146 protein-coding genes and 4 pseudogenes (2 of these 150 running past the window's edge) are annotated in these 230,686 nt (G+C 46.1%); 86 read left to right on the top strand and 64 right to left on the bottom strand.

What is annotated here, in order from left to right; translation table 11 throughout:
* Positions 1 to 128, bottom strand: partial view of a radical SAM protein gene (locus HUX74_RS09235; protein WP_174646550.1) — the start only. It extends 646 nt beyond the left edge of the window; the window shows 128 of its 774 coding nt (coding positions 1–128); the start codon lies at positions 126 to 128; its stop codon lies beyond the left edge, outside the window.
* 250 nt (positions 129 to 378) lie between these two features.
* Between HUX74_RS09235 and HUX74_RS09230 the strand changes: the two genes are divergently transcribed.
* The gene (locus tag HUX74_RS09230; RefSeq protein ID WP_117588639.1) at positions 379 to 822 is read left to right on the top strand and encodes a hypothetical protein; all 444 of its coding nucleotides are present in this window, start codon (positions 379 to 381) and stop codon (positions 820 to 822) included.
* Positions 815 to 1,018, top strand: a complete 204-nt coding sequence (locus HUX74_RS09225) for a helix-turn-helix transcriptional regulator (protein WP_008662275.1) — start codon at positions 815 to 817, stop codon at positions 1,016 to 1,018. The genes HUX74_RS09230 and HUX74_RS09225 overlap by 8 nt, the downstream gene beginning before the upstream one ends.
* Before the next feature lie 80 nt (positions 1,019 to 1,098).
* Here the strand turns inward: HUX74_RS09225 and HUX74_RS09220 are convergent, their stop codons facing one another.
* A complete protein-coding gene (locus HUX74_RS09220; protein ID WP_174646549.1) occupies positions 1,099 to 3,144 on the bottom strand; it encodes a helix-hairpin-helix domain-containing protein in 2,046 nt (681 codons plus the stop codon).
* 97 nt (positions 3,145 to 3,241) lie between these two features.
* Between HUX74_RS09220 and HUX74_RS09215 the strand changes: the two genes are divergently transcribed.
* Entirely contained in the window at positions 3,242 to 3,874 is a 633-nt protein-coding gene (locus tag HUX74_RS09215) for a DUF4294 domain-containing protein (protein WP_005833968.1), read from the top strand.
* Here the strand turns inward: HUX74_RS09215 and HUX74_RS09210 are convergent.
* From HUX74_RS09210 to HUX74_RS09200, 3 genes are all read right to left on the bottom strand, one after another.
* On the bottom strand, positions 3,869 to 4,609 hold the full coding sequence (locus tag HUX74_RS09210) for a DUF5131 family protein (protein ID WP_174646548.1): 741 nt from the start codon (positions 4,607 to 4,609) through the stop codon (positions 3,869 to 3,871). The two genes, HUX74_RS09215 and HUX74_RS09210, sit on opposite strands and share 6 nt — an antisense overlap.
* Before the next feature lie 129 nt (positions 4,610 to 4,738).
* Complete coding sequence (locus HUX74_RS09205) at positions 4,739 to 5,701, bottom strand: YitT family protein (RefSeq protein ID WP_005825206.1); 963 nt, start codon at positions 5,699 to 5,701, stop codon at positions 4,739 to 4,741.
* 323 nt (positions 5,702 to 6,024) lie between these two features.
* A complete protein-coding gene (locus HUX74_RS09200) occupies positions 6,025 to 6,552 on the bottom strand; it encodes an RNA methyltransferase (RefSeq protein WP_009037513.1) in 528 nt (175 codons plus the stop codon).
* A gap of 464 nt (positions 6,553 to 7,016) precedes the next feature.
* Between HUX74_RS09200 and nadA the strand changes: the two genes are divergently transcribed.
* The gene (gene nadA / locus HUX74_RS09195) at positions 7,017 to 7,955 is read left to right on the top strand and encodes a quinolinate synthase NadA (RefSeq protein ID WP_174646547.1); all 939 of its coding nucleotides are present in this window, start codon (positions 7,017 to 7,019) and stop codon (positions 7,953 to 7,955) included.
* A gap of 93 nt (positions 7,956 to 8,048) precedes the next feature.
* On the opposite strand, the gene HUX74_RS09190 is transcribed toward nadA, so the two are convergent.
* From HUX74_RS09190 to leuS, 3 genes are read right to left on the bottom strand one after another with little or no spacing between them, the layout of a single operon-like run.
* Entirely contained in the window at positions 8,049 to 8,627 is a 579-nt protein-coding gene (locus HUX74_RS09190) for a non-canonical purine NTP diphosphatase (protein ID WP_117880893.1), read from the bottom strand.
* A 37-nt stretch (positions 8,628 to 8,664) separates the two neighbouring features.
* A complete protein-coding gene (locus tag HUX74_RS09185; protein WP_174646546.1) occupies positions 8,665 to 9,567 on the bottom strand; it encodes a YitT family protein in 903 nt (300 codons plus the stop codon).
* A 5-nt stretch (positions 9,568 to 9,572) separates the two neighbouring features.
* Positions 9,573 to 12,410 carry a leucine--tRNA ligase gene (gene leuS, locus HUX74_RS09180; protein WP_174646545.1) on the bottom strand — a complete coding sequence of 946 codons (2,838 nt, stop codon included), beginning with the start codon at positions 12,408 to 12,410 and terminating at the stop codon, positions 9,573 to 9,575.
* 351 nt (positions 12,411 to 12,761) lie between these two features.
* Here leuS and HUX74_RS09175 point away from each other — a divergent pair, with 351 nt between their 5' ends.
* Entirely contained in the window at positions 12,762 to 13,640 is an 879-nt protein-coding gene (locus HUX74_RS09175) for a DMT family transporter (protein WP_117965076.1), read from the top strand.
* A gap of 70 nt (positions 13,641 to 13,710) precedes the next feature.
* On the opposite strand, the gene HUX74_RS09170 is transcribed toward HUX74_RS09175, so the two are convergent.
* The 8 genes and pseudogenes from HUX74_RS09170 to HUX74_RS09135 form a co-directional block, all read right to left on the bottom strand.
* Positions 13,711 to 15,144, bottom strand: a complete 1,434-nt coding sequence (locus HUX74_RS09170; protein WP_117974552.1) for a DUF4185 domain-containing protein — start codon at positions 15,142 to 15,144, stop codon at positions 13,711 to 13,713.
* Positions 15,145 to 15,150: 6 nt separating this feature from the next.
* Positions 15,151 to 17,126: pseudogene (locus HUX74_RS09165) on the bottom strand (glycoside hydrolase family 97 protein).
* Positions 17,127 to 17,202: 76 nt separating this feature from the next.
* A complete protein-coding gene (locus HUX74_RS09160; RefSeq protein ID WP_057282217.1) occupies positions 17,203 to 18,777 on the bottom strand; it encodes a RagB/SusD family nutrient uptake outer membrane protein in 1,575 nt (524 codons plus the stop codon).
* Positions 18,778 to 18,795: 18 nt separating this feature from the next.
* Entirely contained in the window at positions 18,796 to 21,720 is a 2,925-nt protein-coding gene (locus HUX74_RS09155) for a TonB-dependent receptor (protein ID WP_230391790.1), read from the bottom strand.
* Between the two features lie 102 nt (positions 21,721 to 21,822).
* A complete protein-coding gene (locus HUX74_RS09150) occupies positions 21,823 to 22,998 on the bottom strand; it encodes a glycoside hydrolase family 172 protein (protein ID WP_005824687.1) in 1,176 nt (391 codons plus the stop codon).
* Positions 22,999 to 23,027: 29 nt separating this feature from the next.
* On the bottom strand, positions 23,028 to 24,668 hold the full coding sequence (locus HUX74_RS09145; protein WP_117967164.1) for a ribulokinase: 1,641 nt from the start codon (positions 24,666 to 24,668) through the stop codon (positions 23,028 to 23,030).
* Positions 24,669 to 24,679: 11 nt separating this feature from the next.
* A complete protein-coding gene (gene fucP / locus HUX74_RS09140; RefSeq protein WP_174646544.1) occupies positions 24,680 to 26,110 on the bottom strand; it encodes an L-fucose:H+ symporter permease in 1,431 nt (476 codons plus the stop codon).
* Positions 26,111 to 26,135: 25 nt separating this feature from the next.
* Positions 26,136 to 27,278: a DUF6786 family protein gene (locus HUX74_RS09135; RefSeq protein WP_174646543.1), complete on the bottom strand. Its 1,143-nt coding sequence runs from the start codon at positions 27,276 to 27,278 to the stop codon at positions 26,136 to 26,138.
* Between HUX74_RS09135 and HUX74_RS09130 the strand changes: the two genes are divergently transcribed.
* From HUX74_RS09130 to HUX74_RS09035, 20 genes are all read left to right on the top strand, one after another.
* The gene (locus HUX74_RS09130; RefSeq protein WP_254592864.1) at positions 27,267 to 28,205 is read left to right on the top strand and encodes an FGGY-family carbohydrate kinase; all 939 of its coding nucleotides are present in this window, start codon (positions 27,267 to 27,269) and stop codon (positions 28,203 to 28,205) included. The two genes, HUX74_RS09135 and HUX74_RS09130, sit on opposite strands and share 12 nt — an antisense overlap.
* Positions 28,206 to 28,233: 28 nt before the next feature.
* A complete protein-coding gene (locus HUX74_RS09125; RefSeq protein ID WP_117652537.1) occupies positions 28,234 to 29,415 on the top strand; it encodes a glycoside hydrolase family 172 protein in 1,182 nt (393 codons plus the stop codon).
* A gap of 63 nt (positions 29,416 to 29,478) precedes the next feature.
* Positions 29,479 to 32,688 carry a TonB-dependent receptor gene (locus HUX74_RS09120; protein ID WP_174646542.1) on the top strand — a complete coding sequence of 1,070 codons (3,210 nt, stop codon included), beginning with the start codon at positions 29,479 to 29,481 and terminating at the stop codon, positions 32,686 to 32,688.
* A gap of 20 nt (positions 32,689 to 32,708) precedes the next feature.
* Positions 32,709 to 34,541 carry a RagB/SusD family nutrient uptake outer membrane protein gene (locus HUX74_RS09115; RefSeq protein WP_174646541.1) on the top strand — a complete coding sequence of 611 codons (1,833 nt, stop codon included), beginning with the start codon at positions 32,709 to 32,711 and terminating at the stop codon, positions 34,539 to 34,541.
* A 24-nt stretch (positions 34,542 to 34,565) separates the two neighbouring features.
* Positions 34,566 to 34,976 (top strand): DUF4945 domain-containing protein, encoded by a 411-nt coding sequence (locus HUX74_RS09110; protein ID WP_254592849.1) that lies wholly within the window; start codon positions 34,566 to 34,568, stop codon positions 34,974 to 34,976.
* 144 nt (positions 34,977 to 35,120) lie between these two features.
* A complete protein-coding gene (locus HUX74_RS09105) occupies positions 35,121 to 36,527 on the top strand; it encodes a DUF4185 domain-containing protein (protein ID WP_117967117.1) in 1,407 nt (468 codons plus the stop codon).
* 22 nt (positions 36,528 to 36,549) lie between these two features.
* Positions 36,550 to 38,646 (top strand): hypothetical protein, encoded by a 2,097-nt coding sequence (locus tag HUX74_RS09100; protein ID WP_174646540.1) that lies wholly within the window; start codon positions 36,550 to 36,552, stop codon positions 38,644 to 38,646.
* Between the two features lie 27 nt (positions 38,647 to 38,673).
* Positions 38,674 to 41,652: a GH116 family glycosyl hydrolase gene (locus tag HUX74_RS09095; protein WP_117967123.1), complete on the top strand. Its 2,979-nt coding sequence runs from the start codon at positions 38,674 to 38,676 to the stop codon at positions 41,650 to 41,652.
* Positions 41,653 to 41,690: 38 nt separating this feature from the next.
* The gene (locus HUX74_RS09090; protein WP_174646539.1) at positions 41,691 to 43,670 is read left to right on the top strand and encodes a glycoside hydrolase family 97 protein; all 1,980 of its coding nucleotides are present in this window, start codon (positions 41,691 to 41,693) and stop codon (positions 43,668 to 43,670) included.
* A 101-nt stretch (positions 43,671 to 43,771) separates the two neighbouring features.
* Complete coding sequence (locus HUX74_RS09085) at positions 43,772 to 45,220, top strand: glycoside hydrolase family 125 protein (protein ID WP_174646538.1); 1,449 nt, start codon at positions 43,772 to 43,774, stop codon at positions 45,218 to 45,220.
* A gap of 31 nt (positions 45,221 to 45,251) precedes the next feature.
* Positions 45,252 to 46,445: a glycoside hydrolase family 172 protein gene (locus tag HUX74_RS09080; protein ID WP_174646537.1), complete on the top strand. Its 1,194-nt coding sequence runs from the start codon at positions 45,252 to 45,254 to the stop codon at positions 46,443 to 46,445.
* A gap of 206 nt (positions 46,446 to 46,651) precedes the next feature.
* On the top strand, positions 46,652 to 49,744 hold the full coding sequence (locus HUX74_RS09075; RefSeq protein WP_117599916.1) for a TonB-dependent receptor: 3,093 nt from the start codon (positions 46,652 to 46,654) through the stop codon (positions 49,742 to 49,744).
* A 13-nt stretch (positions 49,745 to 49,757) separates the two neighbouring features.
* Positions 49,758 to 51,683, top strand: coding sequence for a RagB/SusD family nutrient uptake outer membrane protein (locus HUX74_RS09070; protein ID WP_174646536.1), 1,926 nt, complete (start codon positions 49,758 to 49,760; stop codon positions 51,681 to 51,683).
* Positions 51,684 to 51,700: 17 nt separating this feature from the next.
* The gene (locus tag HUX74_RS09065; RefSeq protein WP_174646535.1) at positions 51,701 to 53,371 is read left to right on the top strand and encodes a DUF4886 domain-containing protein; all 1,671 of its coding nucleotides are present in this window, start codon (positions 51,701 to 51,703) and stop codon (positions 53,369 to 53,371) included.
* A gap of 138 nt (positions 53,372 to 53,509) precedes the next feature.
* Positions 53,510 to 55,453, top strand: a complete 1,944-nt coding sequence (locus tag HUX74_RS09060) for a glycoside hydrolase family 172 protein (protein WP_174646534.1) — start codon at positions 53,510 to 53,512, stop codon at positions 55,451 to 55,453.
* Between the two features lie 22 nt (positions 55,454 to 55,475).
* The gene (locus HUX74_RS09055) at positions 55,476 to 56,621 is read left to right on the top strand and encodes a DUF4185 domain-containing protein (protein WP_022400933.1); all 1,146 of its coding nucleotides are present in this window, start codon (positions 55,476 to 55,478) and stop codon (positions 56,619 to 56,621) included.
* A 98-nt stretch (positions 56,622 to 56,719) separates the two neighbouring features.
* Positions 56,720 to 57,835, top strand: coding sequence for a glycoside hydrolase family 76 protein (locus HUX74_RS09050; RefSeq protein WP_174646752.1), 1,116 nt, complete (start codon positions 56,720 to 56,722; stop codon positions 57,833 to 57,835).
* Positions 57,836 to 57,846: 11 nt separating this feature from the next.
* Positions 57,847 to 61,458, top strand: a complete 3,612-nt coding sequence (locus tag HUX74_RS09045) for a glycoside hydrolase family 38 C-terminal domain-containing protein (RefSeq protein WP_174646533.1) — start codon at positions 57,847 to 57,849, stop codon at positions 61,456 to 61,458.
* An 11-nt stretch (positions 61,459 to 61,469) separates the two neighbouring features.
* A complete protein-coding gene (locus HUX74_RS09040) occupies positions 61,470 to 63,554 on the top strand; it encodes a DUF2961 domain-containing protein (protein ID WP_174646532.1) in 2,085 nt (694 codons plus the stop codon).
* A 136-nt stretch (positions 63,555 to 63,690) separates the two neighbouring features.
* On the top strand, positions 63,691 to 65,916 hold the full coding sequence (locus HUX74_RS09035; RefSeq protein ID WP_009037489.1) for a sensor histidine kinase KdpD: 2,226 nt from the start codon (positions 63,691 to 63,693) through the stop codon (positions 65,914 to 65,916).
* 2 nt (positions 65,917 to 65,918) lie between these two features.
* On the opposite strand, the gene HUX74_RS09030 is transcribed toward HUX74_RS09035, so the two are convergent.
* On the bottom strand, positions 65,919 to 66,392 hold the full coding sequence (locus HUX74_RS09030; protein ID WP_227187434.1) for a metalloprotease family protein: 474 nt from the start codon (positions 66,390 to 66,392) through the stop codon (positions 65,919 to 65,921).
* Positions 66,393 to 66,563: 171 nt separating this feature from the next.
* Here HUX74_RS09030 and HUX74_RS09025 point away from each other — a divergent pair, with 171 nt between their 5' ends.
* The 3 genes from HUX74_RS09025 to HUX74_RS09015 all read left to right on the top strand — a co-directional run bounded on the left by HUX74_RS09025 (position 66,564) and on the right by HUX74_RS09015 (position 68,955).
* On the top strand, positions 66,564 to 67,262 hold the full coding sequence (locus HUX74_RS09025) for a response regulator transcription factor (protein WP_009037487.1): 699 nt from the start codon (positions 66,564 to 66,566) through the stop codon (positions 67,260 to 67,262).
* Positions 67,263 to 67,372: 110 nt separating this feature from the next.
* Entirely contained in the window at positions 67,373 to 68,239 is an 867-nt protein-coding gene (locus HUX74_RS09020; RefSeq protein ID WP_174646531.1) for a hypothetical protein, read from the top strand.
* Between the two features lie 290 nt (positions 68,240 to 68,529).
* Complete coding sequence (locus tag HUX74_RS09015) at positions 68,530 to 68,955, top strand: DUF3836 domain-containing protein (protein ID WP_005824804.1); 426 nt, start codon at positions 68,530 to 68,532, stop codon at positions 68,953 to 68,955.
* An 85-nt stretch (positions 68,956 to 69,040) separates the two neighbouring features.
* Here HUX74_RS09015 and HUX74_RS09010 read toward each other — a convergent pair whose 3' ends face one another.
* Positions 69,041 to 70,306 (bottom strand): S41 family peptidase, encoded by a 1,266-nt coding sequence (locus HUX74_RS09010; protein WP_174646530.1) that lies wholly within the window; start codon positions 70,304 to 70,306, stop codon positions 69,041 to 69,043.
* A 199-nt stretch (positions 70,307 to 70,505) separates the two neighbouring features.
* Between HUX74_RS09010 and HUX74_RS09005 the strand changes: the two genes are divergently transcribed.
* From HUX74_RS09005 to mutS, 5 genes are all read left to right on the top strand, one after another.
* A complete protein-coding gene (locus HUX74_RS09005) occupies positions 70,506 to 70,862 on the top strand; it encodes a cupin domain-containing protein (protein WP_005824807.1) in 357 nt (118 codons plus the stop codon).
* A 271-nt stretch (positions 70,863 to 71,133) separates the two neighbouring features.
* Positions 71,134 to 71,274 (top strand): hypothetical protein, encoded by a 141-nt coding sequence (locus tag HUX74_RS09000; protein WP_005824809.1) that lies wholly within the window; start codon positions 71,134 to 71,136, stop codon positions 71,272 to 71,274.
* 211 nt (positions 71,275 to 71,485) lie between these two features.
* Positions 71,486 to 71,950 carry a DUF3836 domain-containing protein gene (locus HUX74_RS08995; RefSeq protein ID WP_174646529.1) on the top strand — a complete coding sequence of 155 codons (465 nt, stop codon included), beginning with the start codon at positions 71,486 to 71,488 and terminating at the stop codon, positions 71,948 to 71,950.
* Between the two features lie 450 nt (positions 71,951 to 72,400).
* The gene (locus HUX74_RS08990; protein WP_005824816.1) at positions 72,401 to 73,213 is read left to right on the top strand and encodes an SPFH domain-containing protein; all 813 of its coding nucleotides are present in this window, start codon (positions 72,401 to 72,403) and stop codon (positions 73,211 to 73,213) included.
* A 708-nt stretch (positions 73,214 to 73,921) separates the two neighbouring features.
* Positions 73,922 to 76,537: a DNA mismatch repair protein MutS gene (mutS, locus tag HUX74_RS08985; protein ID WP_005824820.1), complete on the top strand. Its 2,616-nt coding sequence runs from the start codon at positions 73,922 to 73,924 to the stop codon at positions 76,535 to 76,537.
* 94 nt (positions 76,538 to 76,631) lie between these two features.
* Here the strand turns inward: mutS and HUX74_RS08980 are convergent, their stop codons facing one another.
* The 3 genes from HUX74_RS08980 to HUX74_RS08970 all read right to left on the bottom strand — a co-directional run bounded on the left by HUX74_RS08980 (position 76,632) and on the right by HUX74_RS08970 (position 87,088).
* Positions 76,632 to 80,888, bottom strand: coding sequence for a glycoside hydrolase family 2 TIM barrel-domain containing protein (locus HUX74_RS08980; protein WP_174646528.1), 4,257 nt, complete (start codon positions 80,886 to 80,888; stop codon positions 76,632 to 76,634).
* 22 nt (positions 80,889 to 80,910) lie between these two features.
* Positions 80,911 to 84,978, bottom strand: coding sequence for a hybrid sensor histidine kinase/response regulator transcription factor (locus HUX74_RS08975; protein WP_174646527.1), 4,068 nt, complete (start codon positions 84,976 to 84,978; stop codon positions 80,911 to 80,913).
* 160 nt (positions 84,979 to 85,138) lie between these two features.
* Entirely contained in the window at positions 85,139 to 87,088 is a 1,950-nt protein-coding gene (locus HUX74_RS08970) for a glycoside hydrolase family 97 protein (protein ID WP_174646526.1), read from the bottom strand.
* 331 nt (positions 87,089 to 87,419) lie between these two features.
* On the opposite strand from HUX74_RS08970, the gene HUX74_RS08965 reads away from it, so the two are divergent.
* From HUX74_RS08965 to HUX74_RS08920, 10 genes are all read left to right on the top strand, one after another.
* Entirely contained in the window at positions 87,420 to 91,049 is a 3,630-nt protein-coding gene (locus HUX74_RS08965) for a glycoside hydrolase family 38 C-terminal domain-containing protein (protein ID WP_174646525.1), read from the top strand.
* Between the two features lie 147 nt (positions 91,050 to 91,196).
* Complete coding sequence (locus HUX74_RS08960) at positions 91,197 to 93,263, top strand: beta-L-arabinofuranosidase domain-containing protein (RefSeq protein WP_005824835.1); 2,067 nt, start codon at positions 91,197 to 91,199, stop codon at positions 93,261 to 93,263.
* Positions 93,264 to 93,488: 225 nt separating this feature from the next.
* Complete coding sequence (locus HUX74_RS08955) at positions 93,489 to 94,718, top strand: glycoside hydrolase family 76 protein (protein ID WP_119962009.1); 1,230 nt, start codon at positions 93,489 to 93,491, stop codon at positions 94,716 to 94,718.
* 19 nt (positions 94,719 to 94,737) lie between these two features.
* The gene (locus HUX74_RS08950; protein WP_005824841.1) at positions 94,738 to 96,201 is read left to right on the top strand and encodes a glycoside hydrolase family 125 protein; all 1,464 of its coding nucleotides are present in this window, start codon (positions 94,738 to 94,740) and stop codon (positions 96,199 to 96,201) included.
* Positions 96,202 to 96,343: 142 nt separating this feature from the next.
* Complete coding sequence (locus tag HUX74_RS08945) at positions 96,344 to 99,520, top strand: TonB-dependent receptor (protein ID WP_117964347.1); 3,177 nt, start codon at positions 96,344 to 96,346, stop codon at positions 99,518 to 99,520.
* A gap of 15 nt (positions 99,521 to 99,535) precedes the next feature.
* Positions 99,536 to 101,146 (top strand): RagB/SusD family nutrient uptake outer membrane protein, encoded by a 1,611-nt coding sequence (locus HUX74_RS08940; protein WP_117964346.1) that lies wholly within the window; start codon positions 99,536 to 99,538, stop codon positions 101,144 to 101,146.
* Between the two features lie 33 nt (positions 101,147 to 101,179).
* Positions 101,180 to 102,328 carry a SusE domain-containing protein gene (locus tag HUX74_RS08935; RefSeq protein ID WP_119962008.1) on the top strand — a complete coding sequence of 383 codons (1,149 nt, stop codon included), beginning with the start codon at positions 101,180 to 101,182 and terminating at the stop codon, positions 102,326 to 102,328.
* A 14-nt stretch (positions 102,329 to 102,342) separates the two neighbouring features.
* Positions 102,343 to 103,476 carry a glycoside hydrolase family 76 protein gene (locus tag HUX74_RS08930; RefSeq protein ID WP_005824849.1) on the top strand — a complete coding sequence of 378 codons (1,134 nt, stop codon included), beginning with the start codon at positions 102,343 to 102,345 and terminating at the stop codon, positions 103,474 to 103,476.
* 142 nt (positions 103,477 to 103,618) lie between these two features.
* Entirely contained in the window at positions 103,619 to 105,769 is a 2,151-nt protein-coding gene (locus tag HUX74_RS08925) for a GH92 family glycosyl hydrolase (RefSeq protein WP_174646524.1), read from the top strand.
* 15 nt (positions 105,770 to 105,784) lie between these two features.
* Positions 105,785 to 108,412, top strand: coding sequence for a glycoside hydrolase family 78 protein (locus HUX74_RS08920; RefSeq protein WP_138345254.1), 2,628 nt, complete (start codon positions 105,785 to 105,787; stop codon positions 108,410 to 108,412).
* A gap of 111 nt (positions 108,413 to 108,523) precedes the next feature.
* Here the strand turns inward: HUX74_RS08920 and HUX74_RS08915 are convergent, their stop codons facing one another.
* From HUX74_RS08915 to ychF, 8 genes and pseudogenes are all read right to left on the bottom strand, one after another.
* Entirely contained in the window at positions 108,524 to 110,701 is a 2,178-nt protein-coding gene (locus HUX74_RS08915; protein WP_119962005.1) for a glycoside hydrolase family 3 C-terminal domain-containing protein, read from the bottom strand.
* Positions 110,702 to 110,870: 169 nt separating this feature from the next.
* Entirely contained in the window at positions 110,871 to 113,207 is a 2,337-nt protein-coding gene (locus HUX74_RS08910) for an alpha-xylosidase (RefSeq protein WP_119962004.1), read from the bottom strand.
* Positions 113,208 to 113,319: 112 nt separating this feature from the next.
* The gene (locus tag HUX74_RS08905) at positions 113,320 to 115,431 is read right to left on the bottom strand and encodes an outer membrane beta-barrel protein (RefSeq protein ID WP_174646523.1); all 2,112 of its coding nucleotides are present in this window, start codon (positions 115,429 to 115,431) and stop codon (positions 113,320 to 113,322) included.
* A 142-nt stretch (positions 115,432 to 115,573) separates the two neighbouring features.
* Positions 115,574 to 116,527: a LytTR family DNA-binding domain-containing protein gene (locus HUX74_RS08900; RefSeq protein WP_174646522.1), complete on the bottom strand. Its 954-nt coding sequence runs from the start codon at positions 116,525 to 116,527 to the stop codon at positions 115,574 to 115,576.
* Positions 116,524 to 117,426: pseudogene (gene lgt, locus HUX74_RS08895) on the bottom strand (prolipoprotein diacylglyceryl transferase). The gene HUX74_RS08900 and the pseudogene lgt overlap by 4 nt, the downstream one beginning before the upstream one ends.
* An 80-nt stretch (positions 117,427 to 117,506) precedes the next feature.
* A complete protein-coding gene (locus tag HUX74_RS08890; protein ID WP_174646521.1) occupies positions 117,507 to 118,427 on the bottom strand; it encodes a ketopantoate reductase family protein in 921 nt (306 codons plus the stop codon).
* Between the two features lie 14 nt (positions 118,428 to 118,441).
* Positions 118,442 to 119,254, bottom strand: coding sequence for a carboxypeptidase-like regulatory domain-containing protein (locus HUX74_RS08885; protein ID WP_117599894.1), 813 nt, complete (start codon positions 119,252 to 119,254; stop codon positions 118,442 to 118,444).
* Positions 119,255 to 119,331: 77 nt separating this feature from the next.
* The gene (gene ychF, locus HUX74_RS08880) at positions 119,332 to 120,435 is read right to left on the bottom strand and encodes a redox-regulated ATPase YchF (protein WP_057097379.1); all 1,104 of its coding nucleotides are present in this window, start codon (positions 120,433 to 120,435) and stop codon (positions 119,332 to 119,334) included.
* Between the two features lie 252 nt (positions 120,436 to 120,687).
* Between ychF and HUX74_RS08875 the strand changes: the two genes are divergently transcribed.
* Entirely contained in the window at positions 120,688 to 122,304 is a 1,617-nt protein-coding gene (locus HUX74_RS08875; protein ID WP_117599893.1) for a family 43 glycosylhydrolase, read from the top strand.
* Between the two features lie 267 nt (positions 122,305 to 122,571).
* Here the strand turns inward: HUX74_RS08875 and HUX74_RS08870 are convergent, their stop codons facing one another.
* From HUX74_RS08870 to polA, 3 genes are all read right to left on the bottom strand, one after another.
* Positions 122,572 to 123,198: an HD domain-containing protein gene (locus HUX74_RS08870; protein WP_117599892.1), complete on the bottom strand. Its 627-nt coding sequence runs from the start codon at positions 123,196 to 123,198 to the stop codon at positions 122,572 to 122,574.
* A gap of 133 nt (positions 123,199 to 123,331) precedes the next feature.
* The gene (locus HUX74_RS08865) at positions 123,332 to 123,724 is read right to left on the bottom strand and encodes a DUF3836 domain-containing protein (RefSeq protein WP_005826180.1); all 393 of its coding nucleotides are present in this window, start codon (positions 123,722 to 123,724) and stop codon (positions 123,332 to 123,334) included.
* 278 nt (positions 123,725 to 124,002) lie between these two features.
* Positions 124,003 to 126,858 (bottom strand): DNA polymerase I, encoded by a 2,856-nt coding sequence (gene polA, locus HUX74_RS08860; protein WP_117599891.1) that lies wholly within the window; start codon positions 126,856 to 126,858, stop codon positions 124,003 to 124,005.
* An 87-nt stretch (positions 126,859 to 126,945) separates the two neighbouring features.
* On the opposite strand from polA, the gene HUX74_RS08855 reads away from it, so the two are divergent.
* The gene (locus HUX74_RS08855; protein WP_117599890.1) at positions 126,946 to 127,920 is read left to right on the top strand and encodes a polyprenyl synthetase family protein; all 975 of its coding nucleotides are present in this window, start codon (positions 126,946 to 126,948) and stop codon (positions 127,918 to 127,920) included.
* An 85-nt stretch (positions 127,921 to 128,005) separates the two neighbouring features.
* On the opposite strand, the gene deoC is transcribed toward HUX74_RS08855, so the two are convergent.
* The 6 genes from deoC to mnmG form a co-directional block, all read right to left on the bottom strand.
* The gene (deoC, locus tag HUX74_RS08850) at positions 128,006 to 128,908 is read right to left on the bottom strand and encodes a deoxyribose-phosphate aldolase (RefSeq protein ID WP_117599889.1); all 903 of its coding nucleotides are present in this window, start codon (positions 128,906 to 128,908) and stop codon (positions 128,006 to 128,008) included.
* Positions 128,895 to 129,233 carry a nucleotide pyrophosphohydrolase gene (locus HUX74_RS08845; RefSeq protein WP_044468049.1) on the bottom strand — a complete coding sequence of 113 codons (339 nt, stop codon included), beginning with the start codon at positions 129,231 to 129,233 and terminating at the stop codon, positions 128,895 to 128,897. The genes deoC and HUX74_RS08845 overlap by 14 nt, the downstream gene beginning before the upstream one ends.
* The gene (dtd, locus tag HUX74_RS08840; RefSeq protein WP_117599888.1) at positions 129,233 to 129,685 is read right to left on the bottom strand and encodes a D-aminoacyl-tRNA deacylase; all 453 of its coding nucleotides are present in this window, start codon (positions 129,683 to 129,685) and stop codon (positions 129,233 to 129,235) included. The genes HUX74_RS08845 and dtd overlap by 1 nt, the downstream gene beginning before the upstream one ends.
* 80 nt (positions 129,686 to 129,765) lie before the next feature.
* A complete protein-coding gene (uvrC, locus tag HUX74_RS08835) occupies positions 129,766 to 131,586 on the bottom strand; it encodes an excinuclease ABC subunit UvrC (RefSeq protein WP_138345240.1) in 1,821 nt (606 codons plus the stop codon).
* A 104-nt stretch (positions 131,587 to 131,690) separates the two neighbouring features.
* Positions 131,691 to 132,215 carry an adenine phosphoribosyltransferase gene (locus tag HUX74_RS08830; RefSeq protein ID WP_165491370.1) on the bottom strand — a complete coding sequence of 175 codons (525 nt, stop codon included), beginning with the start codon at positions 132,213 to 132,215 and terminating at the stop codon, positions 131,691 to 131,693.
* A 56-nt stretch (positions 132,216 to 132,271) separates the two neighbouring features.
* Positions 132,272 to 134,146: a tRNA uridine-5-carboxymethylaminomethyl(34) synthesis enzyme MnmG gene (gene mnmG, locus HUX74_RS08825; RefSeq protein WP_117599886.1), complete on the bottom strand. Its 1,875-nt coding sequence runs from the start codon at positions 134,144 to 134,146 to the stop codon at positions 132,272 to 132,274.
* Between the two features lie 294 nt (positions 134,147 to 134,440).
* On the opposite strand from mnmG, the gene HUX74_RS08820 reads away from it, so the two are divergent.
* From HUX74_RS08820 to HUX74_RS08755, 14 genes are all read left to right on the top strand, one after another.
* Positions 134,441 to 134,599, top strand: coding sequence for a hypothetical protein (locus HUX74_RS08820; RefSeq protein ID WP_158562799.1), 159 nt, complete (start codon positions 134,441 to 134,443; stop codon positions 134,597 to 134,599).
* A gap of 126 nt (positions 134,600 to 134,725) precedes the next feature.
* Entirely contained in the window at positions 134,726 to 136,543 is a 1,818-nt protein-coding gene (locus tag HUX74_RS08815; protein WP_174646520.1) for a glycoside hydrolase family 2 protein, read from the top strand.
* Positions 136,544 to 136,647: 104 nt separating this feature from the next.
* The gene (locus tag HUX74_RS08810) at positions 136,648 to 140,601 is read left to right on the top strand and encodes a hybrid sensor histidine kinase/response regulator transcription factor (protein WP_174646519.1); all 3,954 of its coding nucleotides are present in this window, start codon (positions 136,648 to 136,650) and stop codon (positions 140,599 to 140,601) included.
* A gap of 299 nt (positions 140,602 to 140,900) precedes the next feature.
* Entirely contained in the window at positions 140,901 to 144,137 is a 3,237-nt protein-coding gene (locus HUX74_RS08805) for a TonB-dependent receptor (RefSeq protein ID WP_174646518.1), read from the top strand.
* An 18-nt stretch (positions 144,138 to 144,155) separates the two neighbouring features.
* Positions 144,156 to 145,976 (top strand): RagB/SusD family nutrient uptake outer membrane protein, encoded by a 1,821-nt coding sequence (locus HUX74_RS08800; protein ID WP_174646517.1) that lies wholly within the window; start codon positions 144,156 to 144,158, stop codon positions 145,974 to 145,976.
* 109 nt (positions 145,977 to 146,085) lie between these two features.
* The gene (locus HUX74_RS08795; protein WP_174646516.1) at positions 146,086 to 147,120 is read left to right on the top strand and encodes a family 43 glycosylhydrolase; all 1,035 of its coding nucleotides are present in this window, start codon (positions 146,086 to 146,088) and stop codon (positions 147,118 to 147,120) included.
* 25 nt (positions 147,121 to 147,145) lie between these two features.
* Positions 147,146 to 148,174: a glycoside hydrolase family 43 protein gene (locus HUX74_RS08790; protein ID WP_174646515.1), complete on the top strand. Its 1,029-nt coding sequence runs from the start codon at positions 147,146 to 147,148 to the stop codon at positions 148,172 to 148,174.
* A gap of 270 nt (positions 148,175 to 148,444) precedes the next feature.
* Positions 148,445 to 149,407, top strand: a complete 963-nt coding sequence (locus HUX74_RS08785; RefSeq protein ID WP_174646514.1) for a glycoside hydrolase family 43 protein — start codon at positions 148,445 to 148,447, stop codon at positions 149,405 to 149,407.
* On the top strand, positions 149,404 to 151,467 hold the full coding sequence (locus HUX74_RS08780) for a glycoside hydrolase family 172 protein (protein WP_252195233.1): 2,064 nt from the start codon (positions 149,404 to 149,406) through the stop codon (positions 151,465 to 151,467). The genes HUX74_RS08785 and HUX74_RS08780 overlap by 4 nt, the downstream gene beginning before the upstream one ends.
* An 11-nt stretch (positions 151,468 to 151,478) precedes the next feature.
* A complete protein-coding gene (locus tag HUX74_RS08775; protein WP_119961994.1) occupies positions 151,479 to 152,483 on the top strand; it encodes a family 43 glycosylhydrolase in 1,005 nt (334 codons plus the stop codon).
* A gap of 5 nt (positions 152,484 to 152,488) precedes the next feature.
* A complete protein-coding gene (locus tag HUX74_RS08770; protein WP_174646513.1) occupies positions 152,489 to 155,215 on the top strand; it encodes a glycoside hydrolase family 78 protein in 2,727 nt (908 codons plus the stop codon).
* Between the two features lie 33 nt (positions 155,216 to 155,248).
* Entirely contained in the window at positions 155,249 to 157,279 is a 2,031-nt protein-coding gene (locus tag HUX74_RS08765) for a hypothetical protein (protein ID WP_174646512.1), read from the top strand.
* Between the two features lie 29 nt (positions 157,280 to 157,308).
* Positions 157,309 to 158,445, top strand: coding sequence for an aldose epimerase family protein (locus HUX74_RS08760; protein WP_174646511.1), 1,137 nt, complete (start codon positions 157,309 to 157,311; stop codon positions 158,443 to 158,445).
* A 63-nt stretch (positions 158,446 to 158,508) separates the two neighbouring features.
* Positions 158,509 to 158,700 (top strand): hypothetical protein, encoded by a 192-nt coding sequence (locus HUX74_RS08755; RefSeq protein ID WP_226791286.1) that lies wholly within the window; start codon positions 158,509 to 158,511, stop codon positions 158,698 to 158,700.
* 71 nt (positions 158,701 to 158,771) lie between these two features.
* Here HUX74_RS08755 and ybeY read toward each other — a convergent pair whose 3' ends face one another.
* From ybeY to HUX74_RS08740, 3 genes are read right to left on the bottom strand one after another with little or no spacing between them, the layout of a single operon-like run.
* Positions 158,772 to 159,185 (bottom strand): rRNA maturation RNase YbeY, encoded by a 414-nt coding sequence (gene ybeY / locus HUX74_RS08750; RefSeq protein ID WP_005826129.1) that lies wholly within the window; start codon positions 159,183 to 159,185, stop codon positions 158,772 to 158,774.
* Positions 159,186 to 159,245: 60 nt separating this feature from the next.
* Entirely contained in the window at positions 159,246 to 160,478 is a 1,233-nt protein-coding gene (locus tag HUX74_RS08745; RefSeq protein ID WP_117964322.1) for a nucleoside recognition domain-containing protein, read from the bottom strand.
* Positions 160,479 to 160,503: 25 nt separating this feature from the next.
* A complete protein-coding gene (locus tag HUX74_RS08740; RefSeq protein WP_174646510.1) occupies positions 160,504 to 161,508 on the bottom strand; it encodes a M28 family metallopeptidase in 1,005 nt (334 codons plus the stop codon).
* A 131-nt stretch (positions 161,509 to 161,639) separates the two neighbouring features.
* Between HUX74_RS08740 and HUX74_RS08735 the strand changes: the two genes are divergently transcribed.
* The 5 genes from HUX74_RS08735 to HUX74_RS08715 all read left to right on the top strand — a co-directional run bounded on the left by HUX74_RS08735 (position 161,640) and on the right by HUX74_RS08715 (position 168,662).
* A complete protein-coding gene (locus HUX74_RS08735; RefSeq protein WP_117964320.1) occupies positions 161,640 to 162,407 on the top strand; it encodes a DNA alkylation repair protein in 768 nt (255 codons plus the stop codon).
* Between the two features lie 85 nt (positions 162,408 to 162,492).
* Positions 162,493 to 163,530: a Holliday junction branch migration DNA helicase RuvB gene (gene ruvB, locus HUX74_RS08730; protein WP_034525480.1), complete on the top strand. Its 1,038-nt coding sequence runs from the start codon at positions 162,493 to 162,495 to the stop codon at positions 163,528 to 163,530.
* Between the two features lie 112 nt (positions 163,531 to 163,642).
* Positions 163,643 to 165,091: a lipopolysaccharide biosynthesis protein gene (locus HUX74_RS08725; protein ID WP_117964361.1), complete on the top strand. Its 1,449-nt coding sequence runs from the start codon at positions 163,643 to 163,645 to the stop codon at positions 165,089 to 165,091.
* A 32-nt stretch (positions 165,092 to 165,123) separates the two neighbouring features.
* Positions 165,124 to 166,485, top strand: coding sequence for a TIGR00341 family protein (locus tag HUX74_RS08720; protein ID WP_117599877.1), 1,362 nt, complete (start codon positions 165,124 to 165,126; stop codon positions 166,483 to 166,485).
* 38 nt (positions 166,486 to 166,523) lie between these two features.
* Positions 166,524 to 168,662 (top strand): S46 family peptidase, encoded by a 2,139-nt coding sequence (locus tag HUX74_RS08715; RefSeq protein WP_138345209.1) that lies wholly within the window; start codon positions 166,524 to 166,526, stop codon positions 168,660 to 168,662.
* A gap of 41 nt (positions 168,663 to 168,703) precedes the next feature.
* Here HUX74_RS08715 and ahpF read toward each other — a convergent pair whose 3' ends face one another.
* From ahpF to HUX74_RS08700, 3 genes are all read right to left on the bottom strand, one after another.
* The gene (ahpF, locus tag HUX74_RS08710) at positions 168,704 to 170,263 is read right to left on the bottom strand and encodes an alkyl hydroperoxide reductase subunit F (protein WP_174646509.1); all 1,560 of its coding nucleotides are present in this window, start codon (positions 170,261 to 170,263) and stop codon (positions 168,704 to 168,706) included.
* A 102-nt stretch (positions 170,264 to 170,365) separates the two neighbouring features.
* Entirely contained in the window at positions 170,366 to 170,932 is a 567-nt protein-coding gene (gene ahpC, locus HUX74_RS08705) for an alkyl hydroperoxide reductase subunit C (RefSeq protein ID WP_117599875.1), read from the bottom strand.
* 117 nt (positions 170,933 to 171,049) lie between these two features.
* Entirely contained in the window at positions 171,050 to 171,976 is a 927-nt protein-coding gene (locus HUX74_RS08700) for a hydrogen peroxide-inducible genes activator (RefSeq protein ID WP_131225677.1), read from the bottom strand.
* A gap of 140 nt (positions 171,977 to 172,116) precedes the next feature.
* Here HUX74_RS08700 and HUX74_RS08695 point away from each other — a divergent pair, with 140 nt between their 5' ends.
* The 14 genes and pseudogenes from HUX74_RS08695 to HUX74_RS08630 all read left to right on the top strand — a co-directional run bounded on the left by HUX74_RS08695 (position 172,117) and on the right by HUX74_RS08630 (position 190,456).
* A complete protein-coding gene (locus HUX74_RS08695; protein ID WP_117599874.1) occupies positions 172,117 to 172,605 on the top strand; it encodes a Dps family protein in 489 nt (162 codons plus the stop codon).
* A 628-nt stretch (positions 172,606 to 173,233) separates the two neighbouring features.
* Positions 173,234 to 174,203 (top strand): annotated as a pseudogene (locus HUX74_RS21030) (hypothetical protein).
* 6 nt (positions 174,204 to 174,209) lie between these two features.
* On the top strand, positions 174,210 to 175,442 hold the full coding sequence (locus HUX74_RS08685; protein WP_174646508.1) for a glycine betaine/L-proline ABC transporter ATP-binding protein: 1,233 nt from the start codon (positions 174,210 to 174,212) through the stop codon (positions 175,440 to 175,442).
* Positions 175,439 to 176,254 carry a proline/glycine betaine ABC transporter permease gene (locus HUX74_RS08680; protein WP_117599872.1) on the top strand — a complete coding sequence of 272 codons (816 nt, stop codon included), beginning with the start codon at positions 175,439 to 175,441 and terminating at the stop codon, positions 176,252 to 176,254. Before HUX74_RS08685 ends, HUX74_RS08680 begins: the two co-directional genes overlap by 4 nt.
* A gap of 35 nt (positions 176,255 to 176,289) precedes the next feature.
* A complete protein-coding gene (locus tag HUX74_RS08675) occupies positions 176,290 to 177,153 on the top strand; it encodes a glycine betaine ABC transporter substrate-binding protein (protein WP_117599967.1) in 864 nt (287 codons plus the stop codon).
* Between the two features lie 270 nt (positions 177,154 to 177,423).
* On the top strand, positions 177,424 to 178,020 hold the full coding sequence (locus tag HUX74_RS08670) for a DUF3575 domain-containing protein (protein WP_117599871.1): 597 nt from the start codon (positions 177,424 to 177,426) through the stop codon (positions 178,018 to 178,020).
* Positions 178,021 to 178,058: 38 nt separating this feature from the next.
* Positions 178,059 to 179,507 carry a hypothetical protein gene (locus HUX74_RS08665; RefSeq protein ID WP_174646507.1) on the top strand — a complete coding sequence of 483 codons (1,449 nt, stop codon included), beginning with the start codon at positions 178,059 to 178,061 and terminating at the stop codon, positions 179,505 to 179,507.
* 91 nt (positions 179,508 to 179,598) lie between these two features.
* On the top strand, positions 179,599 to 181,134 hold the full coding sequence (locus HUX74_RS08660; RefSeq protein ID WP_138345201.1) for an Mfa1 family fimbria major subunit: 1,536 nt from the start codon (positions 179,599 to 179,601) through the stop codon (positions 181,132 to 181,134).
* 143 nt (positions 181,135 to 181,277) lie between these two features.
* Positions 181,278 to 182,246, top strand: a complete 969-nt coding sequence (locus HUX74_RS08655) for a FimB/Mfa2 family fimbrial subunit (protein ID WP_117599868.1) — start codon at positions 181,278 to 181,280, stop codon at positions 182,244 to 182,246.
* Between the two features lie 82 nt (positions 182,247 to 182,328).
* A complete protein-coding gene (locus HUX74_RS08650) occupies positions 182,329 to 183,582 on the top strand; it encodes a hypothetical protein (protein ID WP_117964311.1) in 1,254 nt (417 codons plus the stop codon).
* A gap of 56 nt (positions 183,583 to 183,638) precedes the next feature.
* Complete coding sequence (locus tag HUX74_RS08645) at positions 183,639 to 187,223, top strand: hypothetical protein (protein WP_138345199.1); 3,585 nt, start codon at positions 183,639 to 183,641, stop codon at positions 187,221 to 187,223.
* Between the two features lie 370 nt (positions 187,224 to 187,593).
* Positions 187,594 to 188,496, top strand: a complete 903-nt coding sequence (locus HUX74_RS08640) for a helix-turn-helix transcriptional regulator (protein ID WP_174646506.1) — start codon at positions 187,594 to 187,596, stop codon at positions 188,494 to 188,496.
* 25 nt (positions 188,497 to 188,521) lie between these two features.
* Entirely contained in the window at positions 188,522 to 189,583 is a 1,062-nt protein-coding gene (locus HUX74_RS08635; RefSeq protein WP_008657074.1) for an IS5-like element IS1169 family transposase, read from the top strand.
* Between the two features lie 213 nt (positions 189,584 to 189,796).
* Positions 189,797 to 190,456, top strand: a complete 660-nt coding sequence (locus HUX74_RS08630) for a hypothetical protein (protein ID WP_117599864.1) — start codon at positions 189,797 to 189,799, stop codon at positions 190,454 to 190,456.
* A gap of 419 nt (positions 190,457 to 190,875) precedes the next feature.
* Here HUX74_RS08630 and HUX74_RS08625 read toward each other — a convergent pair whose 3' ends face one another.
* The 4 genes from HUX74_RS08625 to HUX74_RS08610 form a co-directional block, all read right to left on the bottom strand.
* Positions 190,876 to 192,831: a DEAD/DEAH box helicase gene (locus HUX74_RS08625; RefSeq protein WP_174646505.1), complete on the bottom strand. Its 1,956-nt coding sequence runs from the start codon at positions 192,829 to 192,831 to the stop codon at positions 190,876 to 190,878.
* Between the two features lie 138 nt (positions 192,832 to 192,969).
* Entirely contained in the window at positions 192,970 to 194,034 is a 1,065-nt protein-coding gene (locus HUX74_RS08620) for a tyrosine-protein phosphatase (protein ID WP_117599862.1), read from the bottom strand.
* 103 nt (positions 194,035 to 194,137) lie between these two features.
* The gene (locus tag HUX74_RS08615; protein ID WP_119961756.1) at positions 194,138 to 195,058 is read right to left on the bottom strand and encodes a carbohydrate kinase; all 921 of its coding nucleotides are present in this window, start codon (positions 195,056 to 195,058) and stop codon (positions 194,138 to 194,140) included.
* The gene (locus HUX74_RS08610; RefSeq protein ID WP_117599860.1) at positions 195,046 to 195,651 is read right to left on the bottom strand and encodes an SIS domain-containing protein; all 606 of its coding nucleotides are present in this window, start codon (positions 195,649 to 195,651) and stop codon (positions 195,046 to 195,048) included. The genes HUX74_RS08615 and HUX74_RS08610 overlap by 13 nt, the downstream gene beginning before the upstream one ends.
* 192 nt (positions 195,652 to 195,843) lie before the next feature.
* Between HUX74_RS08610 and HUX74_RS08605 the strand changes: the two genes are divergently transcribed.
* Positions 195,844 to 197,091, top strand: coding sequence for a pitrilysin family protein (locus HUX74_RS08605; RefSeq protein WP_117599859.1), 1,248 nt, complete (start codon positions 195,844 to 195,846; stop codon positions 197,089 to 197,091).
* Positions 197,092 to 197,100: 9 nt separating this feature from the next.
* On the opposite strand, the pseudogene HUX74_RS20715 reads toward HUX74_RS08605, so the two are convergent.
* The 3 genes and pseudogenes from HUX74_RS20715 to HUX74_RS08590 all read right to left on the bottom strand — a co-directional run.
* A pseudogene (locus HUX74_RS20715) lies at positions 197,101 to 197,318 on the bottom strand (alkaline phosphatase); the annotation flags it as partial.
* Between the two features lie 202 nt (positions 197,319 to 197,520).
* Positions 197,521 to 198,102 (bottom strand): epoxyqueuosine reductase QueH, encoded by a 582-nt coding sequence (locus HUX74_RS08595; RefSeq protein WP_174646504.1) that lies wholly within the window; start codon positions 198,100 to 198,102, stop codon positions 197,521 to 197,523.
* Positions 198,102 to 199,286 carry a DUF5009 domain-containing protein gene (locus HUX74_RS08590; RefSeq protein ID WP_174646503.1) on the bottom strand — a complete coding sequence of 395 codons (1,185 nt, stop codon included), beginning with the start codon at positions 199,284 to 199,286 and terminating at the stop codon, positions 198,102 to 198,104. The genes HUX74_RS08595 and HUX74_RS08590 overlap by 1 nt, the downstream gene beginning before the upstream one ends.
* 106 nt (positions 199,287 to 199,392) lie before the next feature.
* Between HUX74_RS08590 and HUX74_RS08585 the strand changes: the two genes are divergently transcribed.
* From HUX74_RS08585 to HUX74_RS08570, 4 genes are all read left to right on the top strand, one after another.
* Positions 199,393 to 200,985 carry a DUF6377 domain-containing protein gene (locus HUX74_RS08585; protein ID WP_227204196.1) on the top strand — a complete coding sequence of 531 codons (1,593 nt, stop codon included), beginning with the start codon at positions 199,393 to 199,395 and terminating at the stop codon, positions 200,983 to 200,985.
* A gap of 205 nt (positions 200,986 to 201,190) precedes the next feature.
* Positions 201,191 to 202,441 (top strand): glycoside hydrolase family 5 protein, encoded by a 1,251-nt coding sequence (locus HUX74_RS08580; protein WP_174646501.1) that lies wholly within the window; start codon positions 201,191 to 201,193, stop codon positions 202,439 to 202,441.
* Between the two features lie 366 nt (positions 202,442 to 202,807).
* Positions 202,808 to 205,033 carry a glycoside hydrolase family 3 C-terminal domain-containing protein gene (locus HUX74_RS08575; RefSeq protein ID WP_117964303.1) on the top strand — a complete coding sequence of 742 codons (2,226 nt, stop codon included), beginning with the start codon at positions 202,808 to 202,810 and terminating at the stop codon, positions 205,031 to 205,033.
* 281 nt (positions 205,034 to 205,314) lie between these two features.
* Complete coding sequence (locus HUX74_RS08570; RefSeq protein WP_022401890.1) at positions 205,315 to 206,001, top strand: MIP family channel protein; 687 nt, start codon at positions 205,315 to 205,317, stop codon at positions 205,999 to 206,001.
* Positions 206,002 to 206,135: 134 nt separating this feature from the next.
* On the opposite strand, the gene uxuA is transcribed toward HUX74_RS08570, so the two are convergent.
* From uxuA to dapB, 6 genes are all read right to left on the bottom strand, one after another.
* On the bottom strand, positions 206,136 to 207,308 hold the full coding sequence (gene uxuA / locus HUX74_RS08565) for a mannonate dehydratase (RefSeq protein ID WP_174646500.1): 1,173 nt from the start codon (positions 207,306 to 207,308) through the stop codon (positions 206,136 to 206,138).
* Positions 207,309 to 207,342: 34 nt separating this feature from the next.
* Positions 207,343 to 208,155: an SDR family oxidoreductase gene (locus HUX74_RS08560; RefSeq protein WP_117599851.1), complete on the bottom strand. Its 813-nt coding sequence runs from the start codon at positions 208,153 to 208,155 to the stop codon at positions 207,343 to 207,345.
* Positions 208,156 to 208,264: 109 nt separating this feature from the next.
* Entirely contained in the window at positions 208,265 to 208,900 is a 636-nt protein-coding gene (locus tag HUX74_RS08555; RefSeq protein WP_117599850.1) for a WbqC family protein, read from the bottom strand.
* Positions 208,901 to 208,989: 89 nt separating this feature from the next.
* The gene (gene lepB / locus HUX74_RS08550; RefSeq protein ID WP_117599849.1) at positions 208,990 to 209,925 is read right to left on the bottom strand and encodes a signal peptidase I; all 936 of its coding nucleotides are present in this window, start codon (positions 209,923 to 209,925) and stop codon (positions 208,990 to 208,992) included.
* Positions 209,922 to 211,415 carry a signal peptidase I gene (lepB, locus tag HUX74_RS08545; protein ID WP_117599848.1) on the bottom strand — a complete coding sequence of 498 codons (1,494 nt, stop codon included), beginning with the start codon at positions 211,413 to 211,415 and terminating at the stop codon, positions 209,922 to 209,924. The genes lepB (HUX74_RS08550) and lepB (HUX74_RS08545) overlap by 4 nt, the downstream gene beginning before the upstream one ends.
* Positions 211,416 to 211,421: 6 nt before the next feature.
* Entirely contained in the window at positions 211,422 to 212,186 is a 765-nt protein-coding gene (dapB, locus tag HUX74_RS08540; protein WP_117599847.1) for a 4-hydroxy-tetrahydrodipicolinate reductase, read from the bottom strand.
* A 96-nt stretch (positions 212,187 to 212,282) separates the two neighbouring features.
* Between dapB and HUX74_RS08535 the strand changes: the two genes are divergently transcribed.
* From HUX74_RS08535 to HUX74_RS08525, 3 genes are all read left to right on the top strand, one after another.
* Positions 212,283 to 213,557: a DUF2851 family protein gene (locus HUX74_RS08535; RefSeq protein WP_174646499.1), complete on the top strand. Its 1,275-nt coding sequence runs from the start codon at positions 212,283 to 212,285 to the stop codon at positions 213,555 to 213,557.
* Positions 213,558 to 213,634: 77 nt separating this feature from the next.
* Complete coding sequence (locus HUX74_RS08530) at positions 213,635 to 214,147, top strand: DUF4348 domain-containing protein (RefSeq protein WP_138345185.1); 513 nt, start codon at positions 213,635 to 213,637, stop codon at positions 214,145 to 214,147.
* A gap of 179 nt (positions 214,148 to 214,326) precedes the next feature.
* The gene (locus HUX74_RS08525; protein ID WP_174646498.1) at positions 214,327 to 217,413 is read left to right on the top strand and encodes a chondroitinase family polysaccharide lyase; all 3,087 of its coding nucleotides are present in this window, start codon (positions 214,327 to 214,329) and stop codon (positions 217,411 to 217,413) included.
* Between the two features lie 208 nt (positions 217,414 to 217,621).
* Here the strand turns inward: HUX74_RS08525 and HUX74_RS08520 are convergent, their stop codons facing one another.
* From HUX74_RS08520 to HUX74_RS08490, 7 genes are all read right to left on the bottom strand, one after another.
* Entirely contained in the window at positions 217,622 to 218,572 is a 951-nt protein-coding gene (locus HUX74_RS08520; RefSeq protein ID WP_171030423.1) for a tRNA-dihydrouridine synthase family protein, read from the bottom strand.
* Between the two features lie 26 nt (positions 218,573 to 218,598).
* The gene (locus HUX74_RS08515) at positions 218,599 to 220,641 is read right to left on the bottom strand and encodes a polysaccharide lyase family 8 super-sandwich domain-containing protein (RefSeq protein ID WP_174646497.1); all 2,043 of its coding nucleotides are present in this window, start codon (positions 220,639 to 220,641) and stop codon (positions 218,599 to 218,601) included.
* A gap of 139 nt (positions 220,642 to 220,780) precedes the next feature.
* Complete coding sequence (locus HUX74_RS08510; protein ID WP_174646496.1) at positions 220,781 to 221,788, bottom strand: DUF5017 domain-containing protein; 1,008 nt, start codon at positions 221,786 to 221,788, stop codon at positions 220,781 to 220,783.
* Positions 221,789 to 221,836: 48 nt separating this feature from the next.
* Positions 221,837 to 223,591 carry a RagB/SusD family nutrient uptake outer membrane protein gene (locus HUX74_RS08505; protein ID WP_117599840.1) on the bottom strand — a complete coding sequence of 585 codons (1,755 nt, stop codon included), beginning with the start codon at positions 223,589 to 223,591 and terminating at the stop codon, positions 221,837 to 221,839.
* 25 nt (positions 223,592 to 223,616) lie between these two features.
* On the bottom strand, positions 223,617 to 226,760 hold the full coding sequence (locus HUX74_RS08500; protein WP_254592863.1) for a TonB-dependent receptor: 3,144 nt from the start codon (positions 226,758 to 226,760) through the stop codon (positions 223,617 to 223,619).
* Positions 226,761 to 226,951: 191 nt separating this feature from the next.
* Positions 226,952 to 228,511 (bottom strand): arylsulfatase, encoded by a 1,560-nt coding sequence (locus HUX74_RS08495; RefSeq protein ID WP_174646494.1) that lies wholly within the window; start codon positions 228,509 to 228,511, stop codon positions 226,952 to 226,954.
* Positions 228,512 to 228,640: 129 nt separating this feature from the next.
* Positions 228,641 to 230,686 carry the 3' portion of a hybrid sensor histidine kinase/response regulator transcription factor gene (locus HUX74_RS08490; RefSeq protein WP_174646493.1) on the bottom strand. It continues 2,028 nt past the right edge of the window, so only the last 2,046 of its 4,074 coding nucleotides appear in the window; the start codon falls outside the window, past its right edge — the gene reads right to left on this strand; its stop codon occupies positions 228,641 to 228,643.

Raw genomic sequence — 230,686 nt, 5'->3', positions numbered from 1 at the left:
CATTCACAGTAAATGCAGTCGAAAGTGCATACTTTGCCGTCTGCCGGCAATAAATTTATTCCCAAAGATACTCCCAGACGGCGAGAATGAACGGGACCGAATATGGGAGATGGATAAATGACAGTCATACTATTTACGATTTGACGATTTACGGTTTGATTAATGCTTAAACAATCTTACCGCTCCAAAGTTAAGTGAAAACTATGGTATCTGGCAATGTTCGGCTTGCAAAAGTTTACCCATAAAAGAAAATATTCCCTTTATAAAGCATACATCTCATGTTAAAAAAGTAAATCATACATTACATTTTATCTATTTTACTTGTTTATATGTAAAGTATACATTACATTTGCAGATAACATCTAAATGCATAGTATTATGAGAAAGAACTATTTATTTCCAACCACTTTCAGAAAGATAGGTTGGTGTTTATTTGTCCCATTCGCCATCACGTCCTTCATCTGCCTTTTCGACGGCAGCAATGAAGATTGGTTGAAGGTAAACGCGTTGTCAGTAATTCCCTGGGGTATTATCAAGAACTCTTTATTCGACGAGTTGAGTATGATAGGGCTTACGGTTTCACTCTTGTTCATAGCTTTCTCAAAAGAAAAGGACGAAGATGAATGCATTGCCAATATTCGTTCAAACTCTCTTATCTGGGCTACCATAACAGCGTATTCCCTACTGATAGTATGCACTATGCTGATTTATGACATGCAATATCTTAATTTTGTATTTATAGACTTGTTCATGATATTGTTTCTGTTCATCATAAAGTACAACATTGAACTTTATAAATTTAGGAGGAGCAACAATGACTAATACATTAAGGGTAGAAAGAGCCATCAAGCATATGACCCAACAGCAATTGGCTGAAGCCATAGGAGTGAGCCGGCAAACCATCAATGCCATAGAATCGGGAAAGTATGTCCCTTCCACCTTGCTGTCATTGAAAATATCAGAGATATTCGGAAAGACTGTAAATGAAATTTTCATGTTGGAAGAAAGTGACAGATAAAGAGAAGACTCTAAAAAACTGTTTTAATTTTATTTTTCAGGTTGCCTCAGAAGAAAACTGAAATAAAATTAAAACAGTTTCTAAAACTTGATACGCAGTTGCATCTGCAAGTCCGCTTTCCTATTTCCCGGTATCTCATCATTGCCCGAACCAATCGTCTCCCTATCCTGATAAACCGTCTGTCCGAATTTGGCAAGAAACATGAAGTTCTTACTCAAATCATATCGCAGATGAGCGGAGTAACGGAACCCTTTGCCATAGAAGGAAGGGGTATAGAAAGTATATAACAATCCACGCTCGGAGGCGTAAACACGCGAATCGTAATCGTCCGTATGAAACCAGGTTCCCTGCACGGAAACTGACAGAGGGAAGGGGAAAGTGTACGAGCAAAATTGAGTACACTGATAACCTTGCCGTCTATCAAAGCGATACCCTTCCCCATCCTGCTGACGGAAGTGGTTATAATCTATTGTAGTACGAAAGATATATCTTCCCGGCATATAGGTCAGCCGATAACGGAGTTTATGGTGATAGATAGGTTCGATAACTGCACCGCTTGTACCCGTCACGTCTCTTTCTTTCTGTTTGTACCGATAATTAAAATACATCGAAAGGCTCTTTCGAGGAGTATAAGTAACCTGAAACATGGCATCCACTCCCTTTGAGGGCTTACTTATACGGTATTTCCACCAAGGAAAAGAAAACATATCCAATGAAGCGAAAAACTTCCACCGGGCGAAAGGTGTGGCCTCTGCTGCCAGATACCATCCGTTCTCATTCTGCGGCATACTGCTTTCGCCAAAGGAACGCCCAAACAAAGTCCAATAATCATATGAATAATACCGGTGAACAAGTAGCAGATGATAATCGGAAGAAAGATTATACTTCAGCCGGTTCAGCAACGCATAGCCTTTACTGCCGGTTGCCGCCTCCCCCACCCACACCAAACGGCCCAGACGATACCTATAATCCATGCCCACGTTATAGAAATTACTTCCATGAAGATTGTACTTTGCATACTTGTTCAACCGAGGCTTGTAAGGACGGTCGAAAAAATAGTAAATCCCCGTCACTCCCACCTTCAGAGAGTTCTTTTCATAGGTCATGTTTCCACCTATTACCTGCAAGGCAAAGGCATTCATTTTATCTGCCTCCTTCTGCGTGCGATGCAACCCTGTCTTGTAAATGGAAGTTATCTCGCCATCCTCCACCACACCGTCCATGGAGCGATGCGAATAGAAAGCCGAAATATCCAAGTAAGGCAATACTCCCACCGTTGCCGCCACTCCCCGGAAATAATTGTACTCATCAGTAGAACTATGCTTACGGATGCCTCCGGTACGATATTCTGTTGTAGACATAGAGAATGTTTTTCCTAAACGAAAATCCGTACTAAGTACCAGTCCCTGCCCGAAGCTCAGACGGTAATTGCCCAATGCCAAAGCCTTCAGCCGCCCCAGATTCTTTATCAGAAAATAGAAAGAATAGTAATCATAGCCTTTTCTGTTGTGCAGGGCAAAGAAGGGTTCTCCGGCATCCTTCTCTCCCGTCACGCCTATTTGGAGATAATCTCCATAATGAAAATTATAGCGCAAAGAATGGTAAAGGGAAGGTCCCAGGTAATTCTTCTCATATCCTTTACGGATATAGAACGGTACATCCAAACGTGCCAATGTTTCGTGTTTCCCGTATTTCAGTATAGATTTTAAAGCAGGATACCCCATACCCGCTTTCACTGCCCGCACACAGACAAAGGGCAGCAGTAGGTCGATGGTACGTTTATCCATCTCCTCCACCAGTTGCAATTCATAAATGGTCTGCATCTGTCCGTATATATAGACATAAGCCAGAAGATTCTCTATCTGTATATCCGTAAGAAAAGGAAACTGCTCCAATTGCTGTTTAGTGGCGGCATTGAGGTTGACAGGCTCTTGCAGACGTCGGGACAACTCCTCCAATTCATCTTCCCAACCGTATTCTTCCTCATTCCCGATGGAAAGTTGTTCCAAATTTTCTTCCAAAAGAAGTAAAGGCTGTTCTTTCTGAAGGCCGGATATATTTTGAGCTTCAAGCATAGGAGTCATTGACAGCATACTTACAAAAACTCCTATCTTGAGTAATTCCATTAATAGTAGGTCACTTTCATGTTTTGGGAAGCGAAGTTACCTTAAATAAGTTAATTGAGCAAGGAAAAATCAACATGATGCAACAACATTACACAGAATGGTGTACTTTTGCAACATGAACGCAAGGCTTAACATAGTAATACTCATCATGTTTCTTTCTCTCGGAAGCCTGAAATGTTTTGCACAGCAGCAACCACAGTCTGCTGCGCAAAAGAGTGTCTATCTTACTCCCATGTGCGTTTACGAAGGAGATACCATCCCTTATGTCAAGCTCCCCACTGTCTACATCTTCAAGCCGCTTAAATTCAAGAACAAGCGCGACATGAACAAGTACTACAAACTCATTCGTGACGTAAAGAAGGTACTTCCCATCTCCAAGGAGATTAACCGTGCCATCATTGAAACCTACGAATACATGATGACCCTGCCCACCGAGAAAGCCCGCCAGAAACACATGAAAGCAGTAGAGAAAAGCTTGAAGGAGCAATACACTCCCCGCATGAAGAAACTTACCTTTGCCCAAGGCAAACTGTTGATAAAACTGGTAGACCGACAGACCAACTCCACCGGATATGAACTGGTAAAAGCCTTTATGGGCCCTTTCAAAGCCGGTTTCTACCAGACTTTTGCCGCACTCTTCGGCGCCAGTCTAAAGAAGCAATACGACCCTATGGGAGACGATGCATTGACCGAACGGGTGATATTGATGGTGGAAAGCGGACAATTATAAACTGATGTTTATTCCCGCCTTGCGTGCCTGCAAATGTTGAAACTGGCGTTTCACATCATATGTCTTTCCGTCTTTGACGAACTTAGAGCCGGTCTGCTTGAACCAGAACTCCACTTTATTTTCCACACAAATTCTGCGAAGGTCCATCACCCATTCAAAATCACAAGGGCGGGCTTCGTAACCGGATTCTCCCCCTGCAACTATCTGTTCAATCCATTCGCCAACAGCATAAGTACTTAAATCTATCCTTTCCAGCAGCGGTTCACAGATTATTATCTTATGCTTTATGGGAGCCATCCTATAGATGGGCAAGCGATAATCGGCGCAAGTCTGGTTTTCAACCGTACAACAGATGGTTACATTATCATATCCATCTCCCCAATCATCGGGCAGACAGTCAGAAAAACGGTCTATACGCTTGGTAATCATCATAAAATGCAGATCACTGCGGTAACGAATCATCTCCCATGCTTCGGCCCGCCATTTGTCAGCATCTTCCACAAAGAAATCGGAAGTAAAGCAGGTGTAGACAAATGTTCCAGGTGGTATCTTGAATTCTCCGTTACGCTTTTTACGCAAAGGCAGGTCAAAGTTTTTTGTCCGCACCACCACCGAACTGTCCACCTCTCGTCGGGCATCACCACGATAAACATAACAATGCTTGCAACCTGCACTCAATTTATGGCAACCATGCCATAAGTTCCACATCATCGACTTCGCAACAATACCGTTCATTCAAACAAAAAACTTATCGTTAACACCATGTTGAAAACTATGTTAGCAACATAAATAATCAGTTATTAAACAATTGATATTAAGCTATATATTCAGTTAATAGCAGAATGAACAATTGTTTATTACTACCTATTCGGGTTGTACCTCTCCTGCCATCGGAAGCTCTTTCCAACCTTCACCAAATGCATCATAAGCATCGGTAACCACTACAAAAGCCTTTGGGTCTACTTCCCTTATCTTCTGCTTGATACCTACCACTTCCTTGTAACTCACCACAAGAAATAGCATTTCCTTGTCTACATTGGTATAAAGACCACTACTTTTGATGCAAGTGGCTGTACGGTCCAAATCTTTAAGAATATAGTCGTGCAAAGCGGTAAGGCGCATATCACTGATGACAAACAGTATCTTGTCATTCTTCTCCCCATTTATCACATAGGCCAATACCCTTGAAGTGACAAAAATAGCTATCAGTGAATAGAAAGACAAATGCCACGAAGGTTGTGTAGCATCATCCGGATTTCCGATACCGAAACCGATAACCAATAGGCCGAATCCCACCACAATGCCATCTACCAGCAGTATCGCCTTTGAAAAACGTATATGGCAATATTTCTGCAATATCATCGCCACAATATCCGTACCTCCTGTAGTAGCCCGGCTACGCACTACAATACCACAGCCTATACCGATAACCACCGCACCAATCACAGAAGTCAGCATCAAATGGTCGGACATATTCAGACTGCCACCCAGCAACTGTGTAGGGTCCAACTGATGGAGCGCTTCTTCAGAAGGATAGGAGAGGAGAGACAGCACATTCATGGCAAGCGGAGTGAATAGTGCCGCCACGATAGTACGTGCTCCCAATTTTGCTCCCAGTACCAGCACGGAAATGATAAGCAAAGGAATATCAAACATATAACCGAAAGTACCTACCTGAATAGAAGGGAACAGATTATGAAGCACAATACTGGCTCCATACACCCCGCCAGGAACAAGATTATAAGGATTGATAAAGTAAACAAAACCTGCTGCCAGAATAGTACAACCTACAAAAATGCCTATCCATGAAGATATTATCTTTTTCATATCGATATGATTTATATATATTCAGCAAATATACAAAAAATAAGAAAAGACACCAACTGTACAGCAAGTTTTCCACATATGACCGATATGTGTTGAATACATGGTTAACAAAAAGGATAAATTAGGAGATAAAGCATTAATTTACAATGAATAAAGTGGTTGATTATAAAAATAAACCACTGTTCATAAAATCTCTCATCATACCTATATAGAACTAGTTTATTGGATCTATAGATGCAACACGCTGGATCTATAGATGCACCGTGTTCGATCTATAGCTCCAACAAACCCGATATATTGACAGCTTATTAACAGCCCTGTTATTATCTCAGTTTCTTGAATAAATCCCAAATAACAATACCCGCCGTAACCGATACATTCAACGAATGCTTTGTGCCGTATTGAGGAATTTCAATGCAACCGTGCGAATGGTCAATCACTTCTTGTTGAACACCCTTCACTTCATTTCCCATTACCACAGCATACTTTTTAGTCTTGTCCAGCACCAGTTCGTCCAGCATCACACTACCTTCCGCCTGCTCTACAGAATAAACGATGTATCCCTCGGATTTTAGGTTATCAACAGCTTCAACAGAGTTATCAACATATTTCCAATCTACGGTAAATTCCGCTCCCAAAGCTGTTTTGTGCATCTCCGGATGGGGTGGGATAGCTGTAATGCCACAAAGATAAATGCACTCGATGCGGAAAGCATCCGAAGTACGGAAAACGGAACCTATATTATGGAGACTGCGGATATTATCCAATACCACTACCAAAGGCAGTTTTTCGGCTTCCTTAAATTCCTCTACACTAATACGATTCAGTTCAGTTATCTTCAGTTTACGCATGACAATATACTTTTAAATCTCCCTGCAAAGATACTTTTTTCCGTTTATATCCCGGTTAATAACCGTTGAAAAGGTGTCAATACAATAGGGAAACAATTTTAAAAATAATCCTTGCATTATTCAAAGGTCTGCATATTACAGCAATGAAACGAACAAACCAAAAAAGTTAAGGAGAATTTTCCAGGCTTCATTCAACATATTTTTCAGCCTGGTTTCATCGGTTTATAACTCTAAAGTTATTAACTTTGCATATTATTAACAACATGTTAATGCTGTTTAGCAGAAGTCTTATTATCAACGGATAAACTTAAAAACCCCGGTTTATAAGCATAAGAGTAAAATTCAGCTTGATACTAATAACTTCATAGGCAAGAAAAATCGTATTTATTTGTCCACACTGTTAACAGCCTATCATTACTATCAAAGGATTTTTAAAGAAGAAAGAGAAATTAAAAAATATAATTATGGATAATCTTATAGAAGCTATCAAACAGCTGAAGAAGGAGAAGAACGCAATCATTCTGGGACACTACTACCAGAAAGGTGAAATACAAGATATAGCCGATTACGTGGGCGACAGTCTGGCTTTGGCGCAATGGGCGGCCTGGACGGAGGCGGACATCATCGTGATGTGCGGTGTGCACTTCATGGGAGAAACGGCAAAGGTGCTTTGTCCCGACAAGAAGGTGCTGGTGCCCGATATGGCAGCAGGCTGTTCGTTGGCAGACAGTTGTCCGGCAGACAAATTCAGTCAGTTTGTCAAAGAGCATCCCGGATATACGGTGATATCCTATGTGAACACAACGGCTGCCGTAAAGGCGGTGACCGATGTGGTGGTAACTTCTACCAATGCAAAGCAGATTGTGGAAAGCTTCCCCAAAGATGAGAAAATAATCTTTGGTCCGGACCGGAACTTGGGTAATTATATCAACTCCATTACCGGAAGAAATATGTTATTATGGGATGGCGCATGCCATGTACACGAGGAATTCTCGGTTGAAAAGATTGTTGAAATAAAACAGCAGCATCCCGATGCGGTGGTACTGGCACATCCCGAATGCAAGAGTACAGTCTTGAAACTGGCCGATGTGGTAGGCTCTACGGCAGCTTTGCTGAAGTATGCAGTGGCACATCCCGAAAAGAGCTACATTGTAGCTACCGAAAGCGGTATCCTGCACGAGATGCAGAAACAATGCCCGCAGACAACATTTATTCCGGCTCCTCCCAACGACAGCACTTGTGCCTGCAATGAATGCAGTTACATGCGGCTGAATACACTGGAAAAGCTTTATGATTGTTTGAAAAATGAATCACCGGAAATAAAGGTGGATGCTGAGATTGCAGAAAAAGCAGTGAAACCGATTAAGAGGATGTTGGAAATATCGGCTCAACTGGGGTTATAATGTGCTGATATGCCAATATGCCAATGTGCTAATTGGCTGCGCTGTCACGCCAAAAGGTCATTAGCACATTAGCATATCAGCACATTAAAAACATTATCTCATTAAGAACTTACACAACTTGTTAGTGGCCAATGCCCGGTGACTGATTTTATTCTTCAGTTCATTCCCCATTTCTGCAAAAGTCTGCGTATATCCTTCGGGAATGAATATGGGATCGTAACCGAAACCTGAAGTACCTTTTCTGTTTTTTGTGATTTCTCCTTTCACGATGCCCTCAAACAGATGTTCCTTTCCGTCGATGATAAGTACAAATACGGTACGAAATTGCGCTTTCCGGTTCTCAATGCCCTCCATATCTTTCAGCAACTTCTTCATGTTTGCTTCTGAATTGTGTGCATCGCCGGCATAACGGGCGGAATATACACCCGGTGCCCCACCAAGGGCCTCCACTTCCAAACCGGTATCATCGGCAAAACAGTCCAGATGATAGTTATCGAAGATATATTTTGCTTTCAGCAAAGCATTTCCTTCAAGTGTGTCTGCAGTTTCCGGAATGTCAGTATCGCATTTGATATCCTTCATGCTGAGAAGTTCGACCTTTTCTCCCAAAATGGCAGTCACTTCTTCCAGTTTGTGTGAATTGTTGGTGGCAAATACAAATTTCTTTCTCATATTATGTTCTCCTTATACTTGTGGCTTATACAAGTCCCTATTTCACTTTTAACCGGTCGAAACCTTCTCCGTATACACCGATGACGGAACTTTGGGAAATGAAAGCGTTCGGATCTATATCTTTCACCATTCGGAATATTTCTACCGATTGACGTTTGTAGGCAAGCACGACCAGCACCTTCACGTTGTGTTTACTGTACCAGCCGATACCGTCGAGTACCGTTACACCGCGATGGGTTTCTTTGGTGATGCGATCGGCAATCCTTTCATATTCTTTGGAGAAAATAAAGAATTGAACAGATTGCCGGGTGCTGTTGACAATGTAATCCAGTACAAACCCGATGACAAACAAAGTTACAAAACCAAATATCACACGTCTCCAGTCATGAAATACCACGTAGCAGGAACTGATGATGATGAAGTCACAGGCCATTATCATGCGTCCCAGTGTGACATCCTTGTATTTGTGGATGATGGCTGCAATAATATCCGTACCTCCCGTGCTACCGTTACAGTTGAATACGATGCCCAGGCCGGCACCGCACATTGCAGCACCTATCAGACAAGCCATGAAGTCTTGTCCTTCGCCCAGCAGTTGGGGAGGGACACCATCGGGACCATTCACCAACAGTTGGAAAAACCATAGAAAAAAGGTCAGTCCGAAGATGGCAAACGTGGTCTTGATACTGAACTTCGGTCCGAGTATCTTGATGGCAAAAGTCATCAGTACGGCATTGATGATGAAGTATGACCATTGGATGGGAAATCCAGTGGCATAATAGATGATGGCACCAATACCGGTAGTACCTCCGGACGTAATCTGGTAAGGGATGAGGAAGGCTGCCCATCCCAATGCATAGCTGATGAGCCCCAAAGTGATGAAGATATAATCCTTCAGTTCCCTCGTCACTTCCGCTTTGGTTGGTTTTGTAATTTGCATATCTGTTATTTAACAACGATGTTCACAATCTTCTTTGGTACTACGATTACTTTGGCAATGGTCTTGCCTTCTATCCATTTTTCAGAGCGTTCGTCGGCCAATACAGCAGTCTGGATGGCATCCGATGCCGCATCTGCGGGGAATTCCATGTTGAACCGTGCCTTTCCATTGAAGGAAATGGTGTAGTTGACCGTATCTTCCACCAGGTATTCTTCGTTGCATACCGGCCACTTGGCATCGCATACAGAACCTGCATTGTCCAGAGTCTCCCACAATTCTTCGCATACATGCGGAGCAAAGGGAGCCAGAACGATGATGAACTGGTTCAGAATTTCCTTCTTGCTGCATTTCATCCCGAACAACTCGTTTACACAAATCATGAAAGCACTGATACTTGTGTTGTAAGAGAATTGCTCAATGTCTCCCGTCACTTTCTTAATCAGTTTGTGGAGGGATTTCAGTTCTTCCTTGATGGCAGGTTCATCTGTTACCAGATAATTGTCGTTGCGGTCGTAGAACAGTGACCAGAACTTCTTGATGAAGCGGTGTACACCGTCTATTCCGTTTGTATCCCATGGCTTTGATTGTTCTACCGGGCCGAGGAACATTTCGTACATGCGGAGAGTGTCGGCACCGTATTTGTCGACAATCATATCGGGATTGACAACGTTGAACATGGACTTACTCATCTTTTCCACAGCCCATCCACAGATGTACTTGCCGTCTTCCAGAATAAACTCGGCAGTTGCGTATTCGGGACGCCATGCTTTGAAAGCTTCAAGGTCCAGAACATCATTGGATACGATATTCACATCGACGTGGAGTGGGGTAGTATCGTACTGGTCTTTCAGATTTAGGGACACGAATGTATTGGTATCTTTGATGCGATAGACAAAATTGCTTCGTCCTTGAATCATGCCCTGATTCACCAGCTTTTGGAACGGTTCTTCGGCTACGGAAATGCCGAGGTCGTACAGGAACTTATTCCAGAAACGGGAGTATATTAAGTGACCGGTGGCATGTTCGGTACCGCCTACGTAAAGATCTACATTGTGCCAGTATTCATCTACTTTCTTATCTACAAGTGCCTGGTTGTTGTGTGGGTCCATGTAGCGCAGATAATAGGCGCTTGAACCGGCAAATCCGGGCATAGTATTGAGTTCCAGCGGGAAGACGGTGGTGTTGTCTATCTTTTCGTTTTCCACAACACATTTGTTCACAGTATCCCAAGCCCATTTTGTGGCATGTCCCAATGGAGGTTCACCGGTTTCGGTAGGCAGGAATTTGGCAACTTCGGGTAATTCCAGGGGTAGGGCACTTTCATCAATCATATAAGGCATGTTGTCCTTGTAGTAAACTGGGAACGGCTCGCCCCAATAGCGCTGACGTGAGAAAATGGCATCACGCAGACGGAAGTTCACCTTTACACGTCCCAGATTGTGCTCTTTCACATATTTCTTGGTAGCAGCAATCGCTTCTTTGATGGTCAGTCCGTTCAATGAAAGGTCACAATAGGGAGTAACACCTTCTCGTGGAGAGTTGCATACAATACCTTCCTTGGCATCGAAGCTTTCTTCGCTTACATCGCAACCTTCTACCAGCGGGCGGATTTCGAGGCCGAAGTGCTTGGCAAAAGCATAGTCACGGCTGTCGTGTGCAGGCACAGCCATGATGGCACCCGTACCATATCCGGCAAGTACATAGTCACTTATCCAGATGGGTACTGTCTCACCGGTAAAGGGGTTGATAGCATAGCTTCCAGAGAATACACCGGTAACGCTACGGTCGGCAATACGTTCGCGTTCAGTACGTTTTTTGGTGCGTTCCAGATAAGCGTTTACTTCATCTTTCTGTGTGTCGGTGGTAAGTTGCTGTACCAGTTCGCTTTCGGGAGCCAATACCATGAAGGTGACACCGAACATGGTATCTGCACGGGTAGTGAAGATAGTGAATTCCAAATCACTGTCTTTTACTTTGAATTGTATCTCCGCACCTTCACTGCGTCCTATCCAGTTTTTTTGGGTTTCTTTCAAGGATTCGGTCCAATCAATGGTATCGAGTCCATCCAATAAGCGTTGTGCATAGGCAGATACACGGAGACACCATTGGCGCATTTTTTTCTGGATGACGGGGAAACCGCCGCGTTCACTGACACCGTCTATTACTTCGTCATTGGCCAGTACGGTACCGAGTTGTGGACACCAGTTAACCATTGTCTCGCCCAGATAGGCAATACGGTAGTTCATCAGGATTTCCTGCTGTTCCTTTTCACTCTTGGCATTCCATTCTGCGGCGGTAAAACTCAATTCCTCGCCACAAGCCACATTCATTCCTTCAGTACCGGTTTGGCTGAATGTTTCAATCAGTTCCTGGATAGGACGTGCCTGCTTTTTATCGTTGCAGTAGTAACTGTTGAACATTTTGAGGAACGCCCATTGGGTCCAATGGTAATATTCCGGTTCGCAGGTACGAATTTCGCGGTTCCAATCGAAAGAGAAACCTATCTTATCTAACTGTTCACGGTATCGGTTGATATTGTTGACGGTCGTAATTGCAGGGTGCTGTCCCGTTTGTATGGCATATTGCTCTGCTGGAAGACCGTAAGCGTCATATCCCATGGGATTCAGTACATTGAAACCTTGCAGTCGTTTGTAGCGGGCGTAAATATCCGAAGCGATATATCCCAGCGGATGACCTACGTGCAATCCCGCACCGGAGGGGTAGGGGAACATGTTCAGCACATAGAATTTCTTTTTCGTTTCGTCTTCCGTTACTTGGTAGGTTTTGTTTTCCACCCACCTTTTCTGCCATTTCTTTTCAATCTCCCTGAAATTGTATTCCATAGTGGTATTTATTAATATTTTGTTGAAAACATTGTTTATTCTATGGTTAAAACCGGTTAGTATCCGGTTAATATCGGTGCAAAGTTACGGGTTTATTTTCAGATTTGTAGCTAAGTAACATAAAAAACAATGGCAAAGGCTTGATAATTCACTTTTTATTACTTACATTTGTGATGTGCTTTTAAAACTAATTTTTTGTTTGTAATACAAATAATAGCTAAATTAATTCAATAGGATATTTACTAAAAGATTTTTAGGATATAGCGAAGGATGAAGTCTGGGAAGATTTCATCCTTCGCGTTATTGTGTTGAAGAAGAAAGTCGTATCTTTGCGCAACTTATCGGAAGTGTATGAACGCAATGAAAAATTATATTTATCATATTGTCGCCGTCCTTACGGTAGGTATTTGGGGTCTGACTTTTATTTCAACGAAAGTATTGATTGGGCATAGCCTTTCCCCGCAGGAAATATTCTTGCTTCGTTTCCTGATAGCTTATCTGGGCATCTGGTTTATTTCTCCCCGAAAACTGTTTGCTGATAATTGGAAAGATGAATCTTGGCTGTTTTTAGGAGGTATAGCAGGCGGTTCATTTTACTTTTTTACGGAAAATACAGCTTTGGAGATTACATTGGCGACGAATGTGGCATTTATTGTCTGTACGGCACCATTGCTCACGACCATTCTTTCTTTGTGGATTTATAAAAAGGAAAAGGTTACCCGTGGATTGATGGCTGGTTCTTTGCTGGCGTTGGTTGGTGTGGCATTGGTGGTTTATAATGGTAGTTTTGTATTAAAGATTTCTCCTTTAGGTGATTTCCTTACTTTACTTGCAGCTTTTTCCTGGGCATTCTATAGTTTAATAATGAGAAAAATGTCCAACCGTTACAGTATAATTTTTATTACCCGTAAGATATTTTTTTATGGGGTATTGACTATTCTTCCTGCATTTCTGATTCATCCCTGGAACTTCGACATTGTCCGTCTTCTCGAGCCGGCTATTTTGTTCAATTTACTTTTCCTGGGTGTATTGGCTTCTTTGATTTGTTTTGTAGTCTGGAACGTAGTCTTAAAACAGCTGGGAACAATAAGAGCTTCCAACTATATTTATCTGAATCCTCTCTTCACTCTGGTAGGTTCTGCTTTTCTGCTTGGCGAACAGCTTACTATAGTTGCTTTGATGGGGGCGGTACTGATATTGGGGGGAGTTTATTGGGCAGGAAAAAAATAAATACAAGATAAATGGAGTTGTGTCTGCAAAGACACAGCCCCATTATTAATGTGATTTAGCAAAATTCTTTTTATAGATTACATTTGAGTTCAGCAGACATTAAATAAGTATTATATGGTAGCCACATAGACATAATGAAATAAAGTATATTTCCTTTGAGTGATATGGGGTGAATATAAGAACCATACAATTGTGAATATTGCCAGCCATCGACTAGTTTTTGTGGTTTACTCCATTCCCCTATAATATGATCTGCTGTTCGGAATGAGATATCATAGCGTGTACTATTGAAATAGAGCAATATCCATTTTTTAAATTCTGGATGATAAGCGATGGAAAGTTCTCCAGATATATCATTGAATAATGGAGTGGCTGCAGTTTCATTTCCTTTAATCCATCCACTTCCATTCCAAAATTCGTATTCTGTTTGATTTTCAATATTTTCTTCTAAAAAACGAGCAAGGTGAGGCTTATTGTCACGTCCAGTAATTGTACCCACCATATAAATATATCCGTCTTTTTTGAAATAGCTTACTTGACCAAAATTACTTGTTGAACCAAATTTTACATTTTGGCAACGTGTCCAAGTAATTCCATTGTCTGAAGATTTGTAAAGACTTGAAAAGTTAGTTATCCATCCTGCCCAATTACGAATATTCATGTAATGAACATAATCTATGCCATTGGCACGAATGGCTGCTGTGGGAATAGAAGTCCAATCTCCATTACCACTTCCATCTTTACCTCCATAACATATTTCACGAGCATTTTTACCACTTTCATCCATAGCAGCACCATTAATGGTGAGCCCATCAGAAAGATCTTGATCGTCAGAGAAAAGCAAAACATTACTTCTCCAGTTACTCCCATTGGGTCCTGGATTTACAAAATTTGGATAAAAGTCACTACCGAATGTATCGCCGAAAAAAAATCCATAATGTCCGGGTTGTAATTCCCAAACAATACCTAAATCTGTACCACCTACATTGTATAATTCATTAGTACGATTATTTACTTCAAATTCTACAATAGGTAATCCGTTTGTGCCATTTATTTCAGCACCAGTAATACGGGATACACATTTTAAATTTGAAAATTTTAATTCTCTAGAATAATTGACGATACCTTTATTGACTATCAATTTGGAAATTTCTGATGACTGATTATTATTATCTACTGCAATAAATTCAAAATAAAATGTAGAAGGATCATCCTTTTTTATAATATATTCAAATATATATTCTGGTGATAAATTTGATTTTATATATTTCTCAGAAATGTTATTAGTATCGTTAATTTTATTTATTACTAAATAAGCTAGTTGATCGAATTCTTTTATTGATACTTTGATAGATATTATACCATTAATCGCAGTAATTTCATTTTGAGAAAGGTTAACTTCTAAATTATAACTATTTACTTTATCTGTATCCGAATTTTCACAACTTGTAAGCCCCCATATAGAAAGGAGGCTTGCAAGTAATAATACATGTATTCGTATCATGATTTTTTATAATTTTGTAATATGTAATAGCGCTCCTCCATCCCTTGCCAGATTCAGTTCAATGATATCCTTCCTTGTAACTTTCCGCACCAGTCTGTTCAGATTGTTTGGATTCCGGTCCACATCCTCCGCATCGGTATAGATCGTTGCTTGGTAGTCCCCCTCACTAAGGAAGTCCAATTTCAATTTCAGATTCTTTTCCGTACCGTTGTTTAGCGAGCCTACCCACCAGTCCGAACCGCTCCTGCGGGCCACCGTGACATGCTCATTCATTTTTGCCAGCGGAACTCTTATCTCATCCCACGTTCCCGGCACGGTACGGAGCACCTCGAACCCCGGTTGACCTTCATAAGCCTTTGGCGTATCGCACAACGAGGTGAGATGGTTTTCCAAAACCACATACATGGCCAACATATGGCAGCGTGTGCTCATTACATGAGGATTTACATACTGTATCTTGAACTCCGAGCGTGGCAGTGCCCTGAACCCTCCCAGGTGATAGTCCGTCGCTCCCGCCAGCATCCTGGTGAAGGGTATCGCAATGTCATGGTCCGCATTCACCAGCGTGTCCCACTTGCATACCTCGTAGTTGAGCGTCCCCTCCCTCGTGAACTCATTCGGATAGGTCCTCACCAGCCCTGAGGGCTTGCTCGATCCGTGGAACTGTATGAAGAGCCTGTGCCTTGCCGCACATTCCAGTATCTCCTCCTGGATACGGATCATTTCCTGGTCATTGCGGTCCATGAAGTCCACCATGAGTCCCCTGACCCCCCATTTCTCATACAGCGTGAATGCCTCCTCCAGCTTGTCATAGAGCGGTCACCAGTGTGTACCCTCAGATGTATGCCCACCCCCTTGCTCCTTGCATATTCCCCAATTCTTGGCATGTTCAGGCATGGTATCGGTTTTGTGATGTCCGCATTGGGTCCCGCCCATCCGAAATTGAAGTTGTCATCATAGTACCAAGGAGTTTCCGCATATCCGTAGATTCCATGTACATCCAAGCCATTGCGCGCAGCAAAATCAATGTAGTACTTGTTCGTGTCGAAATTGTTCCCTGGAGAGAACGTGCTGTCCGGCACGACATTCCCGTTCCACCATGTGAACGTGGTCCGGCAAGGCTTAATCCATGAAGTGTCTTCAATCCTGCATGGTTCGTTCAGACTTGTTAGTATGTTCGTCTCCAGTAATCCTCCTACCCGGTCTGCAACGGATATCACGCGCCACGGGGTACGGTGTGGGAAACTGTCTATTTCAACCTTTATTTTTTCCTGCCCGAGTTTTGGCGAGAGCTTTCCCACCAGTCCACTCTTCTCCTTCACCAGGTACATTCCCGCGTAGTCCCTTATTGCCGCCTCTGTTATTGCCAGGGCCACCCCATTGTCGAATTCGAATGTGGCGGGCATCTCTATCAGCCTCTTCCTTGCGACCTTGTCATATCTTACATGACTGTATACCCCTTCGTGTGTATTTACATACCCGGGCAGGTACATGAGCAACGCCATCGGGTTTCCTTGTAAGTTGAACTGTGTCCTTTCATCGTACATCACGTATGAATTCCATGCTTTCTGCTTGGGAAATTCGTATCTGAATGCTATCCCATCATTGAATGCCCTTACAGCCAGGTTCACCGTTCTCTCCTTCCCGTTCTTCTCCACCAGGGGGACTATCATCTCATTGCAGTGGTTTCTTGCCTTACTGACCTTTCCTACTACCAGCTCGTATGTCTCGTCTATCTTCCTCCTTTGTACCTTTCCCGCCTTGAGTCCTGCCCCGAACTCCCCGCTGTCGAACTCGAATCCCAGCCTTGAGTCCTCCAGCAACTGCTGTTTCCCGTATTTCACGCTGTAAGCCACTTTCTCAGGTGCTATGTCCAGCACAAGCTTCAGCTTCCCGTCGGGAGATGCCACAGAGAACTTCTGCTGGGCTGAAGCGGTACCAAGGCAGAATAGGAGGGCACATATAATAAAAAGTTTTCTCATTTTTATAATAATATATTTAGTTAGAAAATACAAGCGGAATTTACATTTTTCAAATTCCGCTTGAAATATGATAGTATTATTTAGGGTTTTGTACTAAATTAGAATTACGTTGTAGCTGATCAAATGGTATTAGCATGAGATTACGTTTTGTATCATTAGTAGGCTGGTGTTCCCACCAAGTACCTTTTGTGAAATTATTATCAAAACGAATAAGTTGACTTCGACGTAAGCCTTCTAATGCAAATTCTACACCAAGTTCTTGAAGAAAACGACCATATTTTACTGGAACTCCATTATAAATTGTGGTAGCTTCTAATTCTGAACCGGTTAATTCATTGGTTGTATCGAAGTTTCTTCTACGTACTTCATTTACTAATTCGGCAGCTTCTTGTGAGCTACCTCCTGTACGGAGTATACATTCAGCTTTCATCATTAATACTTCGGCATATCTCATAATGACATAATCATTATCAGGAGTACCTGTTGCACCTATTTTGATTTCATATTTGCCAAAACGATACCCTTGATACATGGTAGCATCTCCACTAATATTAGTAACATCTTTGGTATAACTGAGCAGCATTTGTGGGTCTCCGCACCAACCATTTGTCCATAATGGAGTACCATCAAGTGCATATTGTTGTCCCATGCGCCATGTTTTTTCTAAACGCTTATCACCTTCTATATAGTTATCAAAGAAAGTAGGAACTCCGACGCACCCACCATCAAGCCAAGTGGCTTGGAGGTTGAAAGTTTGCATTTGAGAATAGTGTAAAGTTTTGCGTGCCCACATATAAATTTGACCACCTGATTTGGTTTCATCGAATGGAATTACAAACATTGTTTCATTACTCAATTCGTTATTTGTAGAAAATGGGAGTGAATAATCTCCGTCTAGTCTATATTTATTAGTAGCAATAATTTCATTGCATAAATTTTCACATTCATTATACATGGGAGTTCCTATCCATGCTTCAGCATTCAAATATAGACGTGCCAAAAGCATTTTTGCGTTCCATTTATTAAAACGTCCATAGGTGTTTAAGACATCTTCACTTAAGTTATTGATATTATTTTTTAATTCCGACTCAACGAATTCAAAAACTTTAGACCGTGGCTCTGTTGCTGGTAAATAACCATCAGGAACATCAAATCGATCAATAATGGGAACATTACCAAAAGCTTCTAGTAGTAAGTAATAATAAAATGCGCGAGCTACTTTTAATTCTGCAATATAATTTTCTTTACCATTCATTTCTATTGTTGAATTTTCAAATTGGTAAAGAACTCTATTAGCACTTGAGACACCTGAATATAATGCATTCCATATATTGTTTAGATGTGCATCTTCTTCCATCCAAGAATGTTGGTGTAAGCGAATATAAATACCTCCATCATACCATAAGCCATGATTTTTAACTGGAGTAACACAAACATCGGTAGTTTCTTCTAAATCCCACCAGTTTGAATGTTCTGTTAAGGTACGCATACTGGAATATATGGGAACCATGGCTGCCAAGAATTCAGATTCAGTTTTATAAAAGTCTTTTTCAGGGATGCTACTAAAAATTTCTTCATCCAAATTGGTACAAGAACTGAATAAAGAGATAACAGCTAAAAATGCACCAGTAATATATTGTTTTTTGAACATTGCTGTAATTTTTTAAGGTTAAAATAAAAGATTTAAGCCAACAGTGAACTGACGTGTAGTAGGATATAATTCGCCTGCACCAGATCCTTCAACACCAGGAGCAAGTCCTTTAATACTAACTTCTGGATCTAGTCCTTTATAACCAGTCATTGTGAGTAAATTATTGCCTGCTACATATAGACGAAGACGTTGAATGACTTTTTGTTTTTTAAGATTAAATGTATAGCCAACATTTATATTATCCAATTTTACATAATCACCATCTTCTACATAATAACTTTGCATAGCAGGAGCACCTTTTACATATGAATTACTACCAAATGGTTTTTCCAATACTGAGCGAGGTAGATTGCCTTCTCCAATACGTGAGGTTGTTTCCCAATGCATACGTTGGCGGTTCAAGACTTGAAAATTGAATGCACCGCGGAACATAACAGATACGTCGAAACCTTTATAGCTTAATGCTAAATTTAGACTTCCATAAGTTGTTGGAATACCATTACCAATAACTTTTTTGTCGCCATCATCAGCATCAGTCAATAATTTGGGTTGACCATCAGTACCATATACCATCCATAAACCATCAGATGTAAGACTATGAGTCTGGAAACCATGGAAATTACCAACGGGATCACCTTCTCTTACTATGTGAGTATGGGTTTGAATTGGTGAACCGGTAGCTCCTTCATACCAATAATCTTTTTGATAAAGTCCATTTGATAAAGAAATGATTTTATTTTTGTTATAGGAAAATGTTCCTGTAATGTCAAAACGTAAATAGCGTGTTTTAATAGGAGTACCACTTAATAACAATTCGATGCCTTGATTTCTAATTTTTCCAACATTTGCCATCATACTTGATACAATGTAAGGTGGAGTTGGTACTTCATAGGTAGAAAGTAGATCTGAAGTTTCACGGTGATAAATATCAATAGAACCAGAAAGTCTATTTTTTAGGAATGAAAAATCAAGTCCCAAATTTAACTCACTCTTCGTTTCCCATTTTAAATCGGGATTAGGATTTTGGTATGGACCTGCACCTTGTGTCCATTTTCCATTAATATATGCATATCCACCATAATTTAACAAATACATGGATAGTAAATTAGATGTGACTTCATTACCTGTAACGCCATAACCTATGCGAACTTTTAAGTCATCTAACCATTGGATATCTTGCATAAAATTCTCTTTGCTAATGCGCCATCCTGCTGATATAGCAGGAAACCAACCCCATTTATGGTTATCTCCAAAGCGTGATGAACCTTCACGGCGTAAACTGGCCATAAACATATACTTTTCATTGTAATTATAAGTCAATCGACCAAAAAATGAAATTAGTTTATGAGTATTTCTATAACTGGTCATAGCTGCCTTATTATCCTTCATATCATTCATAGAACCAATATTCCAAGGTCCAAACATATCTGTTGGAAAATCTTTTGCCCATTGATATATACCTTTAGCATCATCATCTTGGTAACTATAACCTATCATGGCACCTAGATTGTGTAAACCTAATGATTTGGTATAATCACCTACCAATTCTAAATTCTTTTGCATTGTATTATCAGCCCAATTCCAAACATTACCATAATCTCCGTTTACCACAGTAGTCATATGTTTAAATGTATTGCTTTTATTCTCCATGCGATCAAAACGTTGCATAGCTCCCATCACACTTAGATTAAGACCTTCAATTGGTGATAAAGTTATTTTCCCGCTCATCATTAATTGATTGTATCCTTCTACATCATATTCTTCATTAATCATGGCAACCGGATTATAAGGTTTAAGATTTACTTTATATTCCGTATAATTTCCATTTTCATCATAGATAGGGCGGGTAGGATTTTCTAATAAAGCATTTAAATAGGCTGCATACCATGCACGTTGTTGGGTGACATAACTATCATTTATATTGAATTGAAAGCGTAATTTATTATTGAACATATTATGATTTAGACCTATTTTAGCTGTAATAGATTCACGATCTGTATGACGAATGACACCTTCACGTTTGCGATAATCTATGGAAGCTACGTAATTGGATTCAGCGCTACCACCTTTCAAAGAAAGAAAATGATTGTGGCTGATAGCTGTACGACTAATAGCGTCCACCCAATCAGTGGTAGTTCCCTCATCTTGAATACCTGGAAAATCAGGATCATCTGTTAATCTACGATAATCATTGGCTGTTAACATATCAGCATGTTTTGCAAATGTTTCAAATGAGATAGATCCATTATACTCCATGGAAAGTTTAGTCGCTTTAGCACGATTGGTAGTAATTACAATGACACCATTTGTACCACGAGTACCATAAATAGCAGCTGCAGAACCATCTTTTAGCACATCTATAGATTCTATGTCTTCACTTGAAATAGCTGTTAAACTACCACCTGGAATTCCGTCAATAACGATCAATGGACTAGTATTACCAGATAATGAATTAACACCTCGAATAGTCATTTCGAGTCCTAATACAGGATCACCAGTATAATTTGAAAGTTGAAGACCTGCTACTTTTCCTTGAAGGAGTTGTTCGGGACTTTTTACCATCCCGGCAAGAAAATCGTCTTTTTTTACTGATGTAATAGCACTGGTTACTTCACCTTTTTTCATGGAACCATAACCTACCACTACCACATCATCAAGCTGAAATACATCTTCTTCAAGAATGATGTTTAAAAAAGTAGTTTTATCGTTAGTTGGAATGGTGCGAGTAATGTATCCAATATAACTTACTGTTAATGTACTGCCAGGTCTTAATTTTATCTCAAATATTCCGTCAATATTTGTTGAAACTCCATTACTGGTGCCAGTTTCCAATATTGTAACTCCTGGTAATGTGTTGCCTTTTGCATCTTTTACGACACCTTGGAAGTTTTTGGTTTGTGCAATAGCTAATTGACATATGCATAACATATATAATATTGTCATTAGTCGAATTGTATTGGACAAAGTCCTTTTTTGATAAAAATTTAGCATAGATTCAAAGTGATAAAATGTTTAGATAAATAATTATATATTTCTCAGAGTATTTTAAAAAGGTCGTACAATTTCTAGATCGTCTACTGAAGGTAATGTTGGAAATTTAGCATGTGGTTCAGTTTGATACCAAAATACAACAGAAGAAATGTCTGATTTCTGATCGAGATATCGGCCGTCGTTACGCCATCCAAGATCTTGAATTGTAACTTTTAAATCCTTTTCAAAACGGATTGGATCAAGTATGTGCCAACGATACATGCCAAAACGTTGTTGTGAACGATAAACTCCATCTGGGCGAATAATCTGATGTAATCCTGCATAAGGAGTAGTGAATTCTTCATATTGATGCGTCGTTTTATTTTCAAAGTTGTAAGATCCGCAAAAGTAATCTTCTGTACCAGTACCGCAGATTGTCGGAAATTTCTTATCACCATCCATGAAGAATTTAATTTCACCTTCACCCCACCAACCGTTATTATTCACTTGCCAAGCAATATATGTACCAACGTATTGTCCTTTACCTTTAATACCATCAACCAATACATGGTCAGAATTTATATTAGGATTTGAGCGACGGAATTGTGCATGAAAATAAGCTGCATCCTCAGGAACTTCTGTTAAAGTGTAGTTTATTTGGTAATAAACTCTCATTTCATTATTGGGGTCAATGTTTTCCATTGTAATTTTACATTTTTTGCGGAAAGGCATTTGCCAATAACAATTGAACGCACTACCAGGGTTTACACAAACTGCTAATGAACTTAATGGAGAATATAGTCCCCAACCACTGCAGAAAAAATCACCTATAGGGCACTCTACAGAAGGTTCTTTTTCATCATCCCAATAAAAGCGAATAATTGTTTTTCTCCATTCACCTGTTGGTGTCATCCAAATTTGTTGTATAGAACCAGGGCCTTCGATTTCTGCTAAAGTAAAAGTTTCGTTAGGGCCAATGTTTACATAAGGATTGACTTTCCAGCCTTGCCCTAAAGTTTTAGCTGCATGATGTGCATTAGCTTGATTTATTTTTTCTTTATCTGTAATTGGATCAGCCATACCACCTTTACCTTTCTCACCTGTAAAGTTTTCAGGGCTGATGGAACGTGTCTTGGCATTGGATAAGCGATATAAATTACCCATATTCATGTCAAGTCCATTAAAATTTTGAGCGTAAATGCTTATAGTTGCCATACATAAGGCTGCTAAGATAAAAAATTTGATTTTCATGGTTTAAATAAATTAATAGGTTTGTATATTTAGTTAATGGTTTCAGCAAGTTTTGCCAGTTCAAGATATTTCTTGTATAGTTTTTCGTAGATGAGGGCTCTTTTCTCATCCGGCCGGTATTCAGCCTCGATGTCCGACCCCATATGCCTTGTCGCCTCATTGATATCCTTGTACACCCCTGCGGCAACTGCCGCGAACATTGCCGCTCCCAAGGCACAGGTCTGTTCCGAGCGGACCACACGGATAGGCATGTCCAGCACGTCCGCCAGCGTCTGCATCACGAAGGGCGCCTTCTTGCTGATACCTCCGATGGCATTGACCGAATCAATGCGCAGTCCCTGGCCCTTCATATGCTCCACAATACGGCGGGAACCGAAGGCGGTGGCTTCCACCAGCGCACGGAATATTTCCGGGGCGCTGGTACCCAGCGTGAGTCCCGCAACGGCACCCTTCACGTTCTGGTCCGCATCGGGGGTACGGCGGCCGTTCATCCAGTCCAGGGCGACAACACCGTCCTCGGAGGGTTCCATGTCCTGGGCCTCACGGGTGAGTTCCACCAGCATGCCGTCCAGAACTTTCTGCCTGGCCTCTCCTCCGGGGATATCTTTCAGTGTCCATGCCAGCATCTTCCTGAACCAGGCGTAGATGTCTCCGAAAGCCGACTGTCCGGCTTCGAAACCGATGAATCCCGGAAGCACCGAACCGTCCACCTGGCCGCAGATTCCCTTGATACAGCGTCCGCCTACCTCGTCTTTGCCGGCAACCATGATGTCGCAGGTGGATGTTCCCATGATACGTGTCAGTATCCCCGGGGCGACGGATGCGCCTACGGCTCCCATATGGGCGTCCAGCGCCCCCACAGCCACGGCGATTCCTTGGGGAAGTCCAAGCCTGTCTGCCCACTCGGGTGTCAGTTCCCCTGCCTTGGTGTCGCTGGTGTGGGTTTCTGTGAACAGATGGGGGAGCATTTCCTTCAGGGCCGGATTAAGTTCTTCGAGAACTTCGCCGGAAGGAAGACCCCAACTGGCATGCCACATTGCTTTATGTCCAGCAGCACAACGGCTACGAAAGATCTGTTCCGGAATAGTATTACCAGTTACTAATCCGGTCATCCAATCACAATGTTCTACCCAAGCATAAGCAACATCCTTTATAGCGACGTTTGTGTTAATAATATGTAAAACCTTTGACCATACCCATTCTGATGAATAAGTACCACCTTCATAAAGCAAATAATCAAGGTTGCGTTGATTGATCAGTGCGTTGATTTGCTCAGCTTCTCGAACAGCTGTATGATCTTTCCAAAGAATAAACATAGCATCCGGTTCTTCTGCAAATTCAGGGCGCAAAGCTAATGGCATTCCTGCCTTATCGGTTAAAGCAGGAGTACTACCAGTTGTGTCAAAACATAATCCGCAAATAGAAGTAATTTCTTCTTCCTTCAAATCAGATAAAGCTATATGTACAGCCTCTGTCATGGATTCAATATAATCCAATGGATGTTGGCGATAACGATTGTTGTGTGCATCGCAGTAAAGTCCCGCTTTCCAACGGGGGTAAAAACTTACCCCCGTAGCCATTTCACGGCCAGTATATGTATCCACTACCAGTGCACGACAAGAATCCGTACCAAAATCAAGACCGATAACGTATTTCTTGTTTGATTCCATAGTCTAAAGCATTATTTGGTTGTCAATTCTTGTTTTCTTGCAATGAAGAACCCATAATAGGCAATCACTGCAAAAGCAACGGCCGGTACAACATATGCAGCCATAATACTACCCGTCTGGTCGGAGACAATACCCTGAATTTGGGTCAGAACGGCAGCACCGGCAATAGCCATTACCATGAATGAACCTCCAATCTTAGTATCATCCCCCAAACCTGTAAGACCAAAACCATAAATGGTCGGGAACATCAATGACATACAACCAGAAATGCCCATCAGGCAATAGACGCCGAAACTGCCCTTGCCGAACATGGCACCCAAACAACACATTACAGCAAGAAGCGCAAGTCCTATCAAGAGTTTATAAGCTTTCACATATTTCATCATGGCAGTACATACGAATCTCATTACTACAAAGAGAATAAGTGACATGATATAGTAAGTAGCTGCAGCCTGTTCTGCTGTACGTGGCAGCAAATCATTCAATCCAAGCCATTCACAACAATTATAGAATGCGGCAGCTACCGGTTTCACTCCCCGTAATGCATTTACAACAGCATCTGCAGAAGCAGAATCTCCTAAAGAAGCCAATACACCGTCAAAATTCAGCTGTACCATAGCATAACGGATCACGAATGACCATACGGCTATCTGTGCACCAATATTGAAAAATTGTGCTATTACACCCCATACATAATTCTTATTCTTTATAAGACGACGAAGAGTGGCACCAAACTCTATTTTTTCACCTTTTTCACTAAGATTAGGCATTTTGGTAAGCCGAATAGCAAGTAAGAGCACCAACATCACCAGACCAAGTACCACATAAGCAGTAGTAACAGCATTCAATTCCTGCCCCTGGATGGCGGCCAGCTCCTCAGCCGGAAGTTGGGCACGCTCTGTCGCTGTCATTCCATTCAGTTGTGAGAGGATGAAAATCTGACTGATCACCACTCCCGTAATCGCTCCGAACGGATTGAAGGCCTGAGACAGATTCAAACGGCGTGTCGCGGTACTTTCAGGACCGATTGCCAATACATAAGAATTAGTAGACGTCTCCAGAACTGAAAGTCCGGCAAAGAGAACAAAGATTGCCAGCAGATACATAAAGAAGCTGAAATCAACATTCACTCCCGAGCTAAGCATGGCAGGATAGAACAGTAAAGCCCCAAATGCATATAGACCAAGTCCCAGCATCACGCCTGATTTATAAGTGTATTTCTTGATAAACAAGGCACCGGGAACAGCACAACATCCATATCCCAACAAATAGCACACTACCTGTATCCAAGCTGTTTTTGAGTCACTCATACTCATGATGCGCTTGAAAGCTGCAAGCATAGTATCTGTCAGATTATTCGGCACAGCCCAAGCAAAGAAAAGAGTCGTGAGCAGAATGAATGGGAAGAGGATTCCTTTCGGTATTATTTTATTTGATTCCATACGAATTCTCTATTATATAGTTACCCTATTGAAATTTTGTTTTTATTACATTCAAATCTGCTCCAAATAAATCTTGCACGATAGGAGCCAGTTGTTCATCCTTACCCTGTATATGAATCACCTTTTGCGTATGGACCAATGAGGCACCGGGAGCCAGCTCCGCACCAGGAGAAGACGTTTCAATTTCATAGAAAGGTCCCATTATAGAACCGTCTTCTACCGGACCGTCATTATAAGAGTTGATTACATCTCCGGCAAACGGATCTTCCTGAGGTCCCCATTGACCATTTACGTAGACTGAAGGAGTTTCGGGAAGACTACACCACAGGATTGTGAGTACGCCTTTTGATGAATCATAACTTCCGCAAATATCCGTTGCCCGTGAAGCCGGCAATCCCAGCTTGGAACGATAGAGCCCGTCAATCTTGAAATAGATAATACCATTTTCCTTTATCAGCCTATCCGCCGGTATCTTACCGAAATATTCATCATTCACGATTGTTCCTTCCGCATCTTGCTTATAAGGAATGAATACAGTAGTGGTCGGTGTAGGATTAAAACAGCCGAGCATCCACACAGATACAAGACCACCCTCTTTTGTCCATGCCTTGTCACCTGTATTGGTAATCTTATTCTCACTCTTGTAAGCTACAATTTTCATATCATTTGTAAGCTGGATATTAAAATCGGCAGCCACTTCACCGGCATCCATCAACGATACAGTACGGTCAATATTCATATCAAAAGTAGTACCGGAAGCATTTGTCAAACGAGTATCTTTCACAAAACGGATACTACTGTTGTCTTGCGACTTTATGTCAAAAGCTTCAGTATCAAGTACCGGAGGAACTATCCAATTATCATAAACCTGCTCTTGTCCTTCCTTAAAATAAAGTGAGAACGGACCACCTTCCGGACCAAGCCAGAAGCGTTCCTCACCTCCTACCGGATTAAATTGAGAACTGACTTTGCCTTCATTTATGAAACGATAATTAATCCAGCCGTAACTATCACCTTCATCGCCGGAAGCAGAAGTAGTCATTACACGGCCTTGCCATGCAGGAATAACCATCACTTTAGAATTCCCATCAGCAGATACCAATTCAGTATATTCAATGCCGTGGTCCTTTAAGAACTTAATCCGGCCTTGAAGGAAATGCTCCCCCATCTGTTCACAGAAACCCACACCAGCGACACCAAGGCAGGGGAACTGACACCCGAGTGGGCAGACAGGCTTGGACTTCCCCAAGGAATCGCCGTGGCTGTGGGGGCGCTGGACGCCCATATGGGAGCCGTAGGCGCATCCGTCGCCCCGGGGATACTGACACGTATCATGGGAACATCCACCTGCGACATCATGGTTACCGGCAAAGACGAGGTAGGTGGACGCTGTATCAAGGGAATTTGCGGCCAGGTGGACGGTTCGGTGCTTCCGGGATTCATCGGTTTCGAAGCCGGACAGTCGGCTTTCGGAGACATCTACGCCTGGTTCAGGAAGATGCTGGCATGGACACTGAAAGATATCCCCGGAGGAGAGGCCAGGCAGAAAGTTCTGGACGGCATGCTGGTGGAACTCACCCGTGAGGCCCAGGACATGGAACCCTCCGAGGACGGTGTTGTCGCCCTGGACTGGATGAACGGCCGCCGTACCCCCGATGCGGACCAGAACGTGAAGGGTGCCGTTGCGGGACTCACGCTGGGTACCAGCGCCCCGGAAATATTCCGTGCGCTGGTGGAAGCCACCGCCTTCGGTTCCCGCCGTATTGTGGAGCATATGAAGGGCCAGGGACTGCGCATTGATTCGGTCAATGCCATCGGAGGTATCAGCAAGAAGGCGCCCTTCGTGATGCAGACGCTGGCGGACGTGCTGGACATGCCTATCCGTGTGGTCCGCTCGGAACAGACCTGTGCCTTGGGAGCGGCAATGTTCGCGGCAGTTGCCGCAGGGGTGTACAAGGATATCAATGAGGCGACAAGGCACATGGGGTCGGACATCGAAGCTGAATACCGGCCGGATGAAAAAAGAGCCCTCATCTACGAAAAACTATACAAGAAATATCTTGAACTGGCAAAACTTGCTGAAACCATTAACTAAGTATACAAACCATTAATCTATTTAAAACATGAGAATCAAATCATTAATTTTAGCGGCCTTATGCATGGTCACCGTGAGTGTTTACGCCCAAAGCAACTACCCGTTCAACGGTCTGGACATGAACATGGGTAACCTGTCAAGACTGTCCGATGCGAAGACACGTTCCATTAGCCCCGAGAACTTCACGGGCGAGAAGGGCAAGGGCGGCATGGCCGACCCGGTCAGGGACAAGGACCAGCGGAATGTGGCCAACGCCCACCATGCGGCCAAGGACCTGGGCAAGGGTTGGAAGGTAAACCCCTTCATCATCGTGAAACCGGGAGAGACAATCACGATTGCGGAAATCGAGGGTCCGGGAGCCATCCAGCAGATCTGGATGACACCGACCGGGAACTGGCGCTTCTCCATCCTGAGAATGTACTGGGACGACGAGAAGGAGCCTTCCGTCGAATGTCCGGTGGGTGACTTCTTCTGCAGCGCATACAATGAATATGCACAGCTATCCTCACTGGCCGTCTGCGTGAATCCGGGCAGCGCCTTCAACTGTTACTGGAAGATGCCTTTCCGCAAGAAAGCTCGTATCACGCTGGAGAACATCAACACTGCCGAGGAGATGCGTCTGTACTACCAAATCAACTACACCCTGACAGAAGTTCCTGAGGACGAGGCCTACTTCCACGCGCAGTTCCGCCGCTCCAACCCGACCCAGGGGTCACTGCACACGCTGATTGACGGTGTGAAGGGCAAGGGACAGTACGTGGGTACCTACCTGGCGTGGCGTGTAAACGACAACTGCTGGTGGGGTGAAGGGGAAATCAAGTTCTACATGGACGGTGACAAGGAATATCCGACTATCTGCGGAACCGGGGCTGAGGACTACTTCTGCGGTTCGTACAATTTCGAGAACCAGAAGACGCACCAGTACCAGGAGTTCACCACCCCTTATGCCGGTATGCACCAGGTAATCCGTCCCGACGGGCTGTACCGTGCGGTGACCGCTTTCGGGCTGTACCGCTGGCATATCCTTGACCCGGTACGCTTCGACAAGGACCTGAAAGTCACGATACAGGATTTGGGATGGCGTCATGACGGACGCTACAACAACCAGAAGTCGGATATCTCGTCGACCACTTTCTGGTACCAGGCCGAGCCGCATGCCAAATTCCCGGCTTTGCCGAGCAAGGACGATTTGGAAATTCCAAGATGGTAAAATTGGGTATACCCAATATTTAAAATTACGTTGTTTTTTTATTAACTATTAAATCAAAGTATTATGAGGATTTCTTTTAAGAGGAATGGTTTCATAGCATTGGCATCAATGCTATCATTTGCAGTGTATGCAGGGGATAATTTGCCTCTTGCAACTGCTGCATCGGGGACAAATGGATCTATTCAAGTATCTGAGCATGGTGTAGATACTTCTAATGAGATTCAACAAGCGAGAGTAATACAAGGAACAGTTCTGGAAGAAGGGACTAATGAGCCTCTTATTGGGGTGAATGTTATCGTTAAAGGAACTACTATAGGTACAACTACTGATGTGGAGGGAAAATATTCGATAAGAATACCTTCTGATAATGCTATATTAGTCTTTTCTTATATTGGTCAAAAAACAGAAGAATATTCTGTTAAAGGTTTGAGATCTTTGGATATTATTATGAAAAGTGATGCTACGATGTTGTCTGAAGTCGTTGTATACACTGGTTATATGACTCAAAGAAAAGCTGATCTTACGGGTTCTGTATCTATGGCAGATACAAAGGATATTAAAAAAACTTCTGCTAATGCTATGAAATCTTTACAAGGCAAGATGGCTGGTGTAAAGATTACAACTAGCGGTGGCAATCCTGCTGAAAGTGTAGGTATCCAGATTCGTGGTTTATCTTCTTTATCTGGAGCTGTAACCCCTTTGATAGTATTAGATGGTATGCCAACAGAGAACCTGAATCTTCGTGATATAAATTCAGGTGACATTGAGTCTATTCAAGTTTTGAAAGATGCTGCTTCTGCTTCAATTTATGGTGCACGTGCTTCTGGTGGTGTAATTTTGATTCAAACCAAGAAAGGTAAAATAGGTAAGACTACTATTGATTATAATGGCAGTGTTTCTGTTAGTTCTATATTGAATAAACCCGAAATGATGAATACCGAACAGTTTGGTATTGCTGCTTTCCGTGCCGCTGCTTATGACGAGTGGGCCTATGGGTCAGCTTTGTTGTTCCCAAATGGTTATGAATATGACTATCATAGAGGTGAGAATGGTATGTTAGTGATGGATAATATGCGAGTGAAGGACTTTCTGGACAGTGATCATTTAGTGAAAACTGCGGATACAGACTGGATGGATGAAATATTTCGTACTGCTATTTCTACAAATCACCAGTTGACTATTTCTAATGGTTCAGAGAAAGCTAAAAGTTTATTTTCATTAGGATATACTAATAATCAAGGTACACAAATTCATTCTTTTTTCAAGCAATATTCAGTACGTGTTAACACAGAATATGATTTAATTAAGGATCGTGTGAAAATAGGTGAGAATTTGGCTATATCTTATTTGCAATATAAAGACCAGTACCAAACATTTAATGCTATGATTATGCCATCTATCGTTCCTGTTTATGATGTAAATGGTAATTGGGCAGGTCCCGCTGGACTTGATGATATAAATAATCCGGTACGTCTAATGACAATGGGTAAAGATAATATCAATAATTATGTAAAAATTGTTGGTGATATTTTTATGGATGTGAATATTTGGAATGGAATTTCAGCCAGAACTCAATTTGGACTGGATTATGGTAATTCTTATAGTAGAGCGATAGACGGTGCTTTTACAGAAACTGGGTTTAGAAGCAATACTAAAAATTATGTGACTAGTAGTCAGTCGCATCCATTAAGTTATGTATGGACTAATACTTTGTCTTATAATAAGAGTTTTGACAAACATCATGTTGATGCTGTATTGGGGAGTGAATTTACTCGTTATGTACAAGAAGGTTTTTCTGCAAAAAGAGAAGGACTTTATTTAGAAGATCGTGATTTTGCTCATATAGGTGTTGCTACTGGTAGTGAAATTACTTTAGGTAGTTCTGCTGATGAATATACTTACTTCTCTTTATTTGCTAAAGCTAACTATTCCTATGCTGGTAAGTACTTATTGTCTGCAACAGTACGTCGTGATGGGTCTTCTTTATTTGGTGTTAACAATCGTTATGGTGTATTTCCTGCTTTTTCTGCTGGTTGGAGAATTAAAGATGAAGCCTTTATGGAAGATGCAGACTGGTTGTCTGATTTAAAATTCCGTCTTAGTTGGGGTGCTAATGGTAGTGTACAGGGACTACCACGTGGTTATACAACGACTCCGTTTACTACTGATTATCTTTCTACTGCTTATCCCATTGAAGGACAAGAGACAGGTGATTTACAATCAGGTTATAAAAGAACATGGATAGGTAATCCTGATTTAAAGTGGGAGACAACGAAACAAACCAATGTTGGTGTTGATTTTGGATTTTTCAATCAACGTTTAACAGGAGCTTTTGATTACTATTATAAAAAAACAGAGGATATTCTTGTACAAACTCCGTATATTGCTGCAATGGGTGAAGGTGGTGAGCCTTGGATTAATGGGGCCAGTATGAATAATCAGGGAGTGGAATTTGCCTTGACTTTCAGGAGTGAACCTACAAATGATTTCCGATGGGCCATTACAGCTAATATTGGTACATATAAGACCAAATTGACAGAACTTCCTTCTAATGTAATTAATAAATACGCAGGTGACGGTGTAAATGATTTAATTTTAGGGCATTCGCCTAATGCTATGTATGGATTAGTGGCTGATGGTATTTTTCGTACTCAAGAAGAGGTTGATGCCCATGCAGACCAACCGGGTAAGGCTATTGGACGTATCCGTTACAAAGATTTGGATGGTGATGGTGTGATTAATGAGACATATGATAGAACTTGGATTGGATGTACTGACCCTGACTTCTTTGGTGGGCTTAATTTTGATTTTGCTTATAAAGGTTTTGACTTGAATCTATTTTTTGAAGGTTTGTTCGGTAATGATGTAAATAGTGACTGGAAGAAGGAAAGTGATATTTGGCTTTATACGAATCCTGCTTGGAAGAATCATGCCACTCGTATGTTAAATGCTTGGTCACCTGATAATCCCAATTCTGATATTCCGGCCATAACAAATAATACTTCCAATAATGAACAACGTTTTTCCTCTTATTTTGTAGAAGACGGTTCATATCTTAAGTTGAGGAATATTGAACTGGGGTATACATTTCCAACCCATATCACAGAAAAGATGTACATGAAAAACTTGCGTTTGTATGTATCCGCTGATAATGTGTTTACATTGAAAAAGTTTTGGGGAGCTGATAAGTATACAAGTTTTGACCCTGAGTATCCCTCTTATGCTTATCTGACACCGTTCACTTTTAACTTTGGTATTAATGTTTCTTTCTAACTAATTAAAAAAAGAAGATTATGAGAAAAATATATTCTTTGTCTATTGCTTTGCTTTCACTACTAGGGGTGTGTAGTTGTGATTCGTACTTGGATATCAACCCTAAGCAAGTCTTGGATGAAAACATACTTAATAAGCCTAGTGATATTGAAGGATTTGTGACAGCAGCTTATGCTCGTATGTGTGAAATGGGTTCTTGGGACTCTTCTCCCTATATGTATTGGTGGTCTGGTTCCATGCGTTCTGACGACTCTTATAAAGGTGGTGGTGGTGTTGCAGATGCTATCGGTTCATTTGGTAATATGTCATTATTTACGGATGTGACTCCTAATACAGGAGCGTTGGATGGAACTTGGTATAATTCTTATCAGGTGATTCAAAGATGCAACACAGCCATTCAGAAAATGGTGAACTTTACAGAGGAGGAATTACCTGAGAAAAATAGTTATATGGGTGAAATGCTATTTATTCGTTCGTTTACACTATATCGTTTAAAAAAACTTTGGAAATATATACCTTATATTGATGAAAATGTAGTGGGTACATCTGAGGATTTTGAAGCTGTTCCTAATCATGAACCTGGTCAGGTTACTGATCTTTACTTGTGGCAATATATTCTTGATGATTTTAAGAGAGCCGAAAGTTTATTGCCTTTGGAACAAGAAGATAAAGGGCGTGTGAGCCGTAATGCTGCTACCGCTATGATAGCTCGGACTATGTTGAATATGGCTTATGAACAGAATGAGCAACATCAAGTGGTCAACATCAATAAACAGATGCTTTCGGATGCTTTGCCGTATATTGATAAGATTATAGCTCAAGAAGGTGAACGCGTAGGTTTGGAAACAGATTTTGGTAATAACTTTTTGTTACAATATGACAATGCTACCAAAGAGTCTATTTGGGAATTACAGTTTTCTATTAATGACGGTCTTTCTACTGGTGGTCGGATTAATCGTGCAGAAGGTTTGAATCATCCTTGGATGTGGCCTAAAAATGAAGATGGTAGTTACGGTTTCCAGTGTTGTGATTTTAATCATGCAAGCTATACCATGGCAAATGCTTTCAAGACGGATGAAAACGGTTTGCCCCGCTTTGATGATTATAATGATGATGATTACGGGCAATATGTTAAGAATCCTGATGGTTCATATAATTTGGATGCAGTTAACAGTGGTGCCAAAGATTATTTTGATAAGTATACATGGGATCCACGTTTCAGCCATACGATTGTAGCTCCCGGTCAGCCTTGGAAATATAATCCGGATTTAATATTCCATTCTTCTGCCAGTCGTGATCCAGTTACTTATAGCTACTTAAAACCGATAAAAGAATTGCCGGATCCCAATTGCGGTTGTTTGATGTACGACGGATGGCAATTTAATTCCATGAATAAGAAGATGATTCGTTATGATGATGTTTTGTTGTGGAAGGCAGAGATTTTGATTCAGTTGGATAGAGAAATGGAAGCTTTACCGTTAATCAACCAAATTCGTACCCGTGCGGCTAATAGTACAATTCGTTTGATACAAGCTGACGGTCAATATACGATGAATTATCATGTTGCTACCTATCAACCGGGTGTAAATTGTAATTGGACAAAAGATTATGCTTGGCAGGCACTGGTGTGGGAAAATCGCCTGGAGTTTGCTTGTGAAGGTCATCGGTTCTTTGATTTGCAGCGTTGGGGTACTTTAGCAGAGACAATGAATGCTTATTTTGCTATTGAAAGAACCCGTTTTCCTTGGTTTAATAGTGCCCGCTTTACTGCTGGTCGTGATGAATATTTCCCAATTTCCCAGCCTCAGATGGAGTACTCGAAAGGTAACTATACTCAGAATCCGGGATATTGATGTTTAACCGTTAAGAAGAAAATTATGAAGAAGATAACAACTGTTTTTATAATGGTGTTGGCTGTATTGTCATTGTCTGGTTGCTATGACAGAAGTATACTTGATGACAAAGGTTTGAATTATTTTATGCCGAAAGCAGAAAATGTTAAGTATACTCAGAGTAATACTACAGTTATGTTGACTTGGGATATTCCTACTGAGATTCCGGAAGAATTTAAACGTCCTATAGCAGTACAGATTCAGGTGGTGGAAAATGATATTTATAAAGATAAGATAACTTTATCAAATGAAGAAACATCTTATTCTTTTATTATTGATCCAGAAAAGGAGTACCGTTATATTGTCAAATTGGTAGGCACTTTCACTGAAGAGGTTCAAGAAACTGGGCGTACTTCCAGTGTTACTTCTGAGGGTGTAATAGTTAATGTCGAATAGTTTCGATAAGAATTTTGTAGTTAATGATAGAGAGTGGGTTTTTACTGGTATTTTTCTGAGTCAGCTCACTCTCTATTTTAATATTCGTGATATAAGAAGAATGGGTTATCTGGTTACGATAAATTGAAAAATGAATCAATAGACATGAAAAACATATTATTTATAGCATTCTCTTCGTTTATACTTTTATTCGTTTCTTGTACTTCTGAACAAGAAACTGAAACTTATATTCCTATTGATGAAATTATACCTTTGGATACTTATTTGATTCCAAATAAGGATACAAAAATTGTATCAACAACATTGAATTTTAAGGATATTGATGCCATAGATTATTTGCTGGTTAGAAAGAGTGTAGGTGACAGCTATTCAGCTAAGATAAATCAAAGCGAACTTACGTCTGATTATATTTTCAATTATACCATTCAAAAAACAGATCCACAGAATTTTCGGCTAGTATTGGCTGCCTTTTACAAAGATGGTAATATGTCGAAAGAGCTCTCTTTGAATGTGGATAACCGTTGGGGTTTTTTTATTCGTAATGTTACTCGTATAGCTCGTGTTACAGGGAGTATAATAAATGGAGAAAACTTTCCAAGTCCTAATAATACTGCGACAAAATGGAATGTAGGAGGAACAGATCTTGGCATTATTTGGGAGATGCAGCCCGGAAAATATGGAATTTTCTTTGGTGATACTTTTGGGTATGACTTTAAGCCTAATCCGGCTAATCCTGGACCTAACGGAGGGAGTTGGCGTAGTAATGTGCTGGCTTTCTCGGAGGATAATGATTTAGAAGATGGATTGTCATTCAGCAATATGGTTACTGATGATAAAGGGTATGCCCGCGAGATAATATATGGAGGAAAAGATTCGTCAGGTAATGGTGATTGGACTTCTATCCCAACAGCTGCTATTCGTGCTAATGGAATAGATTATGTGCATTATTTTAATATGAGAAATTGGACAGGATGGGTTACAAATTATTCGGGAATATATAAGTCGGCTGATAATGGTTTGACATGGGCTAAATGTAAAGATATAACCTTCTCATCTTATAGTTTTTTTGGTCAGGTAGGGTACTTTAAGAAAGATGGATATGTTTATATGATAGGTACTCAAACGGGGAGGGATAGCAATGCTAAATTAGCACGATTTCATGAAACAGATATTGAGAATAAGACAGCTTATGAATATTGGAATGCTTCTACTAATCAATGGATAAAAGGCAATGAAAATGAGGCAACAGTATTAATAGAAGATAAGGTTGGTGAACTTTCTTTTATATATAATGAAACACATAAGAAATGGATAATTGCTTATTTCAATGCAGATAGATATAATATAACTATGCGTACGGCAGAAGACATAACTGGCCCATGGAGTGAACCCTATGAGCTTGCTAATGGTAGAGAGTATGCCCAATTGTATGGTTCTTACATTCATCCGTTTTCGGTAACTGGTGATAATTTATATTTTACGATGTCAATGTGGATGCCTTATAATGTTTTTTTAATGAAGGCTGAATTGGCTGATATGGGAGAGTTTTAATTATATTGACAAATATAATATCATGAACACACGCACATTAATTATAACTTTTGTTTGGATGATAATGTCCAACATAGGCATCTGTGCTCAAGAGCATTGGGATGCACAAGAGAGAATTGAGTTGAATAAGGGTGTTTTTCCGAAGAATTTTAGTAAAGCTATTGATGCTATACAGTATGATTTATTAGGAATTGAGAGAGGAAAAAGCCATGTGAAAGTGATAGATAACAACACTTTGTACATAAACCTTTCTTTTTCGCTTAAAAACTCTGTTCAACAAGGTGATTGGCGTATAGCGGTAAAGCCGGATTTTTTACCTTCATTCCATTGGGCGCCACATCTTACTCCTACTGATAGAAATGTCATCGATCAACATGTATTCCGTTCTCCTGCCCTTATTGTAGCAGACGATCATCAAACTCTTATTCTTATCCCCGATTTGGATATTATGCAGAAGGGGACTCCTGTACGATGGTATATGGATATGGACGCATCCTCTAATACACTTATTCTCGGAATGTGCAATAACCATGTATCCGAACACGTTCTGTTTGAGCGTGATCAAGAAACTACTTATCCAAAAGGAGATATTGAAATAGGCTTTTATTTGATGTATTCTGATAGCAAGGAAGTATTGCGGAATCCTTTCAAGAAGCCGTTAGAATTTATGTGGAGTCGATGGGGGCATACTGCATATGTGAAAGGTAATCCGGTGAAGGAGAGCCTGGAAAAGTATGTGCAACATACTTATAATTGGGCTTTTAATTTATGGTCAGAAAATGTGTGGCAGCAATTTGAGTTAGATGGGAAAAAAGTGGGTGCTCCCGTATTTATTGTGAATGTTACACAAAGTCCTAATTATCCGGGAGAGATTAATGAACGTGAATTTCGTTCTATCTGGAATCAGGCATGGTTCAGTTCATTGCGTTCTGCAAGTGGATTATATCGATATGCAAGAAGAATCGGTAATAGGGAGCTTCTTGCAAAAGCAAATTTGACAAAAGAACTGGCTCTGTCATTTCCGCAGAGGAATGGTTTTTTCTATGGACTTATCGGTACGGAAATGCATGAAGTAGAGATTGATGGTAAAAAGTATAATCGGAGCAAGGGGTGGAATACCTATTATTGGGGAAATTCCAACAGAAATCCTTATACCTGGAATCCGAAAGAATCTCCGTATCATATTCTTGATATGAGTTGGACAGCATTGCTGATGCTTCGGTGGTATGATGAATTAGAAAAAGATACCCGTCTTTTGGCTTATGCAGAAGATTATGCGATGGCTTTACTTGGAATACAGTATGAAAATGGTTTTTTCCCTGGCTGGCTTGACTTAAAGACAATGCAGCCGATGGACCATTTGAATGCTTCTCCTGAAACATCTTTATCAGTTACTTTTTTACTTAAACTGTATGAGCTTACACATAAGGAAGAGTATAAACGGGCAGCATTTAAAGCTATGAATGCAGTTATCCATGAAATTATCCCGGTTGGGAAGTGGGAAGACTTTGAAACCTATTGGTCTTGTTCTCGTTACGGTTCGGATAACTTGGTAGGTAAAAAGGTTTTGCGGAACAATATGCATAAACAGAATAATTTTTCAATGTTCTGGACAGCTGAAGCCTTACTGGAGTGCTATCGTCTTACCTCAAATAAAGAATATCTTGATTATGGGCAGCGTACACTTGATGAATTGCTGATGACTCAAGCATCGTGGCAGCCGCCATACATGTATGTAAATGTATTGGGTGGTTTTGGTGTGTTGAATGCCGATGGTGAATGGAATGATTCACGCGAAAGTCTTTTTTCCGAACTCATCATTCAATATGGAAAACTTCTTGATAAGCCAGAGTATATAGAACGGGGATATGCTGCACTTAAGGCATCTTTTGTAATGATGTATTGTACTGAAAATCCTCAAACCAAACAGCAATGGGAAAAAGTTCATCCGTTCTTTGCTTCAGAGGATTATGGATTCATGATGGAAAATTACGGGCATGGCGGCCGTACAAATCCGGCAGGTGAAGGTATGGGTGAGTTTACAATCTATGATTGGGGAAATGGAGCAGCAGCCGAAGCCTATAATCGTATCCTGGATAAATTCGGGAAAATAGAATAATAATACTAACTTTTAATAATTGTCATTATGGTAAAAAGGACTTTAGCTTTATTAGCCTTTTTGAATGTGGCTATGCTGTTTCCGGCCAGAACTCAGGCCCATAACAGTGGTGAGAGACTGTTTAACGATAAATACGGGCATGCATACCTGGATAAGATTGCATTCCCTATTGGTGGTATCGGTGCCGGAATGTTTTGTCTTGAGGGTACGGGGGCCATTTCCCATGTTTCGCTCAGAAACCATCCGGATGTGATGAACGAACCGTATACTTTTGCTGCTATTTGTGTGAAGGATGTACAGAACGGGGCAAAGGTGTTGGAAGGCCAAGTGCCGACTTGGAAGCTGTTCGGTCCTGACCAGAGTGGTCTGGGTAGAGGGGATAAGACATATGGCCTTCCTCGTTTTGAGGAGGCCGTTTTCCAGACACGTTTCCCCTTTGCCTTGATAGATTTGAAAGATAAGGATATGCCTTTGGAAGCCAGGATTACGGGCTGGAGTCCTTTTATCCCAACAGATGCAGATAACTCCAGTCTACCGGTGGGAGTGTTGGAATACCGTTTTACGAATACTTCGGATGAAGCCATTGAAGCAATATTTTCCTATAATACGAAGAATTTCATAGATGGGCAGGGAACTATCCAAGGCATAAGGAATGGATTTATTCTGGAATCCAATCAAGAGGGTTCCGGACTGGCAATCTATGTGGATAATGATAATGCGGTTGTAGACCATTGTTGGTTCCGTGGTGCGTGGTTTGATCCTCAGACAGTTGTTTGGGACAACATCCGTTATGGAAGAATTGCTAGTAATCAACCGGTTGACGGTGCTGTTCCAGGAGCTTCTGTTTATGTTCCGATGGCATTACAGCCAGGTGAGGCAAAGACAGTCAAAGTAAACTTCTGCTGGTATCTGCCGGATTCCAATTTATCTATCGGTTTTGCGCGAAAGGAGGGGCAGGCATTTGTTGGAAGTCCTTGCAAGGGTACAGCTTCCGGCCAGCAGCTTGTAAGCGGTTTTGTCGGTCGGCAATTGCTGAATTCATTCGATAAAGGTGGTGACGGATTGACGGGTATCATTCAGTCTTCGGAATTCAATATTGGAAAAAGATACTTGAAGTTTTTGGTAGGTGGAGGTAACCAGACAGACCGTACTTCCGTGAATCTTGTAGTGGACGGAAAGATTGTAGAAACAGCAGTAGGTAATCAGACGGAGACTCTGAATGAAGTGGTGTGGGATCTGAAGGCCTATCAGGGTAAGAAGGCCATTGTGAAGGTTATTGACCTGGATGTATATCCTTGGGGACATATTCTTGCTGACCAATTTGTCTTGACGGACAATAAGAACGAGAATCTTTATAGCTTGTCTTCCGCAGCAACATTGCTTGCTGATTTTGAGGGGGTCAATTGGGGTGATTGGCAGGTGATAGACTCTTCTGAAGAGGAAAAGCAATTTCTGGCGGATGAGGAGAATACAGAGACTGTGTACAGACCTTGGTATTCGGAACGTTTCAAGAACCTGCATGACGTTGTTGGTTATTGGGATGTGAATAGTGGAATGTTGAAGAAAAACAGTGAATTGTTCAGTGATGCATTTTACAGCTCCACTCTGCCGGCAGAAGTAGTGGAGGCAGTTGCCGCCAATCTGACTATTTTAAAATCTCCTACCGTGTTGCGTCAGTGGGACGGACGGTTCTGGGCTTGGGAAGGTTGCCAAGATTCTTTTGGTTCCTGCCACGGAAGCTGTACGCATGTATGGAACTATGCACAGGCCTTGCCTCATTTGTTCCCATCTTTGGAGAGAACTTTGCGCGAGACAGAATTCAACGTTGCACAGAATTCCGAAGGCCATCAGAACTTCAGAGTCAATCTTCCTATTTCTGCACCTCCGCATAACTTCCATGCTGCGGCCGACGGGCAGTTGGGGGGCATCATGAAGGTATATCGTGAATGGCGTATAAGCGGGGATACCCAGTGGATGAAAGAGCTCTTCCCCTTGGTGAAGAAGAGTCTTGACTATTGTATCCGTACCTGGGACCCTTTGCGTAAGGGCTATCTTGAAGAACCGCATCACAATACTTATGATATTGAGTTTTGGGGACCAGACGGAATGTGTACCAGTTTCTATTTGGGTGCTTTGACTGCATTTATTGAGATGGGAAAAACATTGAAGGAACCTGTTAAGGAGTATACAGCTATACTGGCTAAGGGCAAGAAGTATATGGAGACTTCTCTTTTTGATGGAGAGTACTTCATACAGAAAATCCAGTGGGAGGGCCTTCAGGCTCCCAATCCGGTGGAGGTAATGTCCTTTGGCGGCGGTTATTCGGAGGAAGCCATGGAACTTCTCAAGAAGGAGGGACCGAAATACCAATATGGTACCGGTTGTTTGTCCGACGGTATTTTGGGCATGTGGATGGCTTCTGTATGTGGTTTGGATGAGGTACTTGACAATGCAAAGGTAAAGAGTCATCTGGTAGCTGTTCACAAGTATAATCTGAAACATGATCTGACGGACCATTTCAATCCCCAGCGGCCAGTTTATGCTTGTGGGAAGGATGGCGGTCTTTTACTTTGCACATGGCCAAAAGGCGGCATGCTGTCATTGCCTTTCGTATATAGTAATGAGGTCTGGACCGGTATCGAGTATCAGGTTGCGAGCCATCTGATGATGAAGGGTGAAGTGGAGAAGGGTTTGGATATTGTCCGTGAATGCCGGAAGCGGTATGACGGAAGGGTGAGAAATCCGTTTGATGAGATAGAGTGCGGTCATTGGTATGCGCGTGCTATGGCCAGTTATGGCATGTTGCAGGGGCTTACGGGAGTAAGGTATGATGCTGTTGATGGTACGATGTATATAGATTCGAAGATTGGCGATTTCAAGAGCTTCATCAGTACTGATACTGGGTTTGGTACTATTGAATGGAAACATGGGAAGCCTTCTTTGGAGGTTGTCTATGGTACTATTGATGTGAAGCGCTATAGTGTTTCGGGCAAGATTATTGATTGAGTTCTCATTGGTAGAATACACTGTAAAAGTCAAAAGAAATGATACGGAATAAACTTTTTATTATATGCTCCTTTCTATTCTGCCTTGGTACCGCTTCAGCCCAGCAGAAGTTCTCTGTGGCATCTCCCGACGGGAAGCTGAAGCTTGTGCTGGACATAGCACCTGAGAAAGTGGCTTACAGCGTGAAATACGGGAAACAGCAGTTGCTGGAGGACTCAAGGCTGGGATTCGAGTTCGACAGCGGGGAGTTCGGGGCAGGACTCAAGGCGGGAAAGGTACAAAGGAGGAAGATAGACGAGACATACGAGCTGGTAGTAGGAAAGGTCAGTAAGGCAAGAAACCACTGCAATGAGATGATAGTCCCCCTGGTGGAGAAGAACGGGAAGGAGAGAACGGTGAACCTGGCTGTAAGGGCATTCAATGATGGGATAGCATTCAGATACGAATTTCCCAAGCAGAAAGCATGGAATTCATACGTGATGTACGATGAAAGGACACAGTTCAACTTACAAGGAAACCCGATGGCGTTGCTCATGTACCTGCCCGGGTATGTAAATACACACGAAGGGGTATACAGTCATGTAAGATATGACAAGGTCGCAAGGAAGAGGCTGATAGAGATGCCCGCCACATTCGAATTCGACAATGGGGTGGCCCTGGCAATAACAGAGGCGGCAATAAGGGACTACGCGGGAATGTACCTGGTGAAGGAGAAGAGTGGACTGGTGGGAAAGCTCTCGCCAAAACTCGGGCAGGAAAAAATAAAGGTTGAAATAGACAGTTTCCCACACCGTACCCCGTGGCGCGTGATATCCGTTGCAGACCGGGTAGGAGGATTACTGGAGACGAACATACTAACAAGTCTGAACGAACCATGCAGGATTGAAGACACTTCATGGATTAAGCCTTGCCGGACCACGTTCACATGGTGGAACGAGAATGTCGTGCCGGACAGCACGTTCTCTCCAGGGAACAATTTCGACACGAACAAGTACTACATTGATTTTGCTGCGCGCAATGGCTTGGATGTACATGGAATCTACGGATATGCGGAAACTCCTTGGTACTATGATGACAACTTCAATTTCGGATGGGCGGGACCCAATGCGGACATCACAAAACCGATACCATGCCTGAACATGCCAAGAATTGTGGAATATGCAAGGAGCAAGGGGGTGGGCATACATCTGTGGGTACACTGGAGACCGCTCTATGACAAGCTGGAGGAGGCATTCACGCTGTATGAGAAATGGGGGGTCAGGGGACTCATGGTGGACTTCATGGACCGCAATGACCAGGAAATGATCCGTATCCAGGAGGAGATACTGGAATGTGCGGCAAGGCACAGGCTCTTCATACAGTTCCACGGATCGAGCAAGCCCTCAGGGCTGGTGAGGACCTATCCGAATGAGTTCACGAGGGAGGGGACGCTCAACTACGAGGTATGCAAGTGGGACACGCTGGTGAATGCGGACCATGACATTGCGATACCCTTCACCAGGATGCTGGCGGGAGCGACGGACTATCACCTGGGAGGGTTCAGGGCACTGCCACGCTCGGAGTTCAAGATACAGTATGTAAATCCTCATGTAATGAGCACACGCTGCCATATGTTGGCCATGTATGTGGTTTTGGAAAACCATCTCACCTCGTTGTGCGATACGCCAAAGGCTTATGAAGGTCAACCGGGGTTCGAGGTGCTCCGTACCGTGCCGGGAACGTGGGATGAGATAAGAGTTCCGCTGGCAAAAATGAATGAGCATGTCACGGTGGCCCGCAGGAGCGGTTCGGACTGGTGGGTAGGCTTGCTAAACAACGGTACGGAAAGGAATCTGAAATTGAAATTGGACTTCCTTAGTGAGGGGGGCTACCAAGCAACGATCTATACCGATGCGGAGGATGTGGAGCGGAATCCAAACAATCTGGACAGACTGGTGCGGAAAGTTACAAGAAAGGATATCATTGAACTGAATCTGGCAAGGGATGGAGGAGCGCTATTACATATCAGAAGGTTATAAGGGTGATGTTTATCAGTTGAAATTGTATTTCAATCAGTTGTTAGTTTGTTAGGATAAGAAGGTTGCTTCAGGATAATATTTTTAATCAATAGATTTATAACATGAACAGAAGAAGTTTTATAAAGAGAGTGGGCCTTTTGGGAGCGGGATATGCACTGAATGAAAGCTTGCTGTTTGCAAATCCAGGTTTAGCTTCGACAGCTACCTCTTTTTCATCGTTTCCAACAGTAAGAAAGCCTGAATCAGAAAGGAATTTCATGAGTGTTGCCATTGAAAAGGCCATTGCTACTTTTAAGCAGAAGGTCAAAAATGAAGAACTGGGCTGGTTGTTTGGAAATTGTTTTCCGAATACATTGGACACAACTGTTTTTTATTCAGAAAAGGATGGCCGGCCGGATACATATGTGATTACCGGTGATATTGATGCTATGTGGTTGAGGGATAGTTCTGCTCAAGTATATCCCTATTTGGATTTCATGTCTGAAGATAAGAATCTGCAGAAATTGATTATTGGCGTTATCAATAAGCAGACCTCCTTCATATTGAAGGATCCGTATGCTAATGCTTTCTATGATGATGATACGAAGTATACAAGATGGAACAGCGATCATACAGAGATGAAACCGGGTATTCACGAACGTAAGTATGAATTGGATTCCCTTTGTTACCCCATTCGTCTGGCATATGGATACTGGAAAAAGACAAATGATACTGCTCCTTTCGATGTGCAATGGAAGAAGGCGATAGAGACAATTTTAAGGGTCTGCAAGGAACAACAGCGAAAAGATGGTAACGGACCTTATAGTTTTCGCAGAACTTCGGAATGGGCTATAGATGCTGTTCCTATGGGTGGAGTGGGCTATAAAGTAAATCCGGTCGGATTGATTTGCTCTACTTTCAGGCCTAGTGATGATGCCACTATCTTTCCTTTTCTCGTCCCGTCCAATTTCTTTGCGGTGGCCAGTTTGAGGCAGGCTTCCGAAATGGTTCAAAAGATAACCAAAGACAATGTACTGGCTGATGAACTGTTGGCGTTGAGTAAAGAAGTTTATAATGCTTTGCAGACTTATGCCGTGGTGAATCATCCGAAGTTTGGTAAAATCTATGCTTTTGAAATAGATGGCTTTGGATCGGCTTATCTTAGTGATGATGCCAACGTCCCTAATCTGCTGGCATTACCCTATCTGGGTGGTGTTGATAGGAATGATGCAATTTATGCCAATACCAGAAGATTTGTGTGGTCGGAATACAATCCTTATTTCTTTAAAGGCTCTTATTTTGAAGGGATAGGAGGACATCATATTGGTACAGACATGATATGGCCGATGAGTCTGATAATGAAAGCCCTGACCGCTCAAGATGATGAAGAGTTACGGCGGTGTATTCAGATGCTCCAGAAAACGCATGCTGGTACCGGATTCATGCATGAGTCATTCCATAAGGATGACCCCAAGAAATTCACAAGGAGCTGGTTTGCATGGGCCAATACATTGTTTGGAGAATTGCTGTGGAAAACATTCAATGAGAAACCTTATTTATTGGAATACTAATCATTTAATTAATCAATGTAAACAAAAAATCATGAGAAAAATTACAAAATTCAGTTTGTTACTTTCCCTTGTTTTGGGATTGTACTTTCCTGCTGTATTTGCACAGTCGAACATGACGAACGAAATGTTTGACTTGGCAAAGTTGAAGTCGGGTGTAAAAAACAAGAGAATCTCCAGTACCGACCCCACGGGAGGTAACAGAGACCATCTGGAACCTTTCAAGCCAGGTGAAAAGCGGATTATTGCGGACATCAAGGGGGCAGGAGCCATCAACCATATTTGGGTGACCATTGCGCCTCCTCCTCCCACGTTGAGCAGAAATGACATCATCATCCGTATGTATTGGGATGGAAACGACTATCCCTCGGTAGAGTCTCCTATCGGACCTTTCTTTGGGCAGGGATGGGACGAAAGATATAATTATGCATCATTGCCTCTTTCATCAGGTCCTGAAAACGGTACTGGTATGTCATGCTATTTCACTATGCCTTTTGAGAAAGGCGCACGTATTGAAATCGAAAATCAAAGTGACAGGAACATTGATGCCTTCTATTTCTACGTAGATTATTTGGAGATGGACAAACTTCCCAAAGATATGGGCAGATTCCATGCATGGTACAACCATAACCTCACAGAGGCCCTTCCCGAAGGTGAGACGGAATGGGGACTTACCGGAGAGCAGAAACCGAATACTACCGGTAAGGACAATTACGTATTTGTAGAGACACAAGGAAAAGGCCATTTTGTAGGTATTAACTACTATGTGCACTGTCCTACTACTATGTGGTATGGTGAAGGGGATGATATGTGGTTCATTGACGGAGAAAAAACACCTTCATTGATAGGAACGGGTACGGAAGATTTTTTCAATACTTCCTGGTGTCCTAAAGAGGCATTCTCGCATCCTTATTTCGGGTATCCGCGTGTTAATAATGACATCGGCTGGTTGGGACGTACCCATGTTTACCGTTTTTTCATAGCTGATCCCATCTTCTTTGAGAAGAGTGTTAAAGGCACGATAGAGCATGGTTCTAATAATAACTTGACCTTGGATTTGGCAACCGTTGCCTATTGGTATCAGGATTCAGCAGTATCTCTTCCTGCAGCTCCTACGAAAGCCCAGAGGGCACCGAAGCCTTTCATCAATCACATGGACATACATCGTTGGCGTGACGCTTGGCGTAAAGCTAAGGGTAATAAAGCAACTCTTTGGGGAAATGAATAAATAGTTCTCCTCTTTTCGTATAGGTCCATATTTAAGTATTACTATTTTTTAAGTCTTGCCACTTTGTTGGCAAGACTTTGCCATCGTGTTGGCACAATGTTGCCAATACATTGACACGACTTTGCCATTATAGTGGCAAGATTATGATATTAGCAGTAAATTATATGGTTTCTATATAGTTAATTAATTGTCAATAAAAATTTAATATGAAAAACATTTTTCAAAAATTACTAATAAAATATCTCCTGATATTTTTAATCTCTATCGGGAATATGCATTACATATTTGCTCAGTCGCCCAAGAAGGTGACCGGACGTGTGATGGATGCACAAGGTGAGTTACTTATTGGAGTAAATGTTACAGAAGCTGATAATCCTTCCAATGGTGTGGTTACTGATATCAATGGTACTTATACAATTGTGTTAAGTGGTGAAAAACCTTCTTTGAAATTTTCTTATATAGGTTTTAAAGACAAAGTGTTACCAATTGGCTCTAAGGGTATTATTGACGTATCTATGGAAGAGGACGTTGCTGCCCTTGATGAAGTGGTGGTAGTGGGATTTGGAACACAGAAAAAAGCTTCTGTGGTTGGTTCTATCACTAATATAGAACCGGCTAAACTTGCTGCGGCTCCCAGCCGCTCCTTAAGTAATAATTTGGCAGGTATGCTTCCTGGTGTCATTGCAGTTCAAAGAAGTGGTGATCCTTGGTTCAATAATTCGGATTTTTGGATTCGTGGTATCAGTAGTTTTACCGGAAATACTAATCCTTTGGTTTTAGTAGATGGTATAGAAAGATCTTTGCATGATATTGATCCTGAGGAAATAGCCTCTTTCTCTGTTTTGAAGGATGCTGCTGCCAGTGCAGTTTATGGTGTGCGTGGTGCCAATGGGGTGGTAATGATTGAAACCAAGCGCGGTAAGATTGGAAAGCCTCAGGTAGATGTGCGTTTTGAACACTCTTTTACGCAACCTATCAAAGTTCCTGATTATATCGGTAGTGTGAAGTACTTGGAATTGATTAATGAAATGTATGCTGAACAAGGAAGAGCCCCGTTTGTCAGCGATGCTACCTTACTGAATTATAAGAATCAGACAGATCCTGAACTATATCCGGACATAGATTGGTGGGATCTTGTATCCAAAGACCATGCCAACAATACCAAAGCCAATGTAAGTGTGAATGGCGGTACTGATATTTTGCGTTATTCATTGGTGGTAGGATATTATAATGAAAGTGGTATTATTGAACGTGACAAAAACCAGGAGTGGGATTCTTCTCTCAAAGTCAGCCGCTATACGGTTCGTTCAAATGTGGATGTGAACTTGACTCCTACCACTTTGTTCCGTGCCAATTTAGGTGTATTTCTTCAGACAAGAAATGCTCCTCCGGGAAGTGAGGAGACTAATACCGGTATTTTCTATCAGGCGATGCGTGTTCCTCCCTATGTGCATCCTGCCATTTATTCTGATGGTCGTATTCCACGTGTAGCCAATAAACAGAATCCTTGGGCTTGGGCTACTCAACGGGGATATGAAAAATGGAATCATAATAAGATTGAATCATTGACTTCTATTGAGCAGGATTTGAAATTTATTACACCAGGACTGAAAGCAAAGGTGACTTTCTCTTTTGACAAATTTTCTGCAAATTCGGTAAGCAGATCAAAGAATCCTGATTACTACAATCCGGCTACATCGCGTGATGAGAATGGTGATTTAGTAACAACTATTCAGGAAAACGGACAGCAGTTCTTAGGATATGCTAAAGGTGCGGAATGGGGTGACCAAAGTGTTTATTTGGAAGGTATGCTTTCGTATAATCGTGTTTTTGACAAGGTGCACGATGTAAATGCCATGTTTTTGTATAACCAAAAGGATTATGACAAGGGAGAAACTCTTCCTTACCGTAGCCAAGGAATAGCCGGAAGATTTTCATATACATACGATAGCCGCTATATTGCGGAATTGAATTTTGGATATAATGGTTCTGAAAACTTTGCTCCTGGCAAACGCTTTGGCTTTTTCCCTGCTGTAGCTGTGGGTTGGATTGCTTCACAAGAAAAGTTTATGCAACCTTTATCTGACGTTATATCTAATTTGAAGCTAAGAGCCAGTTGGGGAAAAGCTGGTAACAGCAATATTGGGGGTAACCGTAGATTTGCCTATATTTCTACTATTGTTGATACGGGATCTTATACTTGGGGTACGGATGCGAACGTGTATCGTTTGGGGCGTTCAGAGGGTGAAATAGGCGTTGACAATTTAACTTGGGAAACAGTAACTAAGATGAATGTAGGTCTGGATTTAGGGTTATGGAATAATAGCGTAAATTTGGTGATGGACGTGTTTAAAGAGAAACGGGAAGATATTTTCATGCAACGGACAAATGTACCTGGTTCTGCAGGATTTAACAGAAATATTTGGGCAAATTTTGGTAAGGTAAACAATCAAGGTTTTGATATGTCGTTAAATGTTAACCATCAATTTAATAAAGATTGGTTGATTTCAGTAATGGCAAATTATACATATGCTCATAACAAAGTGATAGAAATTGATGAACCTGCATCAATTATCGGTACTTATCGTTCTGCTACAGGTAAGCCAGTCGGACAATTACGTGGTTTAATTGCTGAAGGGCTGTTTACCGAAGATGATTTTGATGAGAATGGAAGGTTGAAAGAAGGTATTCCTAAACAGAATTTTAGTGACGCCAGTAATCTGCGTCCTGGTGATATTAGATATAGAGACTTGAATGGGGATGGTGAGATTACCGCTGTAGATGAGACTTCTATTGGTGGTACTTCTGTTCCTGAAATCGTTTATGGATTTGGAGCGACAGTAAGGTACAAATCAATTGATTTGGGCATTTTCTTCCAAGGAACTGGTAACACAGACAGAATACTTGGAGGTGAAACCTGGTTGCCAGGTTCTTCTTTGGGAGCAGGTAATATCTATTCAAATATCGATGATCGCTGGACTCCCGAAAATCCTAATCAGAATGTATTCTGGCCACGTATGGGAGACAAGGCGGTAGCTAATAATGAACGGCCCTCTACTTGGTGGTTGCGTGATATGAGTTTCTTGCGATTGAAGAATTTAGAGTTAGGCTATACTCTTCCTCCTGTTTGGACGAATAAAATTGGGGTTAGAAACTGCCGTCTGTTCTTGAGAGGCACCAATTTGCTTACTTTTTCCAAATTCAAACTTTGGGATCCTGAGCTGGAAACAAACGATGGATTGAGATATCCGCAAATGAAATCTATATCAATCGGATTAAGCATCAATTTCAACAATTAAAAAGATACAAGACATGAAAAAATATAAATCAATAGTAGTGTCAGCTTTTTTATCACTTTTTATGGTGATGGAGACTGGCTGTAATGATTTTCTTGATAAAGCTCCGGATGATCAGTTGACTATGGAAATGATTTTCTCGGATAAGGTTAGAACAGAAGATTGGCTGGCGGGTGTGTATTCATCAGTCCCAAGTCCTATGTGGGGATATTTTAAGGATCAAGGTTATAATATTATGGGAGATGATATAACTATTCCTCAGGATTGGAGTCCTTACGGTTGGGCTAATGTCTATGCCTATACTACAGGTAATTGGAGCCCAATATCCGACTGGAATCCTAATTATTGGGTGGAGCTTCCCAAAAGAATACGTGCGGGGTTAATTTTTTTGGAGAAAGTAAGAGTCATACCTGAAATAGATTTGACGGAGGCTTATGTAAATCAGATGAAGAATGAAGTTCGCTTTCTGATAGCCTACTATTATTCATTGATGATTGAGTTATATGGACCTATTCCATTTACTCCTGGAGTGATTTATCCGGTAGATGCTTCGGAATCAGAGCTAATGACCCCTCAGGTTCCTTATGACCAGATTGTTGATTGGATCGATAAAGAACTGCTGGACGTTTCAAAAAATTTACCGGCAGTTTATCCTAGTAATGCAGATTGGGGTAAAGCGACTTCTATTATGGCTTTGGCCATTAGGGCAAAAACATTACTTTATGCTGCAAGTCCGTTGTTCAATGGTAATCCTGATTTAAAGGATTGGAAGAATTCCGAGGGGGAAAATTTGTTTGCTTCTTCAGAAGATATCAATAAATGGAAAAGAGCTGCTGATGCTCATTTGGAACTAATTAATGCTGCAGAAGCTGCGGGGTATAAACTATATTATGAAAAGAATCCGGATGGAAGCATTGACCCCTTTATGTCTTATTACAATATGTCATTGAAGCGTTTCTCCGATAGAAATACTGAAATTATTTTTGGTAGGCCTTTCAATCAGGACCTTGAGTACTGGCAAGATCACCACTTGCCCAAAGGTATCAAAGGTAATGCTGCAATGGGAGTGACTCAGGAGTTGGTAGATGCTTTTTATATGAAGAATGGTGAGGTTCCTATTTGGGGCTATAATGAAGACGGATCGCCGATTATCAATCCTAATTCTGGCTATGTAGAAAAAGGGTTCTCCACTGAAGCTGAGCTGCGATATACTCAATGGCCGGGAGGTGGTCCTACAGCATTGAGCAATAAAGAAACTGGTATGAATCCTATAACAATGGAAGGCACATACAATATGTATTGTAATCGTGAACCTCGTTTCTATGTATCGGTGATATATAATAATGCCTGGTTAGGGGTTGCCAATCGGAATGTGAACTTTTTGCAGGGTGGTTTGGATACAGATATGACCTTTGATTCCCCTCAAAATGGTTATAATGTAAGAAAGCGTATTTCGTTGGATGTATCTCCTATTGATAAGAAATATACTTATCAACCCGGTATCTTGTATCGGATGGCTGATGCTTATCTGGGATATGCCGAGGCATTGAATGAATATTTGCCGTCTCCGAATGATGATGTTTATAAATATGTGAATTTGATCAGAGAAAGGGCTGGAATTCCGGCATTGAAAGAAGGGCTTAACAAAGAGGAGATGCGTGCTGCAATTCAGCAGGAGCGTCGCGTAGAATTCAATTGTGAAGGTGTCCGCTTCCATGATATCCGTCGTTGGAAACTTGGAGAAAAGTATTTGGGTGGTAAATTGTACGGAATGAACCATGATGGTTCTGAAAGAAGCGATGATGACAGTAATCCAAAAGCTTTCTATAAGAGAACTTTTTATAAGAGCCGTACCTTCAACAAAAGAATGTATTTATGGCCTGTTCCACAAAAGCAGATGGATATAAATCCTAAATTGAGACAGGCTCCCGGATATCAATAAAATAATAGAGAATGACTATGAAATCAATGAAATTCATTTTTTGGATGATGGCGTTGACATTTCTTGCATTGACATCTTGTTCGGATGATAATGATGTGGATTTGTCTAACCGTAAATTTGTACGTATTGACCAATCGTCAGTCTACTTGACGGTTGGTGAGAAAATTAAAGTCACTGCAACTGTCGATGAAATAGCAGGTGAGTCATATAAGCTGTTATGGAGTGTGCTTGATCCCAATGTGGCGACTGCTGAAAGTTTAGATGGTAATGCAGGTGCTATCACAGCTATTGCTGCAGGAAAAACGATTATAAAAGTGGAAACTGCAGATAAAAAATTGATGTATTTTGCTGACTTGACAGTTACCGAAGGTGAAAAATCTGTCAAAATTTTGACTATTGGTAGTGGATTGGCCAATGATGCGACTGCAAATTATTTGTATGATATAGCTAAGGATGCTGGTATTTCTTTGGTTATAGGTAATATGTATGTTGAAAACGCTTCTTTGGAAGACCATGTAAAGAATGTTACAGACAATCAGGCAGTATATCAGTATAATCGTATTGCAGTAGATGGTAGTTCGAGTATTCAAAGCAACCAGTCCTTGAAAAGTATAATTAAAGGTGAAAACTGGGATTATATTGCATTTGAAGAATCAATGGCTATGGCTGGTCTGAAGGATGGATATCAAACATATTTGCCGCAGCTAATGGAACTTGTGGATAGTCTGGCTACCAATCCTGATGTGAAGTATTTGCTGCATCAACCTTGGGCTTATGCAAAGTCTGCTGCCGAAGATGGTTTTGCCAATTATGACAGAGATCAGTTTAAAATGTATAATGCGATTGTAGAAGCTGTATGGGCAGCCAAGGAATCATCGGTACAGATTGATTTAGTTGTGCCTGTTGGAACAGCTGTTCAGAATGGTCGTACAAGTTATATCGGTGAAGATATGTTACAAGATGCTTTCCATTTGAATGCAAATACAGCTAAATTTGCTGCAGCATGTACTTGGTTTGAAGCATTATTCGGAAAGAATGAAGTTTCTTATAGTCCCGATAACTTGATTGGATATGATGTGAAACTGTCAAAGGCGGCTGCACACAATGCTATTGTCAATAGTAAAATAATCACTGAATTGCTGGACTATAAGGAATCTCCTGCTCGTATTTACATAGACTTTGGTCCTATAGAATCTCCTGCTCCGTTTAATAATTATCGGTTCCCAGGTGATCCTGCACTGGAAAACTTGAAAGATGACAAGGGAAACACTACGCCGTTCTGCCTGGTGGTAGAAAAAGGCTTTAGTGGTACTTTGGAACGTGGTTTGGAAAATACATTGGGCTTCCCAAAGACTGCTTCTGAAGATATGTTCTTTAGTGATGGTATAACCATTCCTGTAAGTAGTTTCAAGATGTCCGGTTTGACTAAGGGGGAAAAATATACATTTACTTTTTATGGACATATAAACGATAGTAATACACAGACTGAATATCGAGTTATAGGAGCTAATGAAGGCTCTGCTTGCTTAGTGAACGATTTCAATCCGGACAGAGTAGCAGCTGTAAAAGGTATTGAACCGGTTGAAGACGGAACTGTCAATATTGAATTGCAACCAGGTCCTGACAACACCCAATGGGCTAAATTCTTTGGTATAAATGTTATGGTGGTAATGCCCGAGGGGAATTGATTGGATTTTCATGGATAGTATAGAATAACTTTTATTATTAATCCTTTCATTGAAAGGGAAAATGGCAAGAAGGGGTGCTAGGAAGCAAAATATCCCTTCCTGCCTTTTCTCTATCAATGGATTTATAAATTAAATGTAATGAATATCAACAAAAAAAGTTTCTTGATTTTCTTGTTCGCTTTTCTGCTGGCAGGGATGTATGTTACAGCTCAAACCCCGTACAGATGGACAGATGAGTTGGAATTGTTGAAAAGAGTGGATAAACTGCCCGAGTATCGTACCGGTTCTTATGTGGAGCAGTTTTCGAGTTATGACAGAACATGGGGTAACGACGATGGTTTTGCCGGAACTTATTCTTTCCTCCGAAAGGAAGGGGATAAACTGGTGATTGCAGAAATGGAGGGCCCTGGAGTAATTAATCGTATTTGGACGCCTACACCGACAGATAATATGCTCTATTTTTACTTTGACGGAGAAAAGGAACCTGGTTTGAAAATAAAGTTCTCGGATTTGTTTTCCGGTAAGGTTTATCCGTTTACAAAGCCCGTTTGTGGCAATGAAATCGGTGGTTTTTATTGTTATCTGCCCATTACGTATAAAAAGTCCTGTAAAATTGTTTTCGATGGACCTAAATTGGAATTCATTCAGATACAATACCGTAACCTGCCGGGAAAGAAGGTGGAAACCTATACCGGTGAATTCTCACAGCAGGATAAGGATTTGTTGGCTGAGGTGAATAGAATATGGGCTGACTTGTCTCCTGCTGTAACGAATTATACCTTTGGAAAATCTGCTGGTGTACAGACGGAAGAAAAGGTATTTACACTGAATCCGGGAGAAGAAGTTTCTTTCTTTGAGATGGTAGAACCGGGACGTATTGTAGGTATGTCGATTGATGGCGGAACATCTTTCGAAGGTTTATACAAAGATGTGATTCTTTCAGCTAAATGGGATAATGAGAAGGTGGAGGCTATTTATGCCCCCGTTGCTGATTTTTTTGGATATGCCTATGGAAAAGGAGCAATGCGGAGTATCTTAATGGGTAAGCAAGGTACTTCCAACTACTGCTATCTGCCAATGCCTTTTGACAAGTCAGCTTCTATGAAGATGATTTATAAAAAGAGAGAAGGTGTTCAGCAATCTCCTATTTCTGTAAACGTTAAAGTGTACTATAACAGTAATAAGCGTAATGTGAAGGAAGAGGGCAAGTTCTATTCTGTATGGCGTAGAGAGAAAACTCCTCTCGGTATTTTCCATAAGTTTGCTGCACAAAAAGGGAAAGGACATTATGTAGGAACCATCCATCAGGCACAAGGCCTGCGTCCAGGCATGACCTTGTTCTTCGAAGGGGACGACAGCACTTACGTAGATAATAAAATGCGTCTGCACGGCACCGGTTCCGAAGACTATTACAACGGTGGCTGGTATGCTTTATTGGATCGTTGGGACAGAGGAAACAGCCTCCCTCTCCATGGTTGCCTGGATTATTCACTTCCGATGGCCAGAACCGGTGGATACCGTTTCTTCTTGGCCGACAAAATGTCCTATGAGAAGGAAATCTATCATGGAATGGAACATGGTGAAGTAAAAAATAATTTCCCGGTAGATTATACATCTGTTGGATTCTTCTATGCAGCTCAGCCATTGCAAGGCAGAGAAGAGCCTACTGCTGAATTACGCACTGTATATCAGCCGACAGAACATATTTATTTCCCTCAATTGATGCAGCTGAGTCTTGGTGGAGGTGTCCAGGTAACAAATGAGCGTGGAATCCGTATGACCACCCAGCATGGAGGAGTAGTGCGCATCATGCTGAACGATGTACCCGAAGGAAAATATAAAGTGCTGATAAACTATTTCGAGAAACCGAATGGTGCCGACTTCCAGGTTTGGCAACGCCAGAAGCAACTGTCCGGATGGATCTCTACTAAGAAGGACAAAGAAGTGTCTAAAGACAGAGTACATGTAGGAGACATCAATTTGACGGAACAAACCAATTCGGTTACTTTCCATGTGAGAAATAATAACGGTGGGGACCAGTTTGAACTGGGACTGATTATCCTGGAAAGAATAAAGGAATAGATGTGGGAATGTGTACTTGTATATGGAATTGATAAGAATGAGAACTAAACAAATTTTACTGTTCGGGCTTGTTACCTGTAGTTTGACGGGCAATATGGCTTGTAAGGATGCTGATAGTGAAAAAACGCTGTGTATTGATAATGTACGCATGATATCCCGTGTCACGGGTGATCCTTTGCCGGGAGATACATTGCTGAATCCCAATAATACCGGACCTGACTTTGATGTATATGGAACGGATTTGGGGTTAATGTGGCATATGGATGGAAACCGTGTGGGCATGTTTTTCGGAGATACCAGTGGAGAAGGTTTTGTCGTGAATAAAAATGGTGGCAATGGTTCCAACTGGCGTTCCAACGTACTGGCTTTTTCATCGGATACAGAGCTTACAGACGGTCTTAAAATAGATTCAATGCTGCTTGATGCTGATGGTAAGGCGCTTGAGGTATGTGCGGGCGGTAAGACGAATCCGGAGGTATACCAGACTTCCATCCCTACGAGTGCTATTCGGGCCGGTAAAACGGATTGTGTCCATATTATGAACATCTATGATTGGGGAGCGCCTCATGGACGCTGGCTTACCAATTTTTCTTCTGTCTATACTTCCAATGATGACGGTCGGACATGGGAGCGGCGTGAAGAGGTGACTTTTTCTCCCGACAGTCATTTTTCGCAAGTGGCTTATGCCAAATGTGACGGATGGATTTATATGCTCGGCACACAGGCCGGACGTGGTGATGCTGCGTATCTGGCGCGTTTCCTTGAGAAAGATCTTCTGGATATGAAGGCCTATGAATACTGGAACGGTGAAAGTAAAGAGTGGATACGTGGAAATGAGGCTGCCGCTACTCCGGTATTGAGAGGTCCCGTAGGAGAAGCGTCGCTGATATGGCACAAGAAGTTTGAGCGTTGGATTCTGACTTATAATTATGATCCGAATCATGACGAGACTCCTTTGACCAAAAGGCATGCCATTCTTTATTGTACATCGAAGGATCTCGTCCAGTGGAGCGAGCCGAAAGTATTGGCGGAAGCGGACAGATATCCAGCTTTGTATTGCGCTTACATACATCCGTTGAAAGATAATGATGACCAGCTTTGGTTCATCATGTCCATGTGGGGGCCGTACAATGCTTTCCTGATGTGTGCCGATATGAAGCTGGAATAATAATCACTTGACTTGAATTGGATATGAAGCTTAGGAATTTATTTTTATTAATAGCTCTCTCGTTACCGGTTTGCTTGTCTGCATAGACAAGCAAACAAATCTATCTGCAACGAGCCGATTCTTTGCTTCAGCAGATACTTACTCTCTATAAAGTGGAGAAGTATGGCCTGCTGACGGAAACTTATCCAAGAAACCCGGAGCAGAGAATTACATATATGGCCAATACCGGCGCTGTTGTTAACCAGCAGGAGGTCTCTTTTTTGTGGCCTTATTCAGCCTTGGTATCCGGTTGTGTTTCTTTGTATAAGGTTTCCGGGCAAAAGAAGTACAGAAAACTGATGGACCGGCAGATAAAGCCGGGACTGGACCTTTATTGGGACTCTACCCGGATTCCCCATTGTTACCAGTCGTATCCGGCTTTTGCAGGTCATAATGATCGTTATTACGATGACAATGACTGGGTGGCCATTGATTTCTGTGATTACTATGAACGGACTGGTGACAAGGAGTATCTGGAAAAAGCCATCCAGCTGCATGACTATATTTATTCCGGATGGTCCGAAGAGTTGGGGGGAGGAATCTATTGGTGCGAACAGAAGAAAGAATCAAAAAATACTTGTTCGAATGCTCCGGCTACTGTTCTCTGTATGAAGCTGTTTAAGTTGACTAAGGATGCAAAATACCTTGAGCAAGCTAAGAAGACCTATCAATGGACCCGTGACAATCTTTGTGACCCTTCTGACTTTGTATATTGGGACAACAAGAATTTGCAGGGAAAAGTGGATCCGGCCAAATATACTTATAACAGCGGGCAGATGATTCAGGCCGGTGTACTTCTCTATCAGGCAACTGGAGAAAAGCGTTACCTGAAGGAGGCGCAGCAGACAGCCGAGGGTTCCTGCCGTTTCTTTCTGAAGGTACAGCCTATTGCAATAGGAGAGATGAAATTCTTCCCGGGAACTCCTTGGTTTAATGTAATCTTGTTCAGAGGCTTGAAGGCACTATATCTGGTTGATAGGAATGAGGCGTACATAAAGACCATGATTGAGAATGCGGATTATGCCTGGAACTATACGCGTGATGAGAATGGCTTGTTTAGTAATGATTGGTCGGGCCACAGAGAAGAGCAGTTCAAAAGTCTACTGGAGAATGCTTGTATGATTGAGCTTTTCGCCGAGATCAGCGAATTACAATTTAAACACAATAAACAATAGATAAACAGAAAATGAAAAAACAGATTGCAGTATTGGTATCTGCCTTGCTAATGGGTGGCGGTACCTATGCTCAGAATGATGCTCAGGCGCAAAAACCGAAAGCCTACATGGTGTCTGATGCACATTTGGACACACAGTGGAACTGGGATATCCAGACCACAATTAAGGATTATGTATGGAACACGATCAGTCAGAATTTGTTTCTGCTGAAGCAATATCCGGAATACATCTTTAATTTTGAAGGTGCGGTCAAGTATGCTTGGATGAAGGAATATTATCCGGCGCAATACGAAGAGATGAAGAAATTCATAGAGAGCGGTCGTTGGCATATTAGTGGAGCCAGCTGGGATGCCACTGATACACTGGTTCCTTCCATAGAGTCTGCGATTCGTAACATCATGCTCGGCCAGGATTATTACCGGAAGGAATTCGGTGTGGAGAGCACGGACATTTTCTTACCGGACTGTTTCGGTTTTGGCTGGACACTTCCTGCCATTGCGTCCCATTGCGGACTGATCGGCTTCTCCTCCCAGAAGTTGCAGTGGCGCAACAAACCGTTCTACGGTAACGACAAATATCCTTTCACTGTCGGCTTATGGCAAGGTATAGACGGCTCTACCATCATGATGACTCATGGATATGATTATAACCAACGTTTTGAGGACGGGGACCTGTCGGAAAACAAGGACTTGTTGGAATTGACCGGCCACTCTCCGCTTCACATGGTCTACCGCTATTACGGTACGGGAGACATAGGCGGTTCACCTACATTGGAGTCTGTACGTGCCGTAGAGAAAGGCTTGCAAGGCAATGGTCCGTTGCAGATTGTCAGTGCCACGAGTGACCGGATATATAAAGACTTCCAGCCTTACGCAAGCCATCCGGAACTGCCCAAGTTCAACGGTGAACTGTTGATGGATGTTCACGGTACCGGATGTTATACTTCTCAGGCTGCCATGAAGCTGTACAACCGTCAGAATGAGCTTTTGGGGGATGCAGCGGAACGCTCTTCCGTTGTAGCCGAATGGCTGAACCAAGCTTCCTATCCCGGAGCTGCATTGACTGAGAACTGGCAGCGTTTCATTTTCCATCAGTTCCATGATGACCTTACGGGAACAAGTATACCGCGGGCTTATGAATTCTCATGGAATGACGAGTTGATTTCCCTCAAGCAGTTCTCCGGTATTCTTACTTCCTCCATTGACGCTGTGGCAAGAAAGATGGATACCAGGGTGAAAGGGATACCGGTGGTGCTTTACAATGCGCTTGGATTCCAGGTTTCCGATATGGCAGAGGTGGAACTTGCCTTGCCAAAGAAACCGAAAGGGATTACCGTATATGATATGAATGGCCGGAAAGTGGCCGCCCAATTGCTGTCCTATGCTGACGGTAAAGCCAGACTCTTGATAGAGGCTATTGTGCCCGCTACCGGTTATGCGGTATATGATGTCCGTACTTCTGGTCCGTCGGCTGACACCCGGGTATCTGTGGATTCCAATGCATTGGAGAATTCCATTTATAAGATAACGCTGGATACAAAGGGTGATATCGTTTCGTTGTTTGACAAGAAGAACGGCAAGGAGCTGGTGAAACCCGGTAAATCCATTCGTCTGGCACTCTTCACGCAGAACAAGTCCTACATGTGGCCTGCTTGGGAGATCTTGAAGGAGACTATAGACCGGGAACCGGTTTCCATCACAGAGGATGTGAAGATGACACTGGTGGAGGATGGTGAGCTGCGCAAGTCACTCTGCATCGAGAAACGTTATGGAGAGTCACTCTTCAAGCAGTACATCCGTTTGTATGAGGGTAGCCGTGCCGACCGCATAGACTTTTACAATGAGGTGGACTGGCAGTTGTCCAATGCTTTATTGAAGGCCGAATTTCCTTTGAACATGGCAAATACGGAAGCCACCTACGATTTGGGACTTGGAAGTGTGAGGCGGGGCAACAATACGGAGACTGCCTACGAAGTCTATGCACAGTATTGGGCCGATTTGACTGACCGTAGTGGAAACTATGGCATATCTGTCTTGAATGACAGCAAATACGGCTGGGACAAGCCGGACGACAACACCCTCCGCCTGACCCTGCTGCATACCCCCGAAACAGACAAGGATTATGCTTACCAGAACCGCCAGGACTTCGGGCATCATTGCTTTACATACAGTCTGGTGGGTCATGTCGGTGGACTTGACAAGGCTGTCACCATAGAGAAGGCGGAGATATTGAACCAGAAGCTGAAAGCTTTCCGTACCGATAAACATAGGGGTACATTGGGTAAGGAGTTCTCTTTCGTCTCTTCCAATAACCGCAATGTCATTATCAAGGCATTGAAGAAAGCCGAGAACTCGGATGAGTATGTAGTGCGTGTCTATGAGATAGGCGGTGAGAAGGTGCAGGATGCGGTACTTTCTTTTGCAGGCGAAATTGCCAGTGCCTACGAAGCGGATGGCACTGAAAAGAGTATCGGTTCGGCCGAATTCAGTGGAAACGGGCTGTCTGTAAGTATAAAGCCTTATTCTATAAAGACATTCAAGGTACGTTTGAAGTCATCGGGCGAGGACGCTTATCAATTGCAATATGCCTCTTTACCGTTGTCCTATAACTGTAAATGTTCCTCATTCAACGAGTTCCGCGGTGAAGCTGATTTTGAGTCGGGTTATTCGTTTGCGGCAGAACTGTTGCCCGAATCCCTGACTGTAAACGGGATTCCTTTCCAGCTCGGCGAGAAAGATGCCGCCAACGGAATGACGTGCAATGGTGATACTATTGTTCTACCGGAAGGTAAAAAGTATAATAAACTGTATTTTCTGGCTGCCGCTACGGACGGGGACTATGCCGCCACTTTCCGGTGCGGAGGGAACAAGAGTGAGGTCATTGTACCTTCCTATACCGGATTTGTCGGACAGTGGGGACATTCGGGACATACCAAAGGTTATCTGAAGGATGCCGAAGTGGCTTATGTGGGAACTCACCGCCACTCTCCTACAGCCGATGAGGCCTATGAGTTTACCTATATGTTCAAGTTCGGTGTTGATATTCCGGCAGGTGCTGCCAGCCTTATACTTCCGAAGAATGAAAAGGTTGTTCTTTTTGCTGCCACATTGGTGGAGGAAACTCTGAAACCCGTCCAGGTTGCCACTAGCTTGTTCCATACAGCCATCCGTGACAATGAGATGGAGTTGAACAGTGTGGAGGTGGAAAAAGAAAATCTGTTGAAGGACGCGAAGATTATCGCCTATTCCGGCTATTTTAATGATAATGAGAAGCCCGAACGCATCGTTGACGGGGATGTCGATACCAAATGGTGTGAAGTGGGAAGTGCGTTGAACTATGTGGATTTTGATTTGGGTGAGGCGAAAATTGTGAGCGGTTGGAAACTGGTGAATGCAGGCCGTGAGGACAAAGGGTACATTACTTCCGCTTGCTTCCTGCAAGGCAGAAACAGCCAGACTGAAGAATGGAAGACACTTGACAATATAGATGGAAACCGGCAGAATGTCGTATCACGTATGATTGACACTCCGGCGCAGGTACGCTATGTACGCTTGATGATAACCCGTCCTATGCAGCATGCAGGAGGAAAGGTGTTACGCATCAATGAGATGGAGATTTACTAAAATAATCGGTTATGATGAAAAAACTAGTTTTTGTAATTCAGTTGATATTTCTCTATAGCGGTTTGGCTATGGCCGACCCGGTTATCTCTCTTAAGACATTGTTGCATGAGATGACAGACCGTTCCGTGCTGGCGCGTTGGCCCGAAAATGCCTATACGTGTAAGCAGTTCAGCAGCTACGACCGTAGTTCGCATAACATGACGGATAAGCGTGCCTGGTTTGGTAATTTCGACCAAGGACAGTTTATCCGCCAGGAAGAGAACGGAGGGAGGACGGAATATGTGATGATGGATGCCGAAGGCCCCGGTGCCATAGTTCGTTTCTGGATGACTTTCTCCGGCATAAATCGGGGACAAGGGACTCTGCGTATCTACATAGACAATGAGGAAAAACCGGTAATTGAAGGCAATGTACGTGATATATTGAGCGGGCAAGTCCTTTGTGGAGAACCTCTTTCAACTTCAGTACCCGATGAGGCTCCGATGGAAGAAAGAGGGCATAATTTATATTTGCCCATACCTTATGCCAAGCGGTGCAAGGTGACTATCGAATCGCCGGACTTGAAGATTACTCCGGATGGGAAAATTGAGAGTAAGACCATTGTATACTATGCTATCAATTACCGCACTTATACTTCTCCGGTCAAGGTGATTTCTTTCTCGGCCAAAGAGTTGAAGAAGAATGCCCGGCTGATAGCTGCTGTCAATAAGAAGCTGTCGGAAGGAACACCTGGTATTGATACTCCGCTTGCGGGAAGAGAAAGTACGCTCAATCTGGCGGCTTCTCTGGCTCCGGGTGAAAGCCGTAGTTTTACGATTGACGGCTCTCGTGCCATTCGTCGTCTTTCGATGCGGATTGATGCCGATGACCGTCGCCAAGCACTTCGCTCTACGGTCTTGTCCATTGCCTTTGATGGGGAACTAACTGTCTGGGCTCCGGTCGGTGAGTTTTTTGGGGTAGGCTATTATCCCGTTGCAACTGGTACGTGGTATACGCGGGCCGTGCAGGATGATGTGATGAGTGCATGGTGGGTGATGCCTTTCGAGCGGAACTGTACGATTACCTTGACCAATTATGGGGAACAGCCGGTGGAGATATCCAAGGCTGCTGCAGTTAGTGGAAAGTGGCAGTGGGATGAGCGCTCCATGCACTTTGGTACCACATGGCAGCAGTTTACGCATATCCATGCCCGGGGCGATGAGTTTGCCCAGGACCTTACGTTTGCCGATCTTAAAGGTAGGGGCGTGTATGTGGGAGATGCGGTTACTGTCTATAACCCCAACTTGGGTTGGTGGGGAGAAGGAGATGAAAAGGTGTATGTGGACGGTGAAACCTTTCCGTCACACTTTGGAACGGGTACAGAAGATTATTATGGCTATGCCTGGGGGCGCTATGAACCGTGGATAAACCATCCTTTTGTTGCCCAACCCATAGGAGATGGTTGTTATGCTCACATAGGTTTGGCGCAGAATACCCGTGTTCGTAGTTTGGATGCGATTCCGTTTACCCGGAGCCTGCGCTTTGACATGGAGTTATTCGATTGGTCGAATATACACCTTAATTATGCTCCGATAACCTTCTGGTATATGCTTCCCGGAGGCGAAATACAGCCAAAACCCTTTGTGAGCGATGTACGCGAACGGGTTGCCAACCAACCGTCAGATATTTTCGGTTCAGGGATGAGTCTGGTTGTGGAGGGCGAAGTCATGCAGCCTCGTCCGGGGCATATGGGTTCCGTTGAATTGCAGACCAACTTCCACCCCTTGTGGAGTGAGGGTATGCAGCTCTACTGGAAAGAGTTTAAACCGGGAGATAAGCTGTCATTGGTTTTTGACAGTGAAGTGGAAGGAACTTATTATGCGAAAATACAGTTCACTGTGGCGCCTGATTATGGTACATTTGCCCTTCGTGTAAATGATAAGGTGATTACTCCAGAAGTCAGTCTGACCAATGGAGAAGTGTCTCTGCTTTTGGTGAATCTTGGGCGGGTCAATTTGAAAAAAGGAAAGAATGAGTTGCAGATTGAGTCGATTGCACTGGCTCCGGGACATGATACCGGTTTCTTTGGGATTGATAAGTTGACTCTTCGCAAATAATTCTGTAGACGTCTCTATCGCAGGGATTGTACTTGTATGGATAGCTTTGGATAAATAAAAGTCCAAGGCTATCTTTTTTGTATCAGTTCTTTTTCTATGATAAAATGCTATCTTTGTCCTCAAAATAATAGGTAAGATGAAACTTCGTTCACTCTATATCCTTTCTATTGTAGGGCTGCTACTGGTAATTGTGGTGCAGATTGGTGGTATGATGTATGCTTACGACAATACCAAGAAAGAGGCGGAACGCGCACTGAACGAATGTTTCCGTCTGGCTTTTATCGAAACGGTGGACAACGAGATTAATAATTTACCGTTTCCTGACATGACTATCCCTTTTTACTCGTATCTATCCAAAGACAGTATCAGGTCTTTCGAAGATGAGATGTTTTTAAACTATCAGCAGGCAGCTTCCTTTCTCGAAGATGTATATCATGTCGCCATTCCATTAGATGTGATGGCGAGGTTGGTAGAGAAGAAACTGAAATGGAAAAATATAGACCGGACTGTAAATATCCGTCCTGCGACGGACAGAAGCAAGCGTTCGGTATATGTACGGTTCAAGTCTGTTCTTTCGGAAAAAGCCTGGTTGAATGAGAAGAAAGGAGAGGCCATTGAAGCTGTCATGTTTTCTCCTTTTATACCGCTTGTCAAGGATATAGTCTTTTTGTTCCTTCCTACGCTTCTCTTGGTTGTTTTTCTGGTGTACAGTTGGGCCAGGCAAATGGATTCCATACTTAAACAAGGTAATGATATTGAGAAGCAGCGGTCTGCTTTTTATGTGCTGGCAGAGAAGATGAGGTTGCCGATAGGTGAGGTACGTAGTCAGATATCGGAGAGCCGGTGGGCAGATATAGAAGCCTCGGGGCAACATTTGCTGGACATGACAGAACATACGCTTACGGGAGCTAAGCAAAGCGAACGGCAGCGGCAGGTGCGCAAGCAATATTCTTTTAAAGTCTTTTCGATTGTCGGGTTGATTGCCGGCTGTCTGCTGATGGTAGTCTGGTTTGTCTATCTGTACCGTGCTTCTTTCAAAGAAACTGCCTATCAGGTAAATGATTGTTTTGAAGCGGCTTTTTATGACGAGGTCTTGAAACGCCGCCTTTCTTTGCTCTACGAACAGACTGATAGGGATGGAAAGGATGAATGGGAAGAGAGTGTTGAATCGCCTTTTGCAAAGGAGCAAAGGGAATTTCTGGAGAAAGAGCAGTCGAAGTATAAGGTGAACCGCTTTGGAGTGGTACATATGTACAATCCGGTCGATTTGAATTATCGACTACGCTCTGCTTTGATTATGCAGCGCAGCATCAATGAAAGCGGAATGGAACTTCCTCTCTCCGTGCAGTACCTCGATTCTGCTTTTGCTTCCAGGTTGGAAGCCTTGGGAATGACCTATAAGAGTGGTATCCGCCAGTACTACGCTCCCTCCGATAGTACAGTGGTGGAAGCAGGATATGCCTCGGCAAAATATCAGGATATTTCTTCCCGGTTTATACCGTTGAAGGAGGACAGCATCCTTTGTATACAAGGTGTGGTGAAGAATCCGTATCGCTACGTCATAAGTTCCGTATGGTATCTGTTTCTGCCTCTTTGGGTGATGTTTTTGGTGGTGTTGGACTGTATTCTCGGCCAGGTGAAAGTTTTGCGTACACAGCGGCATTTGGAGCAATTCCAGAAGGATTTTACTTATGCTATGATACACGACATGAAGTCTCCTCTGAGTTCCATCCTGATGGGAGCTCATATTCTGAATAGCGGCAAATTGTCCGGTAAGCCCGGAAAAGAAGAGAAATACCGGCAGGCGATGATGGAAGAGTGTGAGCATCTGCTTACCCTTTCCAATCGTGTACTGGTACTTACCAAGCTGGATGAGGGACATTTGGAACTCCATCAGGAAGAGGTGCCTTTGCGGCCTTTACTTGATGATATGATTGCCAAAATTTCTCTGAAAACCAGCAAAAGGGTAGAATTTACGACCGTTTATCATCGTTGTGAAATGGTGTATGCCGATGCCTTCTGTTTGCGTGAAGTGTTGGGCAATCTGCTGGACAATGCCATTAAATATTCCCATGAAGAGGTAAAGATAGATATTATTTGCGAATCGGAGAAAGGCTTCTGCAAGATAAAGGTGTGTGACAACGGATTGGGTATTCCCTTAAAAGACCAGTCTCTTATCTTCAACCGTTTTGAACGTTCTGCAGCAGTCGGGCGAAGTGGAAGGGGCGGTGCTGCAGGTTTTGGTCTGGGCCTGAATTATGTACAGCAGGTGATGCTGGCACATGGCGGCAGGGTAGAAGTGGAAAGTGAAGAGGGGCGCTTCAGTGAATTTACACTCTACTTTCCTATTGAGACTGTATAAATTTACCACACGTGGAAATTCAATCCTTCTGATTTGTCAGTAATATAGGAGTCTCCGCCGAATGAGCGTAATTGCCAGAGGATGTAAAGGTCGTCGAAACTCATGACAGCCAGTAATATTCCAAATCGTGTGACATCATAATTGCCACTTGTCATACCATATATAAGGGGCAATATACCCAGTAGCAGGAAGGGCAGCAGGCATGTGGTGCGATATTGCCACATGCGTATCGGCGAAAACAATCTGAACAACAGTTTATGTAGGAATAGATTTACCAGGACAGCTGCCAATATACACATGAAGAATCTGACCAGCGATAGATGGCTGGTTGTTTCTCCATGTATCGACTGAAACAGAATCAGCATTGGTACTGCAAATACTATGGCAGCTATGATGCCGTATTTATTAATCCTCTTGCCCGAAACTACTATCTCTGTCCCTTTTCGGCTTTTTGTTATTGAAATATCTGCTTTCATAGTGTGGATTTTTTGTATTGATGTTGCAAAGGTAGAGTGGGGCACATGCTTCATAAGTTATCGCTACGTTAATATTAGGTTAAGAGGCGTTGTTTTCCTCGTTTATTTTATAGCAATATGACTGTTGCATTCATTCTTTTCCTTATTTTTGCAATATATAATAAACGCATTATGATAAAGTTATTGTTGGTAGAAGACGATGCAAGCTTGAGATATATAGTTCAGGGCGGGTTGGAAGATATGATAGGCGGTTATGAAGTGATTGCTGCCGCCAATGGCGAGGAGGGCTTGAAACAGTGGAAAGAACAACATCCTGATGTGATAGTATCTGATATAGAAATGCCCGTTATGAACGGTTACGAGATGGTGAAGCGTATCCGCGAGACAGATGGGGAAACTCCGATTCTGTTCTCCTCTGCCCTGATATCTCCTAAAGATGTGGTAAAAGGTTATGAAATCGGTGCCAATAACTATATAAAGAAACCGTTCATTCCCGAAGAACTGGATGCACATGTCCACGCCTTATTGAAGCTTTCCAAAGGCGAAAAATCGAAAGACACGAGTCAATGCTACAAGATAGGCAAGGAATATGTGTTGGATGCCACACATGCCACTTTGAAACATGCTTCGGGTGTAAACAAGACTTTGACTGTGCGCGAGACAGGTTTGTTGCAGATGCTTTGTGAGAAGCGGGGAGACGTTATCCGCCGGGAAGCTATCTTGGATAAATTCTGGAATACGGAAGATGATTACTTTGCTTCCCGCAGCCTGGATGTATTTGTGACGAAACTTCGGAAATTTCTTTCGGAAGACGAGTCGGTAACCATTAAAACAGTGAAAGGAGTAGGATTGATACTGATAGAAAATTAATAATGTATCCTTCTATATTGCAATAATTTAGCAGTACATGTACTGTTCTTCTGGTTTATTTTCGTTATTTTTGTATAGCAGTATTATATGAATATAAAGAAGGAGGGTATATGCGTATAAAACGGAAAGTCAGTATCTCTTGTCTTGGTGGCCGTTTGGGAATCTGCCTGCTGTTGGCTTTTGTGCCGCAATTGCTTTTTGCGCAGGAAGACAGTGTATGTTTCATTCGTGACAGTATACAGATACAGCCGGAATTCAATGAATCTCTATTCTCTCCTTTTGAGCTTCCTTCTGAAAACTCTGCCCCTTCTTCCATGTTTCATCCGGAGCACTCCTATTCCCTGCCCGATTTTTCACTGAAAGAGTCTCTTCGTCTGCCTTATCAGACCAATCCTTCCCTGCTATTTCGGGGAGATTACAGTACAAGCGGTGTATTAAGACAGTTTCCTCACGGCATGTTATTCGGTTCCGGTGGGCAGACCAGCGTACCGGGTATCGGACGTTTCAACAATGCTTCCCTGGGATATCAGCATGCCTTTAACCAAAGGCTGACGCTCCAGCTTGGCGTAGATGCCATGAAGATAAATATGATTCATTCCACCGGGCAGGCTTTCAGTACTTCGGGAGCTTTGCGGTATCAGGCTTCGGACCGTGTAGCTTTTAAGGTTTTCGGTTCGTATGCCATAGGAAATACTTACGGGATGGATACCCACCGCTACGGTGCCACCATGTCTTTGGATATGTCCGAACGTTTTGGTATGGAAGTTGGAGTACAACGTTATTACGATGCTTATCGCGGTCGTTGGGAGACGGTTCCCGTTGTGATTCCCTATTATAATTTCGACAAGTTTAAATTAAGTCTGGATGTAGGTGGAATCTTGTATGAGATTCTGCGTAACACCGTCTTTGATAATAGAGGGGGCAGTGGCGGAGCGACTATTGCCCCACCACGTTTTCAGATGCCGCCATTGAGATAAGATAAGTATAAATCAGCTTTTTGTAGGGACAATCATCAAACAATTTACTACTGTTACATAATATTATTGCTAATGTAGAAATACTTTCATGATATTTCGTTTATTTTTTGTTTTGCTGTTCGTTTTTGTGCGGACAGTTGTCCGAAAATGGACATTACTATAAAATAGTTATTCTTTGATAATCAGTGATTTAATTCTTTGGCACGCAGATTGACTATATATAGGCGAAGGCGGTTATGAAACAACAACCTCCTCAGAGAAAGAAGTAATAACAATAAAAAATAACGATTATGAAAGCAACAGTATTTTCAAAAGCAGTGGTAATGATGGCAGTGGTAATGGCAAGTGTAATGAACTTTTCTGCAAGCGCGACAACTCCTGCCGATTATGTGAAAAACGAGGAGATGACCGGAGAACTGATGACCGCCAAGACTATCTTCCGCAATGAGGACGGACACCTTTTCCGTCACCTCCGCTACACTTACACTTATGACAGTGAGAACCGTGTGACGAGCAAGGAAGCTTTCAAGTGGGATAGCGTAAAGGAAGCCTGGGTGCCTTATTTCAAGCTGGATGTTGAATACACTGACAGTGAAGTTGAGTTGAACTATGCCCGTTGGAACAGTAGAACTAATGGTTACGACAGCTATACGCAAACTACCGTTTACGAACTGAATGACAGCAATGCGGCTTTGATGTTGGCAAGTACCAAATAAAGGATAATATATCAAATACAAAAGAGCCAAGTATCGTGAGGTGACACACCTTTGATACTTGGCTCTTTTTCGTTGAGGAAATGTATTATTGTTTCTCTGTTATCAGTCCGACAGCATAATTCAGCACTGTATCTTCATCCTTCATGAAATCTGCTACGGTTTGGGATACTTGATGATGGGGCGGTATGCCTATACCTTCCATGGGGAAACCTTTAGAAGAGACGTCCGGCTGGCGGGTAGGGATACGGAAATAGGTCCGCTGTTTGGTACAGAAAGGACGGGGGCCATTGCCGGTATCCCCTCCGGTAGCTTCGCCGATGAGGGTGACATTTCCGCTTTCCTTCATGTCGAGTGTGAAGCTCTCGGCAGCAGAGAGCGTATATGTGTCGGTCAGCAGATAGATTTTACCTCTATAGGCGTCGGCTTCGGGCTGCATGATGTAGCTCTTGCTGACGCAGTGTGGTTGTGCTTCGCGGATGAAGTACTTGCAGATGTTTACTCCATTCATGCTGTTTCCTCCGCCGTTTCTACGTACGTCTATAATGAGGTATGGTAAATCCTTGACTTTGGGATAGACCGCCTTGAAATCTTCCATGACGGGGTTCATCATGGTTTTGATGGTAAGGTAACCAATGCTGTCTTGTAATATCCTGCTCTCCACAGTTTGTTCTTCGTTATCCGGAAAATAGTCCCTTTGTTTCAAGGGAAGGGTGGCGGTCAGAGTATCGCCCCCTCTCAGCAGTGTATAGTTTCTTAGGGTGTCTGCATAACTACGGAACGCATCATAGGCTGTACGGAGCCGTCTGTGGGGGACGGTAGATGCTTCGGTATATTTTTCGTTCTGTTCAATCCATTGTTTATAGGGGAGTCCGTTGATAGCTATAATCCGGTCTTTGTCCTGGAAGCCGTATTCTGTCAGATAGTCACTGGGTTTGTCAACGAACAAGGAATCCTCTATAAAGGCTACGCGCTGATTGGCTGTGTACCTCTTGTAGCAGGTAATGGCGTGGGCGCATTGTAAGGCAGAGATGTATTCCTGCACTATCAGTCCGTAGTCTGTGGTGGTCTGCGCCTGGCGAACGCGGGCGTCACAAGCTTGATACAATGAATCCATATTCAGATGCTTGGCCTGGTATAATGAATAATTCTCCATGACAATCTGGTGTATTTCTTTGAAATCTTCTTCAAACTGCGAGGGGGGTAACGGTAGTTCCGCGATGTAGAAGTTTTCTACATCAATCTGCTTGTCATTATAGAAATAGTTGGCATAAACATACAAACCACACCAAATGGTTGCCAGTACAGCCATTACGATGACTATTACTTTTGAAATTTTTTTCAGAATCTTCATGTTTTATAGAGTTTAGTCGATATTTGCTTTTTCGGCAAAAATAGTAATAATTTTTGTTAATCTTATTTTTCTAACTCCTTATTTGCCAATAATGGTAACATGGAGGTAACTAACTGAGCTTCAAGTGCCTTCTTGTACGATGTCTGGTAGTTGGCTAACTTTGCAGCCGTAAATCAAAACATACTAAGGAGAAGTGATTATGAAGAACTATCAGAAAGTAAATGTGCCTGCAGGCGAGGCACGTGTCGAGTTGCACGATTCATTGAATCTGACTGGTGCAGAAGTATCTATCAGCAATTTGCCGGCTGGTGCAGGAGTACCTTTTGTGCATTCGCACAAGCAAAATGAAGAAATTTATGCCGTCCTCTCCGGACGCGGCACCATGGTGGTTGACGGAGAAACCGTAGAACTGCAGGCGGGTGACTGGCTTCGCGTGGCTCCGGCAGGAGAACGCCAATTGTCGGCTGCGGCAGACAGCGCCATCAGTGTGATTTGTATTCAGGTGAAAGCCGGCTCTCTGGAAGGCTTTACGATGACGGACGGTGTGGTGAAGTAAGAGGAAGTCACACAAGTAGAATTAAGGTGATAGGGGATGGTCTGTGGTGCAGGCTATTCCCTATTGTCATATGATGTGCAGTGATTTATTGACTGCGATTTGTTTTAAGTCAAAATAATCATATATTTTGTACTATACCTAAGAAAACAGACTATGTCAACTGATGCAATAAAACAGAAATTATGATTAAATTGAAGAAAGAGCATTGTTTCTGTCACATAACGAGGACCCAATCAAAGAGCTTAAAACTAAAAATTGAAAACATAATATCATGACCCAGCATAATGCCATCAAGCTTTTCGAAGCGAAGAAAGTCCGAACCGTTTGGGACGACATAGAAGAAAGATGGTACTTCTCAATAGTAGATGTGGTGACAGTCTGCTGTATGCCTATCCAGTTACGTCTCCGATAGATTGGAAAAGGAAAGATATAAGAGGAAACGTGTTTTCATTTTGTTCTTGTTTTGGGCGCAAAAGTAATAAATATCTCCGTTAACCTAACATTAACGTAACGATAACCTAAAAGATTTTTACCACCTCCTATCTTTGCAATGTCGAAAGGGAACAACTCCCCCAAAGACAAGAACTTGAAACAAAATGTATAACTTAAAAAATAGAACCATTATGAAGACTTTAGTAATTTCAGCAATCATCGCAATGACCTCTTTAGTAAACGTAGTAAGCGCAGCAGCCGTTAATCGTACAGACAACTTTGCCTATAATACCGAAACCAACGACGGCCGTGTGGAAACACAAACCGTATTCAAAGTGGAGAATCAGAAATTCCTGCACCACCACTTGAAGTACAATTACATTTACGACAACTCCGGTCGCATCTCCCAAAAAGAAGTGCTGAAATGGAACGAATCCACGCAAAGCTTTGAGAAGCACCACAGTCTTAACTTCTTCTATACGGATGACGTCACTGTGGAATACGCCCTCTGGAACGAGCAAAGCAATGCCTACACCGACATCAAGCAGAAAGCCGTCTATCGGCAGACCGACAGCAGTGTCCTGCGCTACCTCAGCTACGAATGGGACGAAAAGAACAATGTCTGGAGCTTGACAGCACCATCACATGACGGGTGAATCTGTGCAGTTATTGGCAGAGAAATAAGAAAACACGATTTCTATTCTATTTATTTTAAAAACCAAGACATTATGGCAATATTATTTCGCAAACACGAACGTTTAAGTAATTTGGCACAGAATTCTGTAAAAAGGTATATCCTACAATTATATATAAATACAGCAATCCGGCAAGACTGAAAGAAGTGGCAAAGGAAATCAGCACCATGTCCAGTGGGAGTGAGGGTAATTCCTATAGTGTGCTGAAAGTTATCTGAAGAAATCACTGTTGGCAGGTCGTATCGTGACTGAGTAAATTCTGAAAATATAGAGACTATGGGCCTCCTTTCTACACTGTGTGCGGGAGGGAGGCCTTCTTCTCTTCCAAAAATAACCGGATTGCCTTTCTTGAACAAACAATTATAAATATCTTTGGAGCATTATTCACTCATTAAACTAACAGAAAACACCATGAAAGTCACAAACAAATCAACAGTGAGAGTAGGCGCGGCAGGAGTCGCAGTCATTGGAATTATAGTATTGTTCTTGGTCATGTTTGCCGTGGAGCGTATTGATTCGGGACAGACGGGCATCATCGTCAATCTGGCCGGTAGTGAGCGTGGAGTAGATGATGCCAAGGTGGAAACCGGATGGGTGGTTTACAACCGTTTTGCCAAGCAGCTATTCGAATATCCTGCATTTGCGCAGATTGTAGACTACGAACCTTTCGACATTCAGGACAAGAAGGGAACCATCTTCAAGACAGACCCTACTATAGAATACTTCATTGAGCGGGAGGATGCCAAAGTAGTTTTTCTACGCTATCGCAAGACTACCGAAGAATTGGAACAGAGTGTTATCCTGACAGAAGTGAAGAACGCTTATAAGGACGTGGCAGGACTCTATGAGACGGATTCGCTCATCAACAACCGTCCGGCTTTCGAGAAGGAGGTGGAGGCATTACTGAAGGAGCGTCTCAGTACCCGTGGCTTTACGTTTACCAACATACAGTCGTCCGTGAAACCCAACGATGTGCTGCAAGCTGCCATTGACGAAAAGAATACTGCTGTGCAGAATGCCTTGAAGGTGGAGAATGAAAAGAAAGCCGCTATAGCCGAGGCGGAAAAGGTAGTAGCTGCCGCCAAGGGTAAGGCAGATGCCAACCGTATCCTTCAACAAAGCATCACGCCGGAATTGATTCAACTAAAGGCTGTGGAGAAATGGGACGGGAAATTGCCGTTGTCTACCGGTGGAAATACGTTGCCATTCCTGAAGTTGCAATGACAATCTCTATGAGACCCCATTGGCAACTTGATTCTTTTGGGGAGGTACTGATTATGTGCGCGGATAATCACAAATAAATCAAGCGGTAAGCCATCTATCTCTCTATTTGCTAAGATTTATTCGTCCGATACTTGTTGAATTATCGTCCGACAGCCGTTGAATTATCGTCCGACAATTGTCGGACGATAATTCAACGGCTGTCGGACGAATAAGTTTTAGTAAGCAAGAATTTAAAATGCAGTATTGCAGGAATTGTTGCTTAAATAGGGAATGTAGTAAATGGGAGACAACTGTTGCTCATCCTTGTTGGGATCGCATGAACAAGGTTTTCAAGAAGATAAAGGGCGTTTCGCCGAGTGAATATGTACTTTTGTAAGGGAAAAGGGGAAAGATACGAAAGGTATGGGCATAAAAAAAGGAGTACCGCTGTACTCCAACCTTTGTTAACCTTAAATCTAATACTATGAAAAACACATTGCAAAGGTACGAACTTTTTGCTTATCTCCAAATAAAGCAAATAAAAAAGACTGTTTTATAACATGTTTTAGGAAAATGCGTCTCTTTGTTAAGGCTTGCTAAGGTTTTGAAGCCTCTCCGTGGCTGTTTTCTAAAAAAGAATTATCTTTGTCACATTAAGTTTTGGGTCTTACTTGACGATTTCCTGCTCTCTTGGCTCAAAGCTTTGGAAATTAAAAATTAAAGACTTGTATGCACGAAGATATTGTCCTTACCCCGATGATGAAGCAGTTCCTCGACTTGAAGGCAAAGCATCCCGATGCTGTCATGCTGTTTCGTTGTGGTGACTTCTATGAAACCTATTCCACCGATGCCGTCGTCGCGTCCGAAATCCTCGGTATTACCTTGACCAAACGTGCCAATGGCAAGGGGAAAACCATCGAAATGGCGGGTTTCCCGCATCATGCGCTCGACACCTATCTGCCCAAGCTGATACGTGCCGGCAAGCGTGTGGCCATCTGCGACCAGTTGGAGGACCCGAAGCTGACGAAGAAACTGGTGAAGCGCGGCATCACGGAGCTGGTGACGCCGGGAGTTTCCATCAACGACAATGTGCTGAACTACCGGGAGAACAACTTCCTGGCTGCCGTGCATTTCGGTAAGGGTGCCTGCGGTGTGGCTTTCCTGGACATATCTACGGGCGAATTTCTGACGGCGGAAGGACCTTTCGACTATGTGGACAAGCTGCTGAACAACTTTGCCCCCAAAGAGGTGCTTTTCGAGCGTGGCAAGCGGCTGATGTTCGAAGGAAACTTCGGCAGCAAGTTCTTCACCTTCGAGTTGGACGACTGGGTGTTTACCGAGACATCTGCCCGCGAAAAGCTGCTGAAGCATTTCGAGGTGAAGAACTTGAAAGGCTTCGGTGTGGAGCATCTCAAGAACGGTATCATCGCTTCGGGAGCCATCCTGCAATACCTCATCATGACGCAGCATACGCAGATAGGGCATGTCACTTCGCTGGCACGCATCGAGGAGGATAAGTATGTCCGCCTGGATAAGTTCACGGTGCGCAGCCTGGAGTTGATGGGGTCGATGAACGACGGTGGCAGTAGTCTGCTGAATGTGATAGACAAGACCATCAGCCCGATGGGTGCCCGCCTGCTGAAACGCTGGCTGGTATTCCCGTTGAAGGACGTGCAGCCGATTAACGAGCGGCTGAATGTGGTGGAATACTTTTTCCGCCAGCCCGATTTCAAAGAGTTGATAGAAGAGCAGTTGCATTTGATTGGCGACTTGGAACGCATCATCTCCAAAGTGGCGGTAGGGCGTGTCTCTCCGCGTGAGGTGGTGGCGTTGAAGGTGGCTTTGCAGGCGATAGAACCCATCAAGGCAGCTTGCATGGATGCCGATAATGCCAGCTTGAATCATATAGGCGAGCAGTTGAATATCTGCCAGTCTATCCGCGACCGTATTGACCGGGAGATAGACAATGACCCGCCGTTATTGATTAATAAGGGAGGTGTCATCAAATCCGGTGTCAGTGCCGAGCTGGACGAGTTGCGCCGGATTGCCTACTCCGGCAAGGATTATCTGTTGCAGATACAGCAGCGCGAGAGCGAACTGACAGAGATTCCCAGTTTGAAGATAGGCTACAACAATGTTTTCGGCTACTACATCGAGGTGCGCAACACGCATAAGGACAAGGTGCCGGCAGAGTGGATACGCAAGCAGACCCTTGCCAATGCCGAGCGCTATATTACCCAGGAATTGAAGGAATACGAGGAGAAGATTCTCGGCGCGGAGGACAAGATACTGGTACTGGAAACACAACTCTATGCAGAGCTGGTACAATCTTTGAGCGAGTTCATTCCTGCCATTCAAATCAATGCGAACCAGATAGCACGGTTGGACTGCCTGCTCTCCTTTGCCACAGCGGCGCGCGAGAACAACTATATACGCCCCGTCATTGCCGACGACGATGTGCTGGAAATCCATCAGGGACGGCATCCGGTCATTGAGAAGCAGCTCCCCATCGGCGAGAAGTATATTGCCAACGATGTGATGCTGGACAGCCAGACGCAGCAGATTATCATCATTACGGGTCCCAACATGGCGGGTAAGTCCGCTTTGCTGAGGCAGACGGCGCTGATTACGCTACTGGCTCAAATCGGCAGTTTCGTGCCTGCGGAGAGTGCCCATATCGGTTTGGTGGATAAGATATTCACCCGTGTGGGTGCCAGCGATAATATTTCCGTGGGCGAGTCTACCTTTATGGTGGAGATGAACGAGGCGGCGGATATCTTGAACAACCTTTCTCCCCGCAGCCTGGTGCTGTTCGACGAGCTGGGACGCGGTACTTCTACGTACGACGGTATTTCCATCGCCTGGGCGATTGTGGAGCATATCCATGAGCATCCAAAGGCGAAGGCACGCACCTTGTTTGCCACGCACTACCATGAGTTGAATGAGATGGAGAAAAGCTTCAAGCGTATTAAGAACTACAACGTTTCGGTGAAGGAGATAGATAACAAAGTCATCTTCCTGCGCAAATTGGAGCGCGGCGGCAGCGAACACTCCTTCGGTATCCATGTAGCCAAAATGGCAGGTATGCCCAAAAGCATCGTGAAGCGTGCCAATGACATTCTGAAACAACTGGAAACGGACAACCGCCAGCAGGGGATTTCCAGCAAACCGATGGTGGAAGTGGGAGAGACACGCGGTGGTATGCAGCTCAGCTTCTTTCAGCTCGACGACCCGGTGCTGTGCCAGATACGCGATGAGATACTGAATCTGGATGTGAATAACTTGACGCCGCTGGAGGCGCTGAACAAGCTGAATGATATTAAGCGGATAGTGAAAGGGAAGTGATTTTTGCTTATAGGAGAAAACGTGGAATTTCAGGACTTGTACAAGTTTTTGCACAAGTCTTGAAACTCCATGGTTAATAGTTTTTCATATAAAATTATTCTTCCAAGATTATCTCTAATTCTGCTATGGCAGCTTTCTTTCCTTTGTCATGGGCCGATAATCCCGATAGTTTCACATAGCGTGCCCGGCAAGGAGTAAATTCTATAGTTTGCGTTGCTGTACCTATATGGAAGGTGCCATAGGTAATGGGCTGCCCCCAATTTTTTCCATCTTTGCTTGCATATACTTCATAGGAAGCTATCCGTCCTTCTTCGCTATCTTGTCGCGGAGTGTAGCGGATACCCTTTATAGTGGCCTCTTTGGATAGGGAAAAATGTATCTCATGAGGGTAGGGAGCTATGTAGAATTGGTTGTGTACCGTGTGCCAATAGGTGTTTATGTTACCGTCTGCCGCCAGCTTCATGCTGTTGTCTGCATCGCTGTCTACGGAGACCACTATTTGTCTCTGGGATGCTCCGCTGATGTTTTTCAGGATGCTCACATTCAGTTCGGCTGCCGAAGCCCATTTCCTGCCGTGCATTTCGGACAAGGGAACGAATTTGAAGTAACGGGCAGTGACGGGTGTTTCCAATGTTATGGTTTGGGCAGACGTCAGATTGGAGAATGTACCTTTGACGGTGCTTTCCCAATTTTTTCCGTCTTTGCTGAAGCTTAGCTCGTAGTCTTTGACGTGTCCGTTATCATTGGAATGTCGTGCCGTGTAGATGAATTTGTCCACTACCAGCAGGGAAGCCATGTCTACCACAATGCTGTGTGGAAACTCTGGAATGGGTTCGTGCCAACGGGTGTGCCAATACGTGGAAGGGTCTCCGTCGATGGCGTTTTGCGCCTCTTCTCCTTGGCTGTCGCTGCTGGAGGAGACCACCTTCCATGCCGAGTGGTCTACGAATATGGGTAGTTCCATAGTAGTGACCAGGCTCTTGCCTAATTTTCCAGAAACAGCGTATGTTTGTATCTTTCCACCGTCAATGAACTCGAATGGAGCTGTGTATTCCCGGTATTCGTTACCGTTAAGGCTGTAGAAGATGGTCGCGTCCGGAGTTCCGGTACTCATTTGCAGGTAACCGTTGTTATCGCGTTCTACCATTACGGGCATGCATGCAGGCATCTGTACGCGTGCTTTCTTGGTAAGCTCACTTTGCGTGTAGCTTCTTTCCAAAGGCATCATGATGAAGCTGAATGCTACGGGAGTTGCTTGCAGTTCGTATTTTTTCATCGGGCCTGGACCGCAGCTTGCGTTGCCCAGAGGACGATTGTGGGCATCAAGACAAAGAACTGTCTCCTTGCGCATCGGGATGTCGTATTTGTGAATCAGTTTTTGCAGATGGTCGGGGTCTGCCATGTCTTGTGCTCTGACATGCAGGGCAGAAGCCGCCATTTGGTCGCCTGCCACGAAAACGAAGCCCATACCGTCGGCGTTGGTGATGGAAATCCAGCGTACCTCTTCATGGTTACCCATCTCCTGAGGCTTTACATAGTTCACCCATTGGTCGGATACTGTACTTTCGTATACGCCTATTGGGGTGGCATCCTTGCGGTCTACGTAGTTTTCCCATGGGCCACGTCCATACCAACGCATACGCTCGAAGCCTTCGGGCAGTTCCATTCGATAGCCCACACGCGGAATGATTTCGCTGTCGGATACCGGGATGATGACACTGTTCACCATGATGGAACCATCGGCATTTACGGTGTATTCTATTTCTGTGCGATACTCAAAACCGAGTTTACCTTTGTGGCAGTTCCGGATGTGCAGGATTATTCTGTCCTCTTCTTGGTGGGTTTCCCATTTGCCGGTTTCCGCTTGCAGCTGGTAAAGGCCTTTGCGTTGCCAATCGCCACTTACCTGTTTATCGTTGTCGGTGGGAGCACGGAAGAGGTTCAGTTCGAGTCCTTTACTTATCAGGGGGATATTATTCAATGTATATGCCGATAAAGTTCCTTCTTCCTTGGAGAAGACAGCTTCAAAACGTTCACCTTTCACCACCAATGCGTCGGCAGTTTCGTTTAGATTGATGTTTCCTTTTTCGGGTACGAATATAGGTTTCTCGCTGCTTGATAGCTTGAATTGTTCGGTGGCTACCTCGTAGTCGGCTTTTGCCCATTCGGTATCTCTTTTTTGGCAGAAACTGAAATTGATAAAGTATTCTGCTCCGGGTACCTTCGTTGCGGGTATGTCTGGCAGGGTGATGACTTTGCTTGCCTGTGCTTCCAGCTTCAAATCTTCCAGATTGCCTGAGCAGACGGTCCTTCCATCTTCCGTTATTTCGTATCTCCCGTAGAGGTCTTCTATATTGGCATGGAATCGTTTGTTGCTGATTCTATATTTGCCATTCCCTAATGCTTCTATGCGGATGGGTTGATGTATCTTCTTCATTTCATAGGATTTGGCAGATAATGTACGGTCGGAGAAGATGACGCCGTTGGTACAGAAGTTACCGTCGTTGGGCTTGTCACCAAAGTCACCGCCTACGGCCATGTAGAAGCCTTTGCCGTCGGGAGTGGGCATACGCAGGCTTTGGTCCACCCAATCCCAGATGAAACCTCCGATGAGTGCCGGATAGCGTTCGTAGGTTTCCCAGTATTCCTTGAAGTTTCCTATGGAATTTCCCATGGCATGGGCATACTCGCATACTACGTGAGGTTTCACGATCTCGCCCTTTTGTATTTTCTCCAATCGTTCACGGCCTACGTTTTCCAGCCAGTCCACACTTGGGTACATGCAACTGGTCACGTCGCAGAAGGAACTGTTTCCCTCGTAGTGGGTGGGGCGGGTAGTATCCAAACGTTTGATGGCCTTTTCAGCAGTGGAGAAGTTGTTTCCGTTTCCCGATTCGTTGCCCATGGACCACATTACGATGGAAGCGTGGTTACGGAAACGTTTCACTTGGTTCTCGTTGCGCTCGGTGAATGATTTTTCCCACTGTGGCTCGTGTGAGAGACGCATTTCGCCGTGGCACTCTACATTGGCTTCTGCCAATACATAGATGCCATAGCGGTCGCATAGGTCGTAAAAGTAAGGGTTGTTGGGGTAATGGGAGGTACGGACAGCATTTACGTTCAGCGCTTTCATTAGTTGTACGTCCTTTTCCATCTCTTCTTTGGAGACGGTACGGCCATTCAATGGGCTGTGATCGTGGCGGTTGACACCTTTGAAAAGAGTGGGTTTGCCGTTAATCAGCAGTTGTCCGTTTTTGGCAAACTCTATTTCGCGGAAGCCTACCTTTACACTACGTAGGTCTGTCACTTTTCCTTTCTGTTTTAGGGTCAGGGTCAGGTTGTAGAGGCTGGGTGTTTCGGCTGTCCATTTCAGTGGGTTCTTCACATCGAATTCCAGATGGGTACTACCTATTTTTGTGGCGTGGATAGTGCGTGATAGCACTTCCTTTCCTTCTGTGTCGGAGAGCTTCACTATGAGTTCGGCAGAACTTTTCTTACCGGTGATTTCCACGTCCAAAAAAACTGTAGCATTACGATAATCTCCGTCCAAGTCGGTTCGGAAGAAGAAGTCCCTAATTTGCGTGCGTGGTGCTGACCATAGGAATACATCGCGGAAGATACCGCTGAACCGCCAGAAATCTTGACATTCAAGAAAACTTCCATCGGTGAAACGGTACACTTCAACTGCCAATGTGTTTTTTCCTTCTTGTAAATAGGGAGTCAGATTGAACTCGGCAGGTAAGTAGCTGTCTTCTGAATAGCCCACTTTTTTACCGTTCAACCAAAGATAGAAACCTGCTTCCACTCCATTGAAGCGAATAAATACATCTCTGCCCTTCCAAGATGTGGGCAAAGTGAATTCACGTCGGTAACTGCCTACGGGATTGGGCATGTTGGCAAAAGTATAGTCTGCCGGGCGAGGTTGGATGACGTTGGGCCATTGTACTCCTTTACTGTAATCACAGAAAGGGTAAATGGTATTACAATACAAAGGCTTGTCCCAGGGCTTATTATGGCGTACAGCCTCTATCTGCCATGTGGCGGGCACTTTGATGTTATCCCAGCCACTTACGTCGTAGTCGGGCTTGAAGAAATCCTTCTGCCGTTTTTCGGGGTCGGCCACCCAATGGAATTTCCATGTACCGTTCAGAGTTTGATAATAGGGGGATTCCTCGATGCTCAAGCGTAGGGCTTGTCCTTCGTCGGCAAAGGGAATAGCGGTTTGGCATGCCGTTTCTTTGTTCACTCCCGAAATGTTCAGGTCATTCCATTCGGGTTGTTCGTGAGTTTGTGCTGTTGCGGTAGCAAGCAGCCCGGTGAATGCGATACTCAAAAAAGAGCTTCTTTTCATAAATGCAGATGGTATAAGATGATTAAGTATTAGTGATTTCCTGTCCTTCCTTCACGTTCTTCTTTTGCTGTTCGCAGTATTGACGGGGTGGCATTCCGTAACGTTGTGAAAAAGCTTTATAGAAAGTGCTTCGGTTGGTGAATCCCGTGCGGTCCATCAGCTCTTCGATGGTGAAGTTGCTGGAGACTAACAAGCGTTCCGCCGTGGAGAGGCGGTATTCTTTGATGATGTCGGCAGGCGATTTGTCAGTAAGTGGTTTCAGTTTGCGGTAGAACTGCCGGCTGCTGTAGCCCATTTCCTTACTCAAAAGTTCTACTTGCAGGTCTGGATTGGCTAAGTTCTTTTCAATGACTTCTGTCATTTTCTCTAAGAATTCTTGTTCTTCTTTGTGCAAGCAGCTTCCTTCTTTCCAGGTAAAGGTGCTGAGTGCCGAACTATAATATTCCTTCAGGTTTTCTTCGCGGCGGATGAGATGATAGACCATCTTTTCCAAATATTTCACATTGAAAGGCTTGGTGACATAGGCATCCGCCCCCGATTCCAGTCCTTTTACTTGGTCGTCTTCGTGATGCAGTGCTGAGAGCAGGATTAGGGGAATATGGCTCCACAGCTTGTGTTGCTTGATGGTGGAGGTGAAGGATAACCCATCTATATCGGGCATCATCACGTCTGAGATGATGAGATCTGGCTGTCGTTGCTCCAGGCTGTCTAATGCCTTTTGGGCATTATTGAAAGAGAGTACGTTGTATTTCTCTGTGAATATTTCGGATACGAACCACAGCATGGAAGGGTCATCATCTATCACCATGACCGTCTGCTTGTTTGCGTCGAATTCTTGGGTGTATTTTTCGGGCAATTCTTGCACTTCTTCGGTGGGAATGCTTGGAGAAGCCGCTTCGTATGCTGTTTGCGGTACTTCTTGTCCGTTGGGGGGGAGCGAGGGAAGGCTTACAGTGAAGGTGGTCAGTTCGCCCGGTGTGCTTTCGATGTTTATGTCTCCTTCCAACAGTGTCACCATGTTTTTGCAGATGGCCAACCCCAGTCCGTTTCTTGAGTTTTTGCCGTTCATCTCCACGGAGTCGAGAATCTTATAGCGGTCGAATATCTTTCCGAGATTTTCCGGTGTGATGCCTTTGCCGGTATTGGCTATCTTCAAAATAAGACGTTCGTTTTTCGTGTACAATGTTACGCTGATGTTCCCCTTGTCGGGTGTGTACTTGAAAGCGTTGGATATGAGGTTTCCGGCTATTTTGTTGAAGCAGCTCAGGTCGGTGTTCCATGTCAGTTCAGGGGCTATGTCAAGGCAGTAGTTCATTTCTCTGTTTTCCGCCATGTCACCGAAGGATTCGGCGATGTCCCTTAACTTTTCGGAAACAGGTTGCGGCTGTATGGAGAGCATTTTGTTTTCCGTTTCCAGTCTTCTGAACTCCAGCAATTCCACAATGAGACCATTCAGCTTTTCCACATTTTGCTGAATCATCTTGGCGTAGCGGTGCGTGTAGATATCTGTCTCCTTGTGGGTGAGTATCTTCTCGCACGGTCCCTGAATCAGGGTGAGGGGGGTGCAAAACTCGTGGGTGATGTTGGTGAAGAAGCGTAGTTTTGATTCATAGACTTCCTCTTTTTTCTGTCGTTCCATTTTCTTCATCATGTGCTGCCGCTTCAGGCGGTAGGTATAGAATGCATAGGCGACTATGCCTGTACATAATAGTAACCCTAACAAAAAGTAGCCCACATAGGCCCAGGTACTGAGATACCAGGGAGGAGCGATGTAAATGGTGAAGGCTTGCGGATGGCTTTCTTTACCGTTGATGTTGTTGCGGTATTTCACAAACAGAGTATATTCTCCGGGGGAAAGGTTGGAGAAGATGGCATTGGGTGAAACTCCGTTTTCTATCCATTGGTCGCTTGCTTCCTTTAGTTTATAGGAGTAGAAATAGTCGTTTCCGTTAATGTAGTCTGTTATCCGGAAGTTGAGCTGGAAGAAGTTGTGTTTGTAGTCCAGTTGTAGCACGGGCTTCCCGTCTTTGTAATGTAAAAAGTCATGCAGGTTGTATTCCTTACCGAAGATGGAAAGTCCTTTCAGGCTGATTTCGGGCATATAGTCCGTGGTGATGTAAGAATCGGGCTTCACGGTGACGAAGCCGTTTACACCTCCAAAGAAAAGGATTCCCGTAGCATTGTCTTTGTAGAAGGCTCCATCACTAAATTCGGTCACGGCCAGTCCGTTTCCGTTGTTGTAGGTCTGCTTGGTCTGTTCTTGGGGATTGAGTCTCATTAATCCTTGATTGGTACTCACCCAGAGATTGCCTCGGTTGTCCTCCAAGATACCATGTACGGTGCTGTTGGTGTAGAGCTTTGCACTGATGCTGTCTGGGTTTCCGTCTTCGTTTGAGTAGAAGCGGAGAAGCCCTGATCCAGTGCCCAGCCAGTAGCCTTGCTCGTTTTTGTGTATGGCGAACACATCGTTGGCGGTTTGGCTGTTTACCAAGTTGTTGAAGCGGAACTGTGCCATTTCTCCAGTACGTACATCAATGCGGTAGGCTCCGAGCCCTCTGTTCCCGAACCACAGCGTAGAGCTGCTTTCACGGTAGGAGGTGAAAAAATAGTTTGATGCCATATGTCCGTTACTCACCAAAGTCCGTGTAGCATGCTTCACAATAGGATCTTTTCTCTGATTTTCTAGTGTCACCTTTACGATTCCTTCGCCCACGGTGGAAATCCAAAGTGTACTGTCATTGGTTTGATCAATGGAGTGCACATATTTCACTTTGGTTCCATTGGCTTGTACCGCCAGTTCTTTCAATTGGTGGGTAGAGTAGGAATAATAATTGATTCCGTTTTCCGTACCTATCCAAAGTCGGTCTTTTCCACCGGGTGCAAAACAGTAGACGGAGTTGTCAGTCAATGTGCTGTTACCGGTGATGAGACGATCATGTTTTTCGGGTGTATTGTTGACAAGATAATTCGGTATACGCAATATGCCACTGCCTTTGGTTCCTATCCATAAGGTTTGCTGTGGGTCGAGGTAAAGGCTGCGTACCGGGTTGTTCACCTGATATGCGGGAGTGTTGAGCAGGGTGTTGGTCATGGTGAATGTGTCATTGTAAAGCATGTATAACCCTTCTCCGTCGGTAGCTACCCATACGATATCTTGAAATTTGTCTTTCATCAGACAGAAGATGCCCGACTGTATTTCAGTGTATTCTATACGGTATTTAATCTTTTGGTTTGCTTCATATTTCAGTACTATCAAGCCGCTGCTTTTGAAACCGATACAGAAATCATTTTCTCGTTTGATGATGGAAGATACTTCACCTCGTTTTTCTATTTCGTCTTTCAGGTCGGCAATGTAGTAACACTGTCGGTTGCTGAAACTATATTCGTAGAGGGCATAGGTTTCATCAATGAAGTAGGCTGAATCTTCTCCGATGAAGGCATGCTTCAAGCCGTGATGTCCAAATGGCTTTTCCGGAATCAGTGTCACGCTTTTTCCCGTGTGGTTCAGACGATAGCAACGAGTGTTGTTTCCAGTTGCGAATATCCAAAGCAGGTTGTTGGAATCAATGGTCATGGACAGTACTTTATTAAAATCCATGGAAGAGATGTTTAACTGGAGAAATTTCTGGTTCTCTTGTTGGTAGTGATACAGATTTCCGTCATCTTTCAGCACTAACATGCACTTGTTGTTGCTTCGTGCCAAGAAGATGTTGTCCTTGAATTCGGTAAAGGTCCGGCAGGTCTGTCGGTATGTATCCAATCTGTCTAACCCGTAGTTGGTTTGTAACCACAGTATGCCTGGCTCTGATTCTACGATCTGGCTGATAATGTTGCCTGACAATAGGTTGCGTGACACATCAGCGGGCGTATATAGGTGGATATTGTTGCCGTCAAACACGTTCAGTCCGTCGCATGTTCCTATCCATAGTACACCTTGGCTATCTTGGTAAAGGGATTGGATGGCACTATTGGAAAGACCGTTTTTATTGGAGAATTGCCGTAGGCTGTAAGCGTACACAAAATCCGGAAAACAGCATAAGAGGCTGATAAGCAATAAAATCGTATGGCCTTTCCAGTATATGTCTTTCATGTGGCTTGTTGTATTGATTTTGAGTTGCAAAGATATATTTTAAGGTGGAAACAGTCAATATTTGCAATATATTTCTTTAGTTGTAGGCTTACAGTTTGCTTTGTATCTGCTCCGTATCCTTAGAAATGTATTTGTACGGAGCAGATAGGTATGGATATGATTAGCGAATGACCGCAGCGAATCCACCGTTGCGTGCCAAACGGACTGTGATATGGTCGCCTTTCTTCAAGGATTGTTCTTGCTTGCGGTAGTCCATGGCTTGGTGGTCAGCGTTGATGCCGTCTTCAAAAGAGGTCATGAGATAATTTTTTCCTTCTTGCAGGAAATCAAGGGAGATGTTAAAGACCCGTTCACGTTCGCGGTTGTTGGTCATGCCTCCTATATACCATTGTTCTCCTTTGCGTTTGGCCACGATGGCATATTCTCCTGCTTTGGCTTCGAGAGCGATGGTTTCGTCCCATGTTTGGGGTACTTGGGTGATGAAACGTGTACACTCGTCGTTGCGATAATAGAGGGTAGGATTGTCTGCCATCATCTGCAGGCCGGTTTCAAAAAGAACAAAGAGTGCCATCTGATAGGCACGTGTGCCGATGCTGGCAGAATTGGGACGTTCGGAATGGTAGACTTCAGGCTGCATGCTAAGCATGGCGCCGGGAGTATAGTCCATGGCTCCTACTGCGTTGCGTATGAAGGGGAAATAGACACTGTTGTCGGGACGGCATCCGCCCATTTGCTCCATACCTCTTACGCCTTCGTAGGAGAGTACGTTTGGGTATTTGTATTCTAATCCGGCAGGTTTGAAAGCACCGTGAAAGTCAACGAAGAGATGGTGTTTGGCGGCTTCATGTGCTACGCGTTCATAGAAGTTTACCATCCATTGGTCGCTACGATCCATGAAATCTATCTTTACGCCTTTCACACCCCACTTTTCGAAAGTTTCGAATAGGTCAAAGTGGTTTTCTACCGTAAGCCAAGTGAGCCATAACACAATGCCTACGTTTTTTTCTTTGCCGTAGCGGATGAGTTCGTGTATGTCTACCGAGGGATTGGGTTTATAGGGGTTGCGGGTGTTTATGGCCCAGCCTTCGTCCATTACTATATATTCTACGCCGTAGTGGGATGCGAAGTCGATGAAGTATTTGTAGGTGTCAAGGTTGCAACCTGCTTTGAAGTCCACGTCGGGGCCGTAGGGTGTGGCTCCGTTCCACCATTCCCAGCTGGCTAGTCCTGGTTTAATCCAAGAGGTGTTTTCTATGACATTCTTTTCAGCGAGGCGATAGGATAGAGTGTTTTCTATAAGTTTGCGGTCATCGTTGGTAATGACGAAGTAACGCCATGGATAACTGCGCTTGCCTGCGGTACGGGCTATGCAGTTGGCTTCTTTCAGAATCTTGAGACTGCGGTCACCGTCTTCTCCGAATTCAAGAGGCAGACGGGGGAAGACGGCGGTAATGCCGCCTTGTCCATCGTTTTTCAGAAACATGGCGGGATAGTCTGTCAGATTGGTTTCACTCATGAGGATTTTGTCACCTTTGGGTGTGCTGGCTAAAAGGGGAAGCAGAGCCATGCGATTGGAGTTTTTCCACTCGCTGCTTGTTTGGTGGCGATATTCTTCTTCATAGGAAGTCTTAAAGCCGTCAGGTTGCTGAAGATGTAGCAGGCAATCATCCACAAAGTTCAGGCGGAGGATTTCATTCATTATTTCTTGCTCGCCTTTCAGGTCAGTAAGGAAGCGGTAGGCGAATCCGTCATCAAAGGCACGGAACTCTACTGAATAGCCTCCTTTAAACTTCAGTAGCAATTGGTTGTAGCGGTTGGTTATAGTAGAGAATTTCAGGGGTACGATGGGAGTCAGTTCCTCGTTTACATTTTGGCGTACTACTTTGTTTAGTTTAGGATGGATGCCCAGCTGGTGGTTGGCAGTTTCCAGACCAATGACACAGTTGTCCATCAGTGTTTGATTTCCTTGGGTTACATCATATTGGATTTGATCGGTCAGCTCCACTGAGATGCGGATGTTTCCGCTGGGTGAGGCCAGTTGATGTACTTTCTGTCCGAAAGCGGTCAGTGAGAGGCAGAGAACTGCCGAGAGTAGGAATTGTTTTTTCATGTTCTTAGCTTTTGGATTTTTACAATATACAAAAGTAGTTTGTATTCTGTAGGAAATGTATGCTATTTATGACATAAATATATAAAATCATGCCACAGACGACTTTTTACATATCTATGTCGCGAATCTGTACAGTATGAGAGTGAAGGATGGGCTATTTTTGTTACCAACATTCCACATGTCAGAAAACTATTGTTGCCGGATGGAGGCTAAAGAGAGAAGGTGAAAGAGCGGTTTGCGGCTAGAGGAGGCAGCACATTTATAACAAAGAATGCGGTGGTTTATATCGAATTGACATTATCTTTTACGAAAAAACAATAATAACAAAACCATGAAAAAGAGACGAATACTGATGGGGAAGACCCATCTGATAGCGGGAGCCGTGATGTTGGCCGTTGCAGGAGGACAATTATCGGCTCAGACCGTTGCACCGAAGAAAGCAAAAGCGTACATGGTGGCAGATGCCCACTTGGACACGCAGTGGAACTGGGACATTCAGACTACTATTAAGGATTATGTTTGGAATACCTTGAATCAGAACCTTTTCCTTTTGAACCAGTACCCCGACTATATCTTTAATTTTGAAGGTGGAGTGAAATATGCTTGGATGAAGGAATATTATCCTCGTGAATACGAACTGATGAAGGCTTTTGTAAAGGCAGGTCGATGGCATGTGAGTGGGGCCAGTTGGGATGCTACCGACACTTTGGTGCCGTCTGTTGAATCGTTTATTCGCAACATTATGCTGGGGCAGGAGTTCTATCGTAAGGAGCTGGGGGTAGAAAGTACCGACATCTTCCTTCCCGATTGCTTCGGATTCGGTTGGACATTGCCTACTGTTGCTGCCCATTGTGGACTGATAGGTTTCTCTTCACAGAAGCTGGATTGGCGTAACAATCCTTTCTACGGTAAGAGCAAGCATCCCTTTACCATCGGACTGTGGAAAGGAGTGGATGGAGCGTCCGTCATGCTGGCTCACGGATATGATTACGGTCGTCGTTGGGATAATGAAGACCTTTCAGAAAATAAATATTTGATGGAACTCTCCAAATGCACTCCCCTGAATACCGTTTACCGCTACTATGGAACAGGTGATGTGGGCGGTTCACCTACCATCGCTTCTGTGGCTTCCGTGGAGAAAGGTATCAAGGGAGACGGTCCGTTGAAGATTATCAGTGCAGCCAGTGACCAGTTGTTCAAGGATTACCAGCCTTATGGCAGCCATCCCGAGCTCCCCGTATTTGACGGTGAATTGCTGATGGACGTTCATGGAACCGGCTGCTACACTTCACAGGCTGCTATGAAACTCTATAATCGTCAAAATGAACTTTTGGGTGATGCCGCTGAACGTGCTTCTGTGGCTGCTGCCCTTTTGGGGGTTGCCGAATATCCTGGTAAGAGCCTGACGGAGTCTTGGCAGCGCTTCATATTCCACCAATTCCACGATGATTTGACTGGTACCAGCATTCCCCGTGCCTATGAATTTTCTTGGAACGATGAACTTCTCTCTCTGAAACAGTTCTCCGGTATCCTGACTCATTCTGTGGGAAGTGTGGCAGGCAAGCTTGATACTCGTGTCAAGGGGATTCCCGTAGTGCTCTATAACGCTTCGGGCTTCAAGGCTGCAGATGTGGTGACCATCGAAGTGGAGGCTTCCCGTTTTCCCAAAAGTGTGGCTGTATATAACGAACAAGGCAAGTTGGTGGTTTCTCAGTTGGTTTCATATACTGATGGAAAGGTCCGCTTGTTAGTAGAAGCCACTGTACCCGCCAATGGATACGCAGTTTACGATGTCCGCCTCTCCGGCGAAGGAAAAGAGATGTCTGCTGTTGAAGCTGCAAGTGTTGAAAATTCGTTCTACAAACTGACATTGAATGAGAACGGTGACATTACTTCACTGTTCGACAAGAGAAACAACAAGGAATTGGTAAAGGCTGGTAAGGCTATTCGTTTAGCCCTCTTCACTGAAAACAAGTCATTCGAATGGCCGGCATGGGAGATATTGAAAGAGACTGTGGACGCTACTCCTATTTCCATCACCGAGGATGTGAAAGTGACTCTTTGCGAAAACGGTGCATTACGTAAGACTCTCTGCGTGGAGAAACGTCACGATGATTCTTTTTTCCGCCAGTACATCCATTTGTATGAAGGTGTATTGGCCCACCGCATTGACTTTACTAACGAAGTGGACTGGCAGTCTACCAACGCTCTGTTGAAGGCTGAGTTTCCCCTCAATTTGAATAATGAGGTGGCCACTTACGACTTGGGCGTAGGCAGCGTGCAGAGAGGAAACAACATCTTGACCGCTTACGAAGTATACGCTCAATATTGGGCAGATTTGACGGACGCTAACGGCTCTTATGGCGTTTCCATCATGAACGACAGCAAATATGGCTGGGACAAGCCTGATAACAATACCTTGCGTCTCACTTTGCTGCACACTCCGAAGACAAAAAAGAACTATGCTTATCAAGATCGTCAGGACTTCGGTCACCATACCTTTACTTACAGCTTGGTAGGTCATGTGGGCGCTTTGGACGTAGTTCAAACCCGCGAGAATGCTGAGTTGCTGAACCAGCGCATCAAGGCGTTCGTTGTTGGAAAGCATCGCGGCGAATTAGGTAAGAGCTATTCATTGGCTTTTTCCGATAACCGGAATGTACTTATTAAAGCCTTAAAGAAAGCCGAAAGTTCAGATGAATATGTGGTACGCGTGTATGAAGCCGCAGGCAAGCAGGCGCAGAAAGCCTCGATTGTCTTTGCCGACAACCTTGTGGCTGCTGTAGAAGCAGATGGTACGGAAAAGACCATCGGTAAGGCTACATTCAGTGGAAATCGCTTGGAAGTGTCAGTCAATCCAAACAGCATTAAGACCTACAAGGTACGTTTTGCTTCCAATAAAAAGGTGCAGACGGTGGCCGAACCATTGCCCCTTGTTTATGATAAGAAGTGCTTCAGTTGGAACGAGTTCAAGGCTGCTGCCAACTTTGAGTCTGGTTATTCTTATGCTGCTGAATTGATACCTGCCGAGATGAATGTGCATGGAGTGCCTTTCAAATTGGAGACACGTGAAGAGCTGAATGGTATGGCTTGCAAGGGCAATGTACTGAAACTGCCCGCCGACTGTACTTATAACAGACTCTATATCCTTGCTGCTGCCGCTTCTGATAAAGATGTGAAGGGGATATTCCGCGTAGGCAAGTATGTGCAGGAAGTCATTGTTCCTTCTTATACTGGCTTCATCGGTCAGTGGGGGCACACCGGACATACGGAAGGTTATCTGAAAGATGCTGAAGTTGCCTATGTGGGTACGCACCGCCATTCCGGTGAAGGCGATCAGCCGTATGAGTTCACTTACATGTTTAAGTTCGCAATAGACCTGCCAGAAAAGGCTACTGAGGTGGTATTGCCCGATAATAAGGATATTGTTATTTTTGCCGCCACTTTGACTGATGTTGCTGCTACTTCTGTTTGTCCCGCTTCCGAACTGTTCCGTACGGCAAACAAGTGCAATCGCTATCAGACGGAAAGCTCCACAGAGAGAGTGAACATTCTGAAGCAGGACATGGTAATGGGCTATTCAAGCTATGTGAACGAGAAAGAGAAGCCGGCTTTCATGGTAGATGGCGACGAAAACACAAAGTGGTGTGCTATTGCTGAAATGCCCCACTACGTAGACTTTGATTTGGGCGGTGAAAGAAGCATTAATGGCTGGAAGTTACTGAACGCTGCCGGCGAAAACCATTCCTACGTCACTTCCTCCTGCTTTCTGCAAGGTAAGAGCGACAAGAATGGTGAATGGCGCACACTGGACTATGTTTCTGGTAATGGTAAGAATGTACTGAATCGCACGCTAAATAAGTCTGAAAGTGTTCGCTACCTGCGTCTTTTAGTGACACAGCCCATGCAATCGGCTTCTGGTAAAGATGTGCGCATTTATGAAATGGAAGTATACGAATAAACAGTTATTATATTCCCATTTTTCAGATCCTTGTGTCTGTCACCACAGACACAAGGATCTGATGATTCTCAGGTGTAAGTGCTTAATGTGAGTAAGTTAACAACTCTATTGAAGTAAATTTATTGGAAATAACAAATACCTTGAAAAATGAAAATTAAAATATTTGCTGTTGTATGTTTATTAGCTGCTAATCTCTTTACAATATCTGCTCAAAAGTGGTTTACGCCTGAGGCGGAGAAACAAGTGGATGCTCTTTTGAGCCAGGTAGTAGAAGGAAACTACAAGAATAATCGCTATCCTCTACTCCGTAAGCCCTTAATGGAACTTCCTTTAGGCAGTATCAAACCTAAAGGCTGGTTGCACGAAATGCTGGTTCGTCAGAAAAATGGCGCCAGTGGTCAGATGGATGTTCTTTACCCTTCGGTTATGGGCAAACGCAATGGTTGGTTAGGTGGTGATGGAGACCAGTGGGAACGCGGTCCATACTGGATAGACGGTCTACTTCCTTTGGCGTATATACTGGATGATGATGTCTTGAAAGCCAAAGTGCAACCTTGGATAGAATGGGCTTTGCAGAGCCAGCGTGAGGACGGATTCTTCGGTCCTGAAAAAGATTATCCGGGAGAGCCTGGACTGCAACGTGATAACTCGCAAGACTGGTGGCCGCGTATGGTCGTGCTGAAAATCCTACAGCAGTATTATTCGGCAACGAACGATAAGAGAGTCGTCGCTTTTATGACAAAATATTTCCGTTATCAACTGAATACCTTGCCGCAAAAACCTTTAGGACACTGGAGCAGTTGGGCAGAATTCCGTGCTTGTGACAATTTGCAAGCTGTATATTGGCTTTATAATCTTACGGGGGAGGATTTTTTGCTTGAATTGGGGCATTTGCTGCACCGGCAGAGTTTCAGTTTCATAGATATGGTAGATAGGGGAGACTTGCGCAGACCCTGCACTATACACTGTGTTAATTTGGCACAAGGCATCAAAGAACCGATTATTTATTATCAGCAAGATACCGACCGGAAATATATTGATGCTGTCAAGGAAGGCTTTCGAGATATTCGCCGGTTCCACGGACAGCCGCAAGGCATGTATGGAGGCGATGAGGCTTTGCATGGAAACAATCCTACACAAGGCTCGGAGTTGTGTTCGGCCGTAGAGTTGATGTACTCGCTGGAAAAAATGGTGGAGATTACAGGAGACATAGACTTTGCCGACCATTTGGAACGCATTGCTTTTAATGCTTTACCAGCCCAAATATCCGATGACTTTATGACTAAGCAATATTTCCAGCAACCGAATCAGGTGATGGTAACACGCCATCGTCGCAACTTCGACCAGGATCATGAAGGAACAGACCTTGCTTTTGGCACTCTGACTGGATACCCATGTTGTTTTTCGAATATGCACCAAGGTTGGCCAAAATTTACACAGCACCTATGGTATGCCACACCTGATAACGGCATTGCAGCCATTGTCTATTCTCCGTCGGAAGTAACAGCCAATGTGGGTGATAATGTACCGGTGGTTATCAGTGAAGATACTTACTATCCGATGGATCATCAGATAACTTTTACCATTAAAGAGGTGAGAAATAAGGTGAAACAAGTGAAATTTCCATTTCACCTGCGTGTTCCGAAGTGGTGCAAGCAAGCTGAAATACGGGTAAATGGAAAGATGGAGCAAACTGTCAAAGGTGGGAAAATAGCTATCGTAGACCGTATATGGAAGCGGAATGATAAGATTGAACTGTATCTGCCCATGGAGGTCTTTACTAGCACTTGGTATGAAAACGCAGTATCTATTGAAAGAGGTCCGTTGGTATATGCCCTGAAAATGGAAGAAAATTGGGAAAAGAAAGAGTTTAAGGATAGTTGGTATGGTTCTTATTATTATCAGGTGACTTCTTCGGATCCATGGAACTACGGATTGGTGGATTTTGACCGTAACAGAATGAACGAGGTGGCCCAAGTAAGTATCAATAGCCAAAAACAGCAATTGGACTTTCCTTGGAATCAGGAAAATGCACCGGTTGAAATAAAGATGAAGGCTCGTCTTATCCCTACTTGGACAGTATATAATGAAATGGCAGGGCCCCAGCCTTTCTCTTTCTGTGGCAGTGCCGAAGGAGGAGAGCAAGAAATCACGCTGATACCCTACGGTTGTACAACCCTGCGTATTTCAGAATTTCCAGTTGTTGGGAAATGATGTTTCCGAAGTATGGGGGAAACGGTGTGTCTGTTTTGTGACAAACTTGTTTTAGAATTCTGCCATGTCCGGAATGTGGACGGTTATGTCACGGATTTATAGTTGGCTTTTAACCTTACTGTCTATTTTTGCAATCGTTTTTAATAGGGTTTATATATTATATAAAAGAAGACTCCTGCAACGGAGTGAAAAACAAGTCGAACAATTTAATGCCGTAGAAAAAAGATGAAAAATTCCAAGAAAGCACTCCTCTGCCTATTGGCATGCGCCTTGGCAGTAACCGGATGCAAGACACAGAAAGAACCGGCTGTGGCAGATAACGCAATGCTGGTCAGATCTACACAAACACTTGATTCCTTATATGCTCACTATTCCGCACCGGGCACTTGTCTGTTGCGTGAGAATTATCCTTCGGACGTGGAAGGCTATACCGCTACTTATCTGGCTTCCGAGGAACAAAAGAACCGTCCCAATCTCTACTCTTATTTGTGGCCTTATTCCGGTACCTTCTCCGCAGTGAATGCGTTGATGGAGGCCACTAAAGATAACAAGAAAGATTTCGGGAACTATCAGAAGTTGCTTGATGAGAAAGTGCTTCCGGGACTTGCTGAATATTTCGATACTCGTCGTATGCCCGAAGCGTATGCTTCTTACATCAAGGACGCTCCGTTGTCCGACCGCTTTTACGATGACAACGTGTGGCTCGGCATTGACTTCACAGACGTCTATCTGATGACTAGCCAAGAGAACTATCTGCAGAGCGCCAAGCTTATCTGGAAGTTTATAGAAAGCGGTATGGACGATTGTTTGGGAGGAGGTATCTATTGGTGCGAACAGAAGAAGGAATCAAAGAACACTTGTTCCAACGCCCCTGGTTCCGTCTTTGCCCTGAAACTTTTCAAGGCTACGCAAGACAGCTCCTATTTTGAGAAAGGGAAGAGTTTGTACGAGTGGACTAAAGCAACATTGCAGGACACAACAGACTGCCTTTACTTCGACAACATGCGTTTGGACGGTGAGATAGGACGTGCCAAATTTGCCTATAACAGCGGTCAGATGATGCAGTCGGCTGCTTTGCTCTATCAGCTTACCGGTAATGGGCAGTATCTGAAGGATGCGCAAGCGATTGCTGCTGCTTGTCATAATTATTTCTTCATGGAATTCACCCCCGGACAGGGAGAACCGTTCCATATGCTGAAGAAGGGTGATGTGTGGTTCACCGCCGTTATGTTGCGTGGTTTTATGGAACTCTATCAGGTGGACGGTAACAAGGTTTATCTTGATTCCTTTGCCCGCAGTCTGGACTATGCTTGGACGCATGCCCGTGAAGATAACGGCCTTTTCAATACTGATTTCACCGGCAAGAGCCGCGACAATCGTAAATGGCTGCTGACACAAGCCGCCATGGTAGAGATGTACGCGCGTTTGGCCGTGTTCGCTAATCAGTCTTTATAATTAAAACGAATCAGACCAAATGAAAAAGAGAAACATTACCTTGTGCGCTGTTGCCATGCTCTGTATGCAAGGCTATGCTAAGGCAGACACTTTTATCCTGAAAGGTGACAACACTTGTGTGGAGAACTATGCTCAGATGACTGCTGCTTACAAGAGCAATCGTCCAAAAATGAAGAAACGCCTTTTCACCTCAAAAGCGGTGGAAGCTGAGATTGTTCGCGTGAAGAAACTGCTTACCAATCCTAAGTTGGCGTGGATGTTTGAGAATTGCTTTCCTAATACGCTTGACACTACTGTACACTTTCGCATGCTGGACGGTAAACCCGATACTTTTGTTTATACCGGTGACATCCATGCTATGTGGCTGCGTGACTCCGGTGCGCAGGTGTGGCCATATGTGCAGTTAGCCAACAATGATGCGCAATTGAAAGAGATGCTCGAAGGTGTCATTCGCCGTCAGTTCCTTTGCATCAACATTGATCCGTACGCCAATGCTTTCAACGACGGACCTACGGGTGGCAACTGGATGACTGACTTGACAGATATGAAGCCCGAACTGCACGAGCGCAAATGGGAGATAGACTCTCTTTGTTACCCGCTTCGTCTGGCTTACCAGTATTGGAAAGTAACTGGTGACAGCAGTATCTTCGACGGTGAATGGATGAAGGCAATTACTGCTATCCTGAAGACTTTCAAGGAACAGCAGCGTAAGGACGGTGTAGGCCCTTACCGTTTCCAACGTAAGACGGAACGTGCTCTGGATACGCTGAATAACGACGGCTTGGGTGCTCCGGTCAAACCGGTGGGACTGATTGTTTCCGCTTTCCGCCCATCGGACGATGCCACTACGCTTCAGTACCTGGTCCCTTCCAACTTTTTCGCTGTCTCTTCTCTGAGAAAGGCTGCTGAAATTCTGACGGAAGTAAACAAGGAAACATCCTTGGCCAAAGAATGCACCGATTTGGCAGCCGAAGTGGAGGCAGCCCTGAAGAAATATGCCACTTACAATCATCCTGAGTTTGGGACAATCTATGCATTTGAAGTAGATGGATTCGGCAATCATCTGTTAATGGACGATGCCAATGTACCCAGCCTTCTTGCTATGCCTTATTTGGGTGATGTGGACGTAAACGATCCTATCTATCAGAATACACGCCGCTTTGTGTGGAGTGGCAGCAACCCTTACTTTTTTAAAGGTAAAGCCGGTGAAGGTATCGGAGGTCCGCACATTGGTTATGATATGGTATGGCCTATGAGTATCATGATGAAGGCATTCACCAGCCAGAATGATGAGGAGATAAAGATTTGTATCAAAATGCTGATGGATACGGATGCCGGTACGGGATTCATGCACGAGTCTTTCCACAAGGATGACCCCACTAACTTTACCCGTGCATGGTTTGCTTGGCAGAATACGCTGTTTGGAGAATTGATTTTGAAATTAGTGAACGAGGGTAAAGTGGATTTGCTGAACAGCTTGTAAAAACAGGAATTATTTAAAATCAATAAAGTGCGCTGGAAGGAGGATTAGGATACAAATTGCATGAATTGGTTGTTCGTTGGTATTATTTGTGTTCTTTTCCTTTTTTTATCGTGATTTATTATAATGTTTAATCTTAAAGAATATGAAAAAGAATCGAGTGTACACAGTAAATTCATTGCTGGCTCGGATAGGTGGGAACTATAAGTTCTGGCTTATTGCCTTGCCTGCTGTGACTATGCTGGCGCAGGCTCCTGCGGTTTATGCACATGCGGAGACTATTACTGTGGTGCAGCAAAACAATGCCACGGTGAGAGGTTCCGTTAAGGATGCCACAGGTGAAAGCCTGATTGGAGTGAGTGTTACTGTTAAGGGTAAAGAAGGTGTGGGTACCATTACAGATGTGGACGGAAACTATTCCATTGTTTGTAGTGCCCAAGATGTTCTCGTCTTTTCCTATGTGGGATATGCCACTCAGGAAATTGCTGTGAAAAATCAAAAACAATTGAATGTTGTCTTAAAGGAGGATACCAAGGTGCTGGATGAAGTTATTGTCATCGGTTATGGTACTACTACCCGCAAGAGTGCCGTAGGTGCTGTAGACCAGGTAAAGGCTTCCATGATCGAAGACCGTCCCGTGGCTAACATGACAGATGCTTTGCAAGGGGCTGCGCCCAACGTGGTTATCCAGCAGCGCAGTAGCAATCCTAATGATCGTAAGACTAACTTTAATATTCGTGGTATCAGCACTGTGAATGACAATAGTCCGCTTTTTGTCATAGACGGATTGGTAGCTGATGGCGGTAGTTTCGATAAATTGAATCCCAATGATATTGAGAACATTTCCATCTTGAAAGATGCCGGTACAGCTGCTATTTATGGTTCACGTTCTTCCAATGGTGTAGTTTTGGTTACTACTAAGAAAGGTAAGAAGAACCAGCGTGCGACAGTTCGGTTAAGTGGTATGATGGGATGGCAGAATCCGGATATCTTGTTTTCTCCGGTGAAAGGCTATCAGAACGCTACTTTGCGCAATTTAGCTGCCACCAATGCTGGAGAGGCTCCTTTGTATACACCCGATCAAATCCGTGACCTGGCTGCCCATCAAAATGAAGAAAGCTGGTTTTTTGATCAGATAGTCCGCACAGCCTTACAGCAGAATTACAATCTAAGCGTATCTGGAGGTAGTGATAAAACTACTTACATGGTGTCCATGGGTTATTATGACCAGGAAAGTAATTATGTGGGCAACAGTGATTTTGGCGTGCAGCGTTATAATTTTCGTACCAATGTTAGCACGGAAGTGGGACGTTTGAAACTGAATGCTATTTTGGCTTATACACGTAATAATAGTGTAAGTACCACCGGTGGGAGTTTGGAAGTGGATGCCGCCCGTGTACCTACTTATTATTATTACAAAATGAAATCGGAAGATGGAAGATATTTGTTAAATGATGTATTGACTGAATTTAACCCATTGGGAGCATTGGAAGCTGGTGGCCGTAACAAGTATCGTAACAATTATCTGAACGCTAATGTCAATGCTGAATTCCGGCTTATTGACGGATTGAAGTTGCGTGGAGTGTTGGGTGCGGATGTGATAAACGACATGCGTTCTACCCGCAATTTGGGCGTATCCTATTACTTGAATGAAGAGGCTACCGAACCACGTCCAGTGAAAGATACTGACTATCGGACCAGTAACTGGAATCATACGGCTTACCTTATTAATAGCCAACTTTTGTTGGATTACAACAAGACATTCGGTAAACACAATGTCAGCGGGCTTTTTGGAGTAACCAATGAATCGTTTACTTCGTCTAGCAATGAGATTGAGAAGAAGGGGGTAGATCCCGACTTGGGTATTGGTACAGACATTACCAATAGTACTGTGGGAAACATCACAGGAAAAACATTTGTAGATGAATCCAACCGTACCAGTCTGACTTCTCTGTTGGGACGTGTGGGGTATTCTTACGCTGACAGATATTATACAGAATTCAGCTTCCGTTATGACGCTTCTTCCAAGTTTCATAAAGACTACCGATGGGGTTTCTTCCCTTCTGTTTCATTAGGCTGGCGTTTGAGCGAGGAGAACTTTATGCAGGCTTACAAGGAACGTGTGGGTGACTTGAAACTGCGTACTTCTTTTGGTATCTTGGGTAACCAGTCTATTGGTACTTATGACCGTTTTACTGTTTACGAACTGTACAACAACTCTTACGCATACAACAACCAGACAGTATCGGGCGCAGGTTTTAAGTTAGGTAAGGATAATTTGACTTGGGAAAAGACCAAAACCTTCAACGTGGGTGTAGACGCTTCGTTCTTCAATAACGCTTTGAATGTGACGTTCGACTATTTCTACAAGCGTACGAGCGACATTTTAATGAAGCCCCTTGTGCCTTCGGTATTTGGTACGGATATGGCGATGGACAACATTGGTGAGATGCAGAATCAAGGTTGGGACCTCTCTATCAACTATCGTTTGAAAACGGGAGCCGCAAATCATAACTTCAACTTCAATCTTGGTGACTCTTGGAATGAAGTGCTGAAGTACCCTGGTCACGAAAGAATCTCACAAATAGAGGAGTTGAGCCGTATCACCCGTGAAGGATGTCCGTTGGAGTCTTACTACGGTTACAAGATGGACGGCTTTTTCCAAAGCTACGAGGAGATTGAGGCATCGGCTATTCCTGTAGGTGGAAAGGTACAGCCGGGTGACGTGAAGTTTGTAGACCGTAACGAAGATGGTGTCATCGACTCGAAGGATAAGTTTATCTTGGGTAATGCCTTCCCTCGTCTTACTTTCGGTTTCAACTACAATGTAGAATGGAAAGGATTCGATTTCGGTATGTTCTGGCAGGGTGTGGGCAAGCGTGACATGATGCTTCGTGGTGAATTGATTGAACCGTTCCACGCCAATTACTCTTATAATATCTATAAGCATCAACTGGATTTCTGGACTCCTACCAACACCGATGCACGTTGGCCGAGACTTACTGCCCCGGGTTCTACTTCCAACAGAAACAACTACGGAAGCGGACAAGGTTCCGACCTATTCTTGATGGATGGAAAATACCTGCGTCTGAAGAACTTGCAGATTGGTTACACATTCCCCAAAACATGGAGCCGCAAGGTGGGCATGGAAAAGGCACGTATCTATGTCAACGGACAAAACTTGCTGACTTTCAGTAATAACTCGTTTATTGACCCTGAATCTTCTGAGTTCGACTCTAAGATGGGTAATAGTGGCGCCAATTCTGGTAGAAACTATCCGACGCTCCGTTACTATGGTTTCGGTATAGACATTGAATTCTAAAAACAACAGATAACTATGAAACTAAAAAAATATATAGCTTTTGCCGGAATGGCTGTTCTGATGCTTTGCAGTTGCAACGAGATGGAGAACGCACCGACAAACAAATTTACGGATAACTCTTATTGGACTTCCACCACCAAAGCCCAGTATGTGGTGAATATGGCTTACAGCCAGATGTACAATGCAGGCCGTATGTGGAGCGATGAAAGTTTGAGTGACAATGCTTACGACGGTCGCAGTGTGGACGACCAACGTGCCATTCGCAAAGGTATGGCCACTCCCTCGCTCGACATCTTCAAGAATGAATGGAAAGACCTTTACGGAGGTATAAAGACCTGCCACGTGTTCCTTGAAAAGGTGGATCTGGTACCCAACATGGACGCATCTGTTAAAGCACGTATGATTGCCGAGATACGCTATATCCGTGCAAGCCTCTACTTCCGTCTGACTAACCTTTATGGTGCAGTACCTTTCTTTACGGAGGACATCACGCTGGAAGAATCGCGGAGTGTAAGTCGTACAGACCGCGAAACCATTATCAGCTTCATTCACCAAGAATTGGAAGACATCAAGGATGCGCTTCCCACTCGCGACCAATTGCCCGAAGAAGACAAGGGCAAAATTACTAAAGGTGCCGTTTGTGCTTTGCAGGCTCGTGTCTACTTGATGGATAGCGACTGGAACAATGTGATGCTTTATTGCGACAATCTGATGAACAAACAAGGCGAATATGGTACTTATGCTTTATTTCCTGATTATGCCGGGCTTTTTGATGAAGCCAATGAGTATAATGAAGAGATTATCATGGATCGTTCTTATGTACCCAATTTGATTACTTGGGGTGAGATGGTAGACATGATTCCTTTGTCAAGAGGCGGACGTGCCGTGAACCGTGTGCCGCAGCAATCGTTGGTAGACACTTATCTGATGCTTAGTGGAAAGACTATCAGTGAAGCCGGGACAGATTATAACCCTGCTTATCCTTACGATAACCGTGACCCACGTCTCACCGCTACTATCATTTATGATGGCTATGATTGGAGTGGCAATGTGGACGATGGCAGTAAAGACGTAGTCATCAACATTCGTCCGGGTTCGGGAACCGATGCCTACGATGGTGGTGGAAACGGCACTTCTACCGGTTATTTCACTCGTAAGTATTATAATCCGCAGGCTTCCGGTGATCAGAATTCCGGTATGAACATCATCACTATGCGTTATGCTGACATCTTGCTGATGTATGCTGAGGCTGTTCACGAAACAAGCGGTATGACTGAAGCGGTATGGAACAAGACCATCCGTCCCATCCGCGAACGTGCCGGATTCACTGCCGATGCAGCCTTGAACTTTCCTGCCGGAAAGAGCAAGGAAGAGATGAGGCAGATTATTCGCGACGAACGTCGTGTAGAAATGGCGATGGAAGGTTTGCGCTGGTATGATATTAAGCGTTGGAAGGCTGGCAACGAATACTTGTCGGGCAAGGTGCGCGGTGCAAGCTTCGTGGACGAGAATAAGCTTGACACTCGCAAGTTCGAAGAGGCAAGAGATTACCTTTGGGCAGTTCCTATCAGTGAAATCAATTTGAATCCCAATCTGGCACCTAACAATCCGGGATATGGAAATTAACGTGTATCTAAACTCATTAAAAACAATAGAACAATGAAAACAATATTCTCAACAATAGCTCTTTTTTCGGTAGTCCTCTTTGCTACGTCTTGTACGGAAGACATGGAATACAAGGATTCCAAAGTTTCCTCAGTAAATCAGTTGTATGAACCCACTGACGGCAAGGAAGTAGTCTTGCAATCGTCGGCCAGCGCCAGCCTGTTCTTTGAATGGGAGTCGGCCAAGGCTGAAGATAGCGGTGCCCCTCTTTATGAAGTGGTATTCGATAAAGAAGGTGGAGATTTTTCTAAGCCTATTTACAAAGTGCTTTCTGACAATGGCGGTTCTTTGAGCTATGCTACCATCAGCCACAAGACATTGAACAAGGTTGGTGCGGCTGCCGGATTGAACAGTGGTGAGACGGGTACACTTGTTTGGACAGTAATGGCTTCCAGAGGTTTGAATTCTGTAATGGCAAAGGAAAGCAAGAAGCTCACCATCACTCGCTTGGTGGGATTTGAAGAGATTCCGGCACAGCTTTACTTGACCGGAAGTGCTACTGAAGGTGGTATGGATGCTTCTAAGGCCGTGGCGTGTGCTTCACCCGAAAAGGATAAGTTCGAAGTCTTTACGAAGTTGGAAGGCGGAAAGACTTACAAACTGGTAGATAGAGCAGCCGAAGGTGCCAAGGTGTTTTATATCAATGGCAATAAGATTATGGAAGGCGAAGGCGAGACAACCGTAGAAAAGACGGGAGTTTATCGCATTGAGATGGATTTCTCCATTGCATCTGTAACCGTCAGGGAAGTAAGTAAGATGGAATTCTACTTCTGCCCGAGTGGTGCCGCAACTTTTGAATTGCCTTATGTTGGAAACGGTGTGTTCTGCGGTCAGGATAAAATTGAGTTCAAGCAAGAAGGATGGGGGCGCGACCAACGCTATAAGTTCTTGATGACTTATGCTGATGGTAGTATACAGTATTGGGGAACCAAGAATACTACAGACTCTAATCCTGGTGCGGCTACTCCCGAAGATCCTTATTTCTACATTATGGAGACTCCTGATAACCAATGGGATCAGAAGTGGAAACTGAACAATGAATTCGATGGTGCGGCCGATGGCCACAATCCGGGTGCCATCACCAAGATTAGTGTGATATTCAATGTGGAGAACTATACTCATAAAGTGGAATTGGCCAACTAATTTAAGGAGAGATTATGAAAAAAATATTATTTTGTCTGCCCCTGCTTCTTTTGGCACTTCAATCGTGCGAGATAGAAGATGAGTATATGTATGATAAGGGGCTTTACACCATAGATTGGGATGCGGCTGCCGACAGCAGTTCTGTGACCCTGATAGATCGTTTCTGGAATACGGAAGAGAATTATTTCAACTACGGGAATGACGGTTCAATCAAGGATTTCCATTATTGGCCGCAGGCTCATGCTATGGATGTGATGATAGATGCTTACAATCGTACCGGAGATAGCAAGTACAGCGACTTGTTTGACAAATGGTATGTCGGTATCAAGGCAAAGAACGGTGGCAGTTATTGGAACAACTTTTATGATGATATGGAGTGGATTGCTCTCACCATGATTCGCTTGTACGAAGTTACTGATGAAAACAAGTATCTGGAAACTTCTCAAGAGATGTGGAATGAAATCAAGACCGGTTGGAACGATTACGCAGGTGGTGGCATTGCTTGGACTCACGACCAGCTATGGAGCAAAAATGCTTGTTCCAACGGCCCTGCTGCTTTGATTGCTGCTCGTCTTTACCGTATTAACGGGAATCAGGAGGATTTGGATTGGGCTGTCAATATTTATAAATGGGAGCGTGAAAATTTATTTAACCCTGCTACCGGCGCCATCTATGATAATGTGAACGGTGAGACGGGTGAGTTGAGTACACTTTCTCTTTCTTATAACCAAGGTACATTCTTGGGTGCTGCTTACGAACTGTATAAGATCACAGGAGAAGAGTCCTATTTGAAAGATGCTCGTAAGGCTGCCAATTTCGCTATCAGTAATAGCAGCATGATAGATACTGGAAATAATTTACTTCGTGATGAAGGCGATGGTGACGGAGGTTTGTTTAAGGGTATTTTCATGCGTTATTATGTGCAGTTGATTATGGAACCGAATTTGGACCCCATATATAAGAAGAAATTCATCACTTTCTTTAACAATAATGCTGAAATCTTGTGGCGAAAGGGAATCAATAAACTTGATTTGCTGTATAATACTAACTGGGCAATGAACAATAGCGGCAACAACCATCTGACTACGCAGACAAGTGGTTGTACTTTGATTGAAGCCAAAGCTCTCTTTGAAAAGAGCCTGAAATAAGTTAGCAATTAAAAGTGTGTCGAAACTCAATCTGGTTATTGGGTTTCGGCACATTTTTTTTTAGAGCCAGTTTTAATTGGCAGTTATTTTGGAAATAATGTTTTTAGAGACAACAGTTTTTTATATAAAATAAACACAAAAGATGAAACAGAATCAATATTTATTTCTACTGTTCGCCCTGATTGTTCTGACGGGCTGTGGCGGTACGCAGAAGAAATTAACCGAATATGTCAATCCTTTCTTGGGTACGGCTACTTTGTGGGAGCCTGAGGACTTAGGGTATACGCGCAAAATAAAGTCACGTACATGGGGTGCGGAAACTTATCCGGGTGCTACCTTGCCCAACGCAATGGTGCAGCTCAGCCCCGTTACACAGTTTCGTAGCGGTGCGGGCTATCAATATGAGGACACTGTGATTTATGGTTTTTCACATACTGCTAAAGGGCATTGGAACTTGTTGCATGTCCCCATGTTGCCAGTGGTGGGAACTATCGCTCCGGGTAATTATTGCTCCGGGTTTAGTCACGAGAAGGAATCTGCGCATCCGGGGTATTACCAAGTTTATCTGGAACGCTATAAAGTGAACGCCGAGTTGACCAGTACCTTGCGTTGTGCCTACCATAAATATACTTTCGGCAAGGGCGACGATAAGTCATTATTGGTAGACATCCGCCGTTCTAATAATGATGTCCGTGATTGGAAGATTGAGAAGGTTGACGATAATACGTTCACGGGTTATCAAGATGGCGATGGTAAAATCTACTTTTACGCTAAGACCAACTATAAAATAGGCCAAGTGGAAATGGTAAAAGACGACAAACATGAGGTGGCTGTGCTGCGTTTTATCGACAGCAAAGGTGTTGAACCTTTGGAAGTGAAGGCTGGTTTCTCGTTTGTGAGTATAGAGAATGCTCAAATGAATTTGAAGGCCGAAATGTTGAACAAAAGTTTTGCACAAGTGGCAGAAGAAGCTGATGCGGCTTGGGAAGCACTCCTCTCCAAGATTCAAGTTGCAGGTGGCACGGAACGTGAAAAGAGATTGTTTTATTCTACTTTCTTCCATGCTTTTAAATGGCCGGCTTTGCGTAGCGATGTGAATCATGAATATACTGATGTCCGTGGCGAAGTAGTGAATAACGGCTTCCACTATTACACTGACCCTTCTTTTTGGGACGATTATCGCAACAAACTGGTACTCATAGGTATGATTTCTCCCGATGTGACTACTGACATCATTAGGTCTATTATTGACAAAGGTGAGAAGCGTGACGGCTACATGCCCACCTTCTTCCATGGTGATCACGCTTCCACTTTTATTTCTGGTTCTTGGTTGCGTGGTTTGCATGATTTCGATCTGGAGCGTGCTTATAAGTTGATTCTGAAAAATGCTACGGTGCCCGGTAAAGGAGGACGTCGCTATTTGGATGAGTATATGGAGCGAGGTTGGATTGCTGAAAAAGACACAGTGAATGTACCCACATGGGACGAATACAAAGGGGCTGTGACCAAGACCCAGGAATATGCTTACGATGACTATGCCGTAGCCTTGGTAGCCAAGGAGCTGGGAGATGAAGCCAACTACAAACTGATGATGGAACGCTCCAACAACTACAAGACGCTATTCGACCCCTCTACCGGCTTTTGGAGAGGTAAGATTGACGATGGTAGCTGGATTCAGGATTTCGATCCGTATTATCCCTATTACCAGTACATGTACCGTGAGGCCAATGCATGGAACGCCCTCTTCTTCGCCCCCCACGACCCCGAAGGCATGATTAAGCTCTATCCCAGTAAAGAGGCGGTGGAGGCTAAACTGGATTCCTTATTCAGCGAACCGTGGAGAGGTTACGAGGCCCACAACCTGACCGGATTCATCGGAAACTATTGCCACGGAAACCAGCCGGGACACAGCATTCCTTACACCTATTATTTCATAGACAAACAAGAGAAAGCCCAATGCATTCTTTACAGTCTGATGAACCACTACTATGACATGGGTGCCGACAAGCTGGCTTATGCAGGGATGGATGATGCCGGCGAGATGTCTTCGTGGTATGTGCTCAATGCTATTGGACTTTACACTTATTCGCCTGCCGATCCTGAATATATTGTTACTGTTCCCTTGTTCGATAAAGTGACGTTCAATCTGAATGGTCGTCCCTTTACGATTGTGAAGAAAGGAAGCGGCAAGAAGATTATTGACATTACTTATGACGGTAAAAAGATTGACGGTTACTTTATCACCCATGACCAACTGAGGGAGGGCAAGGAACTGGTGATTACTACGGAATAGATAAACAATGGAGTTATGAAAAGAAATATACTGCTTCTATTCACATTCTTTGCTTGCATTACTGTACAAGGGCAGACTCCGGTTCGTTTGGTTGATCTGAGGAGCGAACATCTTGACAGACCTATAGGTTTGGATAATCCCGTTCCACGCCTTTCTTGGCGGATGGAAGATGGTAGGCAGGGAGCTGTGCAGACTTCCTGGCGGATTGTGGTAGACGAAGACTCGTTGAATGTGGTCAATGGCTGTGGCAGGATGTGGGATAGTGGAAAGAACGATTCCCGTAATCAGCTTGTGGCCTATGCGGGCAAAAAACTGCAGCCTTTCACTAGATATTATTGGAAAGTAATCTGCAGCGACATGGAATATAAGGAGACAGCTTCTCCTGTCTCTTACTTTGAAACGGGCATGATGGGGATGCAACATTGGCAAGGTGCTTGGATTGGCGATGGCAAGGATATTCATTATGGGCCTGCCCCTTACTTCCGAAAAGAGTTCAAGACCGGCAAAAAGGTAAAGTCAGCGCGTGCTTATATTGCCGCTGCTGGACTATATGAGCTTTACATCAATGGCGAGAAGGTAGGAGACCACTGCCTTGCCCCTCTCTATACCCGCTTTGATCGCCGCAACTTGTATGTGGCTTATGATGTGACTTCACAATTACAGAATGGTGACAACGCTATTGGCGTACTTTTGGGTAACGGCTGGTATAACCATCAATCCAAAGCAGTGTGGGACTTCGACCGTGCCCCTTGGCGCAACCGTCCCGCTTTCTGTCTGGACTTGCGCATTACTTACACCGATGGAAGCGTGGAGACTATTCCCACCGATCTCAGTTGGCGGACAGCGTCGGGTGCAATCACTTTTAATAGTATCTATACTGGCGAGCACTACGATGCACGTCTGGAGCAGAAAGGATGGAGCACTCCGGAATTCGATGATTCCAAGTGGCGCGGAGTAGCCTATCGGAGTGTACCTTCTTCCAATGTCACTGCCCAGCAAGTACATCCCATCCGTAATGTAAAGATTTTCCCCGCCGTCTCTTTCCGCAAAGTGGACGAGAAAACATACATCTATGATTTCGGGCAAAATATGTCCGGTGTGACTTGTATTCATGTTTCGGGTGAACGGGGAACGGAGGTCAGAATCAAACATGGCGAACGCTTACATCCAAATGGCCGCCTCGATCTCTCGAACATTGATGTCTACTTTCGAGGCGATAAGGAGAAAGACCCTTTTCAGACGGACATTCTCATTCTGAGTGGAGAAGAGGATGAGTTCATGCCCCGATTTAATTACAAGGGATTTCGTTATGTGGAGGTAGTGGCAGATAAGCCTATTGAGCTTGACCAAAACAGCTTGATTGCTTACTTCATGCACAGTGATGTGCCGGCAGTAGGTAGCTTGGAATCTTCGAGTCCACTGATAGGCAAGCTGCTCCATGCTGCCAATCACTCTTACCTTTCCAATCTGATGGGCTACCCCACCGATTGCCCTCAGCGCGAGAAGAACGGTTGGACTGGTGACGGTCATTTTGCCATTGAGGCAGCATTTTATAACTTTGATGGAATTACCGTTTACGAAAAATGGTTGGCCGACCATCGTGACGAACAGCAGCCCAACGGAGTGCTGCCCGATATTATTCCAACTGGTGGATGGGGATATGGTACAGACAACGGGCTGGACTGGACTAGTACTATTGCCATCATCCCTTGGAATATCTACCTCTTCTACGGTGATAGCAAGCCCTTGAGCGATTGTTACGAGAGCATCAAACGTTATGTGGATTATGTGGAGCGTATCTCTAACAATCATCTCACTACGTGGGGGCGCGGAGACTGGGTGCCGGTGAAGTCAAAATCCAATAAAGAGCTGACTTCCTCGGTCTACTTTTATGTAGATACCAAGATTTTGGCCGCTGCTGCCAAACTCTTCGGCAAACAGGCCGATTACGAATATTATAATGCCTTGTCGGAGGAGATAAAGCAAGCTGTCAATGATAAGTTCCTGAATCGAGAAACAGGCATCTATGCCGAAGGTTCACAAACCGAATTGAGTGTTCCCTTGCAATGGAAGATTGTGCCCGAAAAGTTGATAGGAAAAGTGGCAGCTAACTTGGCACATAAGGTAGAGGAGGACGGTTTTCACTTGGATGTGGGTGTATTAGGAGCTAAAGCTATTCTGAATGCACTCAGCGAAAATGGTTATGCTGAAACAGCTTATAAGGTGGCTGTACAGGACACTTATCCTTCATGGGGTTGGTGGATGGTGAACGGTGCCACTACGCTGCTCGAGAACTGGGATTTGCAGGCTACTCGTGACATCTCGGACAATCATATGATGTTCGGTGAAATAGGTGCTTGGTTCTACAAGGGGCTGGGAGGTATTTTCCCTGATCCCGCGCAACCTGGTTTTCAAAACATTCTGCTCCGTCCCCATTTCATAAAGGGATTGAAACGGTTTGAAGCTCGTCATCGGTCGCCTTACGGTGAAATTGTTTCTCGCTGGGAATGGAAAGGGAAATGTGTGCATTATGAAGTTACAGTGCCCGCTAACAGTACAGCTACACTCACTTTACCTGACAAGGCCGAGAATGTACGGGTGGTGGAACTGGCGGCAGGAAGATATGAGTTTATTGTAAAGTGACCTTGTACTTCATTTATGCTTGCAAATATGTAATTAGCGGGTTTGCCACGTTGTTGTGGCATAACTCGCTAATTTTTATAGTCGGTATGTTAAGGGATGGCTTTTTCATTCTTATAGCCTGATCTTTCCCTCCAACCGTATATCTTCCGACGAAGCCCCTATCAGCAGCTTCACCGTTCCGGGTTCTACAACGAACATCTGCTTTCCTTCGTTCCAATAGCCGAGCTCCTCTTTGGGAACGGTAAGCGTCACTTCCCGGGTTTCGCCGGCCTTGATGGGGATACGCTTGAAGGCGCGCAACTGCTTGGAAGGACGTTCCACTTTGGAGTCCGGATAGCTGGCATAGAGCTGTACGACTTCTTCTCCGTCGCGTCCGCTGGTATTCTTCACTGATACCGTCACGCGGATGTTCTTCTTGTCTTGCTTGACGGATTCAATCTTCTCGTACGTAAAGTCGGAATAGCTCAGACCATAGCCGAAAGGATAGAGCACAGGGCCTTGGTGGTACATATACGTACGTCCGTTGCGGATGTCGTAGTCCATCATGTCGGGCAGGTCGATGATGTCTTTCACCCACGTCTGTACGGTACGTCCGGCTGGATTTACCTTGCCGAAGAGTACGTCGGCCAGTCCGTTGCCCTGCTCCTGGCTGCAGTGGGTGATGTGAACGATGGCAGGCACGTGCTCCTGGCTCCAGTTGATGGTGTAGGGGAAACTGCTGACGAGCACCAGTATGGTATTGGGATTGGCTTTGAGCACCAGCTTCACCAAGTCTTCATCGGGCAGCATCAGCGATTTGCGGTCCACGGCTTCGCGGCCGTCACTGGGGACGGGAGAGAACTTCCAGTCCGCACGTGTGCCGTAAGGATGGTTTCCTACACATACAATGGCGATGTCGGCGGCTGCGGCAGCCTTTTCCGCCTGGCCCATGCGGTTGTCTTCGGCGTGGATGATTTCGGTTCCTTCTTTCACAGCATTGCGTATGCCACTCAGAATCGTTGTTTCGTAAGGCGGGGTACCACTATACCAGTCTTGTACGATTTTGTCCGAATACGGGCCTATAACGGCTATTTTACGCAGCTTTCCGGCATCGAGTGGCAGGAGATTCTTGTTTTTCAATAATACCACGGACTTGGCGGTGACTTCCCGTGCCAGCCTGCGGGCTTCTGCTGTCATGAAAGGCGGTGCCTGCGTACTGTCCTTTCCGATGGAGAGATAAGGGTTACGGGAGTGGTCCCCGTCCAGCAAGCCAAGCTTGAGGGCGACGAAGATGTTCCCGCGGATGGCTTTGTCAATGTCGGCTTCGGTCAGCAATCCCTTTTCCAGCGCTTCCTTGACGTAAGGAACGTATACGTCGAGAAACTGTCCTGTGGTGGCTTTTACTACGGCAGCGGCACCCTCCGCAAAGCTTGGAAAACTCTTGTGCGCTTCAATCAGCAGTTTCAGGGCACCGCCGTCCGTACAGATGATACCGTTGTTGCCCCATTGCTTGCGGGTAATCTCTTTGAGGCAGGGATGGATGGACATGGGGATGCCGTTCCAACTGTTGTAGGCGGCCATGAAGGCGCGGCTGCCTCCCTCGGTGATGCCTTTATAGAAAGGATAAGCGTAGTATTCATGGAACAGCCGCGTGTCGAAGTCGGAGGAAGTGCTGTCCCGTCCGTCCTCGTTACTATTAGCAAGGAAGTGTTTCATCAGAGAGGCAGTTTTCCAGTAGCGGGGATGATTGCCTTGCAGGCCGCGTACGCTGGCAATGGTGAGTTGGGCGGTGAGGAAAGCATCTTCTCCGAAACTCTCCTCGGTACGTCCCCAGCGCGGGTCGCGGGCAAGGTCGGCATTCGGAGCGCGCATCACGAGGGCATGACGCTTGTTACCGGTGGTCTGCATGTAGTAGCGGGCTTCTTCAGCGGCTTGTTCCGCTACTTTCTGCACCAAATCGGTGTCCCATGTGGAGCCCAGACCGTAGGATTGGGGGAATATGGTGGTGGGGCAGTCTGTGGGGACTACTTTCCCATCTTCCGTTCTTTGGCGTCCGCCCCACATGGCAGGCCCGCCGAGGGTCAGCCCGTGCAGTCCTTCGTAGTGTCCGCAACGGGGAATGTTGAGGCGGGGGACACCGAGGTCGGTGGAAAGAAGGTTTATCTTTTCATCCAATGTCAGGATGGAAAGAAGATGGTCTACGCGCTGTTCGTCGGTGAGCGTGGTATCTTGGAAGGCTTGTGTTTGTTGTGCGCTTGTCTGCAGGCAAAGCAGCAGAGAGAAAATGAGGAGTAGTGACTTGTTTCTCATGGTTCATTAGGGTTTAATGGATTCAATGTAGTGAGTTGTCATAGCAAACATTCTTGGTTGTTATCTCAATCTATACCTTTTGTCTGCACGAGATGTGCATCTCATGATGTACGAGATGTATATCTCATGCAACTTGAGATGCGCATCTCGTACATGAAAGGATAGGGGATTATGGGATGGACATTCGTTGCAACCGTCCGTCCTGCGGCAGACAGAGCAACCCTTCGGCTTTCTTTTCGTCTGCCAGATACTTCTTCCACGTAATCTTGTCCCACTTCATTTGGTCTGTGCATTGTGCCACGGGGATATGGGGGATGGCCGAACCGTCCTTTACAAGAATGATGATGGGCAGGGTGCCGCACTCGATATGGTTCCATCCCGGAGCATACACCTTTCCGGTCTGGTAGTCTATCCATTTCTGCCGTCCGGGGAGGTAGACATCCCGTCCGCTGCCCTCTTCGAGCATGGGTGCCACGAGGAGATTGGAACCGAACATGTACTCGTCCTCTACCAGCCATGCACCCGGGTCGTCGGGATACTCCAGCAGCAGGGCGCGGAGCATCGGCCAGCCGTTTTCGGTGCACTCTTTGGATTGTGCATATACGTAGGGCATCAGTTTGTACTTCAGTTCGGCACAACGGCGGAAATAGTCTGTGAACTCTTTCCCGTAGTACCACGGCTCGGTGGGAGGTGCTCCGTGCACGCGGCTGTGGCTGGTGAGGAAGCCGAAGGGCAGCCAGCGGCGGTAGAGGCTTTCGGGGCTTTGGGTCACGAAGCCGCCTATGTCATTGCTCCAGAAGCAGAATCCGCTCAGTCCGATGGAGAGGCCGCTGCGGATGGTTCCCTCGAAACCGGTTTCGGTAGTGGCGGCGTCACCGCCCCAGTGCAGCGGGTAGCGTTGTGAGCCTGCCCATGCGGAACGTGCCCAGATAATGTTTTCGCCGTGTATCTTCTTGATTACCTCGGCCACGGTCTTGTTGTAGCGCAGGGGATAGAGGTTGTGTTCGTATAGTCCGCTACGGCCGTTGGCATAGATGGCATCCAGTGGGGCACCTTCGCCGAAGTCTACTTTGATGGCGCCTACACCCATTTCAATCAGGTTGCCGAGCTTCTTTTGATACCACTGCACGGTTTCGGGGTTGGTGAAGTCCAGCACCACGTCCTCGTAGGGGAGCTGTCCCTTGCCGTTGCGCACGTACAGACCGCGTTCTACCAACTCAGGGAAGAACTTGTTTTTCGGAGTGAAATAGGGAAGTTGCCAGAGGCAGGTGCGGAAACCTTGTGACCTCAGGTCGGTGAGCATCTGCCGGGGATTGTCGAAGCGGTCGGCGGCAAAGGCGTAGTCGCATTGCCAGTCCACGCTGAACCAGCCGGTATCGAAGTGGATGACATCGCTCGGTATCTTGTTCTCACGCAGTTTCCGGGCTACGTCGCGGCCCTCTGCTTCGCTGAAGTAGGTGATGCGGCTCATCCAGGTGCCGAAGCTCCACAAGGGGGGCATTTCGGGCCGTCCTACCAGTGCGGTGTATTCGCTCAGCATCTCCTTCGGCGAACCTAGGAAGATGAAGATGTCCATCGCTTCGTCTGCCATGAAGAGTTTGGTGGCTCCGATGTAGGAACAGCCGAAGTCGCAGGTCACGGGGGCGGAAGTGTGCATGAACATGCCGTAGCCACGGTTGCTGAAGAAGAAGGGGATGGGCTTGTACATGTCCGGGGTTTCGGGGCCCTGCGGGTCGGTGACAAAGAGGTTGACCTTCTGCCCGGCCTTGTTCAGTGCGGTGGCGGACTCGCCGCAACCGTAGATTTTCTCGTTCGGCGCGAGGCTGAATACGGGATTGATGCTGCGTGAGTTGTCCGAGCCGCGCTTGATGAAGCTGAATGGAGGTACCTTGACCTGCGTAGAGTCGTTGTCGCTCCAGCAACGGGTCTGTGTCAGCAGGCGTCCGTCGGCGTCTTTCAGTACCAGACGCCAGGGATAGTTCTGGATGAGCAGGCTGCCGTATCGGGAGGTGTACAGCGTACCTTTGTCCGTCTTCTCGGCTTTCCAGAAGGAGCGTCCGTCGGCGGGCTTTCCTATGAGCATGGGGTCGTCAGCATCTTCTTTCGGCACGATGGGCGAGGTGAGCATACGGATGCGGAGGGTACGTTCGCTGACCGGCTCGACGGTGAACGTCAGTTGCGGGTTATTGTCGTAGGCGGTCTCCGGGAAGTCCAGCGACTGGAGGGGCTGGTGCAGGTAAGTGTTTGCATTGAATGCCTGGCGGGGCATCAGTTGCTGGCGTTTCCACTGGACAGTTCCTTTACCGGTGGAGGTGTCGAACGATACCAGACTGTCGGCGAAGAAATAGGTGTTGCTGAGGTCCAGAAAATCCTGGCTCATGTCTTTCGACTGGGAAAGCAGGTATTGCACGCCGGCATTTGTTTTCAGTTGGGCATGCGCGGGCGGGGTGGCAGTTGCTGCCAGCAGCATAAAAGCTGCCCCTTTCATCAGTTGTCTCTCTTTCATGATAAATATATGATTTACGGTTACTGTTTCGATGCCGTAAAAGTAGAGAAATCCACACAGATGAAAGGGGCAGGTATGTTGCTTATGTGGGGCTGAAATGTTTATTTTGCTTCTATTTGTTTCCTTTAAGGATGCCGGTGTCCGTATCTTCGTTCTGTATGCGCTTGGCGGCAGTCTTGCGTTTTCGTCCGAAGTCCATGCCGTAGGTCACTTTCACCAGCAGCATACGCGAGGTTTCGTTGACGTATTGGTAGCTGGTATTCCCGGCCCGGCGGTTCCAGTTTTCGCTGCCTATGCGGTAGTTGTCCATGAAGGGATTGTTCATGGCAAGGGTAAGGCTGAAACGCTTCTTGAAGTAGGTCAGAGCGATGTCGTGCAGGTCTTCGCCCAAGGCCAGCGTTTCGCCGTAGAGGGTGGGACGGTGGGTGCGCAGGTTGAAGGTGAGAGCCATGCACTTGTAGGCAGCTTGGGCGTTGACCACGGCGTAGAGGTTGCAGTGCGTGTGGTGGTAGTCGGCGGCGCGGCTGTCAAAGTAGTCCATGCCGAGGGCGGCACGCAGCGAAATCAGTCCGTGCATCAGCTGGTAGCGGAATTCGTATTCGGCGTTCCATTTCTGCCAGCTGTCCTGGTTGGCCATCTCGCGTACAAAGAGGTTCTGCTCCTGCCGGGTCTGCTCCATGATGGGGTTGTTGCGGTAGTGGAAGCTGAGGTTGAGGGCGGTGCTCCAGTCGGTGCGGTGGTAGTCTAGGGTCAGCCGGTTGCGGTATTCGGTGGAAGGGGTGAGCAGGGCATTGCCGCGGCGCAGCTGGTAGTAGTCCAGTTGCTGCTCCACGCAGCTCAGCTCGGCCAGGGTGGGGGCGATGCTCTCCACGCTGCCCCGATATCGGATGGTGAAGCGGTCCGAGGGGGTGAATCCGGCACGGAGGATGGGGCGCAGCAGCAGGCGATGGTAAGACTGCTCTTCTTGGCTTGCCCGGAGGTAGCTGCCGCCCATACCTACGGACAGGTTCCATTTTTCCATCTTGCGGTTCCATTCGGTGTAGAGGTAGAGTTCTGAGTTGTGCAGGCGGTTCTCCGTGTTCTCGGTGCCGAAGTAGCGGTTGTTGGCGTAGCCGTAGGTCTGCTTCAGGCCGATGCTCCACGTGTCGGTGGGGGAGGCGGACTTCTCGTAGAGGGCTTCAGCGATGAGGGCGTACTTCTTGCCGTCCACGTTGTTGCTGAGGCGACTCAGGGGAGAAGAGGCATTGTCTTGGCTTATCAGATAGTCCAGGCGGCTGTCGGTGTCGGTGTAGCTGCCGGTGAAGTCGAGGATGAGCGTCTGTCGGCGGGGCAGGTTGTGTTGATAGTAGAGGTCGAGGGCGGTTGTGGCGGAGTGGTCGCGGCTGTGGTTGAGCAATTCCAAGGGGGAAGTGGAGAGTTCGGGGTTGTAGAGGCGGCTGTCCAGTTCGGACTTGGGCGTGTTGAGGTACTTGCCGCGCAAAGCCACGTTCAGCATCCGGTTGTCCGCTTTTAGGTAATTGTAGTTCAGGGTGAGCCAGTGGTGGTTATAGCGCAGGCGGCCGGGGATTCCTTCTTCTTGCTGCAGCACGTGGCGGTTGTCGTCGAAGAGGTATTCTTCGCGGTTCTCGTTGTAGAACTCTTTGAAAGCGGCATGTTGCATGTCGTAGTTCACGCTCCACTCCGATGCCTTGTGGTTGTATTTCCCGGAAACGCGGTTCACGCCATATACTGTGTTCACGGCCTCCATCAGGTCTGCCATGAATCCGCCTCCCTGCACGCTCTGTTTCAGCTTGTAGTTGATGACGACGGCTGCATCCTTGAAGCGTGCGCCGGGATTGTCGTTGTGCTCCACACGCGCCACTTCATCGGGTTTCAGGGCAAGGATGTCCTTCAGTTCCACAGGACGGCCGTTGATGCAGAAGACGGGAGTGCCGCCACCCGATACTTCTACGGTGTTGAATAGACTGTTCACTTGCAGGCCGTTGAGCTGCATTTTCTCCAACAGTCCCAGTGCGTTGGTGGAAAGTTGCTTCTGCTGTGCGGTAGGGAAATAGATGTTCCGGTCGCCGCGCCGGAGGCAGGGAGAGGCTTGCACTACGACTTCTTGGGTTTCTACGTCTATCAGCAGACTGTCCTGATGATAGGTTTCTGTCATTTTCTGTGCGTGTACGGCAGCGATGGTTGCTGCCAGTGCGAGGAGGATAAGTACGATTCTTCTGTTCATATAACTTTGCTTTTTAGTTTTTCGTTTTGAAATCCGTTGGCAAAGCTATGGATGAATCCCGGTAGGGGCAAGAATGTGGGACAGACGACGGCTGAAAGTGATGTGTGACGGCTGTTTGGGACGAATGGAGGGATGAACGGACTTAAATACGGATGCTCCGGTAGATGGCTGCGGCGTATTGGCGCGATACGGGGACTTGCTCTTTGGTGGCTTTCAGGGTCAGCCGATAACCTTGTCCGTTACCCGATACATGCTCTACGTGGGCTATATTCACAATGTAGGCTCGGTGGCAGCGCATGATGCCTTGCACTCCTTGCAGTTGTTCTTCCATCTGCTTCAGGGTGCAGCGCAAGGCTTTGTGTACTTCTTTTCCCTCATATAGATAGTGCACGAGGGCATAGTTCCCGTCCGGCTCCACGAAGAGTAGTTCGGCAGGCGATTTCAGTTCCACTGTCTCCCGGCTGTTGCCTTCCAAATGCAGAGGGCTGTCGGCTGTTTTAATGTGTTCGGGGGAAGCGGCGCTTTCCGCGGAACCGGAAGCAGTGGGGTTACCGGAAATTCTGCAGGCTTCGGAGGAGGCTTCTTCCGGCATCTGCAGGTTCTGTTTCTTCTTTTCCTTGGCCAGTGCCTCGTTCAGCTCCATTACCTCCTGCAGGCGCTTGGCAAGCTGGCGGCTGTGTTCCATATAGTAGCTGAACAAAGTGAGGAAGAAAGAGATGATGAGTGTATATCCGCTGTTTATCCAGAACGCTTTCAGCGTGAAACGTCCGTCGGGATAAAACCAGCCTTGCCGGATGTCTCCGGCGTAGGCCCATGCAGAATAGCAACAGATGAAAGCTCCCATAATGGGGCAGATAAGCAGTCCGACGGCAATGTTGCGTTTGAAGTCCCATTCTTCCCGTCGCGGCATTCGCAGCGCGTAGGTTGTCAGCAAGCTCGCCAGCAGATAGGTGATGGCAGACAATACGGCATAGCCCACGATGATGGGGTACTTGTAGTGCTCCACCCGGTCTATGCCGAAGGGCTGTAGCAGCACCATGATAATGATGCATGCCACTCCGGTGTAGAGCGCATAGAAGAAGGGGCCGTGTTTCATTTCTTCTTCCCGTAGAAACACATGAAATACACCCCGATAATCACAAACGGGATACTGAGCCACTGGCCCATGTTCAGCGTCATGTTGTCCTCAAAGTTCACCTGGTTTTCTTTCAGGAACTCGATGAAGAAACGGAAGGTGAAAATCTCCGTCAGGCAGAGTCCGAAGAAGAAACCGCGGTGATAGGGCAGGGAGGCTTCGGCCTGCAAGGTGGTTGATTTCCGCTTGGTGGTGCTGAAATCTGTTTCAAGTTTGCTCTCTTGTTTCTTCTGCCCGCGTTTGTATAGCCAGACCATTCCCAAGAAGAAAATGAAGTAGGCGATGGCTTCGTAGAGCTGTGCCGGATGGCGGGGCAACATGTCTTCTCGTTCGAAGATGAATGCCCAGGGCACGTCGGTCGGTTTGCCGATGATTTCGGAATTCATCAGGTTGGCAAGGCGGATGCAGCAGGCGGTGATGGGAGTGGCAACGGCTATCATGTCGAGCACGTCCATGTAGTGCATCTTCGTCTTGCGTCAGTACATCCAGAGGGCGATAATCAGGCCCAGCGTGCCGCCGTGGCTGGCAAGGCCGGTGTAACCCGTCATTTTCCATCCTGCGGCGGTCTGCTTGATGGGGAGAATCATTTCAACGAAGTGGTCTTGGTAGTAGGCCCAGTCGTAAAATATGCAGTGGCCCAGTCGTGCGCCTATCAGTATGCCGAAGAAGCAATAGAAGAAAAGAGGTTCGAATTTCTTTTCGTCTATTTTGCGGTCGCGGTACTGGTGTTGCACGATAAGGTAGGCAAAAGCGAGGCCGATAATCCATAACAAACCGTAGTAGCGGATGGATATGCCGAAGAAGTTGAATAGTTCGGGGTCGGGGTTCCAGTTGATGGTGAGTAGTGATAGCATATTTATGAAGAATTAAATTACTGAATTACGGGGTTGTTCGGGACAAAGGTATGAAATTATCTCGTTTGGCAGTTCATTGTGGCAGTTTATTTGAATTTCTCCGCCACCATCCTATACGTCGGCACCTCAATCCCTTGTGCCTCTGCAGCCGTAATCATGTCGAACAACAAGCCTTGTACTTCGCTCTGATGCCCTTTGGCCATATCTTTCTGCATGGAGGCGGTACTTTCGGGGGCGAGTTTGTCTATTACTTTGAGGTTATACTGCACGATGTCTTCCTTAAATTCTATACCCAACTTCCTGCCCAAAGCTGCACTCTCTTGTGACAGTCCGATAAAGGTGTCGCGCACTTTGCCCGGTTTCTGGACTTCGCCCATAGGTACGTCGTAATAGGCTCCGGTGACGGCCATAGCAGAAATGAAGGACCACTTGACGAATGTGTCCCGGTTGATGTCGTCGGAGATTTCGGCTTTGATGCCGCTTTCCTGCAAATCGCGTTGCACGGCTTCCAATGTTTCACGGGAAACAATCGTGCCGCGGTGTGCTCCGTAGACGAGCCGGAAAATCTTTCCCATCTGCGTGATTTCTCCCCGTCCGGATACGAATCCTACGATGTAGATGCAGCCGTCGAGCACTGTGACGCCGGGGACCAACCGTTGGATACGGGGACCGGTTCCGTAAACATTCAGGATGGGGATTACCACTGTATGCTCGTGTGAGGCACGTTTGATGAGTTCCGTAATGGAGTCTACGGAATAACCTTTGACGCAGACGAAGATAACATCCGCTTTGCCTTGGAATTCTTCTGCGGTAAATGTCGCCACTTTCAGACAATGTTCACCTTTCAAATCGGAGTGCAGTTGCAGACCGTTCCCGCGTATGGCGGCAAGGTGTTCGCCGCGTGCAATGCAAGTGACGTCTTTGCCGGATAATGAAAGAAAGGCGGCGATGCTTCCGCCTACGCCGCCGGTACCTGCTATGAGGTATTTCAGATTACTGTTTGCCATTTGTTGTGTATGGTTTATTGAACGTAGTTTTCCTTTTCCATATAGTAAAGCCCTTCGCCCCGGTCACCGTTCTCCATGTCTTCCAGCTCTACTTTGAAGATACGGTAGGGAAGGTCTTTTCTGGGATGCTTGGGCATGTCTACTGTCAATAGATAGGCGTTGCCATATTCGTTGCTGTCGAAATATTCTTTTATTTCCTGCTTCATCAGCACGGGGACTTTCTCGCCGTCTATCCAGACGGTGACTTTCAGTTGCCCGGGGCGGGGAGCCATCTGGCATTCTTTGGCTTCTTCGTTTTGTTCTTGTTGCTCAATGTCACTCAGGTTTTCACCGTGTACCAATGACTCGGGCTTTGTTTCTTTCATCCATTGGTAGGTACGTGTCAAGCTCATGGGACGGACGTATATCTGATAAGTAGGCATGGCTCCGGGGATGCGGAAAGCACGCAGGCCATAAGCTTCCATACGATGATAACGTATGTCGAGTGTAGTGTCGCGGTCGGCGATGAAATCCCAGGCCCAGAATTCCAGGCGGTGTTCAGTCTCGGGCAGCCCGCTTTTCATGGCAATGTGTGCATAGGAGGGCAGATAAATAGAGGCTGCACTTTGATATTTCCCTTTGGGTATACGGGCCGTGTAATGCCCGTCTTTGTCGGTTATGGCTTCTATGATGTCATTGAACTGCGGGTTTTGCCACCAGATGCTGGCACTGTCTATCGGCTGTCCGTTGTAATCAGTCACCCGTCCGTGAATGGTTACTGAGTCTTGCTGTTGTGCATAAACGGCAGTACAGGACAATAAGAATAAAAGGAAGATAATCTGTTTCACAGTATTGTTATTGTATGGAGTTTATTAGAAAATGGCAATGTACAAAGAAAGTACATTGCCATCTGGAATGAATATCATTACACATTGAACCTGAAGTGCATGATGTCCCCATCCTGCACCACATACTCCTTGCCTTCCACACCCAACTTTCCGGCTTCGCGCACGGCTGCTTCGCTGCCATACTTGATATAATCCTCATACTTGATGACCTCTGCCCGGATAAACCCTTTCTCGAAATCCGTATGGATAACGCCGGCGCATTGCGGCGCTTTCCATCCCTTGCGATAGGTCCATGCCTTTACTTCCATCTCTCCGGCAGTGATGAAGGTTTCGAGATTCAGCAGGCTGTAGATAGCTTTAATCAAGCGGTTACAACCGCTTTCTTTCAGTCCTAGGTCTTCGAGGAACATCTGTTTTTCCTCGTATGTCTCCAGTTCGGCAATATCGGCTTCGGTCTGTGCGGAGATGATGATGAGTTCCGCATCCTCGCCCTTGATGGCTTCGCGCACCTGTTCTACGTACTGATTGCCGCCGGCGGCGCTGACATCATCCACGTTGCAGACGTACAGCACGGGTTTGGTGGTGAGCAGGAACATCTGCTTGGCACATTGTTCCTCGTCGTCGTTCTGCGGGATGACGGTGCGGGCGCTTTGCCCTTGTTCCAAGGCATCCTTGTAGCGGAGCAGGAGTTCGTACTCTATCTTTGCCGCCTTGTCGCCACCCACCTTGGCTATTTTCTCTACGCGCTTGATGCGGTTTTCCACGGTTTCGAGGTCTTTCAGTTGCAGCTCTGTGTCGATGATTTCCTTGTCGCGTACGGGGTTCACCGAGCCGTCCACGTGGACGATGTTGCCATTGTCGAAGCAGCGCAGCACGTGGATGATGGCGTCACACTCGCGGATGTTGCCCAGGAATTGGTTGCCGAGTCCTTCACCTTTGCTGGCGCCCTTCACCAGTCCGGCAATGTCTACGATGTCGCACACGGCGGGTACGATACGCCCCGGGTGAACCAGCTCGGCGAGCTTCGTCAGTCGTTCGTCGGGTACGGACACTTGCCCCATTTGGGCGTCGATTGTACAGAACGGGAAGTTTGCCGCTTGTGCCTTTGCGCTGCTCAAGCAGTTGAAAAGAGTGGATTTTCCTACGTTGGGAAGGCCCACGATACCAGCTTTTAATGCCATAGTGTTATCTCGTTTTTTAGTTATTGTTCAGTTAATTGGATGCAAAGATAGTGCAAACCGAAGGCAGAATGAAATGAACGCGTTCATTTTTTATGCTGAGGTGCGGCCTATCTTCACTTTTTTAAGCAAAGATAGTACTTACCGGGGAAAGTGGGTGTGTTAATTTGCATTAAAAGCACGAGAGTAAAATGATAAATTGATAGTTTTGTCGCAATTATAAATTTAAGTATCATTCTATAAATCAATGCGATTATGAAAAACAAAGTAAGAAAAATTCTGATGATTTTCTCTTGTCTCATCGGTCTGTCTTTTACATTATCTGCACAGAATCCTTATCTGCCGCTTTGGGAATTTATTCCTGATGGTGAGCCCTATGTGTTTGAGGATCCTGACTGTCCCGGCAAGTACCGTCTTTATATTTATGGTTCGCACGATAATCTCAAGTGGATGTATTGCGGACGTGACCAAGTGGTGTGGTCGGCACCCGTAGAAGACTTGACCCGTTGGAGATATGACGGCGTGATATTTAAAGTCAATGAGTCGCCCGAACTGTATAAACTGAATGCTGATGGAACCGACGACGTGCTTTTTGCTCCTGACGTGACAGTAACTACCGATGCCGATGGTAAGAAAACTTATTACCTTTTTCCGAACAATCAAGGTGGCGGACGCAATTCCATGATTGCCAAAAGCGACCGTCCCGATGGCCCGTTTACGGTATGCAACTGGCATAAGGAGCGTCCTCGCGAGACTTTCGGTTGTTTGGGATTCGACCCCGCAGTGTTTGTCGATGATGATGGACGTGTGTATGGTTATTGGGGATTTGGCATTTCGCATGGCGCGGAGTTGGACCCTGCTACCATGTGCACGGTAAAGCCGGGTACCGAAGTGGTGGAGAACATGATTTCAGGCTATCGGCAGGAAGGTATATTCCGCTTCTTTGAGGCATCCTCCATCCGCAAGATTGAGGATAAGTATGTGTTTATCTATAGCCGTACTACCGCTGAGGGTGAAGATGGCTTGCCAAACGCCAGCAATTATACGTTGGCCTATGCCTACAGCGAGCATCCTTTGGGCCCCTGGACCTATGGCGGAACAATCATCGATGCGCGGGCGCGCGAATATGATGAAAAAGGCAATGTGATAGCTTCTGCCATGCCCGGTGGAAATACGCATGGCAGTATCTGTAAGATAGGCAAGCAATGGTACGTGTTCTATCATCGCCAGATAGGTACTGATTGCTATGCACGCCAGGCTATGGTGTCGGCCATTGATGTAAAGGTGGAAAAAGGAAAAGGCGGGAAAGTTGTGATTTCACGCGGGGAATTCAACTCTGAGGGTTTCCTTCTTGAAGGGCTCAATCCTATGCAACGCATCTCGGCCGGACTGGCTTGTTGGCACACCAATCCCGGAGGTATCAAAGAGGTTTATCCCCATTATGTTTACACGGGGTCTTACATCCGGCCTGTGTACCGGGATAATAATCCCTATGCCGGCGATAACAACCACAAAATCCCGTTCGCTCCGGTGGTGAATAATACAAGCGGGTCGATTGTAGGATATAAATACTTGAATATGAATGCCGTTCCGCAAGATAAGCCTTTGCAGATGCAGTTAAGGTTGAAGGCTGAAGATACCGACGGACGCATCCGCATCATGCTGGGTAGCCCTTGGACAACAAAAGGTGGTGTAGAGATAGGACTTGTGGATGTGAAGGCTGGCAGCACTTGCAGGGAGTTTTATGCTCCGCTCTCTATTCCGGCAAAGCTGCATAAGGGAAAGCAGCCGCTCTTCTTTGTCTTCGAATCAGAGACCGAAGGCCAGTCCATCTGTGAGTTTTATGATTTCCTCATGTTGCCACGCCCATAAGTCTTTATACTTATGGAGGCGGATACTTATCTTGTGAGACCTTCTAAATAGAGCTATTGTATTAGTTCACAGTACAGAACACTTTGTTACACCCCGTCGGAACAGATTGTTTCTCTTGTATGAAACGACTTGTTTCGACGGGATAAAACGATTTGTTCCGTTATAGGAAACACTTTGTTTCCTTATAGAGAACACTCTGTTCCATTATAGGAAACAAACCGTTTCCATAGTCGGAAATGAAATGGGGTATATGCTTCATTGATACCGCTATTGCTTTTCCTCCTCGAATATTCGGTTGAAAACTTGCCGCAGTCGTCCTTCGTCTGCGATAATGGCTTGGAGCTTCTTCAGCTGTTCCGCATTCTTCCCCTCGGGAAACCAAAGCTTCAGATAACCGCCGGGTGCATATTTTGCCATGAGATGCTGATGGAATCGCTGGTAGTGCCACTCCTTGTCGGCGGCAGGATTCTGTTTCAAGCCGTATTGGACGGTGCGGCGCAGGGTGATGTCCGGGTCGATGATACGGTCCGCTTCGGCAACAATCTTGCCGTAGATGCTACGAGGTTCGTGGTCTGTGGAGGCCCGGTGGTCCTCTACGGCTTCTTTCATGAGGAGGATTTCCGTGTCGGAGAACCATTGCCGCAGGGTGGAGTCCGCCATCAGTATCTCGCCGGAGACAAGGTGGTGGGTGGCGCGGTCGCGGCACAGTCCCGTGTCATGGTAGGCGGCAATGACGTATGCCAGGCGTTCGTCCGCTTCGGGATATTGCCGGGCGAGGGCAAGGCTTTCTTCGATGACGGTGCGGACGTGTGAGAGGTTGTGTGCCTTATCAAACTCCTTGTACCGGGGAATGATTGCTGTCTCGATATAGGTAATGAGGGTCTCGGGTATCATGTGGCATTCCTTTTTAGGAGGCGAAGATATAATAAAAGAGCCGGAATGTGCGAATCATTCCGGCTCTTTTATGAAAGGTTTCGGTTATTGTTGTTAGGAATAAGATTTCTTACTTTAAGAGAGAGTTTGTCAATTACATGTTAGGGTTGTCCATGATTACTGTCATCTCGGGAACCAGTATGTATTCGCCTTTCTTGTTGTTCCATTTGTAGTATGTGGTAGTCATCGTCTTGCCTTGGTATGCATAGCGGATGCACATGTCCTTGCCCCATGTATTCTTGGTGCTGTTCCATTTCAGGGCTTCGCTTTCCGTCATGCGGTTCTGGTCGTCGTACTTATAATTGTACTTCATATAGTTGGCAAGCGTGTTTCCGTCCATCTTGTATACGGTCTCTGCCACCTTCATGCCATTTACTTCTTCCGAATTGTAAATGAGGTTGCTCTTATTGTCGGCTGAGGCATTTAATCCGCAAACTAAGAGAAGTGCTGAAACAATCACTGTTTTTAAAGATACTTTTGCTTTCATGGTTTTATGTCTTTTTTAGTTTAACTTTCTATTTTCTATCAATATGTCATTGATTTCGCTGCAAAGGTACGTATTAAATTGACATAAATATAAATATCGGATTAAATTTTATCAATATGTCAGTAGTGAGGGTTCCGGTATGCTTTCCTTTTGGCAAGATTGGTGAATAAAAAATATCCGGCAGCGAGGTTGCCGGATATTCTGATGAGCAAACTGTATTTGGAAAGGATTGCTTCTGTTGCTTTCTGATTGTAAGTTAAATAAAGTTATTGGGCTGTTTAGTGTGCCTGCAACCAGTTGTTTCCCCACCCACAATCGGCTTTCAGGGGTACGTACATGCGATATGCCTGCTCCATCTCTTCGATTACGATTTTCTGTACAAGCTCTTTTTCTGCCTCTGGAACGCTGAAATTTAGTTCGTCATGGACCTGTAAAATCATCTTTGCTTTCAGATTGTAAGCTTGGAAGCGCTGATAGATGTGTGCCATGGCTACTTTTATGATGTCGGCGGCACTTCCCTGGATGGGAGCGTTGATGGCATTCCGTTCGGCATAGCCCCGTACCACCCCGTTTCTTGAGTTGATGTCCGGCAAGAAGCGCTTGCGGTGGAAGATGGTTTCCACATAGCCGTTCTCGCGTGCCACTTGGATGCTTTTGTCCATATACTCCTTCACTTGTGGGTAGGTTTCAAAGTAGCCGTCTATCAGCTCTTTGGCTTCCTGGCGGGAAACGCCCATGCGTTCGGCAAGCCCGAAGACGGAGATGCCGTAGATGATGCCGAAGTTTGCCGTTTTTGCCTTGCGGCGCATGTCGGCGGTTACGTCGTTTATATCTATCTTATATATCTTGGCAGCGGTAGCGGCGTGGATGTCGTGTCCGCTGAGGAAGGCGTCTATCATGTTCTTATCTTCGCTGAGGTGTGCCATGATGCGCAGCTCTATCTGCGAGTAGTCGGCAGAGAAGAACTCGCAGTCGGTGTCGGGGATGAACGCCTTGCGGATTTCCTTTCCGTCTTCGTCGCGGATGGGGATGTTCTGCAGGTTGGGATTGCTGGAGCTGAGGCGTCCGGTAGCGGTTACCGCCTGGTTGAAGGAGGTGTGTATGCGGCCCGTACGTGGGTTGATGAGCTGGGGCAGGGCATCTATATAGGTGCTCAGCAGTTTCTTCAGTCCGCGGTATTCCAGTATCTTCCCGATGATGTCGTGCTTGCTGCGGTAGCTTTGCAGCACCTCTTCGGAGGTGACGTATTGTCCGGTTTTGGTCTTTTTCGCTTTCTCCACGATTTTCAGCTTGTCGAACAGCACTTCGCCTACCTGCTTGGCGGAGCTGATATTGAATGTCTCGCCAGCCATCTCGTAGATTTCCTTTTCAATCTCCTGCAGGCGGACAGTGAAGTGCTGGGACGACTGCTTCAATGCTTCCGTATCGAGCAGCACTCCGTTGCTCTCTATATTGACAAGTACGGGGACGAGCGGCATCTCTATTTCGTAGAACAGATGTTCGGCACCTTGCTCCTTCAGTTCCTTTTCCAGCACGTTTTTCAGTTTGAGGGTGACGTCCGCATCCTCGCAGGCATAACGGTAGACATCTTCGGGTGGAAGGTCGCGCATGTTCTTTTGGTTTTTGCCTCGCGCTCCAATCAGCTCATCGATGTGGATGGTCTGGTAGTGCAGGTAGATTTCCGCCAGATAGTCCATGTTGTGTCGCAGTTCGGGTTGAAGCACGTAATGGGCGAGCATGGTGTCGAAAAGCTTGCCTTTCACCCGGACTCCGTAATTCTGGAGGATAATCATATCGTACTTGATATTTTGTCCCACCTTCATGGATTTCTCGTTTTCGAAGAGGGGGCGGAACTCGTTTACAATTTTTAAGGCTTCCTCTCGTTCAGCAGGTACGGGTACGTAGTATGCCCGATTTTCGGCGTCACTGAAGCTCATTCCCACGAGTTCGGCATCCATTGGCTCGGTTCCGGTAGTCTCTGTATCTATTGAGAGAATTTCGCTTGTAAGCAACTTTTGAATAATTCCCTTTCTTTTCTCTTCTGTATCAATGAGTTGATAGTCTACATCGAGCATTTCTAACCGCTTCAGATTTGAATTTTCAGAAGCTCCCGTCCCCTCGCCCGCAAAATTTGCAAACAAATCGCCTTGAACGGGGGCGCTGTTTTCGGGATTGGAGGTTTGCGGCTGGGCAAACAGAGTGCCGGCAAAGAGGTCGGGTGTCGGAGAGGTTGGGGTGGGGGAGGAAGAGTTGCCGTTTCCTTTTTTGAGTATCCGGTCGATGAGTGTGCGGAATTCCAACTCTTCGAAAATCTTGCGGAGTTCTTCTTCGTTCGGTTCTTCCCGGACGAGCGAATTCATATCGAGCCGGATGGGGACATCTGTTTTGATGGTAGCAAGGAATTTGGAGAAGGTAATCATCTCCCGGTTTGTCTCCACCTTCGTTTTCAGTGCGCCTTTCAGTTGGTCGGTGTGTTCCAGCAGGTTCTCGATGCTGCCGAATTCGGCAATCAGCTTCTGTGCGGTTTTCTCGCCCACACCTGGACAGCCGGGGATGTTGTCGGAAGCATCGCCCATCAGTCCCAGCATATCGATGACTTGCTCGGTGGTTTGTATGTTGAATTTGGCTTTTACTTCTTCGGTACCCATCACTTCGAATCCGCCGGTGTGCTTGGGGCGGTACATAAAGATGCGGTCCGATACCAGCTGGCCGTAGTCCTTGTCGGGTGTCATCATATAGGTGGTGATGCCCTGCCGCCCTGCTTCGGTGGCAAGCGTGCCTATCACGTCGTCCGCTTCATAGCCGGCCACCTCAAGGATGGGGATGCGGTAGGCGCGGATGATATCCTTTATAATAGGTACGGAAAGGCGGATGGTCTCGGGTGTCTCCTCGCGCTGTGCCTTGTATTGCTCGTAGGCCTCGTGGCGGAAGGTAGGGCCTGACGGGTCGAAGGCTACTCCTATGTGTGTGGGATTCTCTTTTTTAAGCACTTCTTCCAGGGTGTTTACAAAGCCCAGAATGGCCGAGGTGTTGAATCCTTTTGAGTTGGTTCTCGGGTTCTTGATGAACGCGTAATAGGCCCGATATATCAGTGCGTAGGCATCGAGCAAAAACAGTTTATCGATTGAATTCATACATTTAATCCTTTTTTTCATGGTAAAAGTACAAAAAAATACCGTATTAACCGTTTTATTACTATTTTTGTAGGCAAATAGCGATGCATGGACAACTCATCATTGATAAAATCTCCGATTTCTGAGGAACTGGAGGACTTCAAGAAACTTTTTGAAAGTACCCTTTCCAGTTCCAACCTTTTGCTGAACAGCGTGATTGCGCATATCCGGCAGAAGAACGGGAAGATGATGCGCCCCATTCTGGTGCTTCTGGCTGCGAAGCTTTTCGGTAAAGTATGTCCTGCAACCCTGCATGCTGCGGTTGCACTGGAACTTCTCCATAATGCAAGCCTTGTACACGATGATGTAGTGGATGAAAGTACTGAACGCCGTGGACAACTCTCCGTTAATGCCATTTTCAATAATAAGGTAGCCGTGCTGGCAGGCGATTATCTGCTTGCGACAGCGTTGGTGCAAGTGGGCATGACCCGTAATCATGACATCATTGACATTGTCTCCTGCCTGGGGCAGGATTTGGCAGATGGTGAACTTCTGCAGCTTTCCAACGTCAGTAATCTTCATTTTTCTGAGGAAGTGTATTTCGACGTCATCCGCAAGAAGACGGCCGTGCTCTTTGCTGCTTGTACGAAGGCGGGCGCGCTCTCGGTGGGAGCCAGCGATGAAATGGCGGAATCTGCGCGTCTGTTCGGTGAATATATCGGGCTTTGTTTTCAGATAAAGGATGATATTTTCGATTACTCCGAGAGCAAGGAGATAGGCAAACCTACCGGAAATGATATGGTGGAAGGGAAGTTGACCCTGCCCGTGCTCCATGTACTCAATACCGTGAAGGATAAAACAGCGGAAGAGATTGCCGTGAAGATAAAGAACGGAGAGGCAACGCCTAGTGAAATAGCCCATTTAATCGAGTTTACCAAGCAGCATGGTGGCATAGAGTATGCTTCGCAAGTGATGCATGATTATAAGAGAAAGGCCCTTTCTTTGCTGGCTTCTTTGCCCGATACGGAGGTAAAAGCAGCGCTTACCGGGTATCTGGACTATGTGGTGGAACGGGAAAAATAACGGAACTATTTCCGGTTGATAATATGAAAAAGCCTGATGGAATCCATTCCATCAGGCTTTATTTATAGGTAAATGCAACTTCCTCTTAAAAGAATTTCATTTCCTCGCCCTTGATTTCCGAAAGCAGCAGGTTAGCAAGACGGCTGGTTCCCAAGCGGAACAGTTCGTTGTTCAGCCATTCTTCGCCGAGCACTTCCTTGACGATGGTGTAGTAAATCAGTGCGTCGTTCACGCAGTTGATTCCTCCTGCGGGCTTAAAGCCTACCTTGATACCCGTCAGCTCGTGATATTCCTTGATGGCCTGGCACATAACCAGAGCGGCCTCCGGTGTGGCGGCAGGCTGTTGCTTGCCGGTGGAAGTCTTGATGAAATCGGCACCCGAATACATGGAAAGGATGGATGCTTTTTTGATGTTCGAAGCCGTCTTCAAAGCTCCGGTTTCGAGGATTACCTTCATGTGGTGCTCTTTACAGGTTGCTTTGAGTTCTTGTATCTCCTCGCACATGCTTTCATAGTCTCCAGCCAGGAACTTGCCCACCGAAATAACGATGTCTATTTCATCGGCGCCTTCCATCAGTGCCATGGCAGTTTCTGCCACTTTCACTTCAATGAAAGTCTGGGAGGAGGGGAAACCTGCTGATACACAAGCTATTTTTACATCCTCCACTTCCAGCGTATCTTTTACGACTTCTGCAAAATTGGGGTATACACAGATGGCTGCCACATTCTTCAGGTCGGGGAACTCTTCGTCGAATTTATTCACTTTCTGGGTGAATTTCATGACGCTTTCATCGCTGTCTTCACTCTTCAGGGTGGTAAGGTCAATGCAGTTGAACAGGAATTTCTTTACCTCCGGTGTATTGTTTGCCGGTACTTTCTCTGCAATGATTCTGGCAACTTGTGCAGCTATTTCTGCATCATCCAGTTGGGTGTTGTACTTTGCCAGGGCGGCGTCATACTTACTCTGGGTAGGCTCATTCTTCTCCATGGTCTTTCAATTTAGGATTATTGATATGTCTTGTCTGGTCACGTCTGGTTTTCTTCTCGAAGTTACGGCGGAAAGCCTCTGTCAGGTTCACTCCGGTCTGGTTTGCAATACAGAGAAGTACCCAGAGAATATCTGCCATTTCATCGTCGAGGTTGTCTTTTTCTCCTTCTTTGAAGGACTGGTCTCCGTACTTGCGGGCCATGACGCGGGCCATTTCGCCCACTTCTTCGGTCAGTATGGCCATGTTGGTGAGTTCGCTGAAATAGCGTACTCCGTATTCCTTTATCCAGGAATCCACTTGTTTCTGTGCTTCTTCTAACGTCATTATTCCTTGTTTTTTGTATCCATACAGATGGTTACGGGACCATCGTTCATCAGTTCTACTTTCATATCGGCGCCAAATTCGCCGGTACCTATTTCTTTACCTAATGCTAAACTCATTTCCCGGCAGAATTGTTCGTACAGCGGGACGGATATTTCCGGTCGTGCTGCCCGTATGTAGGAAGGGCGGTTGCCTTTCTTGGTGGAGGCATGTAGGGTGAACTGGCTGATAACCAGTATTTCGCCGCCTGCCTCAAGAATGGATTTGTTCATCACGCCGTTTTCGTCGTCGAAAATGCGCAGGTTGACTATCTTCTTGCAAAGCCAGTCAATATCTTCTTTTCCATCGGATTCTTCGATGCCTACGAGTATCATGAGGCCTTTTCCAATGGAGGCTTTGCAGGTTCCGTTGATGGTGACGGAAGCGTATCCGGCACGTTGTATCACTACTCTCATGTTATTCTTGTCTTTTTGAGGGAACAAAGTTACGAATTAATTCGTTGTGTGCATGGCTTTGCAGGCTGATTTATCAGTCATTATTTCTCTGAGAAATAGGTCTGGATGATTTTGGCTTTCGCTTCTCCCACCACGGTGGCAAGCTCCTCGGCAGATGCTTCGCGGATACGCTTCACGCTTTTGAACTCCTTGAGCAACGCACTTTTCGTCTTTTCACCGATGCCTTTTATCTCGTCCAGTGCGGAGGCAATCTGCCGTTTGCTGCGCTTGTCGCGGTGGAAGGTAATGGCGAAGCGGTGCACTTCATCTTGAATCTGCGTCAGCAATCGGAAGAGGGGGGTGTTCTGTTTCAATCCGATGGTCTGGGGAGGGAAACCGTACAGCAGTTCGGAAGTGCGGTGTTTGCCATCCTTGGCAAGCCCGGCGATGGGGATGTTCAGGCCAAGTTCGTCTATCACCTCTTTTACGGCGCTCATTTGCCCTTTCCCACCGTCGGTGATAAGAAGATCGGGCAAGGGCGTTTTCTCTTCCATGGCGCGCTGATAGCGCCGTTTTACGACTTCTTTCATGGAGGCATAGTCATCCGGTCCCTCTACGGTCTTGATATTGTACTTGCGGTAATCCTTCTTGGAAGGTTTCCCCTTGACGAAGACTACGCACCCGGCCACGGGGTCGGAACCTTGGATGTTGGAGTTATCGAAACATTCTATCTGCATGGGCAGGCGATCCAGGTGCAGCTCTTGTTGTATCTCTTTCAGCAGGCGCACAGTCCGTTGCTCCGGATTCAGCTTTTCGGCTTGTTTCAGGCGGTCGGCTTTGTACTGCTTCACGTTGAGGATGGAGAGTTCCAGCAGCTTCTTTTTGTCTCCCCGTTGCGGGATGGTGAAAACGACATCTTTCAGCTTCATATCTAGCTCAAAAGGTACGATGATTTCACGTGAAAGACTTTTGTATCTTTCCCGCATTTCGATGATGCCGAGGGAGAGCAGCTCTTCCTTGGTTTCGTTCAGCCGCTTTTTGTACTCGAAGGTGAAAGCCTGGTTGATGGCGCCGTTCGTAATGTGTAGGTAGTTGACGAAAGCGGACTTTTCATCGCTGTCTTCTTCAATGGAGAATACGTCGATATTGTGCAGCACGTTGCTTACCACTTCCGATTTTGCCCGGTAGTTTTCCAGCAGCAGGTATTTTTCCTTTATCTTCTGTGCTTCTTCAAACTTCATTTCGGCTGCCAACTCCTGCATTTGTTGGAAGAGCATCCTTTCTATCTCTTGGGTATTCCCTTTGAGGATTTCCTTGATTTCAGCGATGTTTTTCAGGTAATCTTCCTGACTTTGCTTGCCGATGCAAGGCCCTGCACAGTTCTTGATGTGATATTCCAGGCAAACATTGAACTTTCCGGCACGTATGTTCTCTGGAGAGAGGTTCAGGTGGCATGTACGTAAGGGGTACAGATGCTTGATGAGGTCGAGTAATGCGTACATGGAAGGTATATGGCTGTAAGGGCCATAATAGGAGGAACCGTTACGGATTATCTTCCGGGTTCTGAATACGCGTGGAAAGTATTCGTTCTGCACGCAGATGCTAGGATATGTTTTGTCGTCTTTCAACAGTACGTTGTAGCGTGGCTTGTATTTCTTGATAAGATTGTTTTCCAACAATAGCGCGTCTTCTTCCGTATTCACCACGATATATCGGATATCTGCAATCTTGCTGACCAGCACTTTCGTCTTTCCCGGTTCGTGCTCCCGGTTGAAGTAGGAAGACACTCTTCGCTTCAGATTCTTTGCCTTTCCTACATATATAATGGTCCCTTCGGTATTCAGATATTGGTAAATACCAGGACTTTCGGGAAGGTTGGATACAATCCCTTTGAGGTAGTCGTTAGTTCTGAGTTCTTCCATAATGGTATGATGAAAAGGTGGAGGATAAGAGGAGTAAAATGATGGATAACATCAACTCTCAGGTAAGAGTACTCTGTGCCTCTGTGTCGTTTCGTTTGACAAATTTATAGCGATAGCACCGATTCCACTTCTACATCATCCCCAAACACATCCTTGCCATGAAGCTCTTTCAGCTCGATGATGAAGTTTACATACACTTTCTTGGGGCTCATCTGCTTCACCAATTTGCAGGCAGCTTCCATTGTTCCACCGGTTGCCAGTAAGTCGTCGTGCAGCAAAACTACATCGTCTTCATTAATGGCATCCTTGTGCATCTGTACGGTATCTTTGCCATATTCTTTATCATAGCTTTCTTCAATGGTTTCTGCAGGAAGTTTTCCCGGCTTGCGGATAGGTACGAAGCCTGCTCCCAGTCTGGTGGCGAGAATGGGGCCCATAATGAAACCTCTTGATTCTATACCCACTACTTTGGTTATTCCTTTGTCCTTATACATCTCGTACAGTGTGTCCGAGAGCTCCTGCAAGGCGGCAGGTTCCTTGAACAAGGTAGTTACATCGTAGAATAGAATTCCCGGAATGGGGAAGTTGGGTATTTCCCGAATGCTTTTAGCAAGCGTTTCTTTGCTCATAATCAGTTTATTTAATAGGTTTGTTGAATTCTTTGTTTCACGTGGAACTTTGCGCTCTATCGTCCGCAAAGTACCAGTAGTACGTTGATGTCGCTCGGAGATACTCCCGGAATCCGACTCGCTTGGGCTATTGTTTCCGGATCTATCTTTACCAGCTTCTGTCTGGCTTCGGTGGAAAGGGATTGGATGGAATTATAGTCAAACTTTCCTTTTATCTTGATGCTTTCCAATCTTGCCAACTTATCCGCAATAATCCGTTCGCGTCCGATGTATCCTTCGTATTTGATGAGTATTTCTGCAGCTTCTACAATTTCTTCTTTTCTATCGGATATTTTATCCAGTTCTCGTTTAAAGGCGCTGACATGTTCGGCAATGTTCTCAATTGTTACTTGCGGTCGGTTTATCAAATCTATCAATTTGCATCCTTGGCGCAGTGGAGTAGTGCCGAGCTGCTCCAATATCGGATTGATTAATGCCGGTTTCATCGAGTAATTCCGCGTGAAGTCTATAATCCGGTTCACGGCTTCACGTTTTTCTGTCAGCAGCTTGTACCGCTCTTCCTTGGCGAGTCCTAGCTTCCAGGCTTTTTCCGTGAGTCGCATGTCCGCATCATCCATACGGAGCAGGATGCGATATTCGGCACGGGAAGTAAACATACGGTAAGGCTCGTCCACACCTTTTGTTACCAAGTCATCGATTAAAACGCCGATATATGCTTCATCTCTTGCAAGGGTGAATGGTTCTCCGCCGTGGCAATTGATGTGGGCGTTGATGCCTGCCATGATTCCTTGTCCGGCAGCTTCCTCGTAACCGGTTGTTCCGTTTACTTGTCCGGCAAAGAACAGATTCTTTATATTCTTCGTTTCCAGCGTATGTTTCAGTTGGGTGGGGTCAAAGAAGTCGTATTCGATGGCATAGCCCGGGCGGTAGATGACCAAATCTCTGAATGCCGGTATCTTTTTCAATGCTGTAATCTGGATGTTCATGGGCAATGAAGAAGAGAATCCATTCAAGTAGAGCTCCTGGGTTGTTTCCCCTTCGGGCTCCAGGAAAAGCTGGTGCTGCGGCTTGTCGGGGAAAGTTACAATCTTGGTCTCTATACTGGGGCAATAACGTGGGCCAATACTTTGGATTTGTCCGTTGAAAAGGGGAGAATCTGGCAGACCTTCCTGCAGAATCCGGTGTACCTCTTCATTGGTGAAACAAGTCCAGCAAGGGAGCTGTTTCAAATGGCGTACATGAGTATCCATGAACGAGAACTTGTGGAAGTCACATTCTCCGTCTTGAATTTCCATATCCTCATAATGCACGCTGCGTCCGTCTATGCGTACGGGGGTTCCCGTCTTCATGCGTCCGAATGTGATGCCATGTTTGGCGATGGACTCGGTTAATTGGTAGGATGCAGGTTCTGCCATACGTCCACCCGGAAGCATGGTACGTCCCACGTGCATCAGTCCGTTGAGGAAAGTTCCTGCGGTGAGTACTACACATTTGGCATGGAACGTTACTCCCCATAGTGTTACTACTCCTGTAATCTCACCGTTTTCAACGAGGATTTCCTGCACGGTATCTTGCCAGATATGCAGGTTGGGGATATTTTCCAGGATTTCTCTCCATGCCCAGATGAATTTGTTGCGATCGCACTGTGCGCGTGGGCTCCACATAGCGGGACCTTTGGAACGGTTCAGTATACGGAACTGTATGGCTGTCTGGTCTGTCACCAATCCCATATATCCTCCCAAGGCGTCTATTTCGCGTACTATCTGTCCTTTGGCGATGCCTCCCACTGCCGGGTTACAACTCATCTGTCCGATTTTGTTCATATCCATTGTGATAAGACAAGTCTTCGAGCCCAGGTTTGCGGCAGCGGCAGCGGCCTCGCATCCTGCGTGTCCGGCACCTATTACAATAACGTCATACTTAAACTCCATTCGTTCAGTGTATTTTAAAACTGTGCAAAGTTACGAAAAAAGTTGTATGCCGGGACGTGTCATATCTTAAAATCCGGATATATCTTCTTTGGCATTGCTTATATTTCCGCATTCGGTATCATACTTATTTTCTGGATTTCTTTAACTGGAGACATATTGCTTGTATTTGGTCTGTAATGTAATCAAAATAAAACTTTTTAGTGTGATTACTTTTCTTTTTGAAAAAGAGACATATCTTTGCAGTGATTGAATATTAAAAAGCGTTTTGATTGATTAATTTTAAGGAAGAGAAGCATGAGAAAGAAATTCTTCTTGTTAATCATTGTCTGTCTGGTTATGGGGGCAGTGACCGATATCGAAGGTAACTTTACAATCTTGAATGTACTGAGTACGGTATTTCTGTCAGCAGGTTGGCAAAACTGTCAGAAAGATGCCTTTGATGGATTCCTTTGATAAAATGAGACGGTAATACCTTGATATTCCACAAAAATACTATTTATTGGCTCGAAATTTCTATTCTTTTTTTCTGAATCGGCTTATCTTTGCTTTCGTAGAAACCAATAATAAAGTTATAATACTATGAGAAGATTTTTCCTCATATCGTCATTCTTGACGTTGTTTGCAATCGGAAGTTCGGCGCAATGGAAGCCGGCAGGTGATAAAATCAAAACGGACTGGGCATCCCAGATCAATCCCGCGAATGTGTTGCCCGAATATCCTCGTCCCATCATGGAACGGAGTGACTGGAAGAACTTGAACGGACTGTGGAATTATGCCGTTATAAATAAAGGTGAGCATCTTCCGGCAGAGTTCGAAGGGCAGATACTTGTTCCTTTTGCCATCGAATCCTCCTTGTCCGGAGTTGGAAAAAGAATCAATGAAAACCAGGAACTGGTCTACCAGCGCAGTTTTGAAATTCCTTCTGCCTGGAAGGGAAAACAAGTGCTGTTGCACTTTGGTGCTGTCGACTGGAAAACGGATGTATGGGTGAATGATGTGAAAGTAGGCAGCCATACGGGGGGATTTACTCCGTTCTCTTTCGATATTACTGCCGCCCTTTCTGGCAAAGGCAATAATCAGTTGGTCGTAAAAGTTTGGGACCCAACGGATAAAGGGCCTCAACCCCGTGGAAAGCAGGTCAGCAATCCGGAAGGTATCTGGTACACTCCCGTAAGCGGTATCTGGCAGACGGTATGGATGGAGCCGGTTGCCGGAAAACATATCGAGAACCTCCGTATCACTCCCGATATTGACCGTAATCTGTTGACAGTGAGGGCTGAATTGAATAGTGCATGCCCTTCCGACTTTGTGGAAGTGAATGTGTATGACGGCAATCAACTGGTAGCTACCGGCAAAAGTATCAATGCAGAGCCGGTGGAGGTGTCCATGCCCCGGAATGCCAAGTTGTGGAGTCCGGATTCCCCCTTCCTTTATACGCTGAAAGTGACGCTGAAAAGCGGAGGAAAGGTAGTGGATAAGGTGGACAGCTATGCTGCCATGCGTAAGTACTCCACCCGTCGTGACGCGGATGGTATCGTACGTCTGGAACTGAATAACGAAGCTTTGTTCCAGTTTGGACCGCTGGACCAGGGCTGGTGGCCCGACGGACTGTATACAGCTCCCACAGACGAGGCTTTGCTGTACGATGTACAGAAGACGAAAGATTTCGGTTTCAATATGATTCGCAAGCATATCAAGGTGGAACCGGCACGTTGGTACACACATTGTGACCGTTTGGGTATCATCGTATGGCAGGATATGCCGAGCGGTGACCGTAATCCAGAATGGCAGAACCGTCGCTATTTCGACGGGACAGAAATGAAACGTTCTGCCGAATCCGAAGCTTATTATCGAAAGGAATGGAAAGAAATAATGGATTGCCTCTACTCTTATCCGTGTATCGGTACATGGGTACCGTTCAACGAAGCTTGGGGGCAGTTCAAGACGGTAGAGATAGCCGAATGGACGAAACAGTATGACCCGACCCGCCTGGTGAATCCGGCAAGCGGCGGTAACCATTATACTTGCGGTGACATGCTCGACCTTCACAACTATCCCCAACCGGAAATGTATCTGTATGATGCACAGCGCGCTACGGTTTTGGGTGAGTATGGCGGCATTGGCCTTGTCTTGAAAGACCATCTTTGGGAACCGAATCGCAACTGGGGATATGTTCAGTTTAACTCTTCCAAAGAAGTGACTGATGAGTACGTGAAATATGCCGATATGCTGTATCAGATGATAAAAAGAGGTTTCTCGGCGGCCGTCTATACACAGACCACGGATGTGGAGGTGGAAGTGAACGGTCTGATGACTTACGACCGCAAGGTGATAAAGCTGGATGAGAAACGCGTGAAGGAGATAAATACGCGTATCTGCAATTCACTTAAGAAATAAGGGCATTTACAATTTACCATTTACAAAGTACAATTTGGCTGCGCTGTTATCTGCATAGTTAAATTGTACTTTGTAAATGGTAAATTGTACATAAAAATGTTGTTATGAAACGATTGATTATAAAGCTTTTCCTTAGTCTGTGCCTATGGGCGGTATTGCCGGTCTGTGCACAGGATGCTGTTCATTACTATTTCAGAACGATGGATATCCGGAACGGTCTTTCGCAGAACACCGTGTATCAGATTTTGCAGGATAGGAAAGGCTTTATGTGGTTCGGAACCAAGGACGGTCTGAACCGTTATGACGGATTGTCTTTCCGTGTCTACAAGAAGGAGAATTCCAGTTTAGGCAGGAATTTCATAACCGCACTCTATGAAGACCGCCGGGGTAATATCTGGATTGGAACCGATGGAGGAGTCTTTATTTACGACCCCGTGTTGGATTCCTTTACCGCTTTCGATGAGGCCAGTGATAACGGCAGTATCATCAGGGATTTCGTCACTATGATTGGAAGTGACGAGGACGATAATATCTGGATATCGGTAGAAAACCAGGGGTTGTTCTGTTATAAACCGGATGAAGGGAGCCTGCTGAACTATCTGCACGATTCGGGACTGCCCAATGTCACCCGCTTCTGGCTGAATGGGAATACGTGTTGGCTGGCTTTGTATGCGGATAATCTTTACTATGCGAAAGCTGACTTTGAAACTCCTCTGCAGCCTTTCAAGGATGCGGAAGGAAATGAAATTTTCAAAAATGATATTATTAACTGGCAGGTCAACGGACCCCATAACTGCGTGTATATCGCTTCGCTGAACGGTTTGACAGAGATAAATCAGACTACAGGCAAGACGCGGAAGCTGCTGAACACCTATGTGAGGGCCTTGCAGTTCAAATCTGACAACGAGCTGTGGGTGGGTGCAGAGTCTGGTTTGTATATTTACAATCTGACGAATGACAAGATTACCCATCTGACCGTTCCCGACCAGGATGATTCGTATGCATTGTCGGACAAAGCCATTTATTCGCTCTGCTGTGACAAGGAGAACGGCATGTGGATAGGTTCCTATTTCGGTGGAGTGAACTATTATCCTTATCAGTGGACTTATTTCGAGAAGTTCTATCCGAGAGACAATCTCAGGCATTTTGGCCGTCGTGTACGGGAAATCTGTGAAAGTAATGACGGCACTTTGTGGATAGGTACCGAAGACAAAGGCTTGTTCAATTACAATCCGGAAAACGGAAAGATAGTGCCCTTTGAACATCCGGCCATTTATCAGAATGTTCATGGCCTTTGTCTGGATGGGGATGATTTGTGGGTAGGTACGTTTTCCGGTGGTCTGAACCGGGTGAATCTTCGGACCAGGCGGGTGAAACATTATGCCAAGGGTGAGAGTGAGAATTCCATGGTCGCCAATGACGCCTTTACCATTTGCAGGACCACTACGGGAGACGTGTGGATAGGCACCACGTCCGGTCTGTTGAAGTATAATCGTCCCACGGATGACTTTACCCGGATTCCTCAGCTGAAGAATATGTTTACTTATGACATTCTGGAGGACTTCAACGGAAATTTGTGGTTTGCCACTTTCTCCAATGGAGTGTTCTGCTACAATGTAAGAAGCCGGCAGTGGAGGAATTATCTGCCTAATGAGAACGATTCGACCTCTCTTCCCTACAATAAAGTAATCAGTATTTACGAGGACAGCAAGAAGCGTCTGTGGTTCATGACGCTGGGTGAGGGCTTCTGCCGCTACAATCCGGAAACGGATAATTTTACCCGTTATGACATGTCGAAAGGATTTCCGAGCAATACCATTTACAAGATGGTCGAGGATAAGCGGGGAAACTTATGGATTACTTCTAATTATGGTCTGGTCTGCTTCAATCCCGATACGGAGAGCAAGCATGTTTATACCACGGCTAATGGGTTGCTGAGCAACCAGTTTAATTTCCAGTCCGGTTACATTGACAAGAAAGGACGCATCTATTTAGGAAGTATCAACGGATTCATTGCCTTTGATCCGGAAACTTTTGTGGAGAATACTTTCCTCCCTCCCGTGGTGATTACAGACTTCTTTCTGTTCAATAAACGGCTTTCGGTGGATAGTCCGGATTCTCCTTTGGAGAAGAGCATTACCTATGCGGATGAAATAGAACTGGATGCCGACCAAAACTCCTTCTCTTTCCAGGTTGCGGCTTTAAGTTATCAAGCACCCGAAATGAATGGACTTGAATATAAGTTGGAAGGTTTTGACCGCGACTGGTATACGGTAGGGCGGAATTCCATCATCAACTATTCAAACCTTCCTTATGGAAGCTATACATTGCGTATAAAAGGTTCCAACAGCGATGGCAAGTGGAATGCTACGGAACGTGTGCTCGACATCCATATTCATCCTCCTTTCTATCTCTCCACCTGGGCATATGCCGGTTATACGATATTGGCGTTATGCTCACTGGCTGCTGTAATCATCTATTTCAGAAAACGGACCCGGCAGAAGCATCAGCAGGCTATGGACAAGTTTGAGCGGGAAAAGGAACGTGAGTTGTATACTGCAAAGATAGACTTCTTTACAAATGTGGCGCATGAGATACGTACACCACTTACACTGATAAAGAGCCCGCTTGAGAATGTACTGGCTTCCCAATCTGTTTCGGATGACATCAGGGATGATTTGGAGACCATGGAACTGAACACCAACCGACTGCTCGATTTGGTAAACCAGTTGCTGGACTTCCGGAAGACAGAGACACAAGGCTTCCGATTGAATTTTGTGGAATGTGACGTATCTGAGCTCTTACAGAAGACGTATAAGCGTTTCAAGCCTTTAGCACGTGAAAGGGGGCTGGCATTGAGTATAGAGACTCCCGAAAGCTTGTATGCTTCGGTTGATAGGGAAGGGCTTACCAAGATTATCAGCAATCTGCTGACCAATGCGATAAAGTATTCGGAGACCTATATACGCATCAGGTTATATTCGGAAGGTGAAAGACTGCTGCTTTCTGTATGCAATGACGGCCTTGTCATTCCGGTAGAGATGCGCGAGGAGATTTTCAAGCCGTTCATCCAGTATAAAACCGGTGCGTTGCGCTCTGTGCCCGGTACCGGTATCGGGCTTGCGCTTGCCCGTTCATTGGCCGAACTCCATGAGGGTACGCTGTGCATGGAAGATTCGATGGAGAACAACTGTTTCCTGCTGTCACTTCCACTAAGGCACGAGCAGACGGTGGTCGTAGAGCATAAAGAACCGGTAATGGTCGGGGAATCCTCCGAGGAAAGTGGTGCAGGTACTGCCTTGGAACAGCACCGGTATACCCTTTTGGTGGTGGAAGACAGTCCGGAAATGCAGGCATTTATTGTGAAACAGCTCTCTTCGGAATATCGTGTGCTGACTGCCGTGAACGGAGTGGAGGCTTTGAAAGTGCTGAAAGAGCATACTGTAAATCTTGTCATTTCAGACATAATGATGCCCGAGATGGATGGATTAGAATTGTGCGAACACCTGAAGTCCAAGCTTGACTATAGCCATATACCGATTATTCTGCTTACAGCGAAGACGACCCTTCAAGCCAAAATAGAGGGAATGAAATTGGGGGCTGACGTATATATAGAGAAACCTTTCTCTGTGGAATATCTGAAAGTGTGTGTAGCCAATCTGCTGAACAATCGTGAGAAGCTACGGGCTTCTTTTGTCAATTCTCCTTTTGTGCAGACGGGCAGTATGGCAATGACAAAGGCAGATGAATCTTTCCTTAAAACATTGAAGGAAGTGGTGGTTGCCAATATGCAGAATCCGGATTTCTGTCTGGATGATATGGCAAGCCTGCTGAACATGAGCCGTTCGAGCCTGAATCGGAAGATAAAGGGCATATTGGATATGACTCCCAATGACTACATCCGCTTGGAACGACTGAAGAAAGCGGCGCAGCTTTTGAAGGAAGGGGAGTGTAAAATCAATGAGGTTTGCTACATGACCGGTTTCAATACTCCTTCCTATTTTACCAAGTGCTTTCAGAAGCAATTCGGTATTCTGCCCAAAGACTTCGTGAAATGATAGCATGGAATGCTTGCTAAATACAACAATCCAACCAAATGCCCCTGAGAGATATTTCAGGGGCATTTTTTGGATTTATAATTGCATAGATTGAAGCAATATTTGCATTAATTTTAGCTTTATGCGGATATATTTGCATCCGAAAGCCAACAATTTATAATACTATGACCCCTATGCTTATGACGTAACAAATCCTAATCAATGTTCTATGATTGGCAGAAGTGACTAATCACTTTCTGCGGTGTATTTAAAAAGCGGGCGTTAGTTTCCGCATAGTTTTAAAATCTAATTCTATAAAAATGATCAAGAAAATCTTATTCTTACTTTTTGCAGTATTTGCTGTTACTGCCTATGCGCAGAACAGCAATATCACCGGTATGGTGAAAGACGCAAATGATGAACCGTTGATCGGTGTGAGTGTCGTGATCAAGGGCACTTCGACAGGCGTTGTGACAGATCTCAACGGGAATTTCTCGTTGAGTGGCAAGGTTGGAGACATCATTCAGTTCTCCTTTATCGGTATGGCATCTCAAGAGCATACTTTCAACGGTACTCCGCTACAAGTGGTGATGCAAGATGATTCCAAAATGCTGGATGAAGTTGTAGTAGTGGGCTATGGCACACAGAAGAAGGTCAATCTGACGGGTTCCGTGTCCACTGTAGATTTTGAAGACCAGGCACTTTCACGTCCGGTTACGACGGTGGCAAATGCACTTTCGGGTATGGCTGCCGGTTTGAACGTGATGACTACGGGAGCAAAGCCCAATGAAGAAAAAGCAAACATCTCGATTCGTGGTACAGGTACGTTGAATACATCCAGCCCGTTGATTTTGGTGGATGGAATGGAAATGGAATTGAACCAGATTAATCCGAATGACATTGCCAGTATTTCTATTTTGAAGGATGCTGCTTCCTGTGCAATCTATGGTAATCGTGCCGCCAACGGCGTTATCCTAGTGACTACCAAGCAAGGTGCTACAGACGGTAAAATCAATGTGACATACTCCGGCAAGTTCTCCTTGAATACACCTGCCAAGTTAATACGTCAGGTGTCCAATTATGCTGACTATATGGAGCTTTTCAATGAAGCATGTACTGGTAGCGGCACTTCTACATTGTATAGCCAAAGTAACATTGATGCATGGCGTGCTGCCGAAAAAGACCCTAATGGCATTTCTGCTTCGGGCTACCCTAACTATGTGGCATATCCTAACACAGACTGGTATGATGTACTGTATAATCCCAAATGGATGCAAGAACATACTGTTTCCGTTGTAGGTTCGGAAAAACGTACCAATTACAGTTTCAGTGCGACATTCCTGGACAATCCGGGTATAGCACCCAACTCTGGTATGCAGAAATATTATATGCGTTCCAATGTAGAGTCTAAAATCAGCTCATTCCTCACAGCCGGAATTCGTGCATGGGGCTACCACACAGACCAAGAACGCAATAATATAGACAATCTGACCGGTACTGAAATGAAAAAGGCCAATCCCGGTACATATCCTTACTATGATGGCTACTATGGTGCTGTAGCATCAACGGAAGAAGATGCTTCTGCCACTAATCCACTTTACTTCATTGATACACAAGCAGGTTCAAAGAAGCAGACTAAATTCTATGTGAATCCATATGTGAAGGTAGATTTCCTGAAACATTTCAACTTTACATATAATTTCTACTACGACAACTTCCGCAATGAACATACTTTGTACGACTCGGAATATAAAGCACGTATGAACTTCCTGACAGGAACGGTAACCAATCATCCTCCTACGTCAGCAGAGTTGGCAGAAGCCCAGGTATATGATTGGCGGAACTATGAGCAGAGCTGGAAAAGCAATGCCGTACTGAATTATAGCCAGACATTCAATGATAAGCATTCTGTATCTGCCATGGCGGGTTACGAAGAATACCGCTGGTGGAAGAGCGAAGTAGACATCTGTAAGAAAGGTATGGTAAACTCTTCGTTGACGGACTTCAATGCTATGACTGAGCCGAGTTACCTCTCCGGTTTCACAAGAGAACTGGCTACTCGTTCCTGGTTTGGTCGCGTAAACTATGCTTATGATTCCCGTTATCTTTTTGAAGCCAATATACGCTATGATGGTTCCTCCCGTTTTGCTCCGGAGAACCGTTGGGGGGCATTCCCTTCATTCTCTGCCGGCTGGCGTATTTCGGAGGAAAGTTTCATGAAGGACCTCAATATTTTTGACAATTTGAAGTTGCGTGCTTCTTGGGGTAAGTTGGGTAATAGTGCTATCAATAGTTATTATGCCTACCAGTCTCTCTATTCTGTTAATAGCTATGTGTTTGGTAATAACGTAAGTTCCGGTTTCGGAATGTCTTCATTCTCCAATCCCGATTTGAAATGGGAAACAACGACTGTAACTAATATCGGTCTGGATGTAACTACCTTGAGCAATCGTTTGAATGCTACCGTAGAGTGGTATAACAAGGTGACGGACGGAATCCTCTATCAGCCTTCTTTGTCCACCACACTGGCTTATTTCGGTTCTCCTTACCAGAATATAGCAGAAGTGACCAACCGTGGTTTTGAACTGACATTAGGCTGGCAGGACAATGTCAGAGACTTCCAGTACAGCGTCAATGCCAACTTCTCTCTCAATCATAATGAAGTGACAAAGTATAAGGGGGCATTGGAACGTGGCTGGAAAGACGGTGTTTATTCTACCAACATTGGTGACGTATCTACTGGTGGTGACCAGCGTGTACTCGAAGGACACACCATCAACGAATACTACATGCTGAACCTCTATAAAGGGAATGGCAGCCATTTCAATGCCGATGGTTCGGTAAATCTGAATGGTGGTCCTAAAGACGGTATGATTCGCACAGAGCAGGATATGGCTTGGCTGAAAGCCATGGTGGCTGCTGGTTATGAATTCTATCCAGCCAAGGGAATAGGCAAGAGTGAAATTTGGTATGGTGATGTTATTTATGCCGACCTCAATGGTGACGGTATTTACGGTGACGATAACGACCGCGATTTCCAAGGCAGTTCTTCCACACCGAAGTACTACTATGGTCTTCAAGCAAGTGCTTCATGGAAGGGATTTGACTTCTCCATGAGTTGGGCAGGTGCCGCAGGCTTTAAGATTTCCTGGTGGGAACAGAGTTTGAACAGTACACGCTTGACACGTTGCTACGGTATAGGTAAAGATGTGGCTGCCGACCATTACTTCTACGACCCGGAGAATCCGTCAGACCCACGTACCAATATCAACTCTGAAAACACGCGTCTGACAATCGGCGGTACGGCACAGACTGAAACTTCCAGTCAGTTGTGGTTGCACAACGGCAATTATCTGAAGTTGAAGAATCTGACTATTGGTTACACGTTCCCTACCAAGTGGATGCAAAAACTGTATGTGAAGAATCTGCGTATCTACGCTACGGGTGAGAATCTGTTGACTATTACCAAGTTCAAAGGGCTTGACCCGGAAATGGTTGCTGGAAATGGTTATTTGCCTATCAGACAATATGCTTTCGGCATTAATGTTACATTCTAAAAAAGAGGAGACAATTCAATGAAAAATACAATTAAAAAATTATATAAACGATTGGCACTGACTGCCGGACTGGGTTTGTGCTGTGCAGGATGTGTGGATATGGACATAACCCCCTTGGACCAGGGAGCTTCTGGTGCCGTATGGGGCGATGCTACAATGGCAGAACAAACAGTGAATGGTGTTTACAATATCTTGTATTACGGATATAATGATGCCTGGCTTGGCTGGTGGGACTGCTGGTCGTACATCATGGACCTTGATGCCAACTGGATTGGTGGATTTGGCTCACTGCTGGGCAACAATACCTCCAGCAATGATCGTGGAAGCACACGTTGGTGGCAGGTATACTATGCCGGTATCTTCCGTGCCAATGATGTGATAGAAAACATGCCCAAGGTGACAGACATGGATGAAAGCGAAAGGTCACGCCTGGTATCAGAAGCCCGCTTCATGCGCTCTTGGTGGTATTATCGCTTGAACGCCCTTTACGGTAATATACCTTACTATACAATGGCGCTTACCAGTACAGATGATACAAAGGATGCTAAACAGTGTACGCAGGAGGAGATGTGGGACAACCTGGTTGCCGACCTTACACTTTGCATCGAGGACGAGAATCTGCCGAAGAAGTATGGCAGCAACGACAGCAATTACGGACACGTCACCAAGGGTGCCGCCTATGCTTTGCGTGGCATCATCTACATGTGGAAGGAAGATTGGCAAAAAGCCATTAATGACTTTCAGGCAGTGAAAGATTGCGGTTACGCTCTCTATACCGGCAGTGGCGCAGACTCGTACAAGCAGTTGTTCAAGCAGGAGAATGAACGTTGTGACGAGATGATTTTCTCCATCCAGTGTACGGATGCTGATAATGGAAGCAGTTCTCACCAAAAGAATCACTTCTATGGCAGTCGCTGTCTGCCCGATGACGGTTCGGGTGTAGGTCTTGGCTGGACAAACTACATTGTCAATCCCCGTTTTGTGGAATCTTATGAGAATGCAGACGGAAGTCCGTTCAACTGGGATGAATATATTCCCGGTTACAGCAGCATGACTCCTGCAGAGCGTGCCGTGTACTTCTATCGTGACGGATTGACGGATGCAGAGTATACAAATGCTAAAAATAATGGTGCTGATATGAGCAAATATCTGTCGAGTGGCAATGAAGCTAGAATTCTGAAGGCTTATGCCGAACGTGACCCGCGTCTTGCCGCATCGGTTGTGACACCTTACAGCGTTTATTCGGGTGGTATCAGCGGAACGGCTACGGACTATACCTATCGTTTCCCTTACCGTACCTTGAATGCGCCGACGTATGACTATGCTACGGACATCACTGCAATGGCATACTATACCAACCGTAAATTTGTAGGTGAAGGAATGGAAATCATTGTCAACTATTCGCCTGTTGATCTTCCATTGATTCGTTACGGACAGGTATTGCTTTGGTGGGCAGAGGCCTTGAATGAAGTAGGAAAGATGGATGAGGCTATTGCTAAAGTAAACGAAGTGCGTAGTCGTGCAGGTGCCCAACTCCTGAACTCCAATACATATACACAGGTGACAGGCAAGGACAACTTGAAGGAACGCATCATGAACGAGTGCCACTGGGAATTGATGGCAGAGGATGTGGTCTTTTTCGATGAGCTCCGTTGGAAAACGTGGGATAAGTTGAAGTTTGCCAAGACAGATGATGGTGGAGCAGTCAACGGCATGAGCCAATGGTGGGGTAAGGTGACCTACTCCTACAAATGGGGTGGTGATAACTACTGGATACTGCCTATTCCTGCCAATGCAGTGCAGATAGACCACTTGAAACAAAATCCGGGTTATAATTAATCTATACGCTGACGCGAAAGGCAAGAGGGGAGGTGGTTTTAACCTTCCTCCTCTTTTGCGTTATAAAATTATAGTCAACCTTATTTCGTATATACTAATAATTAAAAAAATGAGGCATACATTCATCCAATACGCACTTCTTGTTGCCTGCTTGTTGCTGGCTGCTTGTTCCTCAGGTAAGGGTGAACAGGACAAAGTGGGAGGAGATACGCTGGTGACAGTGTACAATAATCCCGTTATTCCCATCTCTGTACCAGACCCTACGGTGCTGCGTGCTGGTGACGGGTATTTCTATCTCTATGGTACGGAGGACATCCGCAACCTGCCTATCTATCGTTCTAAAGACCTAGTGACATGGGAGCAACGGGGGACGGCTTTTACGGATACCACTCGTCCCAAGGATGTGAAGGGAGCCTCGCTCTGGGCTCCGGAGATAAGATACGTCAATGGAAAATACCTATTGCTTTATTCCCTTGCCAAGTGGGGCCAGCATTGGGTGAGCACCATCGGCTATGCCACAGCAGACAATCCTGAAGGACCTTTCACCTCCCGAGGTGTGGTATTCAGTAGTAAGGACGTGGATGTAGAGAATTCCATAGACCAATATCTGTATGAGGAAAATGGTAAATACTATATGTTGTGGGGTAGCTTCTTCGGACTTTATCTGATGGAGCTGGATGTGACGGACGACGTTACGATTACGCCAAAGCTTGGCACCAAGCAACGGATAGCAGGCAGTGCCTTCGAAGCCGTCAATCTCTGGAAGAAGAACGGATATTATTATCTTTTCGCTTCCGTCGGCTCTTGCTGCGAGGGAGTAAAAAGCACTTATACTATGGTGGTAGGCCGCTCGAAGAACCTGACTGGTCCCTATCTTGCCAAAGACGGGGGAACGATGATGGAAAATGCCTATACACCGGTCATTTCAAAGAGCACTGCATTCGTGGGACCGGGTCATAACTCCATCTTGCTGGAAGATGATGGAGGAGATACATGGACCCTTTACCACGCTTTCCGCACAGACCGTCCCGAAGATGGCAGAGTGGTATTACTGGACCGTGTGATGTGGGATAAAGATGGATGGCCTTATGTAGAGGGCGGGCAGGCGTCGGTTAAAGCGGTTTGTCCTACAATTAATCAGTAACAAACAATCAATAATAGGTATGAAAATGAGATATATATGGCTGGTGTCGGCCGTGTTTGCATTCTGTTCCTGCGGAGGTTCCGATACGGAGAATCTGTTGCCTGGAGGTGAGGAGGGAGGCGGCACCATCCCGTCAAAGACACAGAAGATAGCTTACGCTGACCCGACTATCTTTCTGGACAATGGAACTTACTACATGTCGGGTACATCGCAAGTCAGTAACCAGTCGTCAAGAGGATTCACCATGCTGATGTCCGATGACTTGAAGGAGTGGACCACGGGCACGAAGGATATTTACCGCTTTATCCTGGGACCTGAATGGGGTACTACGTTCGGTACTACGGGCTTCTGGGCACCGCAATGGTATAAGGATAACGGCAAGTATTATTTCTTGTATACAGCCAATGAGAAAGTGGCAATAGCGCAGGCGGATGATGTGACGGGTATCTTCACCCAGGATAAAGCAGTGGAGATAGATGCATCGGCAGGAAATATTGACCCTTTTCTGTTTAAAGACAGCAATGGTAAGTATTACCTCTATCATGTGCGTTTTGGTGGCGGCAATTTCATCTGGGTGGCAGAATTCGATATGACAACAGGGACTATCAACTCTGCTACTTTAAATCAGTGCATGGAGATAACCGAACCGTGGGAGAGGATGTACAACTACGATAGCAGTCGGATAATGGAAGGCCCTACGGTGGTAAAATGGGACAACGTTTACTACCTTTTCTATTCGGCAAATCATTATAAAGACCCCGATTATGCTGTCGGCTATGCCACAGCTTCTTCACCGATGGGACCTTGGACGAAATACTCGGGCAATCCTATTATTCGCCGTGATATTGTAGGCGAGAAGGGGGCTGGGCATGGCGATATTTTTGAGGGTAAAGATGGCAAGCTTTATTACATCTACCACGTGTGGGGTGAGGGCGATGACCCGGATGCACGGCAGGCGCGTATAGTGCCGCTGGTACGCGAGAAGGGAACTGACGGAATCTATAAGATTTCGGTGGATACCGACAATATCATCACCCCTTATCAAGTGTATTAAGCACAAACACGAGAAGGCTATTATATACGGAATATGGTTGTTTACATCTTATATTTGTGTAGATAAATATAAATAAAAGAGTGGATTGTTATTTGCTTGATAATCTGTGTGGTTAACACCGGGGTATTTCAGTCGTATACTGAATGTATTTCAATATACGACTGAATTGCTTTCAGTATACGACTGAAATGCATTCAGTATACGGAAGTGATGGGCTGTTCCATCAAAAGTAAAGAATTATCATAAATATTAATCTTTAAAGAAGTAACCATGAAAAAGAGCTATATTTTTTTGCTATTGTTTTGCTTTTTCTTTGCCGGATGCAAGGAGAAGACGGTTGTAGAATCAGACTATCTGCCGATTGCCGACCCTTACGTGATGCTTTACGAAGGCAAGTACTATGCTTACGGCACCGGAGGTACGGTAGAAGGGGAGGGCTTTGCCTGCTTCTCTTCCGATGACCTGAAGAACTGGACGCGTGAAGGCCAGGCGTTGTCGGCCGCCGACTCCTACGGTACGTGGGGATTCTGGGCTCCGGAAGTCTACTATATCGAGTCGAAGAAAAAGTTTTACTTGTTCTACTCCACCGAAGAGCATATTTGCGTGGCAACGGCAGATACTCCCCAAGGCCCGTTCCGTCAGGAGGTGAAGCAGCCTATATGGGATGAGAAGAGCATTGATACTTCTCTCTTCATCGACGATGACGGCACGCCTTACCTTTATTTCGTGCGTTTCACAGATGGCAATGTCATTTGGGTGGCAGAAATGAATGATGATTTGACCGGCATCAAGCAGGAAACGTTGACGGAGTGCATTAAAGTGGGAGAGCCTTGGGAACTTTCGCAGGACAAGCCTGCCAAGGTGGCCGAAGGCCCTTCCGTCTTGAAGAAAGAGGGCATTTATTACCTGATTTATTCAGCCAATCACTTTGAAAGCAAAAATTACGGAGTGGGCTACGCAACTTCAGACAGTCCTATGGGACCGTGGAAGAAATACGAGGAAAACCCGATTTTGCAACGTGCCGACGGTTTGATGGGTACCGGACACGGAGCGCCCTTCCGTTGCAAAGACGGCAGTTGGAAATATATTTTCCATGCACACTGGGATTCCACGAAGGTACAGCCGCGTACTTCGTACATCAAGGATTTTGCCATTTCCGACCAGAGAACGGTTTCTATCGGTGGCCCTCTTATCCGTCCGCAGGTATTAACTGATAATCTGACATCAAAATGAAAAAAGGACTGTTTTATTATATGCTGATAGCATGCCTCTGTGCTTGTCAAAAGAAGACAGAAACAATCTCTACTGCTTCTTTATTGAAAGAAATGGTGGATTGTGAAGCATTGGCAAAGTATCCTGAACCTTATTATGAAACCAGGCAGTTCAGTAGTTACGACCGGGCGTCTGTCAAAAAAGATAGTGTCTCTTGGTATGCCAATTGTGACCGAAGCCAGTTTCTGCGCGTTGATTCCATTGACGGACGGAGAGAGTTTGTTCTGGTTGATACGGACGGTCCGGGAGCTATCACTCGCTTTTGGGTGACTGTAGCCGCATATTCGGATAAAGGAACCCTGCGTTTTTATCTTGATAATCAGGAGGTTCCCGAAATAGAAGGGGAGGTTCTGGGCATATTGAGCGGACATGCTCTGGTAGATGCGCCTCTTTCGGCTTCTGTATCGGAACTGACGGACTATAAGCAGAGGGGACATAATCTGTATCTGCCCATACCTTATGCCAAGCATTGCAAGATTACCTATGAAAGTCCTTCCATCAAGGAACCCGGCGAGTTTTCCGAAGAATGCTTCTATTACAACATCAATTACCGTACTTATGCAGAAGGAACGTCTGTAGCCACTTTCTCTAAGGAGGACATCAAGCAGAATGCGAAATTACTGGCAGATGTACAACGAAAACTGACTGTATCCCGGAGGGAAATAGGAGGATTGCAGAAAGAACCGATGCTTCGGAGTGTGCTGGCTGCCGGTGAAGAGCAGGATATGACCCTTTCCGGTCCGGGTGCTGTTCGCCGTCTGGACGTAAAGCTGCATGCCGGAGACTTTGACCAGGCATTGCGTTCTACGGTTCTGCGTATTTCTTTTGATGGAAACGAAACTGTATGGGTACCGGTAGGAGACTTTTTCGGAAGCGGGAACCGTCTTTCTCCGTTTCAGACTTTTTATACCGAAGTAACATCCGATTCACTGTTTTCTTGCTTTTGGGTAATGCCCTATCAGAAAGATTGCAGGATTGCATTGCAGAATGTGGGGACGGACGAGGTTGAGGCTTCTCTGACTGCATACACCTCGGCTTGGAAATGGGATGAAAGAAGTATGTACTTCGGTGCGGGGTGGACGGAGTTCTCTCATCTGCATACCCGTACAAATCCGGATAAGCCTACGACAGACGACCACTTTGAAGTAAATTTCGTGAAACTGACCGGCAGAGGAGTATATGTGGGCGATGGGGTAACCTTGTTCAACTCCTTGGCCGACTGGTGGGGCGAAGGTGATGAAAAAGTGTATGTGAACGGTGAGGAATTTCCTTCGCACTTCGGCACCGGTACGGAAGACTATTACGGTTATGCCTGGTGCATGCACAATGCTTTCAGCCATCCGTTTATTGCCGAGCCGGATGGAACAGGCTCCACTCAGTGTGGGCACGTCTCCAATGTGCGCTATCGTGGTTTGGATGCCATTCCTTTCAGCAAGTCATTGACGTTTGACATGGAGATATGGCATTGGGGCAGTACGGTCATCAACTATGCTCCTACTACTTTCTGGTATATGCTGCCCGGTGGAGAATCCAACCGCAAGGCGGAAGCTGCTAAAGCATCTGCGGATATTGCAAAGCATAAGAATGATCTGGTGAGCAATGTAGCCGTTGCCGGAAGGAAGGTGGAAGGCGAATATTTGGATATTCGGCTGACCGGAGGAATTGAAAGATCGCAAAGTATACCTGCCATGAACTGGAGTAACGGTGCCCAGTTCTTTTGGGCTGAAGCAAAGGAAGGCGATAAAGCTTCCTTAGGCTTTAAAGTCGACAAGGGAGGCAATTATCGGTTGAAAATAGCTTTTACGGTAGCACCGGATTATGGTTGTATAGATTTGTACCTGAACAACCATAAACTGAAAGAAAACCTGAATCTGTATAGTACCGGGCTGGCAACGAATGTATTGGATTTGGGGACAGTTACTTTGCAAGACGGCTCTAATGAACTGCTGATTATACAAAAAAAAGCTGATAGCCGTTCTGCGAATTCATTGTTGGGCATGGATTATTTAATAATACAATAATTAAGGATAATATGAAGAAACAAATTCTGATGTTTGCATTATGTTGCCTGACGGCATGCTCTTCGTCGTCGGCGACAAAAGAAAACGAGCCGGAAGAACAGCCGAAGAATGTCTATCGCAATCCGGTGATAAACTACAGTTTGCCCGACCCTTCTGTGATAAAGGGCGGTGACGGCTACTACTATCTGTATGCCACCGAGGACATACGTAATCTGCCGATTCACCGTTCCAGGAATCTGGTGGATTGGGAATATGTAGGTACTGCCTTTACCGACCGTACCCGACCTGATTTTGAGCCGAACGGCGGTTTGTGGGCACCGGACATCAACAAGATAGGTGATAAATACGTACTCTACTATTCCATGTCCGTTTGGGGAGGCGAGTGGAATTGCGGCATCGGTTGTGCCACTGCTGATAAACCGGAGGGACCTTTCAAGGACCACGGGAAGATGTTCCGCAGCAATGAAATCAATGTGCAGAATTCCATCGACCCTTTCTACATAGAGGAGGGAGGAAAGAAATATCTTTTCTGGGGCAGCTTCCGTGGAATCTATGCGATTGAACTGTCCGATGACGGCTTGTCTTTGAAGGAAGGTGCCACACCGCAGCAAGTGGCGGGAACCGCTTACGAGGGTACTTATATCCATAAGAAAGACGGACATTACTATTTCTTTGCTTCCATAGGAAGTTGCTGTGAGGGGTTGAACAGTACCTACACTACCGTTGTAGGGCGTTCGGACAATCTTTTCGGCCCCTACGTCGACAAGAAAGGCGGTAGCATGATGGACAACAAGCACGAAGTGCTGATTCAGAAAAGCAATACCTTTGTGGGCACCGGCCATAACTCCGAGATTGTGACGGACAATGCCGGTAATGACTGGTTCTTCTATCATGCGGTGAGCACGAAGAATCCTGAAGGCCGCGTATTGATGCTAGATAAGATTAGCTGGGAAGACGGATGGCCGACAGTAGAAGGCTCCGTTGCATCTACAGAATCGGAGAAACCTGAATTCTGACGAGTATGAAGAATTTTATTTTAGTATCCTTGTTGGCCTTGCTTATGATGGGCTGTAAAACATCGAATGGAGGTGCCTTGGAAATAGTGGAACCTACCGTTGAAATGCGGGATAATCCCGAAGGAGTAGCTTCGTTTGCTCCCTGTTTCTCATGGCAGTTGGCAACCGGCAAGCAGGATGTGATGCAGACTGCTTATCAGATTGAAGTGGCAGATTCGGAAAAGAGTTTGCAGACCGGGGCCGGGCTGGTATGGAACAGTGGTCGTGTGGAGTCCGACCAGTCGGTGCTGGTGAAATATGCAGGGGCGCCTTTGGAGTCGGGACAGAAATATTATTGGCGTGTCACGGTATGGACAAATACCGGTGACAAAGCGCAAAGCAATGTCCGGCATTGGTCAATGTCCTTGCTGGACAGTTCGGACTGGAAAGCCGGCTGGATTGGACTGAACGACAGTACAAACTTGAAACTGGACGGTGAACGGACCATCCTTCCGGCACGTTATCTGCGGAAGGAGTTTGATTTGCCGTCACAGCCGAAGCGTGCAGTCCTTTATGTTTCGGGAGTAGGCTCTTCCGTATGCTATATGAATGGCGAGAGGATTGGAAATGATGTATTCGGTCCTTTGCCTACCTGGTACGATGCTTCTGTATCTTACCTGACTTATGATGTCACCCCCTTGTTGAAGTCCGGTACCAATGCGATAGGCGTGGCTCTGGGCAACGGCCGCTATCTTTCCATGCGCGCCAATGGGATGGTAGGTTTTGGTTTGCCCCGTCTCATGGCGCAGTTGAATATAGAGTACGACAATGGTGAGACGGTGTCGGTAGTCAGCGATGATTCCTGGAAAGCGACGAACCACGGTCCTATAACTGCGAACAACGAATTTGACGGTGAACATTACGATGCCCGCTTGGAATTGGGTAAATGGACGGAAAGCGGCTATGATGATTCCGGATGGCAGTTGGCCGAACGGATGGAGGCTCCCAAAGGAAAACTTGTGGCACAGCTCTCTCCGAGTCTGAAGGTGATGGAGGAGATAAAGCCAATATCCGTTAAATCGGTAGGTGATGGAAGATATATCGTGGATATGGGGCAGAATATGGTAGGAATACAGCAGGTGAAACTGCGTGGCAAGAAGGACAAGCCCATTACTATGCGTTTTGCCGAAGTGCTGAAGGACAATGGTACGGAACTGTATCTTGACAACCTGCGCAGTGCCCTTGTCACGGATATTTATACTCCTGCCGCTGACGGTGAGTTTGTTTGGGAACCGTTGTTTGTTTACCATGGTTTCCGTTTTATGGAAATATCCGGTTTGGACTATGAACCGGCAGCGGATGATTTCACCGGTAAGGTGGTGTATGATGAAATGGCAACGAACGGTACGTTCGAGACTTCCGAGGAGTTGATTAACAGACTTCACAAGAATGCCTATTGGGGAATCCGTGGAAACTATCGCGGTATGCCTACCGACTGCCCCCAGCGTGATGAACGTCTTGGATGGCTGGGCGACCGCACTACCGGTGCCTATGGTGAAAGTTTCATTTTCGGCAATGCCTTGATGTATAAGAAGTGGCTGGTGGATATAGAAGAGTCCATGAATGAAAATGGAAGTATCTCTGTGGTATCTCCCCGTTACTGGACCATCTTCCATGATGACGTGACTTGGCCGGCTGCCTATTTTTACGTAGCCGACATGCTTTACCGCCAGTTTGGCGATGATAGCTCCATCAAAGAGCGCTATCCGTCCATGAAGCGCTGGGTAAACCACATGACGGAGACCAAAATGAAGGACTATATTCTGGTGAAGGATGAATACGGGGATTGGTGCATGCCTCCCGAGTCGCCGGAGCTGATTCATTCGGAGGACCCTGCCCGGAAGACGAACGGCGAAGTGCTGAGTACAACGGTGTTTTACAGCATTCTGCAACTGATGGAGAAGTTCGCGCAAATGAACGGACTTCCGGCAGATGCCGAAGAGTATGCCGCACTTGCTATTAAAATCAAGGACGCTTATAACAAGAAATTCTTCAATCCCGGGACTGCACAGTATGACAACAATACGGTGACGGCGAACCTGCTTTCCCTCAGACTGGGTCTGGTTCCCGACGGATATGAAGATAAAGTATTTGCCAATGTCGTGGAGAAGACGGAAAAAGACTGTAAGGGACATGTCAGTGCCGGTGTGCTTGGCATCCAGCATCTGATGCGCGGACTTACCGAGTACGGTGGACTGGAACTTGCCTATAAGATAGTGACCAATGACACTTATCCCTCATGGGGCTACATGATTAAGAAGGGTGCAACCACCATTTGGGAATTATGGAATGGTGACACGGCAAATCCGGCGATGAATTCAAGAAACCATGTGATGCTTTTGGGAGATCTGCTGATATGGTTCTATGAGGATCTTGCCGGCATAAAGAATACTCCCGCTTCCGTCGGGTTCAAGCAGATTCTGATGGAACCGGTATTCCCGGAAAAACTGAATTATGTGAATGCTTCGCATGTATCGCCTTATGGCAGAATAGGAAGTTCCTGGAAACGTGATGGCAATAAGCTGGAGTGGAACGTTGAGATTCCTGCCAATACAACCGCTACGGTCAAGCTGCCGCTTGACTTCCATGTACAGGTAGATGCCGGTCAGGCGGGGATTCATTCCGTGGAGGAGGCTGACGGTAAGCTGGTAGTCGAATTGGGCTCCGGCAAGTATGTATTCATGTCTGAATGATATTTTTCTAACAACAATAAAACAGATGTAACTATGAGACTAAAAAGATTGTTTTTGGGGGTAATGCTTTTGGTGGGCATTACGGGTGCCGGAGCGGCAAATGCTGCTCCGGAAGACATCTCTGCTTCTATTTCCTTGAAAGTGCCGGGGAATGATGCCAAGCAATATCCGCTGGCCTTGCAGAAGATGCAGGATGGTATGTACAGCTGCCGGGCTTCGGAAACGTTGCCGTTGGACATCATCCGCCAGGTGGTGGACAAGGATGGCAAACAGCGCATTACCGTCACACTCAAGGCGCTGGAAAATGTGTATTTCAACTACGGGGAACAGATAAAGACCGGTTACAAGCATTCGGACTGCCAGTTCTACATGCCGGGCTTCTGGTATCGCCGCAACCTGCGTTCGCCGAAGGAAGCTCCTTCTTTCCACACATCGGACAGTTGGCTGGTGCGTGAGGACCGTTTGAGCACTCCGCTGACGGCAGCTTTCAATCCGGCAAGCGGTACGTCCATGTCGGTTATCCGTATTGACAAGTTCGACAAGGAAGCTTTGACCACTCATAAGGAGGGAGAGGTAATCTTGTCCGGCGAGACTTCCATCGGATATACCGGTTTCTGCAATGTGGATGGTGTGACTGTCTTGGCATACGGTTTCCCCTATAAGGAAGCACCGAAGACATATATCCGCAAATTGACGCTGGCTCCTGCCGTTGAGGCTTTCCAGTTGCTGCGTAAGGGCGATAGCATCTCCATGACTTGGGAGGTGTCCGAAAGGAATGCTGCCGATTTCTCGGAATGCGTACAGCGCACCTGGGAGTATTGTTATGACACTAACCGCCCGAAACCGGTTGACACACCTTACACGGTGGACCGCATGAAGGAGGTGATGAGCAACTTCTTTGTGGAAAGCTATGTCAGCAATACCTCCACTCATTATTATTCCGGTGTAGAGTTGGAGACTGCTACTTGTGCCAATACCGATGTTGCCGAAGTGGGCTTTGTGGGACGTACGTTGCTGAACGCTTTCAATGCTTTGGAGTATGGCAAACAGCAGAACCGCCAAGACCTGGTGGACAATGCCAACCATATCTTTGACACTTATCTCCAGAACGGTTTTTCGCCTGCCGGTTTTTTCAACGAAGTGGTACACTATAACCGCGGCTTCAAGGAAACCAGACATAGCATCCGCCGTCAGTCCGAAGGCGTATATGCCATTCTGAACTATCTGAACTACGAGAAACAGCAGAAGCGTAAACACCCCGAATGGGAGAAACGCATCAAGGGCATGCTGGACAGCTTCCTCAAGTTGCAGAACGAGGACGGCAGCTTCCCGCGCAAGTTCAAGGATGATTTCTCTATCGTGGATGCCAGCGGTGGTAGCACGCCTTCGGCAACATTGCCTTTGGTGATGGCGTCCAAGTATTTCAAAGACAAGCGTTATCTGGCAAGCGCCAAGCGTACGGTAGACTATCTGGAGAAGGAACTGATATCCAAAGCCGATTATTTCTCTTCTACGCTGGATGCTAACTGCGAGGACAAGGAAGCCTCCTTGTATGCTGCTACGGCTGCTTATTATCTGGCTTTGGTTACCAAAGGAGAAGAGCGTGCACACTATGCCGGTCTGGCAAAGAAAGCCGCTTATTTTGCCTTGTCATGGTATTATACTTGGGATGTTCCTTTTGCCGAAGGTCAGATGCTGGGAGATATCGGCTTGAAAACCCGTGGTTGGGGAAATGTGTCGGTAGAGAATAACCATATCGATGTATTTATCTTCGAATTTGCCGATGTGCTGCATTGGCTCTCCAAAGAGTACAACGAGCCGCGCTTCTCTGACTTTGCCGAGGTGATATCCACTTCCATGCGCCAGTTACTGCCGTATGAAGGACACATGTGTGGCATTGCCAAAGTAGGCTATTACCCGGAAGTGGTGCAGCATACCAATTGGGATTACGGACGTAACGGAAAGGGATATTACAACAATATCTTCGCTCCGGGCTGGACGGTTGCTTCTTTGTGGGAGTTGTTCACTCCGGGACGTGCGGAGCAGTTCTTGTTGAAAAAATGATAGTCTAAACAGTAACCAATATTGTATTTATGAATAAGATGATGACTTTGTTGGCAAGCGTGATGCTATTGGCATCGGCTTGCACGGGCAAACAGGCGAGCGAAAAGACTGCTTCGGGACTGGAACCTGCCAACTTCCGTACGGAAGTGGATGGCAAGCAGACAGACTTGTTTGTTTTGAAGAATAAGAATGGTATGGAAGTTTGTATTACGAATTTCGGCGGACGTATTGTATCAGTGATGGTGCCAGACAAGGATGGCGTTATGCGTGATGTGGTGCTGGGCTTCGATTCCATTCAGGACTACATCAAGTTCCCTTCGGATTTCGGCGCTACCATCGGACGTTATGCCAACCGTATCAACCAGGGTAAGATTACAGTGGATGGGGTAGAGTATCAGCTGCCGCGCAACAATTACGGTCATTGCCTGCATGGAGGTCCCAAGGGATACCAATATCAAGTGTTCGATGCCCGCCAGTTGAGCAGTCAGGTTCTGGAGTTGACTTATCTGTCGAAAGACGGAGAGGAGGGCTTCCCGGGTAACCTGACCTGCAAGGTCACTTTCTCGCTGACAGATGACGATGCCATCGACATTCGTTACAGTGCCGAAACGGACCGTACCACTGTTGTCAATATGACGAACCATTCTTACTTTAACCTGGACGGTGACCCCTCCAAGTCCAATTCGGATTATCTGCTCACTATTGATGCAGATGCTTATACCCCCGTGGACAGTACCTTCATGACTACCGGTGAGATTGTTTCCGTAGAAGGTACGGATATGGATTTCCGCACTCCTACTGCTGTTGGCGCCCGTATCGACAATGACTTTGAGCAGTTGAAGAACGGCAAGGGCTATGACCACAACTGGGTACTCAATACGAAGGGCGATGTCACCCGCCCGTGTGCCACCCTCGAATCTCCCTCAACGGGTATTGTGCTTGATGTCTATACCAACGAACCGGGCATTCAGATTTATGCCGGTAACTTCCTGGATGGCACACTGACCGGAAAGAAAGGTATTGTGTACGGTCATCGTGCTTCTGTCTGTCTGGAGACTCAAAAGTATCCCGATACGCCCAACAAGCCGGAATGGCCTTCTGCATTGCTGAAGCCGAGAGAGAAGTATGACAGCCATTGCATTTATCGCTTCTCGGTGAAGAAATAAATATAAGGCAGGCATAGCCTGCCTTTATGGGATGGATATAAATATGACAAGAAGCCTGAAGTATTGAGGCGTACGTTTGTTTGTCCCTATATCTTTGGTGACGGAGAGGAACATTCCATCATTTCCCATTGGAAGTATAATGATGGTTATGGCAGTGTTGAACTTATTAGAGTAACTATAGATGGTGTGGATGCCCGCATCGAATCAGGAACAGACAAATATCACCCGTTAGTTGTCGTTGTGTTGGCAAAGTAACTTGTTTTTCTTAAATACTCTGTCTTGGTAAAATCAGCACTTTATCAAGACAGAGTTTTTATTCTTTGGAATTACCGCATCGCCAGCGCCTTATTCTCCGCCTCCTCCATAATCTCCCGTTCTCCCGGCCCTTTGTCATTGATTCCGCAAAGGTGGAGGATGCCGTGGATGATGACCCGGTACAGTTCACGTTCGTAGTTGTTATCGGCGAACTGTTCCGCATTGGTGCGTACGGTATCGAGGCTGATGAAGAGGTCACCGCTAAGGCGGTTGCCTTCACAGTAGTCGAAAGTGATGATATCTGTGTAATAATCGTGTTGCAGATATTGGCGGTTCACTTCGAGTATCTTCTCGTCCGAGCAGAAGATATAGGCTATTTCACCGACTCTTTTTCCGTAAGTGGCGGCTACGGATTTTATCCATTCCGTTGTTTCACGTTTCTTGATGGAGGGCATTTCAACGCCGTCTGTCTGATAACTAATCATTTTATTTACAATTTTACGATTTACGATTGAAATTACATTCCTGTGATTAAGACAGTTTCTTTAGAAGAAGAACATATAACTGATAATAATCGCTGCAATGATGCCGGAGAAATCGGCAATCAGCCCACACGTCACGGCATTCCTCGTTTTGGTGATACCTACGCTGCCGAAATACACAGCAAGAATATAGAATGTGGTGTCCGAAGCGCCACGTGCCACGCAACTCATGCGTCCTACAAATGAATCGGCGCCATACTGTTTCATGGTGTCAATCATCAGTCCGTTGGCACCGCTGCCGCTCAGTGACTTCATCAGGGCAGTGGGTAGGGCACCTACAAAGCTGGTATCTACACTGAATAGTCCTACTACATAACCGATACCGTTCACCAGTATATCCATGGCGCCGGAAGTGCGGAAAACGGCGATTCCAACGAGAAAAGCAACCAGATAAGGGATAATGCGTATGGCAGTGGTGAAGCCTTCTTTGGCCCCTTCGATGAAGGCATCGTATACATTGATTTTTTTCCATAGCCCCCAGAGGATGAACAGCAGGATGATGGAGAACAGCAGTATGTTGGCAATTAAAGTGGAATATACACCCATTTCATCACGGCTAATCTGTGTGAACAGATAAATGAGCGCGGCAAAGAAAAGGCTGATGCAGCCAATCAGGATAAGTATGGGCTTGTTCAACAGGTTGATGCGTTGTGCAATGCTGACGGCAATGACACCGACAATGGTCGAGATGGCGGTCGTTATCAGTGTGGGGATAAAGATGTCCGTGGGTTGGGCGGCACCCATCTGCGAGCGGTACATCATGATGCTGACGGGGATAAGTATCAGTCCTGAAGTGTTGAGTACAAGGAACATGACCATCGGATTGGTGGCGGTGTCCTTTTTAGGGTTCAGTTCCTGGAGTTCCTTCATGGCTTTCAGTCCCATCGGAGTAGCGGCATTGTCCAGCCCCAGCATGTTGGCAGAGAGATTCATGAAAATGGAGCCCATGGCAGGATGTCCTTTCGGTATTTCGGGAAAGAGACGGCAGAATACCGGACTCAGCCAACGGGAGAGGGCATTGATCATGCCGCTGTTTTCGCCTATTTTCATCACGCCGAGCCAGAGGGCGAGTATTCCTGTCAGTCCCAGGGATATTTCAAAAGCTGTTTTGGAAGAGGAGAAGGTGGAGTTGACGAGTTCTGTGAATATCTCCACATCACCCATAAAGATGAGTTTGCAGAGGGCTACGATGAATGCGATGACGAAGAAAGCTACCCAGATGTAATTTAAAACCATGTATCGTTACTTTGTTTCTAGTGGATTAATATTTGTTTTCGTTAGCAAGATTCCAGGCGTTGAGGAAAGCTGCTTTGGTTATTTCTATCATTTTCTCCCAGTTCAGCCAGTCGGTGTGGTCCGAAGGCTGGTGATAATCGGGATGTCCGTCTGTGTGGTACCAGATGATGGGGATGTTGCACAGGGCAAAAGAAGCATTGTCACTTCCTCCCGTGGGGCGGTCCCAGGCGCGGTAGTCCGGTTGCAGGCGCAAGCTGTAGCGTGCAATGTCCTGCTTCAGCCAGTCGCCGAATACGGGGTGGGCGGCGGTGTAGAAGTAGACAACGTGTTGAGGCTGCTCGGGCTTATTGTTACGGCCTATCATGTCGAAATTGAGATAACCTTTCACCTGGCTGATGAAAGGACAGCTTTGTACAAAGTATTTGGAGCCGAGCAATCCCTTTTCTTCCCCATCCCAAAAGGCAAAGATGACCGTGCGCAGAGGCTTCTGTCCGGTGGCAAGAAATGCACGGGCTATCTGCAGGACGGCAGAGACACCGGAGGCATTGTCGTCTGCACCGTTGTATATCCGGTCGTTTGCCAGCGTCTCGTCCACACCCAGATGGTCGAAGTGGGCACCTACGATGACATATTCATCCGGTCGTTCTCCCGGGATGGTTCCCAATACATTACTCATCTGCAGGATGCGGTGGACGCCTTGTTCGAGGATGGCGATGGAGTCGGGATGCACTTGCCACCGTCCCCGTTGCTGGCGCTCCTTGTTGTATGCCTCGAAGGGTTGATAATAATTGTCCTTTTCCAGCGGGGCAATGCCGGCTTCTTTCAGGCAGGATGCCAGATAGCGGGCAGCCAGTCGTGAACCGTGCATGCCTGCTTCGCGTCCTTGCAGCTCATCGTCGGCCAGAAAGCCGACAATAGCCTTGGCCGAAGTGCGGCTGATGCTTTGCAACCCCTTTTCTTGTGGAGATTGTGCATGTAAGGATAGTGCGAAAGAAAGGCAGCAGATTGCTCCCAAAACAGCTTTATACATGTCGTACGGTTTTAAGGATTGGACATACCGGTTGCAAAATTAAAGATAACTTTCCATAGTTTCTATATAAATGTTATATTTTTGTCCATTGGTGGATGAATTCAAATCCGTGTAAATCAAATGAGAGAAGGATGAAAAAGAAGAATGAAGCAGTGGAAACCGTCTTGTGCGAACGTGTGCTTTCGGCAGAAGAAGTGGCGTGCATCTCGGTACAGATTCAGCAGGAATTGGAGGCGTATATCGACCCGGTGAAAAGGGAGTATCTTCCCCGTTTCTTCAAGACCGGAAAGGGGCAGTATGGCGAGGGGGATAAGTTTCTGGGAGTGGTGGTACCCAACACCCGGCAGGTGGCAAAGCAGCACAAGCACGAACCTTTTGGGGTAATGGCAACCTTGCTTCAGAGTGAATGGCACGAGTGTCGCCTTTGTGCCTTGCTGATGTTGGTGGAGCGATTCAAAAAGAGCGATGAAAAGGGGAAAAAGGAGATTTATGACTTTTACCTTTCGCAAACGGGCCGTATCAATAATTGGGATTTGGTCGATTTGTCTGCCCCCGGCATTGTGGGCGAATATTTGAAAGACAAACTTCGTAAAGACCTCTACCGGCTGGCGGATAGTCCGCTGCTTTGGGACCAGCGCATTGCTGTGGTATCTACCTATACTCTTATCAAAAATGGTGATTTCATCGATATATTAGCCCTTTCGGAACGGCTGCTCCATCATAAGCATGACTTGATGCAAAAGGCGGTAGGATGGATGCTCCGGGAGATGGGTAAGCGGGACAAGGACTTGCTGGTGCAATTCTTGGAGAAGCATTGCAGGACGATGCCCCGTACCATGTTGCGCTATGCGATAGAGAAGTTTTCGGACGAGGAGCGGAAGGAGTTCATGAAGCGTTGATGGACGAGAGGCAGTGTTTTATCATTCCTTCTATCGCTTATCTCAAAATAAATTAGTTATTTTGCAGAAAACAAAGGAATCTGGAATGGAACAAGAAGATTTTGATATACGCAACCAGCAGCCCGTCACCAGCCGAGAACGTGATTTCGAGAACGCTCTCCGTCCGTTGAATTTTGAGGATTTCAGCGGGCAGGACAAGGTGGTGGACAATCTGCGCATATTTGTGAAAGCTGCCCGCCTGCGTGGCGAGGCGCTGGACCATGTGTTGCTTCACGGCCCTCCCGGATTGGGAAAAACAACACTCAGCAATATCATAGCCAACGAACTGGGCGTAGGTTTCAAGATAACTTCCGGTCCGGTACTCGACAAGCCGGGAGATTTGGCGGGAGTGCTTACCAGCCTGGAGCCGAACGATGTACTTTTCATCGACGAAATACACCGGTTGAGCCCCGTAGTGGAGGAGTATCTGTACTCGGCCATGGAGGACTACCGCATTGATATCATGATAGACAAAGGTCCTTCTGCCCGAAGCATACAGATTGACTTGAATCCTTTCACGCTGGTGGGAGCCACCACTCGCAGCGGTCTGCTGACAGCTCCGTTGCGTGCCCGTTTCGGCATCAACCTGCATCTGGAATATTACGATGATGATGTGTTGAGCGGCATTATACGTCGTTCGTCCGGCATTCTCGATGTGCCTTGCTCCGTAAGGGCTGCCGCCGAGATTGCGAGCCGCAGCCGTGGCACACCGCGTATTGCCAATGCATTGCTGCGGCGTGTACGCGATTTTGCCCAGGTGAAAGGTTCGGGGAGCATTGACACGGAAATCGCACAGTTTGCCCTTGAGGCTCTGAATATCGACAAGTATGGTCTGGACGAGATAGACAATAAGATACTCTGTACCATCATCGACAAGTTCAAAGGCGGTCCGGTGGGATTGACTACCATCGCCACTGCTTTGGGCGAAGATGCAGGTACGATAGAGGAAGTCTATGAACCGTTCCTGATAAAAGAAGGTTTCCTGAAACGCACTCCCCGTGGGCGTGAAGTGACGGAGCTTGCCTACAAGCATCTGGGGCGAAGCCTCTATAGTAGCCAGCGTACCTTGTTTGGCGACGAGTGATTCATTTTAAGAAAACGAATACAGAGATGCGGAGACATAAAGTCTCTCTTTCCTCTTATCCTAAAAAACTCTGTGCCTCCGTGCCTTTGTGTTCATAACAACCATTAAAGAAGTGGCCGGATTAAAATCATTGGCAAAAGAAACTGCCATTTATGGGTTGAGCAGCATTGTGGGGCGTTTCCTCAATTACCTGCTGGTGCCCGTATATACCATGGCGATGTCCGCACAGAGCGGAGGCTATGGCGTAGTGACGAATGTATATGCATGGGTGGCGCTCATGCTGGTGTTGTTGACGTGCGGCATGGAGACCGGTTTCTTCCGCTTTGCCAATAAAGGAGAGGATGACCCGATGCGGGTGTACTCCACGACATTGCTCAGTGTGAGTGTGGGGGCGCTTACCTTTCTTGCATTGGGATTGCTGTTCCTCAACCCCATTGCCGGATGGCTGGAGTATGGTGACCATCCCTGGTACGTGGGCATGATGATGATTGTGGTGGCGATGGATGCTATTCAAAGCATTCCTTTCGCTTATTTGCGCTACAAGAAGCGTCCCATTAAGTTTGCGGCACTCAAACTGCTGTTCATCTTCCTGAACATTGCACTGAATCTGCTCTATTATGTAGGGATGAAAGGGGATGACGTGGGCTATGCCTTCCTTTTCAATCTGATATGTACCTCTACCATCATGCTTTGCATGATTCCGGAGTTGCGTGGGTTTGCCTACGTGCTGGACAGAAAACTGCTGAAGCGGATGCTTGCTTATTGTCTGCCGTTGCTGGTACTCGGCTTGGCAGGTATCCTGAATCAGGTGGCGGATAAGATTATTTTTCCTTTTGTCTATCCGGATGAGGCGGAAGCTTCCGTACAGTTGGGCATTTATGGGGCTGCCAGCAAGATTGCCATGGTGATGGCGATGCTTACACAAGCCTTCCGCTATGCATACGAGCCTTTTGTCTTCGGGAAGAGCCGGGACAAGGACAACAAGCAGATGTATGCGCAAGCCATGAAGTTCTTCATCATCTTCACACTGCTGGCATTCCTCGCTGTCATGTTCTATCTGGACATCCTGCGCCATATTATCGGTCGCGACTACTGGCCGGGGTTGCGGGTAGTGCCCATCGTGATGGCTGCCGAAATCTTTATGGGTATCTACTTCAATCTTTCCTTCTGGTACAAGCTGATTGACGAGACGCGTTGGGGCGCTTATTTCTCCCTGATAGGTTGCACGGTACTGGTAGTGATGAACATACTTCTGATTCCCCGATACAGCTATATGGCTTGTGCCTGGGCAGGCTTCTGCGGTTACGGCATCGCCATGCTGCTGTCTTACTTCGTGGGGCAGAAGAAGTATCCCATTCAGTATGACCTGAAAGCCATTGGTGGCTATGTATTACTTGCGGCAGTTCTCTACCTGGCAGCAGAGTATGTCCCGATAGATAATATCTACCTGCGTATGGCATACCGAACTATATTGTTGCTGGTCTTTGTGGTCTACATCGTGTGGCGTGATATGCCTCTCGGCAGTATCCCCGTCATCAACAAACTGATAAGGAAACAGTAAATTCAATCGTAAATCGTCAAATCGTAAATATTATGGATTCTGATAAAAGAAACTCCTTTGCCGTCAAGACCTTTCTGAAAGAGTATCTTGATTTGCGTAAAGACAAGGACAATGAACTGGAAACTGTAGACTCCATCCGTAAGGGAGTGGAATTCAAGGGAGCCAATCTTTGGATTCTGATATTTGCCATATTCATGGCTTCGTTGGGGCTGAATGTGAACTCCACCGCTGTGATTATCGGTGCCATGCTCATCTCACCGCTGATGGGACCTATTATGGGTGTGGGGCTTTCCGTGGGACTGAATGACTTTGAATTGATGAAACGTTCATTGAAGAGCTTCCTGATAACCACTTTGTTCAGTGTGACTACAGCTACCATATTTTTTCTGGTCAGCCCCGTTGCCGAAGGGCAGTCGGAATTACTGGCACGTACATCGCCCACTATTTATGATGTATTCATCGCCTTGATGGGCGGCTTGGCAGGTGTGACTGCGCTTTCTACCAAAGAGAAAGGAAATGTGATTCCCGGCGTTGCCATTGCCACGGCGCTGATGCCACCTCTCTGTACGGCAGGTTACGGGCTGGCAACGGGCAATCTGATTTACTTCCTCGGCGCATTCTACCTTTATTTTATCAATTCCGTGTTTATCAGTCTCGCCACTTTTGTAGGGGTGCGTGTGATGCATTTCCAGCGTAAGGAGTTTGTAGACAAGAATAGGGAGAAGAAAGTGCGCAAATACATCATCCTGATTGCAGTGCTGACCATGTGCCCTGCTGTGTATCTGACGGTAGGAATCATTCAGGATACCTTCTTTGAAAGTGCCGCCAACCGCTTTGTCAACGAGCAACTCTCCTTTGAGAATACGCAGGTATTGGACAAGAAGATTCACCATGACGGCAAGGGTCATGAAATACGTGTAGTGTTGATAGGGCAGGAGGTGCCCGAAGCTTCCATTGCTATTGCCCGCAGTAAGATGAAGGACTATAAGCTCGATAACACCAAGCTGATTGTGCTTCAGGGCATGAACAACGAAGCGGTGGATATTTCTTCCATCCGTGCCATGGTGATGGAAGATTTCTACAAGAACAGCGAGCAGCGCTTGGTGGAGCAGAAACAGCAGATTGAAACTCTTGAACAGAATCTGGAAAGATATAAAACCTTCGATGAATTGGGCAAAAAGATTATTCCCGAGTTGAAGGTGCTCTATCCATCGGTGAAGACAGTCTCAATATCTCATGCGATTGAACTGACGGTAGATTCGGTACGGGTGGATACAGTGACCCTTGCCGTATTGAAGTTCGGCAAACACCCGGCTGCTCACGAGAAGGAAAAGATTGCCGAATGGCTCAAGGCACGTACGGGAGCCAAGCAATTGAGGTTGATTACGGAATGACAACATCCCCCGAGGGGATAGAAATATACTTATTTGGCATGAAATTAAGATTTATACTGATAGCCGTCTGCTTCCTCCTCTCTCTGCCGGGACAAGCGGATGAAGGGATGTGGATGCTGGGAAACCTGAACAAGCAGACACGCCGGACCATGAAAGAGCTGGGTTTGCAGATGCCTGTTAATAAGCTATACAATACGAAACGCCCGTCGCTGAAGGATGCGGTAGTCAGCTTCGGAGGCTTTTGTTCCGGGGTGGTGGTGTCCGGGGACGGGCTGGTGTTTACCAATCATCATTGCGGTTTCAGCAGCATACAGCAGCATTCGTCTGTGGAGCACGACTATCTGAAGGATGGTTTTGTGGCACATAATCTTAGTGAGGAGCTTCCTAATCCGGAACTTTATGTACGTTTCCTTTTACGTCAGGAAGACGTGACCCGCCGCGTGCTTGGGGCGGTAAAGCCGGATATGGATGAGGCGGGGCGTACGAGTGCGGTCGATTCGGTGATGCTGGTTATCGGCGAAGAAGTTTCCCGCAAGGACTCCACGTTGGTAGGCATTGTGGATGCTTACTATGGAGGCAACGAGTTCTGGCTTTCCGTTTATCGCGATTACAATGACGTGCGTCTGGTGTTTGCACCGCCTTCCTCGGTAGGCAAGTTCGGCTGGGACACTGACAACTGGGAATGGCCGCGCCATACCGGTGATTTCTCCGTATTCCGTATCTATGCCGATAAGCATAACCGCCCTGCCGATTATTCTCCCGACAATGTTCCCTACCGTCCCGAATATGTAGCCCCGATTTCCCTTGACGGCTACCGTGAAGGTTCCTTCTGTATGACGCTGGGCTATCCGGGTAGCACGGAACGCTACCTCTCCTCTTTCGGCATCGAAGAGATGATGACTACCACCAACCAGGCGCAGATAGATGTCCGTGGTGTGAAGCAGGCCATCTGGAAGCGTGAAATGGATAGCCGCGACAGCATCCGTATCAAGTATGCTTCCAAATATGACGAAAGCTCCAATTACTGGAAGAACAGCATAGGGGTGAACCGTACCATTAAAAAGTTGCATGTGCTGGATAAGAAGCGTGCCTTGGAAACCGAACTCCGCCGATGGATACAGCAGACCCCAAAGGAACGGGAACACTTGCTGCACCTTTTCACTGATTTGGAGTTGAACTACAAGAGCCGCCGCGAAGCTTATCGCGCCAGGGCTTACTTTGCCGAGTCTTTCCTGAACGGCCCGGAGCTGATACAGCTTGCTTTGTCCATCCTTAATTTCGACTTTGAAGGCGAAGAGAAAACGGTGGTTGCCAATCTGAAAGCCATCGTTGAGAAGTATGCCAATCTGGACTTGGGCATTGACAAGGAAGTGTTCGCGGCACTGCTGAAAGAATACCGTTCCCAAGTGGATTCGACCTACCTTCCCGAGCTCTACCAGACAATTGCAACAGAATACGGAGGCAACGAGCGTACCTACGTAGACAGCCTTTATGCCCGTTCGGAGCTGACCACGCCCCGTGGATTGAAGCGCTTCTTGGAGCAGGACACCACCTATCAGATATATAACGACCCTGCCATCAGTCTGGGTATCGATCTGATTACAAAACTATTCGAGATGAACATGGAGGTCCAGCAGGCCTCCGGTGAAATCGAGCGGAATGAGCGCTTGTTCAATGCTGCCGTGCGGCGGATGTACGCATCCCGTAACTTCTATCCCGATGCCAACTCCACCATGCGCTTGAGTTTTGGCACTGTGTGCGGCTATGCCCCGTCCGACGGAGTGAAATATGATTATTATACCACCACGATGGGCATTCTGGAGAAAGTCAGAGCCCATGCAGGCGATGTGGATTTTGAAGTGCAGCCCGAATTGGTATCCCTCCTTTCCTCCGGTGACTTTGGCAGATATGCCGATGAAAAGGGTGAAATGAGCGTTTGCTTCATTTCCAACAACGACATTACGGGAGGCAATTCCGGCAGTGCCATGTTCAATGCCAGAGGAGAGCTTCTGGGACTTGCCTTCGATGGTAACTGGGAAGCTATGAGCAGCGACATCCTTTATGAACCGAAGATGCAGCGCACCATCGGGGTGGATGTGCGTTACATGTTGTTCATGATTGAGAAATATGGAAAGGCAGGTAATCTGATTCAAGAGCTGAAGATTGCCAATCCTTAACGTGTGCTTCCCTGCCTATGCTTCTTTATGGGTGATATTTCCTAAATAACTCCGCGGATACGGTCATCGAATGCTGAAAGCGCCGCTTTAGCCCCTTCGCCCATAGCGATGACTATCTGCTTATAAGGAACATTTGACACATCTCCTGCGGCATATACTCCCCGAAGTGTCGTACGGCAGAAAGTATCGATTTTGATTTCCCCTGCCGGAGTCGTTTCCAAGCTGTCGCGGAATGGGGCACTGTTGGCTGCCAGACCGATTTGTACGAAGATACCATCCAAGGGATAGTCGCGTTCCTCGCCGGTAAGACGGTCTTTGATGCGGATGGAAGTTACATTTTCCCCGTTTCCATCGACTTTTGTGGTCTGCGACGAGGTGAAGATTTCCACATTTGGCAGATTTCGGGCTTTCTCCTGCAACACTTGGTCGGCTTTCAGCGTATCGGCAAACTCGAATATGGTTACTTTCTTGCAGATGCCTGCCAAGTCGATGGCAGCCTCGATACCTGAGTTGCCTCCACCGATGACGGCTACGTGCTTGCCTTGATAGAATGGTCCGTCGCAATGCGGACAGAAAGCTACGCCGCGTCCGATGTACTCTGCTTCGCCTTCCACATTCAGTTTGCGCCAGCTGGCACCCGTTGAAATGATCACTGCCGGTGCGGTGAACACTTCGCCGCCTATAACGGAGATACTCTTCTCCCGGCCTTGCAATTCCACCTTCTCTATCTTCCGCTCCTCGAAAATCTCTATCGGGTAGTGCTCTATATGGGTACGGAGTGCATTGGCAAGCTCTGTTCCGGTAGTTTGTGGAACAGAAATAAGGTTTTCGATGTCCACAGTCTCTTTCACCTGCCCACCGATACGCTCGGCAACGATGGCAACCCGCAGTCCTTTACGGGCTGAGTAGATGGCAGCGGAAGCTCCGGCAGGACCGCCTCCGAGCACCAATACGTCGAATTCTCTTTGTATGGGTGTTTCGTCCGTTTGCGGAGCGCTACCGAAGGTCTGTTCCAGCTTTTGCAGCAATTCGCCGAGCGAACCCCGACCCACGTGCAACAGTTTGCCGTTGGCGTAGACAGACGGCACGCCTTGAATCTTCAGTGCATCCACTTCCTTCTGATAGAGGGCGCCGTCCACCATCTCATGAGTGATTTGCGGATTCAGGAGTGTGATGATGTTCAGGGCTTGTACCACGTCCGGGCAGTTGGTGCAGGTCAGTGATACATACGTTTGCAGGCGGACGGGGCCTTGCAGGGCCTTGATGCGGCGGCTGATGGCTTCGTCCGGTAGATTTTTCCCCTTTCCATCGGCATTCAGTACGGCAAGCAGGAGAGAGGTGAACTCGTGTCCACTGGGTATGCCCCGAAACTTTATGCCGGTCTCCACACCTTCTTTCAGTAACGTGAATTCCAGTCCTGGGTTGTCGGTCTCGGTCAATAGGCAGGACAGCTTCTCGGAACAACTTGCCACATTATTCAAGAACCCGATGAACTCTTGGGCTTGCTCGTGTTCCGGATTATAGGTGATATGGAAGATATAGCGGGCTTCCAAATGCTGGAATACGCTCCGCACTTGATCTAAAATACTTGTTTCTAACATGATTAATATGGGCTGTTAAGGTTGGACGAGAGGGTACCGTCGGTTTCTCGTATTGGAACTAACGGTGCCAAAGTGGGAAACACATTTGGCACCGTTTAGGAATTAAATCTTTCCTACGAGGTCAATGCTTGGTTTCAAGGTTGCGGCTCCCTTTTTCCACTTGGCCGGGCAGACTTCACCGTCATGTGTGGCTACGAACTGCGCAGCTTCCACCTTGCGCAGCAACTCGTCTGCATTGCGTCCGATGTTGTTGTCTTGTATTTCGGCAATCTTGATTTTACCTTCGGGATTCACGAGGAATGTACCGCGATAGGCCATACCTTCTTCTTCAATCATCACACCGAACGCGCGGCTCAGTACGCCGGTCGGGTCGGCCAGCATCGGATACTTGATTTTGCGGATGCTTTCGGAAGCATCGTGCCATGCTTTGTGCACGAAGTGCGAGTCTGTACTTACAGAATATACTTCTACGCCCATTGCCTGGAATTGGTCATATTTCTCGGCGATGTCCACCAGTTCGGTAGGGCATACGAAGGTAAAGTCTGCCGGATAGAAGAAGAAAATGGCCCATTTGCCTTTTACGTCTTCGTGGGATACTGTTTTGAAATTTCCGTTTTGGAAAGCCTGAACTTTGAATTCAGGAAGTTGGGAATTGATAATCGGTTCCATAATTTTTCTTTTTTTTATAGGTTTAGTTCTTTGTTTTTCTCGTTGCAAAAATATAGCATTTTTTCCCGATAGAACAAGAAATCTGATTGAAAGGTTTTATGGACCGATAGATAAAATCTATACAATGGCTTGGGTTGCCTTCAGAGAGAGCATTTCCTTAGGTATAGAGGACTTAATCTCTTTAGTCAGTGCTTCCAGCAGAGTATGGCGGATAAAGTTCTTGTTAGTGAGCATCACGATTTGCCGGGTAGGGCAGGGAATGGCGAAGGGGCGTACCAGTTCTTTCTGGATATCCCCCAGTTGCAGAACGGCCAGTTCGGGGATGAAAGTCACACCTTTACCGCTTTCTACCATGCGCATGAAAGTCTCCATGCTGCCCAAGTGATAGGCAAGCTGGCTGGCGCGTGCCGACTTCATCTGGCAGAAACGCACCAGCTGATCGCGGAAGCAATGACCCTCGTCGAGCAACCAAAGCTGTTCGCCGTTCAGGTCCGAAGTACGGATTACCTCGCTGTTGAAGAGGATGTCTTTGCGCGACACGTAGACAAAGAATTGTTCATAGAACAGCGGTGTCTGCTGCAGCTCTTCCATACCTGCCAGACTCGCTACGATACCTGCGTCTATTTCTCCCGTCTGCAGGGCTTTCTTGATGTCGTTTGTTTTCATTTCGATTACCCGGATGTCGAGGTCGGGGTATTTCTTCATCAGTTGAGGAAAGAAGCGAGGCAGGAGGTAAGGAGCCACGGTAGGAAGTATGCCCAACTTGAAGGTACCGGTCAGTGAATGTTTTTCTTCTTCTATAATATTCTTTATACGGTTGGCTTGAACCAATATCTTCTGTGCTTGTTCTATGATGAGGATACCGACGGGAGTGGGGCATACCGGTTGCTGGCTGCGGTCAAAAATCCGGGTATCCAGTTCCTCTTCCAGTTTCTGAATCATGGCACTGAGGGTGGGCTGTGTTACGCGGCAATATTCGGCTGCTTTGGCAAAGTGGCGGAACTGGTTGACGGCAAGGATGTATTCCAATTGTTGTAAAGTCATGATGAACAAGGCATTTGAAGGTTATGTATAGAATTCGTCTATGCAAAGATAGAAATTATCTGTTTGACAAGTTTTGATTTACCCCTTATCTTTGTAATACCCCAAAGAAAAATAGTATAAATATTTAAAACAATAGAATTATGAAAACTTTAGATTACTTGTATTTGAATGAAAAGAAAGTGGCTGGTGTAGCATCAGCATTGCACCAATTGTTGGCCGATTTCCAGGTACATTACACCAATCTGCGCGGTATGCACTGGAACATCAAGGGACACAGTTTCTTTGTGCTGCACGAGAAGTTCGAGAGTATGTATGACGATACCGCCGAGAAGATTGACGAAATTGCAGAGCGCATCCTGATGCTGGGTGGCGTGCCCGAAAATAAGTTCAGTGAATACCTGAAGGTTGCCAACGTGAAGGAAGTGTCAGACATCTCTTGTGGCAGTGAAGCTGTAGATCATATCCTCGGGACATATGGCTACCTGATTGGCGAAGAAAGAAAAGTGATTGAATTGGCAAATGAAGCTGGCGATGACGTGACAGCAGATTTGATGACTAGCTACTTGAAAGAGCAGGAGAAGATGGTCTGGATGCTTGTTGCATTCAGCACGAAAAGTTGCACGAAATAAAAAGTCGTAAAAAGATAATAGAGTGATAAAACCGGTAGTGGATGCTGCCGGTTTTATTTGTAGAGTATAATTAATTTCTATCGTTCTGTACCTTAGATTCAAAGATTCTGCGAACCATAATAAGACCCTTATCAGAGTGGCACGTTTGCAGGAGCATATCGTCAACTGCCGCAAAGATAACCTTCGCAAGATCATCCATGCACTCACGTACGATAGCCAAGTGCGCACTGTCTGCATGGAGGACGTGAATGTGAAAGCAACGTAGTCATGGCCTTGCACAAGCGGTCGGGGGGGACATCTTTCGGGATGTTCCTCGTGATGCTTGAATATAGATGCAAGTGGTATGGTGCAAACCTTGTCAGGATAGACCGTTTTGCCCTAAGTTCGAGAACTTACAGTAATTTGAATGAAATTTGGTATATCCGTTTGTTTTTCGTATATTTGCAAAAATAGCAGGCTCCAATCTACTGTTTTTTAGCACATAAATTCTTTTTTGCGCATCGGATAAATTTCATCCCTTCTTAAAAATCACACAGGTCCTGCTTATAGAAATCATTTTATAAACCATTGTGGGGTATCGGACAAATATCCCTGTCAAAACGTAACTTTATGCGATTATAAAGAAAGTTTGCTATTGCCATTCTTTGGGGCAATAATAGCCGTTTCACCTTTGGCGGCACAGGAAAAAACGATATTAAAGATAGGAGGCACACTCCGTTTCAACTGCAATTACTCGGATTGGAAATCCGAAAACCGGAAACATGGTGAAGAGTTCGATTTCGACGTGTTCCGCTTGAATGTGAACGCTTCTTACAAGAAATTCGATTTAGCCGTAGATTACCGCTTCTATCCCGCCTCTTTGGGAGACGGGATGCTCAGGGAGGGCTGGATAGGTTATAGCTTCAACAAATCACACTAGCTACAGATGGGGTTGACAACAGTACCTTTCGGCATCCTGCCTTATACAGGCAACAATTACTTTTTTAATCTGAGCTATTATGCCGGTCTCGAGAACGATGCGGACATGGGGGATAAAATACTTTTTCCGCAAGAATCGGTGGGAGTTGTCTCTCGCCTATTTCCAGAATGCTGACTTTTCCGGAACTGGTGGAGACACAGAACTGTCCGCTAGCCGTTATGCCTATGGCATCGCTGGACGTGATAAGGAGGTGCATCAGGGCAATGTCCGGGTGGTATATCATTTCGGAAACTTGTGAAGACAGCAACTCGGAGGTTCGGTACTGGTGGGTGGGCTATATAATATGGACACACGGAAGACGGGGTTCCGTTCCGATTTCGCCCTACACTACGTCGTCGACTATCAATGGTGGAACCTTAAAATACACAAGTTGTTTTTGGACAGTATCTGCTTGTACAATGATTTTAGCTTGCTGAACAAACGCATTGCTGGGTTCAATGACAGCTTGGAGAACGTGACGGGATGTTCGCTGACGATGGGAAAGGTGTTCTCCTACATTGACTATGCTGTGGGAAGGAATCACGCATGGCTGGGGGATGTATAGGATGAAGCTTTTGTCCGGGGGACGGAAGACAATTGGAGTGTCAAATTCAATATAAATATAGGATATTATTTTTAAAGAATTATGGATAAGAACAAAGTTGAGATCAGGAATTTGTATTTGATTTTCGGTTCTGAAAAAAACAAGGCTTTCAGAATGCTGAAAAAAGGAAAGAGTAAAAATGAGATATTGAAGGAGACTGGATGTACGATTGCCGTGAACAATGCCAGCCTCTCTGTCCGGGAGGGTGAGATATTTGTGATCATGGGACTTTCGGGAAGCGGAAAGTCAAGTCTGCTCAAATGTATCAACCGGTTGAATAGGCCTACCTCCGGCGAGATTCTGATCAACGGTGAGGACATCGCTGGAATACCGATGGAGCGGTTGCGTTCCCTGCGCCGGAAGGAATTGGCGATGGTATTCCAGCATTTCGGACTGCTGCCCCATTATACTGTATTGCAAAATATCGCTTTCGGACTTGAGTTGCAAGGGGTGGAGAAGAGGGAACGTGAATTAAAGGCAGCAGAAAGCATGCGTTTGGTCGGGCTAGACGGATATGCCGACCTGATGGTCAGTGAGCTGTCTGGAGGCATGCAGCAACGAGTGGGACTGGCACGTGCTCTGGCCAACGATCCGGAAGTTCTGCTGATGGACGAGGCCTTCTCAGCGCTGGACCCGCTGATACGGGTACAGATGCAGGACGAGCTGCTGGCCTTGCAGTCAAAGATGAAAAAGACCATCGTATTTATCACACACGACTTGGAGGAGGCTGTCAAGTTGGGTGACCGTATCGCCATCATGCGTGATGGGGAGATACAGCAAACCGGCACTTCCGAGGAGATTCTGACCACCCCCGCCAATGAGTATGTGAGGTGTTTTGTAGAGAATGTGGACCGCAGTAGGATTGTCACTGCCGCCTCCATTATGGTGGACAAGCCTATGGTGGCAAGGTTGGGAAAAGAAGGGCCGGAGGTTCTGACTCGAAAGATGAGAGAACGGAAGACAACCGTGTTGCCTGTAGTGGACCCGGATGGTATACTGGTAGGTGAGGTTCGCCTGGAAGATCTTCTCTGGTTGCGTAAGGAGCATATCCTGAATATAGACTCTGTGATAAAGAAAGAGGTACATTCCGTATTAAGTGACACTGTGGTGGAGGATATACTTCCCTTGATGACGAAGACCAACTCGCCCATCTGGGTAGTTAATGAGCGACGTGAGTTTGAAGGGATGGTACCGCTCTCGTCACTCATTATTGAGGTGACGGGAAAAGACAAGAAAGAAATCAATGAAATCATTCAAAACGCAATAAAATTATGATAAAGATAGGAGAATATATAGAAATGGCCGTGGAATGGTTGACCGAGCACGGCGCATCATTTTTTGACCTGCTGAGTCTGGGAGTGGAAGGCGTTATTGACGGGATACTGTGTATCCTGCTCGAGATACCTTTTTACATAACCATCGTAACACTCACTTTCCTGGCGTTATACAAGAGTGGCAGGGAGACGGGGGGATTCACCCTCCTAGGGCTGTCACTCGTCTACGGGATGGGACTCTGGGAGGAGACCATGCAGACCCTGGCTCTGGTACTTTCCTCCACCGGTATGGCATTGCTGCTGGGAATCCCTCTGGGGATCTGGATGGCGAGCAGCGGACGCTGCAACAAAGTCCTGCAGCCGGTACTTGATTGTATGCAGACTATGCCGGCCTTTGTCTATCTGATACCGGCAGTGCTCTTTTTCGGGCTGGGAACGGTGCCGGGAGCCTTTGCCACGATCATTTTCGCCATGCCTCCGGTAGCAAGGCTCACCGCATTGGGTATCTGCCAGGTGCCGAAAAATGTGGTGGAGGCCGCCCGGTCTTTTGGAGCCACTTCTTGGCAGCTGCTCTACAAGGTACAATTACCGCTGGCGTTGCCGACTATTCTTGCCGGTGTCAACCAGACCATCATGATGTCTCTCTCTATGGTAGTGGTAGCTGCTATGATATCAGCTGGAGGTTTGGGGGAAATAGTATTGAAAGGTATCACGCAGATGAAGATTGGCATGGGATTCGAAGGAGGGATTGCCGTTGTAATACTGGCTATCGTGCTTGATCGGATCACACAGGGAATAGCACGAAAAAAATAGAAGGAGTAGAACATATAATGAAAGACAGAATGATTATGAGAAACAAAACGAAATTTTTCACAGTCTTGTTGGCTGTTACGATATTCTTCTCATGCGGTAACATTTCTGACAAGAAAATCCGTATAGCCTATGCGAACTGGGCCGAAGGGATAGCGGTCACCTATCTGGCCAAGGAGATTCTCTCGGAGCAAGGATACAGAATAGAACTTTTGAATGCGGACATAGCTCCCATATTCACTTCGTTGGCAAGAGGTAAGACAGACGTGTTCATGGACAGCTGGCTGCCGGTGACCCATGCCGATTATTTCCGGAAATACAATGGTAAACTGGAAATCCTCGGGCAGATATACGACAGTGCCCGTATCGGTCTTGTGGTGCCCGAATATGTCCCAGTCCATATGATAGAGGAGCTGGGCGGTCATACCGGACGGTTTTCCGGAGAGATCGTGGGAATTGATGCGGGTACCGGTATCATGAAATGCACGGAGAAAGCCATCCCTGAATACGGTCTGGACTACAAGCTCATGATCTCCAGCGGTCCCGCCATGACGGCCTTGCTGAAGAAGGCTATCGACAAGAAGGAATGGATCGTTGTGACCGGATGGACCCCGCACTGGATGTTTGATCGCTTCTGTCTGAGAGTGCTGGAAGATTCGAAAAACGTTTATGGGGAGGCCGAGCAAATCCATTCCATTGCCAGGAAAGGATTCAGTAAGGAGCATCCGTTCGTTGCCGCCCTTTTGGGAAACATCCATCTGTCCGATACCGAGATCAGCTCTTTGATGCGGACCATAGAGGAAACCCGTGAGACCGAGACAAGAGCTGTACGCCAGTGGATGGATAAGCATAGGGATTTGATAGACAGCTGGATTCCGGACAAGGAGAAATACAACCGATGAACATTACGCTGGAATGGATGACTTTCAATCCTTTTTTCTTCGTAAGGTGGGTGCTAACTGTCCCGCCATATTTCTGGTAATATTTTGAAAAAGAGTATATACCCTATTATTGTCTTAATGGCATACATTGTATGGATTAAAAGACTGTTTTGCGTAATTCTATGTCTAATATTCATAACAAAAACATGGTTGTATATTCATAATTTTGCATTATCAAAGTTAACATCATAAAACAAGTATGTTTTTCCTAGTAAAACTATCAGTGACAATATGAAACAAGTATGTTTTTTTTTCTTCCTGCTGTCCAGCCTGCAGACCTTCTCACAAAAGGTTGCGTTGAAAAACAACCTTGCCTATGACGCCTTGCTAACACCCAATCTTTCAGTAGAGTTCTCCCTAGGAAAGAAATGGACTCTGGACGCTCAGGTGGGTATGAATTTTTTCTTTTATGAGAATGATGCCACGGCAAATCGTTATAAGACAAGGAAATGGAGTCATTGGCTTGTACAACCGGAGGTAAGATATTGGACTTGTGAAACATTCAACGGCTTATTTTGGGGCATTCATACCCACGGAGGCCAAATGAATGTGGCGGGTATAAATATTCCTTTTATCATTCAGAACCATTCCAGAGAAATGAAAGGGCACCGTTACGAGGGATATTTTTACGGTGGTGGTGTCAGTGCAGGCTATCATTGGATACTGTCCAGCAGATTCAGTGTGGAGGCATCTTTGGGAGTGGGCTATGCACGTGTTAAATATGACAAATTCAGATGTACTTCTTGCGGGAAAAAGATAGGCAAGGGGAAAGCCGATTATCTGGGACCTACAAAGCTTGCAGTTTCGATAGTCTATATGATCAAATGAATGACGAGTCGCGTATATAAACATAAAAAACATACTTAATGAGACCGATAGATTATTATATAGGAATACTCTCTGTTATGGGATATGTATACTGCTTACCACTGGCAGGACAAGCAGGGAATAAAGTTGTCAGGGGAGGGAATCCCCGTCTGGAATATACAGATCTGAAAGTCGGACGTAGTACGGACGGGAAAGTGTTTACTGCCTCTTTCAATATAGCAGGATCTGTCAAGCGGTTGGGTGCCCAGGAGATTGTCTATATCTATCCTTCCTTGGTCTCCTCTGACGGCAAAATCAAGACTGATTTCCTTCCCTTGTGTATATCTGGAAGGAAAAGATATAAGGCCGTTATCCGTAGAGAGACTCTGGGCGGTAATCCGGATACATCAGTTCCAGTGAAGGATATCCGCAAGGCCGGAGATTTGAAGGGGACTGGAATTTCTGTTCGGGAAGCATTGCCTTTTGAGCGCTGGATGGCATCCGGATATCTCTCTCTCCGTGAGGAGATGTACGGATGCGCTGAGTGCGGCAGAGGTGTGAGTCAAACGAACATGTCGGTGACCGGGATAGATCTTTTCGAACCGGAAGACTACGAATATAATTTTTATATTCCTGAAAAGGTGGAGACAAAATGTTACGAGGAAGAGTTTGACTGTAAGGTCACTTTTAAATCTGCACGGCACGAACTTCTTCTAGGCTTCGGTAAAAACCGGGAAGAACTGGCCCGTCTGGACAGCTTTGTGTCCAGGGAACTCCGGATAAAAGGGGCTCGCCTCTGTGAGGTGCACATCACCGGGTACGCCTCTCCCGAAGGCGAATCCAGCTATAATAGACATTTGTCGGAATGCCGTACTCATGCACTTTCCTCTCATGTGTTGAGCAAGTATCCGCAGCTCAAGAGTGCTTCCGTATATAGAATAGAAGGAGCTGGCGAAGACTGGGAAGGTTTGAGAAATATCATAAAAGCATCTACTTTGGACTATAAGAATGAGGTTTTGTCTGCCATCGGGAGACATGATACGGATGTGGCCCGTGAAACGGCTATCCGTTCTCTGAATGGGGGAAAAGTCTATACTGATTTGCTATCCACGGTTTATCCTGTCCTGCGCCGCACTGTCTTCCGCATGAGCTTCGATGTACGTCCCTATATGGATGACGAACTGGAGGAAATGTTTATTACCGTTCCCGGGTGCCTGAGCTTGTACGAGATGTGTAGACTGGCACAACTGTATACTGAACAAGGAAAAAATCCGGTAAATATATATAGGAAGGCTTATGAGCAGTTTGCACCTGATCCGTTGGCGACACTTAACTATGCCAATGCGCTTTTAAAGTATGAAAAGGATGCGGACAAGGCTCTGATGATATTGGACACAATAAAGAGTGACAGCCGTTCTGTTTATCCTATGGCAATTGCCCACAATATGAAAGGTGACTGGCGGAAGGCGGAGGAATTGCTGAAAAAAGATATGGAACCTTTGGAATGAAAATTCCTTACTTGTATGATGGGGTTAACGAATGAAAAAAGCATTTAATGTATTAATAATTAAATTATTTATTTACTAAACAGTTTAAGTTATGAAAGTAAACAATTTATTTTTAGCAGGGGTTGTAGCCCTAAGTCTGGGCATGACAGCTTGTAATAATGAGGATGTCCCTCCGGTAAACAATCTGGGTGAGGGAACAACATTTGTGGGAATGTACATTTCCACCATGAAGGATGTCTCAACCAGAGCAGTGAATGACAATCAGGAAGATTACGGAGGAAGAACGGAAGAGAGTAAGCTTACAGATTTACAGCTTCTCTCAAATGTCAGCCCACAAGCATGGACGTTAGGAGAGACAGCTGATGAGACTGGCAAGTTTTGGGAAACGCAAACAGCCGGTACATTTAAGGTCGCTCCATGGAAAACGAATTCCGGCCCTCAAGCCATGGCGTTGTTGTTTAACAAGGGTGCCCTTTCCGCTGATATTGCAACAGCCGCGGATCAGACATATGGTAGTACAGCTGCCGCAGTAGACAATATTGCCGCTCTCGCCACAGACAACAAGTTTGTCATGACTTCGAGAGCTGAGCAGAAAACTATTGTTCCCGGCATTACCGAGGATGCTGCCAAAACGGGTACAAGTGAGGCTCAAAATGTATTCTCCTTTGATGTGGAGCGTATCGTGGCACAAGGATTGGTCGCGAAGGATGCTGCTTTGGAAGAAGCAACCGCAGATAAAAAAGGAACGGTTGATCTTGCCGACATCAAGTATACTGCCATCAACGGTGCCGCAAAGACATACCTTTTCCGTAACCATGCGGGAAAGCGTACAATTGGAGATGCCGATGGCCTTTACGATGGCTTTGCATCAGCCATTGATGGATATACCGATTTTAAGGCGGCCAAAGAACCGGAAGGTTCAGCTAAAGAAAATTTGATCCGTTTGGGGAATCTTCTGTCGAAGGACAATCCACAGCGGAATGATCTTGGTATGTATGCAGCTAAAGGCGTTGCAGAAAATGTTAATACTGCTAAAAATGTAGCAGGTATTTATTTTTTGGAAAATTCTGTAAAAAAGGAAGCGCTTACAGCTGAAAATAAAAATTACGGTTACTATCGTCTACCTTATGCCAAGGTTTATGTAACTTATATCCCTAATGAAGTATGGAAGCTTGATGATGATGGAAAAACATTGGTTAAAATGGATAATTATGCAAAAGGAACAACGTTCTATCGGGGAGAAGATGACGGTCTTATCTATGCCAGCAAAGAAGCCGCAAAGAAAAGTAAGTGGAGCCCGGACCAAAAAGCTTATACCTATACAAGTGGAAAATGTGCATATCGTGCGTTATGGAACCGTCAGACTATTACCGCTGATGGAAAGTCGATTGTGAACGCTGACACACGCCGTAATAATACCTATCTGTTGACAATCAAGTCTTTCCAGGGATTGGGTATGCCATGGGATCCTTCTGATCCTAAAGATCCGTATTTGCCAAAACCTGATGATAAGGATGAACCGACAAATCCGGAAAATCCGGATATCGAGAAAGAAGAGACCTACATGCGTGTCGAGGCTAAAGTGCTCCAGTGGAACCTTGTCTCACGTGATGTTATTCTTGAGTAATATTACTATTAAACAGTTGATAAATTCAGCAAACAATTTCTTACACAATTTTAGAGAGGGATGTGGATTTTTTCCCTTCCCTCTCCAATAACCTAAAAGTTTGACTTCAAACTATTAAATAATCCCAACATAAACTATATCAAATGAGATTTAGAAGCGTACATGCTGTCGCATTTATCTTGTTATCGGCTTACTGTCTTATAGGATGTGATTTTGCCGTATTTGATGACTTGGTCAGTTGTCCGCAAGGTGTCAGTTTTCATTTTTATAGGCAAACCCCTTGCGAACAATTTCCCAATTATCCGTCAGATATCAGGCAGGTCCGGGTATTTGCCTTTGATGCCAATGGCGTGCTGGTAGGCGAATTTTCCGACAAGAAAGTACTCCTTTCAGCGGATTATTCCTTGTCTGCCACATTACAGCATACTGGAAAACTTACATTTGTCGCATGGGGTGGCAGTGACCTAGAGTCTTATGATTTTTCAGATTTTCAAGAAGGCGTTACTACCAAGGGGGAAATGCGGGTCGCACTGCGGCTGAAAGACAGACGGACTACTTCAGTCCCCGGATCGCTGTATGTCGGTCTCGCCTCTGTATCGCTGGAGAACCGAGAGGATATGGGGAGTGTGTACGAGCGGGTGACTTTCAATATGCGGGAATTGACATACCGGATACACTTCACAATCAGCTTTATAGGTTCTTCTTTCCTCATGGACGAGGAATTTGTTATCAGGATAGAAGATGACAACGGTGTGTATGATTTCAACGGTCAGATCGCTCTTTGCGAACGCTTTGAGTATGTAACCCAAGCCGTACGTGACACTGGAGGGGCATTGAAAGCGGATTTCACGCTGATGAAACTGGAAGAGGGCAGGAACGCACTCGTATCCCTGATTGATAAGACAACCGGGGAGATTCTTTATACAGCAAATCTGGTGGATGACATCATTATGTTCCAGGGAGATGCGGGTGAGCCGCCGTATAGTCTAGAATGTGACCATGATTTTCCCATAACCCTGAAACTCAAATATGAGAAGGATACATGGATGCTGGTACAAGCTACTGTTCTGGATTGGAATGTCATTTCCCGTCCTATAGAATTGGAAAACTGATATCATGTCAGGATAGGTTTAAGACAAATGCTCCGTGTGATATCAGAAAGGATTTGAGATTATTAACAAAAAACGATAGATAATGAAATACGGAATTGTGATGAGGCTGTTGACGGTGGTCTGCGTAGCGATTGTACAATTGACCGGATGTTCGTCTGATGCGGAAGAGATGGAAAAAGCCATTCCAGATGTTCCCATCCGGATTGTAGCGGAAATGAATAGGGGGGCCGTTACTTCCCGGGCGGCAGAAGCTTCTGCACATTTATTTGGAGAATGGAAGGAGGACTATATTGGTGCAGAAGAATACGAGAAAACTGTCAAGCATATCCTCCTTTTTGCTTACAAGAACATCGGGAACTCCTTGGAAAAAGTCCTTTTCTATTATCCCCAAGGAACGGCCAATCCGCTGGCAGATGTAACTGGAATTGACCGTTTTGAGATGAGAGAGATGGGTGGGGTGAATGCAGGGGATTTCGATATTGTCCTGGATCTGGAGCTGACTGGTGGTAATTATACTTTTGTTTTACTGGTCAATTGCGAGTCTGGATTGAAAAAGATCCGGGAGGAACATACAATTCCTGATCCTAAACGGCTGACAGAGAAAACCGAAATTTTCACATCTGACGATCTAAAAGGAGAAAACCGGAAGTACCTTCCCATGGTAGGCCAATGCAACTTCCGCGTTCCGTACAATACGAGCGGTAATAATAGAGTAACCCTTTCACCCTGCATACTTCTGGAACGTATGCATGCCCGTGTCGAGTTTATTCTTACTACGGTTGATAACGGGGGAAACTACTTGTCTCCTTTATTGCCGTTTTCCAGAGTGACGAAACTCTCTCTGAACAATGAGACCAGCGGTTATTCCGTCCTTCCTTCCGTCGGGGAATACACCGCCACTGGGAATGGTGACCCAGATATCAGAGGAGTCAACTATATGGAAGATCCCCTATTGCTACCGGAAAGGCCCAGTTTCCATGAAGGCGCCAACGAGGGCCCCGGAGAATCCGCTTTTGTGGCCAAATGTAAAGAGAGACTGCTTCCATATACGGGAGAGGCACCTAATTATATTTATGTGGCTCCGGGGGTCTATGGTAAAGGAAAAGAGGGGGCGCTGGCCTTGGTCTTATCTATCGATTATCTGATGGAAAACCTCGATAAGCAGTATAGGATCGAGCTCTATAATCCGGATCTTTCCGAGAATGACAAGGGTTATTACAATATCCGGCGTAATACGATTTACCGTGTCTTCGCCACACTGAAAGGACCCGGAAACATGGAATATGACATAGTTGTGGACGAATGGAAGGATACGGAGGTGGCTATTCCTTGGTAACAAGGTATGACCAGTCATGCCATCACGAAGAAAAACAGTTTAAAGAATAGATACATATGAGAATCAAACATTACACTTTGATAGTCGCTTTTCTGGCGATATCTATGGGAATCCCTCTCGTGCAAGGGTGCAGTGATCCCTTCGATGAGTATGGAAACGGCGGGACAGAAATGCCTGTCAGGGACGGCTGGACGTCTGTCAGCATGTCTGTCGAAGGACTTGGTCTTCGAAATCCCCTGACACGGTCCCTTACACCGGAGGGGGAGAATTCCACGGCAGCGGAGAGGATTAGGGTACTTGTGTTTGACAAGGACAACAAGTTTTCATATGAGGCCAAAGTGACCTCCTATATTCCTTCCGGTAATCCGGCTGACAAGAAAGGCAAGGGTACCATGACCTTGTTGGCGAAAAATACTCCTTCAGGCGATACCAGTACATTCGTGATGCTGGCCAATGTCACCCGGTCAGCTAATACAGACGCAGACGGACTGGCTGGAAAGACACGGGAGGAAGTCATGCAACTTTTCACTTTCTCCATGCCGGACAAGGGGGTATGGAAAGACGGGGAGTTGCCGATGTGGGGTGTCTCGGACCCGGTCAGGGTGGATCACAGTGCCGGTGCTGTTCCCAAACTTGGAACTGTCTATCTGGTCCGTGCCGTAGCACGTGTGGACGTGGGGCTTAACTTGAGCAACATGTCGGAAGGGGCCTCTACATTCGACGAGAAAGCCGGGGGGATTGAAGGGATAACGCTGACTAAAGTGTTTTTTTATAATACCAATACGACGGGACGGGTCTCCCCGTTCGAGAACGGGATTTACTGGGATGAGGCCAATAGAAAGGCGAAACAGCCTTCTATTCCTGATCCGGCTCCGGCTGTGACAGGAAAGATTGATAGAACATCTTCCATAGTGGATGAGAAAATCTTGTTACGTGAGGTATATGTTCCGGAGGCGGTCAATGCGCCGACGGCTGCCACGCAAGGAGCCAACGGAGAAACTCTTCCTGAGAATAATACGGAAAATTACTTGAAACGTCCTTATATCGTTGTCGGACTGACCGGTGCAGATAAGAGCCGTCCTGACAAGGAAACTTTCTTCCGGATAGACTACCTGAAACGTACTGGAGCCGAGGCTGATGCGACATACGAGTACCTTCCCTTGTTGCGTAATCACCGTTATCTGGTGAATATCAAGGCTGTAGGTGGTCCGGGATTCGATACGGAAGAGGATGCTAGGAAAGGACCGGCCGCCAACATCATGTATAATGTTGTGGTATGGAATGAGTCCATGATGTCTGATGTATTGTATGACGGGCAATATATGCTGGGAGTCAGCGCTGACCATTTCACTTTTTATAGGGAGGGAGGCAGCCTAACGGCAAAAGTGCAGACTTCTTGGCCGGAGGGGTTCACGATAGAGGGACTGCCTGCATGGATCGGTTATTCTATAAAACCTTCGGATCCAGATAAGACCGCACCGACCGATGAGAAAACCGTGACCTTTACGGTCACAGAACATGTGGATGCATCCCGAATGTGGCCGGAAAAGCCGGAAGATGCCCAGGATGCGCTGAAAGCCGCTTATGTGAAGGCGGGGCGTATGAAATGGTTTCTTGGCTTTGAACAGTCTAAGGATATCAATGTCACCTTACAGATTTTTGCGGACGAGGCCTGCAGCCGGCCGCTGGAGTTTATTGAGGTCAATCAGTATGGCGAGAGCTATGGGCAGGCAGATAAGGTGATAACGAAAGACGGGCAGACGCTTACGGCAGAAGAGGCAGGTGCCAGGGTTACTTTCTATGTAAAGACAGAACCGCATGATTTGGAACCCGTTTTCCATGCTGAAGCTGCCAATCCGTTCAAGATAGAGAAAGCGGGTCAACTTGCCGGGGGAATATGGAAGTACACGGTGACGGCTCCCGACATTACAGGAAATACGGAGTATTTCGATAATTTCAATACCACTTATACTTTGACCGTCACACATGTGGGAACCGGCAAAAGTGCGTCGGGGAAACTCAGCCTCCTGCAGAAGGAATATAATGCCATCCCCTTCTTTGACAAATTCCTGCATCAGTCATTGCTGGTATCTAGTAACAGTATCTATCTGATGGATGGCAAACAGAAACAATATTATGTCAAAGCCAACAGCGAATACAAAATTGAGTTGGTTTCGGCTTTGTCTGACAACAATGCTGGTAATGTGATAGAAGACTTTATGCTTTTCTATGAGAAGGATCCTTCCCTTTCGGGAAAACCTGTGCCTTTCATAGCTGTTGACGATATGGCGTCTCCGCGTCTTTACTCCGGTAAGGCGAAATTCAAGATTTATTCCCCTGATGGTCTTTTTCCGGAAAGAGAATTTGAGTTGGAGCTGGTTTCCGGAATTGTGCAGCCTGAAGCGAATACATATATGCTTAAAGCGGGAGCAAAGCAAGGGATCTTTATTCCTGTTTCCCGGGTAAATACTGCCTATGAGTATTACAAAAAGCTTCTGGATCATGACGCTGTTTTAAGTGATAAGCAGGGACTTCCCGGTAGCAAAGAGGATTTCATGTTGAATAAGTTGGATGCAGATGATGATTGGAGAGTCAATATCGTGTGGACGGACATTAAAGAGGCTGGCGGACATAATGATATAGAAAAAGCGGGACTCAGTGAATTGTCCGAACAGGGAGGTTCCGGTCCGGGATCATATATTTATGTCAAGCCAGGGCAGACTCCGGGAAATGTGTTGATAGAAATTAAATCTGGAAAGATCAAGGGGAATCCGACACTCTGGTCCTGGCATATCTGGATTGTTGACAAGTATCCGACAGTCTTGGATGTTGCGAGTCAGGGAGGTGATGGTCCGAAAACGGTTCAATTGATGTCGCATCTGTTGGGAGCATACGAAAGGGTCCAATCACAGTATAGTGCAGATGCATATAGGGAATTTGGTATGCAATATCAATGGGGCAGGAAAGACCCGTTCCCGGCACATGATGTTCGTGTCAATAAAAACTTTTATGACGGCAGTGGCAAGCTATTTGATTTCCTTTGGGAACAGAGAGGAAATGATGTGGATTATGGAAAAACAGATGCTCAGCAAGCGAGAGGGGCTGCTCTTACGATGAAACAGAGCATCGAACATCCAAACGCTATCGTCTCTCATCAAAGTTTCTGGCTGTATGAATGTTTCCCGCATGGGTTTGTTAGTTATTTCAAAGACCGCTGGGTATTCCTGTATCCATGGAACCAGCCTTCCCAGACAGGGAATCCGGAGGATGTAGGCGGGAAAACCGTATTTGACCCTTCTCCTTACGGATTCCGGATTATGTCGCAGAAAGAGGCTGTAACTTTGAGGTTTGCATATTATTATGCAAGTCGTTCCGGCCTTAACACACCGCTGCCTGGAAGTATTTATGACGGCAGTTTTACAGATGGCAAGTCTGGGGGTAATGAAGTCATTTTCGCCGTGGCACAAGCCAGAAGCGATACTCATGCAGGGCGTTATCTGCTTAATTCCACTGGAGGTCCTGCCGGTTGGGCGCCTACTTCTAATACAAGCGCTGTTTACAGGCGTTGCATGACTTATTCCGTACGTCCAGTCGTCGATCCAGATGTAAAGGATGATTATGAGAAATATTTACCCCAATAAGTTATATCCCGTGCAGACGAAAACTTGCACGGGACATAAAAAATGACAAGAAAGTTTCTCATATACTTTTGTTTTGAGACATTCCGGTGTTTTTTGTATAAGCCACATATTCATGATGTGGAAGTTGCGAGAGTCTTGTTTCGTATTACTTTTATATAGTATTGGGAGGGACTCAAATATATATCATGATGAATCCTATTTTAGTGACCTGTATGTAAACCTTTATATCTAAGGGATTGTCAAAATCAGAGGTTGATTGATTAATCAGCATACATCTTGTATGTTAAATTTGTCTGTTTCAATTAATAAATTGTCCATTTTGTTAAAAACAGACGTGCTTTAATTTTTGTTGTAATAAAAAACAAAAAACATGAAATTGCTATATCTGAATGAACATTTATCTTGCCTGAATTACCAGATGAATTCGGACGTGGGATTTTCTTGTCAGCAGCTGGAGGAGAATGAGGTATATCGGATTGATAACAGCAGGTCATCATGTACTCTTTTTATGATTGAAGGGGAGGTGATTTTTGATTTGGGTAAATATAAAGGTTTGCGGATTTTACAAAACCAGATGGTGTTTATTCCGCAAAGCATAGGAACCCGGATGAAGTCTATAATCGGTTCGAGATGCATGCTTTTATTTTGGGACAAGAATGTGAGTGTGTGCGACAAATTGTTTTTGGGCTCGTTGTCTGTCAGAGGTAAGGAGCAAACGGCTGATAATTTTATTCTTCCCATCAGGAAACCTCTTGTTAAAGTACTGAATTCTGTTGGAACGTATCTGGAGGCAAGGCTGCTTTGCAAACATATGCATTTGCTGAAACAGCAGGAGCTGCTCTTGGTGCTGAAGGGCTTCTATACAAAGAAAGAACTATCGGCGTTTTTTTCCGCATCGACTGGTATTCGGCGGCATTTTGAGAAATTTGTTATGGAGAACTATAAGAGGGTGAACTCTGTCAAGGAATTCGCTGATTTATATTATGTTTCCGAGCGTTCCTTCAGCAGAAAATTTCACTCCAGCTTCGGGGAAAGTCCCTATAAATGGATGCAGAGGAAAAAGGCAGAACAGATGTTGGACATGATTAGTGATCCGGAACTTTCCTTTCAGGAAATATCCGATAAGTTAGGTTTTAGCTCGCCCTCCCAGTTTACGGCATACTGCCGGAGAATATACGGGATATCCCCTTCCAAGTTGAGAGAAAAAAATAAAGAGGAGTTCTATAAATTAAAATATTGTAGTACAGTTGTTTATATGGTTCCAAGAGCGTAAATTTGCAGAAAATAAGAATTTTATAATGAACAAGTTATCCCGATACCGTAAGCTTCGTTATAATCAACTATTTGAGTCAGAGAATCGTGAATTGCGTTTGAATGAAATGGGCAATCCTCTTGAAGTGTTGTCTCAGTATGTTGATTTTGAGATCTTTCGTCCTACTCTTGAATCAGCCCTTTTTACCGGAGAGCGCAAAAGTAATGCCGGTCGTCCGCCGATAGACTGTGTGCTGATGTTCAAGGTCTTGTTTCTTCAGCGTTATTATGGTTTGAGTGACCATCAGATAGAGTATCAGATAGTTGACCGTACGAGTTTCCGCAAGTTTCTTGGTATTGAATGTGTTGACGATGTTCCTGACGAGAAGACGGTGTGGAAGTATCGCGAACTCCTGACAAATACAGGCGTTTATGACAAGCTTTTTTCGGAATTTCATAGTTTCATGGAAAGTAAGGGTCTGCAATTCAATGAGGGTCGCATCATTGATGCCAGTTTTGTTATTGCCCCTCGCCAACGTAACACCCGTGATGAAAATGAGCAGATAAAACAGGGAGCGGGTAATAAGTTGTGGAATGACAATCCCCACAAGAAGTGCCACAAGGATGTAGATGCCCGCTGGACAAAGAAGCGTGATGAGACTTTTTACGGCTACAAGCAGCATACTAAAGTTGAGAAACGCAATAAGATCATACTTTCTTATGATACCACGTCGGCAGAAGTGCATGATTCCAAAGGCTTTGAAGGACTGCTGGATGAAAAAGACGAAGGCAAGGACTTGTATTTGGACGCCGGTTATGTCGGACAAGAGGAGATTGTAAAACAGCATAAGATGAATCCGATAATTTGCGAAAAGGGCTACCGTAACCGTCCGCTTACCAAGGAGCAGAAATCAGACAATAGGAAAAAATCCAAGACACGTTGCCTTGTCGAGCATGTATTCGGGTTTGAGGAACAAACCATGCGTGGACTTGTGGTGCGTACAGTAGGGCTTATTCGTGCTAAAGCCAATGTAGCACTCACCAGTCTTGTGTATAACATCAGTCGTTACACGCAAATAATCAGGCTGAAACCTGAGTTGTTGGGGTGAATTATGCCTGCACATCCAATTTTTACAACAAACACAAGTTAATTATTGTAAAAATTGGGGGGGGTAGAAAATATTCGCTAAATTTGAAAGACTAAAGCTCACAAATTGGGCAGTTAAAGAGTTCTGCTGTCTGATACAAGAGGATAAATTGAATTGATAGAACTCACCTAAAGAATAAACAGATTTTTATAATTGCATTATAACGGAGGAATTATGGAATATTCGAATGCAGATCTGTCCGTTGGGCAAACAGATCTTTCTTATGTGGAATTACCGAAGATCTGTATATCTGTCTACAAGGAGATTGTTAAGGAAATGGCAGAAGTGATAAAGGATGCTCGGATTCGAGATATTTTTTACTCCCTTTCTATCGGGGGAGACGTATCGGCTGTCTCCAGGAGAACAAATATTTCTCCCAGAAATCTGGCATATATGTATAAGAAAGCGGGTAGGCAGGTTCGCTTGGAATGGAAGCCCTATTCTGAATGGAAAAAGGAATTGGACCGTTTATATATCAGATGCCGGAATTATGAGGCTTTGCTGGCACATTCCCAAGAGGATGCTGGACAGAATTTAAAGAATGTAGTGATAGTTGTAAGGGAACAGGATGTTCCATCGGAATATGTGCACCTGCTGGCTACACCTTTAGGAAATCTGGATATAAATTTCAGGACTTTACGTGCACTTAGAAAATACAATATCTGCCAACTTGAGGATCTTTTACGGTTTATAAAATATAATGGGTTTGATGCGCTGTGCAGACTTCCTGGTATGGGAACCAAATCCGTAGGACAGTTGTATAAAATTTTAAAAGAGAAAGGTATTTTGGAAGATAAGGAGACTTGCACTCTATTTCCCTATCTTTTTGTGTAGGATATATGGGAAATAAGATATTCATGCTTGAAAAGAATGGATATTCTATCAATCACCGTTTATCAGAATTGGAACAGACGGTAGCTAATTATTCAAAGAAGAATGATTCCTTTGTGTGTACCTCGTTGCTGTTGGTTGAAGGGTATCTTCTTCAACGTCCAGATTTTCGATTCTTACACATTCGCCACGGGTTTGATCAAGTTTGTTAAAGAGTTTTTTGTTCGCATTGACAACTACATTGATAAGGTTCATATTGAGTAAACGGTAACCGGGAGTAACGGCCACCATCTACACGTAACGTATTACTCCGCAGTTCCAGCCTAATGTTTATACAACACGCGCAATACTATCATTGATGAAATTTTTATTGGCTATGTACTGCGCTCCTCATCTTTTATGCAAATTAAGTATAACAACCTCTATCTCATTGTCTTTTTCGGTGTCCGTTTTGCCCAGCCTTCTTCACTGAAGTCAGGTTCTGGGTTCTTGAAGTCATTGCTGCCTTGAAAGAACTGTTTCCAATCGTCTTTTTTGCCACGGGCTTTGGTATAACCGCGTTCCTCGCGGCTGGGCTTGCCTTTCTTCTTGTCGTTTGCAGGGTTTTCGGCTCTGTCTCTACGTCTGCTGGCAGCATCGTTCCGTTTGCCGTCTTCCTTGTTGCTGCGCTTCTTGCCGTCGGAATCTTTTTTTCCATAGCTTCCGGCTGTACCCGTGCGTCTGCCTTTCGGGACATTCTTACCTTCGTCTCCGGCAATCTCTACAGATACTTTGCGACCGTTCCAGTTGGTACGGTTCAAGGCTTTCATTACATTGTTGGCTTCTTTTTCCTCTACTTCGAAGAAAGAGAATTTCTGCATCAAGTCGATGCGTCCTAGCTCAATGCGTCCACGGGTGTTTTTGTTCAGCAGGCTGATAAGCTCACTGGGAAAAAAGTTGTCCATTTTGCCCAGATTTATGAATAGGCGTTTGTAGCCCGGTTCGGCTTGATGATTGCCACTGCTTCGGTGTTCACTCCGCTCACCGTTTCTTGTTCCGCGTTCACTGCCGGTTGCTGTCTCTATCTCTTCACGGTCGCGGTAGTAGTCTAGAAAACGGTTGAATTCATGCGAAACCATCCGCTTAATCAAATCTTCCTTACTTAGCCAGTCCAGCTTGCGGTAGATATCAGTCATAAAGTCAGCGATTTCCTCCTCGTTTACTTTCACTTTTTCAAGGTCGTCTATCACTTTGAGCAGTTGTTTTTCGCATATCTGTTTGCCGGTAGGCATTTCGCCTGCAATGAATTTCTTGCCGATGATGCGCTCAATCTCGCGCATCTTGCCTTTCTCGCGCAGGTTGATAATGGCGATGGAAGTCCCGGTTTTTCCAGCACGTCCCGTACGGCCGCTGCGGTGGGTATAACTTTCGGTGTCATCGGGCAATCCGTAGTTGATGACGTGGGTTAGGTCGTCCACATCGAGGCCGCGTGCGGCAACGTCCGTGGCAACCAGCAGTTGTAGGTTGCGGATGCGGAACTTCTGCATCACGGCGTCACGCTGCGCTTGACTCAGTTCGCCGTGCAGCGAGTCGGCATTATAGCCTTCCTGCATCAACTTGTCAGCTATTTCCTGCGTTTCTTTGCGGGTACGGCAGAAGATGATGCCGTATATCTGCGGATAGTAGTCCACAATACGCTTCAGGGCAGCATACTTGTCTTTGGCATGTACACAGAAGACTACGTGTTTCACGTTGCTGGTGCTTTCATTTTTGCGCCCGATGGTGATTTCTTTGGCATCGCGCAGGTACTTCTTGGAAATGCGTGCGATTTCCGGGCTCATGGTAGCGGAGAACAGCAAGGTATTGCGCTCTTGCGGAACGTCGGCAAGAATAGCGTTGATGCTGTCCGTGAATCCCATGTTCAGCATTTCGTCCGCTTCGTCCATAACCACGTTCTGTATGGTGGCGAGGGACACGGTTTTGCGTTCCATCAGATCCAGCAGTCGTCCTGGTGTGGCTACGATGATGTGTACACCCCGTTTCAGGGCACGTATCTGGCTTTCAATGGACGAACCGCCATATACGGGCAATACCCGTAAGCCATCAATGTATTTGGAGTAATCGTTCAAATCGCCGGCTATCTGCAAACAAAGTTCACGGGTAGGGCAGGGAATAAGTGATTGGGGAATTCGGTTGTTGACGTTAATCTTCTGTATGAGCGGCAGACCGAACGCTGCGGTTTTTCCTGTTCCAGTTTGTGCCAGTGCTACTACATCATTGTTTTCTCCTAAAAGGTATGGAATTACTTCCTCTTGTACCGGCATGGGCTGCTCGTAACCCATTTCTTCGATGGCGCGGCGTATCTCCGGCGACACACCGAGCTCTTCAAATGTCTTCATTAAATCTTTTGTATATCTTTATATTTCGGACGCAAAGATAGTGCTTTTCAATGGATATTTGATAATTGATGGTTGATAATTATGTAATTACATGATAAAATCGTTTTTTATTGACTACTGATTATCCATTATGCATTGTCAATTATCTACTAAAAGAATGTCTTGTAGTCTCTTTCTTTCTTCTTTCGTCAGGCCGATGCCTCTTTGCAGGTAGGTGTCGGTATCTCCATACCTTCGTTCCATTTCTTCGATGGCGGCATTTAGGAAATCTGCGCGTGCTGAGAATATGGTGGTGATAGCCTCTTGCGAACGTGCCGGAAGCTGGTAAGCGTACCGAGAGGCAGCCGGGATGTTGAAGTAGTCGTTGCTGAGGCGGTAGTCTTCCATGATGATGTCTTCGCCCACTCCAAGGGAGGCAAGCACAAGCGCCGATACAATGCCTGTGCGCCCTTTGCCTGAAGAGCAATGGATTATGAGGGGATAATTGTTCTTATCCAGTAGGATATCGAAAATCTGACGGTATTCTTTAGTATAGTTGCTGATGAGCTCGCGGTTCATTCGCTCCACTATCCGGTGGACGGTATCACTCTTGATTGTCCGCTCCTGCACACCTTTCAGGATATGCTCCATATCACCAGTAGGAATAGGGATGTGCACCACTTTGAATTCTTGCTGCAAGGGGCTTTGTCTGTGTGCTTCATCGAATGAGCGCAGGTCGATGATAGTCCTTATTCCTATATTCTTGAGCTCCTTGCGCGAGCACGGTTCCAATTTGTCTATTTCGGCAGAGCGATATAGCATGCCCCAATGTACTTTCTTTTGGGTAGGATAGGACGTATAGCCTCCCAAGTCGCGGAAGTTCTGTATGCCGGGGATATTGATGTTGCGGGTGGCAATCTTTACCCGGTATTTGTCACCGAATACAAGCATGTAGTAGTATCGCTGTGTAGGGTCGGTAGTGATGACGGTCATCTTCAGATCGGAGATGTTGGCAATGGCAATAGGAACGTCTTCGGGGATGTCCTCCGGGTTAGTCGAGGCATATACTTTAACATTCCCTTTGATAAGAGGGGCCATTTCCCATTTCACAATGCAGTTGCCCACATTGTTTTCTTCGCATACAACGGAAATGTGAGGGGCAGTGCCGCTACAAGAAGGGAGCAGCACTGCCAAAACAAGCAAGTTCAATAAATTCCTATACATAATTCGTAACCTCTCTGATGTCGTTAATCACAAATATATGTAATTTATCCACAGAGGGTAACGTCAATGTCAGGCTTTTATATTTCTTTTTTGAACTTTAAAATTATCTGTGCTTCTCTGCAAATTCCTTTGAAACGGAGTTGTTGAAACTTTTGCATACCTCAGCGGCAAACTCAATGCCGCATTGGATAACTTGGTCCCAAGTAGCTTCGTCCATGGTATCGAGGTCCTTGTAGCGTACATTATGTTTCAGCAGCCCGAAGATGATGCCTGCGTTGAAATTATCTCCTGCACCGATGGTACTGACCGCTTCTAACGGAGGAATGGAATATTCCTTGGAAATCGTGTCGGTGCGCAATGATACCTGCTCTGCGCCGGCAGTACAGAGGAAGTTACGGCAGTAGAACTTTACTTTGTCTTTGTATATCTTGTCAGCCTCCTGCAGGCCCCACATATAGAAGAAATCCTCTTGCGAGCCGCGTACAATGTTGGCGTATTCTAGATTTTCGATGATGGTGGGAGCCAGCTTGATGGCCTCCTCTTTATGGGACGAACGGAAATTGGGGTCGTAATAGATAATGGCATGCATGTCGTGTGCGCGTTCCAGCAGTTCTAATACTTTGTCGCGCAATACGGGGTTTAAGGCATAATAAGACCCTATTATAACGATGTCGTCCTCTTGAATTTGTGGATACTCTATATCTAATCGTTGTTTGGGGTAATCTTTATAGAAGATGTATTCCGCATCACTCCGGTCGTTAAGGAAAGCGAGTGATACGGGGGATTTCCCGTCAGGGAAGACATTAACATGGTCTGTGGGGATATTGTTCTCGCGCATGAAGTTGAGTATGATATTGCCCACGTGATCATTGCCTGTTTCACTGATAAAGCAAATGGGAACGCCGATACGTCCCAGCGAGACGATGCCGTTGAATACTGAACCGCCTGGGACAGCTACTGTGGGCTGTTCGCCACGGAATATGATGTCTAGTATGGTTTCTCCGATACCTATTACTTTACGCATAGCGATCTTGATTTTTCTCCGAGGTAACCACCGTGATGGCGCTTGGAGTAGTCTTCAATGGTGAATCCAGTTTCTTTCATGGTCTGTACAACCAAAATGTCACCGATGACGGTCATGGCAGTGGTTGAAGTCGTGGGCGTCATGCCCAATACGCATACTTCTTGGGGGTTCCCGGTGCTGAGGCATACATCGGATTCGTGTGCCAGGGGGCTATCAGGGTTTCCGGTGATGACGATAAACTTCAGTTCCGGACTTAGGTTATGTGCCAACTGTGTCAGCTCCACGATTTCACGAGTTTTGCCCGAATTGGAGATGAGTAGCAACAGATCATTCCCCTGAAGGATGCCGAGGTCACCGTGCTGTGCTTCGCTGGGGTGCAGGAAAACGGACGGAATACCGGTGGAGCAGAAGGTAGTAGCGATGTTCATGGCTATTTGTCCGGCCTTGCCCATACCCGAAGTTACCAGTTTCCCTTTTTTGCGGTGCACTTGTTCTACGATGAGTTCTACAGCTCTTTCATAAGCGTCCGTCACTGGAATGTTCAGTACGGCTTGTGCCTCTTTCTGCAAAAGCTCTTGAATGGATGCAATCATACTCTTAATGTATTTAATGTGCTAATATGCTAATGTGCTAATTGGCTGCGCTGTGATGCCGCATGGTCATTGGCATATTAGCACATTAATCACATTAGCACATTATAGCAATATGCAAATATCTGCAATTTTCTATAAACGGCAATAAGTTTTATTGTATTTTTGTCGCCTCAAATAGTTTGAAACGTCAGAATGAAGAAGTTAAAAGAGAATTTACCGTCGGCTTTCAACCAACATATCTTGTCCAACGGCTTGCGCATCATTCATGAACCTTCAGTCTCCAAGGTGGCTTATTGTGGTTTTGCTGTAGATGCGGGTACGCGCGATGAGCTTGAAAACGAGCAAGGTATGGCGCATTTTGTGGAGCACCTTATATTTAAAGGTACCGCCAAGCGTAAGGCATGGCATATCCTGAACCGTATGGAGAATGTGGGCGGAGACCTTAACGCCTACACCAACAAGGAAGAGACGGTGATTTACTCTGCTTTCCTGACCGAGCATTTCGGCCGTGCCTTCGAATTGTTAACGGATATTGTATTCCACTCCACTTTCCCGCAACGCGAAATCGAGAAGGAGACGGAGGTGATTATCGACGAGATACAATCCTACGAAGACAACCCTTCCGAGCTCATCTTCGATGATTTCGAAGACTTGATATTCAGAGGGCATCCCCTGGGACGCAACATTCTGGGCAATCCCGGGCAACTGAAGCTGTTTCGCAGTGAGGATGCCGCTGCATTCACTTCTCGCTTCTACCATCCCGGCAATATGGTCTTTTTTGTTCTGGGCAATCTGGACTTTAGGCAGGTGGTGCGCTGGGCGGAAAAACTCCTCGCGGATATACCTGCCATGGCAGTGGACAACCGCCGTATGCCACCGCCCCTCTATGTACCCGGGCATCTTGTAATGCATAAGGATACCCATCAGGCACATGTCATGATTGGCAGCCGGGGATATAATGCATATGATGACAAGCGTACCGCACTCTATCTGCTGAACAATATTTTGGGTGGCCCGGGCATGAACAGCCGATTGAACGTTTCTCTCCGTGAACGTCGTGGGCTGGTCTATAACGTAGAATCCAACTTGACTTCCTATACCGATACGGGAACTTTCTGCATCTACTTCGGTTGCGACCCTGCAGATTTGGACTACTGCACCCGCCTGGTATATAAGGAATTGAAACGCTTGCGTGATGTCCGGATGACTTCCTCGCAGCTTGCGGCTGCCAAGAAGCAACTTATCGGACAAATCGGTGTAGCTTCGGATAATAATGAGAACAATGCGTTGGGCATGGGCAAGACTTTCCTGCATTATAATAAATGCGAAACTTCCGAAGCCGTGTTCCATCGCATTGAACAGCTCACTTCGGAAGCTCTGTTGGAGGTGGCAAACGAGATGTTTGCCGAGGACTATCTTTCGACGCTCATTTATCGCTGATCGCTTTTTTTATTTGAAAACCTGCAACATAGGACGTCTTATCCATACTTGTGGCTGTTTCAGTCCGAGGATGTGGACAATGGTGGAGGCAACGTCATACTGCATCATGCTTTCGTGGAATTCGCCTCCTTTCTTAATGTTCTTTCCGGAGCCTGCATTTCCTGCATGGTCTTGTCGCCATGGCCGTTTTCAATGTCTCCGTGGTTGGCAGTAACGATGAAGATGGTAGGAAATATGCCATGATGGTTCAATACACGTGACTGAAGCTCGGGAGTCTTAGAGCCCCATTGTAGGCACCCCAGCCATCAAGACCGATGAAAACTACGTGTTTGGCTCTTCACTTAGCATTGCAGGGAACAGAAAAGAGGTATACCGCTGTCGGAGTGATGAGTAATGTAAAAGTCAGTTTCTTCATGTTTTCTTTAGTTTTTATTTATTCTTTTCCAGTCGTTGCATGCTGAATTCACAGCCGCAATACTGCTGGTTATAGAAATCATACTCTTTCAGCAGTTGGTTGCGTCGCTCCTGGAGCCCGCCTTTCCGCCAATTCTGTTCCCAGAAGAGGGTATCCGGATAGAGCGCGGCGGCACGGCGTCCGGCTTCATTGATTTGCTCCAGGCTTTTCCAGCGCGAAGAGGCGAGGGTAGTGGTGAATACGGAGAAACCATGCTCGGAGGCGTAGCGGGCTGTCTCTGTCAGGCGCAGTGTGAAGCACTTTAGGCATCGGCTGCCACGTTCCGGCTCGTTTTCCAGTCCTTTTATAGTGTGCAGCCAGTGTGCATAGTCGTAGTCCGCGTCGATGAAATCGAGGTTTTTGGAGGTTACGAAGCGGATAGCCTCCTCTTTCCTTATCTCATATTCCGCCTGCGGATAGATGTTGGGATTGCAGTAGAATACGGTGGGGCGTATGCCGTTTTCCAGCATGCACTCGATGATGGCAGAGGAGCAAGGTGCGCAGCACGAATGCAGCAGCACCTTGTCTTCACCGTTGGGTGTTTGGACTTTCAACATTATACTTTCAGTTTAATTTTTACTTTCACCAGCAAGCCGGTCAGCCCGACAATGACAAGCGAGAACACGAGGGACTTGATCAGTCCCGGCACGCCGCTTCCCAATGCTTCGGGATAGTGCAGATGCAGCAGTTGCTGGACAGCATACCAGATGTAAGGAATAATATAGCAGGTCAGCGTTGCCGTACCTGCAGGTTTGATGATATCGAACCAGTTGGTCTTGCCTTTCACGTCCGTCAGCCAGTAGAAGAAGCCGAACAGCGGGAAGAACATGGCGAGGCAGTAGAACAACCATGTCGGCGTGGCTTGTATTTTGGATATAATCCAGAACGGGTGTGAGACGAGGGCAAGGACAAGCATTCCTACGCCGAGGGCACAAAGCATGCCGATGAATCGTCCCGGCCGTTCCCGGTCGGCATAGCGCTGCATGAGCAGGGAGGTCAATACGCCGGACATACCGAAGGCATGCAGTGTCCAGTCACTCGGGATAAAGGGAAGCAGGATAATCCGGCTGCCGTACTCTCCCGGTATCAGGTCTGAATGGCTGATTACGGCAAGCAATACGACCACGAACCAGGCAATGGCATTCTTCCGCAGGTTCTCCCGAGTGAATAGATAGATGCCTGCACATACCGCATACGTCCAGCCGATAAGTCCGAGGATGCCCCACCAGCTTATCTGGAACGGTTTCCCGTTCATGTCCTTGTAGATGACGAGGAAGGCAAGCAGTAGCACGCCTGCTGTTTTCATTGCGGTGAAAAGGGTCTTTTTCGTTCCTTCCGCTTTGGGATATACCCCCCAGGTGAGGAAGAAACCGATGACCATCAGGATGGAGAACCATTGGTGCGATAGACCGCCTTCGATGCCTCCGCTGTTCAGTGAAAACAGTCCCATGGCAATCAGCGCCACTGTCCGCCAGAAGATATGGGCCACGACTTGCAGGGTGTTGTCTCCTTTTTTGTACCGGTTTTGTATGGCAAAGGATACGGACATGCCCATACAGAAAAGGAAAGCGGGGAAGATGGTGTCGGAGAATCCCATCATGTCTTCGTCCATCCTGGCATGCATCAGCCAGTGGGGCACGTTTTTCAGTCCGGGAATGTCGTTGACAAAGAGCATGAGGAACATGGTGAGTGCGCGGAATACGTCTACCGCGGCAATCCGTTGGAGTGTTAAGCTTTTCATGATAGATAATTTGTTTGGGGGTTTTGAACGCAAATATAGGAAACTATTCTTTCCGATGCTACTGCTTTGCAGGATTTCTTGCTATATTTGCATGAACTTTATGGTCATGGAAAGGAGATTGTTCATTTTTTGTTTTCTTGCCGTCGTGGTATGGCAAAGTGTGGCTTTGGCTGCCGGCACGTCGTCTTTCACTGCACTGACGGCTTCTTTGGATGAGGCTATCGAGGCGCATCGGCACTATGTCGCCGTGCGTGAAGGGCGCATTGCCCGGCTGAAGCGCCAATTGCTGGATGCCGACACCGCCAATCTCTCTTTTTTTCGATGGAATGGGGAAATTTATAAGGAGTACAAGGCATATATCTGCGACTCTGCCATCCATTATCTTCGTGTCAATCTGGATTGGGCAGAACGCTATGGCCAACGGAATGCAGCACTCGAAACAAGGCTGGAGCTTGCCCACCTGATGGCTTCGGCAGGTATGTACGAGGAGGCTGCCGAACTCTTGAGGCAGACGGACAAAGCTTCCCTTCCCTCCCATCTGCTGCCGGACTATTACAATGCCTGTCATAAACTTTACACAGAACTGAGTTTCTATACGCTGGACGATTCTTTCAAGAAGCATTATCAGGCTTTGGCTACCCATTATGACGATTCTTTGATGCAGGTACTTCTGCCTTCATCCCCCCTCTATCTGGAACGAAGAGAGGCGCGGGAGGCCGCTGCAGGCCATCCGGACGAAGCCTTGAGCATCAATGATACGCGTCTGGCACATGCCAAGCCCAATACTCCCGAATATGCGCTGGTGACCTATCAGCGCTCATTGCTCTACCGCCGGCTCGGGAACCGGGAGGAGGAGAAGCGCTATCTGGCTTTGTCGGCACTGACCGATATTCGCCTGAGCATCACAGACCATGCCTCACTCTGGAACCTGGCGGAACTTCTTTATGAGGAAGGGGATATGGAGCATGCCTACCGTTACATCCGTTTCTCGTGGGACGAAACCAACCGATACAACGCCCGTAGCCGCAGCCTCCAGACTGCCGGCATCCTTTCACTGATAGACCTCACTTATCAGGCCATGCGCGAGAAGCAGAATGACCGGCTCCGGCTGTACCTCTGGCTCATCAGCACTTTGATTGTGCTGTTGGTGGTGGCAGTGGGCTTTATCTACCGGCAGATGCAGCGACTCTCTGCCGCACGGAACAAACTGGAGCATGCCAACGAGCAACTGCAACTCTCAAACAACATCAAGGAGGAGTATGTGGGCCGTTTCATGAATCTCTGCTCCGTTTATATCAACCGGCTGGATACCTACCGGCGGATGGTCAACAAGAAAATCTCTGCCGGGCAGATGGAAGAGCTGCTGAAGATGGTGCGTTCCCGTGAGGTGCTGGACACCGGACTGAAGGAACTCTATGATAACTTTGATACTGCCTTCTTGCACCTTTTCCCCGATTTTGTCGATAAATTCAATGACTTGCTGCAGCCCGAAGAACGCATCGTGCTCCGTAAAGGCGAGTTGCTAAATACGGAACTCCGCATTTTCGCCTTGATTCGTCTGGGCATCGACGACAGTTCGCAGATTGCAGAATTCCTCCGTTATTCCGTAAACACCATCTATAATTACCGTGCCAAAGTGAAGAACAAGGCCCGCATTTCGCGCGAGGACTTTGAAATACGGCTGATGCAGATACGCTGACAATACGTCAAACCGGCTTTTTGAATCCACTTTCTGCCTTTCTCTTCTTCTACTTATATTTCTGATTATTAGTTGTTTGTTTGTTTGTGCTTCTTTACTTCTTCCACCTATTCCCGATTCGCCGGTACGAGGTGTTCTTATCTTTCCTAACTTTGGGGAAGTAAAAGCGAATATCGCAACTAATACCATAACCAAAATTATTGCCATGAAACATTTATTAGCGACAAGCATTTCCATCGCCTTGCTGTCTTTGGGCCTTGCGGGATGCGGTGAGAAACAAGCGACAAAAGAAGTAACTTCGGATGCATTCGTAACCATTCAGGGTCAGGACTTGATAAAGCCCGACGGTACCAAACTCTTCATCATGGGTACCAACCTGGGTAACTGGCTGAATCCGGAAGGATACATGTTCAAGTTCAACAAGACCAATTCCGCTCGTTTCATCAATGAGATGTTCTGCCAGCTGGTGGGACCGGACTTTACGGCCGACTTCTGGAAAGCATTCAAGGACAATTATGTAACGCGCGAGGACATCCGCTTCATCAAGGAGCAGGGTGCCAACACCATCCGCCTGCCTTTCCATTACAAAATGTTTACGGACGAGGACTATATGGGGCTGACTGCCGACCAAGACGGCTTTGCCCGCGTGGATAGCCTGGTAGAGTGGTGCCGCGAATCGGACTTGTACCTCATCCTCGACATGCATGACGCCCCCGGCGGACAGACGGGCGACAACATCGACGACAGCTACGGCTATCCCTGGCTGTTCGACAGCGAAGTCAGCCAGCAACTTTACTGTGACATCTGGCGCCGGATAGCCGACCACTACAAGAACGAACCGGTCATCCTCGGTTACGAACTCTTCAACGAGCCCATTGCCCCTTACTTCGAGAACATGGAGGAGCTCAACGGCAAGCTGGAAGATGTATATAAGAAAGGTGTAGCCGCCATCCGCGAGGTGGACAGCAACCACATCATCCTGCTGGGCGGTTCGCAATGGAACGGTAATTTCAAGCCTTTCAAGGACTCCAAGTTCGACGACAAGATAATGTACACCTGCCACCGTTACGGAGGCGAACCTACCCAAGCTGCCATCCAGACGATTATCAACTTCCGCGACAGTGTGAACCTGCCCATGTACATGGGTGAGATAGGCCACAATACGGACGAATGGCAGGCCGCTTTCTGCCAGACGATGCGCGAGAACAACATCGGCTATACCTTCTGGCCCTACAAGAAGATGGACGGTTCTTCTTTCGTCGGCATCACTCCGCCGGAGAACTGGGCAAACATCGTGTATTTCTCCGAAGCACCGCGTGCCACGTACAAGGAAATCCGTGAGGCACGTCCCGCGCAGGCCATGTCCCGCAAGGCGATGATGGACTTTATCGAGGCATGCAAACTGAAGAATTGTGTGGTTCAGGAGGGTTATATCCGGTCATTGGGAATGAAGTAGCGGGTACTGCCTCGCTGCAAACAGTACGTATCAAGTCCCAGAGGATGAGATGCCGGGACTTAGCATGAAAGAGGTAGGGACTGAGCTGTACACACCATAGGACTGAGAACCCAAAACATCCGGATGTTTTAAGGCAAAACATGGGGATGTATTGGGATAAAACATCCGGGTGTTTTGGGGTAAAACATGGGGATGTTTTGGACAACAACATCCGGATGTTATAGATACTCACTATACGACTGTAAGGATTTCAGTTCCTATGTGTGGGGGGATAAGTCATATTCCCTTGTCTGCTGGGGATTGTCAATAGTACGGACTGATTATGAGTACTTACTTAAATTATATAACAACTTAAATTGTACAACAATGAAAAAAGTATTATTCGGTTTGGTTCTGGCTGCTGTCGCGCTGCCTCTTTCAGCCCAGCAGAAGCCCGTCTATCTGGACGCAAGCAAACCTATTGAAGAAAGAGTGGAAGACGCTTTGAGCCGTCTGACCCTGGAAGAGAAAGTGAAGTTGACTCATGCGCAAAGCAAGTTCAGCAGTGCGGGTGTACCCCGTCTGGGCATTCCCGATGTATGGACGGATGACGGCCCTCACGGTATACGTCCCGATGTGTTGTGGGACGAGTGGGAACAAGCCGGATGCACCAATGACTCCTGTGTGGCTTTCCCTGCCTTGACTTGTCTGGCAGCAACCTGGAACCCCGAAATGTCTCTCCTTTACGGACAGAGTATCGGTGAAGAGGCGCGCTACCGCAACAAATCGGTCTTGCTGGGCCCTGGTATCAATATCTACCGTACACCGCTCAACGGACGCAACTTTGAGTATATGGGTGAGGACCCTTATCTGGCCGGAAAGATGGTAGTGCCCTATATCCGGGGCGTGCAGCAGAATGGTGTGGCTGCCTGCGTGAAACACTTTGCCTTGAACAACCACGAAGTGAACCGTCACACCACCAATGTCATCGTGGACGACCGCGCCCTTTATGAAATCTATCTGCCTGCCTTCAAGATGGCTGTGCAGGAAGGTGGAGCGTGGAGCATCATGGGTGCCTACAACCTTTACAAAGGCCAACATCTTTGCCACAACCAATACACATTAAACGATATATTGAAGGGCGAATGGGGATTCGACGGCGTAGTCATTTCCGACTGGGGCGGCACGCACGATACTCGGCAAGCCATTACCAATGGGCTGGATATGGAATTCGGCAGTTGGACTAACGGACTTTCAAATGGTGCCAGCAATGCATACGACAATTATTATCTGGCGAATCCCTACCTGAACCTCATACGCGAAGGCAAGGTCGGTACTAAGGAGCTGGACGACAAGGTACGCCGCATTCTGCGCCTTATCTTCCGTACGGTGATGAATCCCGACCGTCCGTGGGGAAGTATGCTTTCTCCGGAGCATTACGAGGCTGCCCGCCGCATCGGCGAGGAGGGCATCGTACTGTTGCAGAACAAAGGCAATGTGCTCCCGATAGATTTGGACCAGACTAAAAAGATTCTGGTAGTGGGCGAAAATGCTATCAAGATGATGACTGTAGGTGGTGGCAGTTCTTCGCTGAAGGTGCAGCGTGAGCTTTCTCCGTTGGACGGTATCAAGCAACGTGTGGCTGGCAAGGCTGAAGTGGTGTATGCTCGTGGCTACGTGGGCGATGCAAGCGGTGAGTATAATGGTGTGGTGACTGGACAGAACCTGAAGGATGACCGCACTCCCGAAGAACTGATAGCCGAAGCCGTGAAAGAAGCCCAGGATGCCGATTATGTAATCTTCATCGGCGGTTTGAACAAAAGCAACGGCCAGGACTGTGAGGATTCAGACCGTGAAGGTCTGGGTTTGTCTTACGGACAAGATGCTGTTATCTCTGCACTGGCAAAGGCAAACAAGAATCTGATTGTTGTCAACATTTCCGGCAATGCCATTGCCATGCCGTGGGTGAACGAAGTGCCTGCTATCGTTCAGGACTGGTATCTGGGTTCCGAAGCCGGTAGTGCTCTCGCCGCTATCCTTATGGGGGATGTGAATCCCAGTGGCAAGCTTCCGTTTACCTTCCCCGTGAAGTTGGAGGATTGCCCGGCCCACAGCCTGGGTGAATATACCGGCAAGCGGAGCAAGGACATCATCGACATCAAATACAATGAAAGTATTTTTGTAGGTTACCGTTGGGCCGATAAGCAGAAGAAGGTGAAACCGTTGTTCCCCTTCGGCCACGGTTTGAGCTATACCACTTTCGAATATGGCAAGCCGACGGCCGACAGCAAGACCATGCAGGCTGACGGTACGCTGACCGTGAAGGTTTCTGTAAAGAATACCGGAGCGCGCGAAGGGCAGGAAGTTGTCCAACTGTACATCAGTGACAAGAAGTCCTCTCTGCCTCGTCCCGTCAAGGAACTGAAAGGTTTCCAAAAGGTGAAACTGGCTCCGGGCGAAACAAAGGAAGTCACATTTACCATTGATAAGGAGGCTCTTAGCTTCTTCGATGACACCCAGCACGCTTGGGTGGCCGAGCCGGGCAAGTTCGAGGCTGTCATAGCAGCTTCGGCAGCCGATGTGAAGGGAACGGTTCCTTTTGAATTGAAATGATGTAGGAAAATAAAGTTTCCTTTTAGGTTATTATCAAAGATAGTGTAGATGGAGGGTGTGGCCGTGAGGTTGCACCCTTTCTTTGTACTCTTTACAAGCCAATATGTTTTCTTATATTTCTGAGTTTCTTCGGGTTGGCTAAGGAAGATGCAGATATGCTGGATGTTAGAGTCAAAGCAGTGATGTTTTGTAGTAATGGGTGAGTTTTTACCGCCGTGTTTGGGCAGATTTTCATCTTTTATATTTATTTTTGCAGAAATCAATGTTTAATAAAAACTATCATGAAGAAGTATTTAGCAGAAATGATCGGGACAATGGTTCTTGTCCTGATGGGATGTGGTAGTGCTGTCTTTGCCGGAAGTGCGGCGGGGGCGGTTAGTGCAGGTGTCGGAACGCTGGGAGTGGCTTTTGCTTTCGGCTTGTCCGTTGTGGCGATGGCATACGCTATCGGAGGAATCTCGGGCTGTCATATTAATCCTGCCATTACCCTGGGCGTTCTGTTGTCCGGCAGGATGAGCGGGAAAGATGCAGCCATGTATATGGTGTTTCAGGTTATCGGGGCGGTTATCGGTTCTGCCATTCTTTATGCATTGGTGTCTACGGGCGCTCATGGTGGTCCTACGGCTACCGGTTCCAATGGGTTTGCTGACGGAATGATGTTGCAGGCATTCATTGCAGAGGCTGTGTTCACGTTTATCTTTGTGCTGGTTGTGTTAGGTTCTACTGATTCCGAGAAGGGGGCGGGTAATCTTGCAGGATTGGCCATTGGTCTTACGTTGGTATTAGTGCACATTGTTTGTATTCCTGTTACGGGAACTTCTGTCAATCCTGCCCGTAGCATCGGTCCGGCACTGTTCCAGGGTGGCGAGGCTCTCTCTCAGTTGTGGCTGTTCATTGTAGCTCCGTTTGTGGGTGCTGCGCTGAGTGCCGTTGTATGGAAAGTGCTTGCTGCAAAAGAAGGTAAATAAATGTCGGCAGACAGTGCCTTAAGAAGAGGCGGCTGATGGCAGAAAACTTATAAAGGGAAGCCCTCCGTCCGAAACTTTGAAGTTTCGGACGGAGGGCTTCCTGTTCTTTCCTTATGCTTGCTATATCTTGTGCCTTATTCGTACAGCGATTTGGCTATACCCATTTCCAGTCCACGAAGCTCTGCCAGTCCGCGCAGACGGCCGATACAGGAATAGCCGGGATTGGTTTTCTTCTTCAAGTCGTCTACCATCTGGTGTCCGTGGTCGGGTCGCATCGGGATAGAGACACCACGGCGTTGTTGCAGTTCAAGGAAGGCTTTCATCACGTGATACATGTCCACGTCTCCTTCCAGGTGGTTGGCTTCGTAGAAATTGCCTTCGGCGTCGCGTTGTGTACTGCGCAGATGGACAAAGTTGATGCGGTCGGCAAATTGCTGCATGATGACTGCACAATCGTTGGCACTGCTTACACCGAGTGAGCCGGTGCAGAGGCAAAGGCCGTTGCTCTTGTTGGGAACAGCGTCAATCAGTGCCTGGAAATCGGCAGCACAGCTCATGATGCGTGGCAGGCCGAGGATGGAGCACGGTGGGTCGTCTGGATGGATAACGAGCATGACACCTGCTTCGTCGGCTACCGGAGTGATTTCTTGCAGGAAATAGATCAGGTTGGCACGCAGGCGTTCCGGAGTGATGCCTTTGTAGCGGTCCAGTTCCTGCTGGAACTGTTCCAGGGTGAAGCTTTCTTCTGAACCGGGAAGTCCGGCAATCATGTTGCGTACAAGCAGTTGTTTGTCTGCCTCCGTCATCTGTTCGAAGCGGGTACGGGCCTTGGTCTTTTCCTCGTCAGTGTATTCGGCTTCTGCACCGGGGCGATGTAGCAGGAAGAGGTCGAAGGCGATGAAGGCGGCACGTTCAAAGCGGAGGGCACGACTGCCGTCAGGTAGTTCGTAGGCGAGGTCGGTACGTGTCCAGTCCAGTACGGGCATAAAGTTGTAGGTGACAATGTGAATGCCGCATTTGCCCAGGTTACGCAAGCTCTCTTTATAGTTGTCGATATACTTCTGGAAGTCTCCGGTTTGGGTCTTGATATGTTCGTGTACGGGTACACTTTCTACTACAGACCAGCGCAGACCGACGGCTTCAATCATTTCTTTCCGTTTCTTGATTTCCTCTACTGTCCATATTTCCCCGTTTGGAATATGATGCAAGGCGTTTACAATGCCGGTAGCCCCGGCTTGTTTGATGTCCCAAAGGCTTACCGGGTCGTTGGGACCGTACCAGCGCCAGGTTTGTTCACAAAGAATCATGTTATTTATTGTTTGATGATTTGCAATTTACTATTTACATCGCGAATGCGTTGAACCCTCCGTCCACTACAGCCACCGTACCGGTGACAAAGCTGGAAGCATCGCTGATGAGGTATTGGATGGTTCCGCAAAGCTCTTCTGCACGGCCCATACGTCCGAAGGGAGTTTGGCGGATCACATCTTGCCCACGTTCCGTGTAGCTTCCATCCGGGTTCGTCAGCAGGGCACGGTTCTGCTCTGTGAGGAAAAATCCGGGTGCGATGGCATTTACACGAATACCTTCGCCAAACTTTTTGGCAACTTCTGTAGCCATGAAAGCTGTGAAATTGGAGATACCGGCTTTTGCGGCAGCATATCCAGCTACGCGCGTCATGGGGCGGAAAGCAGCCATGCTGGAGAAGTTGACAATAGCGCCTGCCTTCTGCTCCACCATTGGTTTGAGGAAGACTTGTGTAGGCAGTACGGTACCGGTCAGGTTTAATTCCAGCACCCGTTGGAATTCTTCTATCTTCAAATCGAAGAATGTACCCGTAGGCGCGATGGTGGCACCCGGCATATTTCCACCGGCTGCATTCAGCAGGGCATCTATGCGTCCATAGGTTTTCAGAATATCAGCCAGGTTCTGTTCCAGCAGTTCACGGTTCGTCACGTCGGTTGTCAGGAACATGGCTTCTCCACCGTTTGCCTTGATTTCTCTGGCAATGGCGTCCCCTGTTTCTGCCTTGCGTCCTAAAACAACAACCTTTGCACCTTCTTCTGCCAGATGAAAGGCGATGGCTTTCCCCAATACTCCCGTTCCACCGGTTATAACCACTACTTTGTCTTTGATGTCAAATAAGTTTTTCATGATTCATTCATTTAAAATTACGTTGTGTTTTATTTGATTAACATTGCAAAAATACGGAATAATCTGTTGCACTGCATTTACAATCGTACAGAAAATATGTGCTTATTGTTTAGGTGATGGACTTCTGTAATATCAATAAACTCTCCGGTCCCATATTGAACAGCAGGTCTATGATGCTCAAGTTGGGCAGAAACCCGAGTCTCTCTTGAAACACCTGATAATAAGGTTGTGGTGAGAATTCTGTATCTTCCAGGGCAAAATCCTTTTTCGGATGAATGCGTTCGCGGAAATCTGTCTCATGCGGAGCAAACTCAGTCCGGTATCCGGTAGTACGTGTCATATCCGGTTGCAAGTCTATCAAGGAACAGACGAGGTGGCAAAGTTCTTCGTTGAAATCGGCTAAAAATTCATATTTCTGTTCATAGAAGGGACGGAAGTCATCCTTGTAGTATTCGAAGAAGGGAGTGTGGTTATAGGCAGATTCTATGGCATTCCAGTGCAGATGCCTCCAGTTACCGTGGTCTGAAATACGTATATCGCGCATCGGGCATTTCAGGGTGCTCGGTTTGACGGTGGGGATGGAAAGGGCCAGTTCACCGTCCGGTGCAGCAATGGTACAACGGTTCCGGTAAGTCTGCTTCATATAGTGGTCATGCTGTTCGATGAATACTTTATCGTATGCCAGTAGTTTGGTATAATATTCTATGGGAGCCAAATAGGCGGAAGAAAGAAAAACTGTTTTCATCAGTATATTTACGATTAGATGATTTGCGATTTACGATTGAAGTTACTGTTCATTGTTTGTATTTTCATTTTTATTCTTTCATTTGTTTGTCATTCCACTTTTTTCCATATCCTACCCCATCGGTAACCGCTGAAAGGTCCTGTTCCCTTTTCTTTGGAGAACCAGATGACAGACGCCTTGCCTATGATGTGGTCTTCGGGGACGAAACCGAAAAGGCGGGAGTCCGAAAGATTGATGGCATTGTTGGCACCTACCCAGTAGTAGTCTTTGGTAAAATGGCAGTGCTGCACGGGCTTGCCTTCCACATAAAGGGTGTCGTTCTTGATTTCGGCCTGTTTCTTTTCGTGAAGTACCAGGGTATTCCGCAGCAAAGTCTTGTTCCACGGATATACGCGTACGGTTTTGCCTTTGCCGGGGATTATCAGAGGTTTCAACATCTCCATGGAGTCTTCCTTGACAATCGGTTCTATCCAGCAATTCCCGTTCATGGCTTGTTCCAGCAAGTAGTGTTCATAGCGGCTGAAACTACGTATATTCTTTATTGAGTCCTGTCCCAATAGTTGGTTGGGAGCGATGGAAAGGATGGAAAGCAATGAATCCAACTGTCGTTCCCGTTGCCTGGGGTAAGAATAAAGAAACTTCTGGTCGGGTGCATTCTTTTCGGAAGGAATCACTGAAAAAAGCGAATCTATCAGTAAGGTATCTCCGGGAGTACCGATGCAACGGCTGATAAAGACTTCCCGTCGGTCGATCACGGGTTCTGAAAGATTGGCAGGATTGTTGAATACAAGAATATCCTCTTTCTGCACCGGACTGTCCGCCCAGCGATGATATCCCCATAACTTCATAAAAGGAAGTCGTAGACCGTAGCTCCACTTGTTTACAAGAATACGTTCACCCTGATACAGTGAGTTCTCCATACCGGAAGAAGGGATAAGATAGGAAGTTGCCACACAACCCCGAAGCAGCACTACGACGAGTGCCACTCCAACGATTGTAATTGCTATCTTCCACCCTTTTTTCATTTAATGTTGTCCACCCACTTGAATATCCGGTTCCAGCGTATCTTGCCATCAAACCAGCTGCGGTCTTTGTCCAGTGACAACCATACTACGATAGGCTTTCCTACGACATGGTCTTCCGGCACAAAACCCCAGTATCGGGAGTCGGCGGACTTGTCGCGGTTGTCGCCCATCATCCAGTAGTAGTCCATATTGAAAGTATAGGAGTCGGTCTTTTCACCGTTGATGTAGATGCCGTCTTCCTTGACTTCCAGTTTGTTGCCTTCATAGGCAACGATGCAGCGTTCGTAGATGGGCAGGTTATCCTCGGTCAGCTTGATGGTGGCGCCTTTGGCAGGAATCCAGATTGGGCCGTAGTTGTTGCGGTCCCATTGGGTGTAAAGGTTCAGCGGATACATCTGTCCCGAGAATTCTCCCGGTTCGATGATAATACTACTGATGAGTTTCTTGTTGCCCGAAAGGGTCTCGTACATCTTTTTAGTGAGCGGAAGATGATAGACCGGTGCCAGCCTGCCTTGGGCATCCCGGCGGTCCAATCCCATTTCAATCAGATTCTCTTCCCAGCCCAGACCGTCAGTCATCAGTGTCTGGTCCTCTTTGCTGATGCCCAGTTCACGGAACATATCATCGGTGATATAGGGCCCCGTTGTTTGTACAAAGTAGTTGAACTGCATTTCTGTAGGGTTCTCGATAGCTTTGCCGTCGATGTATACTTGTCCCTTCTTGATTTGCAATGTATCGCCGGGTAGGCCTACGCAACGTTTTACATAGTTTTCACGACGGTCGACGGGACGTATGACAATGTCACCGTACATTCTCGGATTGGAACGGATGAGGTTACGTCCGGCATTGTAGTACAAATCATAGACGGTACGTTGCTGTTTGCGTGTCAGACTGTCCATATTCACTTTGTTGGGATACACGCGTTTTCCTTCTTCGTAAGCAAGGGTATAGAAATCTGTCTGCTGGAAGTTGGTGGCTACCGTGTCGCCTGCCGGGAAGTTGAACACCACAATGTCGTTCAGTTTCACTTTGCCGAAGCCCGGTACACGTTTATATTTCCATTGGGGCCATTCGATGTACGATTTGGTGTTGAATACCGGCAGTGTATGTTGTGCCAGCGGCATGGAAAGCGGCGTATTCGGTACGCGCGGGCCATAACTCATCTTGCTGACGTAAAGGAAATCGCCTACCAACAAGGATTTCTCCAATGAGGAAGACGGTATCTGATAATTCTGGAACACATAGATATTTACGAAGTAGACGGCTACCAGCGCAAATACGATGGCATCCACCCAACTCATGATGCTGCGTACGGCAGGATTCTCCGATTTCTTCCAGAACCCCCAGGGTATCTTCTTACTGATGTAGATGTCAAAAATGAAAGGTAGTACAATCAGCCCCAGCCAGCTTTTTACCCAAACCAGAAAGGCAAGGTAGAGCAGGGTGACTATACTGAATTTAATCCATTGGGTGCGTGTTGCTTTTCTCATGATGTCTTAGTCTTTTAAAAATGGAAACAAGTCACTCATTCCCAAAGCACCTTCGTGCTTGGCGGTATATTCGGCAGCAAGGACAGCTCCCAAGGCAAATCCCCTGCGATTCTTGGCATCGTGGGTGATGGTGATGCTGTCGGCTTCGGAGTCGTAGCGGATGCTGTGGATGCCCGGTACTTCTCCTTCGCGGATAGAACTTATGGGCAGCTCATTGGCTGCACATTCCGTAGAGCCCGAGACAGTCCCGTCGGGAGCCTGGAAAGTTCCTTCTACCCATTTGTCCTTACGGTCGAGATTCTCCAGAATACCTTCGGCAAGCGTGATGGCCGTACCGCTCGGAGCGTCCATCTTGTGGATGTGGTGCGTTTCGCTCATTGTCACATCATAGGCAGGGAACTGGTTCATTATCTTTGCGAGGTACTTGTTGACAGCAGAGAATATGCTTACTCCCAAGCTGAAGTTGGACGACCAGAACAGTGTTTTGCCACCTTCGGTGCAAAGCTTCTTCACTTCGTCTCCATGTTCCGCCATCCATCCCGTACTGCCGGATACCAATTTGACTCCGGCCTGGAATGCCTTCATATAGTTATTGTATGCAACCATGGGATTGGTGAACTCTATGGCAACGTCGGCGCTCTTGAAGGCTGCCGATTCAAAGTCTTCCTGATTGTCGACATCGATGATGCTTACAATTTCGTGTCCGCGGCCAAGGGCTATTTTCTCGATTTCCTTGCCCATTTTTCCGTAGCCGATTAATGCGATTTTCATTGTTTCTATCTGTTTTTATTTAGTTTATCAACAAACTATAGGTCGCAAAGATAATCTTTTTCTTACATTTGTACTCAACATTAACGTCTTGTTAACATGGAACAACTACTGCATTATGTTTGGAAGCACAAAATATTTCCTTTGTCAGCACTCCAAACAACCTCCGGCCGGCCGGTAGAAGTGATAGATCCCGGTTTGCCGAACATGAATGCAGGCCCCGATTTCTTTAATGCCAAACTGAAAATAGACGGTACGCTTTGGGTGGGCAACGTCGAAGTGCATACGCAGGCATCAGAGTGGCTGCTCCATAGGCACGACTGTGACAAGGCGTATGATACTGTCATTCTGCATGTAGTGGGCGAATCGAATTGTGATGTGTACCGCACGAACGGTGAGCTGGTTCCCCAGATGGTGCTCACCTGCCCCGACACTGTCCGTTTGCGCTATGAAGAGCTTCGGCAGACAGAGATTTATCCTCCCTGTTATTCCATCCTTGCCTCCCTTCCGAAGCTGACCGTCCACTCCTGGCTGTCCGCTTTGCAGGTAGAGCGTTTTGAGCAGAAAGCACATGTCATATCCCAGCGGCTCGAACGCTGCAATCATCATTGGGAGGATGTTTTCTTCATTACTCTTGCTCGTAACTTCGGCTTCGGGCTGAATGGGGATGCTTTCGAGGCATGGGCAAACCGCCTTCCATTCCGCGCCGTAGACAAGCATCGGGACAGTCTGTTTCAAGTGGAGGCTTTCTTCCTGGGGCAGGCAGGCCTGCTGGAGGAGGTCCCAGCGGAGGCGGATGATTATTATTTGAAACTTCAGAAAGAATTCCGCTACCTGCAACGCAAGTTCGAGCTGCCAGCTCCCATGTCCGTTGAGCAGTGGCGATTTCTGCGTCTTCGTCCCGATAACTTTCCGCATGTACGTCTGGCGCAGCTTGCCAGTCTGTATTATAAGGAGCAGGCACTCTTCTCACGTATCATGGAGGCGGAAACGCTGGAAGCGGTGAAGAAGATACTGGCTGCCAATACTTCCGTGTATTGGGAAGAGCACTTCAATTTCAGAAAAGTTTCACCCCGGAGGGAAAAGCGGGTAGGGGACGGTGCCTTGAATCTGATTGCTATCAATACGGTCATCCCGTTTCTTTATGCATACGGCCTGCACAAGGCTGATGACGTTTTGTGTGACCGTGCCACCCGTTTCCTTGAATCCTTGAAGGCCGAAAACAATCACGTAACCCGACTTTGGGATGGTGCCGGCCTGCCGGTATCTACCGCTGCTGACTCGCAGGCTCTGCTTCAACTTCAAAAGGAATATTGCGACAAGAAAGACTGCTTGCGCTGCCGGTTCGGTTACGAGTATCTGAGGCATAGATGATAATAATTATCGCCCCATGGCCTTAGCATTTTATCACTTTTATATTATCTTTGTGCGTTGAAAAATAATCCGAGTATATGAAGGCTATCCGCTTTGTTTTTTGTCTGTTTGCGGCACTCATGCTGACGACTTTCAATGGTCTGGCTGCCGAAGAGGAGGATTTCAAGACATTCCTCCGGAAATTCACGTCCAGTGCCTCATTCCAGTATTCCCGAATCAAGTTTCCTTTGAAGTCTCCCATCGCCCTCTTGAAGGATGACGGCGAGACGGAGCAGACTTTTCCCTTCACCCGCGAGAAGTGGGCATTGCTGGACGAGGAAACGCTGAAGGAAGGACGTATTACCGAAGAGGAGGGAGGCACCTATATATCTCATTTCACTGTCGATGAACCTGCCCATAAAGAGTTCGAAGCAGGCTATGATGAATCAGAACCTTCCCTTCGTGTGGTCTTTGAACTGACGGATGGCAAGTGGTATGTCACCGACTGCTATAACGACTGGTACAACTTCGACCTCCCTATCAGTGAACTGGAAGAAACCATTCAGGCGGTACAAGAGGAAAACAAGGCTTTCGAAGAACTTCATCCCTGATGAAGCTGGGGCAGAAATCCGCCTCAATCATTATTTTATCCTTCTTCTGTACGATTTATGCCCCCCCTTTTCCAAAAAGAGGGGTTTCTTTGTGCCGTACTAATGCATTGGAATATGCGGTTACAACTTCTTTTGCAGATTTCCAAGTAGCAAATATCGATAACCTTAAATAAACAGCCATGATGCAATTCAGTAAATGGAAAATAGGAGCGGCAGCGCTCGTTTGCATGTTGCTGCCGGGCAGTGTACATGCGCAAATCGTGAAGAATGAGCGTTTGCTTTCTTTTGAGGAGAGACAGGTTCCGGCGTTTGTCACTACGGCAGCCGGTTCGCAGTTGGGCATTAGCGACGAACATTATAGGGACGGCGACCACAGTTTGAGCTGGACTTTCGAGCCGGGTGCCGCACTGTCCATCAAGAAAGACTTGAAGTTTGAGAAGAAAGACCCGACGGGGAAAGACACCTATCTTTCGGCTTTCATCGTATGGGTGTACAATGAGCAGGCCCAGGACAAGCAGATTCGGTTTGAGTTCTTGAAGGATGGCAAGGTATGCACCTCTTTTCCTTTTGGCATCAACTTCACCGGTTGGCGCGGAGCATGGGTATGTTATGAACGCGATATGCAAGGTACCCCGGAAGAAGGGATGGACGAAATCCGAATTGTAGCCCCCGACGTGAAGGGGAAACTCTTTTTCGACCATCTGATTACTGCCAGCAAGGTGGATGCCCGCCAGCAGACTGCCGACTTACAGGTACCGTTTGTAAATAAGGGAACCACCAACCACTGGCTGATTATCTACGAACACTCCTTGTGGAAACCGGACATCCCTCTGACAGACGTGACCGAGGCGCAGAAGCAGGATATACGGATTATGGAGAAACGTTTCCGCGACATGCTCTACACGCCTTCCGCACTTTCGGAGAAGGAGATGCAGTCCATCCGTAAGAAGTATGATTTTTATCGGATTACCTACAAGAACGGCAAGGTAGCAGGACGTCCTATCTATTTCGTACGTCACTCCGAGGCATACGAACGTATGGTACCCGATTGGGACAAAGATATGTTCTCCAGACTGGGGATAGAGATAAGCGACTATTTCAACCTGATGAAACGCATCGCCATCGCCTACAACAATGCGGAGGATGCGGCGCTGAAACACGAGTTGAAGCAGAAATTCATCGCCATGTACGATAACGCCACCGACCAGGGTATTGCCTACGGCAGTTGCTGGGGAAATATTCACCATTACGGATATAGTATGCGCGGTCTGTTTGTGTCTTATTTCTTGATGAAGGACGTGTTGCGTGAGGCTGGTAAGCTGGAAGAGGCGGTACGTACGCTCAACTGGTATGCCATCACCAATGAGGTATATCCCGAACCTGCCGTCAACGGTATTGATATAGATACGTTCAACACCAAGTTGCAAGGCCGCATAGCCAGCATCTTGATTATGGAAGATACACCGGAGAAACTGCAATACCTGCGTTCCTTCTCCCGTTGGCTGGACAAAGGCTGCCTTCCTGCGCCGGGACTGGCCGGTTCTTTCAAGCAGGACGGTGCCTGCTTCCATCATTGCAACAATTATCCTGCCTATGCAGTGGGCGGTCTGGACGGTGCCACTAATATGATTTACTTGCTGAGTGGTACCGAGTTCCGCCTGTCCGAGCAGGCACACGAGACGGTGAAGAAAGTGCTTCTCACCATGCGTTTCTATTGCAACTTGAAGCAATGGCCTCTCTCCATGTCCGGGCGCCATCCCAACGGGGGAGGAAGCCTGATACCTATCCAATATGCCACGATGGCCATTGCCGGTACGCCGGATGGCAAGCAGAAATATGACCCCGAAATGGCTGCTGCCTATCTGCGCCTGGTTGCCTATACAGAAGCTCCGGACAAGAATGCGCCCGACTATCTGCCGAAGGCTTCTACCCGCCACGAATTGGAAATGAAGAAGTTGCTCGAAGCCCAAGGCTTCCGTCCGGAACCCGACCCGCAAGGCAATCTGGCTTTGGGTTACGGTTGTGTATCCGTACAGCGTCGTGACAACTGGGCTGCCGTAGTTCGCGGACATTCCCGTTATCTCTGGGCTGCCGAGCACTATCTTCCCGCCAACTTCTATGGCCGTTATCTGGCACATGGCAGCATGCAGATTCTTACCGGAAAACCCGATGAAATGGTTACTTTTGCCACCAGTGGCTGGCAGGAAGCCGGTTTCGACTGGAATCGTATTCCGGGTGTCACGAGCATCCATCTGCCTTTCGACCAGTTGCGTGCCCGGGTATTGAATGTCGATACCTTCTCCGGTATGGAGGAGATGCTCTATTCCGATGAGGCTTTTGCCGGCGGTTTGTCCCAGGCACATCTGAACGGTAACTTCGGTATGGTGCTGCATGAACATGATAAGTATAACGGTTCTCACCGTGCCCGCAAGTCGTTCCACTTCTTCGATGGCACCATTGTATGCCTCGGTACGGACATCGAAAACCTGAATACCGAATATCCTACGGAAACTACCGTGTTCCAGCTTGCCGCCACCACTCCCGAAACCCGTCAATACTGGGAGTCCTATCAGAGTGACGGACAGACTTATATAGACCCTAACGGCGTAGGTTATTACATTTCCAAAGCCTCCCGCCCTGCTGCCCGGTACGAGAAGAACTTTCCGCAAGTGACCGTGGGCGAGCGTAGCACCAAGCCTACTTCCGGTGATTGGGTGTCCTTGACATTGCAACATGGCAAAGCCCCGAAAGGCGCTTCCTACGAATATGCAGTGCTGCCCCACACGGATGCTGCCGCTTTGAAGGCATTCGCCAAGAAACCCACTTACAAGATTCTCCGGCAAGACCGCAACGCCCATATTGTACGCTCTCCGGCAGACGGTCTTACTTCTTACGTCTTGTTCGAGACGCCGCAGACTCTGCCCGACGGTGGATTGTTGCAGAAAGCCGATACATCGTGCCTTGTCATGATACGCGAATATAAGGACAAGCTTCTTCTGACTGTCTCCCAGCCCGACCTGGCCTTGTATCGCGGTCCGAGTGACGAGGCTTTCGACAAAGACGGAAAACGTATTGAGCGCAGTATCTATTCACGCTCGTGGACTGACAATGAGAGTCAGGAGATTCCCGTAACCGTTACTTTGAAGGGACAGTGGAAGGTTACCGAGACGCCCTATTGCAAGGTGGTGTCGGCAGACAAGAAGCAGACAGTGTTGCGCTTTACTTGCCGGGATGCTGCAAGCTTAGAGGTAGAGTTAAAGAGGTAGGGAGAGTATAGGTTAGACATTGATACTGAATACCCACAACACCCGGATGTTTTACCCCATAACATCCGGGTGTTTTACTATAAAACATGGGGATGTTTTGGGGTAATACATCCCCATGTTTTGGGTGAATACATCCGGGTGTTGTGGGTATTCGGTATAGGAGTCTTAGCCTTTCTCTCCTATAGAGAAAGATACTGGAAACGGTTGTTTAATATGTTCCGAGCAGATTGCTTACTGCTGACTGATAGTTTGCCAGTTTACTGGTCTTATGAATGGTCTTTCTCGCTTTGCGGTCTCCGTCCGGTAACAGATACTCCCAGAAACTTTTCATTTTCATTAATAACTGTGCCTCACCGCCTTGTAGTAGCTCTTGATAGGCGTTGAAGACCTCGGTGTGCAGTTGCCCCACCTTTTTCGCCATTTCATCGGAAGAAATCGGGGTTCCTTGCTTGTATTCCAGCGCCAGAGCAGGATTGGCTAGCAGCCCGCGGCCGATGACGATACCTGCCAATCGGGGGAACCGTGTGGTGATAGAACGGATATCTTCCACGGTATGCAGGTCGCCGTTGTAGAACAGAGGGCGGGTGCACTCTTTGTAGAAAGCTTCAAATCCCTTCAGGTCTACCTCTCCTTTGTATTGCTGCTTGCCCAGACGCGGGTGCAGGATGATGTGTGCGAGGGGGAGTTCGTTGAATAGCGGTAGCAGGGCAAGACACTCCTCCGCCTGCTCCCAACCCAGACGCAGCTTCACGGAGAAACGGATGTCGGGATGCCGGTCGATGGCTTCGGAGAGCAGCGCTTTCACTTCTTCGGGATAGGGCAGCATGCCGGAGCCATTGTGGCGCCGGGCCAGCATCGGAAAAGGACAACCCAAATTGATGTCCGCTTCCCGGTATCCTTTTTCGATGAAAAGGGACATTATGTGCTCCAGCTTGTCCGCATCCGGAGCAATGAGCTGGGGGATGAGGTGCAGGCCCGGATTGTGGTCCGGCTCAATGTCACGGGCATCTTTCCGCCGGATTTCTCCGTGCTCCATGCGTACGAAAGGAGAGTAATAGGTCTCTATGCCGCCAAAGATGCGTGCATGCGCTCGCCGGTAGACGGCATCGGTGTAGCCTTGTAGCGGGGCGAAGTGGATAGGTAATATGTTCTCGTTCATGGCTGCAAAGATACATATTTTTCTTTCTAGTAGGAAGCTGTGCTACTTTTTCCGGCTTCTTCTTTTTGCGGCATTTCAAGCAATATTTGTTTGGCTTGTCCGTTTTGAATCAGTGTTATTGTTGCTTTTTCAGGATTTTCCGATTCACAACGTGGATTTGCGATATGTATTCTTTTTTCTTTTTCCTTCCACAAAAGGGCACAAGGGGTATCTGTCGCAAGGATGTCACCATTTTCAAGTTTCAGTTCCCCTGGTTGATAGAAGATGATTTCTGTTATTCTTAATTTTTCATGACGTACAGCTTGTGTTTTTTCCGTATTGGCAAGTACTTTTATCGGCAACTTTGCAGCATATTTTGCGGCAGCGGATGTGCTAGGGATGCTTGGGTGTACCACGTAGGCGTATTTCCCTTGCTGCGGGCGGATGCCGTGATTGGCGTTCAAACTGAACAGTGCCGTATCACAAGTTATTTTGTACTCGGTTTGGGGCAGCAGATTGAAGTAGGCGGTCTGTCCGTGGAGTATCCAGTCTGCAACGGTCTGTATGGAGCCGTTCTTCAGAGTCTGTTTTTTCCCATTTGTCATGTACTGTACCTTCCCGTTGCGGTTACATTGGTTGAGAGTGGTGAATACTTCGGCTTTTCCTTTGGCGTTGCAGATGCCTGCCCCAAGGCATACAAATTCTTCATCGAAATAGAACCAGGCTTTGTGAGCTTGTAATCCGCGGCGGTCTAAAATCATGCCGCAGGTTCCATAAAGACTGTCGCTGACACCTCCGGCAAAACAGTTTCCGTTATTGCCGCCTTCACCCCAATCGGGAATGGGAAGGGGGGCATTGTCTTGTTCGGCAGTAATGCCGGGATATTGGCGGTTGTTGAATATCTTAAAGAAATTGCCGTCATACTCGTGTCCGGTGACAAAAAGATAATTTACTCCGTTGGAGGCATAATAGTTGAACTCACCATCACCGTTGCCGGCCTCGTTGCCTACGGTACGGGTGGAGGTCATGCGTGAACTGGTCATATAATTGTTGCGGCGGTGTACCATGTAGTCGAAACGCCAGAACATGCGGTTACCCGTCAGGCTGTTGTCTCCACCGATGTGTTGCAGTGCTTGCTTCATGTTGTTGCGTGCATCGGAGTTGCTCAACTTGCAGATTCTTTCGGCCAGAACTTTTATGGCAGAGGAGTATTGGTTGCTGCTGATAAAGCGTCCTGCATTGTTGGGGTCATGCTGCTTGTTGTAGAATATCCATTGTACGCCGTCGGTGAAGAGGCGTTGCAATAATTCCAGTCCGGGGCTTTGGAAACGGGTATCCTTGCAGAGTTCCAGATAAGCGAGGGTGGAGTTAACGAATTCTTTGCCGTAGCTGGTGAAGTAAAGTTGCCGTCCATGACCGCAATGTTGCCCGAAGAGATAGTCAGGTTGTATGCCTTCGGAGGGTTGTATGGTGAGCAGTTGCGTCATCCGTTCTTTGAAGTCTTCCATCTGGCTTTCGTTCTCGGTCAGGATGCTGGCAGCAAATGACCCCATGATGATGTCGGCGCCGTTGGCTCCTGTCATGTGTGAGGGGGCGGCATTCTCGTAGCTCCAGCGTAGGTATTTGATGGTCTTGTCAAAAAGTTCTGGATTTTCATTGATTTCGCGGCTCATCAGCACTACGCTGGTAGATAGTTCTTTGGGATAGGGGATGTAACGATACCACCAGTTTTTGGCTTGATGGTTGGTGTCTATCCAGAAGCGGAGCGCTTTAAGATAAGACTCTTTCAGCGTTTTGTCATGGTAGAATGTGTTCTCTGGATGTTGGTAGGCGCAGGCCAGGGTGATGAGGTTTTGTACATGCTTGCGTGGGGAACCATCGGTAGCGCGATAGTTGAGGGTGACGAATGCTCCTTCTGGTGAGAGGGATTTCATCAGTCCGCCAATAGTTTCTTTCGATGGGTTCCGGTCGAGGTACTTTTCGTACATCCGGTTGTAGATGGTCTTGAAGTCGGAGGCATGGGCACGAATACCTGTCAATGTAATGCACAAGGCAATTGCTGCAATGAGTTTGATGTTATGGGTTTTCATGTTGATATTCTTTGTTATATTAGGGGATTTATGAATCAGGGAAGAGCCTCGCGGTTCCTCCCTGACAAAGTTAATTGATTAAGGTCTATAAAAATACTTAAGGTTAGAAGTTTTGTGTTGATAGAACGTTTTTATTTCATTATTCGGTTACCATCACTTTATATTCACGTACCACGGAAGATTCTTGTTTGTAGTTTCCATTGGTGGCTACAAAGGTGGCTGTGTAGGTACCGGGAGTCTTGTAGGTATATTGATAAGAGTCAAGACTCTGGGTAACGTTCTTCAATCCGGTGCCTGCGTCGGGGGAACATGCGTTGACAACAAACAGATTGGAAACCAGCCAGCTATATTTTAATTCAGTATTGGCGTTGGAACTATGAATGAAGAAAGCGTTCATGTCCTTGAAGTTCCAGATACCGGAAGTGTTGTTGGTGACTGTGCCATAGGCACGGTTGGAAGTCATACTCTTCTGGTCGCTCAAGTTATGACGGTGTAACATGTTGATGGGGGTGAAGCCGAAAGATCCGGCGGTGAAGGTCGTCTCTTGTCCCTTGGACATTTGGTTCAATATCTGCATGTCGCTAAAAGTAAATTTCGTTTGTGCCACACTGTTGGTTTGACCGCGATAGCAGATGGCTATGGCAATACGTTTGCCCAAATAGGGCTTCATGTCTATGGCAAAGTCTTGTGCTTTGGTTGCAGTAGGGAAATCGGAAGCCGGGATCAATGTTTCCCAAGCGTGTTGCTCCACCAGTACGGAGTCGGCTTCAAAGTTCCCTTTTTCTATGCCGGGAAAGTCGGAGGATACATACATGGTGAGTATGTTTGCTGGATTTCCATATTGTGGGGTCAGCTTGAATTTCAAAGTTGAAGTTTCCACTTCACTTTCGTCCACTGTAGTACGTTCTCTGTATTTATATTCTTTTCCGGCTTCACCGCTGTAAAAAGTGAGGAAGTCCGGGTCACCCTTGAAATGAAACTCCACCGGAGTTCCGCTTTTTACGGTGATGGTCTGACCGTCGAAACTGACACCGTTTCCGGTTGCCACATTTACATCCAGTTCTGCATCTTTAGTGAATTCGCTTTCGCAGGAGGCAAAAGTGAAACTTGCAATGCTGATAGCTATCAATAGTTTATTTAGTTTCATGATATGATTCATTTATTTGGAACGATTATCTTTGTTTTACTCATTCGATTACCAACCAGGATTATTCTGGGTGATGGCTTTGTTTACTGACATTTCACTGTCCGGTATGGGGAAGTAATTGTAAGCGTCTGTTATCTGGAAGAAGGTATAGACGCTGTAGCTAGGTCCCGTAGCCCAGTTGGCATTGGCGCCTTGAAGGGCACGGGGAGCTAATTCATTCATGTTTTTCACATATTCACCCCAGCGGATAAGGTCGTAGCGGCGGGTATGTTCAAAGCAGAGTTCCATAGCACGTTCATCTTTCACTGCCTGACGGAAGGCTTCTTTGCTGAGGCTTCCTTCTTCATAGGGAGCGATGCCGGCACGATTACGCACGTCGTTCAAACATTTGTAAGCCAGTGTAGTGGGAGAGGAGCTAATTTCATTCTCTGCTTCGGCCACCATCAGTAATACGTCCGAATAGCGTAACAATGGGAAGTTGAGTGAAGTGTAGTTCTTGTTCTTTTTGGTGCCGTATGCCTCATATTCTCTGCGGTATTTTCCGCAAGCACGTGAGTAGTTCTTTTCTGAGTCGGCTTCGGTTTTCTCGTAATCTCCCGTTTTCTTGGAAGAATCACCTTCGCCATAGCTGTAAGACACATCCCAATATTGGTTTTTCACTTCTTCCAGCTTACCGTACTCGAATTGGCGTCCTGTAACGCCTTTCTTGCTTACGGCCTCCACGTATTCGAATGGCGCAATATTCCAGTTCATACGGTTGATGTCTCCATTATCCTTGTAGAGTTCATATAGTTTCGGAGTTGACCAGAAGTATGCGTAGCCAAATCCGGGATCTTTAGCGTCTATTAAAGATTGATCGTTGGATTCGTCAGGACATTTGATGCCTATCAGGTTTCCGATACGTCCTTCTGCTCTGACTTCGGAAGTATAGTCTCCGGCAAACTCTGCCTCCCAGATACTTTCATTGGCTGTAGTATTGTATTGGTTAGAACAAAGGTCGATGAATACATCCCAGTAGTTGGCTGCTAAGCCATGTCCTTCGCCCATTACTTTTTGTGCATAGGTGCTGGCTTGCTTGAAATAATTTTGAATGGCTGTAGCGTCTCCGTTGGCATTGTCTCGGAAATGCTCGCCGGCACGGAATAAATAGACACGTGCCAGAATACCCCATGCTGCAGAACGTGAAACATGTCCCGGCTTGTAGCCTAGTTCTGCGGCTGTGGCAAGACCCTCAGCGCATTCAGACATTTCGGTGGTGATGAAATCATAGATAGTCTGCTTGTCTGTACGGGGAATGTCAAGTCCCGTTACACTACTGGTGGAAGTTGTCTTGAAGGGAACGTCTCCCCAGCCTTGTACCAGTGTGAAGTAGTAGTAAGCGCGCATGAAACGTGCTTCTGCTGTGTACTGCAGGAGCAATTTGTCGGATATGTCTTTGCTTTTGTCAATATTCTCAAGAAACGTATTGGCACGGTCGATACCCGTATAGAGTGTTTGCCAAAGATTGCTGAATTGCGGTGAACTTGAATTGGCATTGTTACAGGCAATCGCACCGCTGGTTTGCGGATTGCGACCACCACCATAATGGGACAAGTCATCAGCACCCGTCATGAACATGTATTCGTTTCCGTAGAAGTTCTGTGAGGTCAGTGGGGCGTATACAGAGGTCAGGAATGAGAGAGCTTCATCCGCATTATTAAAGTAATTGTCGGGAGTCAGCTTAGTAGGTTCTTTGTCCAGAAAATCGCAGGAGACCATAGCCAGACAAGTCAAAGATAGTATTATTGTTTTTATTGTTTTCATATTATATTTCAGTGCTTTAATGGGATTAGAAACCTAAATTGATACCGAAACTTACGGAGAGTGCACGTGGGTAAGACGAGAAGTCGAGTCCCGGAGTCAGACCTCCGCTACGGATAGATACTTCAGGGTCGTACCCGGAGTATCCGGTGATGGTCCAAAGATTTTGTGCAGCTATATAAAAGCGTGCATTATCAATCTTATACTTCTTCAGGAAAGTTTTTGGTACGGTATAGCCCAATGTTACAGTTTTCAGTCGCAGGAATGAGGCATCTTCTACTACACGTGAAGAAATCACGAGGTTAGAACTTGAGTTGGTGGCTGCCGGAATATCACTGTTCGGGTTTTCCGGTGTCCAGCGGTTGGTATAGCTGGCATATTGGTTCAGCTCACGTTTCTTTTGGAAACCGCTATCGAAGAACAGACGGTTGGCATTCAGAACGTCATTGCCATAGCTCCATTGGAAAAATACACTTAAGTCAAAGCCTTTATATTCGAAGTTGTTGGTGAAACCTCCGGTATGGATGGGCAGACCGCGTCCTATCATGGTACGGTCGTTAGTGTCGATGATGCCGTCACCGTTCAAGTCTTTGTACTTTGGCATACCGGGCTGTGTATTGCTTTCGCTCACGTAGTGGGGAATGTTGCCTTTCAGCGTATAACTGCTACCGCTTTTGTCAAAGTCATCGTACTTGTAAGTGCCTTCGTAGATATAGCCGTAAATCATACCCATCGGTTGGCCTATCTTGGCAATGTAGTTGGGCTGGCTGTTAAAGTTCTGGTCAAAAGTGGCAGTGCTCAATAAACTGGTTTGGTTTTCAGCGAGTTCCAACACTTTGTTCTTGTTAAAGGAGATATTGAAGTTGCTGCTCCATTTGAAGTCTTTATTGTCTATATTCACTGTGTTCAAAGTCAATTCAATACCGTCATTGCGCACCTTACCGATGTTTTTCATGGCTGTCAGATAACCCGAAGAGTAAGGAAGAGTGGCATCCAGCAACAAGTCGCGCGTAGTTTTGCGATAGAGGTCGGCAGTAAAGCTGATACGTTCGTCAAAGAATCCCAGGTCAAGACCCAAGTTCCACTGTTCGGTGGTTTCCCATTTTAAGTCCTCATTGGGTAGAGAGATGGGGGCTACACCGACGTTGGCGTTATTGCCGTCAAAAGGATATACTGTGTTATTCATGCTGGTAGTGGCATGGCTTTTAATCATGTCCAGCAAGGCAAGGTAGTCGTATTCACCGATACGGTTGTTACCCGTAAGCCCCCAGCTCAGGCGAAGCTTACCACTTGAAAGCCATTTCTTGTAGTCCTTCATGAATTCTTCTTCGGAGAAGCTCCATGCCAGTGAGCCTGAGGGGAAGTAGCCGTAACGGTTTTTCTTACTGAATTTAGAGGAACCGTCGGCACGGAATGAAGCAGTGGCATAATATTTGGATTTATAGTTGTAGTTCACACGTCCCAGATAAGACAGCATAGACCAGGAAGACAACGTGGAAGTACTCTTGTCAAAAGTACCTTGGCTCATGCCTGCCATACCTAGTGATTCGTTGGGAATCTGCTTCATGCGTAATGAGTAATATTCATAGTCAGAGTTCTGTAATGTCACACCGAGCAATGCATTCAGGAAGTGCTTGCTTTTGAAGTTAGTCTGATAGGTCAGGATGTTTTCATTCAACCACGTCAAACGTTGCTGGCGCACTACTTCTGCATTCACTTTGTCGGTAGATGTAGGACCACCGTAACGGGTCTTGGAATTGTTGAAGGTATCTGAATGGCGGTTGTCATAAGTCCATCCACCGGACACTTTCAGTTTCAGCCCCTTGATAAACTCATATTCTACGTAGCCATTTAGCTGAAGATTGTTGACGTAGTACTTGCGGTAAGCGTTCTTCAGGTCGGCGATGGGGTTGAAACGGTAGTCGTTCGATGCATCTATGTCATCGTCCACAAGATCATTCAGCAGAGAGTCAAGAGACTTACCGGGGTAGTTAACCGGACGATACCCCCATACACTATAGAAGAGGTTATTCATGCCGGAGTAAGAACTTGAAGAAGGAGATGAGCCACTCTGGATGGAACGAGAGAAGTTGGAATTGAAGTTTATGGTCAGCTTACCGCGTTTTACCAAAGTATTCAGACGGCTTTGCAGACGCTCGTAATTGGAGTTGAGCAGGATACCATCTTGGTCGTAATAAGAAAGGGATGCATTGTAGCGTATACCTTCCGAACCGCCGGACAGACGAACATTATGGTTTTGCTGCCATGCAGTGCGGAAAATTTCGTCTTGATAGTTGTTTTGGGCAATGCCTTGGTAGTCGTCCAGCGTCCATTGATGTCCCTCGTATAGCGGAAGGTATTTTTCAGTGGCACGGGTAGGATCTACTTCGAGTTGTAGTTTCACGTAATCATAAGCATCCATCATGTCCAGCTTTTTAGTAACGGTGGAGATACCGAAGCTGCCGTCATAGCTGAGTTGTGGTTTACCTACTTTTCCCTGCTTGGTGGTGATGATAATGACACCGTTGGCACCACGCGCACCATAGATGGCTGTGGCCGATGCATCTTTCAATACATCAGTCGATTCGATGTCGTTTGGGTTGATAGCAGCTGCTACGCGTGCATCTTCCACTGGGAAACCATCGATGATATAAAGTGGGGTATTGTCTTGTGTTAGCGAGTTGTTACCGCGGATGGTGATGGTCATCGTACCGCCAGGCATACCTTCACCTGAGCTTACGTTTACACCAGCGATACGGCCGCCCAATGTCTGGTCGAAAGACGCAGAAGGAGTCTTGAGCAAGTCGCTCATGTTGACTTTGGATACAGAACCGGTCAAGTCTTTCTTACGAACTTCCTGGTATCCCACAACAACCACCTCATCCAATGCCTGGGCATCTTCTTCCAATGTGATATTGAATGTCCGCTGCTCACCTACTTTGATGTCTTGGGTCTTGTATCCAATAAAAGAAAATTGAAGGATATCGGAGGATTTTACGTTACCCAATGTGAACTTTCCTTCCAGGTCAGTAGTAGTTCCGTTGGTGGTTCCTTTCACAACAACGCTGACACCGGGTAATTCTCCCATGGCGTCAACAACTTTACCGCTTACTTGGCCTCCAGTCTGTGCGTGTATACCGAGTACACAGCAAAAGAGCATTGCAAGTAGCATAAAGGTTACTTTCTGTTTCATAAATATTAATTTAATTAGTTATTAATAAAGGCTGTTTCTTCGTTTTGTACTCACTTTAGAGTTGAATCACATCGCAAATGTAGGAGATGGAATATACAAATGCCTTAGTTAATAGTTCGCAAAAAGTACGAATTCGTACAAAACTTGCGAGCAACCACACTCTTGTACTTTTATCTCCTTTCGCTTTGATTCTTTGCTTCCTTCACCTCTTTCAGTAGGATGGAGAGGGCTTTTACCTTGTCCGGATGAGCTTCTGCCACATTGTCTTTTTCGGACGGATCGATGGAAAGATTGTACAGTTGAGGCTGTGGGGCGTTTCCCATTTCTGTTTTCGTCCAGTACTCCAGTGCCGGTTTGTTGCTGGGCTCTATGTATTTCCAGTCTCCCTGGATAATGGAGAGTGTATTGTCCAGATTCTGTTGTACAATATAGTCACATCCGGCAGTATCGGTTCCCAGGAAGTTGTTGAGCTGGTCGCGGCTGTCGGGAGCGATGCCTGCTTCCAGCGGATGGTTCAGCAGGGCGGCGAATGAAGCGTATACATCAATCATGGAGAAGAGGGCTTGTTGTTTGCCGGGCTTGATGCCATTGGGCCAGCGTACAATGAAGGGAATGCGGGTACCGGCATCGAAAGCGCTGTACTTCCCACCGCGGTAGTGCTTCATGGGAGTATGGCCATTCAGCAGTTCGTGTGCCTGGTCCTGATAGCCGTCGTCTATGACGGGACCGTTGTCACTGCAGAATACAAAAATAGTGTTGTCGGCAATGCCGAGGCTGTCCAGGGTGTGCATGATTTCACCCACAGTCCAGTCCAGCTGGAGGATGACGTCGCCACGTACGCCCAAACCGCTCTTGCCGGCGAAACGTGGATGTGGCACGCGGGGAACATGTACATCTTGCGTACCCATATAAAGGAAGAAAGGTTCGTCTTTATGGGCTGTGATGAAGTTCTTGGCCTTGTCTGTAATCACGTCGGCAATGTCTTCGTCTGTCCAAAGGGCGGATTTACCGCCGGTCATCCAGCCGATGCGGGGGATGCCGTTGATGATGGTGTTATTGTGCCCTTGGCTGGGTTTCATCTTGACGAGTTCGGGGTTTTCGAGACCGGTGGGCCAGTCACCGACCTTGTGGTCGTAGCTCACTGTGATAGGGTCGTTGGGGTCGAGGCCCACTACATGTCCGTTCTCTACAAAGACGCAGGGAACGCGGTCGACGGTAGCGGGGATGATGTATTCATAGTCAAAGCCGATGTCTTGGGTGTTCGGTTTGATGGAGTGGTTGAAGTCTGTACCGCCTTTAGGACCCAGGCCGAGGTGCCACTTGCCCACTGCTGCAGTGGCGTAGCCTTCTTCCTTGAACATATCAGCCATAGTGACGCAGGCGGTATCGATGATGAGTTCGGAATTGCCCGGAGCAATGCCGGTATTCTTCTGTCGCCAGGGATACATGCCTGTCAGCAGGCCGAAGCGGGAAGGGGTGCTGGTGGAAGAAGTGGCATAAGCGTTGGTAAACTGCATGCCTTGTCCGGCAAGGCGGTCGATGTTGGGAGTGCTTACTTTGGTGGCACCGTAGCAGCTCAGGTCGCCGATACCCAGGTCATCAGCAATCAGATATACTACATTGGGCTTCTGCGGCGAGTGCTCCGAAGTCTTGTCTTTAGGTTGGCTTCCGCATCCCGCTATCAGGGCTGCACCGGGAATCAGAGACCACAAGGGGGAAAAATGCTTCATAGTTCTTTGACTTTAGATTGTAATTCTGAGGTCAAAGGTAAGAGGTTTTGTGGAATCGGGTGTATGAGGAAGTACAAGGGAAGGGAGAAAAAGTACAAACCGTATCATGCGATGGCTTGATGTACAATATTAAGATGTCTCTTCACTGTCTTCCGTACTTTCCTCTCCTCCATTCTCTCCTTTGCGGTAGGCCAGCGGGCTGACATGGTAAATGTCCTTGAAGCATTTGGAGAAATAGCGTGAAGAACTGAAACCTATCCGGTCCGCAATTTCAGTGATATTCAGTTCCGGATTGTTGCGTAGCATCAGAGCGCCTTTCTTCAGGCGGATGGTCAGGATAAAGTCATTCGGAGTCTGTCCGGTGATAGCCTTCAGCTTGGTGAACAGATTGGTGCGTGCCATTGCCATTTCACGGGCAAAGACGTTGACGTTGAACTCCGTATCGTCCAGATGTTGCTCGATGACTGTCATGGCGCGGTCCAGAATCTCTTTGTCTATGGGGTTGGTGGCAAGCATCTGTACAAAGGCTTGCGGTTGCTTGCTGAATTTCTCCTGCAGAAGGATGCGCGAGTTTACGAGGTTGTTGCAACGAGAAATCAATAGATTGGTGTTGAATGGCTTGGTGATATAGTCGTCCGCACCGATGCGCAGTCCCTCGATATTCTGTTCGATGGCAGTACGTGCCGTGAGCAGTACCACGGGAATGTGGCAGGTGTTGAAGTCACTCTTTATCTGTTTGCACAGTTCCGTTCCCGATATGTTGGGCATCACTACATCACTGACTACGATATTGGGCATTTCGCTACGCACCAGTGTAAGTCCTTCCGCTCCGTCGGCCGCAGTCAGTACTTCGTAGAACGGCTTGAAGATACCTGCCAGCATGTCGCGGATGGAGTCGTTGTCTTCCACTATCAGGATTTTTGCATCCGGGAGCCGTTTGATGGGAGCATTCTCTTCCAGCTCTGCCTTGAGCAAGGCATCGTTTTCCGGTTTGGGAATTTCTATTTGTTGCACACTGTCTGCATTCTTATTTATTTGCTCTTCGTCAAACTGTGCGTTCCCCAATTGCAGGTTTACGATGAAGCTGCTGCCTTTGCCCAGTTCGCTTTCCACACGGATGGTGCCGTGATGGAGCTCCACGATACCCTTTGTCAATGCCAGGCCGATACCCGTACCCGTCTTGCTTGCATCCGTAGAGTCCATTGGGTCTATCTGGTAGAAGCGGTCGAATATCTTGTCCACTTCCCGGGCATCTATGCCGCTGCCGGTATCGGTCACACGGATGACGGCATTGCTGCCTTCGGTCTTGATGCTGAGGGTGATGCTATCTTCCGCCTTGGTATGCTTGACGGCGTTGGACAGCAGGTTGTTTATCACTTTCTGCATCTGTTTTTGGTCATACCACACTTCGAGGCTGTCTGTTTCCTTTTCGAAGTAGAGGCTGATTTGTTTGGTGCTGGCATATTCCAGGAAAAGCAGATAGTTTTCGTATAGGAAGTTCACGATGTTGTGTGGGCTTACCTTTATCTTCATGTGCCCTTGTTCCTGCTTGCGGAAGTCGAGCAGCTCGGTGATGAGTTCCCGTAGCTGTATGCTGTTCTTGTAGATGCCCAACACCTTGTTATATATGGCAGGCGTGAAGTTCTGGAGTTGCATCAGCGTTTCCACTTGTGCCACGATGAGCGTCAGCGGGGTGCGGAATTCATGGGAAATGTTGGTGAAGAAACGTAGCTTTGACTGGTTCAAGGCCTCTACGTCACGGATGTGCTTCTGTTCGTACTTCAGTGATTCACGCAACTTGATTCTCGACTTGTAGGTACGCACCAGATACCAGAGCAGGATTCCCGTCACTATCAGGTAGATAAGATAGGCAAGGGGAGTCTTGTAGTAGGGAGGCAACACGTGTATGGTCAGGTGGACTTGCGGACAAAGGCTCTCGTCTTTTCCGTTGGGCTTTATAATCAAGTTATAGGTTCCTGCGTTTAGGTTGGTATAAGTGATGTTGTGTAGTCCACGAGTGCTGTTCCAATCGTTGGAGAAGCCTTCCAGTTTATAGATGATGTCGTCTTTGTTGGCGGCTACATAGTTTGAAGTGGCGAACTCTATGCTGAACATGGACTGGTCAGCGTTGAGCGTAATCTCGGGGGTGCAGTACAAGGCTTGCTGCAGGATACC

This window comes from Bacteroides sp. Marseille-P8574 (assembly GCF_902825465.1).
In the GTDB taxonomy this organism is placed as follows: domain Bacteria; phylum Bacteroidota; class Bacteroidia; order Bacteroidales; family Bacteroidaceae; genus Bacteroides; species Bacteroides uniformis.
The sequence above is the reverse complement of the archived record's forward strand: the minus strand, read 5'-3'. Positions and strand labels throughout refer to the sequence as shown.

Bases quoted from the DNA above. Each gene is read 5' to 3' on its own strand.
- HUX74_RS09230 (WP_117588639.1), top strand. From the start codon at position 379: ATGAGAAAGAACTATTTATTTCCAACCACTTTCAGAAAGATAGGTTGG.
- HUX74_RS09225 (WP_008662275.1), top strand. From the start codon at position 815: ATGACTAATACATTAAGGGTAGAAAGAGCCATCAAGCATATGACCCAA.
- HUX74_RS09220 (WP_174646549.1), bottom strand. From the start codon at position 3,144: ATGGAATTACTCAAGATAGGAGTTTTTGTAAGTATGCTGTCAATGACT.
- HUX74_RS09215 (WP_005833968.1), top strand. From the start codon at position 3,242: ATGGTGTACTTTTGCAACATGAACGCAAGGCTTAACATAGTAATACTC.
- HUX74_RS09210 (WP_174646548.1), bottom strand. From the start codon at position 4,609: ATGAACGGTATTGTTGCGAAGTCGATGATGTGGAACTTATGGCATGGT.
- HUX74_RS09205 (WP_005825206.1), bottom strand. From the start codon at position 5,701: ATGAAAAAGATAATATCTTCATGGATAGGCATTTTTGTAGGTTGTACT.
- HUX74_RS09200 (WP_009037513.1), bottom strand. From the start codon at position 6,552: ATGCGTAAACTGAAGATAACTGAACTGAATCGTATTAGTGTAGAGGAA.
- nadA (WP_174646547.1), top strand. From the start codon at position 7,017: ATGGATAATCTTATAGAAGCTATCAAACAGCTGAAGAAGGAGAAGAAC.
- HUX74_RS09190 (WP_117880893.1), bottom strand. From the start codon at position 8,627: ATGAGAAAGAAATTTGTATTTGCCACCAACAATTCACACAAACTGGAA.
- HUX74_RS09185 (WP_174646546.1), bottom strand. From the start codon at position 9,567: ATGCAAATTACAAAACCAACCAAAGCGGAAGTGACGAGGGAACTGAAG.
- leuS (WP_174646545.1), bottom strand. From the start codon at position 12,410: ATGGAATACAATTTCAGGGAGATTGAAAAGAAATGGCAGAAAAGGTGG.
- HUX74_RS09175 (WP_117965076.1), top strand. From the start codon at position 12,762: ATGAACGCAATGAAAAATTATATTTATCATATTGTCGCCGTCCTTACG.
- HUX74_RS09170 (WP_117974552.1), bottom strand. From the start codon at position 15,144: ATGATACGAATACATGTATTATTACTTGCAAGCCTCCTTTCTATATGG.
- HUX74_RS09160 (WP_057282217.1), bottom strand. From the start codon at position 18,777: ATGTTCAAAAAACAATATATTACTGGTGCATTTTTAGCTGTTATCTCT.
- HUX74_RS09155 (WP_230391790.1), bottom strand. From the start codon at position 21,720: ATGACAATATTATATATGTTATGCATATGTCAATTAGCTATTGCACAA.
- HUX74_RS09150 (WP_005824687.1), bottom strand. From the start codon at position 22,998: ATGAAAATCAAATTTTTTATCTTAGCAGCCTTATGTATGGCAACTATA.
- HUX74_RS09145 (WP_117967164.1), bottom strand. From the start codon at position 24,668: ATGGAATCAAACAAGAAATACGTTATCGGTCTTGATTTTGGTACGGAT.
- fucP (WP_174646544.1), bottom strand. From the start codon at position 26,110: ATGGAATCAAATAAAATAATACCGAAAGGAATCCTCTTCCCATTCATT.
- HUX74_RS09130 (WP_254592864.1), top strand. From the start codon at position 27,267: ATGCTCCCCCATCTGTTCACAGAAACCCACACCAGCGACACCAAGGCA.
- HUX74_RS09135 (WP_174646543.1), bottom strand. From the start codon at position 27,278: ATGGGGGAGCATTTCCTTCAAGGCCGGATTAAGTTCTTAAAGGACCAC.
- HUX74_RS09125 (WP_117652537.1), top strand. From the start codon at position 28,234: ATGAGAATCAAATCATTAATTTTAGCGGCCTTATGCATGGTCACCGTG.
- HUX74_RS09120 (WP_174646542.1), top strand. From the start codon at position 29,479: ATGAGGATTTCTTTTAAGAGGAATGGTTTCATAGCATTGGCATCAATG.
- HUX74_RS09115 (WP_174646541.1), top strand. From the start codon at position 32,709: ATGAGAAAAATATATTCTTTGTCTATTGCTTTGCTTTCACTACTAGGG.
- HUX74_RS09110 (WP_254592849.1), top strand. From the start codon at position 34,566: ATGAAGAAGATAACAACTGTTTTTATAATGGTGTTGGCTGTATTGTCA.
- HUX74_RS09105 (WP_117967117.1), top strand. From the start codon at position 35,121: ATGAAAAACATATTATTTATAGCATTCTCTTCGTTTATACTTTTATTC.
- HUX74_RS09100 (WP_174646540.1), top strand. From the start codon at position 36,550: ATGAACACACGCACATTAATTATAACTTTTGTTTGGATGATAATGTCC.
- HUX74_RS09095 (WP_117967123.1), top strand. From the start codon at position 38,674: ATGGTAAAAAGGACTTTAGCTTTATTAGCCTTTTTGAATGTGGCTATG.
- HUX74_RS09090 (WP_174646539.1), top strand. From the start codon at position 41,691: ATGATACGGAATAAACTTTTTATTATATGCTCCTTTCTATTCTGCCTT.
- HUX74_RS09085 (WP_174646538.1), top strand. From the start codon at position 43,772: ATGAACAGAAGAAGTTTTATAAAGAGAGTGGGCCTTTTGGGAGCGGGA.
- HUX74_RS09080 (WP_174646537.1), top strand. From the start codon at position 45,252: ATGAGAAAAATTACAAAATTCAGTTTGTTACTTTCCCTTGTTTTGGGA.
- HUX74_RS09075 (WP_117599916.1), top strand. From the start codon at position 46,652: ATGAAAAACATTTTTCAAAAATTACTAATAAAATATCTCCTGATATTT.
- HUX74_RS09070 (WP_174646536.1), top strand. From the start codon at position 49,758: ATGAAAAAATATAAATCAATAGTAGTGTCAGCTTTTTTATCACTTTTT.
- HUX74_RS09065 (WP_174646535.1), top strand. From the start codon at position 51,701: ATGAAATCAATGAAATTCATTTTTTGGATGATGGCGTTGACATTTCTT.
- HUX74_RS09060 (WP_174646534.1), top strand. From the start codon at position 53,510: ATGAATATCAACAAAAAAAGTTTCTTGATTTTCTTGTTCGCTTTTCTG.
- HUX74_RS09055 (WP_022400933.1), top strand. From the start codon at position 55,476: ATGGAATTGATAAGAATGAGAACTAAACAAATTTTACTGTTCGGGCTT.
- HUX74_RS09045 (WP_174646533.1), top strand. From the start codon at position 57,847: ATGAAAAAACAGATTGCAGTATTGGTATCTGCCTTGCTAATGGGTGGC.
- HUX74_RS09040 (WP_174646532.1), top strand. From the start codon at position 61,470: ATGATGAAAAAACTAGTTTTTGTAATTCAGTTGATATTTCTCTATAGC.
- HUX74_RS09035 (WP_009037489.1), top strand. From the start codon at position 63,691: ATGAAACTTCGTTCACTCTATATCCTTTCTATTGTAGGGCTGCTACTG.
- HUX74_RS09030 (WP_227187434.1), bottom strand. From the start codon at position 66,392: ATGAAAGCAGATATTTCAATAACAAAAAGCCGAAAAGGGACAGAGATA.
- HUX74_RS09025 (WP_009037487.1), top strand. From the start codon at position 66,564: ATGATAAAGTTATTGTTGGTAGAAGACGATGCAAGCTTGAGATATATA.
- HUX74_RS09020 (WP_174646531.1), top strand. From the start codon at position 67,373: ATGCGTATAAAACGGAAAGTCAGTATCTCTTGTCTTGGTGGCCGTTTG.
- HUX74_RS09015 (WP_005824804.1), top strand. From the start codon at position 68,530: ATGAAAGCAACAGTATTTTCAAAAGCAGTGGTAATGATGGCAGTGGTA.
- HUX74_RS09010 (WP_174646530.1), bottom strand. From the start codon at position 70,306: ATGAAGATTCTGAAAAAAATTTCAAAAGTAATAGTCATCGTAATGGCT.
- HUX74_RS09005 (WP_005824807.1), top strand. From the start codon at position 70,506: ATGAAGAACTATCAGAAAGTAAATGTGCCTGCAGGCGAGGCACGTGTC.
- HUX74_RS09000 (WP_005824809.1), top strand. From the start codon at position 71,134: ATGACCCAGCATAATGCCATCAAGCTTTTCGAAGCGAAGAAAGTCCGA.
- HUX74_RS08995 (WP_174646529.1), top strand. From the start codon at position 71,486: ATGAAGACTTTAGTAATTTCAGCAATCATCGCAATGACCTCTTTAGTA.
- HUX74_RS08990 (WP_005824816.1), top strand. From the start codon at position 72,401: ATGAAAGTCACAAACAAATCAACAGTGAGAGTAGGCGCGGCAGGAGTC.
- mutS (WP_005824820.1), top strand. From the start codon at position 73,922: ATGCACGAAGATATTGTCCTTACCCCGATGATGAAGCAGTTCCTCGAC.
- HUX74_RS08980 (WP_174646528.1), bottom strand. From the start codon at position 80,888: ATGAAAAGAAGCTCTTTTTTGAGTATCGCATTCACCGGGCTGCTTGCT.
- HUX74_RS08975 (WP_174646527.1), bottom strand. From the start codon at position 84,978: ATGAAAGACATATACTGGAAAGGCCATACGATTTTATTGCTTATCAGC.
- HUX74_RS08970 (WP_174646526.1), bottom strand. From the start codon at position 87,088: ATGAAAAAACAATTCCTACTCTCGGCAGTTCTCTGCCTCTCACTGACC.
- HUX74_RS08965 (WP_174646525.1), top strand. From the start codon at position 87,420: ATGAAAAAGAGACGAATACTGATGGGGAAGACCCATCTGATAGCGGGA.
- HUX74_RS08960 (WP_005824835.1), top strand. From the start codon at position 91,197: ATGAAAATTAAAATATTTGCTGTTGTATGTTTATTAGCTGCTAATCTC.
- HUX74_RS08955 (WP_119962009.1), top strand. From the start codon at position 93,489: ATGAAAAATTCCAAGAAAGCACTCCTCTGCCTATTGGCATGCGCCTTG.
- HUX74_RS08950 (WP_005824841.1), top strand. From the start codon at position 94,738: ATGAAAAAGAGAAACATTACCTTGTGCGCTGTTGCCATGCTCTGTATG.
- HUX74_RS08945 (WP_117964347.1), top strand. From the start codon at position 96,344: ATGAAAAAGAATCGAGTGTACACAGTAAATTCATTGCTGGCTCGGATA.
- HUX74_RS08940 (WP_117964346.1), top strand. From the start codon at position 99,536: ATGAAACTAAAAAAATATATAGCTTTTGCCGGAATGGCTGTTCTGATG.
- HUX74_RS08935 (WP_119962008.1), top strand. From the start codon at position 101,180: ATGAAAACAATATTCTCAACAATAGCTCTTTTTTCGGTAGTCCTCTTT.
- HUX74_RS08930 (WP_005824849.1), top strand. From the start codon at position 102,343: ATGAAAAAAATATTATTTTGTCTGCCCCTGCTTCTTTTGGCACTTCAA.
- HUX74_RS08925 (WP_174646524.1), top strand. From the start codon at position 103,619: ATGAAACAGAATCAATATTTATTTCTACTGTTCGCCCTGATTGTTCTG.
- HUX74_RS08920 (WP_138345254.1), top strand. From the start codon at position 105,785: ATGAAAAGAAATATACTGCTTCTATTCACATTCTTTGCTTGCATTACT.
- HUX74_RS08915 (WP_119962005.1), bottom strand. From the start codon at position 110,701: ATGAGAAACAAGTCACTACTCCTCATTTTCTCTCTGCTGCTTTGCCTG.
- HUX74_RS08910 (WP_119962004.1), bottom strand. From the start codon at position 113,207: ATGAAAGAGAGACAACTGATGAAAGGGGCAGCTTTTATGCTGCTGGCA.
- HUX74_RS08905 (WP_174646523.1), bottom strand. From the start codon at position 115,431: ATGAACAGAAGAATCGTACTTATCCTCCTCGCACTGGCAGCAACCATC.
- HUX74_RS08900 (WP_174646522.1), bottom strand. From the start codon at position 116,527: ATGAAACACGGCCCCTTCTTCTATGCGCTCTACACCGGAGTGGCATGC.
- HUX74_RS08890 (WP_174646521.1), bottom strand. From the start codon at position 118,427: ATGGCAAACAGTAATCTGAAATACCTCATAGCAGGTACCGGCGGCGTA.
- ychF (WP_057097379.1), bottom strand. From the start codon at position 120,435: ATGGCATTAAAAGCTGGTATCGTGGGCCTTCCCAACGTAGGAAAATCC.
- HUX74_RS08875 (WP_117599893.1), top strand. From the start codon at position 120,688: ATGAAAAACAAAGTAAGAAAAATTCTGATGATTTTCTCTTGTCTCATC.
- HUX74_RS08870 (WP_117599892.1), bottom strand. From the start codon at position 123,198: ATGATACCCGAGACCCTCATTACCTATATCGAGACAGCAATCATTCCC.
- HUX74_RS08865 (WP_005826180.1), bottom strand. From the start codon at position 123,724: ATGAAAGCAAAAGTATCTTTAAAAACAGTGATTGTTTCAGCACTTCTC.
- polA (WP_117599891.1), bottom strand. From the start codon at position 126,858: ATGAATTCAATCGATAAACTGTTTTTGCTCGATGCCTACGCACTGATA.
- HUX74_RS08855 (WP_117599890.1), top strand. From the start codon at position 126,946: ATGGACAACTCATCATTGATAAAATCTCCGATTTCTGAGGAACTGGAG.
- deoC (WP_117599889.1), bottom strand. From the start codon at position 128,908: ATGGAGAAGAATGAGCCTACCCAGAGTAAGTATGACGCCGCCCTGGCA.
- HUX74_RS08845 (WP_044468049.1), bottom strand. From the start codon at position 129,233: ATGACGTTAGAAGAAGCACAGAAACAAGTGGATTCCTGGATAAAGGAA.
- dtd (WP_117599888.1), bottom strand. From the start codon at position 129,685: ATGAGAGTAGTGATACAACGTGCCGGATACGCTTCCGTCACCATCAAC.
- uvrC (WP_138345240.1), bottom strand. From the start codon at position 131,586: ATGGAAGAACTCAGAACTAACGACTACCTCAAAGGGATTGTATCCAAC.
- HUX74_RS08830 (WP_165491370.1), bottom strand. From the start codon at position 132,215: ATGAGCAAAGAAACGCTTGCTAAAAGCATTCGGGAAATACCCAACTTC.
- mnmG (WP_117599886.1), bottom strand. From the start codon at position 134,146: ATGGAGTTTAAGTATGACGTTATTGTAATAGGTGCCGGACACGCAGGA.
- HUX74_RS08820 (WP_158562799.1), top strand. From the start codon at position 134,441: ATGAGAAAGAAATTCTTCTTGTTAATCATTGTCTGTCTGGTTATGGGG.
- HUX74_RS08815 (WP_174646520.1), top strand. From the start codon at position 134,726: ATGAGAAGATTTTTCCTCATATCGTCATTCTTGACGTTGTTTGCAATC.
- HUX74_RS08810 (WP_174646519.1), top strand. From the start codon at position 136,648: ATGAAACGATTGATTATAAAGCTTTTCCTTAGTCTGTGCCTATGGGCG.
- HUX74_RS08805 (WP_174646518.1), top strand. From the start codon at position 140,901: ATGATCAAGAAAATCTTATTCTTACTTTTTGCAGTATTTGCTGTTACT.
- HUX74_RS08800 (WP_174646517.1), top strand. From the start codon at position 144,156: ATGAAAAATACAATTAAAAAATTATATAAACGATTGGCACTGACTGCC.
- HUX74_RS08795 (WP_174646516.1), top strand. From the start codon at position 146,086: ATGAGGCATACATTCATCCAATACGCACTTCTTGTTGCCTGCTTGTTG.
- HUX74_RS08790 (WP_174646515.1), top strand. From the start codon at position 147,146: ATGAGATATATATGGCTGGTGTCGGCCGTGTTTGCATTCTGTTCCTGC.
- HUX74_RS08785 (WP_174646514.1), top strand. From the start codon at position 148,445: ATGAAAAAGAGCTATATTTTTTTGCTATTGTTTTGCTTTTTCTTTGCC.
- HUX74_RS08780 (WP_252195233.1), top strand. From the start codon at position 149,404: ATGAAAAAAGGACTGTTTTATTATATGCTGATAGCATGCCTCTGTGCT.
- HUX74_RS08775 (WP_119961994.1), top strand. From the start codon at position 151,479: ATGAAGAAACAAATTCTGATGTTTGCATTATGTTGCCTGACGGCATGC.
- HUX74_RS08770 (WP_174646513.1), top strand. From the start codon at position 152,489: ATGAAGAATTTTATTTTAGTATCCTTGTTGGCCTTGCTTATGATGGGC.
- HUX74_RS08765 (WP_174646512.1), top strand. From the start codon at position 155,249: ATGAGACTAAAAAGATTGTTTTTGGGGGTAATGCTTTTGGTGGGCATT.
- HUX74_RS08760 (WP_174646511.1), top strand. From the start codon at position 157,309: ATGAATAAGATGATGACTTTGTTGGCAAGCGTGATGCTATTGGCATCG.
- ybeY (WP_005826129.1), bottom strand. From the start codon at position 159,185: ATGATTAGTTATCAGACAGACGGCGTTGAAATGCCCTCCATCAAGAAA.
- HUX74_RS08745 (WP_117964322.1), bottom strand. From the start codon at position 160,478: ATGGTTTTAAATTACATCTGGGTAGCTTTCTTCGTCATCGCATTCATC.
- HUX74_RS08740 (WP_174646510.1), bottom strand. From the start codon at position 161,508: ATGTATAAAGCTGTTTTGGGAGCAATCTGCTGCCTTTCTTTCGCACTA.
- HUX74_RS08735 (WP_117964320.1), top strand. From the start codon at position 161,640: ATGAAAAAGAAGAATGAAGCAGTGGAAACCGTCTTGTGCGAACGTGTG.
- ruvB (WP_034525480.1), top strand. From the start codon at position 162,493: ATGGAACAAGAAGATTTTGATATACGCAACCAGCAGCCCGTCACCAGC.
- HUX74_RS08720 (WP_117599877.1), top strand. From the start codon at position 165,124: ATGGATTCTGATAAAAGAAACTCCTTTGCCGTCAAGACCTTTCTGAAA.
- HUX74_RS08715 (WP_138345209.1), top strand. From the start codon at position 166,524: ATGAAATTAAGATTTATACTGATAGCCGTCTGCTTCCTCCTCTCTCTG.
- ahpF (WP_174646509.1), bottom strand. From the start codon at position 170,263: ATGTTAGAAACAAGTATTTTAGATCAAGTGCGGAGCGTATTCCAGCAT.
- ahpC (WP_117599875.1), bottom strand. From the start codon at position 170,932: ATGGAACCGATTATCAATTCCCAACTTCCTGAATTCAAAGTTCAGGCT.
- HUX74_RS08700 (WP_131225677.1), bottom strand. From the start codon at position 171,976: ATGACTTTACAACAATTGGAATACATCCTTGCCGTCAACCAGTTCCGC.
- HUX74_RS08695 (WP_117599874.1), top strand. From the start codon at position 172,117: ATGAAAACTTTAGATTACTTGTATTTGAATGAAAAGAAAGTGGCTGGT.
- HUX74_RS08685 (WP_174646508.1), top strand. From the start codon at position 174,210: ATGGATAAGAACAAAGTTGAGATCAGGAATTTGTATTTGATTTTCGGT.
- HUX74_RS08680 (WP_117599872.1), top strand. From the start codon at position 175,439: ATGATAAAGATAGGAGAATATATAGAAATGGCCGTGGAATGGTTGACC.
- HUX74_RS08675 (WP_117599967.1), top strand. From the start codon at position 176,290: ATGAGAAACAAAACGAAATTTTTCACAGTCTTGTTGGCTGTTACGATA.
- HUX74_RS08670 (WP_117599871.1), top strand. From the start codon at position 177,424: ATGAAACAAGTATGTTTTTTTTTCTTCCTGCTGTCCAGCCTGCAGACC.
- HUX74_RS08665 (WP_174646507.1), top strand. From the start codon at position 178,059: ATGAGACCGATAGATTATTATATAGGAATACTCTCTGTTATGGGATAT.
- HUX74_RS08660 (WP_138345201.1), top strand. From the start codon at position 179,599: ATGAAAGTAAACAATTTATTTTTAGCAGGGGTTGTAGCCCTAAGTCTG.
- HUX74_RS08655 (WP_117599868.1), top strand. From the start codon at position 181,278: ATGAGATTTAGAAGCGTACATGCTGTCGCATTTATCTTGTTATCGGCT.
- HUX74_RS08650 (WP_117964311.1), top strand. From the start codon at position 182,329: ATGAAATACGGAATTGTGATGAGGCTGTTGACGGTGGTCTGCGTAGCG.
- HUX74_RS08645 (WP_138345199.1), top strand. From the start codon at position 183,639: ATGAGAATCAAACATTACACTTTGATAGTCGCTTTTCTGGCGATATCT.
- HUX74_RS08640 (WP_174646506.1), top strand. From the start codon at position 187,594: ATGAAATTGCTATATCTGAATGAACATTTATCTTGCCTGAATTACCAG.
- HUX74_RS08635 (WP_008657074.1), top strand. From the start codon at position 188,522: ATGAACAAGTTATCCCGATACCGTAAGCTTCGTTATAATCAACTATTT.
- HUX74_RS08630 (WP_117599864.1), top strand. From the start codon at position 189,797: ATGGAATATTCGAATGCAGATCTGTCCGTTGGGCAAACAGATCTTTCT.
- HUX74_RS08625 (WP_174646505.1), bottom strand. From the start codon at position 192,831: ATGAAGACATTTGAAGAGCTCGGTGTGTCGCCGGAGATACGCCGCGCC.
- HUX74_RS08620 (WP_117599862.1), bottom strand. From the start codon at position 194,034: ATGTATAGGAATTTATTGAACTTGCTTGTTTTGGCAGTGCTGCTCCCT.
- HUX74_RS08615 (WP_119961756.1), bottom strand. From the start codon at position 195,058: ATGCGTAAAGTAATAGGTATCGGAGAAACCATACTAGACATCATATTC.
- HUX74_RS08610 (WP_117599860.1), bottom strand. From the start codon at position 195,651: ATGATTGCATCCATTCAAGAGCTTTTGCAGAAAGAGGCACAAGCCGTA.
- HUX74_RS08605 (WP_117599859.1), top strand. From the start codon at position 195,844: ATGAAGAAGTTAAAAGAGAATTTACCGTCGGCTTTCAACCAACATATC.
- HUX74_RS08595 (WP_174646504.1), bottom strand. From the start codon at position 198,102: ATGTTGAAAGTCCAAACACCCAACGGTGAAGACAAGGTGCTGCTGCAT.
- HUX74_RS08590 (WP_174646503.1), bottom strand. From the start codon at position 199,286: ATGAAAAGCTTAACACTCCAACGGATTGCCGCGGTAGACGTATTCCGC.
- HUX74_RS08585 (WP_227204196.1), top strand. From the start codon at position 199,393: ATGGAAAGGAGATTGTTCATTTTTTGTTTTCTTGCCGTCGTGGTATGG.
- HUX74_RS08580 (WP_174646501.1), top strand. From the start codon at position 201,191: ATGAAACATTTATTAGCGACAAGCATTTCCATCGCCTTGCTGTCTTTG.
- HUX74_RS08575 (WP_117964303.1), top strand. From the start codon at position 202,808: ATGAAAAAAGTATTATTCGGTTTGGTTCTGGCTGCTGTCGCGCTGCCT.
- HUX74_RS08570 (WP_022401890.1), top strand. From the start codon at position 205,315: ATGAAGAAGTATTTAGCAGAAATGATCGGGACAATGGTTCTTGTCCTG.
- uxuA (WP_174646500.1), bottom strand. From the start codon at position 207,308: ATGATTCTTTGTGAACAAACCTGGCGCTGGTACGGTCCCAACGACCCG.
- HUX74_RS08560 (WP_117599851.1), bottom strand. From the start codon at position 208,155: ATGAAAAACTTATTTGACATCAAAGACAAAGTAGTGGTTATAACCGGT.
- HUX74_RS08555 (WP_117599850.1), bottom strand. From the start codon at position 208,900: ATGAAAACAGTTTTTCTTTCTTCCGCCTATTTGGCTCCCATAGAATAT.
- lepB (WP_117599849.1), bottom strand. From the start codon at position 209,925: ATGAAAAAAGGGTGGAAGATAGCAATTACAATCGTTGGAGTGGCACTC.
- lepB (WP_117599848.1), bottom strand. From the start codon at position 211,415: ATGAGAAAAGCAACACGCACCCAATGGATTAAATTCAGTATAGTCACC.
- dapB (WP_117599847.1), bottom strand. From the start codon at position 212,186: ATGAAAATCGCATTAATCGGCTACGGAAAAATGGGCAAGGAAATCGAG.
- HUX74_RS08535 (WP_174646499.1), top strand. From the start codon at position 212,283: ATGGAACAACTACTGCATTATGTTTGGAAGCACAAAATATTTCCTTTG.
- HUX74_RS08530 (WP_138345185.1), top strand. From the start codon at position 213,635: ATGAAGGCTATCCGCTTTGTTTTTTGTCTGTTTGCGGCACTCATGCTG.
- HUX74_RS08525 (WP_174646498.1), top strand. From the start codon at position 214,327: ATGATGCAATTCAGTAAATGGAAAATAGGAGCGGCAGCGCTCGTTTGC.
- HUX74_RS08520 (WP_171030423.1), bottom strand. From the start codon at position 218,572: ATGAACGAGAACATATTACCTATCCACTTCGCCCCGCTACAAGGCTAC.
- HUX74_RS08515 (WP_174646497.1), bottom strand. From the start codon at position 220,641: ATGAAAACCCATAACATCAAACTCATTGCAGCAATTGCCTTGTGCATT.
- HUX74_RS08510 (WP_174646496.1), bottom strand. From the start codon at position 221,788: ATGAAACTAAATAAACTATTGATAGCTATCAGCATTGCAAGTTTCACT.
- HUX74_RS08505 (WP_117599840.1), bottom strand. From the start codon at position 223,591: ATGAAAACAATAAAAACAATAATACTATCTTTGACTTGTCTGGCTATG.
- HUX74_RS08500 (WP_254592863.1), bottom strand. From the start codon at position 226,760: ATGCTACTTGCAATGCTCTTTTGCTGTGTACTCGGTATACACGCACAG.
- HUX74_RS08495 (WP_174646494.1), bottom strand. From the start codon at position 228,511: ATGAAGCATTTTTCCCCCTTGTGGTCTCTGATTCCCGGTGCAGCCCTG.